217 protein-coding genes and 2 tRNA genes (2 of these 219 cut by a window edge) are annotated in these 227008 nt (G+C 64.3%); 103 read left to right on the top strand and 116 right to left on the bottom strand.

All coding sequences use genetic code 11. From position 1 onward, the window contains the following. Window positions 1-265 carry the 5' portion of a tRNA (N6-threonylcarbamoyladenosine(37)-N6)-methyltransferase TrmO gene (tsaA, locus tag DEA8626_RS13675; protein WP_108853793.1) on the bottom strand. Its footprint begins 212 nt before the window's first position, so only the first 265 of its 477 coding nucleotides appear in the window; it begins with the start codon at window positions 263-265; its stop codon lies beyond the left edge, outside the window. A 16-nt stretch (window positions 266-281) separates the two neighbouring features. Then, window positions 282-692, bottom strand: a complete 411-nt coding sequence (locus DEA8626_RS13670) for a hypothetical protein (RefSeq protein ID WP_108853792.1) — start codon at window positions 690-692, stop codon at window positions 282-284. A 196-nt stretch (window positions 693-888) separates the two neighbouring features. Between DEA8626_RS13670 and DEA8626_RS13665 the strand changes: the two genes are divergently transcribed. The 3 genes from DEA8626_RS13665 to DEA8626_RS13655 are packed head-to-tail and all read left to right on the top strand — an operon-like array spanning window position 889 to window position 3222. Then, window positions 889-1596 (top strand): ABC transporter permease, encoded by a 708-nt coding sequence (locus tag DEA8626_RS13665; RefSeq protein WP_108853791.1) that lies wholly within the window; start codon window positions 889-891, stop codon window positions 1594-1596. Next, window positions 1589-2380, top strand: coding sequence for an ATP-binding cassette domain-containing protein (locus DEA8626_RS13660; protein ID WP_108853790.1), 792 nt, complete (start codon window positions 1589-1591; stop codon window positions 2378-2380). Before DEA8626_RS13665 ends, DEA8626_RS13660 begins: the two co-directional genes overlap by 8 nt. Before the next feature lie 20 nt (window positions 2381-2400). Continuing rightward, window positions 2401-3222, top strand: coding sequence for an ABC transporter substrate-binding protein (locus tag DEA8626_RS13655; protein WP_108853789.1), 822 nt, complete (start codon window positions 2401-2403; stop codon window positions 3220-3222). Between the two features lie 19 nt (window positions 3223-3241). Here the strand turns inward: DEA8626_RS13655 and DEA8626_RS13650 are convergent, their stop codons facing one another. The 4 genes from DEA8626_RS13650 to glmU all read right to left on the bottom strand — a co-directional run bounded on the left by DEA8626_RS13650 (window position 3242) and on the right by glmU (window position 8071). Further along, the gene (locus tag DEA8626_RS13650) at window positions 3242-4138 is read right to left on the bottom strand and encodes a substrate-binding domain-containing protein (RefSeq protein ID WP_245890864.1); all 897 of its coding nucleotides are present in this window, start codon (window positions 4136-4138) and stop codon (window positions 3242-3244) included. Window positions 4139-4233: 95 nt separating this feature from the next. Further along, window positions 4234-4911 (bottom strand): DNA alkylation repair protein, encoded by a 678-nt coding sequence (locus DEA8626_RS13645; protein WP_108853787.1) that lies wholly within the window; start codon window positions 4909-4911, stop codon window positions 4234-4236. Further along, window positions 4908-6722 carry a glutamine--fructose-6-phosphate transaminase (isomerizing) gene (gene glmS, locus DEA8626_RS13640; protein WP_108853786.1) on the bottom strand — a complete coding sequence of 605 codons (1815 nt, stop codon included), beginning with the start codon at window positions 6720-6722 and terminating at the stop codon, window positions 4908-4910. The genes DEA8626_RS13645 and glmS overlap by 4 nt, the downstream gene beginning before the upstream one ends. Further along, window positions 6722-8071: a bifunctional UDP-N-acetylglucosamine diphosphorylase/glucosamine-1-phosphate N-acetyltransferase GlmU gene (glmU, locus tag DEA8626_RS13635; protein ID WP_108853785.1), complete on the bottom strand. Its 1350-nt coding sequence runs from the start codon at window positions 8069-8071 to the stop codon at window positions 6722-6724. The genes glmS and glmU overlap by 1 nt, the downstream gene beginning before the upstream one ends. Before the next feature lie 107 nt (window positions 8072-8178). Between glmU and DEA8626_RS13630 the strand changes: the two genes are divergently transcribed. After that, window positions 8179-8844, top strand: coding sequence for an HAD-IA family hydrolase (locus tag DEA8626_RS13630; protein WP_108853784.1), 666 nt, complete (start codon window positions 8179-8181; stop codon window positions 8842-8844). Window positions 8845-8851: 7 nt separating this feature from the next. Here DEA8626_RS13630 and DEA8626_RS13625 read toward each other — a convergent pair whose 3' ends face one another. Next, a complete protein-coding gene (locus DEA8626_RS13625; RefSeq protein WP_108853783.1) occupies window positions 8852-9205 on the bottom strand; it encodes a hypothetical protein in 354 nt (117 codons plus the stop codon). A gap of 100 nt (window positions 9206-9305) precedes the next feature. On the opposite strand from DEA8626_RS13625, the gene DEA8626_RS13620 reads away from it, so the two are divergent. After that, window positions 9306-10529 (top strand): DegT/DnrJ/EryC1/StrS family aminotransferase, encoded by a 1224-nt coding sequence (locus DEA8626_RS13620; RefSeq protein WP_108854056.1) that lies wholly within the window; start codon window positions 9306-9308, stop codon window positions 10527-10529. A 94-nt stretch (window positions 10530-10623) separates the two neighbouring features. Further along, on the top strand, window positions 10624-11820 hold the full coding sequence (gene rlmN / locus DEA8626_RS13615; protein ID WP_108853782.1) for a dual-specificity RNA methyltransferase RlmN: 1197 nt from the start codon (window positions 10624-10626) through the stop codon (window positions 11818-11820). Window positions 11821-11846: 26 nt separating this feature from the next. Here the strand turns inward: rlmN and DEA8626_RS13610 are convergent, their stop codons facing one another. The 6 genes from DEA8626_RS13610 to DEA8626_RS13585 form a co-directional block, all read right to left on the bottom strand. After that, a complete protein-coding gene (locus tag DEA8626_RS13610; RefSeq protein ID WP_108853781.1) occupies window positions 11847-13856 on the bottom strand; it encodes a hydantoinase/oxoprolinase N-terminal domain-containing protein in 2010 nt (669 codons plus the stop codon). Between the two features lie 24 nt (window positions 13857-13880). Continuing rightward, the gene (locus DEA8626_RS13605; RefSeq protein WP_108853780.1) at window positions 13881-15503 is read right to left on the bottom strand and encodes a GMC family oxidoreductase; all 1623 of its coding nucleotides are present in this window, start codon (window positions 15501-15503) and stop codon (window positions 13881-13883) included. Window positions 15504-15590: 87 nt separating this feature from the next. Beyond that, window positions 15591-16490, bottom strand: coding sequence for an NAD(P)-dependent oxidoreductase (locus tag DEA8626_RS13600; RefSeq protein WP_108853779.1), 900 nt, complete (start codon window positions 16488-16490; stop codon window positions 15591-15593). A gap of 28 nt (window positions 16491-16518) precedes the next feature. Beyond that, window positions 16519-18072, bottom strand: coding sequence for a trimethylamine methyltransferase family protein (locus DEA8626_RS13595; RefSeq protein ID WP_108853778.1), 1554 nt, complete (start codon window positions 18070-18072; stop codon window positions 16519-16521). A gap of 76 nt (window positions 18073-18148) precedes the next feature. Continuing rightward, a complete protein-coding gene (locus DEA8626_RS13590; protein WP_108853777.1) occupies window positions 18149-20593 on the bottom strand; it encodes a GcvT family protein in 2445 nt (814 codons plus the stop codon). Window positions 20594-20661: 68 nt separating this feature from the next. Then, window positions 20662-23109 carry a GcvT family protein gene (locus DEA8626_RS13585; protein WP_108853776.1) on the bottom strand — a complete coding sequence of 816 codons (2448 nt, stop codon included), beginning with the start codon at window positions 23107-23109 and terminating at the stop codon, window positions 20662-20664. 105 nt (window positions 23110-23214) lie between these two features. Here DEA8626_RS13585 and DEA8626_RS13580 point away from each other — a divergent pair, with 105 nt between their 5' ends. Beyond that, complete coding sequence (locus DEA8626_RS13580) at window positions 23215-23793, top strand: isochorismatase family protein (protein WP_108853775.1); 579 nt, start codon at window positions 23215-23217, stop codon at window positions 23791-23793. Then, window positions 23793-24674 (top strand): LysR family transcriptional regulator, encoded by an 882-nt coding sequence (locus tag DEA8626_RS13575; RefSeq protein WP_108853774.1) that lies wholly within the window; start codon window positions 23793-23795, stop codon window positions 24672-24674. The genes DEA8626_RS13580 and DEA8626_RS13575 overlap by 1 nt, the downstream gene beginning before the upstream one ends. Window positions 24675-24683: 9 nt before the next feature. Here the strand turns inward: DEA8626_RS13575 and DEA8626_RS13570 are convergent, their stop codons facing one another. From DEA8626_RS13570 to DEA8626_RS13540, 7 genes are all read right to left on the bottom strand, one after another. Next, window positions 24684-25358 (bottom strand): ATP-binding cassette domain-containing protein, encoded by a 675-nt coding sequence (locus DEA8626_RS13570; RefSeq protein ID WP_108853773.1) that lies wholly within the window; start codon window positions 25356-25358, stop codon window positions 24684-24686. Beyond that, window positions 25355-27085, bottom strand: a complete 1731-nt coding sequence (locus tag DEA8626_RS13565) for an ABC transporter permease (protein WP_219929200.1) — start codon at window positions 27083-27085, stop codon at window positions 25355-25357. Before DEA8626_RS13565 ends, DEA8626_RS13570 begins: the two co-directional genes overlap by 4 nt. Next, complete coding sequence (locus DEA8626_RS13560) at window positions 27061-28248, bottom strand: ABC transporter substrate-binding protein (protein ID WP_108853771.1); 1188 nt, start codon at window positions 28246-28248, stop codon at window positions 27061-27063. Before DEA8626_RS13560 ends, DEA8626_RS13565 begins: the two co-directional genes overlap by 25 nt. A 17-nt stretch (window positions 28249-28265) precedes the next feature. Beyond that, on the bottom strand, window positions 28266-28886 hold the full coding sequence (locus DEA8626_RS13555) for a CDP-alcohol phosphatidyltransferase family protein (RefSeq protein ID WP_108853770.1): 621 nt from the start codon (window positions 28884-28886) through the stop codon (window positions 28266-28268). Then, window positions 28887-31037 (bottom strand): dihydrolipoyl dehydrogenase family protein, encoded by a 2151-nt coding sequence (locus tag DEA8626_RS13550; protein WP_108853769.1) that lies wholly within the window; start codon window positions 31035-31037, stop codon window positions 28887-28889. Window positions 31038-31261: 224 nt separating this feature from the next. Then, on the bottom strand, window positions 31262-31489 hold the full coding sequence (locus DEA8626_RS13545) for a hypothetical protein (protein ID WP_146188870.1): 228 nt from the start codon (window positions 31487-31489) through the stop codon (window positions 31262-31264). Window positions 31490-31818: 329 nt separating this feature from the next. Next, on the bottom strand, window positions 31819-32478 hold the full coding sequence (locus DEA8626_RS13540) for a GntR family transcriptional regulator (RefSeq protein WP_108853767.1): 660 nt from the start codon (window positions 32476-32478) through the stop codon (window positions 31819-31821). Between the two features lie 97 nt (window positions 32479-32575). Between DEA8626_RS13540 and DEA8626_RS13535 the strand changes: the two genes are divergently transcribed. From DEA8626_RS13535 to DEA8626_RS13515, 5 genes are all read left to right on the top strand, one after another. Next, on the top strand, window positions 32576-33469 hold the full coding sequence (locus tag DEA8626_RS13535) for a dihydrodipicolinate synthase family protein (RefSeq protein ID WP_108853766.1): 894 nt from the start codon (window positions 32576-32578) through the stop codon (window positions 33467-33469). Between the two features lie 9 nt (window positions 33470-33478). Beyond that, window positions 33479-34735, top strand: a complete 1257-nt coding sequence (locus DEA8626_RS13530) for an NAD(P)/FAD-dependent oxidoreductase (protein WP_108853765.1) — start codon at window positions 33479-33481, stop codon at window positions 34733-34735. Beyond that, window positions 34732-35733: a 4-hydroxyproline epimerase gene (locus DEA8626_RS13525; protein WP_108853764.1), complete on the top strand. Its 1002-nt coding sequence runs from the start codon at window positions 34732-34734 to the stop codon at window positions 35731-35733. Before DEA8626_RS13530 ends, DEA8626_RS13525 begins: the two co-directional genes overlap by 4 nt. Before the next feature lie 10 nt (window positions 35734-35743). After that, window positions 35744-36775, top strand: a complete 1032-nt coding sequence (locus DEA8626_RS13520) for a trans-3-hydroxy-L-proline dehydratase (protein WP_108853763.1) — start codon at window positions 35744-35746, stop codon at window positions 36773-36775. A gap of 308 nt (window positions 36776-37083) precedes the next feature. Beyond that, window positions 37084-37545, top strand: coding sequence for a P-loop NTPase family protein (locus tag DEA8626_RS13515; RefSeq protein ID WP_219929148.1), 462 nt, complete (start codon window positions 37084-37086; stop codon window positions 37543-37545). 150 nt (window positions 37546-37695) lie between these two features. Here the strand turns inward: DEA8626_RS13515 and cysK are convergent, their stop codons facing one another. Continuing rightward, window positions 37696-38766 (bottom strand): cysteine synthase A, encoded by a 1071-nt coding sequence (gene cysK / locus DEA8626_RS13510; protein ID WP_108853762.1) that lies wholly within the window; start codon window positions 38764-38766, stop codon window positions 37696-37698. 278 nt (window positions 38767-39044) lie between these two features. On the opposite strand from cysK, the gene DEA8626_RS13505 reads away from it, so the two are divergent. Next, window positions 39045-39506, top strand: coding sequence for a hypothetical protein (locus DEA8626_RS13505; protein ID WP_108853761.1), 462 nt, complete (start codon window positions 39045-39047; stop codon window positions 39504-39506). Then, on the top strand, window positions 39506-40183 hold the full coding sequence (locus tag DEA8626_RS13500) for a hypothetical protein (RefSeq protein ID WP_108853760.1): 678 nt from the start codon (window positions 39506-39508) through the stop codon (window positions 40181-40183). The genes DEA8626_RS13505 and DEA8626_RS13500 overlap by 1 nt, the downstream gene beginning before the upstream one ends. A gap of 130 nt (window positions 40184-40313) precedes the next feature. Here DEA8626_RS13500 and DEA8626_RS13495 read toward each other — a convergent pair whose 3' ends face one another. The 6 genes from DEA8626_RS13495 to DEA8626_RS13470 all read right to left on the bottom strand — a co-directional run bounded on the left by DEA8626_RS13495 (window position 40314) and on the right by DEA8626_RS13470 (window position 48844). After that, entirely contained in the window at window positions 40314-41396 is a 1083-nt protein-coding gene (locus tag DEA8626_RS13495) for a saccharopine dehydrogenase family protein (RefSeq protein WP_108853759.1), read from the bottom strand. A gap of 192 nt (window positions 41397-41588) precedes the next feature. Further along, window positions 41589-43088, bottom strand: a complete 1500-nt coding sequence (gene amaB / locus DEA8626_RS13490) for an L-piperidine-6-carboxylate dehydrogenase (protein ID WP_108853758.1) — start codon at window positions 43086-43088, stop codon at window positions 41589-41591. 1 nt (window position 43089) lies between these two features. Further along, a complete protein-coding gene (locus DEA8626_RS13485) occupies window positions 43090-44127 on the bottom strand; it encodes an acyl carrier protein (protein ID WP_108853757.1) in 1038 nt (345 codons plus the stop codon). Next, window positions 44124-46313, bottom strand: coding sequence for a thiamine pyrophosphate-dependent enzyme (locus DEA8626_RS13480; protein WP_108853756.1), 2190 nt, complete (start codon window positions 46311-46313; stop codon window positions 44124-44126). Before DEA8626_RS13480 ends, DEA8626_RS13485 begins: the two co-directional genes overlap by 4 nt. A gap of 102 nt (window positions 46314-46415) precedes the next feature. Continuing rightward, complete coding sequence (locus DEA8626_RS13475; protein WP_219929199.1) at window positions 46416-47630, bottom strand: acyl-CoA dehydrogenase; 1215 nt, start codon at window positions 47628-47630, stop codon at window positions 46416-46418. 8 nt (window positions 47631-47638) lie between these two features. Next, the gene (locus DEA8626_RS13470) at window positions 47639-48844 is read right to left on the bottom strand and encodes a pyridoxal phosphate-dependent aminotransferase (protein WP_108853754.1); all 1206 of its coding nucleotides are present in this window, start codon (window positions 48842-48844) and stop codon (window positions 47639-47641) included. 97 nt (window positions 48845-48941) lie between these two features. Between DEA8626_RS13470 and DEA8626_RS13465 the strand changes: the two genes are divergently transcribed. The 6 genes from DEA8626_RS13465 (at window position 48942) to DEA8626_RS13440 (ending at window position 54716) form a co-directional block, all read left to right on the top strand. Continuing rightward, complete coding sequence (locus tag DEA8626_RS13465) at window positions 48942-49859, top strand: LysR family transcriptional regulator (RefSeq protein WP_108853753.1); 918 nt, start codon at window positions 48942-48944, stop codon at window positions 49857-49859. A 31-nt stretch (window positions 49860-49890) separates the two neighbouring features. Further along, window positions 49891-50451 (top strand): helix-turn-helix domain-containing protein, encoded by a 561-nt coding sequence (locus DEA8626_RS13460; RefSeq protein WP_108853752.1) that lies wholly within the window; start codon window positions 49891-49893, stop codon window positions 50449-50451. Window positions 50452-50594: 143 nt separating this feature from the next. Next, a complete protein-coding gene (locus DEA8626_RS13455) occupies window positions 50595-51785 on the top strand; it encodes a glycine C-acetyltransferase (protein ID WP_108853751.1) in 1191 nt (396 codons plus the stop codon). Window positions 51786-51796: 11 nt separating this feature from the next. Beyond that, on the top strand, window positions 51797-52822 hold the full coding sequence (gene tdh / locus DEA8626_RS13450; protein ID WP_181366461.1) for an L-threonine 3-dehydrogenase: 1026 nt from the start codon (window positions 51797-51799) through the stop codon (window positions 52820-52822). Window positions 52823-52930: 108 nt separating this feature from the next. Beyond that, the gene (locus DEA8626_RS13445) at window positions 52931-53695 is read left to right on the top strand and encodes a class II aldolase and adducin N-terminal domain-containing protein (RefSeq protein ID WP_108853749.1); all 765 of its coding nucleotides are present in this window, start codon (window positions 52931-52933) and stop codon (window positions 53693-53695) included. 28 nt (window positions 53696-53723) lie between these two features. Next, entirely contained in the window at window positions 53724-54716 is a 993-nt protein-coding gene (locus DEA8626_RS13440) for a sterol desaturase family protein (protein WP_108853748.1), read from the top strand. A gap of 21 nt (window positions 54717-54737) precedes the next feature. Here the strand turns inward: DEA8626_RS13440 and DEA8626_RS13435 are convergent, their stop codons facing one another. Then, window positions 54738-54878, bottom strand: coding sequence for an entericidin A/B family lipoprotein (locus DEA8626_RS13435; protein WP_108853747.1), 141 nt, complete (start codon window positions 54876-54878; stop codon window positions 54738-54740). 172 nt (window positions 54879-55050) lie between these two features. Here DEA8626_RS13435 and gyrB point away from each other — a divergent pair, with 172 nt between their 5' ends. Further along, window positions 55051-57489, top strand: coding sequence for a DNA topoisomerase (ATP-hydrolyzing) subunit B (gyrB, locus tag DEA8626_RS13430; protein WP_108853746.1), 2439 nt, complete (start codon window positions 55051-55053; stop codon window positions 57487-57489). Between the two features lie 167 nt (window positions 57490-57656). Here the strand turns inward: gyrB and DEA8626_RS13425 are convergent, their stop codons facing one another. The 4 genes from DEA8626_RS13425 to DEA8626_RS13410 form a co-directional block, all read right to left on the bottom strand. Continuing rightward, window positions 57657-57944: an HU family DNA-binding protein gene (locus tag DEA8626_RS13425; protein WP_108853745.1), complete on the bottom strand. Its 288-nt coding sequence runs from the start codon at window positions 57942-57944 to the stop codon at window positions 57657-57659. Between the two features lie 164 nt (window positions 57945-58108). Next, window positions 58109-59590 carry an AMP nucleosidase gene (locus tag DEA8626_RS13420; RefSeq protein WP_108853744.1) on the bottom strand — a complete coding sequence of 494 codons (1482 nt, stop codon included), beginning with the start codon at window positions 59588-59590 and terminating at the stop codon, window positions 58109-58111. A 202-nt stretch (window positions 59591-59792) separates the two neighbouring features. After that, complete coding sequence (locus tag DEA8626_RS13415; RefSeq protein WP_108853743.1) at window positions 59793-60632, bottom strand: SDH family Clp fold serine proteinase; 840 nt, start codon at window positions 60630-60632, stop codon at window positions 59793-59795. Between the two features lie 3 nt (window positions 60633-60635). Then, window positions 60636-60929, bottom strand: a complete 294-nt coding sequence (locus DEA8626_RS13410) for an Rdx family protein (RefSeq protein WP_108854055.1) — start codon at window positions 60927-60929, stop codon at window positions 60636-60638. 258 nt (window positions 60930-61187) lie between these two features. On the opposite strand from DEA8626_RS13410, the gene DEA8626_RS13405 reads away from it, so the two are divergent. Genes DEA8626_RS13405 through DEA8626_RS13395 form a run of 3 tightly spaced genes read left to right on the top strand, consistent with a single transcriptional unit; the run spans window position 61188 to window position 62847 of the window. Next, window positions 61188-61427, top strand: a complete 240-nt coding sequence (locus DEA8626_RS13405) for a hypothetical protein (RefSeq protein ID WP_108853742.1) — start codon at window positions 61188-61190, stop codon at window positions 61425-61427. Next, window positions 61428-61799, top strand: coding sequence for a hypothetical protein (locus tag DEA8626_RS13400; RefSeq protein ID WP_108853741.1), 372 nt, complete (start codon window positions 61428-61430; stop codon window positions 61797-61799). Beyond that, the gene (locus DEA8626_RS13395) at window positions 61792-62847 is read left to right on the top strand and encodes a sulfotransferase (RefSeq protein ID WP_108853740.1); all 1056 of its coding nucleotides are present in this window, start codon (window positions 61792-61794) and stop codon (window positions 62845-62847) included. Before DEA8626_RS13400 ends, DEA8626_RS13395 begins: the two co-directional genes overlap by 8 nt. 3 nt (window positions 62848-62850) lie before the next feature. On the opposite strand, the gene DEA8626_RS13390 is transcribed toward DEA8626_RS13395, so the two are convergent. The 6 genes from DEA8626_RS13390 to paaA all read right to left on the bottom strand — a co-directional run bounded on the left by DEA8626_RS13390 (window position 62851) and on the right by paaA (window position 67133). After that, window positions 62851-63480: a class I SAM-dependent DNA methyltransferase gene (locus tag DEA8626_RS13390; protein WP_108853739.1), complete on the bottom strand. Its 630-nt coding sequence runs from the start codon at window positions 63478-63480 to the stop codon at window positions 62851-62853. 31 nt (window positions 63481-63511) lie between these two features. Next, window positions 63512-64561, bottom strand: coding sequence for a 2Fe-2S iron-sulfur cluster-binding protein (locus DEA8626_RS13385; protein WP_108853738.1), 1050 nt, complete (start codon window positions 64559-64561; stop codon window positions 63512-63514). A 9-nt stretch (window positions 64562-64570) separates the two neighbouring features. After that, entirely contained in the window at window positions 64571-65050 is a 480-nt protein-coding gene (paaD, locus tag DEA8626_RS13380; protein ID WP_219929205.1) for a 1,2-phenylacetyl-CoA epoxidase subunit PaaD, read from the bottom strand. After that, complete coding sequence (paaC, locus tag DEA8626_RS13375; RefSeq protein WP_108853737.1) at window positions 65044-65787, bottom strand: 1,2-phenylacetyl-CoA epoxidase subunit PaaC; 744 nt, start codon at window positions 65785-65787, stop codon at window positions 65044-65046. Before paaC ends, paaD begins: the two co-directional genes overlap by 7 nt. Beyond that, window positions 65787-66068, bottom strand: a complete 282-nt coding sequence (gene paaB / locus DEA8626_RS13370; protein WP_108853736.1) for a 1,2-phenylacetyl-CoA epoxidase subunit PaaB — start codon at window positions 66066-66068, stop codon at window positions 65787-65789. Before paaB ends, paaC begins: the two co-directional genes overlap by 1 nt. Window positions 66069-66137: 69 nt before the next feature. Beyond that, a complete protein-coding gene (gene paaA, locus DEA8626_RS13365; RefSeq protein ID WP_108853735.1) occupies window positions 66138-67133 on the bottom strand; it encodes a 1,2-phenylacetyl-CoA epoxidase subunit PaaA in 996 nt (331 codons plus the stop codon). A 110-nt stretch (window positions 67134-67243) separates the two neighbouring features. Between paaA and DEA8626_RS13360 the strand changes: the two genes are divergently transcribed. Next, the gene (locus tag DEA8626_RS13360; protein ID WP_108853734.1) at window positions 67244-68101 is read left to right on the top strand and encodes an SDR family oxidoreductase; all 858 of its coding nucleotides are present in this window, start codon (window positions 67244-67246) and stop codon (window positions 68099-68101) included. Between the two features lie 12 nt (window positions 68102-68113). Here DEA8626_RS13360 and DEA8626_RS13355 read toward each other — a convergent pair whose 3' ends face one another. Further along, complete coding sequence (locus DEA8626_RS13355; RefSeq protein ID WP_108853733.1) at window positions 68114-68983, bottom strand: branched-chain amino acid aminotransferase; 870 nt, start codon at window positions 68981-68983, stop codon at window positions 68114-68116. 175 nt (window positions 68984-69158) lie between these two features. On the opposite strand from DEA8626_RS13355, the gene DEA8626_RS13350 reads away from it, so the two are divergent. The 6 genes from DEA8626_RS13350 to DEA8626_RS13325 all read left to right on the top strand — a co-directional run bounded on the left by DEA8626_RS13350 (window position 69159) and on the right by DEA8626_RS13325 (window position 72857). Continuing rightward, window positions 69159-69668, top strand: a complete 510-nt coding sequence (locus tag DEA8626_RS13350; RefSeq protein WP_108853732.1) for a MarR family winged helix-turn-helix transcriptional regulator — start codon at window positions 69159-69161, stop codon at window positions 69666-69668. Further along, window positions 69665-70381, top strand: coding sequence for a response regulator (locus DEA8626_RS13345; RefSeq protein WP_108853731.1), 717 nt, complete (start codon window positions 69665-69667; stop codon window positions 70379-70381). The genes DEA8626_RS13350 and DEA8626_RS13345 overlap by 4 nt, the downstream gene beginning before the upstream one ends. 56 nt (window positions 70382-70437) lie before the next feature. Further along, on the top strand, window positions 70438-71370 hold the full coding sequence (locus tag DEA8626_RS13340) for a histone deacetylase family protein (RefSeq protein WP_108853730.1): 933 nt from the start codon (window positions 70438-70440) through the stop codon (window positions 71368-71370). Beyond that, a complete protein-coding gene (locus tag DEA8626_RS13335) occupies window positions 71367-71603 on the top strand; it encodes an exodeoxyribonuclease VII small subunit (RefSeq protein ID WP_108853729.1) in 237 nt (78 codons plus the stop codon). The genes DEA8626_RS13340 and DEA8626_RS13335 overlap by 4 nt, the downstream gene beginning before the upstream one ends. Then, window positions 71603-72469: a polyprenyl synthetase family protein gene (locus DEA8626_RS13330; RefSeq protein WP_245890863.1), complete on the top strand. Its 867-nt coding sequence runs from the start codon at window positions 71603-71605 to the stop codon at window positions 72467-72469. The genes DEA8626_RS13335 and DEA8626_RS13330 overlap by 1 nt, the downstream gene beginning before the upstream one ends. 109 nt (window positions 72470-72578) lie before the next feature. Next, window positions 72579-72857 (top strand): hypothetical protein, encoded by a 279-nt coding sequence (locus DEA8626_RS13325; RefSeq protein ID WP_108853728.1) that lies wholly within the window; start codon window positions 72579-72581, stop codon window positions 72855-72857. Here the strand turns inward: DEA8626_RS13325 and DEA8626_RS13320 are convergent. Further along, on the bottom strand, window positions 72854-73216 hold the full coding sequence (locus DEA8626_RS13320; protein ID WP_108853727.1) for a hypothetical protein: 363 nt from the start codon (window positions 73214-73216) through the stop codon (window positions 72854-72856). The two genes, DEA8626_RS13325 and DEA8626_RS13320, sit on opposite strands and share 4 nt — an antisense overlap. A 58-nt stretch (window positions 73217-73274) precedes the next feature. Further along, a complete protein-coding gene (locus DEA8626_RS13315; RefSeq protein WP_108853726.1) occupies window positions 73275-74828 on the bottom strand; it encodes a S8 family serine peptidase in 1554 nt (517 codons plus the stop codon). A gap of 179 nt (window positions 74829-75007) precedes the next feature. On the opposite strand from DEA8626_RS13315, the gene dxs reads away from it, so the two are divergent. Next, window positions 75008-76924 (top strand): 1-deoxy-D-xylulose-5-phosphate synthase, encoded by a 1917-nt coding sequence (dxs, locus tag DEA8626_RS13310; RefSeq protein WP_108853725.1) that lies wholly within the window; start codon window positions 75008-75010, stop codon window positions 76922-76924. A 108-nt stretch (window positions 76925-77032) separates the two neighbouring features. After that, the gene (locus DEA8626_RS13305; protein WP_108853724.1) at window positions 77033-77701 is read left to right on the top strand and encodes an ankyrin repeat domain-containing protein; all 669 of its coding nucleotides are present in this window, start codon (window positions 77033-77035) and stop codon (window positions 77699-77701) included. Window positions 77702-77822: 121 nt separating this feature from the next. Here DEA8626_RS13305 and DEA8626_RS13300 read toward each other — a convergent pair whose 3' ends face one another. The 13 genes from DEA8626_RS13300 to DEA8626_RS13240 all read right to left on the bottom strand — a co-directional run bounded on the left by DEA8626_RS13300 (window position 77823) and on the right by DEA8626_RS13240 (window position 93410). Beyond that, window positions 77823-78017 carry a hypothetical protein gene (locus DEA8626_RS13300; RefSeq protein ID WP_108853723.1) on the bottom strand — a complete coding sequence of 65 codons (195 nt, stop codon included), beginning with the start codon at window positions 78015-78017 and terminating at the stop codon, window positions 77823-77825. Window positions 78018-78113: 96 nt separating this feature from the next. Further along, window positions 78114-79172, bottom strand: coding sequence for a tRNA epoxyqueuosine(34) reductase QueG (queG, locus tag DEA8626_RS13295; RefSeq protein WP_245890862.1), 1059 nt, complete (start codon window positions 79170-79172; stop codon window positions 78114-78116). A 75-nt stretch (window positions 79173-79247) separates the two neighbouring features. Further along, entirely contained in the window at window positions 79248-79913 is a 666-nt protein-coding gene (fzlA, locus tag DEA8626_RS13290) for an FtsZ-binding protein FzlA (protein WP_108853722.1), read from the bottom strand. Window positions 79914-79970: 57 nt separating this feature from the next. Continuing rightward, on the bottom strand, window positions 79971-80714 hold the full coding sequence (mtgA, locus tag DEA8626_RS13285) for a monofunctional biosynthetic peptidoglycan transglycosylase (protein ID WP_108853721.1): 744 nt from the start codon (window positions 80712-80714) through the stop codon (window positions 79971-79973). Window positions 80715-80783: 69 nt separating this feature from the next. After that, window positions 80784-81728 carry a Hint domain-containing protein gene (locus DEA8626_RS13280; protein ID WP_108853720.1) on the bottom strand — a complete coding sequence of 315 codons (945 nt, stop codon included), beginning with the start codon at window positions 81726-81728 and terminating at the stop codon, window positions 80784-80786. Between the two features lie 140 nt (window positions 81729-81868). Beyond that, window positions 81869-82810: a Hint domain-containing protein gene (locus tag DEA8626_RS13275; RefSeq protein WP_245890861.1), complete on the bottom strand. Its 942-nt coding sequence runs from the start codon at window positions 82808-82810 to the stop codon at window positions 81869-81871. A gap of 163 nt (window positions 82811-82973) precedes the next feature. Beyond that, window positions 82974-87512 carry a glutamate synthase large subunit gene (gene gltB, locus DEA8626_RS13270; protein WP_108853719.1) on the bottom strand — a complete coding sequence of 1513 codons (4539 nt, stop codon included), beginning with the start codon at window positions 87510-87512 and terminating at the stop codon, window positions 82974-82976. Next, a complete protein-coding gene (locus DEA8626_RS13265) occupies window positions 87509-87934 on the bottom strand; it encodes a GFA family protein (RefSeq protein ID WP_108853718.1) in 426 nt (141 codons plus the stop codon). Before DEA8626_RS13265 ends, gltB begins: the two co-directional genes overlap by 4 nt. Continuing rightward, window positions 87931-88626, bottom strand: coding sequence for a hypothetical protein (locus tag DEA8626_RS13260; RefSeq protein WP_108853717.1), 696 nt, complete (start codon window positions 88624-88626; stop codon window positions 87931-87933). The genes DEA8626_RS13265 and DEA8626_RS13260 overlap by 4 nt, the downstream gene beginning before the upstream one ends. A gap of 163 nt (window positions 88627-88789) precedes the next feature. Continuing rightward, window positions 88790-90226: an NAD(P)-dependent oxidoreductase gene (locus tag DEA8626_RS13255; protein WP_108853716.1), complete on the bottom strand. Its 1437-nt coding sequence runs from the start codon at window positions 90224-90226 to the stop codon at window positions 88790-88792. Between the two features lie 159 nt (window positions 90227-90385). Beyond that, window positions 90386-91189 carry an undecaprenyl-diphosphate phosphatase gene (locus DEA8626_RS13250; protein WP_108853715.1) on the bottom strand — a complete coding sequence of 268 codons (804 nt, stop codon included), beginning with the start codon at window positions 91187-91189 and terminating at the stop codon, window positions 90386-90388. Between the two features lie 99 nt (window positions 91190-91288). Then, window positions 91289-92272, bottom strand: a complete 984-nt coding sequence (locus tag DEA8626_RS13245) for a hypothetical protein (RefSeq protein WP_108853714.1) — start codon at window positions 92270-92272, stop codon at window positions 91289-91291. A 151-nt stretch (window positions 92273-92423) separates the two neighbouring features. After that, a complete protein-coding gene (locus DEA8626_RS13240; protein WP_108853713.1) occupies window positions 92424-93410 on the bottom strand; it encodes a complex I NDUFA9 subunit family protein in 987 nt (328 codons plus the stop codon). A gap of 147 nt (window positions 93411-93557) precedes the next feature. Here DEA8626_RS13240 and DEA8626_RS13235 point away from each other — a divergent pair. The 8 genes from DEA8626_RS13235 to DEA8626_RS13200 all read left to right on the top strand — a co-directional run bounded on the left by DEA8626_RS13235 (window position 93558) and on the right by DEA8626_RS13200 (window position 98634). After that, window positions 93558-93642: transfer RNA gene (locus tag DEA8626_RS13235), tRNA-Leu, on the top strand. Window positions 93643-93667: 25 nt separating this feature from the next. Beyond that, window positions 93668-94282 carry a ribonuclease D gene (locus DEA8626_RS13230; protein ID WP_108853712.1) on the top strand — a complete coding sequence of 205 codons (615 nt, stop codon included), beginning with the start codon at window positions 93668-93670 and terminating at the stop codon, window positions 94280-94282. Next, the gene (locus DEA8626_RS13225; protein WP_108853711.1) at window positions 94257-95255 is read left to right on the top strand and encodes a KpsF/GutQ family sugar-phosphate isomerase; all 999 of its coding nucleotides are present in this window, start codon (window positions 94257-94259) and stop codon (window positions 95253-95255) included. The genes DEA8626_RS13230 and DEA8626_RS13225 overlap by 26 nt, the downstream gene beginning before the upstream one ends. Window positions 95256-95259: 4 nt before the next feature. Beyond that, a complete protein-coding gene (gene lptC / locus DEA8626_RS13220; protein WP_108853710.1) occupies window positions 95260-95874 on the top strand; it encodes an LPS export ABC transporter periplasmic protein LptC in 615 nt (204 codons plus the stop codon). 10 nt (window positions 95875-95884) lie between these two features. Beyond that, window positions 95885-96388, top strand: a complete 504-nt coding sequence (lptA, locus tag DEA8626_RS13215; RefSeq protein WP_108853709.1) for a lipopolysaccharide transport periplasmic protein LptA — start codon at window positions 95885-95887, stop codon at window positions 96386-96388. Next, window positions 96388-97149: an LPS export ABC transporter ATP-binding protein gene (gene lptB, locus DEA8626_RS13210; RefSeq protein ID WP_108853708.1), complete on the top strand. Its 762-nt coding sequence runs from the start codon at window positions 96388-96390 to the stop codon at window positions 97147-97149. The genes lptA and lptB overlap by 1 nt, the downstream gene beginning before the upstream one ends. Window positions 97150-97557: 408 nt before the next feature. Further along, window positions 97558-98133 carry a ribosome hibernation-promoting factor, HPF/YfiA family gene (gene hpf, locus DEA8626_RS13205; protein WP_108853707.1) on the top strand — a complete coding sequence of 192 codons (576 nt, stop codon included), beginning with the start codon at window positions 97558-97560 and terminating at the stop codon, window positions 98131-98133. Between the two features lie 36 nt (window positions 98134-98169). After that, on the top strand, window positions 98170-98634 hold the full coding sequence (locus tag DEA8626_RS13200) for a PTS sugar transporter subunit IIA (protein ID WP_108853706.1): 465 nt from the start codon (window positions 98170-98172) through the stop codon (window positions 98632-98634). Window positions 98635-98644: 10 nt separating this feature from the next. On the opposite strand, the gene DEA8626_RS13195 is transcribed toward DEA8626_RS13200, so the two are convergent. From DEA8626_RS13195 to cysQ, 7 genes are all read right to left on the bottom strand, one after another. Beyond that, a complete protein-coding gene (locus DEA8626_RS13195; protein ID WP_108853705.1) occupies window positions 98645-100051 on the bottom strand; it encodes a nodulation protein NodH in 1407 nt (468 codons plus the stop codon). 9 nt (window positions 100052-100060) lie between these two features. Beyond that, complete coding sequence (locus DEA8626_RS13190) at window positions 100061-101758, bottom strand: DUF5927 domain-containing protein (RefSeq protein ID WP_108853704.1); 1698 nt, start codon at window positions 101756-101758, stop codon at window positions 100061-100063. Window positions 101759-101768: 10 nt separating this feature from the next. Further along, a complete protein-coding gene (locus DEA8626_RS13185) occupies window positions 101769-102779 on the bottom strand; it encodes a glycosyltransferase family 2 protein (protein WP_108853703.1) in 1011 nt (336 codons plus the stop codon). 198 nt (window positions 102780-102977) lie between these two features. After that, window positions 102978-103964, bottom strand: coding sequence for a UDP-glucose 4-epimerase GalE (gene galE, locus DEA8626_RS13180; protein ID WP_108853702.1), 987 nt, complete (start codon window positions 103962-103964; stop codon window positions 102978-102980). A gap of 6 nt (window positions 103965-103970) precedes the next feature. Continuing rightward, entirely contained in the window at window positions 103971-104864 is an 894-nt protein-coding gene (galU, locus tag DEA8626_RS13175; protein WP_108853701.1) for a UTP--glucose-1-phosphate uridylyltransferase GalU, read from the bottom strand. Between the two features lie 248 nt (window positions 104865-105112). Continuing rightward, window positions 105113-105913 (bottom strand): 3-deoxy-manno-octulosonate cytidylyltransferase, encoded by an 801-nt coding sequence (locus DEA8626_RS13170; RefSeq protein ID WP_108853700.1) that lies wholly within the window; start codon window positions 105911-105913, stop codon window positions 105113-105115. Then, the gene (gene cysQ / locus DEA8626_RS13165) at window positions 105910-106707 is read right to left on the bottom strand and encodes a 3'(2'),5'-bisphosphate nucleotidase CysQ (protein WP_108853699.1); all 798 of its coding nucleotides are present in this window, start codon (window positions 106705-106707) and stop codon (window positions 105910-105912) included. The genes DEA8626_RS13170 and cysQ overlap by 4 nt, the downstream gene beginning before the upstream one ends. 131 nt (window positions 106708-106838) lie before the next feature. Here cysQ and DEA8626_RS13160 point away from each other — a divergent pair, with 131 nt between their 5' ends. Then, on the top strand, window positions 106839-107660 hold the full coding sequence (locus DEA8626_RS13160; protein WP_108853698.1) for an ABC transporter permease: 822 nt from the start codon (window positions 106839-106841) through the stop codon (window positions 107658-107660). Here the strand turns inward: DEA8626_RS13160 and DEA8626_RS13155 are convergent. Further along, complete coding sequence (locus tag DEA8626_RS13155) at window positions 107657-108301, bottom strand: alpha-ketoglutarate-dependent dioxygenase AlkB family protein (protein ID WP_108853697.1); 645 nt, start codon at window positions 108299-108301, stop codon at window positions 107657-107659. The genes DEA8626_RS13160 and DEA8626_RS13155 overlap by 4 nt on opposite strands. A 166-nt stretch (window positions 108302-108467) precedes the next feature. Here DEA8626_RS13155 and dnaK point away from each other — a divergent pair, with 166 nt between their 5' ends. The 3 genes from dnaK to radC all read left to right on the top strand — a co-directional run bounded on the left by dnaK (window position 108468) and on the right by radC (window position 112561). After that, window positions 108468-110384, top strand: coding sequence for a molecular chaperone DnaK (gene dnaK / locus DEA8626_RS13150; protein WP_108853696.1), 1917 nt, complete (start codon window positions 108468-108470; stop codon window positions 110382-110384). A gap of 70 nt (window positions 110385-110454) precedes the next feature. Continuing rightward, the gene (dnaJ, locus tag DEA8626_RS13145; RefSeq protein ID WP_108853695.1) at window positions 110455-111612 is read left to right on the top strand and encodes a molecular chaperone DnaJ; all 1158 of its coding nucleotides are present in this window, start codon (window positions 110455-110457) and stop codon (window positions 111610-111612) included. A 190-nt stretch (window positions 111613-111802) separates the two neighbouring features. Continuing rightward, on the top strand, window positions 111803-112561 hold the full coding sequence (gene radC, locus DEA8626_RS13140; protein ID WP_108853694.1) for a RadC family protein: 759 nt from the start codon (window positions 111803-111805) through the stop codon (window positions 112559-112561). Between the two features lie 6 nt (window positions 112562-112567). Here the strand turns inward: radC and DEA8626_RS13135 are convergent, their stop codons facing one another. Continuing rightward, on the bottom strand, window positions 112568-113674 hold the full coding sequence (locus tag DEA8626_RS13135) for a hypothetical protein (protein ID WP_146188869.1): 1107 nt from the start codon (window positions 113672-113674) through the stop codon (window positions 112568-112570). Window positions 113675-113907: 233 nt separating this feature from the next. After that, window positions 113908-116595, bottom strand: a complete 2688-nt coding sequence (gene secA, locus DEA8626_RS13130) for a preprotein translocase subunit SecA (RefSeq protein ID WP_108853692.1) — start codon at window positions 116593-116595, stop codon at window positions 113908-113910. A 171-nt stretch (window positions 116596-116766) separates the two neighbouring features. Here secA and DEA8626_RS13125 point away from each other — a divergent pair, with 171 nt between their 5' ends. From DEA8626_RS13125 to mutT, 3 genes are read left to right on the top strand one after another with little or no spacing between them, the layout of a single operon-like run. Continuing rightward, window positions 116767-117630 (top strand): peptidylprolyl isomerase, encoded by an 864-nt coding sequence (locus tag DEA8626_RS13125; RefSeq protein ID WP_245890860.1) that lies wholly within the window; start codon window positions 116767-116769, stop codon window positions 117628-117630. 28 nt (window positions 117631-117658) lie between these two features. Then, window positions 117659-119080, top strand: coding sequence for a bifunctional glutamate N-acetyltransferase/amino-acid acetyltransferase ArgJ (gene argJ / locus DEA8626_RS13120; RefSeq protein ID WP_108853691.1), 1422 nt, complete (start codon window positions 117659-117661; stop codon window positions 119078-119080). Next, window positions 119077-119475: an 8-oxo-dGTP diphosphatase MutT gene (gene mutT, locus DEA8626_RS13115; protein WP_108853690.1), complete on the top strand. Its 399-nt coding sequence runs from the start codon at window positions 119077-119079 to the stop codon at window positions 119473-119475. Before argJ ends, mutT begins: the two co-directional genes overlap by 4 nt. A gap of 375 nt (window positions 119476-119850) precedes the next feature. Here mutT and infB read toward each other — a convergent pair whose 3' ends face one another. Genes infB through rimP form a run of 4 tightly spaced genes read right to left on the bottom strand, consistent with a single transcriptional unit; the run spans window position 119851 to window position 125209 of the window. After that, window positions 119851-122373 (bottom strand): translation initiation factor IF-2, encoded by a 2523-nt coding sequence (infB, locus tag DEA8626_RS13110; protein ID WP_108853689.1) that lies wholly within the window; start codon window positions 122371-122373, stop codon window positions 119851-119853. Beyond that, a complete protein-coding gene (locus tag DEA8626_RS13105; RefSeq protein ID WP_108853688.1) occupies window positions 122370-122999 on the bottom strand; it encodes an RNA-binding protein in 630 nt (209 codons plus the stop codon). Before DEA8626_RS13105 ends, infB begins: the two co-directional genes overlap by 4 nt. Before the next feature lie 23 nt (window positions 123000-123022). Next, window positions 123023-124639: a transcription termination factor NusA gene (gene nusA, locus DEA8626_RS13100; RefSeq protein WP_108853687.1), complete on the bottom strand. Its 1617-nt coding sequence runs from the start codon at window positions 124637-124639 to the stop codon at window positions 123023-123025. Beyond that, window positions 124640-125209, bottom strand: a complete 570-nt coding sequence (rimP, locus tag DEA8626_RS13095; protein WP_108853686.1) for a ribosome maturation factor RimP — start codon at window positions 125207-125209, stop codon at window positions 124640-124642. Between the two features lie 416 nt (window positions 125210-125625). On the opposite strand from rimP, the gene DEA8626_RS13090 reads away from it, so the two are divergent. Further along, complete coding sequence (locus tag DEA8626_RS13090; protein WP_108854049.1) at window positions 125626-125805, top strand: YegP family protein; 180 nt, start codon at window positions 125626-125628, stop codon at window positions 125803-125805. Between the two features lie 120 nt (window positions 125806-125925). Here the strand turns inward: DEA8626_RS13090 and DEA8626_RS13085 are convergent, their stop codons facing one another. After that, window positions 125926-127152, bottom strand: coding sequence for an argininosuccinate synthase (locus tag DEA8626_RS13085; protein WP_108853685.1), 1227 nt, complete (start codon window positions 127150-127152; stop codon window positions 125926-125928). 137 nt (window positions 127153-127289) lie between these two features. Here DEA8626_RS13085 and ilvA point away from each other — a divergent pair, with 137 nt between their 5' ends. Beyond that, window positions 127290-128537, top strand: coding sequence for a threonine ammonia-lyase IlvA (gene ilvA, locus DEA8626_RS13080; protein WP_108853684.1), 1248 nt, complete (start codon window positions 127290-127292; stop codon window positions 128535-128537). A 12-nt stretch (window positions 128538-128549) separates the two neighbouring features. On the opposite strand, the gene DEA8626_RS13075 is transcribed toward ilvA, so the two are convergent. Next, a complete protein-coding gene (locus tag DEA8626_RS13075) occupies window positions 128550-128897 on the bottom strand; it encodes an Hpt domain-containing protein (protein ID WP_108853683.1) in 348 nt (115 codons plus the stop codon). 166 nt (window positions 128898-129063) lie between these two features. Between DEA8626_RS13075 and DEA8626_RS13070 the strand changes: the two genes are divergently transcribed. Then, the gene (locus DEA8626_RS13070; protein ID WP_108853682.1) at window positions 129064-130374 is read left to right on the top strand and encodes a PP2C family protein-serine/threonine phosphatase; all 1311 of its coding nucleotides are present in this window, start codon (window positions 129064-129066) and stop codon (window positions 130372-130374) included. Here the strand turns inward: DEA8626_RS13070 and DEA8626_RS13065 are convergent. Further along, window positions 130346-130789 carry an NUDIX domain-containing protein gene (locus DEA8626_RS13065; protein WP_108853681.1) on the bottom strand — a complete coding sequence of 148 codons (444 nt, stop codon included), beginning with the start codon at window positions 130787-130789 and terminating at the stop codon, window positions 130346-130348. The genes DEA8626_RS13070 and DEA8626_RS13065 overlap by 29 nt on opposite strands. Window positions 130790-130865: 76 nt before the next feature. Between DEA8626_RS13065 and hslO the strand changes: the two genes are divergently transcribed. The 8 genes from hslO to DEA8626_RS13025 all read left to right on the top strand — a co-directional run bounded on the left by hslO (window position 130866) and on the right by DEA8626_RS13025 (window position 139786). Continuing rightward, the gene (gene hslO, locus DEA8626_RS13060; RefSeq protein ID WP_108853680.1) at window positions 130866-131867 is read left to right on the top strand and encodes an Hsp33 family molecular chaperone HslO; all 1002 of its coding nucleotides are present in this window, start codon (window positions 130866-130868) and stop codon (window positions 131865-131867) included. Then, a complete protein-coding gene (locus DEA8626_RS13055; RefSeq protein WP_108853679.1) occupies window positions 131860-132453 on the top strand; it encodes a CoA pyrophosphatase in 594 nt (197 codons plus the stop codon). Before hslO ends, DEA8626_RS13055 begins: the two co-directional genes overlap by 8 nt. Continuing rightward, a complete protein-coding gene (locus tag DEA8626_RS13050) occupies window positions 132453-133595 on the top strand; it encodes a CCA tRNA nucleotidyltransferase (RefSeq protein ID WP_108853678.1) in 1143 nt (380 codons plus the stop codon). Before DEA8626_RS13055 ends, DEA8626_RS13050 begins: the two co-directional genes overlap by 1 nt. 56 nt (window positions 133596-133651) lie before the next feature. Continuing rightward, the gene (locus tag DEA8626_RS13045) at window positions 133652-134248 is read left to right on the top strand and encodes a LysE family translocator (RefSeq protein WP_181366446.1); all 597 of its coding nucleotides are present in this window, start codon (window positions 133652-133654) and stop codon (window positions 134246-134248) included. A 56-nt stretch (window positions 134249-134304) separates the two neighbouring features. Continuing rightward, a complete protein-coding gene (locus tag DEA8626_RS13040) occupies window positions 134305-136155 on the top strand; it encodes an ABC transporter ATP-binding protein (RefSeq protein ID WP_108853676.1) in 1851 nt (616 codons plus the stop codon). After that, complete coding sequence (locus DEA8626_RS13035; protein ID WP_108853675.1) at window positions 136152-137984, top strand: ABC transporter ATP-binding protein; 1833 nt, start codon at window positions 136152-136154, stop codon at window positions 137982-137984. Before DEA8626_RS13040 ends, DEA8626_RS13035 begins: the two co-directional genes overlap by 4 nt. Further along, entirely contained in the window at window positions 137981-139216 is a 1236-nt protein-coding gene (locus DEA8626_RS13030; RefSeq protein WP_108853674.1) for a class I SAM-dependent RNA methyltransferase, read from the top strand. The genes DEA8626_RS13035 and DEA8626_RS13030 overlap by 4 nt, the downstream gene beginning before the upstream one ends. Before the next feature lie 99 nt (window positions 139217-139315). Beyond that, the gene (locus DEA8626_RS13025; RefSeq protein WP_245890859.1) at window positions 139316-139786 is read left to right on the top strand and encodes a L,D-transpeptidase family protein; all 471 of its coding nucleotides are present in this window, start codon (window positions 139316-139318) and stop codon (window positions 139784-139786) included. Between the two features lie 38 nt (window positions 139787-139824). On the opposite strand, the gene dalA is transcribed toward DEA8626_RS13025, so the two are convergent. Next, a complete protein-coding gene (gene dalA, locus DEA8626_RS13020; protein WP_108853672.1) occupies window positions 139825-140334 on the bottom strand; it encodes a divisome-associated lipoprotein DalA in 510 nt (169 codons plus the stop codon). Between the two features lie 189 nt (window positions 140335-140523). Between dalA and DEA8626_RS13015 the strand changes: the two genes are divergently transcribed. Then, window positions 140524-141129, top strand: a complete 606-nt coding sequence (locus tag DEA8626_RS13015) for a L,D-transpeptidase (protein ID WP_108853671.1) — start codon at window positions 140524-140526, stop codon at window positions 141127-141129. A gap of 34 nt (window positions 141130-141163) precedes the next feature. Here DEA8626_RS13015 and hemH read toward each other — a convergent pair whose 3' ends face one another. Both hemH and DEA8626_RS13005 read right to left on the bottom strand, forming a co-directional pair. Then, window positions 141164-142231: a ferrochelatase gene (gene hemH / locus DEA8626_RS13010; RefSeq protein WP_108853670.1), complete on the bottom strand. Its 1068-nt coding sequence runs from the start codon at window positions 142229-142231 to the stop codon at window positions 141164-141166. A gap of 48 nt (window positions 142232-142279) precedes the next feature. Then, window positions 142280-143125 (bottom strand): methyltransferase domain-containing protein, encoded by an 846-nt coding sequence (locus DEA8626_RS13005; RefSeq protein WP_108853669.1) that lies wholly within the window; start codon window positions 143123-143125, stop codon window positions 142280-142282. On the opposite strand from DEA8626_RS13005, the gene DEA8626_RS13000 reads away from it, so the two are divergent. From DEA8626_RS13000 to DEA8626_RS12985, 4 genes are read left to right on the top strand one after another with little or no spacing between them, the layout of a single operon-like run. Beyond that, window positions 143124-143873, top strand: coding sequence for a ComF family protein (locus DEA8626_RS13000; protein WP_245890858.1), 750 nt, complete (start codon window positions 143124-143126; stop codon window positions 143871-143873). The two genes, DEA8626_RS13005 and DEA8626_RS13000, sit on opposite strands and share 2 nt — an antisense overlap. Window positions 143874-143909: 36 nt before the next feature. After that, complete coding sequence (grxC, locus tag DEA8626_RS12995; protein ID WP_108853667.1) at window positions 143910-144167, top strand: glutaredoxin 3; 258 nt, start codon at window positions 143910-143912, stop codon at window positions 144165-144167. 3 nt (window positions 144168-144170) lie between these two features. Further along, complete coding sequence (locus DEA8626_RS12990; RefSeq protein WP_108853666.1) at window positions 144171-145001, top strand: carbon-nitrogen hydrolase family protein; 831 nt, start codon at window positions 144171-144173, stop codon at window positions 144999-145001. Between the two features lie 3 nt (window positions 145002-145004). After that, on the top strand, window positions 145005-145445 hold the full coding sequence (locus DEA8626_RS12985) for a MarR family winged helix-turn-helix transcriptional regulator (RefSeq protein WP_108853665.1): 441 nt from the start codon (window positions 145005-145007) through the stop codon (window positions 145443-145445). Here the strand turns inward: DEA8626_RS12985 and ubiG are convergent. Further along, window positions 145442-146185 (bottom strand): bifunctional 2-polyprenyl-6-hydroxyphenol methylase/3-demethylubiquinol 3-O-methyltransferase UbiG, encoded by a 744-nt coding sequence (gene ubiG, locus DEA8626_RS12980; protein WP_108853664.1) that lies wholly within the window; start codon window positions 146183-146185, stop codon window positions 145442-145444. The genes DEA8626_RS12985 and ubiG overlap by 4 nt on opposite strands. A gap of 66 nt (window positions 146186-146251) precedes the next feature. Between ubiG and pip the strand changes: the two genes are divergently transcribed. The 3 genes from pip (at window position 146252) to msrA (ending at window position 148583) form a co-directional block, all read left to right on the top strand. Then, the gene (pip, locus tag DEA8626_RS12975; protein WP_108853663.1) at window positions 146252-147220 is read left to right on the top strand and encodes a prolyl aminopeptidase; all 969 of its coding nucleotides are present in this window, start codon (window positions 146252-146254) and stop codon (window positions 147218-147220) included. Between the two features lie 18 nt (window positions 147221-147238). Then, window positions 147239-147865, top strand: a complete 627-nt coding sequence (locus tag DEA8626_RS12970; RefSeq protein ID WP_108853662.1) for a CDGSH iron-sulfur domain-containing protein — start codon at window positions 147239-147241, stop codon at window positions 147863-147865. A 97-nt stretch (window positions 147866-147962) separates the two neighbouring features. Then, window positions 147963-148583, top strand: coding sequence for a peptide-methionine (S)-S-oxide reductase MsrA (gene msrA, locus DEA8626_RS12965; RefSeq protein WP_108853661.1), 621 nt, complete (start codon window positions 147963-147965; stop codon window positions 148581-148583). 64 nt (window positions 148584-148647) lie between these two features. On the opposite strand, the gene DEA8626_RS12960 is transcribed toward msrA, so the two are convergent. Then, a complete protein-coding gene (locus DEA8626_RS12960; protein WP_108853660.1) occupies window positions 148648-149517 on the bottom strand; it encodes a ribokinase in 870 nt (289 codons plus the stop codon). Further along, on the bottom strand, window positions 149514-151778 hold the full coding sequence (locus DEA8626_RS12955; RefSeq protein ID WP_108853659.1) for an NADP-dependent malic enzyme: 2265 nt from the start codon (window positions 151776-151778) through the stop codon (window positions 149514-149516). Before DEA8626_RS12955 ends, DEA8626_RS12960 begins: the two co-directional genes overlap by 4 nt. A 158-nt stretch (window positions 151779-151936) precedes the next feature. On the opposite strand from DEA8626_RS12955, the gene mutS reads away from it, so the two are divergent. Further along, window positions 151937-154552, top strand: a complete 2616-nt coding sequence (mutS, locus tag DEA8626_RS12950) for a DNA mismatch repair protein MutS (protein ID WP_108854048.1) — start codon at window positions 151937-151939, stop codon at window positions 154550-154552. Window positions 154553-154639: 87 nt separating this feature from the next. Here the strand turns inward: mutS and DEA8626_RS12945 are convergent, their stop codons facing one another. Both DEA8626_RS12945 and hrcA read right to left on the bottom strand, forming a co-directional pair. Continuing rightward, window positions 154640-155188 (bottom strand): nucleotide exchange factor GrpE, encoded by a 549-nt coding sequence (locus DEA8626_RS12945; protein WP_108853658.1) that lies wholly within the window; start codon window positions 155186-155188, stop codon window positions 154640-154642. After that, window positions 155185-156261 carry a heat-inducible transcriptional repressor HrcA gene (hrcA, locus tag DEA8626_RS12940; RefSeq protein WP_108853657.1) on the bottom strand — a complete coding sequence of 359 codons (1077 nt, stop codon included), beginning with the start codon at window positions 156259-156261 and terminating at the stop codon, window positions 155185-155187. Before hrcA ends, DEA8626_RS12945 begins: the two co-directional genes overlap by 4 nt. A gap of 118 nt (window positions 156262-156379) precedes the next feature. Between hrcA and rph the strand changes: the two genes are divergently transcribed. Genes rph through DEA8626_RS12915 form a run of 5 tightly spaced genes read left to right on the top strand, consistent with a single transcriptional unit; the run spans window position 156380 to window position 159589 of the window. Further along, on the top strand, window positions 156380-157090 hold the full coding sequence (gene rph / locus DEA8626_RS12935) for a ribonuclease PH (protein WP_108853656.1): 711 nt from the start codon (window positions 156380-156382) through the stop codon (window positions 157088-157090). Then, complete coding sequence (gene rdgB, locus DEA8626_RS12930) at window positions 157090-157707, top strand: RdgB/HAM1 family non-canonical purine NTP pyrophosphatase (protein WP_108853655.1); 618 nt, start codon at window positions 157090-157092, stop codon at window positions 157705-157707. Before rph ends, rdgB begins: the two co-directional genes overlap by 1 nt. Then, window positions 157704-158078: a RidA family protein gene (locus tag DEA8626_RS12925; RefSeq protein WP_108853654.1), complete on the top strand. Its 375-nt coding sequence runs from the start codon at window positions 157704-157706 to the stop codon at window positions 158076-158078. The genes rdgB and DEA8626_RS12925 overlap by 4 nt, the downstream gene beginning before the upstream one ends. Window positions 158079-158081: 3 nt before the next feature. After that, window positions 158082-159236: a radical SAM family heme chaperone HemW gene (hemW, locus tag DEA8626_RS12920; RefSeq protein ID WP_108853653.1), complete on the top strand. Its 1155-nt coding sequence runs from the start codon at window positions 158082-158084 to the stop codon at window positions 159234-159236. Continuing rightward, window positions 159236-159589: a YbaN family protein gene (locus tag DEA8626_RS12915; protein ID WP_108854047.1), complete on the top strand. Its 354-nt coding sequence runs from the start codon at window positions 159236-159238 to the stop codon at window positions 159587-159589. The genes hemW and DEA8626_RS12915 overlap by 1 nt, the downstream gene beginning before the upstream one ends. Window positions 159590-159592: 3 nt before the next feature. Here DEA8626_RS12915 and DEA8626_RS12910 read toward each other — a convergent pair whose 3' ends face one another. From DEA8626_RS12910 to hemJ, 7 genes are all read right to left on the bottom strand, one after another. Next, complete coding sequence (locus DEA8626_RS12910; protein WP_108853652.1) at window positions 159593-160489, bottom strand: ParB/RepB/Spo0J family partition protein; 897 nt, start codon at window positions 160487-160489, stop codon at window positions 159593-159595. Window positions 160490-160499: 10 nt separating this feature from the next. Then, window positions 160500-161300, bottom strand: coding sequence for a ParA family protein (locus DEA8626_RS12905; RefSeq protein WP_108853651.1), 801 nt, complete (start codon window positions 161298-161300; stop codon window positions 160500-160502). Continuing rightward, on the bottom strand, window positions 161293-161916 hold the full coding sequence (gene rsmG, locus DEA8626_RS12900) for a 16S rRNA (guanine(527)-N(7))-methyltransferase RsmG (RefSeq protein ID WP_108853650.1): 624 nt from the start codon (window positions 161914-161916) through the stop codon (window positions 161293-161295). The genes DEA8626_RS12905 and rsmG overlap by 8 nt, the downstream gene beginning before the upstream one ends. Next, complete coding sequence (gene mnmG, locus DEA8626_RS12895; RefSeq protein WP_108853649.1) at window positions 161913-163787, bottom strand: tRNA uridine-5-carboxymethylaminomethyl(34) synthesis enzyme MnmG; 1875 nt, start codon at window positions 163785-163787, stop codon at window positions 161913-161915. Before mnmG ends, rsmG begins: the two co-directional genes overlap by 4 nt. A 3-nt stretch (window positions 163788-163790) precedes the next feature. Continuing rightward, window positions 163791-165080 carry a tRNA uridine-5-carboxymethylaminomethyl(34) synthesis GTPase MnmE gene (gene mnmE, locus DEA8626_RS12890; protein ID WP_108853648.1) on the bottom strand — a complete coding sequence of 430 codons (1290 nt, stop codon included), beginning with the start codon at window positions 165078-165080 and terminating at the stop codon, window positions 163791-163793. A 30-nt stretch (window positions 165081-165110) separates the two neighbouring features. Next, window positions 165111-166382 (bottom strand): transcription termination factor Rho, encoded by a 1272-nt coding sequence (rho, locus tag DEA8626_RS12885; protein WP_108853647.1) that lies wholly within the window; start codon window positions 166380-166382, stop codon window positions 165111-165113. A gap of 126 nt (window positions 166383-166508) precedes the next feature. Continuing rightward, window positions 166509-166958 carry a protoporphyrinogen oxidase HemJ gene (hemJ, locus tag DEA8626_RS12880; protein WP_108853646.1) on the bottom strand — a complete coding sequence of 150 codons (450 nt, stop codon included), beginning with the start codon at window positions 166956-166958 and terminating at the stop codon, window positions 166509-166511. A gap of 428 nt (window positions 166959-167386) precedes the next feature. On the opposite strand from hemJ, the gene DEA8626_RS12875 reads away from it, so the two are divergent. From DEA8626_RS12875 to dnaQ, 4 genes are read left to right on the top strand one after another with little or no spacing between them, the layout of a single operon-like run. Then, window positions 167387-167998, top strand: coding sequence for a Maf family protein (locus DEA8626_RS12875; protein WP_245890857.1), 612 nt, complete (start codon window positions 167387-167389; stop codon window positions 167996-167998). Next, entirely contained in the window at window positions 167995-168834 is an 840-nt protein-coding gene (locus DEA8626_RS12870) for a shikimate dehydrogenase (RefSeq protein ID WP_108853645.1), read from the top strand. Before DEA8626_RS12875 ends, DEA8626_RS12870 begins: the two co-directional genes overlap by 4 nt. Beyond that, a complete protein-coding gene (coaE, locus tag DEA8626_RS12865; RefSeq protein ID WP_108853644.1) occupies window positions 168831-169433 on the top strand; it encodes a dephospho-CoA kinase in 603 nt (200 codons plus the stop codon). Before DEA8626_RS12870 ends, coaE begins: the two co-directional genes overlap by 4 nt. Then, window positions 169426-170118 (top strand): DNA polymerase III subunit epsilon, encoded by a 693-nt coding sequence (gene dnaQ / locus DEA8626_RS12860; RefSeq protein ID WP_108853643.1) that lies wholly within the window; start codon window positions 169426-169428, stop codon window positions 170116-170118. Before coaE ends, dnaQ begins: the two co-directional genes overlap by 8 nt. 40 nt (window positions 170119-170158) lie before the next feature. Here dnaQ and DEA8626_RS12855 read toward each other — a convergent pair whose 3' ends face one another. Next, complete coding sequence (locus tag DEA8626_RS12855) at window positions 170159-170830, bottom strand: sugar transferase (protein WP_108853642.1); 672 nt, start codon at window positions 170828-170830, stop codon at window positions 170159-170161. A gap of 393 nt (window positions 170831-171223) precedes the next feature. Between DEA8626_RS12855 and DEA8626_RS12850 the strand changes: the two genes are divergently transcribed. Continuing rightward, window positions 171224-172060: a YihY/virulence factor BrkB family protein gene (locus tag DEA8626_RS12850; protein ID WP_181366445.1), complete on the top strand. Its 837-nt coding sequence runs from the start codon at window positions 171224-171226 to the stop codon at window positions 172058-172060. On the opposite strand, the gene DEA8626_RS12845 is transcribed toward DEA8626_RS12850, so the two are convergent. Together DEA8626_RS12845 and DEA8626_RS12840 are read right to left on the bottom strand one after the other, a co-directional pair. After that, the gene (locus DEA8626_RS12845; RefSeq protein WP_108853640.1) at window positions 172057-175596 is read right to left on the bottom strand and encodes a translocation/assembly module TamB domain-containing protein; all 3540 of its coding nucleotides are present in this window, start codon (window positions 175594-175596) and stop codon (window positions 172057-172059) included. The genes DEA8626_RS12850 and DEA8626_RS12845 overlap by 4 nt on opposite strands. Continuing rightward, window positions 175596-177413 carry an autotransporter assembly complex protein TamA gene (locus tag DEA8626_RS12840; protein WP_181366444.1) on the bottom strand — a complete coding sequence of 606 codons (1818 nt, stop codon included), beginning with the start codon at window positions 177411-177413 and terminating at the stop codon, window positions 175596-175598. Before DEA8626_RS12840 ends, DEA8626_RS12845 begins: the two co-directional genes overlap by 1 nt. A 341-nt stretch (window positions 177414-177754) precedes the next feature. Here DEA8626_RS12840 and DEA8626_RS12835 point away from each other — a divergent pair, with 341 nt between their 5' ends. From DEA8626_RS12835 to DEA8626_RS12815, 5 genes are read left to right on the top strand one after another with little or no spacing between them, the layout of a single operon-like run. Continuing rightward, window positions 177755-178723, top strand: a complete 969-nt coding sequence (locus DEA8626_RS12835) for a Bug family tripartite tricarboxylate transporter substrate binding protein (RefSeq protein ID WP_108853638.1) — start codon at window positions 177755-177757, stop codon at window positions 178721-178723. Then, entirely contained in the window at window positions 178720-179163 is a 444-nt protein-coding gene (locus DEA8626_RS12830) for a tripartite tricarboxylate transporter TctB family protein (RefSeq protein WP_108853637.1), read from the top strand. Before DEA8626_RS12835 ends, DEA8626_RS12830 begins: the two co-directional genes overlap by 4 nt. Before the next feature lie 12 nt (window positions 179164-179175). After that, complete coding sequence (locus DEA8626_RS12825) at window positions 179176-180696, top strand: tripartite tricarboxylate transporter permease (RefSeq protein WP_108853636.1); 1521 nt, start codon at window positions 179176-179178, stop codon at window positions 180694-180696. Next, window positions 180696-182060, top strand: coding sequence for an acyclic terpene utilization AtuA family protein (locus DEA8626_RS12820; protein ID WP_108853635.1), 1365 nt, complete (start codon window positions 180696-180698; stop codon window positions 182058-182060). The genes DEA8626_RS12825 and DEA8626_RS12820 overlap by 1 nt, the downstream gene beginning before the upstream one ends. Continuing rightward, window positions 182053-182355: a DUF4387 family protein gene (locus DEA8626_RS12815; RefSeq protein WP_108853634.1), complete on the top strand. Its 303-nt coding sequence runs from the start codon at window positions 182053-182055 to the stop codon at window positions 182353-182355. The genes DEA8626_RS12820 and DEA8626_RS12815 overlap by 8 nt, the downstream gene beginning before the upstream one ends. A 2-nt stretch (window positions 182356-182357) precedes the next feature. On the opposite strand, the gene idi is transcribed toward DEA8626_RS12815, so the two are convergent. The 3 genes from idi to DEA8626_RS12800 are packed head-to-tail and all read right to left on the bottom strand — an operon-like array spanning window position 182358 to window position 183928. After that, on the bottom strand, window positions 182358-182882 hold the full coding sequence (gene idi / locus DEA8626_RS12810; RefSeq protein WP_108853633.1) for an isopentenyl-diphosphate Delta-isomerase: 525 nt from the start codon (window positions 182880-182882) through the stop codon (window positions 182358-182360). A 2-nt stretch (window positions 182883-182884) separates the two neighbouring features. Next, on the bottom strand, window positions 182885-183388 hold the full coding sequence (secB, locus tag DEA8626_RS12805) for a protein-export chaperone SecB (protein WP_108853632.1): 504 nt from the start codon (window positions 183386-183388) through the stop codon (window positions 182885-182887). 57 nt (window positions 183389-183445) lie between these two features. Continuing rightward, the gene (locus tag DEA8626_RS12800; protein ID WP_108853631.1) at window positions 183446-183928 is read right to left on the bottom strand and encodes an FxsA family protein; all 483 of its coding nucleotides are present in this window, start codon (window positions 183926-183928) and stop codon (window positions 183446-183448) included. A gap of 117 nt (window positions 183929-184045) precedes the next feature. Between DEA8626_RS12800 and DEA8626_RS12795 the strand changes: the two genes are divergently transcribed. The 3 genes from DEA8626_RS12795 to DEA8626_RS12785 are packed head-to-tail and all read left to right on the top strand — an operon-like array spanning window position 184046 to window position 186191. After that, window positions 184046-184702, top strand: a complete 657-nt coding sequence (locus DEA8626_RS12795; protein ID WP_108853630.1) for a Tim44/TimA family putative adaptor protein — start codon at window positions 184046-184048, stop codon at window positions 184700-184702. 20 nt (window positions 184703-184722) lie between these two features. Then, on the top strand, window positions 184723-185613 hold the full coding sequence (mltA, locus tag DEA8626_RS12790; protein ID WP_181366443.1) for a murein transglycosylase A: 891 nt from the start codon (window positions 184723-184725) through the stop codon (window positions 185611-185613). After that, window positions 185610-186191: a Smr/MutS family protein gene (locus tag DEA8626_RS12785; RefSeq protein WP_108853628.1), complete on the top strand. Its 582-nt coding sequence runs from the start codon at window positions 185610-185612 to the stop codon at window positions 186189-186191. The genes mltA and DEA8626_RS12785 overlap by 4 nt, the downstream gene beginning before the upstream one ends. Before the next feature lie 13 nt (window positions 186192-186204). Here the strand turns inward: DEA8626_RS12785 and DEA8626_RS12780 are convergent, their stop codons facing one another. Further along, window positions 186205-187326, bottom strand: coding sequence for an alpha/beta hydrolase (locus DEA8626_RS12780; protein ID WP_108853627.1), 1122 nt, complete (start codon window positions 187324-187326; stop codon window positions 186205-186207). A 61-nt stretch (window positions 187327-187387) separates the two neighbouring features. Then, a complete protein-coding gene (gene hslU / locus DEA8626_RS12775) occupies window positions 187388-188692 on the bottom strand; it encodes an ATP-dependent protease ATPase subunit HslU (protein ID WP_108853626.1) in 1305 nt (434 codons plus the stop codon). Window positions 188693-188872: 180 nt separating this feature from the next. On the opposite strand from hslU, the gene DEA8626_RS12770 reads away from it, so the two are divergent. Continuing rightward, entirely contained in the window at window positions 188873-189265 is a 393-nt protein-coding gene (locus tag DEA8626_RS12770; protein WP_108853625.1) for a DM13 domain-containing protein, read from the top strand. Window positions 189266-189283: 18 nt separating this feature from the next. Here the strand turns inward: DEA8626_RS12770 and DEA8626_RS12765 are convergent, their stop codons facing one another. The 10 genes from DEA8626_RS12765 to regB form a co-directional block, all read right to left on the bottom strand. After that, window positions 189284-190384, bottom strand: a complete 1101-nt coding sequence (locus DEA8626_RS12765) for a hypothetical protein (protein WP_108853624.1) — start codon at window positions 190382-190384, stop codon at window positions 189284-189286. Further along, the gene (gene hslV, locus DEA8626_RS12760) at window positions 190377-190934 is read right to left on the bottom strand and encodes an ATP-dependent protease subunit HslV (protein WP_108853623.1); all 558 of its coding nucleotides are present in this window, start codon (window positions 190932-190934) and stop codon (window positions 190377-190379) included. Before hslV ends, DEA8626_RS12765 begins: the two co-directional genes overlap by 8 nt. A gap of 108 nt (window positions 190935-191042) precedes the next feature. Further along, window positions 191043-191363 (bottom strand): thioredoxin, encoded by a 321-nt coding sequence (gene trxA, locus DEA8626_RS12755; RefSeq protein ID WP_108853622.1) that lies wholly within the window; start codon window positions 191361-191363, stop codon window positions 191043-191045. A 57-nt stretch (window positions 191364-191420) separates the two neighbouring features. Next, on the bottom strand, window positions 191421-194840 hold the full coding sequence (gene addA / locus DEA8626_RS12750; RefSeq protein WP_108853621.1) for a double-strand break repair helicase AddA: 3420 nt from the start codon (window positions 194838-194840) through the stop codon (window positions 191421-191423). Continuing rightward, window positions 194798-197752 (bottom strand): double-strand break repair protein AddB, encoded by a 2955-nt coding sequence (gene addB / locus DEA8626_RS12745; protein ID WP_108853620.1) that lies wholly within the window; start codon window positions 197750-197752, stop codon window positions 194798-194800. Before addB ends, addA begins: the two co-directional genes overlap by 43 nt. Further along, on the bottom strand, window positions 197745-198443 hold the full coding sequence (locus DEA8626_RS12740) for a nucleotidyltransferase family protein (RefSeq protein WP_108853619.1): 699 nt from the start codon (window positions 198441-198443) through the stop codon (window positions 197745-197747). The genes addB and DEA8626_RS12740 overlap by 8 nt, the downstream gene beginning before the upstream one ends. Next, the gene (locus DEA8626_RS12735; protein WP_108853618.1) at window positions 198419-199438 is read right to left on the bottom strand and encodes an aminoglycoside phosphotransferase family protein; all 1020 of its coding nucleotides are present in this window, start codon (window positions 199436-199438) and stop codon (window positions 198419-198421) included. The genes DEA8626_RS12740 and DEA8626_RS12735 overlap by 25 nt, the downstream gene beginning before the upstream one ends. Beyond that, window positions 199431-199946, bottom strand: coding sequence for a tRNA (adenosine(37)-N6)-threonylcarbamoyltransferase complex ATPase subunit type 1 TsaE (gene tsaE, locus DEA8626_RS12730; RefSeq protein WP_108853617.1), 516 nt, complete (start codon window positions 199944-199946; stop codon window positions 199431-199433). The genes DEA8626_RS12735 and tsaE overlap by 8 nt, the downstream gene beginning before the upstream one ends. Before the next feature lie 55 nt (window positions 199947-200001). Then, window positions 200002-201459: a PAS-domain containing protein gene (locus DEA8626_RS12725; RefSeq protein WP_245890856.1), complete on the bottom strand. Its 1458-nt coding sequence runs from the start codon at window positions 201457-201459 to the stop codon at window positions 200002-200004. Between the two features lie 262 nt (window positions 201460-201721). Further along, entirely contained in the window at window positions 201722-203137 is a 1416-nt protein-coding gene (regB, locus tag DEA8626_RS12720; protein ID WP_108853615.1) for a sensor histidine kinase RegB, read from the bottom strand. Between the two features lie 90 nt (window positions 203138-203227). Between regB and DEA8626_RS12715 the strand changes: the two genes are divergently transcribed. From DEA8626_RS12715 to DEA8626_RS12705, 3 genes are all read left to right on the top strand, one after another. Further along, on the top strand, window positions 203228-203863 hold the full coding sequence (locus DEA8626_RS12715) for an SCO family protein (protein ID WP_108853614.1): 636 nt from the start codon (window positions 203228-203230) through the stop codon (window positions 203861-203863). A gap of 57 nt (window positions 203864-203920) precedes the next feature. Beyond that, window positions 203921-204475, top strand: coding sequence for an ActR/PrrA/RegA family redox response regulator transcription factor (locus tag DEA8626_RS12710; RefSeq protein ID WP_108853613.1), 555 nt, complete (start codon window positions 203921-203923; stop codon window positions 204473-204475). A gap of 99 nt (window positions 204476-204574) precedes the next feature. Next, window positions 204575-204889: an H-NS histone family protein gene (locus DEA8626_RS12705; RefSeq protein WP_108853612.1), complete on the top strand. Its 315-nt coding sequence runs from the start codon at window positions 204575-204577 to the stop codon at window positions 204887-204889. Here DEA8626_RS12705 and DEA8626_RS12700 read toward each other — a convergent pair. Both DEA8626_RS12700 and DEA8626_RS12695 read right to left on the bottom strand, forming a co-directional pair. Next, window positions 204886-205767, bottom strand: coding sequence for a LysR family transcriptional regulator (locus DEA8626_RS12700; protein WP_108853611.1), 882 nt, complete (start codon window positions 205765-205767; stop codon window positions 204886-204888). The two genes, DEA8626_RS12705 and DEA8626_RS12700, sit on opposite strands and share 4 nt — an antisense overlap. Before the next feature lie 235 nt (window positions 205768-206002). Next, window positions 206003-206572: an HD domain-containing protein gene (locus tag DEA8626_RS12695; protein ID WP_438502436.1), complete on the bottom strand. Its 570-nt coding sequence runs from the start codon at window positions 206570-206572 to the stop codon at window positions 206003-206005. Window positions 206573-206763: 191 nt separating this feature from the next. Here DEA8626_RS12695 and DEA8626_RS12690 point away from each other — a divergent pair, with 191 nt between their 5' ends. The 3 genes from DEA8626_RS12690 to DEA8626_RS12680 all read left to right on the top strand — a co-directional run bounded on the left by DEA8626_RS12690 (window position 206764) and on the right by DEA8626_RS12680 (window position 209251). Then, entirely contained in the window at window positions 206764-207075 is a 312-nt protein-coding gene (locus DEA8626_RS12690; RefSeq protein ID WP_108853609.1) for a hypothetical protein, read from the top strand. Window positions 207076-207306: 231 nt separating this feature from the next. Beyond that, window positions 207307-208701: an adenosylhomocysteinase gene (ahcY, locus tag DEA8626_RS12685; RefSeq protein WP_108853608.1), complete on the top strand. Its 1395-nt coding sequence runs from the start codon at window positions 207307-207309 to the stop codon at window positions 208699-208701. A 208-nt stretch (window positions 208702-208909) separates the two neighbouring features. Beyond that, window positions 208910-209251 (top strand): DUF2853 family protein, encoded by a 342-nt coding sequence (locus tag DEA8626_RS12680; RefSeq protein WP_108853607.1) that lies wholly within the window; start codon window positions 208910-208912, stop codon window positions 209249-209251. Between the two features lie 245 nt (window positions 209252-209496). On the opposite strand, the gene DEA8626_RS12675 is transcribed toward DEA8626_RS12680, so the two are convergent. The 5 genes from DEA8626_RS12675 to tsaD are packed head-to-tail and all read right to left on the bottom strand — an operon-like array spanning window position 209497 to window position 212687. Then, window positions 209497-209889 (bottom strand): DUF1761 domain-containing protein, encoded by a 393-nt coding sequence (locus tag DEA8626_RS12675; protein WP_108853606.1) that lies wholly within the window; start codon window positions 209887-209889, stop codon window positions 209497-209499. A gap of 59 nt (window positions 209890-209948) precedes the next feature. After that, window positions 209949-210362: an EVE domain-containing protein gene (locus DEA8626_RS12670; protein WP_108853605.1), complete on the bottom strand. Its 414-nt coding sequence runs from the start codon at window positions 210360-210362 to the stop codon at window positions 209949-209951. Beyond that, window positions 210362-210631, bottom strand: a complete 270-nt coding sequence (locus DEA8626_RS12665; protein WP_108853604.1) for a YciI family protein — start codon at window positions 210629-210631, stop codon at window positions 210362-210364. Before DEA8626_RS12665 ends, DEA8626_RS12670 begins: the two co-directional genes overlap by 1 nt. A 2-nt stretch (window positions 210632-210633) precedes the next feature. After that, on the bottom strand, window positions 210634-211596 hold the full coding sequence (locus DEA8626_RS12660) for an NAD(P)H-dependent glycerol-3-phosphate dehydrogenase (protein WP_108853603.1): 963 nt from the start codon (window positions 211594-211596) through the stop codon (window positions 210634-210636). Beyond that, window positions 211593-212687, bottom strand: coding sequence for a tRNA (adenosine(37)-N6)-threonylcarbamoyltransferase complex transferase subunit TsaD (tsaD, locus tag DEA8626_RS12655; RefSeq protein WP_108854045.1), 1095 nt, complete (start codon window positions 212685-212687; stop codon window positions 211593-211595). The genes DEA8626_RS12660 and tsaD overlap by 4 nt, the downstream gene beginning before the upstream one ends. 73 nt (window positions 212688-212760) lie before the next feature. Between tsaD and DEA8626_RS12650 the strand changes: the two genes are divergently transcribed. From DEA8626_RS12650 to DEA8626_RS12635, 4 genes are all read left to right on the top strand, one after another. Further along, the gene (locus DEA8626_RS12650) at window positions 212761-213483 is read left to right on the top strand and encodes a uroporphyrinogen-III synthase (protein ID WP_108853602.1); all 723 of its coding nucleotides are present in this window, start codon (window positions 212761-212763) and stop codon (window positions 213481-213483) included. Between the two features lie 133 nt (window positions 213484-213616). Next, on the top strand, window positions 213617-214954 hold the full coding sequence (locus DEA8626_RS12645; protein WP_108853601.1) for a COG4223 family protein: 1338 nt from the start codon (window positions 213617-213619) through the stop codon (window positions 214952-214954). Window positions 214955-214960: 6 nt separating this feature from the next. Continuing rightward, window positions 214961-216442 carry a heme biosynthesis protein HemY gene (locus DEA8626_RS12640; protein WP_108853600.1) on the top strand — a complete coding sequence of 494 codons (1482 nt, stop codon included), beginning with the start codon at window positions 214961-214963 and terminating at the stop codon, window positions 216440-216442. Window positions 216443-216548: 106 nt separating this feature from the next. Further along, a tRNA-Thr gene (locus tag DEA8626_RS12635) sits at window positions 216549-216624 on the top strand. A gap of 628 nt (window positions 216625-217252) precedes the next feature. Here DEA8626_RS12635 and DEA8626_RS12625 read toward each other — a convergent pair. Both DEA8626_RS12625 and DEA8626_RS12620 read right to left on the bottom strand, forming a co-directional pair. Then, window positions 217253-218341 (bottom strand): aminomethyl transferase family protein, encoded by a 1089-nt coding sequence (locus tag DEA8626_RS12625; protein WP_108853599.1) that lies wholly within the window; start codon window positions 218339-218341, stop codon window positions 217253-217255. Window positions 218342-218359: 18 nt separating this feature from the next. Next, complete coding sequence (locus DEA8626_RS12620; RefSeq protein WP_108853598.1) at window positions 218360-219919, bottom strand: trimethylamine methyltransferase family protein; 1560 nt, start codon at window positions 219917-219919, stop codon at window positions 218360-218362. A 127-nt stretch (window positions 219920-220046) separates the two neighbouring features. Between DEA8626_RS12620 and DEA8626_RS12615 the strand changes: the two genes are divergently transcribed. The 3 genes from DEA8626_RS12615 (at window position 220047) to DEA8626_RS12605 (ending at window position 222040) form a co-directional block, all read left to right on the top strand. Next, entirely contained in the window at window positions 220047-220925 is an 879-nt protein-coding gene (locus tag DEA8626_RS12615; protein WP_108853597.1) for a LysR substrate-binding domain-containing protein, read from the top strand. Window positions 220926-221250: 325 nt separating this feature from the next. Continuing rightward, entirely contained in the window at window positions 221251-221898 is a 648-nt protein-coding gene (locus tag DEA8626_RS12610) for a dienelactone hydrolase family protein (protein ID WP_108853596.1), read from the top strand. Window positions 221899-221908: 10 nt separating this feature from the next. Beyond that, the gene (locus DEA8626_RS12605) at window positions 221909-222040 is read left to right on the top strand and encodes an Hsp20 family protein (protein WP_108853595.1); all 132 of its coding nucleotides are present in this window, start codon (window positions 221909-221911) and stop codon (window positions 222038-222040) included. A gap of 96 nt (window positions 222041-222136) precedes the next feature. On the opposite strand, the gene DEA8626_RS12600 is transcribed toward DEA8626_RS12605, so the two are convergent. Then, window positions 222137-222484 carry a hypothetical protein gene (locus tag DEA8626_RS12600; protein WP_108853594.1) on the bottom strand — a complete coding sequence of 116 codons (348 nt, stop codon included), beginning with the start codon at window positions 222482-222484 and terminating at the stop codon, window positions 222137-222139. Window positions 222485-223160: 676 nt separating this feature from the next. Here DEA8626_RS12600 and DEA8626_RS12595 point away from each other — a divergent pair. Next, window positions 223161-224579 (top strand): pyridoxal phosphate-dependent decarboxylase family protein, encoded by a 1419-nt coding sequence (locus tag DEA8626_RS12595; RefSeq protein ID WP_108853593.1) that lies wholly within the window; start codon window positions 223161-223163, stop codon window positions 224577-224579. A 40-nt stretch (window positions 224580-224619) separates the two neighbouring features. On the opposite strand, the gene DEA8626_RS12590 is transcribed toward DEA8626_RS12595, so the two are convergent. After that, window positions 224620-225108: a hypothetical protein gene (locus DEA8626_RS12590; RefSeq protein WP_108853592.1), complete on the bottom strand. Its 489-nt coding sequence runs from the start codon at window positions 225106-225108 to the stop codon at window positions 224620-224622. 98 nt (window positions 225109-225206) lie between these two features. Further along, the gene (locus DEA8626_RS12585) at window positions 225207-226325 is read right to left on the bottom strand and encodes an AI-2E family transporter (RefSeq protein ID WP_181366442.1); all 1119 of its coding nucleotides are present in this window, start codon (window positions 226323-226325) and stop codon (window positions 225207-225209) included. Window positions 226326-226538: 213 nt separating this feature from the next. Here DEA8626_RS12585 and DEA8626_RS12580 point away from each other — a divergent pair, with 213 nt between their 5' ends. After that, on the top strand, window positions 226539-227008 hold the beginning of the coding sequence (locus DEA8626_RS12580; protein ID WP_181366441.1) for a DUF2254 domain-containing protein. It continues 784 nt past the right edge of the window; the window shows 470 of its 1254 coding nt (coding positions 1-470); its start codon is at window positions 226539-226541; its stop codon lies off the right edge, out of view.

The raw sequence follows: 227008 nt of genomic DNA, 5'->3' as shown, positions 1-227008 counted from the left end.
GAAGCACCAGGTCACGGCGGCCCCGGTCGAGCCAGTAAAGGAGTTCGATATGGTCGTAGACGTCGAGCCCCTGAAGCGCGGCGACCCAGGGCTCGAAGACCTCGACGCGGCAAATCGGTCCGTCCGGCTTGCCCTGGCGTGGGCAGGTTTCGCGCGTCGTCCAAGGCGTTCGGATGCGCCCGATGAACCGCAGCCGGGCGTCGTCGGGCGCGGGCAGGTCAACGGCGACTTCGTGTTCCCGGATGTCGGATGCGTCAGTGCTCATGCCGGTTTGCCCCCCATCACATCTTTGCGGCCGCGCCGGGTTGGCCCCTGCGGGCGAAACAGGCGCGCAGGTATTCTACCGCCAGGCTGGCGACGAGGCCCGCGAGCGCGCCGAAAAGGACGGTCGCGGCCATCTTGACCCCGATCACCGGGCGACAATCCGGCCGGGCGTCAAACATGCGCCGCATGAAGATAAGGTCTCCCGCCGCATAGCCGAGAAGCGCGCCCACGACCGGCAGCGAAATCACCGAGAGCAGACCGGCAATTTTGGGCTCCATGAGCGCCGCCCCGACGCATAGCGTCGTCATCATAAGCGGCGCGGCAATCCTGCCAGCGCCGTGGCGCATCGGCATGACACCAAAGGGCTCAAGCGCGGGGTTCAAGATGCCGCTCGCGGCAGCTCCGCGATGTCTGGGTTCGAGAATCATGCGCGCCGTCTCGCCGCCGCCCGTTGCTCGTCCCCAAGACTACCTGCTCTCCGGCTTGCCGGGAAGTCGACGGAACAGCGTGAGCGCCGGCTCGTTGGATGCGATGTGACCTGAGAGAGCGAAGGGCGCGATGGCCGGGGATGGATTCGACTGCGTTTTTATGTATTGTTTCCGCGTAGCGGGAGGAAACGCAGCAATGGACAGCTTCTGGGCCCTGCTCGGCGATGCGGTCGATCTGATTGCCGCCGGTGACCGCGACCTTCTCGAAATCATCGGGCTGTCGCTTCGAGTCACGCTGACGGCGGTCGCTGCAGCCTGCATGATCGGCCTGCCGCTCGGCGCGGCAGTTGGTGCGTTCCGCTTTCCCGGACGCACGGTCGTCAGCATCGTCCTGAACTCGCTCATGGGTCTGCCGCCGGTCGTGGTCGGCCTCGTCGTCTACCTTATGCTCTCAGCGGCCGGACCGCTCGGCCCGCTCGGACTGCTCTACACGCCGATCGCCATGATCATCGCCCAGACCATCCTCGTCACGCCGATCGTCGCGGCGCTCACCAAGCAGGTGGTCGAGGACCTCCATCACGAATATGCCGAACAGTTCGCCTCGCTCGGCGTCGGCCCCTTCGACCGGGTTGCCGCGCTTCTCTGGGACGCGCGCTATAGCCTTCTGACAGTCGCGCTCGCCGGCTTCGGGCGCGCCGTGGCCGAGGTCGGAGCGGTCTTCATCGTCGGCGGCAACATCAACCACGTAACCCGCGTGATGACGACGACGATCGCGCTCGAGACGTCGAAGGGAAACCTACAGCTCGCGCTCGCGCTCGGCGTCGTGCTTCTCTCCATCGCGGTCGTCGTGAACGCAAGCGTCATGGCGATCCGCGCCTCGGCGGTGAGGTCGGCCTATGCGTGACGTCATCTTCGATATCTCGACCGCCGTCGCGGCGCCGCAGACCCGGTGCGAAGCGGTTCTCGCGACGCGGGGCCTGTATTTCGACGCGGGCGGCAAGCGGCTGATCGACGGCGTGGACATCGGGATCCGGCAAGGACGGCGCACCATGATCATGGGCGCGAACGGCGCCGGCAAGAGCCTTCTCCTGCGGCTTTTGCACGGCCTTGTCGCCCCGACCCGGGGCGACGTCGTCTGGCACGGCCGTCCGCTTGACCGTGCGGCGCGGCAGGCGCAGGCGATGGTGTTCCAGCGGCCCGTCGTCCTTCGTCGTTCGGTTCTTGCCAATCTCCGTTTCGCACTTTCCGCGCGGGGCATCCGGGGGGCAGAGCGCGCCGCGCGCGAAGCCGAAGCGCTGTCGCGGGCGCGTCTCGATCACCTCGCGCGCAGTCCTGCCCGCGTCCTTTCGGGCGGCGAGCAGCAGCGCCTTACAATCGCCCGCGCGCTCGCCTGCAAGCCGGAGATGCTCCTGCTCGACGAACCGACCGCAAGTCTCGACCCCGCATCGACGCAGGCAATCGAGACCCTGCTCACCGAGGCGCACCGGGACGGCGTGACGATCGTGATGGTCACGCATGATGCCGGACAGGCGCGGCGGATCGGCGACGACGTGATCTTTCTGCACGATGGCCGCGTGGTGGAGACCGGTGCCGTCACGCGCGTGCTTGACGCTCCGCAGTCCGATGCCGCTTCCGCCTGGCTTGGCGACCGCCTCTACATTAGCAGGTCCGCACATTCAGAAATCTGACTGAATCAGGGATATCACACGTGATCAGACGACGCCTCTTCGGACTCGCCGCCGCGGCATTTGTGGCGCTCGGGCTGCCTACAGCGGCACAGGATACGTTCATCGTGGTGCAGTCGACGACCTCGACGCAGAATTCCGGCCTTTTCGACTACATTCTGCCCATCTTCACCGAAAAGACCGGCATTGAAGTGCGCGTCGTCTCTGTCGGCACCGGCCAAGCGATCAAGAACGCCGCCAACGGTGACGGCGACGTCCTGTTCGTCCATTCAAGGGCGGACGAGGACAAGTTCGTGGCAGATGGCGAAGGCATCGAGCGTTTCGATGTCATGTACAACGACTTCGTCATCGTAGGGCCGCCCGCCGATCCGGCTGGCATCGCGGGATCGACCGACGCAGTCGCCGCGCTGAGCAGGATCGCCGAGGCGCGGTCCACCTTCGCCTCGCGCGGCGACGACAGCGGCACACATAAAGCCGAACTCGCGCTCTGGGCGGAGGCTGGCATCGACGTTTCGGAGGCGTCCGGAAACTGGTACCGGGAAACCGGCGCGGGCATGGGCACGACGCTGAACACAGGCCGGGGCATGGGCGCCTACATCATGTCCGATCGCGCGACCTGGATTTCGTTCGGCAACAAGGGCGACTACAGCGTCATGGTCGAGGGCGATCCGAAGATGTTCAACCAGTACGGTGTCATCCTCGTGAACCCGGTGAAGCATCCGAACGTAAAGCGCGTTCTCGGCCAAATGTTCGTCGACTGGCTGATCTCGCCGGACGGCCAGTCGGCCATCGCGAGCTATCAGGTCGACGGGCAGCAGTTGTTCTTCCCGAACGCGGGAGGCTGACACCACGCGACACCCGTCCTCAGGGCGAAAGCCAGCGCACGGTCCCAAGTTCGGCGATGTTGTAGCCGCCCATCGACTCGGACTTTTCCCTGAACACCTCTTCGCGCGTGAAGGCAAGAAGCGTCTGAACCGGCTGCGTGAAATAAGCGCGGCGGTCGATGAGGAGGTCGAAGCGTTCTTCGACGAGGCGCAGAAAGCCGAGATGGAACTGGCGCGCCATTGCCTCGATCCCGATGGCCGCTTCCGCCTCGCCGGAGCCGACGGCGGCCGCTGCATCGCTTTCGGTCCGCGCGACCCCTTCGGAAGTGTCGAAATCCGACGGGGACAGGCGATCCGCCGTCAAGAGACGCTCGAATAGCGCAGCCGCGCCCGCCCCGGGCTGGCGCTGGACGAGGCGCCGTCCTTTCAGGTCGGCAAGGCACCTGACCTCGTCGCGTGCCACCTTGCCCAGAAGCAGGCCGCGCGCCCGGCGCGCCCAACCGATGAGAACGCAATTCGTAAGCCCACGCGCGGCCACCGTTTTCACGTTCCAGTCGTCGTCCTCGGGCACGTGCAGGCCCGCAAGCGCCGCCCGGCCGTCCGCAAAACAGCCGAGACCGTTTAAGCTCCCATCCAGAAGCGTGGCGAGCCCACAGCCCGACTCGCGGATCGCCCAGTCGAGAAGCGGGTCGTGCGACCCAGCCAGGACAGGCGGGCGCTCGGGCGGTGCCTCGCTCCCGGCCCGCTCGATCCATTGGACGATCTCGGCGCTCGGGAACAGGAGCTTCCCGGTGATGCGGCGATGCGGGATCTCGCCGGCCGCCGCTAGGTCGTAGACCTTGCGCTCCTTGACGCGGATGAGATCCGCAACCTCCTTGGTCGTCAGGTAGGTCGGCCAGTCAGCTTCCATCTGTCGCTGCAAATCCCATGGTCTCATCGGTCCCCTTTCAGAATGCGGCGCAACGGGCACGCCTGCAAGCCGCCAACGATTTCAGCAAATGCTTCATGCGCCGGGCGCGGCAGCCGGACCAGTCACGTCAGATACTTTCCCGCTTCCTTGCGGGCGAACTGCTTCAGCCGCGATCCATGCGCCGCCAGAAAGGCGCGGGCGCGGTCGGGATCGTGCTTGGACAGCTCGCGCAGCCACCAGGCGATGGCCTTCTGGATGAACCATTCGCGGTCGTCGGCCATGCTCGCCGCCCATCCGAGGACACGGTCGCGGATCTGCAGATCCTCGGGCTTGGGGTGGTTCTGCTTGGTCCAGGGCAAGGTGATGACCAGCGCCGCGCGGCGGGTCCAGAAGCTGTCGGCCTTCGTCCAGCCTTCGACTGCGTCGATGCGGGCGGGATCGGCGACCAGCCGCCGCGCGCCGGCATCGCAGGCATGATCGGCGATGGCCCAGGCGTCGAAATCCGGCACCCAGGAGGCAATCAGGCGCCAGACGGGCTCGTCTTCCCTGATCCGCGCCTGCGTCAGAAGCTTCGCCGCCGCAACACGCGCCTCGTGGATATCGGTCTTCCAGAGCTGGTCGGCGAGCGCCACCCGCCCCGCCACGTCCATATCCGCCCGCCAACTCCGCGCGAGATCGGTCAGCACCGGCACGCGGATGCCGAGATATTCGCGCTTCGCCTTGTGGTAGGCTGCCGCTCCTGCCGCGCGGTCCGGATCGGCGAGCGCGCGCAGTTCCGCCAATGCGGCCTCCGGCGTCATTCCACCGTGACCGATTTTGCGAGGTTCCGCGGCTGGTCCACATCGGTGCCCTTCGCGACGGCGGCGTGATAGGCCAGAAGCTGCGCCGGAAGTGCGTAGAGGATCGGCGCCAGAAGCGCAGGGACATCGGGCAGCGTCAAAGTTTTCCAGGTACCCAGGCCGGCTTCTTCGGCCCCCTTCGGATCGGTGATCAGAATCACCTTGCCATGCCGCGCCATCACTTCCTGCATGTTCGACACTGTCTTGTCGAACAACGCATCGCGCGGCGCGAGCACGACCACGGGCACGTTCTTGTCGATGAGCGCAATGGGCCCGTGCTTAAGTTCGCCAGAGGCATAGCCCTCGGCATGGATGTAGCTGATCTCCTTCAACTTCAGCGCCCCTTCGAGCGCGAGCGGGAACATGGATCCGCGCCCGAGAAACAACACGTCCTGCGCCTCGGCCACGGCAGCTGCCATCACGGCGATCGACGGCTCCCGCCCGAGCGCTTGGTTCATCAGGCCCGGAAGCGCGGCGAGCGATTTCAGATGCGCGGCGAGGCTGTCGTCGTCGATCCGCCTCCGGGCGTGCCCCGCCTTGAGCGCGAGCAAGAGAAGCACAGCGAGCTGACAGGTGAAAGCCTTTGTCGAGGCCACGCCGACCTCCACCCCGGCGAGGATCGGAAGCGCGATATCGCTTTCCCGTGCGATGGAGGAACTCGGCACGTTCACGATGGAGACAATCTTCGATACCTTCCCCCTCGCGTAGCGGAGTGCAGCAAGCGTGTCGGCGGTCTCGCCCGACTGGCTGACGAACATCGCGTAGGAATTTTCGGGCATCGGCGGTTCGCGGTAGCGGAACTCGCTTGCGATATCCACTTCGCAGGGCAGTCCGGCGAGGCTCTCGAACCAATATTTCGCGGTCATGCAGGCATAGGAGGCTGTCCCGCAGGCAACGAGCGTGAGCCGGTCGAGAGCGCCAAACTCCAGATCTTCGGGCAAGTTGATCCGACCGCCGCCGCAATAGTACTTGATCGCATCGGCCAAAACGATCGGCTGCTCGGCGATCTCCTTGGCCATGAAGTGCTTGTAGCCGGCCTTCTCGATCCGCGTCGCGTCAAGCTGGATCTTCGACAGCTCGCGGTTGGCCCGGCGGTCACGCTCATCGTAGATTTCTGCGCCGGTGCGGGTGACGAAGGCGTAGTCGCCCTCGTCCAGATAGGTGATCCTGTCGGTCATGGGCGCGAGCGCAATGGCGTCGGAGCCCACGAACATCTCGCCGTCACCATGCCCGATCGCCAGCGGCGAGCCCTTGCGCGCGGCAATCATCAGGTCCTCCTCGCCATCGAAGAGGAACAAAAGCGCAAATGCGCCTTCCAACCGCTTGAGCGTCGCGCGAGCAGCGTCGCGGGGCGACAGACTCTCATCCATGAAGTGCCGGACGAGAAGCGCCACCGTCTCGGTATCCGTCTCGGTTTCGGCCGCAAGACCCTTTTCGGCGAGTTCCGCGCGCAGCTCGCGGAAGTTCTCGATGATGCCATTATGGACAACCGCGACAGGGCCCGAGCGGTGCGGATGGGCGTTCACGATCGTGGCGGCCCCGTGGGTCGCCCAGCGCGTGTGACCGATCCCGGCCTTGCCCGCAAGCGGTTCGTGCACCAGAAGGTCGGACAGATTGTGCAGCTTTCCCACCGCGCGACGGCGGTCCAGCTTTCCCGCGTTCACCGTCGCGATACCGGCAGAATCGTAGCCTCGGTATTCGAGCCGTTTCAGCGCTTCGACCAGAATGGGCGCTACCTCGTGATGGCCGAGAACTCCAACGATGCCGCACATTACTTTGCCTCTTTCTGCCGCCGCGACTTTTCGGCCCTTAACCTCTCGAACAGGCGCTTCGCCAACCCCGGCTTGTTCACTTGCTTCACACGTCCGAGTGCCAGTGCCTCGTCCGGCACGTCCTCGGTGATGACCGAACCGGAGGCCGTCAGCGCCCCTGCGCCGACCCTTACGGGCGCCACAAGCATGGTGTCAGAGCCGATGAAGGCGCGCGCGCCGATCTCGGTCCGGTGCTTCATCACTCCGTCGTAATTGCAGGTCACGGTGCCGGCGCCGATATTCGTGTGCTCGCCCACATGAGCGTCGCCCAGATAGGTCAGATGGCCGACCTTCACACCCTCGCCGAGGACCGCGTTCTTGATCTCAACGAAATTGCCGACATGCACGTCCTCGGCCAGTTCCGCGCCAGGCCGGAGGCGGGCGAAAGGGCCGACGGTCGCGCCGCGCGAAATGTGGCAACCCTCGAGGTGGCAGAAAGCGTGGATCTCGGCACCGGATTCTACCGTGACTCGCGGGCCAAAGACGACGCTCGGGCCAACGATGCTGTCGCGGCCTATGAATGTATCGAAAGCGAAGAAGACGGTTTCGGGCGCGATCAGCGTTACGCCATTCTCCAACGCCTCCGCGCGGGCGCGCGACTGAAAAAAGGCTTCGGCTTGGGCGAGTTGTGCGCGCGTGTCCACGCCGAGCGTCTCAGACTCGTCACAGGTCACAACCGCGGCTGAGCGACCACCGGCACGGGCGCTCGCGACGATGTCGGTCAAATAGTATTCGCCCGCCGCGTTGTCGTTTGAGAGATCGGATACCAGTTCCGCCAGAAGCGCCGAGTCGACGGCCATCAGCCCACCATTGCAAAGCGTCACTGAGCGCTCTTGCTCAGTAGCGTCCTTGAATTCTACAATGCGCTGCAGTTCGCTGCCGTTGGTGATCAGCCTGCCGTAGCGCCGGGGGTTCTGCGCCTGAAATCCCAGAACCGTGATATCAGCCGTCGAATCTGCCAGCGCCCGAAGTGTCTCGGCCCGGATGAGGGGCGTGTCGCCAAAAAGTACGAGTACTTTGCCGGCGAACCCTTCAAGCGCAGGCAATGCTTGGGCCACCGCATGACCGGTGCCGAGCTGTTCGGCCTGCTCGACCACGACAGCCGCTTCGTCGACTTCGCGCGCTGCCCGTTCGACCGCCTCGCGTTCGTGCCCGGTCACGACGATCATTCGCTCGGGCCCGAGCGTCGCGCCCGAGCGCATTGCGTGGGCTAGGACCGGGGCACCGGCCACCTTGTGCAACACCTTTGGCAGATCCGAATTCATCCGCGTCCCCTGTCCCGCGGCGAGAACGATTAGTGCTGTGGCCATGAATGGTGCTTTCCTTCGTCTCCGGCTCGTTTTAACCAAGGCCCTGATCGCCGCAAGAGGGCAAGCATCAAAACACCCTTCAAGAGGTTACAGGGCCGGAAAGACGCATGCGCACAGTGATTTTCGATCTGGACGGAACGCTCGCCGATACATCGGCCGATCTTATCGGCGCGGCGAATGAGTGCTTCCGCGATCTTGGCGCAGGCGACTTGCTCGACCCTCTCGCGGATGCGTTGACGGCTTTCCATGGCGGCCGCGCGATGTTGCGGCTCGGCTTTTCCCGGCTGGGAACGGGCAGTGAGGCCGAGGTCGACGCACAGTACCCCCGCCTTCTCGCCGCCTACGAGGCAGGAATAGACCGCCAGACAAGGCTCTATCCCGGTGTGGTGGAGGCGATGGAGGTGCTGCTGGCAGAGGGCTACGCAACAGGAATATGCACGAACAAGCCCGAGCGCCTGGCCGAACTCTTGCTGGCGCGTCTCGGCGTGCGGGGGCTGTTCGGCGCGGTGATCGGGGCAGATACTCTTCCGGTTCGCAAGCCTGATCCGGCGCCCTACCGGCTGTCAGTGGAACGCTCGGGCGGCCGCACGGACCGCTCGATGCTGGTGGGCGACACGGAAACCGACAGGCGCACCGCGGCGGCGGCGGGCGTGCCGGTCGCGCTCGTCACCTTCGGACCAGAGGGCCGGGGCGTATCCCGCCTGTCGCCCGACGCCTTGCTCGATGGGTTTGACGCCCTGCCAACTGTCGCCGCCCGGTTCCTGCCGGCCTGACCACGCCTCAGCGGAAAAACCGGTCGCAGCGCGGCAGATCCCGTTCGAATAGCCGAGCGACGTCCCGTTCCGACGCGCCCTCGAACAGACGCTCCGCCATCCGGTCCATCGCCTGGTTCTTTTGCGCGGGTGTCCCTGGCAATTCCTCCAGCAGCGTGATGATCGCGCCGGTCGTCATCATGTATTCCCCCGCGCCCAGCTCGCCCTCGCGGAGCCCTATCTCACCGACAATGGAGAGCATGACCGCGCATTTCAGTTTTTCGGCATCCGCACCCTGGTAGACGACCTTCTGGGCGCTGGCCGGCGTCGCAACGGCCACGAACAGGGCGGCGGCGATGGCTGTTGAAACCCTGTGCCTCATCTACGTCTCCTGGCTAGTCCGGAACTCGGCGCATTTCCTGCGTGCTTTGTCAACCAGCGGATGATTGACGCCGCGGCGCGCCAAGGCCAGTGTCGCCAGCATGGAGACATTCACCGGAAGCTTCACTCAGCAGGAACCGATCCCCGAAGCGTCGGTCGAAGCGGCTCTGCGCATTCTGCGCCATGGCCGCCTGCACCGCTATAACACGGTTCCGGGCGAAATTGCCGAGACCGCGCTTCTGGAAGAGGAGTTCGCGGCTTTCACCGGTGCGAAGTACTGCCTCGCCGTCGCCTCGGGCGGCTACGCGCTCGGCTGCGCGCTCCGGGCCCTCGGGATAGAGCCCGGCGACCGGGTTCTGACCAACGCCTTCACACTCGCCCCCGTGCCTGGTGCCATCGCGGCTCTCGGCGGCGTGCCGGTCTTCGTTGAAACGACCGAAGCGCTGACGATCGACTTTGACGATCTAGTGCGGAAGGCGCCCGATGCGAAGGCGCTGCTTCTCAGCCACATGCGCGGCCATATCTGCGACATGGACCGGCTGATGCAGGTCTGCGCCGCCGCCGGCCTTCCGGTGATCGAGGATTGCGCCCACACGATGGGCGCCGCCTGGCGCGGCACGCCGTCCGGGCGGCATGGGGTGATCGGCTGCTACTCGACCCAGACCTACAAGCACATGAATTCCGGCGAGGGCGGGCTTCTGGTCTCCGACGACGAGGGCCTGATGGCGCGCGCGATCGTGCTGTCGGGCAGCTACATGCTCTACGACCGCCACCGCGCCGCGCCGCCGCCCGAGGCATTCGAGGACGTGAAATACGCCACACCCAACGTCTCGGGACGGATGGACAACCTGCGCGCCGCGATCCTCAGGCCGCAGCTCGCCGACCTTCCGCGCCAATGCGCGCGCTGGAACGAGCTTTACCGGGTAGTCGAGACCGGGCTCGACGGCACGCCCGGACTGAATCTCATCCCGCGCCCGAAAGCGGAAAGCTACGTCGCCTCTTCCTTCCAGTTTCTGCTGCCCGACTGGCCGGAGGCGAAGATCCGCGCGCTGCTGACCCGCGCCGCCCGGCGTGGCGTGGAACTTAAATGGTTCGGCGCGCCCGAACCCCGAGGCTTTACCTCGCGCCACGACAGCTGGCGCTACGCGCCGCGCCAGGACCTGCCCGAAACCGACCGAATCCTCACCGGGCTGATCGACATGCGGCTGCCCCTCACCTTCACGCCGGACGATGCCGCACTCATCGCGCGCATCATCCGGGCAGAGGTCTCTGCCGTCTTCCAAGGCGAAGGCAAAGGGACCGAGGCCCTCCCCGCGGCGGACTGAGCGGCGAGGGCTTCCCCCTGGCAGCCATCGAACCTGTTCCGTTTCCCGGCCGGATCGACTATATGCTGTCGTTCGACTTTCAGGACCGGACCCAATGGCAGACGCGCCCCCCAACGCACCTATCACGCAGGACGTGATGACGATCCCCCGCAAGCTGACGGACGGCGGACGGGTGAATCTCGTCGGCATGACACGCGAAGCGCTGCGCAACGCGCTGATCGCCGCCGGCACGCCGGAGAAACAGGCGAAGATGCGCGTCGGCCAGATCTGGCAGTGGATCTACCACTGGGGCGTGCGCGACTTCGCCGCGATGACGAACCTCGCCAAGGACTACCGCGAGATGCTGGCCGAGCGGTTCGAGATCGCGTTGCCGGAAGTCGTGACACGGCAGGTGTCGGCGGACGGGACGCGGAAATACCTTCTGAAGATCGCGGGCGGGCACGAAGTCGAGACCGTCTATATCCCCGAGGAGAACCGGGGCACGCTCTGCATCTCGTCCCAGGTCGGCTGCACGCTGACCTGTTCCTTCTGCCATACCGGCACGCAGAAGCTGGTGCGCAACCTGACGGCGGCAGAGATTGTCGGGCAGGTGATGGTCGCGCGCGACGACCTCGGCGAATGGCCCGAACAGGGCGCGCCTAAGAATGAGACGCGGCTGGTCTCCAACGTCGTCCTGATGGGGATGGGAGAGCCCCTGTACAACTTCGAGAACGTCCGCGACGCCATGAAGATCGTGATGGACGGCGAGGGGCTGACGCTGTCGCGCCGCCGGATCACGCTCTCGACCTCGGGCGTCGTGCCCGAAATCGCGAAAACGGCCGAAGAAATCGGCTGCCTTCTCGCGGTTAGCTTTCACGCGACGACGGATGAGGTCCGCGACAGGCTCGTCCCGATCAACAAGCGCTGGAACATCGAGACGCTTTTGAATGCGCTTCGCGACTACCCACGCCTCTCGAACTCGGAACGAATCACTTTCGAATACGTGATGCTGAAAGGCGTGAACGACAGCGACGAGGATGCGAAACGACTGGTGAAGCTCATCGCCGGCATCCCGGCAAAGATCAACCTCATCCCGTTCAACGAATGGCCTGGCAGCCCCTACGAGCGTTCGGACTGGGAGCGGATCGAGGCCTTCGCCGACATCATCTACAAGGCGGGCTACGCCTCGCCCATCCGAACCCCGCGCGGCGAGGACATCATGGCCGCTTGCGGTCAGCTCAAATCGGCGACCGAACGGGCCCGGAAAAGCCGGGCCGAAATCGCGGCCGAAGCCGGAATTTCCCGCGTTTGACGCTGAAATAGGGTCTGCACAAAGGTTCAGCCGACCGCGATACGCGGCCGGCCCTGCGCCGTCACCCGCAGCCGCGCCTCGATGAACATCGGCTGACCTTCGATCTCGATCTCGGTCAGCTCCCGCTCGGTCGAAATCCGCATCTTCTCGACCCCGGCGAGGCGGGCTCGCGTGCTCGCCTCTTCCGTCAGCGTCACCTCAAGCGCGGCAATTGCGGTATCGCGGTCGATGAAACGCTTCGGACCTTCAGGCAGATGCGCAGAGAACAGGCCAGGGCCAGGACTCGTCACGATGCCCTCCGCATGCATTGCGATCTGCCCGACCACCGCGCCGATGGCGTTGGCGACGCCCGCATGTTCGGGCAGCACCATTCGCGTGCCCAAACGTTCGCCGACAGCGCCGTAATAGGAGGGCGCCGAGGCGCCGAGGCCGATGACCGGCACGCCAAGCCGCGCCTCGATGCGGATGACGCCGGAATGGCGGTCGAGACCCGCGCGCGTCAGCGAGTGCCGCGCAAGCGTCTCGGGCGCTTCGCCCCAGTCTCGGCTGTCCTCGGAGAAGGCGGCTTCGAGCAGGCAATCGACGGTCTGCGCGGTCAGCTGGTCGATGATCGACTCGGCCAGCGCCTCGGGCCCCGCCGCGATCCGGTCGCCGCGCCCGTTCCGGCGGCGGGCGAAGAGCGTCACCGCCTTGCGTGCCGCCGTCGCGTCCCAGCTGTCGAGACGATTGAGCACATGCGAAGCATCCGATGGCGTGACGCCCGAAAGCATCACATGCCCGCGCGCCACGAGCCGGGTGAGCGCGGGCAGTTCGAGCCGGGTGCGAACGCAGTCCGCAAGCCGCGCCGGGCCGGCAATGAGGCGTTCGACGACCGCCCCTTCGCGGCCCGTCAGCCCCTCGGGCGGCAGGCCGCGCCACATCGGGAGCGCGAACCGCCCGTCATGCTCGCCGACCGCGTCCTGGGAGAGCCACGCGTCGAGCGCGCCGTGCACGAGGTCGGGATAGTCGCGCGCGGCGAGCGCGACGGGCACGAGCCGGCGCGGGCCGAGACGGAAACCGGTCGTCAGGCCCTCCAAAAGATGCACCTCGCTGTCGCCGCCGAGCCCGGTCGTGCGCATCGCGACCGCCTCGACCATCGTGCGGAACGCGCCCACCCGCGCGCCCAGCGGGTCGATCGCGGGCTTGCCGTCCTTCAGAAGGCAGATATCGGTCGTGGTGCCGCCGATATCGGAGACGAGCGCGTCGGTCTCGCCCGTCAGCCAACTCGCCCCGGCGATGGAAGCGGCGGGGCCGGAGAGGATCGTCTCGATCGGGCGGTCGCGCGCCAGTTCGGCCGAGACGAGCGCCCCGTCGCCCCGCACGACCATCAGGGGCGCGTCGATGCCCAAGGCCTCCATATGCGCCTCGCAGGCGGCGATGAGCCGGTCGATCATGCCGATGAGGCGCGCGTTCAGCACCGCGGTCAGCGCGCGGCGGGGGCCGTTCAGCCCGGCGGAAAGCTCGTTCGAGCACGTGACGGGCTTGCCCGTTCTCGCGCGGATCAGGTCGCGTGCGGCATGTTCGTGCGCGGCGTTCCGGGTGGCGAAGCTGGAGGCCACGGCAAAGCCGGTGATGTCGGGGCCGAGCGCGGTGATTTCAGTCTCTAACCTGGCCAGATCGAGCGGCGTGACCTCCGCCCCGCCGTGATTGTGCCCCCCGGCGAGACGGATCACCGGGTCGCCCTTCAGCGCCTCGGTCAGCCCGGCGCGGCCCAGTTCCGCCTCCTCGAAGCCGATGAAGATCAGCGCGACGCGGCCGCCCTGGCCCTCGACGAGCGCATTCGTCGCGAGCGTCGTAGAGAGCGAGACCATCGCGACCTCGCCCGCCGCGACCCCGGCCTTCGCGATCGCCGCGTCGATGGCGCGGCCGACGCCCGGCGCCAGGTCGGGCCGGGTGGTCAGCGACTTCGCCGAGGCGACGACGCGGTCCTCGCCCTCGTCGAGGATCACGGCGTCGGTATATGTGCCGCCCGTGTCGACACCGAGAAGATAGGCCATGTTTCCTGTCCCTGTTCGCGCGTCTCAGCGGGCGTCGTGCAAGATGCGTTCCGCGCCCAGCCAGCCGACGAGAATGCTGGGCGCATTGGTATTGCCGCCGATCAGCGTTGGAAAGACCGAAGCGTCGCAGACTCTGAGGCCTTCGACGCCGCGTACCTTCAGATTCGGGTCCACGGCCGATGCTGCGGGGTCGCTGCCCATCCTGACCGTGCAGGACGGGTGAAAGACCGTGCCCGACCGGGCGCGGATATCGGCGATCAGATCCTCGTCGCCCTGGACCTCTGGCCCGGGGCGCAGTTCCTCGGCGATGAGCGCGCGCATCGGCTCCTGCGCCGCAATCCGACGGAGATGTTTCACCGCCGTCAGCATCTCTTCGACGTCATGGTTGGTGGAAAACGCGTTGACCACGATCCTCGGCGCCGCGAAGGGATCGGCCGAATTCAGCGTAATCTCGCCCCGGCTGGTCGGGCGGCAGTTCGAAAGTCCGATGGAGAGGCCCGGGAACGGGTCAGGCGTCAACAGCGGCCGCTCGCCCTCGCGCGGGATGAGCGTCGAGAACGCCTGGAAATAAAGCTGCATGTTCGGGCGGGCGAGGTCCGGCGAGGTGCGGAAGAACCCGCCCGCATGGTTGATCGACTTCGCGAGCGGCCCCTTGCCGCCCATGAAGTAGCGCATGCCCGCGAAAAGCTTGCCCCACCACGGCCGCAGGACGTCGTTGTAGGTCGGCACATTCATGCGCCAGGTGTAGTTGATCCCCTGGTGGTCGGTCAGGTTCTGTCCGACGTAGGGGCTATCCGCGACGACGTCGATGCCGTTGTCCTTGAGATGCGCGGCAGCGCCAATGCCCGACAGCATCAGAAGCTGCGGCGAGTTGATCGCGCCGCCGGAGAGAATGATCTCGGACTCGGCTCTAACCTGCCGCAAAACGCCGTTCTGGCGGTATTCCACGCCGACCGCCCGGCGCCCCTCGAAAAGAATCCGCGTGACATGGGCGTGGGTCTCGACCCGGACATTGGCCCGCTTCATCGCCGGGCGCAGGAAGGCCCTAGCGGCGGAGTTGCGTCGCGCGCCTCGGATCGTCATCTGGTAGATGCCGACGCCGTCCTGCTCCGCGCCGTTGAAATCCGCATTGCGCTTCAGGCCCGTGGCCTCGGCGGAGCCGATGAAGCTTTCGCAAAGCGGGTGCAGGTCCCGGAGGTTGGCCGAGACGAAGAGAGGGCCGCCCGTGCCGCGCACTTCGTCGCCCCCTGCCTCGTTGTCCTCGATCGCTCGGTAGGCCGCCCGCGCCGCGTCCCAGCCCCAGCCGGACCCGGCCTCGGCCGCCCAGTCGTCGTAATCGCTCCGGTGGCCGCGGATCCAGACCATCGCGTTGATGGAACTCGATCCGCCGAGGATCTTGCCACGGGGCCAGAAATCGCGGTTCCCGGCCAGGCCGGGATCGGGCTCCGTCCGATAGTTCCAGTTCACCGCGGGATCGAAGAAGAGCTTGCCGTAGCCCAAAGGCAGATGGACGTAGAAGCGCCGGTCGGAGCCGCCGGCTTCGAGCACCAGAATCCGGTGGCGGCCGCTCGCCGACAGCCGCTCGGCCAGAACGCAGCCCGCCGAGCCTGCGCCCACGATGATGTAGTCGTAACCTGCCCCGTCCACGGCCTTCCCCTGCCTGCGCCCCGCCGTGATGCCAAGCGCGCACCGCCGCGTCAGCCCGTAACGCGACGGAACGGTGTCGTTTCGGGACTATTCGAGCCGGGCGGGGAAGCCCGGGGCGCGGAGGTCGGTGTCGAGCAGGTCCTCCAGAAGCTTCGCAATCATCGGCGACTGCGCCTCGCCGCCATAGGCCGCCTTCGCGGCGACATAGGTCTGGTTCGTCATCGAGGCGAGGTCCAAGGGCACGCCGAATTCCCTGCCGAAGCCCAGCGCGAAGCCGAGATCCTTCAGCGCGAGGTCGATGTTGAAGGCGACGTCGTAGGAGCCGTTCAGGATAAGCGCGCCTTCGGTTTCATGCACGAAGGAGTTGCCCGAAGAGGCCGCGATCGCGTGCCAGGCTTGCGCGAGGTCGAGCCCGCCGCGCTTGGCGAGCATCAGCGCCTCGCCGCAGGCCTTGAGATGGATGAAGGCGAGCATGTTGGTGATGACCTTGATGATCGCCGACGCGCCCAAGGGCCCCATGTGGAAGATCCGGTCGCCCATCGCCTCGAAAGCCTTCCAGTGTAGCTCGACGAGGTCCTTGTCGCCGCCGGGCAGCATCGTGATCCTGCCCTGCGCCGCCAGATGAACGCCGCCTGTGACCGGCAATTCCAGCATCCGGACGCCCTGCTCCCGGGCGACCGCCGCCAGCGCCAGGACGTCATCCCGGCCGAGCGTCGACATCTCGATCCATGTCGCGCCGGGCTTCATCGCCGGCAGGATCTGGCGCAGCACTCTTTCGGAGACGGCGGGCGACGGCAGGCAGGTGATCACGTGATCCACCTGCTCCGCCAGACCCTCGACGCTCTCCGCCCAGGTCGCGCCCGCGGCGACGAACCGGTCGGCGAGGCCCTTGTTGAGGTCGTGGACCGTGACGCCGAACCCCGCTTTCAGAAGGCAGGCCGCGCAGTTCGCGCCGAGATTGCCTAGCCCGATATATCCGTAATGCACGCTGCCCCTCCCGAAAACAGTCTCTCTTTCAGCGGAAATAGATGTTGTAGTCCTTCCGGATCGCCGCATCGAGCTGCGGGTCGACCTGCAGTCCCGCCTTCGCGAGGATCTCGTTCTTGCGCTTGATCGCCTTGTCGATCAGGATTGGCCGCTCTGCCTCCACCCATTCCTTCGGACTCATCCGGTTGCCGAGTGTCGGGTAAACATATTCGGTCTGCATCAGCGACAAGGTCTGATCCGACCCGAGGTAATGGCCGGGCCCGCCGAGGCAGACCTGCTTCATCGCCTCGATCGAGGTCGAATCCTCGGTCACGTCGATGCCCCGCACGCAACGCAGGACCTGCCCGAGGATGTCGTCGCCAAGGACCAGTGACTCCAGGCAGAAGCCCAGAAGCGAGGCATGCATTCCGACCGATTCGTAGACCATGTTGAGGCCCGAAAGCCCGGCCAGCACGTTCGTGATGCCCTGTTCCCAGCCCGCCTGCATGTCCGGCAGCTTGCTGTCGCTGATCCCCGCAGCCGCGCCGCCCGGCAGGTTGTAGAATCGGTGCATCTGCGCGCAGCCCGCCGTCAGCAGCGCCTGCTCGGCCGATCCGCCCGACATCGCCCCGGTCCTGAGATCCGAGACGAAGGGCCAGGTGCCGAAAACCGCCGGATGGCCGGGCTTCATCGCGTTCACGTAGACCACGCCGGCCAGGCACTCCGCCACCGCCTGCACGATGGCGAGCGCGATCGGCGCCGGAGCCGTCGCGCCCGCCTGTCCGGCCGAGAGCAGCAGCACGGGCATGCCCGCCCGGATGCAGTGCTCCATCGTGACGCAGCTTTCCTCGGCGAACTTCATCGGCGGCACGACGAAGCAGTTGGAATTCGAGATGAACGGCCGTGCCCGCCATGCTTCTTCCCCGCCCGCGAGGCGATGAATCAGGTCCATGCAGGGCTGGACGTGCGACGGGTCGGAGAACGACGTGCCGATATGCTTGGTCGTCGCGGAGACGCAGGCATAAATCGTGTTGAGGTCCATCTCGAGATTGTCGAGCACGTCGCGTGCGACCATCGCCCGCTGGAAGAAGTGCACGTTGTCGAGATGATGGGTGATCCGCGCCGCGTCATGGAGATCCTGCGCGGTGGAATCGCGATAGGTGTTGGTTTCCAGATCGACGACATGGACCGCGGCGCCCGCCGTGCCGAAATGCACATTCGTGCCGGTCAGATGCAGATCGTGCTTCGAATCGCGACCATGAAGCGTGAGGTCTCGCGCCGCCACCGCCAGCATGTCCTCGACCAAAGCACGTGGAAATCGCAGCCGCCCGTCATCGCCCAGCACCGCGCCCGCCCCGGTCATGATCTCGACACCCGACTCCGGCGCCTGGCTCAGCCCGATCACCTCCAGCGCCTCAAGCGCGGCGGCGTGGATCTTGGCCATTCCGGCCTCAGTCAGCGCTTTGTACTGGCCGCCCGGAAGACCGGCGCGGACCGGCCGAATATGCTCGGCCAGCGGTGCCGCCCGCATCGCCCTCCGCGCCTCTCGCCCTCCTGCCCGTGCCGCCCGTTTCGGCTCGCAACTCGTCGCTTCATCCGACATCGCCGTTTCTCCCTGAAAGCTTCCAGCCTTCTGACATTGGCAATTACTCTCCGGGGGCAGATAGCCCCCGGGTCCGTCACATCCGAACGCGTTCCGATTTCGGGTCATACATGGGCTGAAGCGAGGCTTCCGCCGCCACCCGCCGCCCCGCGACCTCGACCTCGTAGACCGAGCCAAGCACCTCCGCCGCGCTTTCGCCTCTGCATGGCACGTATCCCATACCGATCGCCGCGCCGAGGTGATGGCCATATGCGCCCGAAGACAGATAGCTCACGATCTTGCCGTCGCGGATCAGCGGCTCGTTGTGATAGACCATGACTTCGGGATCGGAGAGCCGGAATTGCAGCATCCGCTTCTCCAGCCCCGCCTCTTTCTTTCGCATTACCGCGTCGCGACCAATGAAATCGGCCTTCTGCAGCTTTACCGCGAAGCCGAGCCCTGCCTCCAGCACGTGATCTTCGCAGGTGATGTCATGGCCGAAATGGCGGAACGCCTTCTCGATCCGGCAGCTGTCCATCATGTGCATGCCGCAAAGGGTCAGACCCAACTCCTGCCCCGCCTCCCAGAGCGTCTCGAAGACGTGGCCGGCCATGTCGGATGACACGTAGACCTCCCACCCCAGCTCACCCACATAGGAGACGCGATGCACCCGGGCCAGCCCCATGCCGATCTCGATCTCCTGTGCGGTGCCGAAAGGGTTCACGTCGTTCGAGAATTCGTTGGGGCTGACCTTCTGCATCAGTGTCCGCGCGTTCGGCCCCATCACGGCCAGGACGCCCTCGCCCGCCGTCACGTCGGTGACGACCACGTTGAACTCGCCGGCATGCCGCTGCATCCAGACCTGATCCCTGGGCCGCGTCACGGCCGGGGTCACCACGAGATAGGCGGTCTCCGACAGCCGCGTCACGGTGACGTCGGCTTCGATCCCGCCGGTCGAGTTCAGGAACTGGGTATAAACGATCTTGCCTGCGGGCACCGACATGTCGGCGCCGCATACGTGGTTCAGGAAGGTCTCGGCATCCCGCCCCTCGACCCTGATCTTGCCGAAAGAAGACATGTCGTACATACCGACATTTTCGCGGACCGCCTTGTGCTCCGCCGCCTGGTTGGCGAACCAGTTCTGCGGCCCCCAGCTGTACTGGTATTCCCGCTCCTGGCCATCGCTCGCGAACCAGTTCGCCCGCTCCCAGCCGCCGATCTCGCCGAAGACCGCGCCCTGCGCTTCCAGCTGCGCATGGAACGGTGTCCGCCGCACGCCGCGCGCCGTGGCTTTCTGGCGGTATGGGAAATGGTCGGCATAGAGGAGCCCTAGCGTCTCCTTCGAGCGCTCGAAGAGGTAATGCCGGTTGCCCTGGAACGGCTGGTTCCGCCCGACATCCACATCGCCCAGATCGAACGGCTTCTCGCCCGTCTCCATCCACTCCGCCAGCGCCATGCCGGCGCCGCCTGCCGACTGGATGCCGATCGAGTTGAACCCCGCCGCGACCCAGAAATTGTCGACCTCGAGCGACTGACCGAGATTGTAGGCATCGTCCGGCGTGAAGCTCTCCGGCCCATTGAAGAAGGTGTGGATCCCCGCCTCGGCCAGCATCGGCAGCCGGTTCACCGCGCGTTCAAGGATCGGCTCGAAATGGTCGAAATCTTCCGGAAGCTGGTCGAACGAGAAATCCTCCGGGATGCCATTCATCCCCCAGGGCTTCGCGTTCGGCTCGAACGCGCCCAAGAGGTACTTGCCCGCATCCTCCTTGTAATAGGCGCATTCGTCGGGCACCCGCAGCACCGGCATCTGGGTCAGCCCCTTGATCGGCTCGGTCACGATGTAGAAATGCTCGCAGGCATGAAGCGGCACGTTGACGCCCGCCATGCGGCCGACCTCGCGGCCCCACATCCCGGCACAGTTGACGACATGCTCGGCCTGGATCTCGCCCCGCTCGCCGCCCTGCTCCCAGGACACGGACGTTGCCCGCCGCCCCTCGACGGCGACGCCTGTAACCTTCACGCCCTCCGCAATGACCGCGCCGCGCGCCCGCGCGCCCTTGGCCAAGGCCAGCGCGATGTTCGCCGGGTCGCCCTGCCCGTCGGTGGGCAGCCAGACCCCGGCCTTCACGCCCTCGATATTCAGATGCGGATACCGCTCCTTGACCTCGGCGGGCGAGATCTCCTCGACCGGCACGCCAAAGGCGCGCGCCATCGACGCGCCGCGATAGAGCTCCTCCTTCCGCGCCTCGGTCAGCGCGACCGAGATCGAGCCGACCTGGCGCATGCCGGTCGCGAGCCCCGTCTCCTCCTCAAGCCCGCGATAGAGGTCCGCGGAATATTTCGCGAGCCGCGTCATGTTAGCCGAGGCGCGCAACTGACCGATCAGCCCCGCCGCATGCCAGGTCGTGCCGCAGGTCAGCTGCTTGCGCTCCAAGAGCACGACGTCGGTCCAGCCGGTCTTGGTAAGATGATAGGCGACCGAGCAGCCCATCACGCCGCCGCCGATGATCACGCATCTCGCTTTTTTAGGCAGGTTCGTCACTTTTCTGACCCTTCATCTTGCCGCAAATTTACTGGGAGTCTGGGGGCAGCGCCCCCGGCCTTCCCATCTCAAGCGCGCAATCTCTCATTCTTGGGATCCCAGAGCGGCTGGTCCTCCTGCACCACCGCGCGGTGACGCTCGCCGTAGATTTCGACTTCGATCTGCTGCCCCGGCACCGCCAGATCGCTCCTCAGCATCCCGAGCGCGATCGACTTGCCGACGCGGTAGCCCCAGCCGCTCGATGTGGTTTCGCCAACGACCTCGCCATTCTGCCAGAGCGTCGACATGTAGGGCGCATCCGCCTCGCCCGCCTCGACGGTCAGCGTGACGAAGCGCTTCTTCACGCCCCGCTGCTTCTCGGCCAGAAGCGCCGCCTTGCCGGGGAAGTCCTTGGGCTTGTCGAACTTGATGAACCGGTCGAGCCCGCCTTCCAGGAGGCTGTAATCGGTCGACAGATCGCCCTTCCACGCGCGATACCCCTTCTCGAGTCTGAGCGAGTTCAGCGCCCACATCCCGAAGGGCTTCGCGCCCGCCCCGGTGACCGCGTCCCAGATCGCGGGCGCGCTTTCCGGCGCGCAATGGATTTCCCAGCCGAGTTCGCCCGCGAAGGACACCCGGACCAGTGCGCAGTCCTCGCCCGCGACCCGGCCCTCGAAGCTGACCGAGAGCCACGGTAGCGAGAGGTCGTGATCGGTGAGCGGGGCGAGGATCTCGCGCGATTTCGGACCCGTCACCAGAAGGCACTCCACCTTGTCGGAATGATCGGTGATCGTGATCCCCTCGGGCGCCTGCCGCGACAGGATCTCGGCGTCATGCCATTGCGCGACGGCGGCGGTGATCAGCCCGACCTCCTCGTCCGAATGCACCATCACCGACATCTCGGTCAGGATCCGGCCGCGCGCGTCGGGGAAATAGACGAGTCCGATCCGCCCCGGCCGGGGCAAGGCCGAGGCCGCCAGACCGTCCACGAAGTCCTTCGCGCCGGGCCCTTCGACCTTGATCCGCGTGAAGCCGGTGATCGGCAGGATGCCGCAGCCGTCGCGCACCGCGAGCGCCTCTTCGCGGATACGGGCCTCCCATGGCCCCGCGCGGTTCCACGTCTGAGTCGCTTCCTCGGACGTATCGTCGCCTGGCTTTGCGAACCAGTTCGCCCGTTCCCAGCCGTTATAGGCGCCGAAGACCGCGCCCGTCTCCTTCAGCCGGCCGTGCAGCGGCGACAGTTTCTTGTCCCGCCCTGCAGGCCAGGTGTGCCAGGGGAAATGCATCGCGTATTCGTGGCCGTAGGTCTCCATTCCCTTGGCGATGCAGTAGTCGCGGTCGGTGTAGTCGGTGTAGCGGCGCGGATCGACCGCCCACATGTCCCATTCGGTCGCGCCTTCGGTGATCCATTCCGCCATCACCTTGCCCGCGCCGCCGGACTGGGCGATGCCGAAGGTGAAGACGCAGGCCTCGAACGCGTTCGGCACGCCCGGCATCGGGCCGATCAGCGGCAGCCCGTCCGGCGCGTAGGGGATCGGACCGTTGATGACGCGGCTGATGCCCGACGCGCCCAGAAGCGGCACGCGCGCCATCGCGTCCTCGATGTACCATTCCAGCCGGTCGAGATCGTCCGGGTAGAGCTGGAAGCTGAAATCCTCCGGCATCGGGTCGTCGGGCGTCACCCAGTGGGCCTTGCAGTTCCGCTCGTAGGGGCCGAGGTTGAAGCCGGTCTTCTCCTGCCGGAGATAGTAGGATGAGTCCACGTCGCGCAGGAGCGGCAGCTTGCGGCCATGCTCCTTCGACCAGGCTTCGAGCTCGGCCACCGGCTCGGACAGCATGTACTGGTGGCTCATCACCATCATCGGCACGGTCCGCCCGCCAAAAGGCTTGAACCACTCGCCGACCTTCTGGACGTAGTAGCCGGCGGCATTGACTACGTATTCCGCCCGGATAGAGCCTTTTTCCGTGTGAATAATCCATTCGCCGTTTTCGCGGGAAACTCCGGTCGCGGGGGTGAAGCGGAGGATCGTCGCGCCCAGGTCGCGCGCGCCCTTGGCGAGCGCCTGGGTGAGCTGAGCGGGGTCGATGTCGCCGTCGGTCGGGTCGTAGAGCGCACCCTTGAGGTCGTGAAGTTCGATGAACGGATACTTGTCCTTGATCTCGTTCACGCCAAGCATCTCGATGTCGATGCCTTGATAGCGGCCCATGCCTCTGGCGCGCTCGAATTCCTGCATCCGCTCCTTGGAATGCGCGAGCCGGATCGAGCCGGTGACATGGTAGTTCATCGGATAGTCGACCGCCTCGCCGAGCCCCCGATACAGTTCGGTCGAATAGCGCTGCATGTTCATTATCGACCACGAGGTCGAGAAGGTCGGAACGTTGCCCGCTGCGTGCCAGGTAGATCCTGCGGTTAGTTCGTTCTTTTCGAGTAAAACGCATTCCGTCCATCCCGCTTTGGCAAGGTGATAGAGTACCGAGACGCCCACCGCGCCGCCCCCGATGATCACCACCCGCGCTGTCGTCGGAAAATCGGCCATGACATCCTCCCTCGAACTTGCGCGCGGAGTATTCCCCGGCATTGGCCGACTTTCAATTCGCCAGATCGCGTATTATTAATCGGAAAACCCGATTAGAGAGCCGACATGTCCGATCTGCTGTTCGACCGTAGGCAATCCGTTCTGGCGGTGATCGACGTACAGGCGCGCTTTCTCGACAAACTGCCCCCGCAACAGCGCGAGCCGCTGGTTGGACGCATCGCGTGGCTGATTGGGGTTGCCCGCCATCTCTCCGTTCCGGTCGTCGCGATGGCAGAGGACGTCGAGCAAAACGGACCGCCAGTCGGGGAAGTCACGGATGCACTTCCGCCCGAAACGCGGGTTTTCGACAAACGGGTGTTCGGACTTGCCGGTCAGGGCGACATTCTGGACGCAGTCCGCGCCAGCGGGCGAACCGAGGCCGTGTTGCTGGGGCTTGAGACCGATGTTTGCGTCTCTCAATCCGCCCTCGGTCTTCTGGCCGCTGGTTATCGGGTGGTCGCCGTATCCGACGCGACAGCGTCTCCGGGCGAACATCATGCGGCGGGACTCGCACGAATGAAGCAGGCAGGCGTCACGATCACAACCGTGAAAGGCATCTTTTACGAGTGGGCCCGAGATCTGGAAACGCTCGGACACACACGAAGCGCGATGGGTGCCATACTTCCAGCCGGGCTGACACTCTGATGCAGATCGAGCTCATCGAAACCTTCCTTGATCTCTGCGACTCGCGCAGTTTCAACCGGACCGCCGACCGGCTCGGCGTGACCCAGTCCACCGTCTCCGGCCGCGTCCGCGCGCTAGAACGCGCGCTCGGCCATCGGCTGTTCACCCGGTCGCGTTCGGGCACGGAGCTCACCACTGAGGGCCTGCGGTTCGCACCCCATGCGCGCGGTCTTCTCCATGGCTGGTCTGAGGCCCGCAACGCCGTGCGTGATCCCGGTTCGGGCGCGGCCACGATGCACATCGGCATCCAGCATGACCTGGTGAACATTCATTTCAGCGAGCTGATCCGCGATTTCCGCGCCGCGCTGCCGGACACTTCGTTCTTCTTTGAGGCTGACTACTCGGTGCAGATGTGCTTGGACCTGACGACCGGAAAGGAGGATTTCGCGATCCTCTTTGCTCCTCGATATCATCCTGACCTCCACTTCCAGACGCTGGGAGAGATTACCTATCTCATGGTATCGACCGAAACCGACCGCCTGTCCGACGTCCGACGCGAGAGCTACATTCTTCCGCATTTCTCCGACGCATTGATTCAGATCCACGCGGCGCTCCACCCAAGGCTGACCGGGGCGAGCCTTTCGATCGGCCAGAACGCGGCGATGGTAGAACTTGTCAGCACCCTCGGCGGGACGGCCTACGTTCTGCGCAACTCGGCCGAGGAACTCGTGCGCGCCGGGTCCTGCCGCTTGGTGGCCGACGCGCCGCCGATTCCGCAGCCGATCTACGCGGGCATTCACATCCGCCATCGGCACCGCTCCGCCCACAGACGGCTGCTCAGCATTCTCAGCGCGCGATTCGGTCCTGGGGAGCGCTCGCTGGCGCGACGGCGGGTGGGTTAAGACAAGGCTCTATTCTGCCCGAATATTCCCGTATCCGGGATGTTCCTCCAACTCAACAACCGGCCCATCCGCCTCGACGGCGTCGGCATCGTCATGCGTCACCAGAAGGGCGGGGATGTTTCGGTCCCGGATGTGACTGAAGACGAACTGCCGCAGATCCGAGCGCAGCGCGGGATCAAGCTTCGAGAAGGGCTCGTCGAGCAGAAGCGCGCAGGGCTCGGCGAGCAGCGTCCGCATCAACGCCGCGCGGGCGCGCTGACCGCCCGAGAGCGTGGCGGGATCGCGGTCCGCGAATCCGGCGAGGCCGGCCTGTTCCAGCGCGGCGGCCACGGCGGCCCGGCGCGCGGTGCGTCCCCGGACCTCGTGCGCGAGGCCGAAGGCGAGGTTGTCACCCACCGATAGGTGCGGGAATAATGCGGCGTCCTGGAACAGAACGCCGATCCGTCTGCGCTCGGCGGGAAGATGAGTGACGTCCCGATCGTCGAGAAGGACTTTACCGGTCGCCCCGAAACCGCGCGGAAGATGGCCGCCGACAACGTCCAACAATGTCGACTTGCCGATGCCGGACGGGCCGACAACTGTCGCGATCACCCCTCTCGGAACGCGCAGCGTGAGGGGCGGGAATAGCGGGGTTTCGTCGTTTTCCGCATGAATAGAGACGCTTTGAAGCTCCAATCCCCTCATGAAACCGCCCCCGAAAGTTGCCGACTATTGCGGTGGAGAAACGCCGGGACGGCGAGTGCCGCGAGGTAGGCCGCGAACGGCAAAGCCGCCTGCAACACCGCGTAGACGCCGGTCACGCGGCGATCTGATCCCGATGACAGCGTGACCGCTTCGGTCGTCAAGGTGGCGACCCGCCCGGCCCCGAGAAACAGTGTCGGCAGATACTGCGCGACCGAGACGGCGAAACCGATCGCCGCCGCAGTCATCACCGGTCGCAGCAACACCGGAATCTTTACCGCGAACAGTCGGCGGACCGGGCCGGCCCCGAGCGCTGCCGCCGCGCGCGGCAGTCGGGGATCGAGCGACCGCCACGGATCGGAGAGCGCGATCATCACGTAGGGAAAGACAAATAGCGCTTGCCCCCAAATCACCGCGCCAAGCCCGGCCGGCAAGCCCGCGCGCAAGAAAGTGACGTGAAGTCCGTAGAGGAAGGCGATTTGAGGCACGAGAAGCGGCAAATAGATCAGCGCCTCGGCCCAGCGCGCACGCGGCATCCGGGCGCGATCCTCGCCCTCGAGCCACGCGATAGCCAACGCGACCGACAGGAGGGTCGCCGATGCACCGATCACCACCGTCGTCCCGAACGCCATGCCCCAGCCCGCGCCGGGCCGCATCCAGGCCTTCATGCTCCAGCTCTCGGGAAGCGCGGCGGGGAACGACCAGCGCCAGGCCAGAGACCAGACGAGCAGCGACAGAAGCGCCGCCGCCCCGATCGCCAGAAGCCCCGCCGCGAGAGCGCCCGCGGCGACAAGTCCGGGTTCCGCAGGCACGCCGCGCCCGCCCCGGCGCAGCCATAAGAGTCCGATCCGCACGCCCAGACGCTCGGCGATCCACCACGCGGCGATCCCGGCCAGCACAATTGCGGTTTGCAGTAGCGCCGCCGCCGAGGCCGGAAGGATCAGGGTCGTGTCGGCGGCGAGAAACCACCGCGTGACCGCTACCGCGAGAACCGGGGGATTGGACGGGCCGAGGATTATCGCCATGTCAACGACCGATAGCGAGAACGCAAGCACGACGTAGACCGGCAGCCGGATGAGCGGATAGAGCTGCGGCATGATAACCTTGATCCAGATGATCCCGCGCCCGTAGCCCAGCGCCTGGCCCTGTGCGATGTGTCGCCTGACCGGAAGCTGCGTGAGCCCCGCAAGGATCACCAGAAGGAAGAACGGCACCTCCTTGATGGCGAGCCCAAGGATCAGCGCGAGCCCCATCGGGTCGTTCACGGTCGCAAGGTCGGGCGGCAGGTCCCAACCCGTTGCCCAGGGGCTCAGGATGCGCGCGATCCAGCCTGAGGGCGCCATGACGAACGCAAGCCCGATCGCCATCGCGGCATGTGGCGTGGCCAGGAACGGCGATAGAAGCCGCCCGCCGGTCACCGGCCCGAACCGGTCATGCAGCGTGGCGGCAAAACCGATGGCCAAAACCAGTGACAAAAGCGTCGCGGCAAAGCCGGTCCAGACCGTCAAAGAAAGGCTCGTCGCGAAACCCGGCAACGCGAATAGCCGCCTCCAGGGATCGAGCGACAGCGTCTCGGCTCCGATCGCGGGGAGAATTCCGAAGGCCGCCCGCGTGGTCTCGGCCAAACCCGCGAGGATCGGCAGGACGAGCCCGGTTACCACGAGGCACAGCACTGTCAGGCGAAGAAGGCGGCCCTCGGGCGACGTCATTCGGTATAACGCTTCGCCCATTCCTCGGCGATCCGGGTCATCCAGCCGGGATGCGGCTCGTTCAGCGTGCGGCCGAGCTCTTCGTTCGTAGGCAGTGCCGGAGAGGAGGGCAGGGCATCGAAGGCCGCCTTCTCTTGGGCCCCCAGTGCCGCAGGATCGAGCACGGAGTAGCTGCCTAGAATGGTAATGTCCTGCGCGCGCGCCTGTGTCGCGGGATCTAGAAGGAAGTTCGCGACGACCATCGCGCCCTCCTTGTGCGCGGCGTTGAAGGGGATTGCGACGAAGCTCACATTGCCGATCGATCCGCCTTCAGGCGCGTAGCTTCTGACCGAAAAGGGCAACAGACCACGTTCCACGGCCGCCGCGGCCGCGGCCGGGTCGAAGGCCATCGCGAAATCGACCTCGCCATCGTTCAGCATCTGCTGCAGCACGCTTTCGTTTTCGGGAAACGTCTTGCCCTGCCGCCAGAGATGCGGGCGGAGCGCGTCGTACCAAGTCCAAAGCGGCTCTGTCACGCCAGAAAACGTCTCATCCGTCGGCTCGGACTGAAGCAGGGCCGGGTCCGGCGCGAGCTCGATCAGCGCCTGCTTCAGGAAGGTCGCCCCCATGAAGTTCGACACGGCGGGATGCGTGAACCGGCCGGGATGTTCGCTTGCCCAATCGAGAAGCGCGGTCACCGAACGCGGCGGCTCCTGCACTCGGGCGCTGTCATGTGTCAGCACGAATCGCGCGAGCCGCCAGGGCGATTCGTAGCCTTCGGTGGGGATCGTGAAATCTACCGTCGCGGCGGAGCCTTCGGATAGGTCGAGGTATTTCGCGTTGGGCAGGTCCTGGACGAACGGGCCGTAAAGCAGCCCCTGTTCCTTCATCGACAGGAAATTGTCGCCGTTTATCCAGATCAGATCGACCGAGCCGCCCTCGGTCTTTCCGGCGGCTTTCTCGGCGATGACGCGGGTGACCGCCTCGGCGGTGTCGGAGAGCTTCACGTGGTGGATCGTCACGCCGTATCTGGCGTCTAGCTCGTCGCTTGCCCAGGCGATGAAATCGTTCGTGCGCTCGTCTCCGCCCCAGGCGTTCCAGAAGACGGTCTGGCCGCGCGCGGCGGAGAGCGTGTCGTCCCAGCTTTCCGCGAACGTCGGGACGGCGATGGCTGCAATGAGCGCGGAGATGATGGGGAGACGCATTCTCACTCCTCGTTTTTCTAACTGTTACTCGTTGATCCAAACGCGGCCCAGCCCTGATGCCAGCGCGACAACGTGGTGACCGCGCAGAGCGCCGCGAACGCCCAAGCGAGCGCCGGGAAAGCTGCCGGCCAAACGCACATCGCGACAAAGACGGCGATGGTTTCGGCGCCCTCGGCAAGCCCGCCGAGATAGTAGATGCCCTTTGTCGGATAGGCCTCGGCGGTCAGACCGCGCCGGGCAGCAATCGACGCGTAGGCCAGAAAGCTTGACCCGGTGCCCACGAAGCTCGCGATCAGCGCGGCGGCGGGCAGAGCGTTCGCCGCCGGGTCGGAGAGCGCAAAGCCCAGGGGAACGAGCGCGTAAAAAACGAAGTCGAGCGCGATGTCGAGGAATGCGCCCCGGTCGGTCGGTCGCGTGCGACGCGCGATGGCCCCGTCGAGGCCATCGGCGATCCTGTTGGCGAGGATGAGGAGGAGGGCCAGCCCGAACACCCCCACAGCCAGGGCGGCCACCGCGGCGAGCCCCAGCGTGAAGCCCAAGATCGTCATCTGATCCGCTGTCACGCCGCGCGCCGACAGCGCTCTGGCCGGAGGGTCCAGCACAGCGCGCAATACGGGCATCAGGCGGTGGTCGATCATTCAACCCCTCCGCCAGGTGTGGAACCGCTCGAGGAGGCGAAGCGCCGTGTCGTTCACATGCGCCTTCCGCCACTCCCCCGCGGCGTATTTGTTGGCCTCGGCGAGCGTCGGGTAGATGTGGATCGTCGACAGGATCTTACCCAGGCCCAGCCCTTGCTTCATCGCCAGCACGAATTCCGCCATTAGGTCGCCAGCATGTTCGCCGACGATCGTAACCCCGAGTATTTCGTCCTTGCCGGGCGGCGTCAGGACCTTGACGAAGCCATGCGCCGCGCCGTCCGCGATCGCCCGGTCGAGGTCGTCGATGCCATAGCGCGTGACCTCGTACTTGATCTTCTTCTCGCGCGCTTCCTGTTCGTTCAGACCGACGCGCGCCACTTCCGGGTCGGTAAAGGTCGCCCACGGGATCACTCGATAATCGGCGCGAAACCGTTTGAACTTCCCGAAGAGCGCATTGACCGAGGCGAACCACGCCTGATGCGCGGCTGTGTGGGTGAACTGAAACGGCCCCGCGACATCGCCAGCCGCGAGGATATTGGGATAGAGCGTCTCAAGGTACTCGTTCGTCTCGATCACCTTGCCGGTCGGAATGCCAAGTTCCTCGAGCCCGTAGCCCTCCAGCCGCGCGGCCCGCCCGACAGCGACGAGAAGATCGTCGAAGGGGATGCGCTGCGTCGCGCCCTCCGCTTCGACCTCGATCCACTTCTCCCCGTCGGTCACGCCGCAGCCGGTAGCCTTGTGCCCGGTCAGAACGACCACCCCATCGGCTTCAAGCGCCTTTTCGGACAATTCAGAGACTTCTTCGTCCTCACGGATCAGGATGCGCGGCAGCATCTCGACCTGCGTGACCTCGGACCCGAGCCGCGCGAAACTCTGCGCCAGTTCGCAGCCGATCGGACCACCGCCCAGAACGACAAGCCGCGTCGGCGCCGCGTCGCGCTTGGCCATCTCGTCCCACAGAGTGTCGGATGTCAGATAGCCCGTCGCGTCGAGACCTGGCAGCGGCGGGACGAAGGGCTCGGCTCCCGTGGCGAGGATGACCGAGCGTGTCGTCAGCCGTGCCGCCTCGCCGTCCTCGCCCGTGATTTCGACCGTCCACGGATCGATGAGTTTGGCATGGCCCAACCGCACCTCGACGCCGAGGCCTTCGTACCGTTCGACGCTGTCATGCGGCTCGATCTTCGCGATCACCTCGCGGATGCGCTCGAACACCTTGCGGAACGAAAACTCCGGCTGCGTCACCGACAGGCCGTAATGGTCGGCATGGCGCATCTGATGCGCAAGCTTCGCCGACCGGATCAGCGCCTTTGACGGCACGCAGCCGTAGTTCAGGCAATCGCCCCCCATCTTGTGGCCTTCGACCAGCGTCACCTTTGCCTTCACCGCCGCCGCGATGTAGGAGGATACCAGCCCCGCGGCCCCCGCGCCGATCACGACCATGTTGCGGTCGTATCTCGCGGGACGGTCCCAGCCGGAATAGGCCCGCCGCCGCTTCACAAGGCGCAGCGCGAATTTAGCCATCCACGGGAAAAGCCCCAGAAGCACGAACGACAGGATGAGAGGCGGCGACAGGATGCCTGAGAGACTTTCGAGCTGGGCCAGTTGCGTGCCCGCGTTCACGTAGACCGCAGTGCCGGCGAGCATGCCGATCTGGCTGACCACGTAGAACACCCAGGCCTTGATCGGTGTCAGCCCCATCAGAAGGTTGACCGCAAAGAAGGGCACAGCCGGGATGAGACGCAGCGTGAACAGATAGAACGCCCCGTCCCGTTCGATGCCTTCGTCGATCGCTGTCAGGCGCGAGCCGAATTTCTCATGCACCCAATCGCGCAATAGGTAACGCGCGGCAAGAAAGGCGAGCGTCGCGCCGATCGACGAGGCGAAGGACACGATCAGAAGCCCCCACCAGAAGCCGAAGAGCGCCCCGACGGCGAGCGTCATCCAGGCCGCGAGCGGGAGTGACAGCGCAGTGACCGCCACATAGGCAACGAATATGCCAAGCGCGACCGAGACGGGCCGCGCCGTGCGCCAATCTTGCACGCGCGTAAGTTCGTCGCGCAGCATCTCCAGATCGGGAGGATTGCGGCTGATCATCCAGATCAGCACCGTGACGACCAATACCAACGCGAGGAACAGGACGGGCTTCTTCATCTGTCGCTTTCCGCTGCGCGGCGTCTTTTCGCGGCCCGCGCAAGGCCTCGGCTGAGTGTCATTCCGATTGATCCATCCCCGGTTCCCGTCGCGACCGTTGTGCACCGAAGGAACGGTTCAGGCCAATACCGTTACACAAATGTCCGCATCTCGTGATCGCTGCGTGAGCAGACAGCAAGAGGTGCCCGCGCGATCGGCGGGCACCTCCTTCGGCGTGAGTGGCTTCAGTTGAGAACAGCGCGGATTTGGCCACCGCGATTGCTGTCGTCGCCGTACAGAATTGAGCGGATCGCGCCGACCTGGGCGCTCGTGAGGTTGTCGAAATCGCCGTTCGGCACCAGGCGCTCGGCCTCAGCGCGGGCCGGGCCGCTCAGCTCGCCCGGGTTGGTCATAGCGGCTGCCGCGCCGGCGGTGGAGAGGATGAGGGCGGTGGTAAGAAGAATGCGCTTCATGATCTGTCCTTTCGGGTTCGGTTCGTTTTGGCTCATGCCCGACGTCCGGGCCGGTAATGGGAAGATGAGGGTCCAGGCCGCCGCTGGGAAATCACAGTCCGCTCGCGGCAGATCACGCAGATTTTGTGCGCCGTTTGCACGAGCGTTACCGACTCTCACGCGCGCGCCAGCGGAGCGCGCAAAGAGTTCATGTCGAACGATTTTCTTGTTGATGAATTGTTTCGCCGACCGTCCGAAATCTCACAGGGGCGTGCTGGCTTCGCCCTCTCGCGCAGCGAAGTCAAGTGCGCAGACTATGTGTGCGATGATGCACATGCGCCTCGGGCCGCTCAGCCACCCGGCAGATGGTCCAGAAGATTGCTCCTGGCCCCAAGGATGTGCTGCCGGGTCAGCGCGCCCGCGCGTGCCGCGTCGCACTTCGCGCAGGCATCGAGAATCGCCTCGTGCTCCTCCGTCGCGCGCCGGACACCGTTCGAGAGCGACAATTGCGCCCGCAGGTGCCGGTCGACGCGGTCGAGCGTCTTCTCGATGACATCCAAATGATAGGACAGACCGCTCGCACGATAGAGATGGGTGTGGAACCTGCGGTTTAGATCGCCCCATTCCGACGGTTGCGTCGCCTTGTCGAACGCAATGAGATAACCGCGCGCCGTCTCGATCACCTCGGCGTCCATGTTCGGCACCGCCCGTTCGATCACGTGCCCTTCCAGCAGCGCGCGGAATTCCCAGATCTCGCTCGCCTCGGCGGGTGAAATTCCCGCGACGACCGCGCCCTTGAAGCGCTGCGTCTCGACCAGCCCCTGCTGTTCCAGCATCGTCAGCGCCTCGCGCACCGGGATGCGGCTGGTGTTGAACATGCGGGCGATCTCGTCCTGGCGCAAAGGCGCGCCGTCGGCAAGCTGGCCGTCCACGATCGCTTTCTTCAGCGCCTCGTAGATGATGACGGCCGCCGATGCTCTGCGCCCGATATCCACGCTGTCGATCCGCACCCTGTTCTCCGTTCGATGATCGCCCTTGATTATTGTATCCAATATCCAGTATCCGAGTCACGTGGAATCATTAGAGCGACTCGGAAGGGGACAGGCGATGTGGCGCGGCGTGATACCCGCGGTGACGACGAAGTTCACCGAGGACGGCAAGCTCGACAGGGCGGAGATGGAGCGCTGCTTTGCGCTTCTCATTGGGGCCGGCTGCCACGGGCTCATCGCCTGCGGGACGCTCGGCGAAGGCAATATGTTGTCGCCGGACGAGCGGCTCGAGGTTTTGCAGCTCTGCAAGGCCGCGTCAGGCTCCAAACCAGCGCTTCTGACGATTTCCGAACCCGGTACGCGCGAGGCCTGCGAGCTTGCGAAGCGCGCGGCCAAGGCCGGGGCGGACGGGCTAATGATCGTGCCCTCGCCGATCTACTTCACGAGCCGCGACGAGACGGTCGCCAACCTCCGCGCGATCGCCGCCGCCGGCGACCTGCCGGTGATGATCTACTCCAACCGCGTCGGCTACCGCGTCGACGTGACGCCGGACATGATGGCCGAGCTCGCCGACGACGCGCGCTTCGTGGCGATCAAGGAAAGCTCCGACGACATCCGCCGCACGACCGAGATCTTCAACGCCGTGGGCGACCGCTACGACGTCTTCACCGGCGTCGACAACCTCGCCTACGAGGCGCTCATCATGGGCGCGGTCGGCTGGGTCGCCGGGCTTGTCACCGCTTTCCCGCGCGAAACCGTCGCGATCTACGAACTGATCCGGCAGGGCCGCCTGGACGAGGCGCGGACGATCTACCGCTGGTTCCGGCCGCTCCTCGATCTCGACGTCTCGACCTTCCTCGTCCAGCAGATCAAGCTGGCCGAGGTCCACGCCATAGGCTCGAACGACCGCGTTCGCGCCCCGCGCCTGTCGCTTTCGGGCGAGCACCGGGAGCGCGTGGAGCGGATCGTGAAGGATGCCATCGCCGCAAGACCCGACCTGCCGGAGCTGTGAGGAAACGCCATGACCGCCCGCCCCGACGTTCTGATCATCGGCGCGGGCGTCATCGGCCTTTCCATCGCGCATGAGGCGCTAGCGCGCGGGCTGACCGTCACGGTCATCGACCGCGAGGGTCCTGCGGCGGGCGCGTCGGCCGGCAATGCCGCCGCCTTCGCCTTCACCGAGATCCAGCCGCTCGCTTCGCCCGCGACGCTCCTGAAGTCGCCCGCCTGGCTCCTCGATCCGCTCGGTCCGCTCTCGGTGCCGCCGCGCTACACGGCCCGAATCGCGCCCTGGATGCTGCGCTTCGCGGTGGCGAGCCTGCCGCACCGGGTCGCGCGCTCCACCGCCGCTCAGGCGGCGCTGATGACGCTGGCGCGCACGTCGGTCGAGCCGTTCATGGCCGCGACCGGGACGCTGCCGATGTTGCAGCGGAACGGGCAGATCCAGGTCTATGAGACTGCGCGGGCCTTCGACGCCGCGCGCCGCGCCTGTGACGCGGCCGCGCGCCACGGCTTCACCTTCCGGCACCTCGCCGGGGGGGACGAGATCGCCGCCATCCAGCCCGGCCTCGCGCCCCGCTTCGGCCACGCCATCTTCACGCCCGACTGGTGGTCGGTCGCCGACCCCAAGCTCTACGTCGAGGCGCTGGCCGAGACGTTTCGCGACCGGGGCGGAGCGCTGGAGCGGGCGGAGGCCCGCGCCATCAGCCTTGCCGGCCAGACGGCGGTCCTCACCACCGACGGCCGCAGGCTCGAAGCCGGGCGGATCGTCCTCGCCGCCGGGGCGCATTCCCACCGCATCGCCCGCACCATCGGCGACCGCATCCCGCTCGAGACCGAGCGCGGCTACAACACCACGCTGCCCCCGGGCGCATGCGACCTCCGCTGCCACATCACCTTCGCCGAACACGGCTTCGTCGCCTCCCCTCTCTCCACCGGCATCCGCATCGGCGGCGCGGTGGAACTCGGCGGGCTCGACCTGCCGCCGAACTTCACCCGGGCGCGGGCGATGCTGAGGAAGGCCGCGGATTTCCTGCCGGGGCTCGAGGCCGAGGGCGGACGCGAATGGATGGGCTTCCGCCCGTCGCTGCCCGACACGCTCCCGGCGATCGGAGAAAGCCCGCGCGCGCCAGAGGTCATCCATGCCTTTGGCCACGGCCATCTCGGGCTCACCCAGTCGACCGCGACCGCGCGGATCGTGGCCGATCTCCTGACCGGCACGCCGCCGCCCATCGACATCGCCGCCTTTTCGCCCGGCCGCTTCAGGGGCCTACCATGACCAGCCACACTTTCCTCTGCATCGACGGCCATACCTGCGGCAATCCCGTCCGCCTCGTCGCGGGCGGCGCGCCGCAGCTTCAGGGCAAGACCATGCTCGAAAGGCGCGCGCATTTCCTCGCCGAGTACGACTGGATCCGCACCGGGCTCATGTACGAGCCGCGCGGGCACGACGTGATGTCCGGCGCGATCCTCTACCCGCCGACGCGCGACGACTGCGACACCGGCGTGCTCTTCATCGAGACCTCCGGCTGCCTGCCGATGTGCGGCCACGGCACGATCGGCACCGTCACGACGGCCATCGAGAACGGTCTCGTCACGCCGAGGACGCCCGGCGTCCTCCGCCTCGACACGCCTGCCGGCCCCGTCACCGCCGAGTACCGGCAGGAGGGCCGGTTCGTCGAGGAGGTGCGGCTCACGAACGTTCCCGCCTACCTCCACGCCGAGGGACTGACGGCGGAGGTCGAAGGCCTCGGCGCGATCACCGTCGACGTCGCCTATGGCGGCAACTTCTACGCCATCGTCGAAAGCCAGGAGACCTTCCGCGACATCGGGGACCATTGTGCAATCGACCTTGTCGGGTGGAGTCCGAAGCTCCGCGCTGCGCTCAACAAGAAGTATACCTTCACCCACCCCGAAAAGCCCGAGATTGCCGGCCTCAGCCACATCCTCTGGACCGGCGCGCCCAGACACCCCGAAGCCACCGCCCGCAACGCCGTGTTCTACGGCGAGAAGGCCATCGACCGGTCGCCGTGCGGCACCGGCACCTCTGCGCGGATGGCACAGTGGGCGGCGAAGGGGCGGCTGGCCGAAGGGGAGGACTTCGTCCACGAAAGCATCATTGGCTCGCTCTTCAAGGGCCGCATCGAGGGGCATGCGAAGGTGGGCAATCACGGCGCGATCATCCCCTCGGTTGCGGGCTGGGCGCGGGTGACGGGTTACAACACCATCTTCATCGACGACCGCGACCCCTTCGCGCATGGTTTCGTCGTGATCTGAGAGACGGGACATGCGCACCACCAAAACAATCCACGTCATCTCCGCCCATGCCGAGGGCGAGGTCGGTGACGTCATCGTCGGCGGCGTCGCGCCGCCTCCCGGCGCAACTCTCTGGGAGCAGCGCCGCTTCATCGCCGAGGACGGAGCGCTCCGGGCCTTCATGCTGAACGAACCGAGGGGCGGTGTGTTCCGGCACGTGAACCTTCTGGTGCCGCCGAAGCATCCCGACGCACAGATGGGCTTCATCATCATGGAGCCTGAAGATACCCCGCCTATGTCCGGCTCGAACTCGATCTGCGTAGCGACCGTGCTTCTCGATTCCGGCATCCTGCCGATGACGGAACCCGTCACCGAGCTGACGCTGGAAGCGCCGGGCGGCCTTGTCCGGGTGCGCGCCGACTGCCGCGACGGCAAAGCCGAACGGATCACGGTGAGGAACCTGCCGTCCTTCGCCGACCGCCTCGGCGCGAAGCTCGACGTCGAGGGTCTCGGAACACTCACCGTCGACACCGCCTTTGGTGGCGACAGCTTCGTCATCATCGACGCCGCTGAACTCGGCATCGCGATCACACCGGACGAGGCACGCGACATCGCCCGGCTTGGGGTCCGGATCACCGACGCCGCGAATGCACAGCTCGGCTTCTCGCATCCCGAGCACACCGGTTGGGACCATATTTCCTTCTGTCTCTTCGCCGGTCCGCTGGAACCTTCTGAAACGGGCTTTAAGACCCGCTCAGCCGTCGCGATCCAGCCCGGCAAGGTGGATCGGTCGCCCACCGGGACGGGCGTGTCGGCGCGCATGGCAGTGCTTCATGCAATGGGGATCATGGCCCAGGGGCAGACCCTGGCAGCACGATCGATTATCGACAGCCAATTCAGTGGCCGGATCGCCGCCCTGACCGAGGTCGCGGACCGCCCCGCCATCGTGCCCGAGATTTCCGGCCGCGGCTGGATCACTGGCATTCACCAGCACATGCTCGATCCGTCCGATCCCTGGCCGGGCGGCTACCGCCTGTCCGACACCTGGGGCGCGCGGGGCTGATCCGACGGCCTCCGAACCGCGAGGCTTCTCGGCAAGACAATCTGTTGCGTGGCTGTGCGTCCGTCATGACGCACATATGTCTTGCGACGCTGTAGATCCTCGTTTGTCCGCTTCGAGCCCATTTTACAGGATGCTGCATCCTGTCCGAATGGCTCACTTGAACGAAGAAACCGCCTCTACCGCCGGATCGACGTGCTTGTTAGACAGGCTGTATGCCAAACTATGTTCCCCCCAACGAGGCACAAGACATTTTGCGCCAAGCACAGCGTGTCCTAGTGATTGGGTGTTCTGGTGGCGGGAAGACTACCTTGGCACTCAAACTGGCTCAGAGTTGTGCGCTTGAGTATCAATCAATCGACCGTGATGTGCGCTGGCTCCCCGGATGGCAGGTCCGAAATCGTGAGGAACAAAGACTGCTCCTCCAAGAATTCGTGGAGCGAGATAGATGGGTTATGGACGGCAGTGGAGCGTCAACTTTTGACATTCGTGTGCCAAGGGCGGAACTGATTATTTGGTTGCGTGTCCCTCGTTTTGTCGCAATTCTTGGCGTTGCAAAACGCGTTGTGAAGAACTACGGCACGGTACGGGTGGCGATAGCCGAAGGATGTCCAGAGCCGTTTCCTGATCGAGAATTTCTCTCTTACATCTGGAATTTTGAACGTAAATCTGCGCCCGAGTTCGTGAAGCAAATAGACCGATTTGGCCCGAACGTGCCGGTGACGGTTCTAAGATCGCGTAGGGAATTCGACTTACTCATTCCCGGAACCTGACATTGGCGCAGCCGCAGCGAAAGCTCACTTCGTCCCGCAAAGTGGACAAACACTGAGAAACGATCCGGGCGTGTGAAGGGGTCTCAAAAGGATTAGCAGAAAACCCTTTTCCTTCAGACGGTGGCCGATCTTTTCGCGCGTGAAATCCGCTCAGCCCATCTGATGGTTGGGCGTGGAAAGCGAGATCTCCAGCTCCTCGTCGTCCATGTCCTCGGGTATGCCCTCAAAAAGCGGGGTTGTCAGATAACGCTCGCCCGTATCGGGCAGCACGGCGAGAATCACCGAGCCCGGCGCGGCCTTCTCTGCGACCCGGATCGCGATCGCGAATGTGGACCCGCCGGAAATGCCGGTGAAGATGCCCTCCTTCTGCGCGAGCTTGCGCGCCCAATCGATCCCCTCGGCCCCGGACACCGGGATCAGCTCGTCGTAGAAGCCCTTGTCGAGGCCCTCCTGCAGGACAGCGGGGATGAAGTCGGGGGTCCAGCCTTGGATCGGGTGCGGCTCGAAGGCGGGGTGGCTGCTGGCCGGTGCGCCGTCCGGGCCCCGCTCCTGGGGGGTTCCGCTCGCGACCAGCGCCGCGTTGGCGGGTTCGGACAGGATGATCTTCGTTTCGGGCCGCTCCTTCCTCAGCACGCGCCCCACGCCCGTGAGTGTTCCGCCGGTGCCGTAACCGGTGACAAAATAATCGAGCCGCTGGCCCGCGAAATCGCCGAGGATCTCGCGCGCCGTCGTCGCCTCGTGGATGTCGGCATTGTCCTTCGTCTCGAATTGGCGGGCGAGGAACCAGCCGTGCTTCTTGGCGAGTTCGACGGCCTTGTTGTACATGCCCGTCCCTTTCTCGGCGCGCGGGGTCAGCACGACCTTGGCACCGAGAATGCGCATGAGTCTCCGCCGCTCGACCGAGAAACTGTCAGACATTGTCACGACCAGCGGATAGCCTTTCTGGGCGCAGACCATGGCGAGCCCGATGCCGGTATTGCCCGAAGTCGCCTCGATGACCGTCTGACCCGGCTTCAGCTGGCCCTCGCGCTCTGCCGCCTCGATTATGTTGACGGCGAGCCGGTCCTTCACCGAGGCGGCTGGATTGTAGGCCTCGGCCTTCACGTAGATCGTAACATTGTCGGGGCCGAGATTGTTCACGCGGATCACCGGTGTGTCGCCGATCGTGTCGAGGACGCTGGCGAAAAGCCGTCCACGTCCGTTCGTCGTTCTGATCGTCATGATGTCCCTCCCAAACCGGATACCCGTCGGGACGACGATATCAGGATGCGGGCACGGCTCACACCCTTCGGACATCGACTGACGGGCGGTTGAGAAAGAGCGCCGAATTCACGCGTGAAACGGGCGAAGCCGCCGTTTCGTCGCGCCATCCGGATAATGTTCGGGATAGCCCTCCATTCCCTTGGCCCGCGGCTGGATGCGCTTTCAGGTCGTGATTATGGATACTTCGCTTATTCTGGTATTCTTCCGGTATGCCCTTGAAACGAGGAATTACGCTTGTGGCGCTCGCTGTTGCCGCGACAGGGCTGGCGGCGGCATTCACCTCTGACCGTATCGGCGATAGGCTCGCCCGCATCGACAGATTTCAACCTGAGGGTCCTGGGCCGCTGGACGGAATGTCGTTCAATGGCGTGTTGGGCCCCGACGGGCAGCCAAAAGATGTCGAGGATACGTTCGTCTTCGCGAACGGAACGTTCGTTTCGAAGGAATGCGAGTTGCGTTGCGACTATCCCGCGCGGCCCTACAAGGCGCAGAAGACGGACGGAGGCTGGCGCTCTGAAAGCATAACGCGGTTTCCGGACAAGGACGCGACGATCACCTGGAGAGAAACAGTCGAATCCGACCGGATCGAAGGTACCGCCACTTGGAAGATGCGCCGCTGGTACTGGAGCATCGAGCGCGAATTCGCATTCGAGGCCCGGCTTAACAGCGCTCCGCGATTGATAGCCGAAGACAGGTAATGCCGGAAGAGGCGGGCAAAAGCGACAGGCGGCCGGTTCGTGCGATTGTCCGGATTGCAGGGCTGATCGTACTGATCGTTGCCGCAAATCACGCCTTCTATTTTGTTCGTGATTCTCTGAACGTCGACATCCGGCCGAGCAATGAGGATACGGTTCACCGCATGATCATGACGTTCGCGGCAGTCTACGCGATTGCGCTTGCTATCCCGTTCGTGCCGGGCGTGGAGATTGGCTTGGGGCTCATGGCGGCTATGGGGGTCGAGATAGTCCCGCTGGTCTATCTGTGTACCGTCGCGGGCCTGAACATAGCATTCCTGATCGGTCTGACGATTCCGATCACGACCCTGATACGCTTCAGTCGCGATTTGCATCTGACCCAGTGCGAAACCCTGCTGAGGCGCTTCGATGCCGTACCCGACGCCGAAAAGCTGCAAGTCCTGCTGTCCACTTCGCCCAATCGACTGCCGCGCACCCTGCTTCAAAACCGCTACATAGTCTTGGCCGTTCTGATCAACCTACCCGGAAACTTCGTGATTGGCGGTGGCGGGGGGATCGCCATTATTGCGGGGGCCAGCCGGTTGTTCTACCTGCCATGGTTTGTTCTGACTGTGGCGATCGCCGTCGCGCCTGTGCCGCTGGCGGTTCTTCTGTTCGGTCCGAGCTTGTTCGCCGGCTGACCCGCTTGTCATTCAACATGCGTCGCCCACGCTGTCGGGTTCGCAATGCACTCCTCGCGCCGTACCCACATGCCACCTTCACGCCGCTTCGGACCTGGTGAACGCGCCCGGTTCTGGTTGCACGTTCGCCTCAGCTGCCGCGGCCCCTGTGGCCTGTTTTGTAGTAGCGGCCGGTCCGCGTCTCGAGATAGGGCAGGAGCGGGATGTCCTCCTGCTTGAGGAACCCTTTTGCGGGCAATAGCCCGTCCCGCACCATCTCGATCACGGCGACGACGGAGGCCGAGGTCGTCCAGGCGATCGCGGTGCGCCGCTTGCCGGCGATCTCCAGCGGATAGTAGGCGCGGACGTACTCCTTGCGCCTCAGCTGCCCCTCGGTCCAGCCTTCGGCCGCGACATGGACATAGACCACATCCTCGTCCACCGGCGGTTTGGCATGGGTCAGGATCTGGCCCGCCATTTCGCGGTTTTCGCGCATAAGCAGTTCGTGGAAGAAGAAGTTCATGAGCTGTACGTGGCCCGGATAGCGCATGGTCTTGTAGTCGAGGTTCTCGATATGGTCGGCGTAAGTCTCGCACATCGTGCCAAGCCCGCCGGAGGTGGTGAAGGCCTCTAACTTCACGCCGTCGATATAGATGGTTTCGAGCCATTCCATCGCCGAGACGGTCTTGTGCACGCCCTCCTCGATCACCTCGCAGTCGTTGAGATACTCATTCACGACGCCCTCGGGCGACCAGTTGAAGGCGTAGCCGAGAAGCCCCGTCGGGTTCTGCGGCAGCGCACCGACGCGGAGGCGGATCGAGCGGACCTTCTCGAACATCTGGGCCAGATGCGCGCCGACGATGCCGACGAAGCCGGGGGCGAGGCCGCATTGCGGGGCCATTACGCCCTTGGCCGTCTCGGCGAGGTCGCGGATGTGCTTCGTCGTGGGCACGTCCTCGGTCAGGTCGAAGTAGTGGATGCCGAGGCCATGGGCAACGGTCGAGACGCCGGAATTCAGGTGGTAGGGCAGGCAGGAGAGTACCGCCTCCTGATCTTTCAGCACATCGTTCAGACCATCGGGATCGGCCAAATCCGTTGTCTTCACAGGGAAGGGGCAGCCCGAGACGGCACGGGCATCTACTCCCGTCACGGCGAATCCCGCCTCGGCCAGCAGCTCCGCCGCGAGATGGCCCACCTTGCCCAGTCCGAGCACCGCGATCTTGCTGAATGACATGAAACTTCCCTCTCTATCCGACCGCGTTGCCGGCCGGCGCTGCGCGTTCACTCTGTGTCAGAATCGCCCGTGGCGTTGGCGATTTCTCCGGTCATTCCGACGAATTTCGCAGCCGGGCTCATACATGTGACGGCCCGGCGCGTCATTTTGACGGGCCGGACCGCAGAGTAGTTGGGGTGATTCAGAGACGACTCAGAAGTCGAACTTCACTCCCTGCGCCAGCGGCAACTCAGCCGAGTAGTTAACCGTGTTCGTCTGGCGGCGCATGTAGGCCTTCCAGGCGTCCGAGCCGCTTTCGCGGCCACCGCCCGTCTCCTTCTCGCCGCCGAAGGCGCCGCCGATCTCGGCGCCGGACGGGCCGATATTGACGTTGGCGATGCCGCAGTCCGAGCCGGTGGCCGACAGGAAGGTCTCCGCCTCGCGCATGTTGAGCGTGAAGATGCAGGAGGAAAGCCCCTGCGGCACGTCGTTGTGGAGCCGGATCGCCTCGTCGATCGTGTCGTATCCGAGGACGTAGAGGATCGGCGCGAAGGTCTCGGTCTTCACCGTTTCGGTCTGTTCCGGCATCTCGGCGATGGCCGGGGCGACATAGGCGCCGCCCTGCGGCACGCCTTCGGCCACGACTTTGCCGCCATGGACGCTGCCGCCTTCGGACTTCGCCTTCTCGAGCGCCGACTGCATCCGGTCGCGCGAGGCATGGTCGATGAGCGGCCCGACGAGCACGCCCTCCTTGCGGGGATCGCCGATCGGCAGGCTGGCATAGGCCTTGGTCAGCTTGCCCACCAGGTCCTCCTTGATCGAATCGTGGACGATCAGCCGGCGCAGCGACGTGCAGCGCTGGCCCGCCGTCCCGACCGCCGAGAAGACGATGGCGCGCACCGCCATGTCGAGATCGGCCGAGGGCGCGACGATCATCGCGTTGTTGCCGCCGAGCTCGAGGATCGGGCGGCCGAACCGAGCCGCGACCTTCGGGCCGACGATCCCGCCCATGCGGGTCGAGCCGGTAGCCGAGACGATGGGCACGTCCTTCGATGTCACCAGCGCCTCGCCGACCTCGGGCCCGCCGATCACGAGTTGGACGAGCCCCTCGGGCGCGTCGCCGAACCGCTTCAGCGCGCGCTCCATGATCTTCATCGTCGCCAACGCCGTGAGCGGCGTCTTTTCCGACGGCTTCCAGATCACCGGATCGCCGCAGGCGAGCGCAAGGGCCGTGTTCCAGGACCAGACCGCGACCGGGAAGTTGAAGGCGGTGATGACGGCGCAGGGACCCATCGGGTGCCAGGTCTCCATCATGCGGTGGCCGGGGCGTTCGGACGCGATGGTCAAGCCGTAGATCTGGCGCGAGAGGCCGACGGCGAAGTCGCAGATGTCGATCATCTCCTGCACCTCGCCGAGGCCTTCCGAGGTGATCTTGCCGGCCTCGAGCGTCACGACGGCGCCAAGCGCCTCCTTCGAGACGCGCAGTTCCTCGCCCATAAGCCGGACGAGCTCGCCCCGGCGCGGCGCGGGCACCTGCCGCCACGCCCTGAACGCCTCCTGCGCCTTAGCGATCACCTTCGCCATGTCTACGGGGTCGGTTTCCTTCACCTTCGCCACTTCGGCCCCGTCGATCGGCGAATGGACCGCGAGCGTGCCGCCCGTCAGCTCCGCCTTCGCCAGGCCCGCGGCCTTCAGCACGTCTTCATGCGTCATGTCAGTCTCCCTTCGTGACGGCCGCGCGCTGGGATTCCATTCCCATGGAGATCAAGAGCGGCTCCGCCTGTTGCCGTGTCTGGAAATCAGTCTTCGAGCCCATGCCGCGCCAATCCGACAGGATCAGCGACTGGGCAACGGCGCCGCCGAGCGTCGTACCGGGGCCGGTGATGATGAAGAGATCGGGCGCGAATTCACGCGCCGCGATGCGGATCGCGTGGGTGAAGTCGTAGGGTTCAGTCACCTGAGCTCCGAGCGTGTAATCCCAAAGCGCATGCGTGTCGGTCGCGCCGGGCCACCAGACAGCACCCCGCCCGTCGATCATCGGCAGCTTCGGCTGGCCGAAGAGGTCGGGCGACAGCCTCGCCCGACCGCGCTCTGCGACCGGTGCCTGAAGGTCCGTATGGAACGCGGCATGGTTCGCAATCCGCATCGGAAATCGACCCTGTTCCAGCGGAACAGTGCGCTCAAACGCCTTGAGCCCCGACTCGCTTCCGGCCAGGACGAGCATGCCGCCGAGATCGATCGACAGCCTGAGAACATGCGCTGGCCGCCGGTCGATCTCAGCCGCGAGCGCCAGGAGCTCCGCCTTCCGTTCGGGATTCGGCTTCCAGTCCTCGCCCATGAAGGGATGGATCAACTGGCCGCCGATCAGCGCCTCCTGCATCAGCGTGCCCATTGTGTTCGCGACTTCGAAACCCGCTTCGGCACTAAGCGCGCCGGCGCAGGCGAGCGCGGAATACCAGCCCATGGAGTTGCCGGAAACTGCAACGACCTCGATGCCCCCGTCGTCGATCGCGCGAAAATCGCCCAAGGTCGCCGCGTAGATCAGCGCCGAGGCATTGTCGCCGCGCGTGTGCTTGGCGACGGAATAGGCGGCGGCCCCGTCGAGCGCCGAAAGCGTCTCCTGCCCCATTGCCGCGCGCGCCCGGTCGAAGGCGCCGAGAAGCGCCCGGTCGTTGAAATGGCGCTTCAGATAGCCGAGCTCGGTTTTCGTGTAGGTGCCCCGGCCGGGGCAGATGACGACGGCGCTCTTCATGTTTTGCCCCCGGTGAGCGCCATCGCCGTGTCAAAGATGGCATCTGCGGACGGCATAGTAGCCGCGTAGGCGGGTCCCGTGGCGATGAAGCTGTCCTCGGCCGTCAGCCGCGCATGGGGAATGTCAGTCCGCTCAGTGAAAAGCGCCATCAGCGCCTCGGCGATGCCGCCCGAGCGGCGTGTCTCGTCGACGATCAGGATCCGTTTCGCGCCCCTGACCGCCTCGATCAGCGTGTCGGCAGGCAGGGGCGACAGCCAGCGCAGGTCGATAATGCGGGTCTTCACGCCCTTTTCGGACAGCCGCATTTCCACCTGCCGGGAGAGGTAATAGCCGTTGCCGAATGTGACAATGGCGAGGTCCTCGCCGTCACCGTGCACACCGACCTCGCCCAGTGGAATTTTCTCGTTTCCGGCAGGATAGACACTCATCCAGGCGCCGTCCCTCTCGCCGTGGAGGTCCCGCATGGGGTAAAGCGCGATGGGTTCCAGGAACACGACGACCCGCTGCTCCTCCCGCGCAAGCCGCACGCTTTCGCGCAGCATCCGCGCCGCGTCGGCCCCGTTCGAGGGGCAGGCGAGGATCACGCCGGGAATGTCGCGGATCACGGCGACGGAATTGTCGTTGTGGAAATGACCGCCGAAGCCTTTCTGGTAGCCGAGCCCGGCGATCCGGATGACCATCGGGTTTGTGTACTGCCCGTTCGAGAAGAACGGCAGGGTCGCCGCCTCGCCTCTGAGCTGATCCTCGGCATTGTGCAGATAGGCGAGGAACTGAATCTCCGGCATCGGCACGAACCCGTTCTGCGCCATGCCGATCGCCAGACCGAGGATCGACTGCTCGTCGAGAAGCGTGTCGATCATCCGGTCCGGGCCAAAACGGCTCATGAGCTTCTGCGTCACGCCGTAGACCCCGCCCTTGCGGCCGACATCCTCGCCCATCATGACGATCTCGGGATGTTCCAGCATCAGGTCGGTGAGCGCCCAGTTGATCAGCCGCGACATGATCTGGGGTTCCTCCATCGCCTTCAGATCCGCCCCGAACGCCGCGGCGCGTGCTTCGGCCGAGGGACCGTTCGTCGGGCGGCACAGGCGCTTCGGCGGAATGAGGCTCGTCATCACGTCCTTCGCGGTCGTGAGCCGCGGCCGCGCCACCGCCCTCGCCGCGACGCGCGCCACGCGCGCGTTCGTCTCTTCATAGATCGCCAGCGCCTCGGCGGAACCGAGTGCCCCCGCCTCGGCCATCATGCGCACGGAATGAAGAAGCGGGTCGTTCGCCTCCTCGCTCTCGACCTCCTCGCGCGGAAGATAGGTCGTGGCCACGTCCGCACCTGCGTGTCCGTAAAGCCGGATCGTGCCGATATGGAGAAATGTCGGTTTCCTGCGGGTGCGGACGTAATGCGCGGCCTCCTGCGACACTCGGAACGTCTCGTAGATATCGAGACCGTTGCAGCGGAAGTACTTCAGCCCTGGCCGGTTCTGGAAGGTCGCGGCGATCCAGCCCCTCGGCGTCTTGGTCGAAATCCCGATCCCGTTGTCCTCGCAGACGAAGAGCAAAGGCAGCGGGATCGACTGGTAGGCGGTCCACTGCGCCGTATTGAACGCGCCCTGGGCCGTCGAATGATTGGCCGAGGCGTCGCCGAAGGAGCAATAGACGATGGCGTCTTCGGGCAGCGTCCGATGCTCCGGCTTGTGTCGCCGCGCCGCGCCGATGGCGTAGGCGGCACCGACCGCCTTCGGCAGATGCGATGCGATGGTCGAGGTCTGCGGCGGGATGTTGAGCGCCTTCGACCCCAGAACCTTGTGCCGCCCGCCCGAGATCGGGTCCTCGGACGAGCAGGCAAAGCTGAGAGCCATGTCCCAAGTGATCGACTGGCCCGGCACCTGTCCCGCGCGCGCGATCTGGAACGCAGCATCGCGGTAGTGGAGAAAGGCCATGTCTGTCGGCCGGAGCGCCGCCGAGACGGCGGCCAGCCCCTCATGACCGGACGATCCGATCGTATAGAAGCCCTGCCCGGCCTTCTGCATGTCCCGGCTCTGCCGGTCGAGTGCGCGGCTCAGGCAGCCGGCCCGGTAGATCGCGACCGCCTCCGCCGCCCCGAGGGGCCCGGACGGCACTGCGCCCGCCGGCAGATCGCCCGAGGCGACCCGACGGAGAAAATTCTCATGAACGATATCGGCGCGGTCCATGTTTCTCTCGCTCGGTTTTCTTCTGTTTCCAAGTACTCCCGCCGGAGGCATCGGAGGTATGGGCCGGGAGCCTCCGGCGGAGGTATTTTAGAACAGAAGAAATCAGAAGAAGGCCTGCAAGCCCGTGATCGCCCGCCCGAGGATGAGCGCGTGGACGTCGTGCGTGCCCTCATAGGTGTTGACGGTCTCGAGGTTCATCGCGTGCCGCATGACCTGAAACTCCTCCTGAATGCCGTTGCCGCCATGCATGTCGCGCGCCATCCGGGCGATGTCGAGCGCCTTGCCGCAATTGTTGCGCTTGACGAGGGAGATCATCTCGGGTGCGGCCTTGGCCTCGTCCATCAGGCGTCCGACGCGCAAGGACGCCTGAAGGCCGAGCGAGATTTCCGTCATCATGTCGGCGAGCTTCTTCTGGTAGAGCTGTGTCTGGGCGAGCGGCCGGTTGAACTGCTTGCGGTCGAGCCCGTATTGCCGCGCCGCGTGCCAGCAGAAATCGGCCGCGCCGAGGACACCCCAGCTGATCCCGTAGCGCGCCCGGTTGAGGCAGCCGAAGGGGCCTTTCAGTCCTTCGACATTGGGTAGAAGTGCCTCCTCGCCGACCTCGACATCCTTCATCACGATCTCGCCGGTGATCGAGGCGCGCAAGCTCAGCTTACCGCCGATCTTCGGCGCCGTGAGGCCTTTCATACCCTTATCAATGACGAAACCGCGGATCTTGCCGCCGTGGGCGTCGGACTTGGCCCAGACGACGAAGACATCGGCGATCGGCGAGTTGGAAATCCACATCTTGGACCCGTTCAAGACGTAGCCGTTCGCAGTCTTCGTCGCGCGGGTCTTCATGCCGGCGGGGTCGGAGCCGGCATCGGGTTCGGTGAGGCCGAAGCAGCCGATGAATTCGCCGGTTGCGAGCTTCGGCAGGTACTTCCTGCGCTGCTCCTCGGACCCGTAGGCATAGATCGGGTACATCACCAGCGAGGACTGCACGGACATCATCGAGCGGTAGCCCGAGTCGACCCGCTCCACCTCGCGTGCGACGAGGCCGTAGGAAACGTAGTTTGACCCTAGCCCGCCATATTCCTCGGGGATCGTGACGCCGAGAAGGCCCATCTCGCCCATCTCGCGGAAGATGTCGGGGTCCGTCTTCTCCTCGCGATAGGCCTCGATCACGCGGGGCTGGAGCTTTTCCTGCGCATAGGCCCGGGCGCCATCGCGCAGCATCCGCTCCTCTTCGGAAAGCTGGTCTTCGAGGCGGAAGGCGTCTTCCCAGTCGAAGCGGGCAAGGTCGGGGGCGTCTTTCGGCTTCAGGTTCACGTTCATCGGGGACCTCATGTCATGGACGCGCAGAAACGCGCGATGCGGGTGGCGGCCTCATGGAGCGAGGCGCGGGAATAGGCATAGGAGAGCCTGACATGGCCCGGCGTGCCGAAGGCGCGGCCGGGGACGAGCGCGACGCCCTGCTCCTCCAGGAGCACCTCGCAGAAGTCGGCGTCGTTGTCGATCTTGCGGCCTTGCGCCGTCGTCCTCCCGAACGCGGCGGCGCAGCCGGGAAAGAGGTAGAAGGCGCCATCGGCCGACGGGCAGTCGAGGACGCCGGTCGCATTCAGCGCGGCGGCGAGCATGTCGCGGCGCTCGCGGAAGTCGTCTGCGCGCTCGGCCAGCATTTGCTGGTCGCCGTTCAGCGCGGCGGCAGCCGCGGCCTGGCTGACGGAGGACGCGCCCGATGTGATCTGGCTCTGGACCGCGAGCATGGCGGAGGCCAGCCGCTTCGGGCCAATCCCCCAGCCGATGCGCCAACCGGTCATCGCGTAGCTCTTCGACACGCCGTTCACGATCAGGGTGTGGTCCGCGAGGTCTGGCGCGACCGCGCGGAACGAGCGGAACGGCACGTAGGAGATGTGCTGGTAGATCTCGTCGACCATGATGCCGACCTGCGGCGCGACCCGCAGGACGTCGGCGAGCGCGGCGAAGTCCGTCTCCGAGTACACAGAGCCCGAAGGGTTCGAGGGCGAGTTCAACAGCAGCCACCGTGTCTTCGGCCTGATCGCGGCGCGCAGCTGATCGGGCGTGATGCGGAAGCCGGTCTCGGCCGTGGTCGGCAGAACCACCGGTTTGCCGCCACAGACCGTGACGATGTCGGGATAGCTCGTCCAGTAGGGCGCGACGATCAGCACTTCATCGCCGGGATCGAGAGTCGCGGCAAAGGCGTTGTAGAGGACCTGTTTTGCGCCGGTAGAGACTATGATTTCGCCGATCTCGGGCCGATAGCCGTTCTCCCGCTGGCAGCCGTCCGCGATGGCCTCGCGGAGTTCGATCGTGCCGGCGGTGAGCGTGTAGACCGTTTCGCCGCGACGTGCGGCCTGATGTGCGGCCTCGATCACGTGCGGTGGCGTGGGGAAGTCCGGCTCGCCTGTGCCGAGCGTGATGATGTCGCGGCCCACGCGCTTCAGCGCCTCGGCCAGTTCCGAAATCTTCAGGATTTCCGAGAGTTCGACCGCGTCAATGCGGGTGGAGCGGCGGAACGGGTCGGGCATGGCGGGGACTCGCAGGGGTGTGTTTTATGCATTATGGGCGATTGTCTCGCCCGCGAATACCGCTATTCTGGCGTCGTTATATGCATGGAGCGCATAGGTGGCGACGCCGCGACGTCTTCTCCCCTCGATTTCCCTGCTCACGGCGTTCGAATCGGTCGTCCGCACCGGCTCGACCCTCGCCGCCGCGCGCGATCTGAACCTGACCCAAGGCGCGGTGAGTCGGCTGATCCAGAACCTTGAGGCGCAGCTTGGCGTGACGCTCTTTCTGCGGGAGCGGCGCAGGCTCGTGCCGACCGACCATGCGCTCGCCTATGCCCGGGATGTGGTCAAGGCGCTCGATCTCATTTCGCGGGGCTCTATGCGGGTGCGGTCGAGCACCGGCGGCGGCACCTTGTCGCTCGCCATCCTGCCTACCTTCGGCACCCGCTGGCTCGCGCCGCGCCTGCCAAGGTTCCTGGCGGAGCATCCGGGTATCACGATCAACCTCGGAACCCGGCTCAAGCCCTTCGACTTCGACGAGGAAGGCTTCGATGCCGCGATCCACTTCGGGGAGCGGAATTGGGCTGGAACAGGGTCTTTACAACTATTCGATGAACGACTCGTCGCGTGCTGCGCGCCGGCCTTTCTCTCGGCGCATCCGGTCTCGGCCGCGCGCGACCTGATCGGCCTGCCGCTGCTGCAGCTCGAGACCCGGCCGAACGCCTGGGCGGCCTGGTTTGCCCACCACGGCGTCACCGACCGAGCGCCGCAGGGGATGCTCTTCGACCAGTTCGCGCCGATGATCCAGGCGGTGATCCACGGGCTTGGCGTGGCGCTTCTGCCGGAGTTTCTCGCCAAGCCCGAACTGGCCGACGGGCGGCTCGTCCAGGCGTTCGGCGGGCCGGTCCTGGGCGAGGGCAGCTACTACCTCGTCTGGCCCTCGGTCGGCGCCTGGTATCCGCCGCTGCAGGCCTTCCGGGATTGGCTAATGTCGGAAGCCGCCGACCCCGACGGGACCGAGATGCTGCCCCGTTGACGTTCTCCGGACAGGAGACCAATTTCAAGACATGAACACGCGCCCCGAGATTCACGACCGACTTGCCGCTTCGCTGAGGTCGGCGCGGAAGTCGAAGGGTCTGAGCCTAGATGCGGTGGCGAAACTCTCGGGCGTGTCGCGCTCGATGGTCAGCCAGATCGAGCGCGGCGAATCGAGCCCGACCGTCTCGACGCTCTGGAACCTAACTCAGGCGCTCAAAGTCGATTTCGCCGGGCTTCTGGAGGGCCGCACTGCGCCGGGGATCGAGGTCATCCGCGCGGACGCCGCGCCGGTGATCAACGGGCGCGGGCAGGGCGTGCGCATCCGCATCCTGTCGCCAGCCGAGGCCGCGGGCGAGCACGAGGTCTACGATCTGGCCTTCGATGCGGGCGGCAAACTCGTCAGCGACCCGCACGCGCCAGGCTGCCGGGAACATTTGACGGTGCTGGAAGGTGCGGTCACGGTCGTGTCCGGCGAGGAGGTGCAACGACTCGGCGTCGGCGACACGGCGCGCTACTTCGCTGACAGGACGCATCGGATCGAGGCCGAGGGCAGTGCTGCGCGGGTGATCCTGATCGTGCAGAACAGTTGAAGGCGGGGAAGAGTCTGCCCCCCGTTTGCCCGAAGTAGGTATGCCAGTATGAGGGGGTTTCCGGGATGATGGAATGGAACCCACCATCTTGACATCATCATCAGGGCGGGGCAGAAATCTGCCATACCGGAGGAACATCTGTTATGTCGGAAGCACCTGACTTCCTCGGCCATCTGGAGGAGATCCTGAACGGGATCGAGGCCGACGGCCTATACAAGCGCGAACGTCTGATCACCTCGCCGCAGGGGGCGCATGTGACGGTTGCGGGACGCGACATGCTGAACCTTTGCGCGAACAACTATCTTGGTCTCGCCGATCATCCAGCACTGATCGAGGCAGCGAAACAGGCGATGGACGATCACGGCTTCGGCATGGCCTCGGTCCGCTTCATCTGCGGGACGCAGGATCTGCACCGGCAGCTTGAGGAACGGATCGCCCGGTTTCTCGGAAAAGACGATTCCATACTCTTCGCCGCCTGTTTCGATGCGAATGGCGGCCTGTTCGAGCCCTTGCTCGGACCGGAGGACGCGGTCATCTCGGACGCGCTTAACCATGCCTCGATCATCGACGGGATCAGGCTCTGCAAGGCCAGGCGCTACCGCTACGCGAATTCCGACATGGCCGATCTGAAGGCGCAGCTGAAGGCCGCGCGGGCCGATGGCGCGCGGTTCGTGATGATCGCGACGGACGGCGTCTTCTCGATGGACGGCTACCTCGCGAAGCTGCCGGAAATCGTGGCGCTTGCCGAGACATACGGCGCACTCGTGATGGTCGACGACTGCCACGCGACCGGCTTCATGGGGCCGAAGGGCGCGGGCACGCCCGCCCATGCCCGGGTCGAGGTCGACATCCTGACCGGCACGCTCGGCAAGGCGCTGGGCGGGGCGCTCGGCGGCTACATCGCCGGACCGCAGCCCGTCATCGACCTCCTGCGCCAGCGCGCGCGGCCCTACCTCTTCTCGAATGCGCTGCCGCCTGCCGTGGTGGCCGCCGGAATCGCTGCCATCGACCTTGTCGAGGCGGCGGACGATCTGAGGGCGCAGCTATTCGACAACGCTCGCTATTGGCGCGCTGGCCTTTCGGACGCGGGCTTCACTCTCCTGCCCGGCGAACATCCGATCATTCCGGTGATGCTGGGCGAAGCGAAACTCGCGCAGGCCATGGCGGCGGAGCTCTACGAGCGCGGCGTCTACGTCTCGGGCTTCTTCTTCCCGGTCGTGCCGAAGGGCCAGGCGCGCATCCGGACGCAGATGAACGCGAAGCTGACCCGGGACGACCTGGATCAGGCGCTCGAGGCCTTCAGGGCCGCGGGCAAGGCGGTGGGGGCGATCTGATGCGGAACGACATGAAGGCGCTGGTGAAGACGAAGCCGGAGCCGGGGCTCTGGATGGAGCACCGCGCGGTGCCGGAGATCGGACCGGACGACGTTCTGATCCGGATCCGCAAGACCGGGATCTGCGGCACCGACATCCACATCTGGAACTGGGACGACTGGGCGGCGCGGACTGTCCCCCTGGGCCTCGTCACGGGGCACGAATTCGCGGGCGAGATCGTCGAGATCGGCCGCAACGTCGACGGGTTGACCATCGGCCAGCGCTGTTCGGGCGAGGGGCACCTGATCGGCAAGCAGTCGCGCCAGAGCCGGGCCGGCAAGTTCCACCTCGACCCCGCGACGCGGGGGATCGGGGTGAACGAGCAGGGCGCATTCGCCGAATACCTGAAGCTTCCGGCCTTTAACGTCGTGCCGCTGCCTGACGAGATCGATGACGAGATCGGGGCGATCCTCGATCCCTTGGGCAACGCAGTCCACACCGCGTTGAGCTTCGATCTGGTGGGCGAGGACGTGCTGATCACCGGCGCGGGACCCATCGGCATCATGGCCGCCGCGGTGGCCCGCCATGTCGGCGCCCGGCACATCGTCATCACCGACGTCAACCAGGACCGGCTGGACCTCGCCGCGCAAGTGACTGACGTGGTCCCGGTTAACGTCGCCAAGCAGGACCTTCGCGATGTCGAGGGTGTCTTGAAGATGAAGGAAGGCTTCGACGTGGGCATGGAGATGTCGGGCAATCAGGCGGCGCTCGACCAGATGGTCGAGAACATGGTGATGGGCGGGCGGATCGCGATGCTGGGTATCCCGCCTGGCAAGTCGCCGGTCGACTGGAGCCGCATTGTCTTCAAGGCGATCACGATCAAGGGCGTCTACGGGCGCGAGATCTTCGAGACCTGGTACAAGATGATCGCGATGCTGGAAAACGGGCTCGATATCCGCAAGGTGATCACCCACCGGTTCCCCGTCGACGAGTTCCGCGAGGGCTTCGAGATCATGCGCTCGGGCAAAAGTGGCAAGGTCGTGCTCGACTGGACCTAGGCTCCGCCCTTGATGGCTCGGGAATTCTGATGGCATGGCCCCGAATCCATTGCTGGTAAAACGGCCGCTCTTGGCACAGAAATCTGAGGACAGCATCAGGAGAGCGCGATGAACCAGCAGGCGAAGATTCAGCCCCGCGCGAACATGGAACACTGGCAGGAGCGCGTCGACCTGGCAGCCGCGTTCCGCTGGACCGCGCGGCTGAACATGCACGAGGCGGTGGCCAACCACTTCAGCCTTGCCGTCGACGATGTCGGCACGAAGTTCCTGATGAACCCGAACCAGGTGCATTTCAGCCGCATCCGCGCCTCGGACCTGCTGCTCCTCGATGCGAACGACCCCAAGACGATGGAACGCCCCGGTGCGCCCGATCCGACGGCCTGGGGCCTTCACGGCTCGATCCACCGCCTTTGCCCGCATGCGCGCTGCGTCATGCATGTCCATTCCATCCACGCGACGGTTCTGGCCTGCCTTGCCGACAGCAGCCTGCCGCCAATCGACCAGAACACCGCGACCTTCTATGGCCGCTATGTGGTCGACGGGGAGTTTGGTGGTCTCGCCTTCGAGGACGAAGGCGCACGGTGCGCCGGCATGCTGGGCGATCCGAAGATCAAGGTGATGATCATGGGCAATCACGGCGTGCTCGTGATCGGTCGCGACGTGGCCGACACGTTCAACCGGCTCTACTACTTCGAGCGCGCGGCAGACACCTATATCCGCGCGCTTCAGACCGGCCGGCCGCTCCGCGTCATGAGCCCGGAGACCGCCGAGAAGACCGCGCGGGAGCTGGACGACTACCCCGACCAGGCCGAGCGGCACCTGGCCGAATTGAAGGCGATCCTCGACGACGAAGGTTCGACCTACGCAAGCTGACCTCCAACCGTTGTGATGGAGCATCGCTATGACCGACACCGCGCATGACCCCGAGGCCGAACGCTGGCACTACCGGCCCGCGGGGCCGGTCGCGCTCAACCCAATCTTCGCGTGGCCGCCGCAGCCGATGGCGGTCCTGCAGTGGTACCGCGGCGCCTGGCTTCAGGTCACGTCGCTTACCTTGACTTTCGTTCTTGCGCTCGCCGCCTGGCTGTGGGTCCTGCCGCCGCTCGAGCAGATGACAACCTTCCGGCCGGGCTGGATGGCGACCGTCTGGCTCATGAACCTCGTGCCTCAGGCCGCCATCGCCGGGGCGCTTCACTGGTGGCTCTACATCCGCAAAGGGCAGGGGATGCGGACGAAGTTCGATCGCCGCGACCTGACGCGCGACAACGGCTCGTTCACTTTCCGCAATCAGGTATGGGACAATATCTGGTGGACTTTGGGCAGCGCGATCACCGTGGCGACGGCCTACCAGTGGATCGTCTTCTGGGTCATGGCCAACGGCTGGGTCGCGACCGTGACGTGGGCGGGTGCTCCGGTCTGGTTCGTGGTCTGGATGTTCTTCATCCCGATGTGGTCGGGCCTTCACTTCTACTGGGTGCACCGGCTTGAGCACCACCCGCGCCTCTACAAGCGCGTGCATGCCGTGCATCACCGAAACGTCAGTACCGGGCCATGGTCGGGCATATCGAACCACTGGTTCGAAAACAGTCTCTATTTCACCACATATTTCATCCACCTGATCGTGGCGTCGCACCCGCTGCACCTGCTGTTCCACGCTTTTTTCCAGCAGGTCAGCCCCGTCTTGTCCCATTCGGGCTTTGAGAAGATCATCGCCAAGGACACCGAAGCGGCGCGGGCAGGGGACTTCTTCCACCAGCTCCACCACCGCTATTTCGAGTGCAATTACGGGACGTCCGAAATCCCCTTCGACAGGTGGTTCGGCACCTATCACGACGGATCGGCCGCCGCGACGGAGCGCACCCGGGCGTTCAAGAAGCAGATGTACACGCGGTAGCGGGGCGCCGATGCCGGTGTCTTAGTACTGCGCATCCTGCGCGGCACCCGTCACCGCTTCACCGGCTGACTCGATGTCACGCCCGGCACCTTCGACGGTCTCACAGGCGGACAGGACGAAGGCGGAAAGGACGACGAGGGCGGAAAAGGCATTCCTTATCATGGTGTCTCCAATGCTGTTGCCACGGGATTTGAACGCGGCAGGCAGGCATTTGTTCCGCGCAGAAAGCGCCTCTGCCAGAGCGGGCGCAGGCACACCAAATCTTGTGTCTGCTGCGTGACAATGCCCCCCGGAACACCTATAAGATGGACAGCAAAAACCGGGGCGAGCGGGTATGACCGAAGAGACGCAGAAGCCGAACGAATACGGCGCCGATTCCATCAAGGTTCTCAAGGGGTTGGAAGCTGTCCGCAAGCGGCCGGGCATGTATATCGGCGACACTGACGACGGCTCGGGTCTGCATCACATGGTCTACGAGGTCGTCGACAACGGCATCGACGAGGCGCTGGCCGGTCACGCGGACTTCGTGAAGGTTCGGATTCACGCCGACGATTCCGTCTCGGTCCGCGACAACGGGCGCGGAATTCCGACCGATATGCACCCCTCCGAAGGCGTCTCGGCCGCCGAGGTCATCATGACCCAGCTTCATGCCGGCGGGAAGTTCGACCAGAACAGCTACAAGGTCTCGGGCGGCCTGCACGGTGTCGGCGTGTCCGTCGTGAACGCGCTGTCCGACTGGCTGGAACTGCGCATCTGGCGCGGCGGCAAGGAATGGTTCGCGCGGTTCGAGCACGGCGAAACGGTCGAGCCGCTGAGGGCCGTCGGCGACGCCGCGCCCGGCGAGAAGGGGACCGAGGTGCGGTTCCTCGCCTCGTCCCGGACAAACGGCCCGCAGGGCACGTTCTCTGACCTCGACTACAGCTTCAAGACGCTCGAGACGCGGCTTCGCGAACTCGCCTTTCTGAATTCCGGCGTGAAGATCATCATCGAGGACAATCGCGGCGCAGAGCTGCAGAAGACGGAGCTCTTTTACGACGGCGGCGTGCGCGAATTCGTCAAGTATCTCGACCGGCACAAGACGCCGCTCATGCCCGAGCCGATCTTCATGACCGGCGAACGCAGCGGCATCGGCGTCGAGGTCGCGATGTGGTGGAACGACAGCTACCACGAGACCGTGCTGCCGTTCACGAACAATATTCCGCAGCGCGACGGCGGCACCCATTTGGCGGGCTTTCGCGGCGCGCTGACGCGTACGATCAACGGCTACGCGCAATCCTCCGGCATCGCCAAGCGCGAAAAGGTCGACTTCACCGGCGACGACGCGCGCGAGGGGCTGACTTGCGTCCTGTCGGTGAAGGTGCCGGACCCCAAATTCTCGTCGCAGACGAAGGACAAGCTCGTGAGCTCCGAGGTCCGCCCCGCGGTCGAGAACATCGTCAACGAGAAACTCAGCGAATGGTTCGAAGAGCATCCGAACGAAGCGAAGGGCATCGTCGGCAAGATCATCGAAGCCGCGCTGGCGCGCGAGGCGGCGCGCAAGGCGCGCGAACTGACGCGGCGGAAAACGGCGATGGATGTCGCCTCGCTGCCCGGCAAGCTCGCCGATTGCCAGGAGAAGGACCCCGCCCTGTCGGAGCTGTTCCTCGTCGAGGGCGACAGCGCGGGCGGATCGGCCAAGCAGGGGCGTGAGCGCAAGAACCAGGCCGTGCTGCCCCTGCGCGGCAAGATCCTCAACGTCGAACGCGCGCGCTTCGACCGGATGCTGTCGTCGGACCAGATCGGCACGCTGATCACCGCGCTCGGCAGCGGCATCGGGCGCGACGAATTCAACCTCGGCAAGCTGCGCTACCACAAGATCATCATCATGACCGACGCCGACGTCGACGGCGCCCATATCCGCACTCTGCTGCTGACCTTCTTCTTCCGTCAGATGCCGGAACTGATCGAGCACGGCCATCTCTTCATCGCCGAGCCGCCGCTCTACAAGGTCGCCCGCGGCAAGTCCGAGGTCTATCTCAAGGATCAGGCCGCGCTCGAGGAATACCTCATAGGGCAGGGCGTCGAGGGCGCGGTCCTCCGGCTTGGCTCCGGTGAGGAGATAGTCGGCCAGGATCTCGCCCGCGTCGTCGACGAGGCGCGCGTGGTTCGGCGCATCCTGCAGGCCTTCCCGACGCATTACCCGATGCACATCCTCGAACAGGCGACGATCGCCGGCGCGCTCGTGCCCGGCCGGGTCGATGCCGACGCGCAGGGCGTGGCCAATGAGGTCGCCCAGCGGCTCGACGAGGTGGCGGTCGAATACGAACGCGGATGGCAGGGCCGCCCGACGCAGGATCACGGTCTGCGCTTCACCCGTTCGGTCCGCGGCGTTGAAGAGGTCCGCACCCTCGACGGCCAGGTGCTGCGCTCGGGCGAGGCGCGGCGGCTCGCGACCCATACCGACGGGCTACGCGAAGTCTACGGTGCGCTGGCGCGGCTCGTCAGGAAAGACCGAGAACAGGCGATCCACGGCCCGATCGAGCTTCTGAAGGCGATCCTCGATGAAGGCGAAAAGGGCCTGACGCTCCAGCGCTACAAAGGCTTGGGCGAGATGAATCCCGACCAGCTCTGGGAAACCACGCTCGATCCTGCCGCGCGCGTCCTGAACCAGGTCCGGATCGAAGATCTGGCCGAGGCCGACGACCTCTTCACGAAGCTCATGGGCGATGTCGTGGAGCCGCGCCGCGAATTCATTCAGACGAATGCGCTGAGCGTGGAAAACCTGGATTTCTGAGGTACTGCACGAACCCGCGGTTCACGGTGCTACGGCCCTTGCTGGAGCCCAACCGGCTGGCCCAGTGCTGATGACGGCGGGCCGGACGTGACCAAAGGAAAGGGCCGCGCAAGGGCGGCCCTTCCTGAAATCCATTCATGCGCCGCGAGAGGCGCGGGCCCGCGGGCTCAGCTGTTGACGCTGTCCTTCAGCGCCTTGGCGATCGAGACCTTCACGACCCTGTCGGCCGCCTTCATCATCGTCTCGCCCGTGGCGGGGTTGCGCACCTGACGCTCGGGCCGGGCGCGGCACTGCACCTTGCCGATGCCGGGAAGTGTGACGGCGCCACCGGAGGCCACTTCGCGGGTCACCACGGCGGTGATGGCGTCGAGGGCCGCCGAAGCGGTTTTCTTGTCCGACCCCATTTCTTCGGCCAGGCTGGCAACGAGCTGGGTCTTGGTCATCGGTTTCGACATGTCTGTCTCCTCACTGTGCCCCGTTGCTTGGGGGGTCATCGGTAACATTTAGCCTTATATTGTGTTCCTACACAACGTTTTGTGGCTCATGGCAAGAGATTTCCGGCGATTTATAGCGATTTTTCGCCTTCTGAGGCGTGTTCGCCGGCACTTTTCGGGCATTTTCAAAGAAAGGCGGTCTCTTCGAAGCTGCGCAACTTTCGGCTGTGTATGCGTTCTAACGGCATTTCGCGCAAGCGTTCCATTGCGCGAACCCCGATCAGCAGGTGGCGCGACACCTGCGTGCGGTAGAACTCCGTCGCCATGCCGGGGAGCTTGAGTTCGCCGTGCAGGGGCTTGTCGGAGACGCAGAGAAGCGTGCCGTAGGGCACGCGGAACCGGAACCCGTTCGCGGCGATCGTGGCACTTTCCATGTCGAGCGCGATGGCACGGGACAGGCTTAGGCGATGCACCGGCCCGGTCTGGTCGCGCAATTCCCAGTTGCGGTTGTCCACGGTCGCGACCGTACCCGTGCGCATGATGCGCTTGAGGTCGAACCCATCCATATGCGCGACCTCGGCCACCGCCTCCTGCAGCGCGATCTGGATCTCGGCGAGCGCGGGGATCGGCACCCAGACCGGAAGGTCGTCATCCAGCACCTTGTCCTCGCGCAGATAGGCATGAGCGAGAACGAAATCGCCTAGGGATTGGCTGTTTCTCAGGCCCGCACAGTGGCCGACCATCAGCCAGGCGTGCGGCCGCAGCACCGCAATATGGTCCGTCGCGGTCTTCGCGTTCGACGGCCCCACGCCGATGTTGACGAGCGAGATGCCTTGACCGCCCCGGCGCTTGAGGTGGTAGGTCGGCATCTGCGGCAATTTCGTAAGGATCGGAATGTCGCCGTCAGCGGTCGTGATCTCGTGGTTCCCGGGCGTCACGAAGGACGTGTAGCCCGAAGCGGGCTCGGCGAGCATCTGGCGCGCGAACGCCTCGAACTCGTCGACATAGAACTGGTAGTTGGTGAACAGCACATGGTTCTGGAAATGCTCCGGAACCGTCGCGGTGTAGTGCGACAGCCGCGCCAGCGAATAGTCGACGCGCTGAGCGGTGAACGGCGCTAGATGCCAGGATCCGTCGGGATTGGGCTGCGCGGTCCCGTTGACGATGTCGTCGTTGGTCGTCGACAGGTCCGGCACGTCGAAGACGTCGCGGAGTGAGAAGTCCAGCACACCTTCCTGCGGGACAGCGAGGTCTGGGTTCGACGTGACGGCGAAATGGACGGGGATCGGCGTCGCGCTCGGCCCCACGATAACCGGAACGCCGTGGTTGCGGATCAGGATGCCGAGCTGCTGGATCAGGTAGTTGCGAAACAGGTCGGGCCGCGTGATCGTCGCGGCATAGGTGCCCGGAACCGCCACATGCCCAAAGCTCAGCCGGCTGTCGGCCTTGGCGTGGGTCGCCGTCGTGATCCGGACCTCGGGGTAGAAGGCCCGCACACTCGCATCGGGACGCACGCCCGCCAGCGCATCGGCAAAGCGGTCATTGAGGAACCGCGTCGCTTGGGAATAGAGCGCCTCGAGTCGGGAAACCGCCGCCTCGGCGTCGAAGAACGCCTCGGGCGCGGCGGCGTCGGGCATCAGAATCGGCAGCTTGTCGGGAGCGTTCATGGGGCTGGTATCCTCGTCATGCCGGCGCCGGGCGCAACCGCTCGCCGCCGGCTCTCCGCGCCGGTGTGCAGATCGGTGCAGGTCTCGGGATCGGGCAAGGACGTTCCATGCCGAAACGTGCCAGATCGCCCCGACCGCCGCAAGGCCGAGCCGGCGCATCGCCCGAACGAATGGCAGATCGAAATTGGCTCGCGGCGGCGGTTCAGGCCTTCCGCCTCTTGTCCGGCCGTTCGCGGGGTCCGGGAAGGTATTCGACGCCGCCCGAATGCCGGATCGGCTGCGGATAGAGCGTCATCAGCGTCAGAACCTCATCGGGCATCTCGGTCGAGACCGGCAGGCCCAGCGCCGCCGCCTCCTCCGCCGGGATCGGATAGTCGTGCGTCCATGTCCCCGAGGCGAGCTTGAGCGCCAGCGCCTCCGCCTCCCCTCTCGGCATCCGGACGGCAAGCAGCTTCGTTGCCGCCCGGATTACCTGGTCGAGCGCCTTGCGGCCGACATCGGCTAGGATCAGCGTCTCGTCGTCAAGCTCGGCCACCGGTTTCGCCTCCACCGCCTTGATGATCGAGGCCGCGGGGAGCTGGCCGATCTGCGGGTCGATCGGGCCGAGGACGGAATGCTCGCACATCACGATTTCATCCGCCGCCATCGCGATAAGGGTGCCGCCCGACATCGCGTGATGCGGCACGAAGACCGTGACCTTGCCGTTGTGCGCCTCGACTGCGCGGGCGATCTGAAGCGCCGCCAGAACCAGTCCGCCAGGCGTGTGAAGCACGATGTCGAGGGGCATGTCGTCATCCGTCATGCGGATCGCGCGCAGCACGTCCTCGCTGTCCTGAATGTCGATGTAGCGCACGATAGGAAAGCCCAGAAGGCGCATCGTCTCCTGCCGGTGCACCATCGCGATCACGCGGCTGCCGCGCTTTTTCTCGAACCGCGAGATCATCGACAAGCGCTGAATGTCGGTCAGCTTGCGCGCGATGAGCGGTTGGACGATCGAGAGAATCAGGACAAGCCAGAGCGCGTCCGAGATCGAGAAATCCATCGCTTAACCCTTTGTCTCGCGGGCGCGGTCCGCATGGCCAAGATCGCGGCCAGGATCGAGCACGTCGCGCACGCGCTGCTTCAGTTCTGCCGCGTCTGGAAATCCGCCGTCGGTCTTGCGCTCCCAGATGAGCCGGTCGCCGAGCCGGATCTCGAAAATTCCGCCAGTGCCCGGAATCAGCGTGACGCCGCCGAGGTCCTCCCCGAACGTCGACAACAGCTCCTGCGCCATCCAGCCGGCGCGTAAAAGCCAGTTGCACTGGCGGCAATACGTGATGGAGATCACGGGTTTGGTCATATCGCCTTCCCTCTCGGGCGGCCATTTGGCCACGGCGGTCGCCGCCTGCCAAGGGAGAAATCCGCTCGACCGATTCGCAACAAAGTTGCTCATTTTGGCGCTTTGGCAGGCGTTCGGCGGATATCATCGCGGATTTCTGGCGCACGCGGCGTTCGAATCCTTGGCGTGCCGGCCCGGTTTCTGGCATTGTGTCGCTGGACGTGCCGGGGGTCCGCCCCGGAGCGAAACGTTTGACTTGTGACCGGAAAGAAAAATCTCATGACCAAGACCATTTCCAGCATCATCATTTTCACACTGACAATTGCCACGCTGCCCAGCGCAGCCATGGCCTATATCGGACCCGGCGTTGGTGCCGGGGCGATCGCCGCCGTCATCGGCGTTCTCGGCTCCGTATTTCTCGCCATCGTCGCGGTACTCTACTATCCGATCAAGCGGATGATGAAGGGGCGCAAGGCGCGGGCGGAAAAGTCGTCCCAGCCGGGCAAGCCTGCCGAATAAATGATCTGGATCTATGTTCTCGTTGCTGCGGCGCTTGCGAGCGAGGCGTTTCTGCGCCTGCCGCTCATTCCCGTAATCCGCCGCGTCACCGAAACATCGCGCAAGTCCAGCCGCGTGCTGACGTCCAAGCGCATCTCGGATCACTGGAAGGAAAAGATTCTGCCCTCCTACGCCTGGGTGATCGGCAAGGGATCGGTCCAGTTCTTCGCGATGCTGTGCCTCGCGCTTCTGCCGGTCGCCGCGCTCGGTCTCATCTTTCCCGGCGGCATGTCGGCCTGGGTGGCGGCGCTGATGCGGCCGGCGGTCATCGCGGTCCTCTGCATTGGCTCGATCCTCTATATCTGGCTCAGGCTGAAGGTGGCGCGTGCCTGACTATTCCGCGCTCGACCGTATGCTGCACAGGCTCGCGCTCGCGTCCCCGATGCGGGCCGAGATGCTGCACGACATCGAGCGCGGGATGTATCTGAAAGTCGCGCCCGAGGACAACGGCCGGCACGTTTTCGTCACCGGGCTGGCACGTGCCGGCACGACGATTCTCATGCGCGAGATCCACCGGACGGGCGCCTTCGGCTCGCTCACCTATGCCGACATGCCCTTCGTGCTCGCCCCCAATCTCTGGGCGAAGATCAGCCGCAAGGGCCGGACGCCGGGCAAGAAGGCCGAGCGCGCGCATGGCGACGGGATCGAGGTCGACACCCAAAGCCCCGAAGCGCTCGACGAGGTCTACTGGCGGATGTTCGACGGCGCCGCCTATATCGGCGCCGATGGGCTGAAGCCGCACGAGCCAACCGAGGAGCTCATCGACGGCTACCGCGATCTTATCCGGCTGGTTTTGCTCAGGACCGACCGCTGGCGCTATGTCTCGAAGAACAACAACAACATCCTGCGCCTCGGCGCGCTCGCCCGCGCGATGCCCGAGGCGCAGTTCCTCGTGCCGCTCCGCCAGCCGCTCGCCCACGCCGCGAGCCTCTTGGGCCAGCACCGCCGCTTCCGCGACGCCGATCCCTTCACACGCGACTACATGACCTGGCTCGGCCACCACGAATTCGGCGCGACCCACCGGCCCTTTCTCTTCGGCGCGCGGCCCGAGGGCGATCCGGACGGCATGGACTACTGGCTTCGGCTGTGGGTCGCGGCCTATTCCGCGCTCGACCGCACCGAGGCGGAGGCGAACAACGTCTGCTTCGTGCCGTATGAGGCGCTCTCTGCCGATCCCGCGATCTGGCAGGCAATCGCGCGCCGCATCGGGGTGAAGGCCGGCCCGGCTGCAGAGCTTCGGCGGGTGAGCGACAAGGACCCCGAAACGCACGATGCCGACCTCGCCCGCGAGGCCGCCGAGCTGCATGACCGGCTCGAGGCGCGCGGATTCGCGGCGCTCACGCCGGATGCCCCCGCAGCGGCGGAAGCCGCGAGCTCCTGATCGCTACGACTTCCGGAAACTCACGACCCAGCCGCTGTCATCCCGGTGCTCGCCCTCCGCGCCCGGCCCGTAGATCCGGAACGGCTCGGTCCTGAACCCGGCGATCCGGTCGGCCAGCCCGGCGAAATGTGCGGCGAACCCGGCCGTCTCGTAGAACACGCCATGGACCGTGACCGCGAAGATCCCACCGGGCCGCGTCACCCTCAATAGCTCGTCGAACGCCTCAGGCCCGACATGGCCGGTCGTGAACGTTCCCGCGCTCACGCAGCCCGCATAGGCGGCGTCGCCGAGGGCCAGTTCCCGGGTCAGGTCGCCCACGATCGTCCGCCGGTAGACGCCCTTCTCCGCCGCCGTCTCCAGCATCTCGGCCGATATGTCGAGCCCGTCGACCGGACCGATCCCCGCCTCCGCCAGCGACTCGCCGACCAGCCCGGTCCCCGCGCCAACGTCGAGAACCGGCCCCTGACCGCCCAGCGCCACATAGGCGGCGGCGATTACCGCAGGGCTCTGGTAGCTCATCGCCTCGGCGAAATCGCTGTCGTAGCTAGCCGCCCAGTCGCGGTAGTAGCGCACCGAATCCGCAGGCGTCCTCAGCGCGTAGGCGCCGTCGAGATCGTGTTCGTCGTCTGTCATGACCTCATCCCGCCATCCCGGCCGCGCAGGGTCAAGCCGCGTCGAAGTCCAGGACCAGCTTCTCGGTCACCGGCCGCGACTGGCAGGCGAGCGTGTAGCCCGCCTCGATCTCCCACGGCTCGAGCGAATAGTTCACCGCCATCTCGGCCTGGCCCTCCACCACCTTGCAGCGGCAGGTGCAGCACATCCCGCCGTGGCACGACCACGGCAGGTCCACCCCCTGCCGCGCCGCCGCGTCGATGATGCCGGTATCCTTGTCCTCGTAGCGGAACGCGCGCCGCCGCCCATCGTGCACGACCTCCACCGCCGCGCCCTTCGCCGCCACCGCCTCCGCTGCCTTAGACGGCGTACGAGGCGCGTCGCCCGACGGGGTGAAATGTTCCTGATGGATGCGCTCCGGCGCGACGCCCATCGCCGCGAGCCCCGCCGACAGCGTCTCGATCATCCCGCCCGGCCCGCAGAGGAAGACGCCCTTAGCCCCCTTCGGGTCGATCACCCCCGCCGCCGCCAGCGCCGCGAGCTTCTCCGCGTCGATCCGGCCGTTCAGCAGTTCCACGTCCTGAAACTCCCGGCTCAGCACATGGATCACGGAGAACCGGCCCATGTATCGGTCCTTGAGCGCGTCGAGCGCGGCGCGGAACATGATCGTCTCGACGCTTCGGTTGCCGTAGACAAGCGTCACGAGGCCGCCCGCCTTCAGTGCCGCCGCCGCAATCGCCATCATCGGCGTGATCCCCGACCCCGCCGCGATGAGCAGGACGTCGCACTCGCCGCGCCAGAAGAACCGCCCCTCCGGCGCCATCACCTGAAGCCGGTCGCCGGGCCTCAGCCCCCGGGCGAATTCCGAAAACGCCCCGCCGCGAAGATGCTTCACCCCGACCGACAGGGCCTCGCCGGGGCCCGAGGCGATGGAGTAGGACCGGCGGACGTCCTGCCCGTCGACCGTGGCCCGCAGCGTCAGGTGTTGGCCCGGCTCGAAGGCGAAGGCGTCGCGGAGCGGCCCGGGCAGATCGAAGATGATCCGGACCGCCTCTGCCGTCTCCGGCCCGACCTCACGGATCGCCAGCTCATGAAACGCCATGCCCGCCCCTCAGATGCACTTGAAGTAGTCGAACGGCTCGGAGCACTCCGAGCAGCGGTAAAGCGCCTTGCAGGCGGTCGAGCCGAACTCGCTGACCCGTTCCGTCGCCTCCGATCCGCAGCGCGGGCAGGCGACGACCGGCGCGGTGAAGAGCGACGCCCTGCCGCCCGCGACCGGCGGCGCGATGCCATAGGCGCGAAGCTTCTCGCGCCCTTCCGCGCTGATCCAGTCGGTGGTCCAGGCAGGCGCCAGCACGCGCTCGATCCGCGCCTCGATGCCCGCCTCACGCAGCGCCGCCTCGACGGCGAGTTCGATCGCCACCACCGCAGGACAGCCGGAATAGGTCGGCGACAGGCGCACTACGATCTTGCCCTCCTCCTCCGCGACCCCGCGCAGGATGCCGAGATCGGCGACCGTCACCACGGGGATCTCCGGGTCAGGCACGGAACCGGCGATCTCGGCCACGTGAGTAAGGTCGCCGCTCACCAGACCGCCCCCCGATGGACGCGCGCGACCGATTGCATCTCGGCCAGTAGATGCCCCAGATCCTCGCCATGCAGTCCCGCGCGGCCGCCCGACTGCATGTGGACGCCGTCGGGCAGCGTAAGCCGCGCTTCGGCGAAGACGGTCCCGATCAACCGATCCCAATCCGCGTAGATCTCCGCCCGGACCGGTAAGACACCCGCCGCCTCGGCGGCCCGCGCCGCCAGTGAGCTCTCGAACAACTCCCCCGTGTAGCGGTGCAGCGCATCGACCGCGCGGGCCAGCCGCGCCGCGCTCTCCTCCGTCCCGTCGCCCAGCCGGATCACCCATTCCCCGGCATGGCGGACGTGATAGGCGACCTCCTTCACCGCCTTCCCGGCAATCCCGCGCAGCGCCTCGTCCGCGCTCGACATGGCCGCGCGCCAATACGGCTCCATGAACGCGGCGAAGTAGAGCTGACGCAGCATCGTCGCCGCGAAGTCGCCGTTCGGCCGCTCGACGAGCAGGCAGTTGCGATACTCCCGCTCACCGCGGAAATACGCGAAATCGTCCTCGCCTCGCCCTCTGCCCTCGATCTCTCCCGCCCGCGCATAAAGCCCGCGCGCCGCTCCGATCAAATCCAGCGCCATGTTTGGCAGCGCCAGATCCTCCTCCAGCATCGGCGCGTGGCCGCACCACTCCGACAGCCGGTGACCGAGCACCAGACAGTCGTCCGCGACTTCCAGAAGCGCCTCGTGGACCATCACATGTGCCCCACTTCGTCCGGGACCTCGTAGAAGGTCGGATGGCGGTAGATCTTGTCACCCGTCGGCGCGAACATCTCGTCGGCATGGTCAGGGTCAGAGGCCGTGATCGCCGCCGACGGTACGACCCAGATCGAATTGCCCTCGCCGCGCCGCGTGTAGACGTCCCGCGCCGCCTGCAATGCCATTACGGCATCGGCGGCGTGGAGCGATCCCACATGCTTGTGCGCCAGCCCGTTCCGGGGCCGGATAAACACTTCCCAAAGCGGTGTTTCTGCCATGTTCTCTTCTTCTGTTTGAAAATACCTCACGGGGGTCCGGGGGTGTGAAACCCCCGGGTCGCTCGCCGCCTATTCCGCCGCGACGTTCCGCGCGGCGCGCTTCGCCGCATGGGCCAGGGCCGCCTCGCGTACCCAGGCGCCGTCGTCCCAGGCCTTCTTCCGCGCCGCGATCCGGTCGCGCGCCATCGGGCCTTCGCCCTCCACCACGCGCCAGAACTCGTCCCAGTCGATCGACCCGTGACGATAGCCGCCGCGGCCCTCGTTCAGCGTTTCATCCCAGCGCAGCTCCGGATCGGGCACCGTCAGCCCAAGATACTCCGCCTGAGGCACCGTCGCGTCGATGAACTTCTGTCTCAACTCGTCATTCGTGAACCGCTTGATCTTCCAGGTCATCGACTGCTCGGTATGGGGGCTGTCGGCGTCATGCGGCCCGAACATCATCAGCGAGGGCCACCACCAGCGGTCGAGCGCATCCTGCGCCATCGCCCTCTGCGCCTCCGTGCCACGGCACAGCGTCAGCATGATCTCGAAGCCCTGCCTCTGGTGGAACGACTCCTCCTTGCAGATGCGGATCATCGCGCGGGCATAGGGCCCGAAGGAACAGCGGCACAAGGGAATCTGGTTCATGATCGCCGCGCCGTCCACGAGCCAGCCGATCGCGCCTATATCGGCCCAAGTCAGCGTCGGATAATTGAAGATCGAGGAATACTTGGCCTTCCCGGCCAGAAGCTCCTCGGTCATCTCGTCGCGTGTCACGCCGAGCGTCTCGGCCGCGCAATAGAGATAGAGCCCGTGTCCCGCCTCGTCCTGCACCTTGGCCAGCAGCACCGCCTTGCGCTTCAAGGACGGCGCGCGGGTGATCCAGTTGCCCTCGGGCAGCATGCCGACGATCTCGGAATGCGCGTGCTGGCCGATCTGGCGCACCAGCGTGCGGCGATAGCCCTCGGGCATCGCGTCCTTCGGCTCGATCTTTTCCTCGGCGTCGATACGCGCCTGGAAGGCCGCAAGGAACTCCTCCGTCTCTTCGGTCCGCCCGTCGGCGCCGATCAGACCCTGACTGTACATGCGCGTCCTCCTGAGGTGCCCATAATACGTTACTAATCGCCTCAGTCCAATCACATTTCGTAACGGAAAGGGCCCTTGCGCGCCCCGATCGCAGCCGGGATAGTCCGGCCATGACCGGATCGCTCCTGTCCCTTGGCCACGGCTATTCCGCCGCAGCACTTGCCCGCCGGCTCGAAGGCTGGCGGATCATAGGCACGACGCGGCGGACAGAGAAGGCCGACAGGCTCCGCCGGCAGGGGATAGAGGCGCTTCTCTGGCCGGGCGAGGATCTATCCCGGGCGATTGCCGGGGCCACCCACATCCTCGCCTCGATCGCGCCGGGAGATGCGGGCGACCCCGTCCTTGCCGACTACGCCGACACCATCGCCGCGGCCTCACCGCATCTGAAGTGGGTCGGCTATCTCTCCACGACCGGCGTCTACGGCGACCACCAGGGCGGATGGGTGGACGAGACGACGCCGCTCACGCCCACGACGAAGCGCGGCCGCATCCGCGTCATAGCCGAGCGCCAGTGGCAGGACCTCGCGGCGCGCGCCGGACTGCCCCTTCACATCTTTCGCCTCGCCGGGATCTACGGCCCCGGCCGCGGCCCGTTCGAAAAGGTGCGGAACGGCACTGCCCGCCGCATCATCCGGGAAAACCAGTATTTCAGTCGCATCCATGTCGAGGATATCGCGACCGTGCTCGCGGCCTCCATCGCCCGGCCCGATCCCGGCGCCATCTACAACGTCGCCGACGACGACCCCTCGCCGCCCGAGGAGGTTCTCGCCGAGGCCGCCCGTCTCCTCGGCCTGCCGCCGCCGCCTGAAGTGCCCTTCGAAGAAGCTGATCTGACGCCGCTTGCGCGGAGTTTCTACACGGAGTCGAAGCGCGTCCGGAACGAGAAGATCAAAAGCGCACTCGGGGTCAAGTTGGCTTACCCGGACTACCAGGCGGGACTGAAGGCGCTGTTGCGGGACACGGGATAGGTCGCGCGCCGGTCAGGCCCGCACCAGCCGCTCGTATTCCGTGGCCACCCGCTTCGTCAGCTCGCCGACCTCGAAGCTGTAGTCCCCGATCGATCCGACCGGCGTGACTTCGGCCGCCGTGCCGGTCAGCCAGCACTGCTCAAAGCCTTCCAGCTCCTCGGGCATGATGTGGCGCTCGTTCACCTTGATCTGCATGTCCTTCAGCATCTGGATGACCGTCTGCCGGGTCAGGCCGTTCAGGAAGCAGTCGGGCTTGGGCGTATGGACCTCGCCCTCCTTGACGAAGAAGATGTTGGCGCCCGTCGCCTCGGCGACATAGCCGCGATAGTCGTACATCATCGCGTCGGAACAGCCCTTGGCCTCGGCCGCGTGCTTCGACATCGTGCAGATCATGTAGAGCCCCGCCGCCTTCGCCTCGCACGGGATCGTCGCCGGGTCGGGCCGCCGCCACTTGGCGATGTCGAGCTTCGCACCCTTCATCTTGGCATCACCGTAATAGCTGCCCCATTCCCAGGCCGCGACCGCCATGCGGACCGGGTTGCGCTTGGCCGCGACGCCCATGTCCTCGCCCGCGCCGCGCCAGGCCAGCGCCCTAACATAGGCGTTGTCCCAGCCATTGGCCTTCAGCACCGCCTCTTTCGCGGCCTCGATCTGATCGACCGTGTAGGGGATCGGCATGTCGAGCAGCTCGCCCGACCGCAAAAGCCGCGCGGAATGTTCCCGGCTCTTGAAGATCTTGCCGTCGTAGCAGCGCTCGCCCTCGAATACCGAAGAGGCGTAGTGCATGGCGTGGGTCAGGATGTGCACTTTGGCGTCGCGCCATTCCACGAGCTCGCCGTCCATCCAGATCTTGCCGTCGCGATCGTCATAGGCCCCAACCATTCCGTCCTCCTCGGGTGCGCCCGTTTGCGAAAATTGCGCGAATTAGGTCCACATCGGACACATTGTTGCGCCAAATCCGGCATTCGCTAACAGTTGAGTCTTGGAAAGTCAACATCACTGACATAAAATCGCCTCGTGAAGGGTAACAGGCGAAGAAAGCCGGGGGATCAGTGCGATGGCGGTGGGCAGTCCGGGGACGCAGAGCGGCGAGAGCCTCCTGTTCCTGACCGACGAACAGTTGAGAAAGGGAATCGAGGCGATGTTCTTCGCCTATCGCGCCTTCACGGCCGATCCCGACCGGATTCTCGAAAACTACGAATATGGCCGCGCCCATCACCGGGCGATCCACTTCATTAACCGCCAGCCGGGGCTGACGGTGAACACGCTCCTGACGACACTCGGTGTGACCAAGCAGTCGCTGAACCGGGTGCTGAGGACGCTCGTCGAAGACGGGCTCGTCGAGGCCCGCGTGGGCCGCCGCGACAAGCGCGAACGCAACCTGTTCCTGACCCAGAAGGGGGCCGAGCTGGAACGCGAACTCTCAGACGCCCAGCGCGCCCGGATGCGAGCGGCCTACCGCGCGGCGGGTCCGACGGCGGTCGCGGGCTTCCGGCAGGTCCTCGAAGCGATGATGGACCCCGAGATCAGGCGGTACTATCAATCGATGAAGGATGGTGCGGCATGAGTGAACAGCCCGACGTGCATCTGCTGATCGTCGATGACGACGAGCGCATCAGGAGCCTCCTGCAGAAATTCCTCGTGCGGCATGGCTTCTGGGTATCTGCTGCGCGCGACGCCGCGCATGCCCGGCGGCTGCTCGGGGGGCTGGAATTCGACCTGATCGTGCTCGACGTGATGATGCCCGGCGAGGACGGGATCAGCTTCACCCGCGATCTGCGCGAGACGATGCAGACGCCGATCCTGCTGCTCACCGCGCGGGGCGAGACCTCGGACCGTATCACGGGGCTCGAGGCCGGGGCGGACGACTACCTCTCCAAGCCTTTCGAGCCCAAGGAACTGCTGCTCCGGATCAATGCCATCCTCCGCCGCGCGCCGCTTGAGGCGACGCCGAAGGTGCCGAAGGTGCTGCATCTCGGACAGGTGCGCTACGACGTCGACCGGGGCGAGATGTGGCACGGCGACATCCAGGTCCGGCTGACCGCGACGGAGGCCGCGCTGATGCGGATCTTCGCCGCTCGTCCGGGCGAACCGGTCAGCAGGGGCGAGCTTGTGGAAGACCTGAATCGCGGCACCGGGCGGGGTGAAAGCGGACAAAGCCAGGAACGCGCGGTCGACGTCCAGATCACCCGGCTGCGCCGCAAGTTCGAGGCGGACCCGAAGCAGCCGCGCTATCTTCAGACGGTGCGCGGTGCGGGCTACATGCTCGCGCCCGAATGAGGTGGGCGACAGCCGGCTGCACCGGCACCAGCGCCTGACAAGAGGGGGACAGGCACATGAGCACGATCCTATATACGCACGCATCGAGCCTCTCCCACGTGACGCCGCCCGGCCATCCCGAAAGGGTGGAGCGGATGCATGCGGTCGCCGCCGCGCTTTCGGATACGGAGTTCGCCGCGCTCGACCGGCGCGAGGCGCCCCAGGCCGCGGCCGACGAGGTGCTGCGCGGCCACTCCATCGCCTATGTCGACCGGATCCGCGCCGCGCAGCCCGACGACGGCTGGTCCCAGCTCGATCCCGATACGTTCATGGCGCCCGCGTCGTGGGAAGCCGCACTCCGCATCGTCGGCGCGGCCGAGGCGGCGGTCGACGCCGTGCTCGCGGGCGAGGCCGCGAACGCCTTCGTCGCCATGCGCCCGCCCGGACACCACGCCGAACGCGAGCGCGCAATGGGGTTCTGCCTCTTCGGCACGGTCGCGATCGCGGCGAAATATGCGCTCGACCATCACCGGCTGGGCCGTGTCGCGGTTCTCGATTTCGACGTCCACCACGGCAACGGAACGCAGGACATCCTCTGGGACGAGCCGCGCGCGATGTTCGTCTCGTCCCACCAGATGCCGCTCTATCCCGGCACCGGCGCGGCCTCGGAAACCGGCGCGCATGGCCAGATCGTCAACCTGCCTCTCGGTCCCGGCACGGGCGGGCACGAGATGCGCGCGGCGTGGGAAAGTGCGCTTCCCCAGGTCGCTGAATTCGAGCCCGAGCTGATCCTGGTCTCCGCAGGCTTCGACGCCCATCGCGACGACCCGCTGGCCAACCTCAACTGGACCGGCCCCGACTTCGCCTGGATCACCCACGCGATCATGGACGTTGCCGAGGATTGCTGCTCCGGCCGGGTGGTATCCTCCCTCGAGGGTGGCTATGATCTCGACGCGTTGGGCGCCTCGGTCGCCCTGCATGTGAAGGTGCTGATGGAGCGGGGCGCATGAGCGACATTTCCAAGATGAGCTTCGAAGAGGCCATGAAGGCGCTGGAAGCGGTCGTGCGCGACCTCGAATCCGGCAATGTCGAGCTGGAGAAGTCCATCGCGCTCTATGAGCAGGGCGCCAAGCTCAAGGCGCATTGCGAAAAGAAGCTGAAAGAGGCCGAGGAGAAGGTCGCCAAGATCACCCTCGGGACCGACGGCCAGCCCACCGGAACCGAACCGGTCGAAGGGCTCTAGTGTTCCCAGACCGTCTGAAAACGGCGCAGGACGGCGTTCAGGCCGCGCTCGACGCGGCGCTGGCGGCGCGCGCCGAGGTGGCGGTGATCCACGCGATGCGCTATGCGCTGAAGGGCGGCAAGCGGCTCCGCGCCTTTCTCGTTCTCGAAGGCGCGGCCCTGCACGGACTGGCCGCGAAGACGGCCATGCCCGCCGCCGCCGCCGTCGAGGCGCTGCATGCCTATTCGCTCATCCACGACGACCTGCCGTGCATGGACGACGACGATCTCAGGCGCGGCCGTCCGACCGTGCATGTGGAGTGGGACGAGGCGACGGCGGTCCTTGCCGGCGACGCGCTCCAGACCCTCGCCTTCGAGCTTTGCACCGACCCGGTGCTGGGCCCTGCCGACCGCCGGATCGAGCTTGTGCGGTCCCTCGCCCTCGCCTCGGGCGCCGAGGGCATGGTGCTCGGCCAGGCGCTCGACATCGCCGCCGAAAGCGCGCCGCGCGCGCTGACGCTGGACGAGATCACCGCGCTTCAGGCAGGCAAGACCGGCGCCCTCATCGCCTTCGCCGCCACGGCGGGCGCGGTGCTCTCGAATGCCGACCGCGCGCCGCTGGCCGCCTATGCCCGCGCGCTCGGCCTCGCCTTCCAGATCACCGACGACATCCTCGACGTCGAGGGCGACCCCGAGAAAGCCGGCAAGCGGTTGAAGAAGGACATCGCGGCGGGCAAGGCGACCTTCGTCTCGCTCCTCGGCATTGACGCCGCGAAGGCCCGCGCCAGGGAACTCGTCGCAGAGGCGGAAGAAGCCCTCGCGAGCTTTGGTTCCGCCGCGGAACCCTTGCGGCAGGTTGCGCGTTTTGTGATCGAACGTGAGGCCTGATGCCCTGAAATTGCCGTAACGGCACACTGGTATTTGCCCAATCCAGACTCCAGCATAGGGGCGAGGGGGTATCGGGCCGGCGCGCTGGCCCAACTTGGGGAAGAGATGGATGAGACATAACGAGTTCATGTTGGCCGCCATGGCCGAGATCGGGGCGATGCGCAAATTGCTCGTCCACGCACTCGCGCTAAGGCTGATCGAGGAACCCGCGCCGATGGAAGTTCTCGATTTCCTTGGCCTGCAACTCACCGCCACACCGACGGCGCCGTCCAATACCGGAGGAGCGCTGGATCCCGTGACATCGGACTATCTTGCCGCGCTGACCGACGAGCACACCGATTCGCTTGTCAACGATCTGCGCGAAAGGGTTCGTACCATCACCGGCTAGGGGAAGAATTCCGGCGGCGGCGCGACAAAGACGTCTGCCACGTAGGGTTCGAGATCGGGCCGGATGCGCGCAGCATGCGCTTCGGTGCCCTGCGCGACCGCCCTGGCCGCATCGAGCCCGAAGACATCGGTGAAATGTGACTGCGGCGCCGTAACCGACAGGGTATTGAGGTTGCCCGCCTCGATCGTGAACCCAAGTTCGCTCAGGCGTTTTCTGATCTCGGCGACCCGGTCCTCGGCCAAATCTCCCGCCGTCAGATTGTCCGATGCGGCCGTCACCGGCCCTTTCAGATCAAGGATCGATCGTCCATCCTCGCGCTTCATCACCAGCTGCGCCGTGATGGGGGTCTCTTCGTTCATGCCATCCTCCGGACGATGGGTGGCGCGCCGGTGCATCGGCGCGCCACCCCACGATGCCTCACCGAGATCGCAAGGTCTCGATCAGATCTTCAACGAACTCGGTCGAGATTTCGGGCATCTTGCCGGAAGAAACCATGGCAAGCTGCTCTTCCTTCGGCGCCGCGAAGAAGGCCGTTGCGACATCGCCCATCGTGTTGAGATAGGCCCATTTCGCATCGGCCAGACCCGCGCCAGTCGCAAGGTCAGGGCCGGCAACGGCGGTTTCACCATGCGCGGTCGTGCCCTTCTTCACGTCGCGGGCGGACTTCATGAGCTTGTCCTTGACCTGAACCGGCGTCAGAGCCGGGTTCTTTTCAAGCATCAGCGCGACGATCCCCGCGATCTGCGGGCACGCCGCCGACGTGCCGGAGAAAAGACCCCAGCCGTCATTGCCCGGCCCGGTTGGCGGGTCGATCGTGTCAAGCTGCGCGCCCTCCTGCACCGGCAAGAGGATCGAGGGCGCCTTGCCGCCTCCGATATTCACCCGTTTGCCGGTCAAGCCGCACAGATCCGGGGACGCCCGGCCGGGATACCAGGTGGACATGAAACTCGACACATAGCTCGATGCCTCGAAATCCGTGATATCCGGCAGGTTCACATGCACGCCGCCGACCGAGATCACATCGGGATGGCTTCCAGGAAAGCCGAAATGCCCGTTGCCCGCCGAGAAGCAGACGACGATCCCGCTGGCCACCGCGTTCGCAATCGCCAATTCAAGCGGCTTCAGCCAGATCGGGATCGAGGTACCTGGCCTGTCCGCGTCGTAGCCCCAGCTGTTGGTGATGACCTGCGGCGTCGGCGTCGCGTTCACGGCGGTGTTGATCGCGCCGGTCGTGTCATTGCCCATTTTCACCGGAATAAGCCGCGCGTCTGGCGCGCAGGCGAAGACGTTCGCCGCCTCGCCGGTGCCATGACCGACCATGTCGTCGTTGGGATCTGTCGCACCGGGCGCCAAAAGTGTCTTGTACACCCGATAGCCCCGTTCGGCGTAGAACGGGTGCTTGTACATGCCGGTATCGGGCATCGCCACGACGACGCCCTTGCCGGTCACACCCAACCGATGAACCCGCGCCGCCCTCAGCATGACCGCGATCCCGTCCGGGACGCGGAAATAGGGATAGGCGTTGGCATGAACCGTCGCGATGGGCGGAATTGGTGACGGCGCGAAATAGATCGGCGGACGCGCGACCACCGCGCCTTCGATCAGGTCGGCGAAATCGTCCGGTGCCTTCATCAGCGCCTCTGCCGGTTCTTCGCTCGTTGCCATGAACGTGGTTTCCACGCCCGGCCCGATCTCGGCCTTCTGCTTGGTGATCTTGGCACCGAAGAATTCCTTGAACAGCTTTGCGCTGCCGCCGATCTGCACCGTGCTGCCTTTGGGGTCGCTCGCCTCCTTGAACACGTGGAAGCCCGCGCGGGTGAGCGCCTTGATGCAGTCGCGCACATCGCTCGGGTCCGAGGCGAACTGTGCAGCATTCTCCTTGGTGATCGCGACGGATTCGTCGAAGACCGAATAGGGGCCTACGGACCGCGGCGACACGGTTGCAATGACGTCGTACTCTTGACCGTTCATGGAGACCTCCTGAAAATGGATTGAAAAAAGGAAGTCCCAAACTACCACTCAACCCTGAGTCGCGCCAAACGGAACCCACAACCCTCGATGGGCTCAGTTGTCGGGCAGATCTGCCAAGGCAATTGTCCCCGCGCCTGTTTCCGACTAAACCGGCTGAAACCCAGGACAGGCCCCCCCGCGTGAGTGACATACCGAAGACCCCGACGCTTGACCGTGTGACGGTTCCCGCCGACATGAAGGCGCTCTCGGACCGCGAGTTGCGCCGACTTGCCGACGAGCTTCGGTCCGAGACGATCAGCGCCGTCTCGGTCACCGGCGGCCATCTCGGCGCGGGGCTCGGCGTGGTCGAACTCACCGTCGCGCTGCATGCGGTCTTCGACGCACCGCGCGACAAGATCATCTGGGATGTCGGCCACCAGTGCTATCCGCACAAGATCCTGACCGGCCGCCGCGACCGGATCCGGACGCTCCGCCAGAAGGACGGGTTGTCGGGCTTCACCAAACGCTCCGAATCGCCCTACGACCCGTTCGGTGCCGCCCACAGCTCCACCTCGATCTCCGCCGCGCTCGGCTTCGCCGCCGCGCGCGATCTCGGCGGCGACGTCGGCGATGCGGTCGCGGTGATCGGCGACGGCGCGATGTCGGCCGGCATGGCCTACGAGGCGCTGAACAATGCGGGCCATCTGAAGAAGCGGCTTTTCGTCATCCTCAACGACAACGAGATGTCGATCGCGCCCCCGGTCGGGGCGATGTCGAACTATCTTTCCCGCCTCTATGCGGGCGCGCCCTTCCAGGAATTCAAGGCCGCCGCCAAGGGCGCGATCGGCCTCCTGCCAGAGCCGTTCCAGGAAGGCGCCCGCCGCGCGAAGGAGATGCTGAAGGGCATGACCATCGGCGGCACGCTCTTCGAGGAGCTGGGCTTTTCCTATGTCGGCCCGCTCGACGGGCACGATCTCGACCAGCTCCTGCCCGTCCTGCGCACCGCTCATGAGCGTGCGACGGGCCCGGTCCTCATCCATGTGGTGACGAAGAAGGGCAAGGGCTACGCCCCCGCCGAACGCGCCGCCGACAAGGGCCACGCAACCGCGAAGTTTGACATGGTGACGGGCGAGCAGAAGAAAGCCCCGTCGAACGCGCCCTCCTACACCAAGGTCTTCGCGCAGTCGCTGATCCGCGAGGCGGAAGCCGACGACAAGATCGTCGCGGTGACCGCGGCGATGCCTGACGGCACAGGCCTCAACCTCTTCGCCGAACGCTTCCCGAAACGGACCTTCGACGTCGGCATCGCCGAACAGCATGCCGTGACCTTCTCGGCGGGCCTCGCGGCGGCGGGCATGAAGCCCTTCTGCGCGATCTATTCGACCTTCCTGCAGCGCGGCTACGACCAGGTCGTGCACGACGTGGCGATTCAGCGCCTGCCCGTGCGCTTCGCCATCGACCGCGCCGGGCTCGTCGGCGCCGATGGCGCGACCCATGCCGGCGCCTTCGACATCGCCTATCTCTCCAACCTGCCCGATTTCGTGGTCATGGCCGCCGCCGACGAGGCCGAGCTTGTCCACATGGTCGCCACCGCCGCTGAGATCGACGACCGCCCGTCCGCCTTCCGCTACCCGCGCGGCGAAGGCGTCGGCGTCGACATGCCGGAACGCGGCGAGCCGCTGGAAATCGGCCGTGGCCGCGTCGTCGCCGAAGGTGGCCGTGTCGCGATCCTCTCCTTCGGGACGCGGCTGGCCGAGGTCCTGCAGGCGCGCGAAAACCTCGCCGGGCGCGGCCTCGCGCCAACCGTCGCCGATGCCCGCTTCGCCAAGCCGCTCGACCGCGACCTGATCCTGCGGCTCGCAGCAGGACACGAGGCGCTCATCACCGTCGAGGAAGGCGCGATCGGCGGCTTCGGCTCACAGGTCGCCCAGCTTCTCGCTGAGGAAGGCGTCTTCGACCGGGGGATGAAGTTCCGCTCGATGATGCTTCCCGACACCTTCATCGATCAGGCGAGCCCGGCGGACATGTACGCGACCGCCGGCCTCAATGCGCCCGAGATAGAGGCGAAGGTGCTGGAAGTGCTCGGCGTGGCCACGGTGTCCAGCAAGCGCGCCTGACAGACTCTCGTTTTCGGATATCGTTGAAGAACCTTCAAACCGCCGACGGCTTCCGGCGACGCGCACCGCGTCGTAGGCTTGCGAAACCGCTTTCTTAAGGAACGCGCCATGCTTCGCCTAGCCCTCGCCCTCTGGCTCTTTGCCGCGCCGGGGATCGCCCAGACCGCCCCATCCGCCGCCGATATCGCCGGCTATTCCGGCCTTCATCGCGCCGCGTATGAGGGCAACGTGGCCGAAATCGTCCGCCTTGTCGCCGCGGGCGCGGACGTCAATGCGCGCGACCGCCGCCGACGCACGCCGACCATTGTTGCCGCCTTCGCCTCCAATGACGACGCATTGCGGGCATTGGCCGAGGCCGGAGCCGACATGAACGCGCAGGACGAGGTCGGGTACGATGTCGTGACCATCGCCGCCGTCGCGAACGACGCGGACCTCATGTCGCTCGCGATAGGCTTCGGCAACCGGCCCGATCTAATCCACACCAACTGGGACGGCACCGCGCTGATCGCCGCCTCCGAACTTGGCAATCACGACGTGGTCCGCCGCCTGATCGAAGCGGGTTCGCCGCTCGATCACGTCAACAATCTCGGCTGGACCGCGTTGATCGAGGCTGTGGTCCTCGGCGATGGCGGCCCCGACCACCAGAAGACCGTGCGCTACCTGATCGCGGCCGGTGCCGATCCCGACATCGCCGACCGTGAAGGCGTCACACCTCTCGCGCACGCCGAGGCGCGAGGCTTCGCCGAGATCGCCCGGCTGATCCGCAACGCCAATTAGCTCGGGCCATGCATGCATTTCAGCCCGGCGCTCATCGGCCGATCGTTCATTGAATGACTTGCGCCGAATCGTACCCGCGCAGCCCCAAGGGCGCGCGCAGTGCACAGCCCTTGCGGACGGTTCAGGCCTTGTGGCCGCGCTCGATCCGGACGTATTCGCGAAGGCGCTTGGCCTCGGCGCGCTTCACGGGACGCTCGGAAAGCGCCTTGGACGCGGGATGCGTCCCCTCTTCGCCCGAGTTCTTTTCGACCTCGATGAAGTTCTTCAGGCGGCCACCTTCGGGTGATTTGCGGCGGTCGACAGCGTGCCGGCTCATACTCTCCTCCTTAGTCTGGCCTGCGCCTTGCGGCGGGAATAAATCAAAGATGGGGGCGAATCGCGGCGATTGCCACACTTATCGCGTGCGGCGCCTTCAACCTTGGCGCGAATCCGCCAGCCGCCCGAGGGCCCATCGCGCGGCATCCGCGACGGCGGCGTCGGGGTCTCCTGTCAGAGATCTCGCAGTTTCGGCCAAGGCCGGATCGCCCGAATTCCCGATCGCGTAAAGCACGTTCCGGACGAACCGGTCGCGCCCGATCCGCTTCACCGGACTGCCCGAGAACCGCGCGCGGAACCCTGCATCGTCCAGCCCTGCCAACTCCGCGAGCGGCGGCGCGCCCACCCGCGCGGCATAGCCCGTCTCGCGCGCCCGCGCCGCGAACTTGTTCCACGGACAGACCGCCAGGCAGTCGTCGCAGCCGAAGATCCGGTTGCCGAGCAGCGCCCGAAACTCCTCGTCCACGGGCCCCCGGTGCTCGATCGTCAGATACGAGATGCAGCGCCGCGCATCGAGCTCATAGGGCGCCGGAAAGGCCCGCGTCGGACAGATGTCCAGGCACGCCCGGCACGATCCGCAATGGTCGCTCTCGGCCATGTCCTTCGGCAGATCGAGCGTTGTGAAGATCGCGCCCAGAAAGAACCAGTTGCCAAGATCGCGGCTCAGAAGGTTGGTGTGCTTGCCCTGCCACCCGATCCCGGCCGCTTGGGCCAGAGGCTTCTCCATCACCGGTGCGGTATCGACGAAAACCTTGATTTCCGCCGGAACAGAGCCCTTACTCGCCTCATCGATCAGCCAGCGGCCGACCCGTTTCAGCCGCTTCTTGACCAGGTCGTGATAGTCCCGCCCCTGCGCGTAGCAGGACACCGCCGCCCGGCCGCGCGCCTCCAGCATCGCCAGCGGATCGCCCGCGGGCGTATAGACCTCCGCCAGCATGATGACGGTCTTCGCCTCGGGCCAGAGCGCGACCGGATTCCCCCGCCAGCCCATGCGTTCCGCCAGCCAGCCCATCTGCCCGTGCCGTCCCGCCGCGACGAAGGCTTCAAGCCGCCCCGCCGCCTCCGGGATCGCATCGGGCCCGCAGAAACCGACGGCCGAAAACCCCTCGGCCGTGGCGCGGTCCGCGATGCGTGCCTTCAGGGCAAGAAGATCCAAGTCCCCTCCCACTTTCTGTCCGAAAATACTCCACGGGGGTCCGGGGGTGTGAAAACCCCGGCCCGCCGGCAGGGTTCAGAAATCCAGGTCCGCGTAATGCGCCGGCGGCGGGAAACCCGGCACCTGGTCGGCCAGGATCGACCGGAACGAGGGCCGCGACTTGATCTTGGCGTACCAATCCTTGACGGTCTGGCTCCGGTTCCAGTCCACGTCCGAGATGTAGTCGAGGCTCGACAGATGCGCGGCGGCAGCGAAATCGGCCAAGGTCATCTCGTTGCCCGCCAGCCAGCGCCGCTGATCGAGAAGCCAGCTCAAGTAATCGAGGTGATATTTGATCCTGCTCGCGCCCAGCTTCACGTGCTTCGATTCCGGATAGCCCTGGCCCATGACCTTCTTGTTGACCCGCTCGTACAAGAGCTTCGAGGTCACCTCGTCATGGAACTTGTCGTCGAACCATGAACAGAGCCGCCGGACCTCGTATCGCCCCTCGGCATCGGACGGCATCAGCTTGGGATCGGGGATCGTCTCGTCGAGATATTCGCAGATCGCCTGGCTTTCCGACATCACCTTGCCGTTCATCCGCATCACGGGCACCTTGCCGGCAGGGTTGCGGCGCAGGAACTCGGCGCCCTGTTCCCAATAGCGCTCCTCCACAAGTTCCACTTCGACCTTCTTCTCCGCGAGCGTCAGCCGCACCTTGCGGCAGAAGGGCGAGAGGGGAACGTGATAGAGACGGGTCATGGGCACCGCAGCTTTGCCAGAGGTCGCATCCGGTCATAGCGGGGGCGGCACCCGCGTTCAATCCTCGAAACAGGCCGCCCGGCCATCGGCGCGGATCGTCGCCGCCCCATCGGCGATCGCCCGGGCGCGCGACCTCAGGAAGCCCGATGGCCGCGCCGGATTGCGGCCCTTCGGGTCGGGCAGCGCAGCGGCGATCAGCGCCGCCTGTCCCGCGCTGAGATCGGCGGCAGAGGTGCCGAAATAGGCGCGGGCCGCCGCCTCGGCCCCGAAGACGCCCTTTCCGGTCTCGGCCACGTTCAGATAGACCTCGACGATCCGCTTCTTCGTCCAGATCAGCTCGACGACCGGCGTCATCAGCGCCTCGAGCGCCTTGCGCGGCCAGCTTCGCCCCTGCCACAGAAAGACGTTCTTCACGACCTGTTGCGAAAGCGTCGAGGCCCCGCGCCCCGCGCCTTCGTCCAGCGCGGCGCGGATCGCGGCCATGTCGAAGCCCCAGTGGAGGCAGTAATTCGCGTCCTCCGCCGCGACCACCGACCGCGCGAGCGCCGGCGTCATCTCCTCGAGCCTGACCCAGTCGCGCTTGACCCCGCCCTGACGCCAGCTTTCGGCGATCATGTAGGGCGTCATGACGGGGTTCACGAAGGTGAATAGCAGGACGAGCACGAACCACAGCAGCGCCATGCCCGCCGCACCCCGCAAGACCCGCCGAAGCGCGCGCCGCCACAACGGCCGCGCCGGTCCGCGCGGGGCCTTTTTCTTCTTCGCCGTTGTCCGTTTTCCGGTGGTTCTGCTCTTTGCCATTTGCCGCGAGCATAGCCATGCCCGGCCCCACCCGGTCAAGGCGCGGCGCGCGGTTTTTCCGCCCCCGCGTCAGGCGGTCAGCAGGCGCGCCTCCCGCGAGGTGACGACCCGCCGCACCGGCGGAAGAAGCTCTGCCCGGGTTCGCGTGGATAGCTCGGGGAACACCGCGGCGATCTCTTGCCGCAGCGCGCTGTCGTCCTCCAGCATCCAGCTGCCGGGATGGAAGCTCTCGCTCGGCGCGCCCTCGGCATAGATGATCTCGTGCCGGTCGAGGAGGAGGTGCAGGTAGTCGACCTCGGCGACCGGGCAGCGCGCGACCCCCGGCCACCCCAGAAGATGCACCGCCGCGACCAGGACCTCGCTTACGCCGAAATGCAGTTCGGCCCGCCAGCCGCGCACCAGCATCCGGTGCTGCGGCGAGACGGTCAGCGCCAGCGTATTTCCGATCGCGCCGGGCGCGAAGCGGCCGGGGGCGAGGTCGCCGGTGCCGGCGACCCGGCGCGCGCCGATCCAGCGCAACCGCCGCGGCCCGTGATCCATCGTCTCGACCAGATCGCCGGGCCTCAGAGTCTCGACCGGCACCTCGCCGCCCGGCACCCGGATCAGCGTTCCCGGCGTGAAGCACGGAGGCACCGGAAACGGCGCGGGCGTGCTGGCGTCGAGGTCTGATACCCGCAGCTGGGTGTTTCCGTTCTGCAGGTCGGGCGTATCGTCGCCATCGGCGTTCATGTCGATGGCGACGGTCAGGAAGCTTCCGTTCCCAAGGTCGATCCTGACGAAGCCCGCATGCTGTAGCGGGTCGCCCCGCACGTCGCCGTAGCCCAGAAATTGATAGCTCAGGAATGTGACGCCGCCATCGAGCGACACGGCTTCGCCGGTCTGGGCCACACCAAGCAGGTTATCGACATCCTGGAAGATCAGGTTGGATGTCGAGTTGTTGGTGATGTTGATGTTGTTTCCGGTAACGAACGGATCACCGTTCACGTTCTGAGCGGTGAGCGTGAAATTCGCCATACGTCCTTCCTGTGGTCACTGGCATGCGCGCGCCAACGCGCCACGCCCCTTGTGGACGCGAATCAAGGCTGACTGTACCGTGAGTTCCGTGTTCGGTCAGGAAAACGTCGCGTAATCGCTCTACCTTGCGGCGCGCGGCGTCACGCGGCGAGCATCCGCGCCTCCCGCGCCGAAACCACCCGGCGCGCGGGGCGCAGCCGCTCCGAGGGGGGCCGCATCCAGAATCCGGGGAAGATCGCCCCGATTTCCGCCCGAAGAGCGCGATCCTCGTCGAGCATCCGGCTTCCGGGATGGAAGCTCTCACTCGGCGCGCCCTCGGCGAACACGATCTCGTGCCGGTCGAGGAGGAGGTGGACGTATGCGACTTCCGTCATCGGGCAGCGGTCGACCCCTGCAAGCCCCAGAAGGTGAATTGCTGCGGCCAGAACCTCGTCCTCGCCGAAGTGCAATTCCGCCAGCCAGCCGCGCACCAGCATCCGGTGCTGAGGCGAGACAAGCAAAGGCCGGTCGTTGCCGAGCGCGCCCGCCGCGAAGCGCACCGGGGCGAACACGCCACCGCCCGCGACGCGGCGGCCCCCGATCCAGCGCACCGGCTGCGGGCCGTTGTCCAATGTTTCGACCAGGTCGCCGGGCCTCAGACTCTCGACCGGCGCCTCGCCGCCCGGAACACGGATCAGGGTACCAGACGTAAAGCAGACCGGCACGGGAAACGGGGCGGACGAGCTGGCGTCAAGATCGGAGACCCGCAGTTGGGTGTTTCCGTTCTTCAGGTCGGGCGTGTTGTCCCCATCGGCGTTCATGTCAATGGCGACTGTCAGGAATTTTCCGTTGCCGAGCGCGATCCGGACGAATCCCGCCCGCTGGAGTGGATCGCCGCGCACGTTCCCGTAGCCAAGGAACTGGTAGTTCAGGAAAGTGTTGCCGCCATCGAGTGACACCTGCTCTCCAGACTGCGGCACTCCGAGCCTGTTGTCGATATCGCGAAAGACCAACGACGTAAGCGAGTTGCTGATATTGATCTTGCCGTTGGAAGGGAACGGGTCACCGTTCACGTTCTGAGCGGTGATCGCAAACGTCGCCATGTTGCCTTCGCACCGAATCCCGAGGGCGACGGGCGGACCCGTCATCAAGGCGGATCGTGCCGCGCAATTATGTCAAGATTTGGTTGCATTGGTGAAGCAATCCGCACCGGTCGGAGCGCCCCCCGGGCTTGCGCGGCGCTCCGACCCTTCGTGCGAATAGACCCTATTCTGCCGGAACGGCCTCCGTGTCGGCGCTGAGCGGATGTGAAAGATGCTGCAGCATCTCCTTCGGGCAGACCTGGATGAAGTTCGCCCGCTCGCCCGTCCAGTGCTGCAGGATCCCCTTCGCCTTTAGGCTGCCCGTCTCGGCCGCGTGGCGCTCGACCAGCCCCTTCAGCTCCGCCTCCCAGTGCGGGTGGCTGACCGCGCAGGTAACGAGCGAGTCGATGTTCATCAGCTCCTCCGCCTCGCCGTCGGGGTCATAGACATAGGCCATGCCGCCCGTCATGCCCGCGCCGAAGTTCGTGCCGATCCTGCCGAGGATCACCGCGATCCCGCCGGTCATGTATTCGCAGCCGTTGGATCCGCATCCCTCGATCACCACCGTCGCGCCGGAATTCCGGACCGCGAAGCGCTCGCCCGCCCGACCGGCGGCGAAGAGATAGCCGTCGGTCGCGCCGTAAAGCACGGTGTTGCCGATGATCGTGTTCTCCGACGCCTCCAACGGCGACACCATCGGCGGGCGCACGACGATCATCCCGCCCGAAAGGCCCTTGCCGACATAGTCGTTGGCATCGCCCGAAACCTCCAGCTTCAGCCCCGGCGCCGCGAACGCCCCCAAGGACTGGCCGCAGGACCCGGTCAGCTTCACCGTCAGATGATCGGGCTGAAGCGCGTTGTTCATCCCGAACTTCTTGACGATCAGCGACGAGGCGCGCGTCCCGATGGTGCGGTGCGTGTTCCGGACCGCGTAGCTGAGCTGCATCTTCTCGCCATCCTCGAAGAACCGCGCACCGTCGCGGATGATCTCGGAATCGAGCGTATCGGGCACCGCGTTCCGCGGCTTCGACCGGTCATAGACGATCCGGTCCGCGCCATCGACGGTGATCAGCAGGGGATTGAGGTCAAGGTCGTCGAGATGGGCCGAACCTCGGCTCACCTGGCTCAGGAGATCCGCGCGCCCGATGATCTCGTCGAGCGACCGCGCCCCGATCTGGCTCAGGATCTCGCGCACCTCCTGGGCATAGAACCCGATCAGGTTGACCACCTTGTCCGCCGAGCCGGTAAACTTCGCGCGAAGGCGCTCGTCCTGGGTGCAGACGCCGACCGGGCAGGTGTTCGACTGGCACTGGCGCACCATGATGCAGCCCATCGCTATGAGCGCGGCGGTGCCGATGCCGTATTCCTCGGCCCCCATCATCGCGGCGATGACGATGTCGCGCCCGGTGCGCAGGCCGCCATCGGTCCTGAGCGTGATCCGGTCGCGGAGCTTGTTCATCGCGAGCACCTGATGCGCCTCGGTCAGGCCCATTTCCCACGGCAGGCCGGCATATTTGATCGAGGTCGCGGGGCTCGCCCCGGTACCGCCGTTATGGCCCGAGATCAGGATCACGTCGGCCTTGGCCTTGGCTACCCCGGCGGTGATCGTGCCGACGCCCGACGAGGCCACCAGCTTGACCGTCACCTTGGCGCGCGGGTTGATCTGCTTCAGGTCGTAGATCAGCTGCGCTAGGTCCTCGATCGAGTAGATGTCGTGATGCGGCGGCGGCGAAATGAGCGTGACACCCGGCGTCGAATGCCTGAGCCGCGCGATCAGCTTCGTCACCTTCATCCCCGGAAGCTGGCCGCCCTCGCCGGGCTTTGCGCCCTGCGCCACCTTGATCTCCAGCTCCTCGCAGGCGTTGAGGTAGTCCGCCGTCACGCCGAAACGTCCCGACGCCACCTGCTTGATCTTGGCCGAGGGGTTGTCGCCGTTCGGCTCCGGTACGAAATGCGCCGGGTCCTCGCCGCCTTCGCCGGAATCCGACTTCGCGCCGATCCGGTTCATCGCGATGTTCAGCGTCTTGTGCGCCTCGGGGCTGAGCGCCCCCAGGGACATGCCCGGCGTCACGAACCGCTTGCGGATCGAGGTGATCGATTCCACTTCCTCGATCGGCACCGGCCTGCTCAGCGGCTTGATGTCCAAAAGATCGCGCAGGTGGATCGGCGGGTTGGACCGCATCGCTGCGGAGTACTTCTTCCACATGTCGTAGGACGCGCGGTCGCAGGCCGATTGCAGCAGGTGCATCGTCGTCGCTTCCCAGGCATGTTTCTCGCCCGACCGGCGCGCCTTGTAGAATCCGCCGACCGGCACGACATCCGTGCCGCCCTTCCAGCCCCGCGCATGGATTTCCTCAAGCTTGTGCTGGATGCCGCTGATTCCGATCCCCGAGATGCGGGAATGCATGCCGGGGAAATACTCGGCGCAGAGCGCCCGGCTCAGACCCACGGCCTCGAAGTTCAGCCCGCCGCGATAGGACGAGATGACCGAGATACCCATCTTCGACATGATCTTCAGAAGCCCTTGGTCGATCGCCTCGCGGTAGCGCCGCATCGCATCGATGAGCGTGCCTTCGATCAGCCCGCGACGCAGCCGGTCGGCGATCGAATCCTGTGCGAGATAGGCGTTGACCGTCGTCGCCCCACAGCCGATCAGCACCGCGAAATAGTGCGGATCGATGCATTCGGCCGCGCGCACGTTGACCGAGCAGAAGGTCCGAAGCCCCTTTCGCGTCAGCCAGCTATGCACCGCACTCGTCGCGAGGATCATCGGCATCGGCACCTTGGCCGGCCCCTGATGCTGATCCGTCAGTACGATATGGCCCGCCCCCGACCGCACGGCATCCTCGGCCTCCGCCCGGATGCGTTCCAGCCCCGTCTTCAACGAGTCGGGCTCGCCGCCCGCTGCGAAAGTGCAGTCGATATGGGCGACGTTGTCACCGAACTGGCGCACCATCTCGTCGAACTCGGCATTCGCGATGAACGGGCTTTCCAGAACGAGGATCTCGGTCTGGCTCGAATCCTCGTCCAGCACGTTCTTGAGATTGCCGAACCGGGTCTTCAGGCTCATCACCCGGCTTTCGCGAAGCGAGTCGATGGGCGGGTTCGTGACCTGGCTGAAGTTCTGCCGGAAGAAGTGGGAAAGCGGCCGGTACATCTTCGACAGCACCGCCGCCGGCGTGTCGTCGCCCATCGACGCCACCATTTCCTTGCCGTCTTCCGCCATCGGCGCGAGCACCTGCTCAAGCTCTTCCAGCGAATAACCCGCCGCGATCTGGCGCTTTCGTAGCTCCGCGCCCTCGAACAGCGCCGCTTCCGGCACGTCGTGCATCATCGCGTTAAGGTCGACGACCTTCGCCAGCCAGTCCGCATAGGGCTGCGCGCCGGCGAGTTTGTCCTTCATTTCGGCGTCGTGGTAGAGCCTGCCCTCGACCATGTCGACGGCAATCATCTGCCCGGGCCCGAGTGCGCCCTTCTCGCGCACCACCGCCTCGTCGACCGGCACCATGCCGACCTCCGACCCGGCGATCAGCAGCCCGTCGCCGGTGACGACGTAGCGCATGGGCCTGAGCCCGTTGCGGTCGAGCCCGCCGCAGACCCAGCGGCCATCGGTCATCGCCAAGGCCGCCGGCCCGTCCCAGGGCTCCATCACCGCGTTGCAATAGGCATACATGTCCTGCCAGGCTTTCGGCATCTCGACGGCCGACTTGGACCACGCCTCGGGCACCAGCATCGTCTTCGCCATCGGCGCGTTGCGGCCCGCACGAACCAGCACCTCGAAGACCGCGTCCAGGGCCGCCGAATCCGACGAGCCCTGCGCGACGATCGGCTTGATGTCCTCCGCCTGCTCGCCGAACGCGGTCGACGCCATGCGGATCTCGTGGCTCTTCAACCAGTTGAGATTGCCCTTCAGCGTGTTGATTTCGCCGTTATGGGCGAGCATGCGGAACGGCTGGGCCAGCCACCATTGCGGGAAGGTGTTGGTCGAATAGCGCTGGTGATAGATCGCAAATGCGCTCTCGAACCGCTCGTCCTTCAGGTCGGGATAGAACTCGGCCACCTGTTCGGCCAGCATCATTCCCTTGTAGATAATCGACCGGCACGACAGCGAGCAGAGATACATCCCGGCAATCCCCGCATTCGCCGCCGCCTTCTCGATCCGCCGGCGGATGATGTACAGGTCGCGCTCGAAGGTCTCCTCGTCGACGTCCTTGGAATTCTTGATCAGGATCTGCTCAATCTCGGGCCGCGTCGCATTGGCCTTCTCGCCGAGGACGTCGGTGTTCACCGGCACATGCCGCCAGCCGTAGATATAGTAGCCCATGCGGAGGACCTCGGTCTCCACGATGGTCCGGCAGGTCTCCTGCGCGCCAAAGTCGGTGCGCGGCAGGAAGACCTGGCCCACCGCGATCAGCGCCTTCAGGTCCGGCTCGTGCCCGGTGCGACGGATCTGGTCGTAGAAGAACGGCACCGGGATCTGGACATGGATGCCCGCCCCGTCGCCGGTCTTGCCGTCGGCATCGACCGCGCCGCGGTGCCACACCGCCTTCAGGGCGTCGATCCCGTTTTCCACGACCTTCCGGCTCGCCTTGCCGCTCAAGGACACGACGAGCCCGACGCCGCAGGACGAACGCTCATCCTCGCCGCGATAGAGACTATTTTCAGCCATCCACGCCCGCCTCGTTTCCTCGGCGGCGGCCCAGGTGTTGTCATACTCGGTCATGGCAGGTCTCCGGTAAGATGGGCGTTCTTCACTTCATATTCGGCGCGCGTCGCGCGAGCATGGTCGCCAGCGAGGCTCACACAGGCCAGCGCCCGGTCGGTGTAGATCTCGCTCCGCAGCGGAAAGCCGCGCGCGTCGTCGAAAAGGCCGGGCATCAGCTCGTAATCGGCATCCTCGCGGTCCGTGTCGCGCATCCACAGGTGCGAGCCGCAGGTGCCGCAGAAGGCGCGCTCGGCGAACTCCGACGACTGGTGCCGCACGACCGGACCCTCGGCGTGAAAGCCCTCGGGCTTGCCGCTGAGGCTCAGGAACAGCCCGCCCGACCAGCGCTGGCACATCCGGCAATGGCAAGCCTCCACGCGGGTCTCATGTTCGGCGACGCGCAGCCGGACGGCGCCGCAGAGGCAGCGGCCCTCGATCATGGCCGCACCTCGGTCATCATCATGTCGCAGCCGAATTGCGGCTTGGTCTCGAGGTACCCGGCCTGGCCGGGAAAGGCGAAGGTCACCGGCGTGTCGTCGACGTCCGTGCGCTCGCCCTCGGGGCTCTCGAACACTTCGCGGTCGGCGAAGAAGATACGCCAGTCGCGATGGATAAGCTGCTGGCCCGACCGCCGCCAGAGCGTCGCCCCGTCCATGTCGCGCGCCGTCAGGTCAAAGCGGGTGCGCTCCAGTTCCACCCCGTCGATCTCGACCTTGTCACCGGGCAGCTGGTCGTAGCCGGTATAGCGCACCACCTCGGCCATATCGCTTTCGGTCATGAAATCGTAGTCATCGCGCCCGGTGGCCAGAAGCGTCGTGAATGAGGCGGGATCGGATTCCGAGACAAGCTCGTCGCGCTCGCCCGAGATCAGTGAATAGCTTTCGACCCAGCGCGTCTCGCTGTCGATGCGGTTCATGTAGTAGGGCCCGTCGGAATCGAGATAGACCGCCCACTGGTCGCCCGGCGGATCGCCCGCGCAGCGGTAGTGTTGCGAGACCTGGCAGCTCTTCATCTGGACGGTGACATAGACGTTGCATCCTTCGGGCGGCGCGAACTTGCCCGCGGCATAGGCGGGAACAGCCGCGACAAGCGCTGCGACGCCCGCACTGATGATCTTGCCCAACCAGTTCACGTTCAGACTTCCTTCATGCTCCGAGTCAGCCTTGCTGACCTATTGACCTTTCGCCCCGCTTCGTGCGCCCGACACGTGTGGGGACGGATGCCATACGCCTGGGGTACGAAAACCAGACACTGACCACCCGCCGATTTCGGCCCGCCGCAAGCGTTAGCCTATTCTACTCCGCCGCCACCGCCTGCGTCTCCGACAAATAGTCGAGAACGCTTTCGGCCGCCTCGCGTCCGTCGCGGATCGCCCAGACGACGAGCGACGCGCCGCGCACGATGTCGCCGACCGCGAAGACCCCTGGCAGGCTCGTTGCGTGGCTGCGGAAATCGGCCTTCACCGTGCCCCAGCGCGTCACTTCAAGCCCCTCGGTGTTCCAGAGCTTCGGCAGGTCCTCCGCCTCGAATCCGAGCGCTTTGATCACCAGGTCGGCGTCTTCGACATAATCGGCGCCCTCGATTAGCTCGGGCGCCTGCCGCCCGCTCGCATCCGGCGCGCCGAGGCGCATCTTCTGCACCATGACACCCTCGACAGAGCCGTCCGCCGTGAACCCTTTCGGTGCGGTCAGCCAGACGAACTCAACCCCTTCCTCCTCGGCATTGGCGACCTCGCGCTGCGAACCCGGCATGTTGGCACGGTCGCGGCGGTAGAGACACTTCACCGATTGCGCCCCCTGCCGGATCGCCGTGCGCACGCAGTCCATCGCCGTGTCGCCGCCGCCGATCACCACGACGCGCTTGCCCTTGGCGTCGAGTTCGCCCGAGTCGAATTCCGGCACTTCGTCGCCGAACGACTTGCGGTTCGAGGCGGTCAGGTAGTCGATCGCCTTCACGATCCCCGAAGCACCCGATCCCGGGGCCTGCAGGTCGCGGCTCTTGTAGACGCCGGTCGCGATGATCACGGCGTCATGCTTGCCCCGAATCGCGTCAAAGCTGATGTCCTCTCCGACATTGCAGTTCAGCTCGAACTCGACGCCGCCATCCTGAAGCTGCTTGTTGCGCTGCATGACGATATCCTTTTCCAGCTTGAAGCCGGGGATGCCGTAAGTCATGAGCCCGCCCGAGCGGTCGTAGCGGTCGTAGACCGTGACCTGCACGCCCTGCCGACGAAGCACGTCGGCGGCGGCAAGGCCGCCCGGCCCAGCGCCGATGATGCCGACGCTTTCGGGCCGGTCCTCGCGCGGCTTGATCGGCTTGACCCAGCCGCTGTCCCAGGCAGTGTCGGTCAGGTATTTCTCGATCGCGCCGATCGTCACCGTGCCGTGGCCCGAGATCTCGATCACGCAGTTGCCTTCGCAAAGCCGGTCCTGCGGGCAGATGCGGCCGCAGATCTCCGGGAAGGTGTTGGTTGCCTGGCTCAGCTCATAGGCTTCCTGCAACCGGCCTTCCGCGGTCAGCCTGAGCCAGTCGGGAATGTTGTTGTGCAAGGGGCAATGCGTCTGGCAATAGGGCACGCCGCATTGGCTGCACCGACCGGCCTGCTCGGCCGCCTTGACCGCGGCGTACTCCCTGTAGATTTCGCTGAAATCCTGGGAGCGCACATTGGCGTCGCGCTTCTCCGGCATCTCGCGGGAGACCGTCACGAATTTCAGCATGCGATTGGTCGCCATGTGCATCACTTCCGACAGGGAAAACAGTCCGATCTTGCTACTCTCACGAGGCACAAAATAAAAGTCAGTATTAGTGACTTGTTTTGCGGTTTTTTCAGCTTTGACAGACGAAGGGCAAAGTTTCTGACCCATTTTAGGTCAAATCGGTTTACCTATCTCTTAGAAACCGGCGCCCAGAGCCACCAGGACACCGGTCCCGACGATGATTCGCCACCAGCCGAACAGCGCATAGCCGTGCCGGCTGACATAGCCGAGCAACCACCTGACGACGAGGATAGCAGCCACGAAGGCGGCGGCGAAGCCGATAGCGATCTCGCCCACGGCGCTCAGGTCCAGGACGTCGCGGTTCTTGTAGAGGTCATAGGCGAAGGCGCCGGCCATCGTCGGCATCGACAGGAAGAACGAGAACTCCGCGGCCGCCCGCTTGTCCGCGCCGAACGCCAGCGCGCCGACGATCGTCGCGCCGGACCGCGACACGCCGGGGATCATGGCGAGACACTGGATCACGCCGATCCCCAAGGCCATCGGCAGCGGAAACCGTTCGGCATCGTGGTGCCGCGGGGTCAGCGGAAGGCGGTCGACCACGAGAAGAACACAGCCACCGAGGATCAGCATCGAGGCTATGAGGCGCGGGCTTTCAAAGAGCACTTCCTTTATGAACCCATGCGCCAGGACGCCAACGACGACCGCCGGAAAGAACGCCAGCAGCACCGACCCGGCGAAGCGCCGCGCGTGCGGGTCATGTGGCAGGTCGACCAAAGTGCGCCCGATCTTGGCCGCATAGACCCCGATCACGGCCAGCACGGCACCCAGCTGGATCACAACCTCGAAGGTCTTGCCCGCGCTCTCGAATCCAAGGAAATGGCCCGCAAGCAGGATGTGCCCGGTCGAGGAGACGGGGATGAACTCCGTCAGGCCCTCGAGAAGCCCCAGCGCCAAGGCGGTCAGTGTCGTGTCGCTCATCCCGGGGGTCCTTTTCTGCGCCGCCTGCCTTCGCCGGCGACAGCATTAGGACCCCCAGCCACGCAAGACAAGGCACCCGGGCAAGCGCTGGTCCCGGCGTCAGCGCGCGGAGGCGAGCTGCGCGGCTTCCGGTGACTCGATTCTGGGCGGCACCCGATGCAGCGCTATCCCGTAGTCGGTCAGATCGAGATAATGCCCCGCGATCTCGGCCAGCTTGCGATTGCTCGCATCGAAGCGTCCCTCGAAGGTCTGCTCCACGTAGCGTGAAACCGGGTGCAGATCCTTCATCAGCCACGAAAAGGGCGGCCGCCGCAGGATGTATCCGACGATGCGATAAAAGCCCATGGGCGTTGTGCCAATGCGGATCGTCGGAGCGGGCGTGAGCACGCTTTTCTGGAACTTGTTGATCCGCCTGAGGATCGGAACCGCATATTCGGGATAGCTCGGCGCATAGACCGCGCGACGGGTGGGCAGCACGCCGTCGAACTCCCGGTTGCCGGCAAACCCTGCCAGCCGCCGTGTCGCGCCGTCCATGTCGGCGGCCAGGCTTTCTTGCGTGACAACGTGAACGTTTTCTTCCCCGAACAGCTCCTGATAGAGGCCGATCAGGCGGTGATACTCGAAATGCTCGGGCCGGAACCCATGAAAGCCGAGTTCCGGATCGCCCGCGAAGAACAGCTGCGGACTCATGGTGCCGCCGCGCAGCAGGTATTGCATGTAGACCGAAGTCAGAATGCGCGTCTGCGACCGGACAGAGATCAGGATTCGTGCGTCGGGGGCGATTGCCTTCAGACGGCGGGCGTAGTCGTCGCTCGCCATGCCGCCGAAGAACGGGTGGCCGGACAGGATCTCGGACGAGATCACGGGCACCTTGCCTTCGGGAACCTCCGCCATGCCGTCGCGGATAACTTCCTGCATTCCCGCGGGATCGAAGAGCAGACCGTGCGGCGCAACTACATGGCGCCAAACTTCGGCATGGCGCGCAATCTGAAAGTATCCATGCTCGGGCACGAACAGTCGCTGCTGCATCCAAGACGTCGCCGTCTTGTGATAGCCAATATGCAGCAAAAGCCGCTCAGCCATGCTGAAACCCTTCCCACAAATACCTTCTGCCAACTGGGCGACAGTGTCGTTCAAAGGTTAGATCAGGTCAAACCTTTCACGGCATCGGGCACAAGCGGAAACAATTGGTTAGCGACAGTGCATATTGCGCGCTCATCGCGAAGATCAGTGCTCAGCCGTTCTTGCGCAGCTTACGGGCCGAGGCGGTGATCGCGTCGTACTGGCCTGAGGGGCGGAACCGCCAGAGATAGTCCGGCAGGACCGCCTCCGCCGGCATCGGCGCGATGCCGAGATCGGCGAGGCCCTTGGCATCCGGTGCCGCGACGTTGTCGTTGGCAAGCGATCTCACCTGATCTCGCGTGAGGATGCGGTTCGAGACCAGCCCTCCGGTCAGCATAGAGCCAAAGTCCAGCAGCCCCGCCATGATCCGCGCCGCCCAGAAGGGCATGTTCACGATCATCCGGCGCCGGTTGATCACCCTCAGCATGTCCTGCATCAGCTCCCGGAAGGACGCCACTTCGGGGCCGCCGAGTTCGTAGAGCCCCGTCGCTTGGCCCAGCACGCCCGCCACTGCGGCACGCGCTACGTCGTCGACATAGACCGGCTGGAACCGCGTCTCGGCGCCGACCAGCGCGAGGACGGGCCCGAGTCGCGACATCGCGGCGAAGCGGTTGTAGAACCCGTCCTCGGGTCCGAACATGAGCGACGGCCTCAGGATCATCGCGCCGGGGAAAGCCGCGAGCACGGCGGCCTCGCCCTCCGCCTTGGTGCGGCCATAGTCGCTTTCGCTCTCCGGATCCGCTCCGATCGCCGAGACATGGACGAGCCTTTCGACACCAGTTTCTGCCGCGATCCGCGCGATGCGGCTCGCGCCCTCGACGTGCACGGCCCCGAAGTTGTTCTTGCCCCGTTTGTCGAACGTGCCGACACAGTTGACCACGGCATCGGCCCCGGCCATCGCGGCGCGCACCGAAGCATCGTCGCGGATGTTGCAAAATATCGGCTCCACCTGGCCGACAGCGCCGTAGGGCTTGACGAACAGCGCCTCGTTCGGGCGCCGGACGGCGACGCGCACGCGCCAGCCCTCTTTCGCCATGCGCCGCGCAACGTACCGCCCGAGAAATCCCGAACCGCCGTAAATAGTGACTAGCTTCGACATCGGTCCCGTCTCCGGCCTGCACTTCCGTCGCCCCCTGATTAGCGCCCCGGCGCCCGCCTCACAAGGCGCGATTGCGCGCATCCGGGATTCGCGCGCCCCCCGTTGACAGCACCCCGCCCCAGGGATACATCGCCCGTCATGACACCTGCCCAGGTGGCGGAATTGGTAGACGCGCACGGTTCAGGTCCGTGTGCCGCAAGGCGTGGAGGTTCGAGTCCTCTCCTGGGCACCAGACCCCTCCGCCGACGAGGGGTGGTATGACGATTCATCAGCACAAGCATGACCTGCCCGACGGGCTCGATCTCGGCCCCGTGGTGGCTGTCGACACCGAGACGATGGGCCTCGATCCGCGCCGCGACCGGCTTTGCCTCGTCCAGCTTTCGGCGGGCGACGGCGACGCCCATCTGGTGCAGATCGCCAGGGGCCAGACAGAGGCGCCCAACCTGGTACACCTGCTCGCCGATCCCGCAGTGCTGAAGCTCTTTCACTTCGGCCGGTTCGACGTCGCCGCGCTGAACGCCGCCTTCGGCGTCACGACCGCGCCAGTCTATTGCACCAAGGTCGCCTCGAAGCTCGTGCGCACGTTCACCGACCGGCACGGGCTGAAAAACCTGTTGCAGGAGTTACTAGGCGTCGACATTTCCAAGCAGCAACAGACCTCGGACTGGGGCGCTGAAACCCTGACAGACGCGCAGGCCGAATATGCCGCGACGGACGTGCTTTACCTTCACCGGCTGAAGGCCGAGCTTGACGGCCGTCTCGACCGCGAAGGGCGGATGGAGCTTGCCCGCGCCTGTTTCGCGTTCCTGCCCGTCCGCGCGACGCTCGACCTCATGGGATGGGACGATGACAGCGACATCTTCAAGCACTGAGCCCAATGTCGGGGGCGAGACTTTCCTCGCCACCGCCCGACGCGTGATCGGCATCGAGGCGGCGGGGCTTGCCGCACTTTCCGACGCGCTCGGCGACAGCTTCGCGGAAGCGATCGACCTCATCCTGAAGGCCAAGGGGCGCGTCATCGTCTCGGGCATGGGCAAGTCGGGTCATGTGGGGCGCAAGATTGCGGCGACGCTCGCCTCGACCGGCACGCCCGCGCAGTACGTCCACCCGGCCGAGGCGAGCCACGGCGATCTTGGCATGGTGACGGAAGGCGACGTGGCGCTCGTGCTGTCCAATTCCGGCGAGACGCCCGAGCTGAAGGACATCATCGCCCATACCCGCCGCTTCTCCATTCCGCTGATCGGCATCGCGAGCCGGCCCGGCTCCACGCTCCTGCGCCAGTCGGATGTCGCGATCGTCCTCCCCGACGCTGAAGAGGCCTGCGGAACCGGCGTCGTGCCCACCACTTCGACCACGATGACGCTCGCGCTGGGCGACGCGCTGGCGGTGGTGCTGATGGAACATCGCCGCTTCACGCCGGAACATTTCCGCACCTTCCATCCGGGCGGCAAGCTCGGCGCCATGCTGATGAAGGTCGAGGACCTGATGCATGGTGGCGATGCGGTGCCGCTCGTGCCCGCAGGCACCCAGATGAGCGACGCGCTTCTGACGATGAGCCAGAAGGGCTTCGGCGTGGTCGGCGTGACGGATGCCAAGGGCCGGCTCATGGGGATCGTGACCGACGGCGACCTCAGGCGGCACATGGCGGGGCTGCTGGACCATACTGCTGACGAGGTCATGACCGAGGGCCCGCTGACGATCGGTCCCGGCGAGGTCGCGCAGAAGGCCGTCGCGCTGATGCGCGACCGCAAGATCACCTGTCTTTTCGTGGTCGACCCGGAGGGCGACGGGCTCGCCTCCGGGCTCATCCATATCCACGATTGCCTGCGCGCGGGCGTGGTCTGAGCCGATGGCGGACGACCGTGACATAACGATCCATTCGCGCGTCGTCTTCTGGCTCAAGATCATCCTGCCGCTTTTCGCGCTCGCAATCCTGTCGACGCTCTTCCTGCTCTCGCGGCGGATCGACACCGATGCGGCGCTGCCTTACGCCCGCGTGGACGTCGAGGCACTTGCGCGCGACCCGCGCCTCACAGCACCTGAATACTTGGCGGTGACCGAGGACGGCGCCGCCGTCAGCTTCACCGCGCGGACTGCTCGGACCGGGCAGGGCGACAACGACGAGGCGCGGGCCGAAGACCTCGTGGCTGTCTACGAGACCCCGGGAGGCCTGCGCATCGACATCAGGGCCCGCGAAGGCGAAATCGACCGCCCCGCCGGTCGCATGCGCTTGTCCGGCGATGTCGAGATCGTGACCTCCACTGGCTACCGGATGTTGACCGCCGGCCTTGACAGCGCGCTCGACCGCACCAACCTTCGCTCGGATGGCGAGGTTCAGGCTGAAGCGCCCTATGGCCAAATCACCGCAGGACAGATGGAAATCCGCCACGAGGATGTCGAAAAGCCCGGCTATCTGTTGGATTTCAAGACGGATGTGAAGCTGATATACGAACCGCAGAAGTGAAGGATCCCGCATGCCTGTCCGCCTCATCGCCTTGATCGCCGCGACGGCGCTCGCGGTCCTGCCGGCCGCGATGGCTGCAGGGCAGGGCGCGTCCGTCGCATTCGGCGGCCTCCGCGCGGATACCGGCCTGCCGGTCGAGGTCACGGCCGATCAGCTGACCGTCGACCAAAACGACGGCACTGCGGTCTTCAGCGGCAACGTCCTTGTCGGCCAAGGTGAGATGCGTCTGTCGGCGGCCGAGGTGGTCGTCGAGTACGGCGGCGAGGACCAGAGTCGGATCGAGCGGCTTCACGCGACGGGCGGCGTAACGCTCGTCAGCGGCGCCGAGGCGGCCGAAGCTGAGGAGGCTGTCTACACGATCGACTCGGGCGAAGTGGTGATGACCGGCAACGTTCTATTGGTTCAGGGCGCCAATACGCTGTCGGGTCAGAAGCTGATCGTCGATCTCTCCACGGGCACAGGCCGCATGGAGGGCCGGGTCAAAACGGTGCTGCAACCGAGTGGTGGCAACTGATGGACGCCAGGCCCGATCTCACGATCACCGACGGCAGCGCCGGACTGAGCGTGCGCCACCTGCGGAAAAGCTACCGCCGGCGCCCGGTCATCCGCGACGTGTCGCTGGAACTGGCGCGCGGCGAGGTGGTGGCGCTTCTCGGGCCAAACGGCTCGGGCAAGACAACCTGCTTTTACAATATCGCGGGCCTGATCGCCGCCGATGCCGGACAGGTGGAAATCGACGGTCGCGATGTGACCGGCCTGCCGATGTATCGGCGCGCGCGGCTCGGCATCGGGTACCTGCCGCAGGAGGTTTCGATCTTCCGCGGCCTCTCGGTCGAGGACAATGTCAACGCAGTCCTTGAGATCGCCGAGCCGGACACCCACAAACGCCGCGAACGGCTCGAGGAGCTGTTGTCCGAGTTCTCGATCACGCATCTCAGGCGCGCGCCCGCGCTGGCGCTGTCGGGCGGCGAGCGGCGGCGGGTGGAGATCGCGCGCTGCCTGGCGGCCGACCCGAAATACCTGCTGCTCGACGAACCCTTCGCCGGAGTCGATCCGATTTCGGTCGGCGATATCCGCCAACTGGTCCATGAGCTAAAATCGCGTGGCATCGGCGTCCTGATCACCGATCACAACGTCCGCGAGACACTCGAGATCGTCGACCGCGCCTATATCCTGCACGACGGCGTCGTCCTCATGAGCGGCACAGCCGACGAAGTCGTGCGCGACGAGAACGTGCGCCGCGTCTATCTTGGCCAGAGCTTCCGCATTGGCTGAGGAGCGAAGCGAACCTCCGAGAATCCGCCTTTTGCGAATCGATTGCTTCGTCACGGTGCCCCGAAGCGCGCCCAGTCAGACGCCCGGCACGCGCAGACGCATGGGCCGGGCGTCGGCTTCGGACATGCGCAGTCAGCCCTCATCGCACTGAAATCAACGAGCGCCCATCTTGCTAACAAGATCACTTGTACACACGTACTCAACGAGGGCGTTGACATCGGGCCACGAACTGTCGCCAAATATTAGAAATGCATGCGCATACCCTCAGTGTTCGGGCGAAGGCATCGGAAGGTCTTTTTGAGAGAACCAGCCGAAGCGACAGCGCAAAGACAAAACCCCGCCACAGATGATGATGTTCCGGGCAGCCGGAGGTCTGCTGCACGCGGGATTTCAAACGTAGGAGGTGAAATGAGATACAGGATCAGCGGCAAACAGATCGATGTCGGCGACGCGCTGCAGACCCATGTGCAGGGCGAACTCGGCGAGACGGTCGAGAAATATTCCCAGCGCCCCACGGATGCGACCGTGATCTTTTCCCGGGACGCGCACGAATTCATCTGCGAGACCACGGTCCACCTGTCGACCGGCCTCACTGCGGCCGCGAAAGGCCAGGCTCACGAAATCTATGCCGCCTTCGAGGAATGCCGCGAAAAGATGGACAAACAACTGCGTCGATACAAGCGCAGGTTGAAAGATCATCACCGCGAACGGTCCGAACCTGTTGAATTCGCCGATGCGCCCATGTATGTGCTCGCCGCGAATGGCGGAATGGCGGATTCGGAGCCTGACAGTCTGCAGCCGATGATCATCGCCGAGATGGAGACGAAGATCCCCTCTCTTTCGGTCGGCGAGGCGGTTATGCAGATGGAACTGTCAGGGGCCCCGCTCCTGGTGTTTCGCAACGAGAAGAATGGCGGGGTCAATGTCGTCCACCGCCGGGAAGATGGTAACGTGGGCTGGATCGATCCGTCGGCCGGCACCTAGGGCATCCTGCACGGAAGTGCAGAACAGATAGGGTAAATGGAACTTTCTAACCTTTTGAAACCCGCAGCCGTTCGGGTGCTCGGCCACGCGACCAGCAAGAAACGCCTCTTTCAGGATCTGAGCGAGGTAGCGCATACCGTGTGCGGCCTGAACGTGGCCGACACCATCGACGCGCTTCAGGAACGTGAAAGCCTCGGCCCGACGGGCGTGGGTCACGGAGTCGCCTTGCCACATGCGCGCATGCACGGAATAGACGAAGTCGTAGGTGTGTTCCTGCGCCTCGAAAAACCGCTCGATTTTGACGCGGTCGATCGTCAGCCGGTCGATCTGGTCTTTGCGCTGTTCGCGCCCAAGGACGCGGGTGTCGAACATTTGAAGGCGCTCGCGCTTGTGTCACGAACGCTGCGGAATGAGGACACCTGCACCAAGCTCCGCGCCAACAGCGACCCGGCCGCGCTGCATGCCGTGCTGACCGAGGCCTGCACGATCCAGGCGGCCTGAGGCGCGCGCCTCAGCGTCGCCAGCGCTTGAACCCGTAGGTGATGTAGTCGCGCCGGTAGGCGTCGTGCGCGGCGGCTTCCAGTTCCTTGTCGTAGATCGTCGAAAGCGGGTGGGGCGCAGCTTCCTTGCGTACTGTCGGCGGCGGCGCCTCCACGCCGACAGCCCCGGCGAGATAGGCAAGATCATCGGCAAGCGTCTCTTCCCGGCAGAGAAGATCGGGCGCGGCGAACTGCGCGAGGCCGTTCAGAACCGACCACTGGCTGGCCCAGACGATGTCCTGGCGAAGCCCGGTCTGCCCGCTCAGATTCACCTTCACAAAACGCAGGAATGCAAGCAACGCTGCGCGGTAGTCATTCGCGCTCATCGCCTCGGCGCCACCTTCCATAGGGATCGGCACGTCGTAGTGAGCGCCAAGCGAGTATCGGATGTCGCCGAATCCCTCGCCTCCAAGCACGGCGCGAAACGCGTCGTCTGCCCTGCGAAGCGGATGGCGCAGGACCGTAAAGCAGCGGTGACCCGGCGACTTGCGCATCCAGACGCGCAGCGTCTTCTGTGTGAAATCCTCAATGAGTCTGCCGCTGCCGAACCCCGTAAGCCAGTCGCGCAATTCCGCGTCCGGTCCCGGCGGGATCGGCATGTAGAGAAGCGGCGCACCCGCCGCCGCGATGCTGCGTGGCACGCCGGGCCCGCGGCGCGGCTCAAGGCACGGCGTCCGGGCAAGCCCCGCCCAGTCGATGCGCTGGATCGCCTCTTCCATCTCGGCGAAGTTGCGGACCTTGTCTGACATCTCCTCGGGGTTCTGACGCACGAGATCGTCAGAGATCCGCTCGATCCGGTCCTCCAGCCCGAGCCAGCCGAGCATGCCGTTGATCACGTCCGCCCGCAGGGTGTCCTCGTAGTCCAGGTAGAAGGCGGTCTGTCCGCTCACCTGCAGCGCGTTCAGGATGCGGACCTGGAACGCCTGCCGTTCGGCCAGGAACGCCTCGAACTCCGCCGGTTTGAAGGGCGGCTTCCAGGCGATCTTGTCCTTCACATCCGTCAACTGCCAACGTTTGGTGTTGTAGGCGATCTTGAGGCTGATGTAGCAATCGACCGGATTTCGGGTCAGCACGATCTTGGCGCAGCGCGGATCGGCCAGCATCTCTTCAACCACGCGCGGGTCGTGGTCGAAGAAGAAACGGAAACCGTTCAGGCCGTCCGCGTCCCGAATGCGCGACAGAAGCGTCTGCGGATCGGCGATCCGGTCCGCCATCGTCATGTCGAACAGCACTTCGTTGCTCGGCGCACCGATATAGTCGGGGTTGAACGCCTCCCCATGCAAGCGGATTGCCTTGACCTGGTCGAGCGTCGCCTCGAGCAGGTTCGATCCGGTCCGCATCTCGGCCAGGATGACGAAGTAGTCGAAATTGCCCGCCACGAAGCGTCCCTATCGCACGAGATAAGGGCGGCCGCGGTCACGCGATGGCCGGTCGGGTTCGGCGCTGACGGCGAAGTCGCCCATGACAGTGGGCTGCATGCCCTGGTTCTTGAGGCTCTGGAGGAACTGCCCGAAGCCGGTCAGGTCCACCATCTTCGGCGCTTCGATTGGCTGGCGGGCGCCGCGCGGCCGGATCTCGTCGATGACAGTCTGCAAATGCTCCATCGGGTTTTCGATGAACTCGGCCATCGTCCAGATGCGGACCCGAGCCTTCACATACATCGTCCTGAGAATGTCCAGATGTTCCATCTCGAGCTTCTGAAGCCGCGCGGCCTCTTTCCGGATGTCGGAGAAGTTCATGTTGGCGCGCGACAGCGGCACGGCCCAGGTCCCGGAGAGCACCGAGATCTGGGCATTGGGGTCGGTCGCCATGAACCAGTTGCACTCCTGGTTGTCGCGCGGGCTGAATTGGAAGCACTGGCGTTCGCCGCGCGTGTTCCAGATGAGGTTGGTCAGGAACGATTTTGGATTGTAGTCGCGCAGCGTCGCGTTGTCCGAAAGCGCGCCGTTGAAGATCGTCTCGCCGCCCGCGAACTCCGCCCGCTCCGGCCCGAATACGTGGCCATGCACCCGGCCGCCGATCGTCTTCGACAACCAGATGTCGAAGCTCTCGAAAAGGTCGGAAAAACCATGAAACACCGAATACGGCGCGCATGTCTTGCCGTTCTCGTGGTCGCGTCGGGGATAGCGGCTTTGCATGTATAGTCCGGCACGACCGCGCGTCCGCCGCTCCACCGCCTTGGCGAAAAGCCGATCGATCTTGCCCGGATTGGGCTCCGCCCGCGCCGCCTGTTCCGATGCGGGCGCGAGGAAGGTGCGATAGAGCCGGTCCGCACGCGGCCAGATCTTCCGCGCCACGAAGCAGTCGGATCGGCGAAGAAGCTGCAGGTGGTCGTCATAGAAGATATGCGGTTTGCCCTGAAAGTCGAACTTCGACAGCGTAAGCGAGCGGCTCTCGATCTCGGTGGAATAGAGCCTTGCGAGCGTCTGGAAATAGCTTTCGTCCGGAATCCATACGCGCTGGAAATAGCGATCATGCGCCTTGCGCGCCGGATCTTCGAGAATAGCCGACAGCGTGCGCCGCGTCAGGCACCACCATTGCGAACCGAGATGCGGGACGATACCGGGCGGCACCCGGCGCTTGAACCCGAAACGCCGCTGGAGCCGAACATAGAAGTCGAACAGCTTTCGGCGCTTTCGCCACGAAAACGGGAACCGCAGCGTGAAGCGTTCGTAGTTCAGCCCGCCGATCGTCCAGCCGACATCGGCCGTCGTCACGCTCTCGATGAAGTCGGTGTTGGGTCGCGCGTCGAGATACCCGATGAGTTCTTCGGCCGGGCGTAGAGGCAGGCAGGCGCCCGACGCGAGAAACACATGGCGCAAGCGTTCGTGCCGCGCCAGTAGCTGCTCGGCCGCCGACTGCGTCGCGGCGACCAGGGACCACGTGCCCCAGTCGCAGGCATAGCGGCGCGAAAAGCTCACGATCTCAAGATCGGAGAGCGCCGCGACCAGACCGTCATACTCCTCGGCCGACGTGCGGCGATCGACATGGACAACGAGCGGACAGCCGGCGTCTGCCCAAAACCGCGCGACCTCTGCGGCACGGTCAAGCGCCGTGTGGCACATCATGATGAAGCCGACCGTCATGCGAGCGCGCTCATGCCCAGTTGCCCTTCGACATCAGTCCGAGGATCTCCAGCTGGCGCCAGTTGATGTATTTCTCCGACCACTTGCACCACAGGTTCGCGCCGTCCCGCAGCTGCTCGGCATAGGCGACGTATTCGCGGCTATTGGCGAAATGCTCGCGCCGCTCAAGCTCCTCCTCGACCTTCGCTTCGAGCGTGGAGAGAAACTTGGCATGCAGCAAGCAACCTGAAGGCTTTTCGCCGCCCCATTCATCGTAAGCAAGATTGAGGCCGCGCGGCAAAAGCATGTGCGTCGAACTCACGAAGCAGCAGCCCCAGCGCCATTTGACCAGCGGTATCTTGTTGAGCGAAGGGGCTTCGTGCGGCCGTTCGGCGAACATCGTCCGCGCACGCGGTCCGCCCTGGATCCAGAGATTGCCGTAGCGCTCGTTTTTCGAGATCGTGTAGTTCCCGCTGTCGAAGTGATTGGCGATCTCGAAAGGGTCAGCGCCCTCGCGGTAGGGCACGGAACCCACCGCGCCCTTGGGATACATATCGACAACCATCGCCGGAAAGCTTCGCACTCCGCAGGTGTCGAGCCAGTCAGTCAGCGCGCCGATCGGCCGGGTGTCACAGAACGGGTAGACGAAGAACTCGTCGACATCGACCGCAAGTATCCAGTGGCCGCGCCCGTAGCGCATAAGAAGCCAGTTGACCCAGTCGGCACCGTAGCGGGCCGATCGGTAGCTCGATGTCGCGGACCAGAGAGAGACGTCCTTCTGCGCCTCGAGCCACTCGCGCGACCCATCGTCCGAGGCGTTGTCGACGATCAGAAAGTGACTTGCGCCCAGATCGCGGTAGTAGCGAAGAAAATAGGGCAGCCGGACTCGTTCGTTGCGAAGAACCGCCACGACGAGGATATCGCCGCGGGCTATGTCGGCGGTTCGGTTCGTAACTGGCCGAAGTTCACGGCGCCTGCGAAACGCCCGGAACCTGAGCCGTTTGCGGCGCAGACGGAGCTGGTATCTTTGCCAGACGCCCAAAGCGATCCCTTCGAAACGTAGCCACGTATGATCATGGGGCAACTCGATTAAGACGCGATTACAGCCTGCGCCTTCAAGACGCCATCGCTGACTCAGCTCGCGACACTCATCCCCATATGTTCTGCCTTCGTGCGCAAGAGGATACAGCCCGCGCCCTCATGCGTAAACTCCGGAGTGGCTTGCGGAATCAGCAGTGACTCAACGGTTGTAGCTGCTGGTCTGGTGCCAGCGCCAGGCATCGGCGATCATGGTGCCGATCTTCGACCGGTCGGGCTGCCACCCAAGCTCGCGACGCGCCCGTTCGCTGCCGCAGACCAGGCTGGTCGCGTCACCGGGCCGGCGGTCGCCGAACACCACTGGCACCTCGCGGTTCGTGACCGCGCGCGAGGCGTCGATCACCTCGCGCACCGAAAACCCAGTTCCAGTGCCAAGACAAAAGAGCCGGCTGCCCTGACCCGCCTCGAGCCATCGCAAGCCCGCGACATGCGCCTCGGCAAGGTCCATGACGTGGACATAGTCCCGAATGCATGTGCCATCGCGCGTCGGGTAGTCGGTGCCGAATACCGTCAGCGCCGGCCGCTTTCCGTCAATTGCATCGAGCATGAGTGGGATCAGATGGGTTTCTGGCCGGTGGAATTCACCAATCTCGCCCGCAGGATCGGCGCCCGCGACATTGAAGTAGCGGAAGATCACCGAGTTCAGCGCATGGCTCGCCCCGAAATCGCCCAGCATCTGTTCGATCGCGAGCTTCGACTTGCCATAGGCGTTCAGCGGCTGCTGCGGTGTGTCCTCGTCGAGCATGACGCCGTCCAGATCGCCATAGGTCGCGCAGGTCGAGGAGAAGACGAAGTCCTTGCAACCCGCGGCGAGCGCCGCCTCGATCAGATTGAGCGCGCCAAGAACGTTGACCCGCCAATAGGTGCCCGGATCGCGCATCGCGTCGCCGACGAGGCTGATTGCGGCGAAATGCATGACGGCTGCGGGCTGCCAGCGCGCGAATACCTCTTCAAGCCGCGCGCGGTCTGACAGGTCACCTTTCTCGAACGGGCCGAACTGGACCGCATCGCGCCATCCGGTCGCGAGATTGTCGAAGGTCACGGGGACGTAGCCGGCAGTCTTCAACACTTTGCAGGCGTGCGAGCCGACATAACCGGCACCGCCCGTTACCAGGATATTCCGCGTCATACGGTGCTACTCGGCGGCCTTCTGGATCGCGGTCATGCTGATCAGGAAATTCTGGAACTCTTCGCGCAGCTCCTCGCGCGCCAGCCCGAAGGCGACCGTGGCCTGCAGAAACCCGGCCTTTGAGCCGCAGTCGAAGCGTTGACCGCGGAAGCGGTAGCCGAAGACGTTCCTCGACTTCCGGATCTCTTCGGCGATGGCGTCTGTCAACTGGATTTCGCCGCCCGCGCCGGACTTCATCCGGTTGAGATTCTGCAGGACCCTCGGCGTCAGGATGTAGCGCCCGATCACCGCGAGGTTCGACGGCGCGGCATCCGCCTTCGGCTTTTCGACCATGCCCTTGATCGAAACCATGGCGCCCATGTCTTCATTCACATCGAGAATCCCGTAGGAAGAGGCTTTCTCGGGCGCGACCTCCATTGCAGCGACCACGTTGCCGCCGGTCTCATAGTGCGCTTCGACCATCTGCTGAAGGCACGGCTTTTCGGCCGCGATCACGTCGTCGGGCAGTATTACCGCGAACGGCTCGTTGCCGATCAGACGGCGGGCGCACCAGACCGCGTGACCAAGTCCCAGCGCCTTGTGCTGGCGGATGTAGGCGATTGCGCCGGAATCCATGTTGGTCTCGCGCAGGATGTCGAGAAGCTTATTCTTGCCGGCCCGCTCGAGGTTCGATTCCAGCTCGTGCGCGTGGTCGAAATAGTCCTCAAGGGCGCCTTTGCCACGCGAGGTGACAAAGATGAACTCCTTGATGCCGGCCGCGCGCGCCTCGTCGATGGCGTACTGGATGAGCGGCCTGTCGACGAGAGTCATGATTTCCTTGGGGATGGACTTTGTCGCGGGAAGAAATCGGGTTCCGAGGCCTGCGACCGGAAAAATCGCCTTTGTCACTCTGCGCTTCATTCCACCACCGTTCCGTTCCGTGCCAGCCGAGCGGCCAGCCCCCTCGTCGCATCGCCATTAATAGCGCGCCTTGCCAATAGACCAATCATATGGCCATTTTGTGCAAAGTCAGCGGATAATCTGTAGAAAATCGAGCCCGTTTGGCAACGGTAGGTGGCAGGCCGCCTATATTGTAGTCATGATTTCCTGACGCATGAGCGAATCCCTGCGCCTTGTGTATCGGTTGACATTTCCCCGCGTCGTGCGTGCTAAGCGATCCCCATCTCGGCGAGCATCGATTCGATTCGGGGAACGTCCTCGGGGTTGTTCAGTTCCCAAAACTGGCGGCCGCGCGCATCGACCTCGACGCACAGCACCGCCCGCCCGGCTTCGAGGAATCGCAACTGCTCGAGCCCCTCGAGCTCTTCGAGCGGTCCGGCCGGCCACCCCGGATAGGCGGCGAGCGCGGCGGGGCGGTAGGCGTAAACGCCGACATGATGGAACACCGGCGTCGGTGCGTCGTTGGCATAGGTGATGGCTGTATATGGAATAACTTCCTTCGAGAAGTAGAGCGCCCGGCGGTCCGCGCCGAAGACGGCCGTCGTCCCGCCCACCCGCCCGGCCCGGCGGTCGGCGAGAAAACCGCTCAGCGCCCGCCCGTCGCAGCGTAGGACAGGCGTCGCGATATCGGCGCCGGGATCGGCGCGCATCCCCTCAACCAGCGCCTCGACGAACCAGTGCGGGGTCAAGGGCGCGTCACCCTGAAGGTTCACGACAAAGTCGTAGCCGCCACCGAGGGCAGCGTGGGCCTCCGCGCAGCGCTCGGTTCCGTTGCGGCATCGATCCGAGGTCATGACGACCTCGGCGCCGAAGCCCTCGGCCTCAACCCGGATGCGGTAGTCATCGGTCGCGACGACAATACGGTCCGCGCTATTTACTAGCATTGCAGCCTCCCAGCTGCGGCGAATGAGCGTGCGCGCCTCCCCATCTGCACCCTTCAGCGCGACGAGCGGCTTGCCCGGGTACCGGCTGGATGCATAGCGCGCGGGAATGACGATCAGTACGCTCATTCCTTCACCAGAAGAACGCCAGGCGAATAGGCGATGAAGAATGGATTCTCGAAGCCCGGCTTGCCGTAGATGAACGGCGTATGGTCGTCGAAGCGCACGACCTCGCCACCGGCACCGCGCAGGACCGCGTCGCCCGCGGCCGTGTCCCATTCCATCGTTCGTCCAAGCCGTGGGTAGAGATCGGCCTCGCCCGTCGCGACCAGGCAGAACTTCAGGCTCGACCCCGCGCTCGTCAGGTCGCGTACGGCGTAGCGACCGATATAGTCATCCGTCGCCTTGTCGCGATGCGACTTCGACGCCACGACCATCAGCCCGCGATTGTCCGGCATCGAAACCGAAAGCGGCACCGAACCACCGGGAGTCTCCTTGTCAAAGGGACCCGTCTCCTCGACTGACCGCCCGTCGGGTAGCGTGTAGAACAGCCTGGCCTTGGCCGGCGCATAGACAACGCCGCGAAGTGGCACGCCGTCTTCGACATAGGCGATGTTTACCGTGAAGTCGCCACGCCGCTGCACGAACTCCTTCGTTCCGTCAAGCGGATCGACGATAAGAAAAGTGGAAACCTCTTGGCCGTGGGTGTCCGACTGTTCCTCTGTCACGAGCGCGACGGAAGGGAAGGCTTTGGCCAATCCCTCGGAGATCAGCGCGTCGGCGGCTTCATCAGCCTCGGTCACGGGGCTCGCGTCCGACTTTGCGCGCACCTCGAAATCGGTGGCGTCGTAGACCGTCATGATCCTGTCGCCCGCTTCGAGCGCGAGACGGCGCATGACCCGGATCAAGTGTTCGAAGTCCAAGGCATTCCTCCTCGACGAGCCGAGTTGATCGGTGCGGCGGTTGACCTTATGATGGCCCGCTAAAGGAACGGCAAGATTTCCCTGCGAAAAAAGCGCAAGGGACGAGGCAGATCGGCGAGAACGGCGGATTCATGTTCACGGTCGAGAGAAAGAAGACGGGCCTGACCGCGTCGCTGACCGTGATGGAGCTTATCTATCACAACACGGTCCGGGCGATCCGCAGGGGGCACCGCCACGCGCTTCTGGGACTTGTCATCAACATCCTGCAGACGGTGATCCTCGTCATCGTCTTCTACGTAATGTTCGATGTCCTGGGATTGCGCGGCAACGCTATCAGGGGCGACTTCGTGCTGTTCCTGTTCTCCGGCATCTTCCTCTACATGACCAACATCAAGGCGATGAGCGCCGTGATCGGGGCCGAGGGGCCGACTTCGGCGATGATGCTGCACGCGCCCATGAACACCGCAATCGCCATTGGATCGGCCGCACTTGCCTCGCTCTACATCCAGATTCTGTCAGTCGCAGTCGTGCTCGGCGTCTACCACATGGCCTTCACGCCGGTGGAGATCTATGACCCGGCCGGCGCGCTCGGCATGTTGCTCCTTGCCTGGCTGAACGGAGTGAGCGTCGGGATGGTCGTGTTGGCCATCAAGCCCTGGTGGCCGTCCTTCGTGGGTATCGCGCAGTCGCTCTACACGCGCGTCAACATGTTCGCGTCAGGCAAGATGTTCGTGGCCAACTCGATGACCTACACAATGGTCGCGATGTTCGACTGGAACCCGCTCTTTCACATCATTGACCAGGCGCGGGGTTACGCGTTCATCAACTACAACCCGTTCAAGACGTCCCTCGACTATCCGGTCTATGTCACCATCGGGCTTTTGATGCTGGGGCTGATGGGCGAGTATTACACTCGGAAACGCGTCTCGGTCAGCTGGACCGCCGGGCGCTAGTCCACCACCCTCAGCGTCAGGTTGATCCGCCCTCCCTTGGGCAAAAGCGTCGATGTGCCGGGCGCGATCCGGTCCACGCCGTGATAGGCCAACCGCGCCGCACCGCCCAGGATCACGACATCGCCCGATCTGAGCCAGATGCTTTCCGTGCGGCCACCGCGTTCGGTCCCGCCGACCCGGAACCGTGCGTCGTCGCCAAGGCTGATCGACAGGACCGGCCATGAGAAATCAGCCTCGTCGCGATCCTGGTGCAGCCCCATGCGCGCCGCGCCCGCATAGAAATTCACGAGACAGCAATCCGGGTCGCGACCAGGCCCGACTAGCTGCCGCCAGACGGCGAGCACGCTGTCGGGAACGGGCGGCCAGACCATCCCCTCGGGGTGCCGCTCGTCATAGCGGTAACCCCTGCGGTCCGTCACCCAGCCGTAACGACCGGCCGACGTCATCCTGACCGACATCGGCTTTCCCCAGGGCGTGACCGGCTGGACCAAGGGCGCGGCCGCGATGACGGTCCGGATATCGTCGACGAGCGCCGCTTGCTCCGCCCCGCTCAGGTAGCCGGGATAGAGCGCCACGCCGCGAATTGTCCCGGCCGGCTGCGGCTCGGCGCCGCTTTCATCGCTTTGAGACGATTTTTCCACAGGATTTCCCAGTTTTTCCCGCGATCGCGTGGCTTGCAGCACTCATGACCCCTCCTTATATAGCCCTCGAAGCAGGTCGGGACCGCCCGGCCGAAATCTTGGGATCGGGGCCAGGGGCCGCAATCGGACCTGACCCCATATCATCGCCGAAGGAAAGGTAACACATATGGCCAAAGTCATCGGAATCGACCTCGGGACCACGAACTCCTGCGTCGCCATCATGGACGGGTCGCAGCCGCGCGTCATCGAGAACTCCGAAGGCGCGCGCACGACGCCCTCCGTCGTCGGCTTCACCGACAGCGAGCGCCTTGTCGGCCAGCCGGCCAAGCGCCAGGCGGTCACGAACCCCACCAACACAGTCTTCGCGGTCAAGCGCCTTATCGGCCGCCGCATCACTGATGCCGAAGTCGAGAAGGACAAGAAGCTTGTCCCTTATCACATCATCGACGGCGGCAACGGCGACGCCTGGGTTGAAGTGAAGGGCGACAAGTACAGCCCTGCACAGATCTCTGCCGTGATCCTTCAGAAGATGAAGGAGACTGCCGAAAGCTATCTCGGCGAGAAGGTCGAGCAGGCTGTCATCACGGTTCCCGCCTACTTCAACGACGCTCAGCGTCAGGCCACCAAGGACGCCGGCAAGATCGCCGGCCTGGAAGTGCTGCGGATCATCAACGAACCGACCGCTGCGGCGCTCGCCTACGGCCTCGACAAGAAGGAATCGAAGACCATCGCGGTCTATGACCTCGGCGGCGGTACGTTCGACATCACCATCCTCGAGATCGACGACGGCCTCTTCGAGGTGAAGTCGACGAACGGCGACACGTTCCTCGGCGGCGAGGACTTCGACATGCGCATCGTGAACTACCTCGCCGAGGAGTTCAAAAAAGAGCATGGCGTCGACCTGACCGGCGACAAGATGGCGCTCCAGCGTCTGAAGGAGGCGGCTGAAAAGGCGAAGATCGAGCTGTCGTCCAGCCAGCAGACCGAAATCAACCAGCCGTTCATCTCGATGGACAAGTCCACGGGCACGCCCCTGCACATGGTCATGAAGCTGACGCGCGCCAAGCTCGAAAGCCTGGTTGCCGACCTCATCAAGCGCACGATGAAGCCCTGCGAGGCCGCGCTGAAGGATGCGGGCCTGTCGAAGGGTGACATCGACGAAGTGGTCCTCGTCGGCGGTATGACCCGGATGCCGAAGGTCATCCAGGAGGTCTCGGGCTTCTTCGGCAAGGAGCCGCACAAGGGCGTGAACCCGGATGAGGTCGTGGCGCTTGGTGCCGCGATCCAGGCCGGCGTTCTGCAGGGCGACGTGAAGGACGTGGTCCTTCTTGACGTGACCCCGCTGTCCCTGGGCATCGAGACACTCGGCGGCGTCTTCACCCGCCTCATCGACCGCAACACCACGATACCGACGAAGAAGGGCCAGATCTTCTCCACGGCCGAGGACAACCAGAACGCCGTGACGATCCGGGTCTTCCAGGGCGAGCGCGAAATGGCGGCCGACAACAAGCTTCTCGGCCAATTCAATCTGGAAGAGATCCCGCCCGCGCCGCGCGGCATGCCGCAGATCGAAGTGACATTCGATATCGACGCCAACGGCATCGTGCATGTCGGCGCCAAGGACAAGGGCACCGGCAAGGAGCAGAAGATCACGATCCAGGCCTCGGGCGGCCTCTCGGACGACGAGATCGAAAAGATGGTCCGCGACGCCGAGGCGAATGCTGAAGGCGACAAGCAACGCCGTGAGCTGGTGGAAGCGAAGAACCAGGCCGAAAGCCTCATCCACTCCACCAAGAAGGCGCTTGAGGAGCATGGCGACAAGGTCGACGGCTCCACGGTCGAAGTGATCGAGCTTGCCATCGGCGCGCTCGAGGAAGCGGTCAAGTCCGAAGACGCCGGCAAGATCAAGGGTGCCGTTCAGAACCTCACCGACGCGTCGATGAAGCTTGGCGAAGCCATCTACAAAGCCGAACAGGCAAAGGCCGCCCCGGCCGAGGAAGAGGAAGAGGGCCCTCGCGGCGTCGATGACGACATCGTGGATGCTGATTTCGAAGACCTCGGCGACGAGAAGAAGCGTAACTGACGCATCCGGAACTGATGGGCCGGCCTGACTTCGGTCGGGCCGGCCCGCGCGTTCCCCGAAAGGGCGAAGAATGGCGAAGCGCGACTTTTACGAGGTTCTGGGTGTCGCACGCGGTGCGTCCGCCGAAGAGATCAAAAAGGCCTATCGCAAGAAGGCCAAGGAGCTTCATCCCGACAGCAACAAGGACAATCCCAACGCCGAGGCCGGGTTCAAGGAAGTGAACGAGGCCTATGATGTGCTGAAGGACGACACGCGCAAGGCCGCCTACGACCGTTTCGGCCACGCAGCCTTCGAAGGCGGGATGGGCGGTGGCGGCCCGCGCGGCGGGCGTGGTGGCTACGGCCAGCAGGGAGATTTCGCCTCTGCGTTCTCGGACGTGTTTGAGGATCTGTTTGGCGATTTCATGGGCGGTCGTGGCGGTGGTCCCGGTCGCCAGCGTGCGCAGCGCGGCTCGGACCTGCGCTACAACCTGCGCGTCTCGCTTGAAGAGGCATTCACAGGCGCTCATAAATCGATCACCGTGCCGACCTCGGTGTCGTGCGCGGACTGCAGCGGCACCGGCGCCGCGGGCGGGGCCGAGCCGCAAAGCTGCCCAACCTGTTCGGGCATGGGTAAGGTGCGCGCCCAGCAGGGCTTCTTCACGGTCGAGCGGACCTGTCCGACCTGCAGCGGGCTCGGCCAGACGATCAAGAATCCCTGCAAGTCCTGCCACGGTGCGGGTCGGGTCGAAAAGGACCGCGCGTTGTCGGTCAATATCCCCGCCGGCGTCGAAACCGGAACCCGAATACGGCTCGCCGGTGAGGGCGAAGCAGGCATGCGCGGCGGGCCACCGGGCGATCTCTACATCTTCATCGAGGTGCACGAGCATCCGCTCTTTCAGCGCGACGGCGTAAACCTCTTCTGCCGCGTCCCCGTTGCGATGACCACCGCCGCGCTCGGCGGCGAGGTCGAGGTGCCGACGATCGACGGCGGGCGGAGCCGCGTGAAGGTCCCTTCGGGCGCCCAGACCGGCAAGCATATGCGGCTTCGCGGCAAGGGCATGCCGGCGCTCCGCGGTGGCGGGGTTGGCGACATGTTGATCGAGATCGCGGTCGAGACGCCGGTGAATCTGACCTCGCGCCAGAAGGAGCTTCTGCGCGAATTCGAACAGCTGAGCAAGGACAACAACCCCGAGGGTTCGTCGTTCTTCTCCAAGGTCCGGAGCTTCTGGGACGGCATGAAAGGGTAAGCTGCGGTCCCGGGCTCAATAGCCCGGATCGCCCGCTCCAGTGAACGGACGAAGCAGCGAACGCACGCAGCACAATCGACAGTCCGGAAATGCTCGCCAAAGGCAACCAGCCCGCTGCTCAAGCAACTTCAGGTCCATTCCACCGGGCCGCGTTAACCAATCCTTCACCCAGTGGCGCGAGGCTTGCGGCATGAGCCCGACTCGCGCCTTTCACGAAGCCCCGATGCCGCTCTTTCAGGGCGACGAAGCGACCGGGTCGGCGCTCCCGGTGGGCAAGGTCCCGTCCTACATCAAGGATCACCGGCAGCGCCTCCGCGCCCGCTTCATGGAAGGCGGCGCGGCGGCCATGCCGGACTACGAACTGCTTGAAATGGTGCTTTTCGCGGTCCCGCGGCAGGACACCAAGCCCATCGCCCGCGCCCTCATCGACACATTCGGCGATTTCGGCCGGGTGATCTCCGCACGCCCGGAACGGCTTCGCGCGGTCAACGGCGTGGGCGAGGCGGTCATCGTCCAGTTGAAGCTCGTCGAGGCGGCGGCACACCGGCTCGCGCGTGCGAAGGTGATGAACCGCGCGGTGCTGTCTTCATGGGCGCAGCTTCTCGACTACTGCCACACCTCGATGTCGCACCGGGAGACCGAGCAGTTTCGCATCCTCTATCTCGACCGCAAGAACGTGCTGATCGCCGACGAGGAGCAGGCCCGCGGCACGGTGGACCACGTGCCGGTCTATCCGCGCGAAGTCGTCAAACGTGCGCTGGAATTGAACGCCAGCGCGCTCATCCTCGTGCACAATCATCCCTCGGGCGATCCGACGCCGTCCGAGCAGGACATCGCCGTCACTGCCCAGATCCGCGAGGCGGCGGATGTGATGGGGATCGTGCTGCACGACCACCTTATCATCGGCAAGTCGCGCGAATTGAGCTTCCGCTCGGAAGGTTATGTCTGATCCGGCTCAGCGCGCCGACAATGCCACCGTTATCTCAGGCGCCGCCGACTGCGTCAGGTCCATCGCGATGAACTCGCCCTCTGCGCTGCAATCGGGCATCGCGAAGCTGAGGGTCGAAATCTCGGGTTCGGCGTCGGTGCGCGCGGTCAGCGTCTGCCCCGTAAGCGTGCGACCGCAGTTCTCGGCGCTCACTTCGGCCTCGAGCACGAGCGCGTCGAGTTTCGTGCCCGCGGGCGCGGTGTAGACCTCGGCAAGCATCGGGTGATCGATCTCGGCGTCGCCCAATGCGGTCAGGAATCCACCTTCTGACGTCGTCCGGTGGCGCGGGCTCTCTGCCGAAACGTGGCCCGCGTCACCGAAGCCCGCACCGTTTTCGTAGGCGTTGAGATGCAGATCGGCTGGGCCGTTCCATTGGACCGCGACCCGCGTCAGCGCGCCCAATCCGGTCACGGCTTGCTCCGCGCCGATGCCCTCACCGGATGCGAACCGCACCTCGACCCGCGCCGTGCTAGCCATCGCCGGTAATGTCAGTTCAAGTTCGCCGCCAAGATCGGTGGCGACCGCGAAGGTCAGGCCGGCATGGGAGATCGTCACGCGTTCATTCGGATAGCAGGATGCCGTCAAGTCCAGCTTCAGCATCGCGCGCGCGCCGGGTTCGAGCGTCATGACTGCGGGCGTGCAGGCGATGCCGAACACGCTGTAATTCGCGTCGGCGTCAGTCGCGGGACGCTCGTAACCCGAATCCAGTCCGTCCATCCGCGCGGCAAGCAGATCGGCCGATGCGAAGGCCCGCGGCTCGGTAGTAGGCAGGTCGGGCAGCATTTTGGCAGCGTGCTCGGACTTCATGGCGGCGATCAGAATTGCCGAGTTGAGCGTGGTGCCGGCAGTCTTGACGGCACTGGCAGCCATCGTCGCGACGGCATCGGTTTCGGGAGCCTTCGAAAAATTCGCCACGGGCGCAGGTTCAGGCACGGGCGCGCTCCGCGCGGCCTTCACCTCGCGGATACCCTCGAGCCGATCGCTGATGGCGTCGCCACTCTGCATGATATGGCCGGTCGCGGCCGCCAGGAAAAAAGTGGTGCCAACCATTACCGCTCTACGCTTTAACTGCATCGCTCTCTCCGCAAACATCCCACGTTAATGGATAGCGAAGGATCGGGGCATCTGCATGACCGAAGCATGACGATGACCTAGGGGAAAGCGGTGCAGCGACCTTCCCTGATATTGGGCAAATCAGGCCCGAAGACCCCATATGCTGAACGATTTCCTGCTGGCGAGCGGCTCGACGCCACAATTTTGCCACGAATCCGTCGGGGCACGGTTGGCGCCAGTCGGCGCGGTCCGCCTCAGGCGAGCCGGCCGTGGCAGTGCTTGAACTTGTTGCCCGATCCGCAGGGGCATGGGTCATTGCGCCCGGGATTGCCCCAGGTCGAGGAATCGGCTTCGTCAAATCCGTCGATCAGAGGCTTCTTTGCGACTACGGACTCGACCGGAGCGTTCAACGCTGCCTGACGCTCGGCGATCTGGCGCATCATCGCGGCCTGCTCCTCCTCGGTCATCGGCCGCACCTGCGCGAGTTTCTGCGTGACGTCGGAGCGCAGGCTGTTCAAGAGCGCCTCGAACAGCGTGAACGCTTCGCTCTTGTACTCCGACAGCGGGTCGCGCTGGGCGTATCCACGGAAGCCGATAACTGACCGCAGATGTTCCAGCGTTACGAGATGTTCGCGCCACTTGGCGTCGATCGTCTGCAGCAGGAACTGCTTCTCGATCTGCCGCATCGTATCGGGCCCGAACTGCTCCGCCTTTTCCGCCATATGCTTGTCTGAGGCGGAATAGAGCCTTTCACGAACCTCGTCCTGGTCCACGCCATCCTCTTTCGCCCAGTCAATTATCGGCAGATCGAGACCCAGCTTCTCCAGCACGGCGGCGTAGAGCCCTTCGATGTTCCACTGCTCGGCATAGCTCTTTGGCGGCAGGAACTCGTCCACCAAGTCGTCGATCACCTGATGGCGCATGTCCTGGACGATCTCTTCCAGATCGTCGGCCTCCATAATCTCCAGCCGCTGGCTGAAGATCACCTTGCGCTGGTCGTTCATCACGTCGTCGAACTTCAGAAGCTGCTTGCGCATGTCGAAGTTGCGGCCTTCGACTTTGGCCTGCGCGCGTTCGAGCGACTTGTTGACCCAGGGGTGGATGATCGCCTCGCCCTCTTTCATGCCGAGTGACGAGAGCACCTTTTCCAGCTTGTCAGACCCGAAGATCCGCATCAGGTCGTCCTCAAGGCTCAGGTAGAACGACGACCGCCCCGGATCGCCCTGCCGGCCCGATCGGCCGCGCAGCTGGTTGTCAATCCGCCGGCTTTCGTGACGTTCGGTGGCCAGCACAAAAAGTCCGCCCGCTTCAAGAACCTTGGTCTTCTCGTCGGCGTGCTGCGCCTCGATCTGCGCGCGCAGTTTGTCCGGATGCGCGTCGGGATCGGCGGCCAGCGCCTCCATGACCGTCATCTCGACATTGCCGCCAAGCTGGATGTCGGTCCCCCGGCCGGCCATGTTGGTCGCGATCGTAACGGCGCCCGGCTTGCCTGCATCGGCGACGATTTTCGCCTCCTTCTCGTGCTGGCGCGCGTTCAGGACGTTGTGCTCGATCTTCTCCTTCTGAAGCATCTCGCTCAGCATCTCGGATTTCTCGATCGAGGTCGTGCCGACGAGGATCGGCTGGCCCTTGTCGTTCGCCATCTTGATGCGGCGGACGATGGCGTCGTATTTCTCGCGCGCCGTGCGGTAGACCTGATCGTGGTCGTCCTTGCGGGCGATTGGCTTGTTCGTCGGCACCTCGACGACGCCGAGCCGGTAGATGTCGAAGAACTCCTCAGACTCGGTCGCGGCGGTGCCGGTCATGCCTGCGAGCTTTTCGTAAAGCCGGAAGTAGTTTTGGAAGGTCACGGAGGCGAGCGTCACGTTTTCCGGCTGGATAGTCACGCCTTCCTTCGCCTCGATCGCTTGGTGAAGCCCGTCGGACAGCCGCCTGCCCGGCATCATGCGTCCCGTGAACTCGTCGATCAGGATGATCTCGCCGTTCCGAACTATGTAGTGCTGGTCCTTCTGGAACATCTTATGCGCCCGAAGCGCCTGGGTCACGTGATGGACCACAGTCGTCGATTCCGGATCGTAGAGGGTTTGGCCCTCGGGCAGGATACCCGCCGCCAGGAGCCGCTGCTCCAGAAACTCGTTACCGGCTTCGGTAAAGGTCGCGTTGCGCTGCTTCTCGTCGAGCTTGACATGCTCCTCCTCGAGCTCAGGGATGAACTTGTCGAGCGTGACGTAAAGCTCCGACCGGTCTTCGCTGGGGCCGGAGATGATCAGCGGCGTTCGCGCTTCGTCGATCAGGATCGAATCGACCTCGTCGACGATTGCGAAGTAATGCCCGCGCTGCATCATGTCGTCGATCGTGTTGCGCATGTTGTCGCGCAGGTAGTCGAAGCCCAGCTCATTGTTGGTGGCGTAGGTGACGTCGGCCCGATAGGCCGCGCGCTTTTCCTCGGCCTCCTGGAACGGGTAGACGACGCCGACATTCAGGCCCAGCGCGTTGTAGACCTTGCCCATCCATTCCGCGTCGCGCTTGGCGAGGTAGTCGTTGACAGTGACGATATGGACGCCCCGACCCGTCAGGGCGTTGAGGTACGCCGGGAAGGTCGCGACCAGCGTCTTGCCCTCGCCCGTCTTCATTTCCGAGATGTTGCCCTGGTGCAGGAATATCCCGCCCATGAGTTGAACGTCGAAGGCGCGGAGCCCCAGCGCCCGCTTGGCCGCCTCGCGGCAATTGGCGAAGGCTTCCACCAGCACCGACTCAAGACTCTCGCCCTTCTGAACCCGCGTCGCGAGCTCTTCGGTCTTTTCCTTGATGCCCTCGTCGCTGAGGGTCTGGAACTCCGGCTCGAGCGTGTTGATCTTCTCTACCAGCGGGCGAACCGACTTGACCTTTCGGTCGTTCGGCGTGCCGAAGACCTTCTTCGCGATTGTTCCGAGGCCCAGCATGCTATCTCCGCGCGGGTTCGACTGATTGCGTCCGGGTGAAACGCGGCCTTGCCGCCATCTCGCCATCGGCCTAGATACGGCGACGGTAGCTGACGCGGCCCGGCCCATCCGGGACCCATCGCGATGTAAGGGGCCGCTGTCGGATAGTCAACGCTGCGCCGGAACGCGGCAATGAAGGGAGTCGTCACGATGCTGAAACCGCTCACCTGCCTTGGTGCCGCCGCGCTGTCGCTTGCGCTCACGGGACCGACCGCAGCCGAGGAACCGTCGGCGGATACCGTCGTGGCGACCGTAAATGGTACAGAGATCACGCTCGGCCACATGATCGCGCTCCGCGAGACTCTTCCGGCGCAGTATCAACAGCTCGAGGATCAGGTGCTGTTTGACGGGATTCTCGACCAGATCATTCAGCAGGCGGCGCTCGCCGAGACGCTCGAAGGCAGTCTGACCCGCCGCAACGAGATCATGATCGAGAATCAGCGCCGCGCCTATCTGGCCGGCGCCGCGCTCGATGCCGCCGCCGAGGCCGCGGTGAACGACGAGGCGGTGCAGAAGCTGTATGACGAGCGCTTCGCCGAGGTCGAGCCGGGAATGGAATACAACGCTGCCCACATCCTCGTGGAGACCGAGGACGAGGCCAACGCCATCAAGGCGGAGCTTGACGACGGCGCCGATTTCGCCGCGCTCGCCAAGGAAAGATCGACTGGCCCGTCAGGCCCCAATGGCGGCGATCTCGGCTGGTTCGGCCCCGGCATGATGGTGCAGCCGTTCGAAGAGGTCGTTGTCGCGATGGAGCCGGGACAGATCTCCGATCCGGTTGAAACGCAATTCGGCTGGCACGTGATCAAGCTGATCGAAACCCGCAATGCGACAGCGCCGGCGCTCGACGAGGTGCGCGAGGACCTCGCGGGAGAGCTGCGCGGCGCGGCGGTCGAGGCGCGGGTGACCGAACTCACCGATTCCGCCGAGGTCGTAAAATCGGTCGAAGGGATCGACCCGGCCGTCCTCAAGAACGTCGAGCTGATCGACGAGTAAATGCCGCCGTATCAGGGAGGGACAGCCCATGGCGAAGAACAAGTCCGACTGGAAGGCCGAAGCCAGAAAGTTGAAGGGCAAGGTCGAAAAGCTGCGCAAGAAGCTTGAGACCGATATTCTGCCCGTCGTCGAAGAGCGGATGGGCGCCGTCGCAGAGGCGATGGGCGATGCCGCGGACAGGGTCGTGACCGGGGTGAAGAAGAAGTTCAATCCCGTCTCGCCGCTTGCTCCGAAGGACGGCTTTCCGGCCCTGCCACGGATCGCGGGGGTAGACTTCGCCGCTGCGGCGGCCGGCGTGCGCTATGCCGGCCGCACCGACGTGATGCTCGTTCGGCTCGCTCCCGGCACGACCATCGCCGGAGCTTTCACCCGTTCGGCGACGCGGGCGGCATCGGTGCTCGATTGCGAGGCGAAGCTGAAGGCGAAGGCGGGTGAGCGGGACGGAGCCGCGATCCTCGTCAATTCCGGCAACGCGAACGCGTTCACGGGCGCGATGGGCCAGACCTCGGTCGATGCCGTGGCTAGTGCCGTCGCAGAGACGCTCGGTGTTCCCGTAACCCGGGTGTTCACTTCGTCCACCGGCGTCATCGGCGAACCAATGCCCCATGATCGTATCGTGGCGAAGCTCGACGAACTGAAGGGCGCGCTCGATGCCGGCGGGATCGAACAGGCGGCACATGCGATCATGACGACCGACACCTTCCCCAAGGGCTCGACGGCAGAGATCGCGGGCGAAGGCGGCAGGATTCGCATTGCGGGCATCGCCAAGGGGTCGGGCATGATCGCGCCGGACATGGCGACAATGCTGGTCTATATTTTCACCGACGCAGCGATCACCCAGCCGCATCTGCAGAAAATGCTCTCACGGCACCTCGGCACGACCTTCAACGCGATCACCGTCGACAGCGACACCTCGACCTCAGACGCGCTAATCCTCGCCGCGACGGGCAAGGCCCGCGCCAAACCGATCACAGACTTGCGCTCCAAGGTCGCGAAGGATTTCGAGGCGGCGCTGCACGACGTGATGCTCGACCTCGCCCATCAGGTCGTGCGCGATGGCGAAGGTGCCACAAAATTCGTTGAGGTTCGCGTCAAGGGCGCCGCCGACGCCGCCGATGCCCGTCGCGCCGCGCTTGCCATTGCCAACTCGCCGCTCGTCAAGACTGCGATCGCGGGCGAGGACGCGAATTGGGGCCGCGTCGTCATGGCGGTCGGCAAATCCGGCGCGAAGGCCGACCGCGACCGCCTGTCGATCCGCTTCGGCGAGCATCTTCTGGCTGCAAAGGGCTGGCGCAGCCCCGATTACAGCGAGGAGGCCGCCTCGGCCTACATGAAGAACGACGAACTTGTGATCGAGGTCGATCTGGGCATGGGTCGGGCCGCGCAATCGGTCTGGACCTGCGACCTCACGCATCGCTACATCGACATCAACGCCGACTATCGTTCGTGAAGCACGTCCTCGTCTCCGCTGTCGCGCTCATCGACGGCGATGGGCGAGTGCTGCTCGCCCGACGGCCCGAGGGCAAGTCCATGGCGGGCCTGTGGGAGTTTCCCGGAGGCAAGGTCGAGGATGGCGAAACGCCCGAGGCCGCGCTCATCCGCGAACTGCATGAAGAGCTCGGGATCGATACATGGCAAAGTTGTCTCGCGCCCCTGACGTTTGCGAGCCACGCCTACGAGGATTTCCACCTACTGATGCCGCTTTTCGCCTGCCGCCGCTGGCAGGGCTCGCCGCATCCGCGCGAGGGTCAGGAGCTGGCCTGGGTTCGCCCGAACGACCTGCGCAACTACCCGATGCCGCCTGCCGATCTGCCGCTGATTCCCGTTCTGCGCGACTGGTTGTAGATCTCGCCTGCCAAAAAACAATCATTAGTTGCAGCAACTTACGGCCGAGTCGGCGCAAGAAGGTCAAATGTTGTTTCCAAGAGACGGCGATTGTGGCAGTTATATGACACGTTCGATTTGCCTTCGGTTAATGATCGACAGCTAATCTCATAGCAGCCCGCAATTGGGGGACAAATCGCGATGCTGCGCACCATCACTCTCGGAAGTTGTGTGTCCGTTCAGGGAACATTTGAACGGCACCTCGGCAACGGGATGATCCTCGTCCGGGTGGGAAAACTGCTCTTCGCAGGGATCCCCGTTGCAAAGAAAGCCGCATGAAGTTCAAGCGGTTGGACCTAGCAAAATGAGTAAGGGGGCCCTCGGGGCCCCCTTTTCCTAGCTCAGCTTGCGCTCGACTTCCTCGCGCTCGAATATCTCGATGACATCGCCTTGCCGGATGTCCTCGTAGTTTTCAAAGGCCATGCCGCATTCCTGGCCGGACTGAACTTCTTTGACCTCGTCCTTGAAGCGCTTCAGCGTCTTCAGAGTGCCTTCGTGGATCACGACGTTATCGCGCAACAGGCGAACACCCGCCGACCTGCGCGCGATGCCCTCGGTGACGAGGCAGCCGGCAACCTTGCCGACTCCGGAAACCTTGAAGACTTCCTTGATCTCGGCGTAGCCGATGAAGTTTTCGCGGATCTCGGCCGAGAGAAGACCCGAGGCCGCGGCTCTCACGTCGTCCACGAGGTCGTATATGACCGAGTAGTATCGGATCTCGACGCCCTTCTGGTTGGCCGCCGCTCGCGCCGGTGCGTTCGCGCGGACGTTGAATCCGATGACCGGGGCCCCGCTGGCTTCGGCGAGGCCGATATCCGATTCCGTGATCGCGCCGACCCCGTAGTGAAGGACCCGAACACGGACCTCTTCATTGCCGATCTTTTCCATCGCCTGGATGATCGCCTCGGCCGAGCCCTGAACGTCAGCCTTGACCAGGATCGGCAGTTCCGCAACGCTCTCGTCCTCTTTGGCCTTGGCCATGAGCTGTTCAAGCGTGGTCGCCGCACCGGCCGCCGCGCGCTTGTCCTTCGCCGCCTGCTCACGGTAGTCCGCGATCTCGCGCGCCTGCGCCTCGGTTTCGACGACGTTCAGGACGTCGCCCGCCTCGGGCGTGCCGTTCAGGCCCAGAACCTCGACCGGAACCGACGGCCCGGCTTCGTCCACCCGGTCGCCCTTGTCGTTGATCAGCGCGCGGACCTTGCCCCACTGTTCGCCGACGACGAAGATGTCGCCCTGCCTCAGTGTACCGTTCTGCACGAGAACCGTCGCCACGGGGCCGCGGCCTACGTCGAGCTTGGCTTCGATCACGGCGCCCATCGCAGCCCGTTCGGGATTGGACTTCAGCTCCAGGATCTCCGCCTGAAGCGCGATCGCCTCCAGAAGCTGGTCGAGCCCCTGGCCGGTCGTGGCCGAGACCTCGACGTCCTGCACGTCGCCCGACAGCGCCTCGACAACAACCTCGTGCTGCAGAAGGTCGGTCCTGACCTTCTGCGCATCGGCCGCGGGCTTGTCGATCTTGTTGATTGCGACGATCATCGGAACACCGGCAGCCTTGGCGTGGTTGATTGCCTCGATCGTCTGCGGCATGACCGCATCATCGGCGGCCACGACCAGAACGACGATATCGGTGACCTGCGCCCCACGGGCGCGCATCGAGGTGAAGGCCGCGTGGCCCGGCGTGTCGAGGAAGGTCAGGATCGCCCCGGATTCCGTCTTCACCTGGTAGGCGCCGATATGTTGGGTGATGCCGCCGGCTTCGCCCGAGACGACATTCGTCTTGCGGATCGCGTCCAGAAGCGACGTCTTGCCGTGGTCAACATGGCCCATGATCGTGATGATCGGCGGACGCGACTGCAAATCCTCGTCCTTGTCCTCGATCGAGTCGATGACCTGTTCCACGTCGGCATCGGAAACGCGCACGGCCTTGTGTCCGAATTCCTCGATGATCAGTTCGGCGGTATCGGCGTCGATGGGCTGGTTCATGTTGACCATCATGCCCATCTTCATCAGCGACTTGACGACGTCGGCGGCGCGCTCGGCCATGCGATTGGCAAGCTCCTGCACCACAATCGTCTCGGGCAGCTGGACGTCGCGCACCTGCTTCTCGGCGCGGACCGTCTGGCCCAGCGCCTTCTGACGTGCACGCTCTTGCTTGCGCTTCATCGCGGCGAGCGAACGCTGGCGCCCGCCTTCGCCCGATAGCGCCTCACTGAGCGTCAGTTTGCCTGACCTGCGGCCCTCGTCGCGACCGCCCTTGCCGCGGCTGTCGCGGTCGCCACCGCGGTTGTCGCGCTCACGGTCGGTCTTGCGCGGCCCGGTGGACGAGACGCCTTTGGTCTCGGCGCGGGCCGCGGCGGCCTCGGCCGCGGCGGGATCCATCGGAGCGGCCTTCTCGGCCGGCTTCTTGATTTCTTCCTTGCGCGCGGCGCGGGTTTCGGCCTCTTCGGCCTTGCGGGCGTCCTCCTCGGCCTTCGCCTTAAGCGCTTCCTCGCGCTCGCGATCCTCGCGCTCCTTCGCCTCGGCCTCGGCCCGGCGGCGTTCGCGCTCTTCTTCGCGCTTGCGCTCCTCGTCGGCGCGCATTTCGGCCTCTTCGGTCTCGCGCGCCTTGGCAGCCTGAAGCGCCTTCAGCCGGCGCTCCATCTCGGCGTCCGAGATGCCGGCCGGACGGCGCGACGGGTCGCCCGCGCCGCCGCCGGACCCGCCGGAGGTAGCCGGTGCGGAACCCGGCTTGGGCACGACGACGCGCTTGCGCTTCGTCTCGACCACGACGTTCTTGGTGCGGCCATGGCTGAAGCTCTGCTTCACCTGACCGGACCGCCCACCGAGTCCGAGGGTCTTTTTGCCGTCTGTTTCGCTCATGCCGGTCTCAAATCCTTCTCGGCGGACGATCCGCCGTCAACTTTCCGCAAGCCCGCAAGCTTTGCCGCTTCCTCTACAACACGTGTGGAGAGTCCGCCAGCCGCAAGCGCGCCGTGTACCACACTATCCCGACCAAAGGCCAGCCCAAGCTCCGAAGAGGTCAGACAGCCGAACCATCGCCCCCCTTCGGGCGTCCAGAGCTTGCCCTTGCCGCGCTCGGATCCGTCGGAAGCCTGCAGGAGGACCTTCGCCCTTCCTTCTGCCAGCCAGCCTTTCACCTTCTCGAAACCCGCGACGGCAAGTCCTGCCTTGCGTGCCAGAGAGATAAGGTCCACCACCCGCCGCGCCAACCCGACCTCGACGGTCTCCGCAAGGCCCTCGGGCACCGTGATCTGTGCCTTGGCCGCGCGGGCGAACAGGCCCTTTTTGCCGGCCTTCTCGATTACGTCCCGATCGGCCGTGACCCACATCCCGCGCCCGGGAAGCTTGTTGGCCAGGTCGGGCACCACCTGACCCCCGGGCGACACCACGAAGCGGATGAGACCGGCCTTGGGCTGCACGTCACCCGTGACGATGCAACGCCGCTCGGGCTCATCCCTTCCCTTATGGCGTCCCCCTCGAGTCATATGCGGCACCTCCGAGGCCCATATCAGGCCTCGGCCTCCTGCTCTTCGCCGGCCTCGGCCTCTTCGGCCTCCGCCTCAAGCTCGGCCGGATCGACCCAACCCAGCTGGATGCGCGCGGTCATGACGAGGTGCTGCGCCTCCTCGAGACTCATGTCGAACTTCTCGAGAATGCCGTCGTCTTTCACGCGTTCGCCGTTCACCGTGGTCCAGCCGCCCGCCAGTTCCCAGTCGGCGCAGGTCGCGAAATCCTCGATCGTCTTCACGTCGTCGTTGGCGAGCGCCTCGATCATCTGCGGCGTCAGGCCTTCGAAGTTGATCAGGCTGTCCTCCGCACCCAGCGCGCGGGCGTTCTCGATCGCCTTGCGGTTCTGCTCCTCGATCACGTCGCGGGCGCGGGCCTGAAGCTCGGCCGCCGTGCCCTCGTCCACGCCCTCGATCGTCAGCAGCTCGTCCATCTCGACATAGGCCACCTCCTCGAGGGTCGTGAACCCTTCCGACACCAGAAGCTGGGCAAAGAACTCGTCGAGGTCGAGGCTGTCCATGAACAGCTTCGTGCGCTCGGCGAACTCTGCCTGCCGGCGCTGGCTCTCCTCTTCCTCGGTCAGGATGTCGATGTCGAGCCCGGTGAGCTGCGAGGCAAGCCGCACGTTCTGGCCGCGCCGTCCGATGGCGAGCGAAAGCTGCTCGTCGGGCACCACGACTTCGATCTTGCCAGCCTCTTCGTCGATGACGACCTTCGCGACCTCCGCAGGCTGTAGCGCATTCACCAGGAACGTCGCCTGATCCTCGTTCCAGGGAATGATGTCGATCTTTTCGCCCTGAAGCTCGTTCACCACCGCCTGTACGCGCGACCCGCGCATACCGACGCAGGCACCCACCGGGTCGATCGAGCCGTCATAGGAAATCACGCCGATCTTGGCGCGCGAACCAGGATCGCGGGCCACGGCCTTGATCTCGATAATGCCGTCGTAGATCTCCGGCACCTCCATCTTGAAGAGCTCGGCCATGAACTGCGGATCGGTGCGGGACAGGAAGACCTGCGGCCCCCGCGCCTCGCGCCGGACATCCTTGATGAAACAGCGGATACGGTCGTTCGGGCGATAGCTCTCGCGGCCGATCTTCTCATTCCGGCGCAGGATGCCCTCGCCACGGCCGATATCGACGATGATGTTACCGTATTCCTCGCGCTTGACGATCCCGTTGATGATCGTGCCCGCGCGGTCCTTGAATTCCTCATACTGCCGGTCGCGTTCGGCCTCGCGCACCTTCTGCAGGATGACCTGCTTGGCCGACTGCGCTGCGATCCGGCCGAGATCGACGGGCGGCACCTCGTCCACGATCGTGTCGCCGATCTTCGGGTCGTCGAGATACTGCTTGGCCTGCGCGACCGTCAGCTCTGCCTGGTAGTTCTCCAACTCCTCGTCCTCGACGACGGTGCGCACGCGGGTGAAAGCCGCGCGGCCGGTTTTGCGGTCGATCGCGACGCGAATATCCATCTCGGCGCCGTAGCGCGACTTCGCCGCGCGGGCGAGGCTTTCTTCCATCGCTTCGATGACCAGCTCCGGGTCAATCATCTTCTCGCGCGCAACCGCCTCGGCGGTTTGCAAAAGCTCAAGCTGGTTGGCAGAGGTTATAGCCATTCATTCCTCCTCGGAACTTTCTTCTTCGATGTCATCAAATGCGGCTTCGTCAACCTTCTCGGTCGCTTTCTTCTGCCGCAGCATTTCCGTGATCAGCTCGTCGGTCAGAACAAGCTTGGCGTCGGCGAGCCAGTCGAACTTCAGCCCGATCGTGCCCTCATCGATCTCGACCAGCACCTCGTCGCCCTCGGTCCCGGCGACCAGGCCCTTGAACCGCTTGCGGCCCTCGATCAGCTCCGAGGTCTCGATCTTCGCCTCGTAGCCCTTCCAGGCGTCGAAATCCTTAAACCGCGTCAATGGCCGGTCGATGCCGGGCGAGGAGACCTCGAGGTTGTAAGCATCCTCGATCGGATCCTCGACGTCCAAAAGCGCCGAAACTGCGACCGAGATCTTTCCGCAATCGGCGACGTCGATCCCCCCATCGGGCTTGTCCGCCATGATCTGCAAGGTCTTGGTGTTGCCGCCCATCAGCCGGATACGCACAAGCTCGAACCCCAGGCCTTCGATGGTCGGGGTCACGATCTCGGCCAGGCGCCGGTCGATGGCGGTTTTCGCGATCAGGTCAGTCATTGGTTCAGACAACAAAAAAAGCGGGCCCTGCGGCCCGCCGATCTTCTCCGGTGGGCTGCGAGTTTGGACCCCGCAGCGCCGCTGTTGAGGCGGATATAGGCGAAGGCGGACGAGTCTGCAAGCGCCGAGTATGGGGCTAGAGCGACTTCGCCTCCGACATACCTCTGGTTGGGGGGGGGATTCAAGAAACCGCTAAATATATGAAAAATGACTCGACTCTGAAAATGGCGCGTGGAATCAATAAGGCGCCCGCAGCGTCATCTGCGAGCGCCTAACTGCCGCAAAGGGCAGCGTGCTTTAGACACACCGTGACTTTCACGGAAAGCAATGCTCCCGTCAAGTTGATTGCGGCTGAAAGTCGCCACCCTCCCTTGCGGAGGGTGGCAAACCGCAACGTGCAAGAAAAGGAGCACGCGATGTTCTACTACATTTACAAGGATGTTTCCGGTTATTGGCGCTGGACGCTCTATGCCGCCAACAATCGGAAGATCGCCAACTCAGGCGAAGGCTACCATAACAAAGCCGACGCGCTTTCCGCGATCAACCTCGTGAAGGGGTCGGGAAGCGCACCCATCCGGGAGGCCGCCGCCGCGTAGCAGCCAGCAGCGCCGCACAACATCGCGGCGCTGCTGTGAAATCCGGGTTAAGATTTCCCTAACAGAAATCTCGCACGCGCACGGAATCAATGTGTTAACCCGGATTTCACGCGTGAAAACTCAACCTTTCACCCGCGCATTCCGGGTCGCGATCAGCTTCAGCCGGAGCGCGTTCAGCCGGATGAAACCCTCGGCGTCCTTCTGGTCGTAGGCACCCGCATCCTCCTCGAAGGTGACGTGCTTCTCCGAGTAAAGCGAATGCTCCGACCACCGCGCGACGGTCCGCGCCGAGCCTTTGAAAAGCTTCACCCGAACGGTCCCGGAAACGTGTTCCTGAGATTTGTCGATCAGGGCCTGCAGCATCTCCCGCTCAGGCGAGAACCAGAACCCATTATAGATCAGCTCCGCATAGCGCGGCATGATCGAATCCTTCAAATGCCCCGCCCCGCTATCGAGCGTGATCTGCTCGATCCCGCGATGGGCCTCCAGAAGCACCGTCCCGCCCGGCGTCTCGTAGATGCCGCGGGATTTCATGCCGACGAACCGGTTTTCCACCAGATCGAGCCGCCCCACGCCATGCTTGCCGCCGAGTTCGTTGAGCAGCGTCAGGATCTCAGACGGGCCCATCGCCTCGCCATCGATCGCGACCGCGTCGCCTTTCTCGAAGGTGATCTCCACCATCTCAGGCTTATCCGGCGCTTCCTCCGGATGGACCGTGCGCTGATAGACGTAGTCGGGCGCCTCATCGGCGGGATTTTCCAGCACCTTGCCCTCGGACGAGGTGTGAAGAAGGTTCGCATCGACCGAGAACGGCGCCTCGCCGCGCTTGTCCTTGGCGATCGGGATCTGGTTCGCTTCTGCGAATTCCAGCAGCTTCGTCCGGCTCGTCAGCGTCCATTCCCGCCAGGGCGCAATCACCTTGATATTTGGATTGAGCGCGTAGGCCGACAGTTCGAACCGCACCTGGTCATTGCCCTTGCCGGTCGCCCCGTGGGCAACCGCATCGGCCCCAGTCTCCGCCGCGATCTCTACCAGCCGCTTCGAAATGAGCGGCCGCGCGATGGAGGTGCCCAGGAGGTAGAGCCCCTCGTAGAGCGCGTTCGCGCGGAACATCGGGAAGACGAAGTCGCGCACGAATTCCTCGCGCACGTCCTCAATGTAGATGTTCTCCGGCTTGATCCCTAGCAACTCAGCTTTTTTGCGCGCCGGATCCAACTCCTCGCCCTGTCCGAGATCGGCGGTAAAGGTCACGACCTCGCAACGATATTCCGTCTGAAGCCATTTTAGGATGATCGACGTGTCGAGGCCGCCGGAATAGGCGAGGACGACTTTCTTCGGCGCGGACATGGGCGGCTCCATCGGTCGGGGCAATCGCGCCGCGATTAGCGAAGTTTGCGCCGCAGGGCAAGCAACGCCGGGTGCGTCGCTTGACAGGGGGACGCGTTCGTGGCCGAAGGACGGCCAACACGGCCCGGAGGATACTTATGAGCAGTTTTGCGGATCATGCGCGGCGCGCGACCGAGGCCCTGCGCGACCTCTTCCCGCCGACACCTCTTCAGCGCAACGACCATCTGTCCGCTCGCTACGATGCCGAAATCTGGCTGAAGCGCGAGGATCTGACGCCGGTGCGCAGCTACAAGCTTCGCGGCGCCTTCACCGCGATGCGCAGGGTCCTGTCCGAAGACCCAGTGCATGGTCACTTTGTCTGCGCGAGCGCCGGGAACCACGCGCAGGGTATGGCCTTTGCCTGCCGCCATTTCGGCGTCCGGGGCACGGTCTTCATGCCCGTCACTACACCCCAGCAGAAGATCGAAAAGACCAGCGTCTTCGGCGGCGACAGAATCGAGATCCGGCTGACGGGCGACTATTTCGATCAGACTCTCGCGGCTGCTCAGGCCTTCTGCACCGAGGCGGACGCGCATTTCCTATCGCCCTTCGACGATCCCGACGTGATCCTGGGGCAGGCGAGTGTCGCGATCGAGTTTCTCGACCAACTTGGCCGGACCCCCGATCTCGTCGTTTTGCCGGTGGGGGGTGGCGGTCTCGCGGCTGGAGTCACCGGCGTCATGCAGGAGCTGTCGCCTGAAACCGACTTTCGCTACGTCGAGCCTTTAGGCGGGGCAAGCCTTGCCGCAGCGCTTGCGACCGGGACGCCGGTGACGCTTCGGCAGATCAATAGTTTCGTCGATGGCGCCGCAGTCGCGCGGATCGGGACCGAGCCGTTCGCGCGGCTCCGCCACGTCACAGCGGACAAGCTTCTGTCCGCGCCCGAAGACCGGATCTGCATCACCATGCTCGAGATGCTGAACGGCGAAGGGATCGTTCTTGAGCCTGCGGGCGCGCTCTCCGTCGATGCGCTGCCCTCGCTTGTCGATACAATTCGGGAAAGGACGGTGGTCTGCGTCACTTCCGGCGGCAATTTCGATTTCGAGCGGCTTCCGGAAGTCAAGGAGCGTGCCCAGCGTTTTGCCGGCCTAAAGAAGTACTTCATCCTGCGGATGCCGCAAAGGCCCGGTGCGCTGCGCGAATTCCTGACGATGCTCGGTCCCGAAGACGATATCGCACGCTTCGAGTACTTGAAGAAATCGGCGCGCAACTTCGGGTCGGTCCTGATCGGGATCGAAACCCGGGAAGCGGAGAACTTCACCGACCTGAAGCGCAAGCTCGACCAGGCGGCCTTCACCTACCGCGACATCACCGATGACGAGGCCCTGTCCGACTTTCTGATCTGACCAATCCCGCCGTCACGCGGCTGAATGGATCTGGATGCCTCGACCGGCGAGGCCCTCAAAGAACATCGTCTTGGAGGCGAAGTAGCAGCTCACGATCCCGGCGATATCGACCTTGTCGCCCTGACCCATCACGGTGCGCCTTTCGCCATCCTGGCACAACGCGCCAAACTCGGCGAATCCGAGGTTCCATGCTCCACCCTTGAGAAAATGAAGGTCGGATTCATACTGCGCAGGTCTTGGAGCGGTCTTGAGGCGCATCACCATTTCCTCGACCTCGTCGAGGAAAAGCTCAACAATTTCGGCGAAACCCTCGGGCCCGATCTCGGACTGCAGTTCCTCCACGCGCTTCCAGTCGATCATTGTGCCCTCCGCCCCCTACGCCTGACCATCATGCGAAACGGTAACTCTCGGGGCTTTCCACTCCGTTAACGGGTGTGGCGTGGCGGAACGGCCAAACGTTCAACGCTTCTTAACCGGGCGGCGGTTAGCACTGCTGCATATCCGGGAGTTCCCGCGGAAGGTTTAGATGTTGGCATCCGTACAGATCGTCGACGCTCAAGCAGCGTCGGGCGCCGCGCCGCGGGCTGTCCGGTGTGTCATGGTCGTCGACGACAGTCGCGTGCAACGCAAGATCCTGAGCTCTCAACTTGCCCGCTCCGGTCTCCAAGTTGTCGAAGCTGGGAGCGCGGAGGAAGCGCTGGACATCTGCCGGGATCGGATACCGGATCTTGTCATCTCGGACTGGATGATGCCTGGGATGACTGGGATCGAGTTTTGCCAAGCGCTTCGGGAGTTCAACAACCAGAACTACGTCTATTTTATCCTGCTGACATCGAAGTCGGAAGCTGCCGAGATCGCCCGCGGGCTCGATGGAGGGGCGGATGACTTTCTGACCAAGCCGGTCAACGGCGATGAGCTTCGTGCCAGAATCGCGGCCGGCGAACGCATCCTGCGGATGGAACGCGAGTTGACCGACAAGAACCGGCTGCTTTCCTCGACGCTGACAGAACTTCAGTCTCTTTACGATTCGCTCGACCGTGACCTGATGGAGGCGAAGAAGCTGCAGCAAAGCCTGGTGCGCGAACGGCACCACGATTTCGGCTGCGCTGAGGTTAGCCTGCTTCTCAGGCCGTCGGGCCATGTCGGTGGCGATCTCGTGGGTTTTTTTCCCATCGGCGCCGGGCGCGTCGGTTTGTTCTCGATCGACGTTTCGGGCCATGGCGTCGCCTCGGCGCTCATGACAGCGCGACTAGCGGGGTTCCTGTCAGGCAGCTCACCGGAACAGAACCTGGCCCTTATGCTCACGGCTGCCGGCGGCTACGATGGACGCGAACCCGCCGAGTTGGCGCTGCAACTCAATCGGCTCGTCCTGAAGGAGATGCAGACCGAAAGCTACTTCACTCTGGCATATGCCGACGTCGATCTGACCTCAGGCCGTGTCGCAATGGTGCAGGCCGGCCACCCGCATCCGGCAGTTCAGCGCGCAGGGGGCACGGTGGAGTTTCTTGGGCAGGGCGGAATGCCTATCGGACTTATCGATGCGGCGGTCTACGACAGCTTCGAGGTCCAGCTTCACCCGGGAGATCGGCTGTTTCTCATGTCGGACGGCGTCACCGAAGCGGAAGACGAAGGCGGTGCGCAACTCGGAGAAGACGGCCTTGCAGGCCTCATGGCGCGCGCATCTGCAATGCGCGGGTCAAGCTTTCTGGAGGCAATAGTCTGGCATCTCGGCGAGTTCGCCGGCGCGGAGTTCACCGACGACGTCTCGGGCGTATTTTTTGAGTATCACGGACCGGACAGACGCTCCTTCATAGACGCCGCGCCGCCCAGCGCATGAAATGCCGATCACCCGCGTTGCCCAGGATGCCGGGGGCATCGATGGCCGTGCACCAGATCGCGGTGTGACCCGCTTCCTTTGGCGGTCCGTGCGGACGGACGGGGCGCGCCAGGTAGATCGAGCAAAGCTTTTCGGCCCACTTGTCGTATTCGGGCATGTAGGCAAACCGCCTGAACGCGCCAATCCGGACCGGATCGGCGATCGACCAGCCGGTTTCCTCTCGCACCTCGCGATGCAGGGCGTGGATTGGTGATTCCCCGGGATCGATCCCGCCACCCGGAAGCTGGAATTCCGGCTCGGGCTCTGCCTGGTGGGTCAGGAGAACGTCGCGCCCCGTCACCAGGATCGCGTAGACCCCATGGCGTATACCATAACGCTGGCCGCGCACGAGCGGTTCACCGAATCGCCTGATCATCGCCTTCCCATTGGCCGCCCTGTTGTCGTCCCTATATTGAGGCGGTATGGCAGTGCGCGAGCCACAAGGAAACCCCATGACAAGCCTGACCAAGATTGCCTGGGACGATACCGTCTTGCCTTTTCAGCTTGACCGCTCCGACATTCGCGGTCGGGTCGCGCGGCTTGACGGGCTGTTGGACCGCATCCTGACGCAACACCGCTATCCATTCGTGGTCGAAGCGCTGGTCGCCGAAGCAGCGCTTCTGACAGCGCTAATCGGCCAGACCATCAAGCTTCGCTGGAAGCTGTCACTACAAATTCGCGGCGACGGGCCGGTGCGCATCATCGCGACCGATTACTACGCGCCGGACACGAGAGGCGACACAGCGCAGATTCGCGCCTGGGCGTCGTACGACACTGATCGTGTCGACCCGGGCGGACCAGGCTTCACGCAGATCGGCTCGGGCTACTTCGCGATTCTTGTCGATCAGGGCGCCGGGACCGTCCCCTATCAAGGGATCACACCCCTGTCTGGCGGTTCGCTGTCGGCTTGTGCAGAGACCTATTTCGCTCAATCCGAACAGCTCCCGACCCGGTTCGCGCTCTCGTTCGGACGGTCGCGTACACCCGGCGAGGACGAAAGCTGGCGCGCGGGCGGTGTGATGCTTCAGCATATGCCGAAGGCCTCCGGGCCGATCGCCAGGGACGGCGGCAGCGGAGAGGGCGGGCTGCTCGCGGCCGAGGATATTCTCGACGGCACCGAAGGCGAGAACTGGAGTAGAGCCAACCTCCTGCTCGATACGGTCGAGGAAATTGAGTTGATCGGACCGCAGATTGCGCCAACCGACCTTCTCGTCCGGCTCTTTCACGAGGAAACGCCGCGCGTTTTCGACGCTCAATCAGTGCAGTTCGGATGCTCATGCTCAGCCGACAAGGTTCGTCAGAGCCTGTCGATCTATTCGGCGAAAGATATCGGCCACATGACAACGAACGAGGGGATCGTCACCGCCGACTGCCAGTTCTGCGGCGCGCACTATGAGTTCGATCCGGACACGCTCGGATTCGAGGCCGAAAAGTCCGAAGACGACAATGGCTGACCCGATCGAGGATGTGGTCCGGGCCCTGGCGCGGCCGGGGCGGGAGACATCCGATTTCGATCTAAATCCGGGGATCGTTTTGCCAGCCGGCCGCGTACTGCGGCCGGCCGCCGTTCTCGTTCCACTCATCGGCGGGCCGCGCGGGTTGGAGGTGATCCTGACCAAGCGCTCCTCGCGGCTGAAGCATCACCCTGGCCAGATCGCCTTTCCCGGCGGCAAGGTCGACGAAACGGATGCCAACGGGATCGCGGCCGCGCTTCGCGAAACGCACGAAGAGATCGGCCTGCCCGAGGACAACGTCGAAATTCTCGGAACCATGGCGCCGCACGAGACGGTTACCGGTTTTACCATCTCGCCTGTTCTGGGCCGAGTTAGAGCCAAATTCGAGGCGCGCGCCGAAGCCGGCGAGGTTGATGAGGTCTTCGCCGTGCCACTGTCCCATGTCACCGATGCCACGAAGTTCGCCATCGAACGGCGGCGCTGGCGCGGCGAATGGCGACGCTACTATGTCGTGCCCTATGGCCCCTACTACATTTGGGGCGCGACCGCGCGTATCCTCAGGGCACTGGCGGACCGGATGGCGTAATGCGCATCGAAGGTGACTGGATCAGGGCAGCTGGGGTGCAAGAGATATTGCGCCTACTTACCGACGCAGGGCATCAGGCTTATCTGGTCGGCGGCTGCGTACGAAACGACCTGATCGGCCAACCCGTCGCCGACATCGACATAGCGACCGACGCGCGGCCGGAACGCGTTCTGCAGCTTGCGGAGCGGGCGGGGATTCGCGCCGTACCAACGGGCGTCGACCATGGCACGGTAACACTCGTTGCGGAGGGAGAGCCGCATGAAGTGACGACCTTCCGGCGCGACGTCGAAACCGATGGGCGCCGCGCCAAGGTCGTCTTTTCGACCGATATCGCCGAAGACGCGGCACGTCGGGATTTCACTATGAACGCGCTCTACGCGGATGCAGGCGGCGAGGTCGTCGATCCTTTGGGCGGCCTTGCCGATCTGACCGCCCGGCGCGTACGGTTTGTCGGCGATGCGGATGCGCGCATTCGCGAGGACTTTCTGCGCATCCTCCGCTTCTTCCGCTTTCACGCCTGGTACGGCGACCCCGAGGCGGGAATGGACGCCGACGCCTTGGCGGCCTGCGCTTCGAATGCTGATGGAATAGAGACGTTATCCCGCGAACGGATCGGACATGAAATGCGCCGCCTGCTCGGTGCGCCCGATCCGGCACCTGCCGTCGCCGCGATGCAGGCATTGGGCATCCTGGCCCGCCTGCTCCCCGGGGCCGAGGGGCGCGCTCTGGCACCGTTGATTGCGCTCGAGGCAGGGATGGCGCCGGATTGGGTCCGAAGGCTCGCGGTGCTTGGTGGCCAAGGGCGTTGTGATGCGCTCCGCTTGTCGCGGGACGAAGCGCGACGGCTTGACCTTCTTTCGGAAGCGATCGGATCGACGGCGGCACCTGCGGAGCTCGCCTACCACCATGGACCCGAGATTGCCCGCGATGCCTTGCTTTCGCGCGCGGCCGTTCTCGGCACCGCGCTACCCGAGGATTGGTCGCGCGAAGTCGGGCGTGGGGCATCCGCACGCTTTCCCGTGTCAGCAGCCGATTTGATGCCCGAATACAGCGGACCTGCGCTAGGCGCCCGGTTGAAGGAGCTTGAGGCGCGATGGGTCGCGTCGGGGTTCCGATTGTCACGGGAACAATTGCTCACTTGAATGCGACCGGCGGCAAGCACCACGATGGTCCCGCCTCACGACCCGAGAGATACGCAATGACCTACGAGATGTATCCAGCGCTGATCGCCCTTGCCATCGGCACCTTGTTCACCCCGGGGCCGAACAACGTGATGCTAGCGGCGTCGGGCGCGAATTTCGGCGTGAGGCGGACGGTGCCGCATCTTCTGGGCGTCGCGACGGGCTTTCCGCTGATGCTCCTCATCGTTGGGCTGATACTCGGCGAACTGTTTCAGGCAAGCGCGCTCTTGCGCGAGACATTGCGTTGGGGCGGCGCAGCGCTGTTGCTGTGGATTGCTTGGAGAATCGCCAGCGCAGGCGGGATAGGGTCGAAGAGTGGCCGGGTTCGCCCGATGAGCTTCATGCAGGCCGTGGGATTTCAGTGGATAAATCCCAAGGCCTGGTCGATGGCGATCGCCGCCACTTCTCAGTTCATCCTGCCTTCCGCGCCACTGGTCACGGCAGCCATCGTAGCTGCTACCTTCCTGACGCTTGGCCTTGGTTCCGCGACCACCTGGACCTGCGCGGGGCAAGCGATTGCGCGTTGGCTGACGACCGCACGGCGGCTTCGATTCTTCAACATCGCGATGGCGGCGCTGATCGTCCTGAGCGTACTCGAACTGCTCAGACACTGAGTTCACCTTTTCGCCCGGGCACGCTATATCCTGCGGGCAACCCGAAGGGCAGTTTGATGTTCCGGTTCTTCGAGAACCTCGTCGACCCTTACGTCAGCTACGAAGAGAAGGATGCGCCGCCGCGGCGTCTGCTTCCCTTCCTGCTGGACTATGCCCGGCCATTCCGAGCGGTCTTCGCGATCACGGCGGTGATGACGACCGTCGTGGCCGCGATCGAGGTGCTGCTGATTTGGTATGTCGGGCGTTTGGTCGATCTCTTGAGCCAGGGATCGCCCGCCGAGGTGATGCGCGATCACGGGCTCGAACTCGCGCTCGCCGCATTTGCCGTCGTGATTCTGCGTCCAATTCTTTCCGGGATCGACGTCGCGCTTCTGCACAACACGATCCTGCCTAATTTCGGCACGCTCATCCGTTGGCGGTCGCACCGGCACGTGCTGCGCCAGCCGGTCGGCTGGTTCGAGAACGACTTCGCAGGCCGAATCGCCAACCGCATCATGCAAACGCCGCCCGCCGCCGGCGACGCCGTCTTCCAAACTTTCGATGCGGTGGCATTCGCGGTCTCGACGCTTGTCGGCTCGGTGGCGCTTTTGTCCTTCGCCGATCCGCGTCTGGTTGCGCCGCTGCTCATCTGGATCATTGCCTATGCAGCACTTCTGCGGTGGACGGTGAAGCGCGTCGGCCCGGCCTCTGCCGCAGCCTCGGACGCCCGCTCCGCGGTCACGGGGCGCGTCGTCGACAGCTACACGAATATCCATTCGGTCAAGATGTTCGCACATCACGATCGCGAAGTCGCCTATGCGGCCGAGGCGATCGAGACCGCGCGGGAGAAATTCCAGGCCGAGATGCGGCTGATCACCCGCATGGATATCGCGCTGACGGTAGTGAACGGATTCCTTATCGTCGGCGTCACCGGGCTGGCGCTGAAGCTCTGGTATGACGGCGAGGCGACGATTGGACTCGTCGCCGCCGCAACGGCGCTGGTTCTGCGCCTCAACAACATGACCTACTGGATCATGTGGGCGACGTCGAACCTCGTGCAGGCGCTGGGCATCGTGACCGAGGGGATGGAGACGATCGCCCAGCCCATTGGGCTCGTCGACCAGACGAATGCCAAGCCGCTCACTTTCCGTTCGGGACGGATCGAGATCCAGGGACTCAGCCATCACTACGGACGCGGTTTCGGCGGGCTCGACCGGGTCGACCTGGCGATCGACCCGGGCGAGAAAATCGGCCTCGTCGGCCGGTCGGGTTCGGGCAAATCGACGCTGGTGAAGCTGCTTTTGAGATTCTACGACGCCGAGGCGGGGCAGATCCTGATCGATGGTCAGGACATCGCGCATGTCACGCAAGACAGCCTGCGGCGCCACATCGGGATGGTGCAGCAGGACAGCTCCCTCTTGCATCGCTCGGTGCGTGATAACATCCTCTACGGCCGCCCCGGCGCGAGCGAGGCCGAGATGATCGAGGCCGCGAAGCGGGCGGAGGCGCATGACTTCATCGTCGATCTCGCCGATCCGGAGGGTCGGCGGGGCTACGACGCGCAGGTGGGCGAGCGCGGCGTGAAGCTGTCAGGGGGGCAACGGCAGCGTGTGGCGTTGGCGCGCGTGATCCTGAAGGACGCGCCCATCCTCGTGCTGGACGAGGCCACATCGGCGCTCGACAGCGAGGTCGAGGCGACAATTCAGGCAACACTTTACGGCGTGATGGAGGGCAAGACCGTCATCGCCATTGCCCACCGGCTTTCGACCATCGCGAGAATGGACCGGATAGTCGTCCTTGACGACGGCCGGATCGCCGAGGAGGGAAGCCATGTCGAGCTGCTGGCGAGGAATGGGCTTTACGCGCGCTTCTGGAACCGGCAATCAGGTGGCTTCATCGGCACCGAGGATGCGGAGGCAGCGGAATGAAGCCCGGCGATCTGATCGACGCTTTCCGGCCCGCTGAAGGCCCGCCACCGCGCACGCTCGGCGCGTTCATGCTGTGGTGTCTGTCTGGCGCCTGGGGGCCATTGGGTCTTGCCGCCGCGCTCTCCGCCACCGCAGGCACGATGGAGGTCGTCACAGCCTGGATTCTCGGACGCATCGTGGACATCGCCACCGTGGCCGATCCTCTGACGGTCTTTGCGACCGAATGGCCGATCTTGCTATTTTTCGCCTTCTTCCTCGTTGTGCTGCGCCCGCTTGCGTTCGGCCTAAGCGCCGCCTCAAACTCCGTCGTCGTGCAGCCGAACGTGCTGCCGCTCGTCCTGTCGCGGCTGCACCGCTGGACAATGGGTCAGGCGGTGACATTCTTCGACAACGATTTCGCCGGCCGGATCGCGCAGAAGCAGATGCAGGCCGCCCGCGCAGTCACGGATGTCGCGAGCGAGACGATCAACACGATCTGCTTCGCGCTGGCCTCGCTGGTCGGCTCGGTGTTGTTCCTCCTGACAATCGACCTCTGGATGGGCGTCGCGCTCGGCGTTTGGATAATAGTCTATCTCGCCTTGATTCGTGCGTTTCTTCCGCGGGTTCGCGGAAAGTCAGCCGCGCGGGCCGGCGCGCGCGCGATGGTCACCGGCCAGGTCGTCGACACGATCACCAACATCAAGACTGTCAAACTCTTCGCCCATGCCGAACATGAGGATCGGGCGGCGCTGCGCGCGATGGCGGGCTTTCGCGAACGTGCGCTCGATTTCGGGGTCCTGTCCGCCTGGTTCCGGCTCGCGCTGATGACGGTTGCGGGACTTCTGCCGGTGATCCTCGTTGGCGGAGCATTATGGCTCTGGACTCGCGGCATCGCCTCTGCGGGCGACATTGCCGCGGCGGGCACGGTCTCGATCCGAATCGCGCAGATGACCGGCTGGGTCAGCTTCACTCTGATGTCGATTTACGCATCGATCGGCGAGGTCGAGGATGGCATCCGCACACTCACGCCGCCCCACACCCTGACCGACGCCCCCGGCGCGACCCGATTGGCAAGAATATCAGGCGAGATCCGGTTCGAAAATGTCAGCTTCGCCTACGGCCGCGAACAGGGTGGGCTCGATGGCGTCACGCTGACCGTCCACCCGGGCGAGAAGCTGGGGATTGTCGGCGCCTCGGGCGCAGGCAAATCGACCTTCGTGGCGCTCCTTCTACGGCTCTACGACGCCGAGGAAGGCCGAATTCTCGTGGACGGGCGTGATGTGTCCACCGTGACACAGGAGAGCCTGCGCCGCCAGATCGCGATGGTCACGCAGGAAACGGCGATGTTCAATCGCTCTGCGCGCGACAACATCCTCTACGGGCGCCCCGACGCCACGGAAGAAGAGATGATCGCTGCCGCCCGCGCCGCCGAGGCCGACGAATTCATTCACGAACTGGAAGATCACAAGGGTCGTAAGGGATACGACGCCCATCTTGGCGAACGGGGCGTGAAGCTTTCCGGTGGCCAACGACAGCGCATTGCTCTCGCGCGGGCCTTCATCAAGGACGCGCCGATCCTCGTCCTTGATGAGGCGACCTCCGCGCTCGACAGCGAAGTCGAGGCGCAGGTGCAGGCTGCGCTGCACCGCGTGATGCAGGGCAAGACAGTGCTGGCCATCGCGCACCGGCTGTCGACGATCGCCGAGATGGACCGGATCGTGGTGCTGGATCAGGGCCGGATCGTCGAAGAAGGCTCGCATGCCGAGCTTCTCGCGCGCGGTGGCCTGTACGCGCGGTACTGGGACCGGCAGTCTGGCGGCTTCATTTGCGTCGAGGAGGCGGCTGAGTGAGGCTGACGGTCGAGCGGCTCGGCCATCTTGGCGACGGGATCGCGCCTGGTCCGGTCTATGTGCCGATGTCCCTGCCGGGCGAAGAGGTCGAGGGCGAGATCGTCGGAGGACGGATGGTCGCGCCGCGCATCGTCACCCCCTCGCGCGACCGCGTCGCGCCTGCCTGCCCGCACTACAAGGTCTGCGGCGGGTGCAGCCTGATGCACGCGTCAGATGCCTTTGTGGCGGAATGGAAGGCGGACGTCGTGCGCAACGCGCTTCAGGCCCATGGGCTGAGCGCGCCGCTTCGGCCTGTGGTCACTTCGCGCCCGGGATCGAGGCGACGGGCAACTCTGACGGGCCGGCGCACGAAGAAGGGTGCGCTGGTCGGGTTTCACGGAAAGGCCTCCGAGACGATCGTCGAGATCCCGAATTGTCGCCTGTTGCATCCCCGACTGATGGCGACCCTGTCGCACCTGGCCGAGCTGGTACGCCTTGGCGCCTCGCGAAAGGGCGTGCTGTCGATGACGCTGACGCTGACCGACGACGGGGTCGATCTGGCGGTGACGGGCGGAAGAACGACTGATCGGGACTTACTCACGAAACTCGTCGCCTTCGCCGGGCGCGCCGGGGTCGCGCGCCTGAGCTGGGACGGCGACGTGGTTGTTACGGCGGCTCCCATGCGCGTGCAATTTGGCGTTGCTGCTGTGAGGATTCCGCCCGGGGCGTTTCTTCAGGCGACCGCCGACGGAGAGGTGGCGCTGGTGCGCGGCGTCTCCGAGGCGGTATCGGGCGCGCGGCAGATCGCGGACCTATTCGCAGGTGCCGGCACATTCACCCTGCCGCTCGCGCGGCACGCCGTGCTTCACGCGGTCGAAGGCGACAGCGCCATGCTTGATGCGCTCGGAGCCGCCTGGCGGATGGCCGAGGATCTGCACGGCGTCACGACCGAGGCGCGGGATCTCTTCCGTCGACCGCTGATGCCGGACGAGCTGCGGCGATTCGACGCCGTTGTCTTCGACCCGCCACGTGCGGGCGCAGAGGCGCAATCGCGAGAGCTTGCGACAAGCGCGGTTCCGGTTGTCGCCGCTGTGTCCTGCAATCCCGTCTCCTTCGCGCGCGACGCCCGAATTTTGGCCAACGGCGGATACGCCATCGACTGGATTCAGGTCGTCGACCAGTTCCGCTGGTCGCCCCACGTCGAACTCGTCGCCCGCCTCAGCCGGCCAGCACGCCGACGAACGATTTCGTGAGCGGATTCTTGCCAGCTTCCTGAAGATAGTGCATCCATGTAGAAACAAGAAGAACGAGGGCAGTCGAGCAGCAAGACAATGTGGAAACGCAGAGCATTCATGGCAGCCGCGCTCGCAGCGCTTGGCGGCTGCGGATCGAAGTTTCGAAAGTATAGTGGGCCAGAGGTGACGCGGATCGTCGTCTTCAAGGGCGAACGAAAAATGCACCTGGTGAATGGGATCAAGGCGCTCAAGACGTACAAGATCGGTCTGGGCGGCAACCCGATCGGTCACAAGCAGTACGAGGGTGACCAGAAGACTCCCGAAGGGATCTATCTGGTCGACCGGCGCAACCCAGACAGCACGTATCACCTGTCGCTCGGCATCTCTTATCCCAACGAACGGGACATCGCCGAGGCGGAGGCGCTGGGCAAGGAACCGGGCGGCGACATTTTCATCCACGGCCGCGCGCGCAAGAATCGCGGACGCGGCAACGACTGGACCGCGGGATGCATCGCGGTGAAGGACCGCGAGATGGAAGAGATCTATTCCATGGTTCGGCTCGGGACCGAGATCGTCATCGTGCCCTGACTGTTGGGTTGGGCTGATTTTCTGTCTAAATCAGATAGTTAACCGCCAGTCACCAGCGCCCACCAGAGCTTTCCGTTCGGTTCCTGATACCAGGCAAAACCGACGTCGCGCGCTGCCGGATCCATGATCACGGCGCGGGTGTCGGGCAGTTCCATCCAAGCCGAAAGCGTCTCCAGTTCGGTCTCGAACGTCTCCGAGATGTTTTCGCCCAGCATCCGGCCCGGATAGCCGGTGCGCTGGACGCGCTCAAGCGGCGAAGAGCCGTCGGAGCCGAAGTGCCATGGCCGGTTCTGCACCGCCATGTCGCGCGCGTGCGTCTTGGCGGCCGCGGTCAGAAGCGGATTCGGCGTGACCGGCTGCGCACCGGCGGCTTGGCGCAGTGTGTTGATCGAATCGACCATCGAATAGATGACGCGCCCTTCATCGGCCGGCTTGATCATGTAGGCCCTCGGAAGCGGCTTCCCGTCAGGTCCAAGCTGCGGCGCCGTCGTCTCGCACGCTGCGAGTGTGAGAACGGCAAACAGGCAAAGGCCGAGCAGTCGTATCATGCGATGGTTTCCTTGGTTGTACAGTGCCGTCCTTTAGCGGTTCCGACGGCGCTGTTCAAACGGCAACTTGTGGCCAAACGTTGCCGACTATGACAACAGCGTGAGTTGAGAATGGCCACAACGCGGAATATTGTCCGCGCGAAACCCGGCGCGCGATTCCGCGTCAAGCAAACACGAGGCGATCCGAGGATGAGCACTGACTTTGCCCCCAAGTTCAACCGTCGCGGCATGCTGCGGGCCACGGCCGCATTCGGGGCCACGCTGGCGGCACCTGCCCTGGCCCAGACGGGCTCTGATACGGTCGAATTCGAGCAGGACCTGAACTCCAACATCCGCCGCAATATCTCCAGCTTCCGGTCGCTGGACTGGCAGCCCTATTTCACCTCGACCAAGAACGGCGCGATCCTCGTCGACATCACCTCGCGGGCGCTGCACTATTGGTCGGAGGATCAGACCATCTACCGCCTGTTCCCGACGAGCGTCCCCTTGACAGAAGACCTGACGCGGCGCGGCCGGACCGAGGTCGTTCGCAAGGTCGTGGGCCCCGATTGGCGTCCGACACCTGCGATGCAGGAACGCAACCCCGAATGGCCGGACTATGTTCCGCCCGGACCGAACAATCCGCTCGGCACCCATGCGCTCTACCTGTCGTGGCAGTACTACCGCATTCACGGAACGCACGACACGCGCAAGATCGGCCGGCGGTCATCCAACGGATGCATCGGGCTTTATAACGAGCACATTGCCGAACTCTTCAGCTATGCCAACACGGGCACGCAGGTTCTTCTGATCTGAGCAGATCGGGCCGGCCATCCGCGGTTGCGGGCGGCTATCCGACCCAGCCCGCGAGATTGGTTTCGATCACAGCCATCAGCGCCGCGATATGCGCGTCGTCGTCATTGAGGCACGGGACATAGGTGAAGCGTTCGCCGCCCGCGTGTTCGAAGGCTTCACGAATCTCACCTTTAATCTCTTCCAGCGTCTCGATGCAGTCGGCGGCGAAGGCCGGTGAGATCACGGCAACCCGCTTCTTGCCCGCCTTCGCAAGCTCGGCCACATGTTCGACCGTGTAGGGCCTGAGCCACTCCTCCCGTCCGAAGACCGACTGGAACGTCGTTTCAATGCTGCCCTGTTCCCAGCCGAGCCGCTCGCGCAAGAGCCTGGACGTCTTCTGGCACTGACAATGATAGGGGTCGCCTTCCATCAGGTACCGCTTCGGCATTCCGTGATAGGAAGCGACGAGAACGTCGGGGCGGTGATCCAGCTTGGAATAGACACGTTCCACCGATTGGGCGAGCGCATTGATATAGAGCGGGTGGTCGAAGTATTCAGGCGCCACACGTGCGGCAGGTTGACGCTTTTCCTTCATCAGAGCACGAAAGAACTGATCGTTCGCTGTGGCAGAGGTCGCGCCCGCATATTGGGGGTAAAGCGGCAGGAACAGGATGCGCTCGCACCCCTCCGCGACCATGCGCCTGACGACGCTTTCGGTCGAAGGATTTCCGTAGCGCATACAGAACTCGACCATGACATCCGTACCGTACCGGTCCCGCGCCGCGCCGCGCAGCTTATCGGTTTGCGCCTTGGTGATGGTCATGAGGGGGCTTTCGCTCTTCTCGTGGTTCCAGATCGACTTGTAGTTCGCGCCCGACGTGAACGGACGCTTCGACAGGATGATGAGCTGGAGAAGCGGCTGCCACTTCCACGCGGGATAGTCGATGACGCGCCTGTCCGACAGGAATTCGTTCAGATAGCGCCGCATCTGCCAATAGCCGTAGCCGTCCGGCGTTCCGAGATTGGCGACCAGAATGCCGATTCGGGGCCGGGCGACGGGCGGATGGTCTGCCGGCGCATGGGCAAGGCGACCCAGGCCCGGCGTGTCGGTCGATACGTGCATGCGATTCCTTCCTGTCAGACACCCGAGGTAACTCGAAATCGGCGCGCGTCAATCCTTGGCGGATGTGTCGGTGTTTCGCAGCGGTTGCTCGCGAGTGTCGAGCGCATCGGCAAGCCGCGTCGCGGCCGAACCGGGACGAAGCGGTTTCTGCTGGCTCGGGTCCGGCGCCCAGCCCGTGAGGAAAATAGTCTCAAACGTTGCGGCGACGCGGTCGTCGGGCGCAGGGTAACTCGCGGCATAGATCCGCGCCGCTTCGGGAAACAGATCGCGTGGCGTGGCGCGGCGGCTTCGCTGGAACAGCGCATTGCCCTCGCCCATCGCCCGCAGATCGGCGATCAGGTGGAACGCCGTGAGGTAAGTCACGGTCCGGCGCACGGAGTCTGCGACCGGAAGCGCGAAACCTGCGCGCTGAAGTAGCGCGCCAAGATCGCGGATCTCAGCCATCGGCAGGACGCGCGGCGACAGGCCCCCGGTAAGCCGGCTCTCTGCTTCAGCCACGGCGGCGCGAAGCTCCATCAGCGTCTGACCACCGAAAAGCGCGGCTATGAATAGCCCGTCGGGCCTCAGCGCCCGGCGGCATTGGACGAGCTGTCCCACCGGATCGTTCGCCCAGTGGAGCGACAGTGCGTGAATGACGAGGTCATGCGCTTCAGGCTCCAGGGCCAGCGTCTCGGCGTCCTCAACAATCCTCGCGCCGGGCTGGAGGGATGCCCAGGGACGCGGAAAACCGGTGACGATCGCCGGCACGGTAAACGTTTTGTTAACCTCGCTCAGTCTCTCCTTGATCTCGGCCGCGACGATGTCGTGCAGAAAGGTCTCCGCCCCTTGTTTCAATGCGCGGGACCGGTTGCGCGACAGGGCGGCCCGGTCGGTGAGAAGCGGCGGTGCGTTCATGAGCGGCGAAACTAGAAGCGTTCGGACAGGAATGCAAAGCGCGCTCAGCCTGCTCTTTCCGCCGCAATGCATCCAGTGCGGAGAGCCGGTGCTCAGCGATTTCGGCCTCTGCGGTGCCTGCTGGCGCGAAACTCCGTTCATCTCCGGCCTTGTCTGCGACAAATGCGGCGTGCCGCTACCGGGCGAGGACGATGGGCGGCGCGAGCACTGCGACGACTGCCTGACAATCGCGCGGCCTTGGGACCGCGGCCGCGCGGCGATGGTCTACAGGGACAACGCGTGTAAGCTTGTTCTCGCGCTGAAGCATGGCGACCGGCTCGACCTGTCGCGGCCCGCGGCAGATTGGCTGACCCGGGCCGGGCGGTCGATCATTTCACCCGACATGCTGGTCGCGCCAGTGCCGCTGCACTGGGCGCGACTGTTCCGGCGCCGGTTCAACCAGGCCGCACTTCTGTCGCGAGCTCTCGCACGGCTGGCTGGGCTGGATCACTGTCCGGACCTCCTCGTACGCAGCCGGAACACGCACAGCCAGGACGATCGCACCCGCGACGCGCGCTTCGCCAACCTGTCGGGCGCGATTCGGGCGCATCCGCGACGCGCGGCGAAGATCCGCGGCCGCGACGTGCTGGTCATCGATGACGTGATGACCTCCGGCGCGACGCTAGCTGCGGCGGCCGATAGCTGTCGGGCGGCCGGGGCTGCGTCCGTTTCGGTCCTCGTGCTGGCGCGCGTTGCTAAGGATGCCTAAATCCCTATAGTCGCCCCGACTTCCGGATCTGGACCCATGCCGCGCATCGAGATCTTCACCACGCCCTGGTGCCCATATTGCGTTGCCGCAAAACGGCTTTTGGAGCGCAAGGGCGCGTCCTACGAAGAAACCGACGTCTCGGGTGATATTCGGCTGCGTCAAGAAATGACGCAGCGCGCGATGGGGCGGCGGACCGTGCCGCAAATCTTCATCGACAACCGCCATATCGGCGGTGCGGACGAACTGCACACGCTCGACCGCATGGGCAAACTCGATCCTCTGATCGCGAGGTGAGAGATGAAATGCGGCCTCCTCCAGCTTTCGGTGACTGACGATCCTGAGACGAACCTGCCGGTGACGCGATCGCTGCTCCGCGAGGCTGCCGCGACGGGCGCTGGTCTTGTCCTGACACCGGAGGTGACGAACTGCCTGTCGTCCGACCGTGCGCACCAGAATGCCGTGTTGAGGCACGAGGAAGACGACCCGACGCTCGCTGCGTTGCGCGCCGACGCCGATGCCTTGGGAATCTGGCTTCTGATCGGGTCGCTCGCGCTCAAGACCGACGATCCCGACGGGCGCTTCGCGAACCGTTCCTTCTTGCTCGGGCCGGATGGTGCGATCGTTGCGCGCTACGATAAGATCCACATGTTCGACGTGGAGGTGTCCGAGACCGAACGGTACCGGGAATCCGCAGGCTACCGGCCGGGGACGCAGGCGGTCGTGGCCGACACGCCCTTCGCGCGTATCGGTCTCACGGTCTGCTACGATCTCCGCTTTCCCTATCTCTACCGTCAGCTTGCAAAGGCAGGCGCGGAGGTGCTGACGGTACCATCGGCGTTTAACGACACAACCGGCGCGGCCCATTGGGAGATCCTGCTGCGCGCCCGTGCGATCGAGAACGGCGCCTATGTGCTTGCCCCCGCCCAGACGGGTACGCATGCGGCGCATGCCGGACGCCCTCGCCGGAGCTACGGCCATTCCATGATAGTCTCGCCCTGGGGCGAGGTACTGGCCGATGGCGGAATCGAGCCGGGGCTGGTACTGGCGGACCTATCGCTGGATGAGGTCAGCCACGCCCGCGCGCGAATTCCTTCGCTTAGCCACGACCGTTCGATTGGGGGGCCCTAGGCTATGGCTGACCGTAACGATCCTCTCGCTATCTCGCTGTTCTCCGAGGTCTTCATGGCCGATCAGCTGGCCCGCAACCTCGTGTCACGCGCGCTGCCGAAGGGGATGGAGCTCAGCCACTTCTCAGTTCTGAACCACCTCGCCAATGCCAACGAGGAACGTACGCCCGCCCAACTTGCGGACGCCTTCCACGTGACGCGCGGGGCAATGACGAACACGCTGTCAAAGCTCGAATGGGCAGGCCACGTCCATATCCGGCCCGACTGGGACGACGCGCGGCGCAAATTCGTCTCGATCAGCCCGGCCGGGCGCGCGGCCCGCGACGCGGCGCTTTCATCCATCGCACCTCTTATCGGCGATGTCGTCAAATCGATCGGCCCCGACCGGGTCCGTGCAGCGCTGCCAATCCTGCGTGAGCTGCGCGCGCGGCTGGGGCGCGGCTAGCGGGCGGTGGCCGCAATCACATAGTTCACGCTCAGATCTCGGTCAGAGATGGACCACTGCCAGCTTACCGGATTGAAGACGAATCCCTTGCGGTCGACGGGCTCCAACCCGCTGTCGCCTGCCATGCGGCACAACTCGTCCGGCGCGATGAATTTCGACCAGTCGTGCGTTCCCCTGGGAAGCCAGCGCATGATCCATTCCGCACCGACAATCGCCGTCATGAAGCTCTTCGCATTGCGGTTGATGGTCGAGCAGATTATCAGCCCACCCGACTTGAGAAGCGCGCGGCAGGTAGAAAGAAACGCGGCCGGATCGGCGACATGTTCTACGATTTCCATCGCCAGCACGACGTCATACCGTTCGCCGGCAACTTCCAATGCCTCTGCGGTCGCGTGCCGGTAGTCGATTGACAGGCCCTGCTCTTCGGCGTGCAGGCGCGCGACGGGGATGTTGCGCTCGGCCGCGTCCGCGCCCGTGACCTCTGCCCCGAGACGCGCCATCGGCTCCGACAGAAGCCCGCCGCCGCAGCCGATATCGAGGATGCGGAGCCCGGCAAACGGCTTCTCCGACGCGAGATCGCGGCCGAACTCGGCGGCGATCTGGCGCGTGATGTAGTCGAGCCGCACGGGGTTCATCATGTGCAGCGGCTTGAACTTGCCGTGCGGATCCCACCACTCTGCCGCCATCGCCTCGAACTTGGCGACCTCGGCCGGATCGACGCTGTGGGTTTCGGCGTTCATCGGCATGCTCCATTCTGGTCGCCGTGCGCTGTGGCGGCCCGCCTTATTGCGCTATATAGGTAAATCATGGATCGCGTCGCAGGGCAAAAACGCGCAGCCGCATTTCTCTACCCGCAGATCGAGCCATTCGATCAGCGCATGATGGATGTTGGCGACGGACACCGGATTTACATCGAGCAATGCGGCCATCCAACCGGCCTCCCCGTGATCGTCCTGCATGGCGGGCCGGGCGGCGCCTGTTCGCCCGCGATGCGGCGTTACTTCGACCCTTCCGTCTATCGGATCATCCTCTTCGATCAGCGCGGCTGCGGCCGGTCACGGCCCCATGCCAGTGTGGAGGACAATACAACCTGGCACCTCGTCGCTGATATCGAGCGCATCCGAAGATCGCTCGACATCACCAACTGGATCATCTTTGGCGGGAGCTGGGGCGCAACGCTTGCTCTGCTCTACGCGCAGACATATCCGGACCGGGTGCGCCATCTGGTGCTTCGAGGCGTATTCCTCATGACCGAGGGTGAGCTTTGCTGGTTCTACGGTGGCGGGGCCGGCGCGTTCTGGCCGGATCGCTGGACGGAGTTCGTTCGCCCTATCCCGCCCGCAGAGCATGACGACCTTATCAAGGCCTACCACGAGAGGCTGTTCTGCGGCGACCGAGTCGCAGAGACACGCTACGCCCGCAGCTGGGCGGCGTGGGAGAATGCGCTTGCCAGCATCGACGCGGATGGAAGCGCGGGGGACGCACCTGGCGACTACGCCCGCGCCTTCGCGCGGCTGGAGAATCATTACTTTCTGAACCAGGGCTTTCTGGAGGAGGATGGGCAGATCCTGCGCGACCTGCCCAAGCTGCGCGACATTCCGGCCTCGATAGTGCAGGGCCGCTATGACATGATCTGCCCGCCAATCTCGGCCTGGACGCTCGCCCGGAACTGGAAGCTGGCCGAGTTGAAGCTCGTGCCCGCAGCGGGGCATGCCCTGTCGGAGCCGGGCATCAGTTCGGAGCTCGTGACCATCATGGACCGGCTGCGGGGCTAGCGAAAGCAGGAGGCGAGTATGGACGGCGAGGCCAAATTCACCATCGAAGCGCGCACCAACGGGCCCCTGGTCGTGAAGGGTGCGCGGAGCATCAAAGGCGAGGACGGGGTGGAGCTCGAGGCCAAGCGGGTCATGGTGCTCTGCCGGTGCGGTCAAAGTCGGAACAAGCCATTTTGCGACAACAGTCACGAGGAGGTGGGCTTTCGCTCGGAAGACGATGCGACGGCCGCCGGGCGTGACCGGGTGATCGCCTATGAGGGCGCCGAGATGACGGTGACGTACAACCCACGGATTTGCTCTCACGCGGCGGAATGCAGCCGGCTCGCGGGCCATGTGTTCAATTCGAACGAGAAGCCGTGGGTGCAGCCGGACAAGGGCACCCGCGCCGAGCTCGAAACGGTCATCGCAGCCTGTCCCTCTGGCGCCCTCGCCTTCGAGGGGCGAGAGCACCGTCTCCCAGAGGGTCGCGCGGATATCGAGGTCGAACGCAACGGCCCCTACTGGGTTCTCGGCGGGACGATCGACGCAGTGTCGCCGGGTGAAGGGTCGTGTCTCGAGAAGTTCGTGCTGTGCCGTTGCGGTTTGTCGGGCAACAAGCCTTACTGCGACGGAACGCATCGCGACAAGGGCTGGAAGAGCGGCTGAGACACCTTAGCTTCGCAGGCGCTCACGACAGATCACGGGAAGATGTCTTGCGCCAGCGCGCCTGACCCTGTTTCTTCGGACAAAACGGAGCTACGCGATGCTGAGACTTGTGATTGCCTTTCTGTTCCTCACCGGGCCCGCGCTGGCCGCGACCGAGACCGCCGTGGTAGCGGGCGGATGTTTCTGGTGCGTGGAGGCGGATTTCGAAAGCGTGACGGGCGTAAAGGAAGTGGTCTCGGGCTACACGGGTGGGAAGACGAAGAACCCGACCTACAAGCAAGTGACACGTGGCGGGACGGGGCATTACGAGGCGGTCGAGATCCGGTTCGACCCGGCCAAGATCGGCTATGCGAAGATCATGGAGCTGTTCTTCCGGTCGATCGATCCGACGGATGCGGGCGGACAGTTCTGCGACCGGGGCGACAGTTACCGAACCGCGATCTTCGTTCAGAACGCCGCTCAGCGTAAGGCCGCCGAGGCTGCCAAAGCCGAGGCGGAAAAGTCGCTCGGCCGAAACGTGGTCACACCGATCCTTAATGCCGGTCCGTTCTACAAAGCCGAGGCATATCATCAGAACTACTACAGGGGATCCAAGATCATACTGACCCGGCGCGGGCCGAAGTCTCAGTCGGAGGCTTACAAGTTCTACCGCAGTTCCTGCGGTCGCGATCAGAGGGTGCGTCAGCTTTGGGGGAACGCCGCGCCGTTCACGCATTAGGCACCCGGACCGACATCCAACCTATGCAGACACTCGAAGCGGTTCTCGCGCGACGCCTCAGGCATCACGCTCGGAAGCTCCGAACCTCTTCCAGCGTCGGGATTGCGTCTGCCGTGCCGTGGCGCGTGACTTTCAGGCTGGCCGCCGCCCCAGCCAGATCGAGCGCTTCACCCGGTGTCTGCCCCGCGTCGCGTACGGCAGCGAAGTAGCCCGCGAACGTGTCTCCTGCCCCGGTGGTGTCGACCGCCTGCACCTGGATCGGCGGCGCGAATGCGCATGCTCCCTCGCGCGACCGCCACTCTGCGCCTTCGGCGCCGCGCGTGACGACGATTTCCGGCAGATCGAGCATCTCGATGCCAATCCCCATCGCTGCGGAAAGCTGTTCGGCCTCCACGGCGTTCAGGGCAAGAACAGTCACGTTTTCCATAACCGCCCGCACGGCCCCGACATTGAACGGCGCGGCGGAATAGATCACCCGCATCCCCTTTTCGCGCGCCCATGCTGCGGCTTCGGACTGGTACGCGGTTTCATTCTGCAGGAGCAGTGTGTCGGCCGGCCCCGCTTCCGCCAGCGCCATCTCGACGAGCGACAGAGGTAGTTTCCAGTTCGCGCCCGGATAGAGGACGATCGCATTCTCCCCTGCCGGATCGATGTTGATGATCGCATGCCCCGTCGGCGTGTCGAGCCGAGCGACGTGGCGCACGTCCACACCCCAGCCGGCGAGACGGTCCACGGCCCAGCCGCCTTCGGGCCCGACCGCGCCGATGTGGATCACCTTCGCGCCCGCCTTTGCCGCCGCTGCCGACTGGTTCGCGCCCTTGCCGCCGAGCCCGACGCGGTAGTCATGCGCCGCCAGCGTCTCTCCCGGCGCAGGCAGGTGCGGTACGCGGTAGAAATGGTCGATATTGATCGAGCCGAGGTTGAAGATCGTCATCCCTGACCCAGCCGACATGCGGCGATCACCGCCATGTTGACGATGTCGTTCACGTTCGCGCCCATCCCGCAAACCTGGATCGGCTTGTCCACGCCGGTCAGGATCGGCCCGATCACCGTCGCGCCCGCCATTTCCTGAAGAAGTTTTACCGAGATGGACGCAGAATGGCGCGCGGGGACGACAAGCACGTTCGCGGGACCGGTCAGCCGGCAGAACGGATAATGTGCCATCTGCGTCGGGTTCAGCGCTACATCGACCGTCATCTCGCCTTCGTATTCGAAGTTCACGCCGCGCTCGTCGAGCACCCTCGGGGCCTGGTGCATCTTGGTGGCGCGCTCCGAGACCGGGTAGCCGAATGTCGAGAACGACAGGAATGCGACGCGCGGCTCGATACCGAGGCCACGCGCGACGACGACGCCGCGTTCGGCGATATCGGCCAGATCCTCCTCGTCGGGCCATTCATGCACCAGCGTGTCGCCGATGAAGATGATCCGGCCGCGATGGAGGATCGCCGTGATGCCGACCGCGCCGTCCTCGGCCCGCGCGTCGAAGACGTGGTTGATGAGGCCGAGGACATGGGCCGATTTCCGCGTCGCCCCCGTCACCAGCCCGTCGCCGTGGCCATGCGCGAGCATCAGCGCGGAGAAGACATGCCGGTCGCGGGCTGCGAGCCGGTGGACGTCGTGCTGGTCGAAGCCTTCCCGCTGGAGGCGGGCGTAGAGGAAGTCCTTGTAGGTCTGAAGGTGCTTTGTATTGGCCGCGTTCACGACCTCGACTTCGCCGACTGCATCGGCGAGGCCCTCGGCAGTGAGCTTTTCCTTCACGTCCGCCTCACGCCCGACGACCAGCGCCTTGCCGAGACCCGCGCGCTGATAGGCGACGGCGGCGCGCAGGACTCGCGGGTCGTCGCCTTCGGCGAAGATCATCCGGGCCTGCGCGGCGCGGGCGCGAGCATGGATGCCCTGAAGGATCGACGCCGTCGGGTCCATGCGGGATTTCAGGTGAAGCTCGTAGGCCTCCATGTCGATGATCGGCCGGCGGGCGACGCCGGTATCCATCCCGGCCTTGGCGACGGCGGGCGGCACGACATGGATCAGGCGTGGATCGAAGGGCGTCGGGATGATGTAGTCGCGGCCGAAGGCGAGCTTGCGGCCATAGGCCATCGCGACCTCGTCCGGCACGTCCCGGCGCGCCAGCTGGGCGAGCGCCTCGGCGCAGGCGATCTTCATCTCGTCGTTGATCGCGCGGGCATGGATGTCGAGCGCGCCGCGAAAGAGGTAGGGGAAGCCGAGGACGTTGTTGACCTGGTTCGGATAATCCGACCGGCCGGTGGCGACGATCGCGTCCTCGCGCACCTCATGGGCCTCTTCCGGCGTGATCTCCGGGTCGGGGTTGGCCATGGCGAAGATGACGGGGTCCGGCGCCATCGAGGCGACCATGTCCCGCGTCACCGCACCCTTGACCGAGACTCCGAGGAAAATGTCGGCGCCTTTCATCGCTTCTTCCAGCGTCCGCTTGTCGGTCTTGACCGCATGGGCGGACTTCCATTGGTTCATGCCTTCCTTGCGGCCTTCGTAGATCACGCCCTTGGTGTCGCACATGATGCAGTTGTCGTGCCGGGCGCCCATCGCCTTGATGAGTTCGAGGCAGGCAATGCCGGCCGCGCCCGCGCCGTTCAGCACGACCTTGCAGTCCTGTAGTTTCTTGCCGCTCAGTTCCAGCGCGTTGATCAGACCGGCCGCGCAGATCACCGCCGTGCCGTGCTGGTCGTCATGGAAGACCGGGATGTCCATGATTTCCTTGAGCCGGCTCTCGATGATGAAGCATTCCGGCGCCTTGATGTCCTCGAGATTCACGCCGCCGAAGGTCTTTCCCATGAGCCTCACGGCCTGAATGATCTCATCCGGATCTTCGCTGTCGAGCTCGATGTCGACGGCGTTGACGTCGGCGAAGCGCTTGAAGAGCACCGCCTTACCCTCCATCACCGGCTTGGCGGCAAGCGCGCCGAGATTGCCGAGGCCGAGGATCGCCGTGCCGTTTGTGACCACGGCGACCATGTTGCCCTTCGTGGTGTAGTCGTAGGCGGTCTCCGGCGCTTCCGCGATCGCCTGCACGGGGACCGCCACGCCCGGCGAATAGGCGAGTGACAGGTCGCGCTGCGTCGCCATGGGCTTGGTGGCTTGGATTTCGTACTTACCCGGCACCGGACTCAGGTGGTAGGCGAGCGCTTCTTCCGGGGTAACGCGGTTTTTCGAAGGCATTGATGGTTATCCAAATGGGGTTCAGCCGTAATACCGCGCCAAGGCAAGGGCGACAATGCATGGGAATTGCCGCTTTTCCGCGACGGGCCGGTTCGCTAGGGTCGCCACCGTGTCACCGGGAGGCAGGAGTGAACGCGAGCGAGGGCGCAGTGACGCCGATGATGGCGCAGTATCTGGAGATCAAGGGGCGCTATCCGGACGCGCTTCTGTTCTACCGGATGGGCGACTTCTACGAGATGTTCTTCGACGATGCCGAGGCCGCAGCGGCGGCCCTCGACATCGCGCTGACGAAACGCGGCCAGCATCTCGGCCGGGACATCCCGATGTGCGGCGTTCCGGTCCACGCGGCGGAGGGCTACCTCCTGACGCTGATACGCAAGGGCTTTCGCGTAGCGATTGCCGAGCAGATGGAAGACCCCGCCGAAGCGAAGAAGCGCGGGTCGAAATCGGTGGTCGCGCGCGACGTCGTGCGGCTTGTCACGCCCGGAACGCTGACCGAAGATTCACTTCTCGATGCGCGGCGGCACAATTTCCTCGCCGCTTGGGCCGAGGTGCGTGACGACGCGGCGCTCGCCTGGGTCGACATTTCGACGGGCGAGTTCCGCGTCATTGCCTGCCCGACTGCACGGCTCGCGCCAGAGCTTGCGCGGCTTGCCCCAAGCGAACTTGTCGTCAGCGAAGCGAAAGATATAGATTTGGGCGGATTAGTGTCTGAATTCGGCGTGGCGTTGGCACCTCTGTCCCGCGGTTCTTTCGACAGCGCGGGCGCAGAGTCCCGGCTTTGCGGAGTTTTCGGTGTGGCAGCGCTCGACGCGTTCGGGCTGTTCGATCGAGCCGAATTGTCGGCGATGGGGGCGATCGTCGAATATCTCAACCTGACCCAACGCGGGAAGCTGCCGCTATTGCGGCCGCCCGTGAAGGAAGCGCCGGGCGGGACGGTCCAGATCGACGCGGCCACCCGCCGAAATCTCGAGATCACGCAGGCGATGTCCGGCGGACGCGATGGCTCGCTTATCGCCGCAATAGATCGCACCGTGACCGCGGGCGGCGCGCGCCTTCTCGAGCGGCGACTCTCAGCGCCCTCGCGCGAGTTGCCAGAGATCCGGTCGCGGATCGACGCGGTCGGCTTCCTGGTTGGCGAGGTGCGGCTTGCCGATTCCCTGCGCGGTGACCTAAAGCAGGTGCCTGACATGGACCGCGCGCTATCGCGGCTTGCGCTCGATCGCGGCGGGCCGCGCGACATCGCGGCGATCCGCTCGGGTCTCGCAGTAGCGGGCAGGATCGCCGACCGGCTTCCCGGCGATGCACCCGACCGGCTGCGCGAAGCGACAACGGGGCTGCGCGGGCATGAAGACCTCGTGGCTTATCTCGACGCCGCCCTTGTCGCCGATCCTCCGCTTCTTGCTCGCGATGGCGGCTTCATTGCGGCAGGTCACAATGCCGAACTCGACGAAGCGCGTCAGCTTCGTGACGAAGGGCGCGGCGTGATTGCGCGCATGCAGTCGGAGTATGCCGAACAGTCCGGAATCCAGAGCCTCAAGATCAAGCACAACAACGTCCTTGGCTATTTCATCGAAACGACTGCGACGCACGCCGACAAGATGTTGTCGGCGCCGCTTAACGAGACCTTCATTCACCGCCAGACCACCGCCAACCAGGTGCGCTTTTCAACCGTGGCGCTCTCCGAAATGGAAACGAAAATTCTCAACTCGGGAAACCTGGCGCTGGAGATTGAAAAGAGGCTCTATGATGGCCTAAAAACGATGATAATGGATGCGTCCGCGCTCATTACGCAAGCTGCGCACGCACTGTCCGAGATCGATCTGACGGCCGCATTCGCCGATCTCGCGCGAAACGACGACTGGTCCGAACCTCAGGTCGACGACAGCCGCGCCTTCGCTGTCGAGGGCGGCCGCCATCCGGTGGTGGAACGGGCGCTTCGGCGCACAGGCGAGCAGTTCATCGCCAACGACTGCCTTCTGACCGAGGCCGACACCCCGGCGATATGGCTTCTGACCGGGCCCAACATGGCTGGCAAGTCGACCTTCCTCCGCCAGAACGCACTGATTGCGCTTCTCGCGCAGGCCGGGAGCTTCGTGCCGGCCCGCCGCGCGCGGATCGGGCTCGTGAGCCAGATCTTCAGCCGGGTCGGCGCGGCCGATGACCTCGCCCGCGGGCGCTCGACCTTCATGGTCGAGATGGTGGAGACGGCCGCGATTCTCAATCAGGCGGATGACCACGCGCTCGTCATTCTCGACGAGATTGGGCGCGGCACAGCGACGTATGACGGGTTGTCGATAGCTTGGGCGGTTCTCGAACACCTTCACGACGTGAACCGTGCGCGCGCACTGTTCGCCACGCATTACCACGAGATGACGGCGCTTGCCGCGAAGCTTGACAGCGTCGAGAACGCAACCGTCGCGGTCAAGGAATGGGAAGGCGAGGTCATTTTCCTGCACGAAGTCCGCAAAGGTGCGGCCGATCGGTCTTATGGCGTGCAGGTTGCGCGCCTCGCCGGGCTTCCGGCCAAGGTCGTCGAGCGTGCGAAGGTCGTTCTGGAGGCGCTGGAAAAGGGAGAACGCGAGGGCGGTACGCGCAAGCATGCGCTGATCGACGATTTGCCGCTGTTCAACGCGGTACCTGCCGCCGCGCCAGCGCCGCCCAAGGGCCCGTCGAAGCTGGAACAGCGACTCTCAACCCTCCACCCGGACGAAATGACTCCGATGCAGGCGCTGGCCGCGCTCTACGACCTGAAGTCGGAGCTGAAGGAGTGAGCCGCAGGCAACACACCTGCGCCCCTGAATTGTCCGGCTATCTCACTGGGGTGTGGAAGTGCGAAGCCCCCCCCATTCGGACGAATTTCAGGACTTCGGCATCGAAGACACGCCGACCTGAGCGGGGCGAAGCAAGCGTTCGTGCAAGATGAATCCTTCCGTTATCACCTCGATGATATCGCCAGCATTCGAACCAGGCACCGGTGCTTCGAACATCGCCTGATGAAGCTGAGGATCGAACGCATCGCCTACTTGCGGGGCGACCGGCTGAACGCCATGCTTGCCAAGAACCGCAATGAGTTCCTTCATCGTGAGTTCGACACCCTCGACCAACCCCTTTGCGGCTTCGCGCGTTTCCTCCCCTGCGGCATCGAGCGCGCGCTTGAGGTTATCGTATACGGGCAAGAGATCGCGGGCGAGCCTTGAGCCACCGTATTGTTCAGCCTCGCGCCGGTCGCGTTCGCCGCGTTTGCGCGCGTTTTCAGCGTCAGCCAGCGCGCGCATGAACCGGTCGCGCATTTCGTCCCTTTCGGCGCGCAGCGCCTCGAGTTCGTCGGCGAAGGCGTCGGAGTCGAGCAAATCCTCACCGATCGATGCCTGGTCTTCGGCAATCTCGTCTTTCTTCATGTCACTCATAGGTCTTGTCCCTTACGCTCCCCGGACAACAAGCGTCCAACAAGCTGCGCCGTGTAATCCACGATCGGCACGATGCGACCGTAGTTGAGCCGCGTCGGACCGATCACGCCCACGGCGCCGATGATCTTACGGTCAGCGTTCATATAGGGAGAGACCACCAGAGAGGAACCCGAAAGTGAGAATAACTTGTTCTCCGAACCGATAAAAATGCGTACACCGTCACCTTCCTCGGCGAGTTCGAGGAATTCGGCGATATCGCGCTTGCGCTCCAGGTCGTCGAATAGCGATCTGATCCGTTCCAGATCGGCCTCGTCAGCCTGATCGAGAAGATTTGCGCGCCCACGCACGATCAGCCTTTCGTGCGACTCGCCAGAATCGTGCCAGATCGCCAATCCGCTTTCGACAAGTTCGCGGGCGGCGGTATCAAGTTCACGCCGTCGCTGGTCGATCTCACGCTGGATCTGCGCCCGCAGGTCCGACAGGGTCCGCCCCTCTGCGAGCGCGTTCAGGAAATTACCGGCTTCGCGCATCGCACTCGGCGTATGGCCGAGCGGTGGCGAAAACACGCGGTTCTCGACTGTACCATCTGCGAAGACCAGGACGACGAGAGCGCGATCGGGTCCGAGGCTGATGAACTCGATATGTCGGATCGGTGCCTCATGCTTGGGCGTGAGCACGAGGCTCGCGCCGTGCGTGATGCCTGAGAGCGCTTGGCCGACACGGTCGAGCATCGAGGCGACGCCGGGCTCATTGCCCGAAGTCGTCGCGTCGATCGCCTCGCGATCCTCGCTTGCCAGTTGCGAAACCTCCATCAATCCATCAACGAACATCCGAAGCCCGAGTTGGGTCGGAATCCGGCCGGCCGACGTGTGCGGACTGTCGAGGAGACCGAGATGTTCGAGATCCTGCATCACGTTGCGGATCGTCGCGGCCGAGACCTGTTCGCTCATGCTGCGGGTGAGCGTTCGCGATCCGACGGGGTCGCCGGAATCGAGATAGCCCTCGACCACACGCCGGAAGACTTCCCGCGAGCGGTTGTTCATCTCGGTCAAAATCTTCGTGTTTGCACTCATCGCACCGGCAATATGGGACCGTGACAGTTAAAGGGCCAGAGCTTGCAGCGGTCAATCGGGGTTGCGCAGAGCGCTTTGCCGCCTGTATCTGAGCGCGTCAGCGATGAAAGGACGACAAATGCGGCCCTCAGGTCGGAAGCTCGACGAAATGCGCGGCATTTCCATCGAAACGGGCGTGACGAAACATGCCGAGGGGTCCTGCCTGATCCGGTGCGGCGACACGCATGTGCTCTGCACCGCGACCATAGAGGAAAAGGCGCCGCCCTTCCTGAAGGGCAGCGGGCTCGGCTGGGTGACGGCGGAGTACGGGATGCTGCCGCGCGCCACGAACACACGTAACCGGCGCGAGGCTTCGGCGGGCAAGCAGTCGGGAAGAACACAGGAAATTCAAAGACTTATTGGCCGCTCGCTGCGGGCGGGCGTGGACCGTGTCGCGCTGGGCGAACGCCAGATCGTCGTCGACTGCGACGTGCTCCAGGCCGATGGAGGCACGCGTTGCGCCGCCATTACCGGCGGCTGGGTTGCTCTTCGCCTTGCCGTGAACAAGCTGATCAAGGCGGGCGCGGTGACGAGCGACCCGATCACCGACCATGTCGCGGCCGTGTCGTGTGGGATCTATGCCGGTCAGACTGTGCTCGATCTCGACTACGCCGAAGACAGCGAGGCGGGGACGGATGGCAATTTCATACTGACGGGTCGCGGTCGCCTCATCGAGGTGCAGATGTCCGCCGAGGGTTCCACCTTTTCGCGCGACGAAATGGGCCGACTGCTCGATCTTGCCGAGGCGGGCTGCGCCCGGTTGTTCGAGGCTCAGAGGGCAGCAAACTGATGCGGACCTTTGCCGGCAGGGAACTTCTGGTCGCGACCCACAATGCGGGCAAGATGGCCGAGATCTCGGACCTGCTCGCGCCGTTCGGGATTACCTGCATCGGCGCGAAGGACAAGGGGCTCGGCGAGCCTGAGGAGACGGAAACCACCTTCGTCGGAAATGCGCGGATCAAGGCACATGCCGCCGCGAGGGTGACCGACCTACCCGCCCTGGCCGATGACAGCGGGATCGAGGTTGACGGGCTCGGCGGCGCGCCGGGTGTCTACACGGCCGACTGGGCCGAGACGCCAAGCGGCCGCGATTTCGTGCAGGCGATGACGCGGACTTGGGAGGAGCTTGAAAGGGCGGGCGCCCCCTATCCGCGCACCGCGCGATTTCGTGCGACGATGGTCTTGGCTTGGCCGGACGGGCATGATCAGGTATTCGAAGGCAAGATCGACGGTCGGGTGGTCTGGCCGATAAGGGGCAAGCTGGGGCACGGCTATGACCCGATGTTCCAGCCGGACGGTTATGACCAGACCTTTGCCGAGATGGAACCGGAACTGAAGAATCGCATCAGCCACCGGGCCGACGCCTTCCGCAAGCTCGTGGCCTGTTTCGAGAGCGGCCGTGGATGAAGCGGATTTCTACAGGCTCCCCTTTCGAGAAGTCCTTGGGCTACAGCCGCGCGATCGCGAAAGGCGGGTGGTGCTTCGTTTCGGGCGTCACGGGCTATGATTACAACACGATGGAGATGCCCGAAGGGATCGCGGACCAGGCGCGGAATTGTTTCGCCACCATCCGCGCCGTGCTGAGCGAGGCGGGCTTCGCATTGGAGGATGTCGTACGTGTTCAGTACACTGTCGTTGACGGTGTCCTTGTTCAGGAACTCGCGCCCGCGCTCGGCGAGGCCTTCGGCGACATCCGGCCGGCTGCGACGATGGTGATCGCCGGGCTTATCCGGCCGGAGATGCTGGTCGAAATCGAAGTCACGGCATTCAAGGGATAGAGCGTGGAGGATTGGCGGCACGGCGGGTTCGGGCTTTACATGCACTGGCCGTTCTGCGCGTCGAAATGCCCGTATTGCGATTTCAACAGCCACGTCGCGGCTACAATCGACGAGGATCGTTGGCGGCGCGCCTATCTGAGCGAGATCGCGCGGATCGGGGCGGAAACACCGGGCCGCGTCCTGAATACGGTATTCCTTGGCGGCGGAACGCCATCCCTGATGTCGCCGGATCTGGTGGCGACGGTTCTGGAGGCAGTTCGTGCGACCTGGCCGGTCGCGAACGACCTCGAGGTGACGCTCGAAGCCAATCCGGGATCGGTTGAGGCAGGCCGGTTCCAAGGTTATGCCGATGCCGGCGTGAACCGGATCTCGATGGGGCTTCAGGCGCTGAACGATGCCGATCTGCGGCGGCTTGGGCGCTTGCACAGCGTCGCGGAAGCCAAGGCGGCCTTCGACATGGCGCGGCGGGCGTTCGACCGTGTGAGCTTCGATCTGATCTATGCGCGGCAGGACCAGACGCTTGGTGCCTGGGACGCCGAGTTGCGCGAGGCCGCTGCGATGGCGGTCGATCATCTCTCGCTTTACCAGCTTACGATCGAGGACGGGACGGCCTTTGGCGCGCGGCATGCGGCCGGGCGCCTGAATGGATTGCCAGGCGATGACCTGTCGGCAGATATGTATCTGAAAACACAAGATATATTGAACAGGATCGGGCTTCCGGCATACGAGGTTTCCAACCATGCGCAGCCAGGTTGCGAGAGCCGGCACAACCTAATCTACTGGAGATGCGGCGACTATGCCGGGGTTGGACCAGGGGCGCATGGGCGGCTTACTCTTGGCGGCCGGCGGATGGCGACGGCCACGCCGCTGCTACCGTCGGCGTGGTTGAGCCAGGTCGAAACGCAAGGCAGCGGCGAAGGCCCTAGGGAGGCGGTTCCACCGGCCGAGCAGGGCAGCGAGTACCTCATGATGGCGTTGCGTCTGGTCGAAGGGCTTGATCCCGAGCGCTATGCGCAGATGTCCGGTGCCCCCCTGTGCGATGCCAGGCTGGCAGAGATCGAGGACATGGGGTTGATCTGCCGACGTGACGGGCGGCTCAGTGCGACGGCAACGGGGCGCGTCGTACTGAACGCCATCATCAGAGAACTTGCGCCATGATGCGGCCGCTCTGGCTGATGGGTGGTGCCGTGTCACTTGCGCTGGGGACGACCGGGATCTTCTTGCCGCTCCTGCCGACCGTGCCATTCCTGCTGCTCGCCGCCTTCTGTTTCGCACGATCGTCGGAGCGGCTTCACGCATGGCTTCTGTCGCACCGCGTCTTCGGCCCGCCCATCGAGAACTGGCGCGACCGGGGCGCCATCGGACGGCGCGCGAAATGGCTCGCAAGCCTGTCCATTCTTGCGGCGTTCGCGCTGTCGGTCTTACTGAGCGTACCACCTGTCATCCTTGCAATTCAGGCGGTGGTGCTTGCATTGGTCGCGCTTTTCATCTGGACGCGCCCGGATGCGTGAAACTTAGCGCGTCTGGTTGAGGAGTTGACAGAGCTCGTCGAGTTGTTCGAGCGTCCGGTAGGTGATCTGCACCTGCCCGCCGTCGTGCCCCTTGTGGTCGATCACGACCGGCATGCGGAGCTGCGCCGAGAGATCCTGTTCGAGAACGCGGGTGTCGGCGTCCTTTTCTGGCCGCTCCTTTCGTGTGGTCGGCGCCGATTTCCTCGAGGGCTGCTTGGCGAGACGTTCCGTTTCGCGAACCGACAGCCCGCGGGTGATGACCTGACGGGCGAGCGCCACCGGGTCTTCGGTCGTCACGAGCGCGCGCGCATGGCCGGCGCTCAGTTGGCCCTCACGCAGCCAGGTCTGGACTTCGTCGGGCAGTGTGAGGAGGCGCAGGAGGTTGGCGATGTGGCTGCGGCTCTTCGACAGGCCCTCGGCGAGCTTTTCCTGCGTGTGGCCGAATCGATCCATGAGCTGCCGGTATCCCAGCGCCTCTTCCACCGGGTTGAGATCGGCGCGCTGGATGTTCTCGATGATCGCGACTTCGAGCATCTCGGCATCGCTGAAATCGCGTACGAGAACGGGTACGTTGTGGAGCTTCGCCATCTGGGCCGCTCGCCACCGCCGTTCGCCGGCGACTATCTCGTAACTCCCTGTTTTTCTTGGATTATTTCTAACGATTAAAGGTTGGATGATGCCGTGGCTCCGGATCGAGTCGGCCAATTCCTCCAACTGTTCGCGCGAGAAGTCTCGCCGCGGCTGATCCGGATTGGCCTCGAGCTTTTCGACCGGCACGTGCAGGTCCGGGCGGCGCGGCGCATCGACGTCGTCTTCGCGTTGATTGTGGAGATTCACATCCGCCATGAGCGCCGAGAGTCCCCGGCCCAAGCCGCGCCGCTCGTTCTTCTTGTCTACCATGGTCTGCCCCTCAGTCGTTTCGTTGTGCGAGCATTTCCTGCGCAAGCGCCCGGTACGCGAGGCTGCCCTTCGACATCGTATCATAGCTCAGGACCGGCACCGCATAGGACGGCGCCTCGGACAACCTGACATTTCTTGGAATGACGGTTTGGTAAACGATGCCGCCGAGATTGGTCCGCGCATCCGCCTCGACCTGGTGGGACAGGTTGTTGCGCGAGTCATACATCGTCAGCAAAACGCCCTCGATTCGCAGGTCGCGATTGGCTGCCTGGCGGACTTCGCGGATCGTCAGCATCAATTGCGACAGCCCTTCAAGCGCGTAAAACTCAGCCTGAAGCGGAACGAGCACCGAGTGCGCGGCGACCATCGCGTTGACCGTCAGCAGGCTGAGCGAGGGAGGGCAGTCGATCAGCACGTAGTCGAAGTCGAAGCTGTCGATGGCGGGCTGGCGCAGCGCATCGTAGAGAAGGAAGCTGCGCTTTTCGTTCGCGACAAGTTCGATATCCGCCGAGGACAGGTCGGTCGTGGCTGGGCAGATCCATAGGCCCTCGACCTGCGTCGGCCGAATGACGTCCATGAGATCGGCGTCCTCGATGAGTAGGTCGTAGGTTGTTTTCTCACGCTGCGCCGGTTCGAAGCCGAGGCCGGTGGATGCGTTGCCCTGCGGATCAATATCGACGAGAAGCACGCTCATCCCTTCCTCGGCGAGCGCAGCCGCAAGATTGATTGCGGTCGTCGTCTTGCCGACGCCGCCCTTCTGGTTGGCGATCGCGATTATTCTGGGGCCCGGCGGTCGGGTCGGGTCAGACACGTCGAATACCTCCGATGGACAGGATCACCGCGTCGGGATCGGTTTTGCTGGGCGTCTTGTGATGGGTAAACGACCATTTATCAAGCGCCCGCGCGAGCTCCGCGGAGTGGCCCGCACCCTTCGGGAACAGGGCGGTTCCGCCAGGCGCCAGATGCCGCTCGGCAAGCTCAAGCAGAACGGTCAGCGGCGCGAGCGCCCGCGCCGAGACGATATCGGCTCCGAGAGGCTCGACGGCCTCTGCGCGCTCGGCCAGCACGATCGCATTCAACTCCAGATTCCGGACCGCGGTGGCGAGAAACGCGGCTTTGCGCTGATCACTTTCTATGAGCACCGTACGCAGACCCTGCCGCTCATTGGCGGCCAGAATCGCAACGACAAGGCCCGGGAAGCCTCCGCCAGTGCCGAAGTCCGCCCAGAGGCGCGCGGAACCCGGCGCCGCGTCGAAAATCTGGATCGAATCGTGGAAGTGCCGTTGCCAGACATCATCGATCGTGGATCGAGCGACCAGGTTTATGGCGGGGTTCCACTTTCTCAGAAGAGCTTCGAAGGCTGAAAGGCGCTCGATTGTTTCACGTGAAACATCGCGCGCTGCAAAAGCGGGGCTGGTGGGCGTCATATGGCCGCGCGCACCCTTTCGGCACGCTTGAGCGCCGCGAGGATCAAGGTCAGCGCTGCCGGCGTCATTCCCTCGAGTCGCCCCGCCTGGGCAAGCGTCTGCGGGCGGACTTGGCGGAGCTTGCCCTTGAGTTCCGCCGATAGCCCGTTCAATGCCGCGAAATCGAAATCCGGAGGAATTTCTTGACGCTCGTCCCGTTGAATTGCCTGCACATCCGCCTTCTGGCGTTCAATATATGTCGCATAGAGCGCGTCGCGGGAAAGCTGTTCCTTGATCTCGGATTCGAGATTGGCCAGCTTCGGATCGGCGCGCTCGAGTTCAGCGAAGGTCACATCTGGGAACGACAAAAGTGCGAATCCTGAGCGTCGCTGCCCGTCTTGGCTGACGTTTAGGCCATGAATGGCTGCCTCGCGCGGCGTCAGTGTGAGTTCGTCCAGCGCCCTCCGGCCCGCGGCAAGCGCCTCAGCTTTGAGACGGAATGCGGCCGCGCGCGCCTCGCCAACACATCCGATGTCGAGACCCAGAGGTGTAAGACGCTGATCCGCATTGTCCGCACGGAGTGACAGCCGGAACTCTGCGCGCGATGTGAACATGCGATAGGGCTCGCTGACGCCTCGCGTGACGAGGTCGTCGATCATGACGCCGATGTAGCTGTTGGCGCGGCTGAAGATGGCTGGCTCGCCCGACCGCACGGCACGCGCCGCGTTCAGCCCCGCGACGAGGCCTTGTGCAGCAGCTTCCTCATATCCTGTGGTACCGTTGATCTGCCCCGCAAGATATAGGCCACAAACACCCTTGACGGCCAGTGTCGGAAGGAGCGCACGCGGATCGACGTAGTCATATTCGATCGCGTAGCCTGGCTGGAGGATGCTTACCTTCTCGAGGCCTGCGATAGAGCGGACGTAGTCCTCCTGCACTTCCATCGGCAGGGATGTCGAGATCCCGTTCGGGTACACGGTATCGTCATCGAGCCCCTCAGGTTCGAGGAATACTTGGTGCGCATCCTTGTCGGCAAACCGTACGACCTTGTCCTCGATCGACGGGCAATAGCGCGGCCCGACGCCATCGATGTGCCCACCATACATCGCGGAACGGGCCAGATTGGCGCGAACCACCTCGTGCGTGCGTTCATTCGTGTAGGTGATGCCGCAGCTGATCTGGCGCGCGAAGGGCCGGTCGTTCAGAAACGAAAACATTGCCGGGCAATCATCGCCTGTCTGTTTCGCGAGACCGTCCCAGTCGATCGTGCGCCCGTCCAGCCTTGGCGGTGTGCCCGTCTTCAGGCGCCCCAACGGCAGGCCGAGCGCCTCGACGCGCTGCGCGAGCGCGATCGATGGCTTGTCTCCCATGCGCCCGCCCGACCAACGCTGGTCGCCTATGTGAATCACGCCGCGCAGGAACGTTCCGGACGTCAGGACAACGGCACCGGCGAAAATCTCGGCGCCGCCATTCAACACGACACCAGTAACTCGATCTGCCTCCATGCGCAGATCGGTCACTTCGCCTTCCACAATCGAAAGGCCCGGCATACGCTCGGTTTCCGCAAGCATGGCCGTGCGATATAGCTTTCGGTCGGCCTGCGCTCGGGGGCCCTGCACTGCGGGCCCTTTCCGGCGATTGAGCAGCCGGAACTGGATGCCAGCGCGGTCGGCGACGCGGCCCATGACGCCATCCAAGGCATCGATCTCTCGCACCAGATGACCCTTACCCAGACCGCCGATCGCAGGGTTGCAGGACATCACTCCGATTGCATCGCGCCTGAGCGTCACAAGAGCAACGGACACGCCTATGCGGGCGGCCGCATGGGCCGCCTCGGTTCCGGCATGTCCGCCTCCGATTACCACGACATCGAAATGTTTCACGTGAAACACTCCTCACTTACCGATGCAGAAACTCGAGAAGATCTCATCCAACAAATGCTCCACATCGACACGGCCGACAAGCGAATCAAGGGCGCGCGTCGCCGCCCTGACGTTCTCAGCGGCAAATTCAATCCGGTCGGGTCCTTTGCTTATCTCAAGTCGCGCTGATTCCATAGCCTTCAGCGCATTTTCAATCGCGGATTTGTGGCGTACGCGTGTGATTACGCCAGCCGAAGCCACACGTGCGGACAGACGCTCGCCGATCAACGCGATCAATTCGCCGAGACCCGCGCCGGTCTTGCCGGACACCCCGAGCATATCCACGCTCTCCGCCAAGAGATCCGCCTTGGCGCGAACGATGATGTCGCTCGCACCAGGCTCCAGCATGCCGGTCCCGGAGGCTTCGACCAGGAACACGCGTAAATCGGCTTGCCGGGCACGCTCGAGCGCCCGCCGTACGCCAATCCCCTCGACCAGGTCTTCCGTCTGGCGCAGACCCGCAGTGTCGAGGAACGTCACGGCCAGGCCGGACAAATCCATCCGCACTTCGATGACATCGCGAGTTGTTCCCGCGACCTCGGAGGTGATCGCTGCTTCGCGACCGGCGAGCGCATTTAGCAACGTTGACTTCCCTGCGTTAGGCTGCCCGACAATCGCGACTTCGAACCCTTCCCGGATGCGTTCCGCCGCACCGAAGCCGGCGATCTCGCGCCGCAACTTGGCCTCGACACCTGTCAGCAAGGCCACCACTTCTGGCCCGACATCTTCCGGCACGTCCTCGTCTGCGAAGTCGATCGTCGCCTCAAGCAGTGCGGCTGCGCGGATCAAGTCACGGCGCCAGCCCTCCGCCCGTTCGCCAACCTGACCCGACAGGACGCGCATGGCCTGCCTGCGCTGAGCTTCGGTCTCCGATTCGATAAGGTCTGCTAGTCCCTCGACCTGCGCGAGGTCCAGCCTGCCGTTCTCTAGCGCGCGCCGGGTGAATTCCCCGGGCTCCGCCAGTCGTAGCCCCGCCATGCCAGCCAGCGCGCCCAGTACGGCGCTGACCGTCGCGGTCGCCCCGTGAAGCTGAAGCTCTGCGCTTTCTTCGCCGGTGAAGCTCGCACCCTTTGCGAAGGTCACGACGATCGCATCATCGAGCACGTCGGCGCCCAACCGCAGCCGGCGCAAGGCTGCGAACCGCGGCTTCGGTACATCGCCAGCCAGCAATGCAACGGCGCCCCATGCGCCAGGACCCGAGATCCGGATCACCGCGACGCCGGATTTCCCCCGCGCGGACGCTAGGGCATAGATCGTGTCCATCCTGTTAACCTATTGTTTTTAAACAACAAGTCAGGCGTTCATGGAATCGAAGAACTCGCCGTTTGTCTTGGTCTGCTTGAGCTTTGAGATCAGGAACTCGATCGCATCCGTCGTGCCCATCGGGTTGAGGATTCGACGCAGAACGTAGGTCTTCTGCAGGTCATTCTTGTCAACAAGCAGGTCCTCCTTGCGGGTACCCGACTTGAGAATGTCCATCGCCGGGAAAACGCGCTTGTCCGCCACCTTCCGGTCGAGCACGATTTCCGAGTTGCCGGTGCCTTTGAACTCTTCGAAAATCACTTCGTCCATCCGGCTGCCGGTGTCGATGAGCGCCGTCGCGATGATGGTGAGCGATCCGCCCTCCTCGATATTGCGCGCCGCGCCGAAGAACCGCTTGGGCCGTTGGAGCGCATTCGCATCGACACCGCCGGTCAGTACCTTGCCCGACGACGGCACGACGGTGTTGAACGCCCGTCCGAGCCGCGTGATCGAATCCAAGAGGATCACGACGTCCCGCTTGTGCTCCACCAGCCGCTTGGCCTTCTCTATCACCATTTCCGACACCGCCACGTGCCGTGAGGCCGGCTCGTCGAAGGTCGAGGAAATCACTTCGCCCTTCACCGAGCGCTGCATGTCGGTCACTTCCTCCGGCCGCTCGTCGATCAGCAGGACGATCAGGTAGCATTCCGGATGGTTCGACGCGATTGAATGGGCGATGTTCTGCAGAAGCACCGTCTTGCCGGTTCTCGGGGGCGCCACGATCAGGCCGCGCTGACCCTTCCCGATCGGCGCCACCAGATCGATGATCCGCGCGGAACGGTCCTTGATCGTCGGATCTTCGATTTCCATCTTCAGCCGCTCGTCGGGATAGAGCGGGGTCAGGTTGTCGAAGGCAACCTTGTGCCGCGCCTTCTCGGGTTCCTCGAAATTGATCGAGGTTACCTTGATAAGCGCGAAGTAGCGCTCGTTGTCGCCGGGCGCGCGGATCACGCCCTCGACGGTGTCCCCGGTCCTGAGCGAATATTGCCGGATCATGTCCGGGCTTACATAAATGTCGTCCGGCCCGGGCAGGTAGTTGGCCTCGGGCGAGCGCAGGAAACCGAACCCATCCTGCAAAACTTCGAGCACACCGTCGCCGCCAATCTCCCAGCCTTCCTCCGCATGCTCCTTCAGGATCGAGAACATCATCTCGCCCTTGCGCATCGTGGAGGCGTTTTCGATCTCGAGTTCTTCGGCCATCGACAGCAGATCGGCCGGGCTCTTCGCCTTAAGATCCGAAAGGTTCAAGCGCTCTTGCGTCATGGAATGTCCGTTCGTGGCAGGCACGTCCGCTGAACGCGGCGGCGATTACTATCTGGGAGATACCCCATCCGGACGGCGGGGATTGGCGGACCCATAGCCGTAAGGAGCCCGGGAGTCAATCATCGCTCAGAAACGCAGGATCACCGAAGAAACGATCACGACCAGAAGAACCGTTGGAACCTCATTCATGATCCTGTAGGTCCGTCCGCTCGTCGCGTTCCGCCCGGCCGCGAAGTCTTTGCGCCTGTAGCCGAGCCAGTGGTGGAACCACGTCATTCCGATCACTGCTGCCGCCTTGGTCCACGGCCAAAGCTCACCCCAATCAACAATACCAGGCGTAAAGACAAGACAGAGTCCGAATATCCAAGCGGCTATCATGGCAGGGTTCATGATGACCCTAAGAAGCTTGCGCTCCATCTCCTGAAAAAGCCGGTCCGCTTCGCTGTCCGTCTCGACGCGCTCGACGTGATAGACGAACAGTCGCGGGAGGTAGAAGAGCCCCGCCATCCACGCAACGATCGAGATCACGTGAAGCGTCTTGGTCCAGGGATAGATCGTCGCTAGGAAATCCGTCACGTTCTGTCATCCACTCTGCGCAGGGGTCAGGCCCTACCTAAAACAAGAAAGAAAAAAGAAAAGAGTTGATGATGTTGTTTGGCCTGTGGATAGCGGGGATATCTGCGTTTCACGCTGAAGTACCGACATCTTGGCTACTCTGTGGATCATTCTCGGATTACCTGCAAGAATGAGAGTGACTAAGCATATAATTATTTATTTTCAATATCCTATATGGAAACTGAATAAATGTTGCCTGTGGACGCATCACACGAGTCTCGCCGCCCTGGCGCGATCATCCACAGCGTGAGCGATTGACTCCGCACAGGTGGAATATCGGTCGCGCCGCTTGACAGACTGCGCCGGTTTCGCACAGCTGTCGCGCGTCGAGCCTACTTGCCCCATATGGTCCGGTACTTCCCGGGACCTTGTCCACAAGATTGACCACAATGACCGAAAACATCGCTCCAAGGATCGTGCTCGCCTCTGGCTCGGAAGTCCGCGCCGCGATGCTTCGCAACGCCGGTCTCGAACCTGATCTGAGACCTGCCCGGATCGATGAGGAGACGATACGCCACGCGTTGGTCTCGGAGGGTGCCGGCGCGCACGACATTGCCGATGCGCTCGCCGAAGCCAAGGCGATCAAGGTTTCGCAGAAAGAGCCATCGACCCTCGTGATCGGCGCCGATCAGATTCTGGACTGCGACGGCGCGATTTTCACCAAGCCCGCAGATCCCGAAGATGCACGCACCCAGCTCGCCGCCCTGCGCGGCCGGACCCACCGCTTGCTCTCTGCAGCCGTTGTCGCGATAGATGGACGACCGCTCTGGCGCCACGTCGGACAGGCCCAGCTGACCATGCGCGCTCTGTCCGATGAATACATTTCCGACTACGTCGCGCGGAACTGGAAAAGCATCCGCCACACCGTTGGCTGTTATCAGCTGGAAGCGGAAGGGGTGCGACTTTTTTCCCGCATCGATGGCGACTATTTCACAGTGCTAGGTTTGCCCCTCATCGAACTCTTGACCTGGCTCGCCATCCGAGGCGACATCGCGACATGATCGAACACCCGCGCATTCCCCTGGCTGGCGTCATCGGATCGCCGATCGCGCATTCGCGCTCCCCGCGCTTACACATGCATTGGTTGCGCCGGTACGGAATTCCCGGCCACTATGTTCCGATGGATGTCGCGCAGAACCACCTGCGAGAAGTGCTCTCGGCGCTTCCGAAGGCCGGCTTTGTCGGCGTCAACGTCACGATTCCGCACAAAGAAACGGTGCTTTCGCTGGCCGATGTCGTCACCGACCGAGCGGCACTGATCGGAGCAGCGAATACGCTGATCTTCCGGAAGGACGGGCGCATCCATGCCGACAACACGGATGGCTACGGCTTCATCGCAAGTCTTCGGCAGAACGCGGCCGATTGGAACCCGACGCGAGGTCCCGCCGCGGTGATCGGCGCAGGCGGTGCGGCGCGTGCTGTTATTGCCTCGCTAATAGAAGTCGGGACGCCCGAGATCCGGCTCGTCAACCGGACACGCGCACGGGCCGAAGCGCTTCGGCAGGAGTTCGGGGCGAAGGTTATCGTGCATGATTGGGTGCAGGCCGGCAACATGCTTGAAGGGGCGACCACCGTGGTCAACGCCTCCTCGCTCGGCATGGAAGGCAAGCCGGAATTCAGGATTCCACTCGACGCACTATCGAAGACCGCAGTTGTGACCGATCTCGTCTATACCCCGCTTCGAACGCGGCTTCTCGAGGAAGCGTCGGAAATCGGCTGCATGACGGTTGACGGTCTTGGAATGCTGATCCACCAGGCAGCGCCGGCGTTTGAGCGTTGGTTCGGGTCGCGCCCGGAAGTGGACCAGGCGACACGCGACGTCGTCATGGGGCCATGAGGCGGCCATTTCTGCTGGGTCTGACTGGGTCCATCGGCATGGGAAAATCGACGACGGCGTCCATGTTCGCCGCCGAAGGAGTGCCGGTCTGGGACGCAGATGCAGCGGTGCATCGCCTGTATTCGGAGGGCGGCGCTGCCGTCGGCCCGATTGCGGCGCTTTGCCCGCGCGCGGTCGTGGAGGGCGCAGTCGACCGTGCGCGGCTGAAAGAGTGGATCGCTGCCGATCCGAACGCACTCGTACGGATCGAAGCTGCTGTGCACCCCCTTGTCGCCGCTGACCGCGCGCAGTTCATAGATGCCGCCGCGAAACGCGGCGCGCCTCTCGTCGTACTCGATATCCCGCTCCTGTTCGAGACGGGCGCCGATCGCCACATGGATGCGACGCTCGTTGTGACCGCGCCGGCGGATGTGCAGCGCGAGCGAGTCCTCGCTCGGCCGGGCATGACGAAAGCGCAATTCCAAGCAATCCTGTCCCGGCAGATGCCGGATTCGGAAAAGAGGGCTCGCGCGGATCATGTCATCGAAACGCTTGCATTTGAGCCGGCGCGGAGTGCCGTGCGAAAATTGATTTCAAAGATCGGAGCGGCCCATGCGTGAAATCGTGCTCGACACCGAAACCACTGGCTTTGAGCCCGCCGAAGGCCACCGGATCGTGGAGATCGGTGCCATAGAACTTGTCAATCACCTGCCGACCGGGCGGGTCTATCATCAGTACATTAACCCTGAACGCGCAATGCCGGCAGAGGCGTTCGACGTGCACGGTCTGGGTGACGATTTCTTGCGAGACAAGCCACGCTTCGGCGAGATTGCCGTGGCGTTCCTTGAATTCCTGGGCGACGATTTCCGGCTGGTGATCCACAACGCCGCGTTCGACATGAAGTTTCTCAACGCCGAACTTGGATGGGCTGGCAGGTCACTACTTCCGATGGACCGGGCGGTTGACACCGTCGCCATCGCGCGCCGTCGTTTCCCCGGGTCGCCCGCCTCGCTCGATGCGCTGTGCCGGCGCTTTGCCATCGACAATTCGGCACGCGAGAAGCACGGCGCTCTTCTCGACAGTGAGCTTTTGGCAGAGGTTTATCTGGAACTCATCGGCGGCCGGCAACCGGACTTCGCGCTGTCACACGCGCCGGAAGGACAAAGCGGCGACGGCATTTCGTCGTGGCGTCCCGAACCGCGTCCCCAACCATTGCCTCGGCGAATTACTTCCGGAGAGGCGGCGGCGCATCGCGCCTTTTTGGAGGGCTTGGGGGACTCCGCGATCTGGCGGCGCTTCGACTGAGATCTCAACCGCATCCGAACACTGCGAGTCCATGCGTCTGTCAGACGCCCGTCGCGCGCAGGACGACTCCGACTGTGCGACCAAGAATGCGCAGATCCTCCCGGGCACTGACGCGCTCCGCATAGGCATCGTCGTATTCAACCCGCTCGGCAAATGAACAGCGATTTCTTCTGCTTACCTGCCACAGGCCGGTGATGCCCGGACGCAGCTGGTAGTACCGCGCGCTGCGGTGCCCCATGCGGTACAGGCCCTGCTGTTCAGGCATGAACGGACGCGGACCCACGATGCTCATATGACCGCGCAGAACGTTCCAAAGCTGCGGAAGCTCATCGAGGCTCGTCCGCCGGAGGATCGCCCCGATGCGGGTGACGCGCGGGTCACGCGCGAGTTTCTGCGTCTGAAGCCATTCCTCCGCAAGCTTCGGGTCCGAGCGCAGGATCTGCGGCAAAGTCGCGTCGGCGTCGCACACCATCGTCCGGATCTTCCAGCACTGGAAGATACGGCCGTCGCGACCGATCCGCTTCTGGGCGTAGAGCGGCTGACCACCGGTCAGCCAGACCGCCGCGATCATCACGGCGAGCAATCCGATCGCTGCGGGAGCGACAAAGATGAGCACCAAGATATCGAAGGCTCGTTTCCCGTGTGTCTCGTAGAAGCTGCGTGGTTCTTCGACGGCCACGAAGTCACGAAACTCAAACATGGGGGCGGCCATTCTTCGTACTCCCGATACTTTCTTCACGACCCCGCCCCGATACCTGCACAGCGCTAAACTTCAGGTTGAAGCGTTACGGATTCGTTAAGGCTAACGATGTGTAAAGTTGGTCTACATACGAATTGCGGCGGGAAGCGGCCGGAATTGCGCAGCCTCTGCGCGTGTTTTTGCTTTCGACAACCGCTTATAGGCGCGAATGTGGCGAAGGGCGTGGGATCGGCAAAACTCTGCCAAATTTGCCGGGGCTGCGCCGTATGGCCGCGTGATGATGAACGAATCAGTTCCGCATTGCGGCTCCGGCAACGCCGCGGTCGACGATGGACAAGCCAGGTTGTTGCGTGACATCCATTTGCGCTATCGAATGCGACAACCGCAGAGGGAAGGCAGATTGGAGTGACCGACGCGACCACACCCTATTTCGTCGATCTCGGCCGATCGGTCTGGCATGCAATCCATGACCGGAACCTCGGGCTGATCGCGGCCGGCGTGGCGTTCTATATGATGTTCGCGATCTTTCCCGGGATGGCTGCGACTATCGCGATCTGGGGGGTCTTCGCCGACCCGGGCGCGATGCGCGACTATCTCGAACAAATCCGTGGCCTGATCCCGGACGCGGCGTTTGACGTGATCGAAACCCAACTGAATGCGCTTCTTCTCGCCAACACTCAAACGCTTGGCTGGACAACGGCCGTGTCGCTCGCGATCGCGCTTTATTCGGTGCATTCAGGCGTTTCGGCGCTAATCACCGGGTTGAACGCGATCCATGTGCGGGGTCATCGCCCCGGTCTTCTACGGATCGCTATTTCCGTCGTCATCACGGTCGCACTGATTGCGGTCTTTCTGTGCGCGCTCGCAACCGTTGTCCTGGTGCCCATTGCGCTTAACTTTGTCGGTCTCGGCCTCGTTGAAGCGCTCGTTTTGCGGTTCCTGCCGTGGTTCGTTCTGTTCGTCGTGGTGTTTCTGGTGCTAGGCCTCTTCTATCGCTGGGGCCCTAACATGGAGGGGCAGAGGCATTCGTGGGTGACGCCCGGTGCTGTTCTTGCGGCGCTTCTGTGGGCGGGCGCATCGATGGCCTTTTCGGCGTATCTGGCGAACTTCGGGAGCTACAACAAAATCTACGGATCGATCGGTGCGGTCATTGCCCTGATGATGTGGCTCTACATCTCGGCCTACATCGTTTTGCTCGGCGCGGCGCTGAATGCCGAGCGCGCACGGATCAGACGACGCTAGTAATCGCGTTCATAATAAATGCCGATCCCTGTCGCCCCGTCCGAACCAAGCGCTCCCTTGAGTGTCACGCCGGGGCGCACATCGAGGTTGAGGTTGATTTCGCTCTTGCCGTCGCTTCCGATCACGACGTCTGTGTAGACCTTCTCGGTCAGATACTTACCTGCCCGGACGGCCGCCGACCCGTCCTCACCCGTCGTAACGTCGAAATCATCGAGGCCGAAAGAGTTTCTGAGCTTCGACACGATCCCCTCGCCCCCCTTGCCCGCCAACGTCGCCACCGCGGAGGCAAGCTGCGCGGCCTGGAATGCCGAGAGGCTGCTTAGATCGCGGCCAAAGAGCAGGTGAGCGATGACTTCTTCTTCCGGCAGTTCGGGGGAGGAAAGGAAGCGAATCTCGGGTTCCGACGCCTCGCCCTCAATCACGATCTGCGCCGTGATGCCCGCGTTTTCCGTCGTCGCGACGAACCGGACATAGGGCGTGAGCGCGCCCTGAAGTTCGGCCCTGCCCTCGTCGATTGTGAACCGCTTGCCGAGGATGTCGAGTCGGCCGCGGACGAGGTTGAACTGGCCCGCGGGCACGATCGCCGCAGTCGTTCCCGTCAGGCGCAGCGCGCCGTCCATCTCTGCGTCGAGGCCTCGCCCGCGTACGAATATCCGCCCCGGAGCAGTCACGGATAGATCTATGTCGAATGGTACGCCACGGTCCCGCTTCTCCTGCGATGCGGCGTCAAAACCCGCCCGGCGAAGCGTGGTGCGTACATCGGCGGGCTCATTGACGTGGCGCAGCCCGTCGAGAACTGGGCGGCCACCGAAGCCTGAGGACGGTATGCGAATCTCCGTCCGGCCAAGCGTGACGGCACCGGAAATCAGCGCGCCGCCGCGAAGCGGGCCCCGCACTGAAACGGCGCCGTCAACGCTCGTCTCGTAGAGCTCGGGATCGCGCAACGTAACATCTGCAAGCTGCATGGACAGGTCGCCCACGAATGGCGCTGTCAGCGCGACGGGTCCCGACAAATCAATCCGCCCGCCTCCTCGCACGCTGGCGCCGCCCGACAGCATCGCGCGGCTTTCACCGAGATCGGCGGCGATATTCACGGCTTCAAGTTCGATCCCGAAGGTCGGCGCGACGACACGGGCGTCTGCAAGACGGATCTGACCGCTGAGCGCCGGAAGACCGATAGGCCCCTGCAGAGCGAGATCGAAGGAGACCGGGCCCGAGACGTTCCGAGGCCGGATGAAGGGATTGATTATGGCCGACTGCGCCCCCCCGGTGATCGACAGGTCGGCACTGCTGAAGTCGGGGCTCAGGCCTCCGACGATCGTCGCCGAAGTGGCGCCGGGGCCGGACGCGGCGATGTCCAGTTGATACCCCTCACCGGTTTCGGTGACACGCCCCTCGGCGCTGAGCGGCCCCGGGAAACCGGGCGCAAGAAGCGCCATGTCGTTCAGCCGCGCCGCGAGGTCGATGTATCTTGTGCTGTCCTCTATCTGCCCGGTCGCCGAGAGCGAAAGCTGCGGGTTCGTTAGGTCCAGCTTGCGCAACCGGACCTCTCCACCGCGATCCTCGACCTCGACTTCGAGTTTCGCAGGCCCCGAAAGCAGACGGTCGACCGTGGCGTCGCCGATACCGAGCCCTTGGGCCCCTGCGTCGAGTGTGACGACACGGAGTTCACCAGTCTCCGCCAGCCGTGCCTCAGCATTCATGGCGCCCTGATAATTCGGCCCGAGGACGGAGAGATCGGAGAACTCAAGGCGTGCTTCGATGTCGCTCGCACCGGTAGCCAATTTGCCACTGCCGGTGGCACGAAGCGTACGGGCGGCAATTGCGAAGTTCCGAATCGTGAGCCCCTCGGTGTCGCGGTTGACCGAGGCGTTGACGGAAGCGACGCCTTGCAGAAGGCGATCAAGTTCAGCCTGTCCAGCGGACAAATCGCGGCCCTCGATCCGCGCTTCGAGATCGAAAATCCCCGAAAGCAGTCCCGCCGCGCCCGAGAGCCGCATTTCGGCTGCGCCGCCCAACGGCCGCCCGGCGAGCGCCGAGAAACGGCCCAAGTCGGCAACCTCGGCTGCCACGCGTCCGCTGACGTTGACACCGTCTTCGGCGACAGCGATCCGGAAACCACCCTCGGCGCCGTAGCCTTGACCGGAAACCTCGAAAACCGATATGGAGAGCGGCTGCCCGTCCAGCCAGTGAAACACGGCGCGGCCGTTGAGGTCCGGTCCAACCGCGGTGGCGACCGCGTCGTCGGCAAGCTCCACGCCGGCTGCGGCAAAGCGCACGTGGCCGCCGACCCGCGCGGCATCGACCCCGGTCTGCCCCGGGCGCGATATCCGGCCCGAGCCCGCGAGCGAGATAGAGCCGAGGGACAGGCCCGTCTGTCGCAGGCCGTAAAGATCGCCTGCCAAGGTCCAGGCATCGCCGCGCGCCGCATTGTAGCGCAGGCTGAGGTCGGCGGCGCGAACATAGGTCTTATCTCCTGCAAGCGGCAGAAGAACATCATTCCCATCGCCAGAGCCAAGTCGCGCTGTCAAGGCCGCGGCGAGCGGTATGCCGTCGGGCGCGATGCTCAGTCGGCCAGATACATCCAAGCCCTCTGATTCAACCACAAGCCGAGTGAGGTCCGTTTGACCGGAGGCAAGGCGCAGCCCGTCGGCTTCGAGCCGCACGTCCGAGCCAAAGAACTCGCGATACTCGGGAAGTAGAAGCGGGGCGATATCGCCGCCGAGCTGGGCCTCGAAGCTACGCTCTTGGCCACCGCCCTCTGCGTCGGTCGTCAGCAATGTTACTTTGCCCGTCAGGCGTGGAGTACCGTCCGTGCTGAGCGAGATGTCGGTTGCGAAATTGTCGATCACCCCTGTGCCGTGGATGGCAAGCTCGATCGACGGCGCACCCGGCAGGCCGAGCATCGAAACGGCGATGCCGTTTTCGCCCTCCGCCACCAGCAAATCGAGCGTCGCTTCGCGCGTCGCATTGGCGTAGCTCCCCGCCAGCGAGATCGTTCCCTCCGGCCCGTCGATCCGCTGCACGTCAAGTTTCGCGGAACCCTCTCCCTCAGCAAGCTCCGCCTGGCCGATCAGCGAAATCTCGGCGGCGGTTCCGAATAGTGCTTCGCCCAACCGAACCCGATCTGCCCGAAGCTCGCCGATCGAGATGGACACCGGCAGGTCGGGCAGAGCAAATCCGGACGCTTCGGCGGAGGGACCCTCGGCGACCGGGCGACGCGGCAGGTCGATCTCCGCGGCCGACATTTCGCTGATCTCCACCCGGCCCGACAGCAACGCGCCACGATTCCAACTGATGGCGCCGTCGCGGATCCTCAGCCAGACGCCCTCGTCGTCGGCGATCGACATCTCGTCGAACGTTGCGCGTGACGACAGTGCGCCGGCAAACCCGTCGATGCGGATGGTACGACCCGCACCGGACAGATTGTCCTCGAGAAATGCGGTCAGAAAATCGCGGTCGCGTTCCGAGGTGTCTTGAGCAGCGCCAGCCATCGGCAAGAGGCAAAGGCATAGGGCGAAAAGGTAGCGAGACATCAGAAGGCCTGTCCGATCCCGACGTAGATCTGTACGCCGTCGTCGGTCGTGCCTGATACCGGCAGGCCTACATCCAGCCGGATCGGGCCGAATCCGGTATCATAGCGCAGCCCGAGGCCTGCGCCGGCATGCCAGTCGCTATTGCCGCCAAAGATCGCGTCATCGCTCACGAAGCCTGCATCGTAGAACGCGACCGCGCCGATCTTTTCGGTGATGCCGGCGCGCAATTCGCCCGACATCCCGGCAAAGCTGAGGCCGCCGGTCTGGACCGTCACACCGCTTGGGCGGACGAGCGGCACAGTCAGAGACTGGTACGGCTGGCCCCTCACCGTCCCGCCGCCGCCCGAGAAGAAAAGGAAGTCGGGCGAGGTCGCGGCAAGTGACGTCCCCACGACCGTACCCAGCTGGACGCGCCCGGCCAGCGTAAGGCGGTCTTCGGCCCCGAAGCTTCGATAGGCGCGTGCGTCGGCTTTGAACTGAGCGCCGGAGTCGGTCATGTTGAACCCGTAGAAGGGAGTTACGTCGGCCTGCAGATAGAAGCCTTTCCGGGCGTCGATAGGATTATCCCGCCGCTCCCAGGTCAGAGATACGGGAAGCGCGACCATGTCGAACTCGAAGCTCCCGGTCACGTCCTCGGCTCGGGTGTGAATGTAGGAAATGCCGGCCTCGGCCGACAGAGTGTCGCTGAGAACGCGGGTCAAGCCGAAACTCAGTTCGATCTTGTCGAGCGTAATATCCGCAAGCTCCTCTCTGCCGACCCTGGCCTCGACGAAGGCAGAGGCGTCCGTGACTGGTGTCGCGGGCCGTTCGATCCGCGCACCAAGTTCATAGCCGAGCGTGTCGCCCTGCCCGCCGATCCGGTCGATCGCACCGTCGACGCGCAGGCGCTCCGCGCCGCCGAAGAGGTTTCGGTGCAACCAGTAGCCGGACAGGTTAAGTCCCTCTGTCGACGACAGCTCGGCTCCGACGCCGAAGCGGCGCAGGGCCTCCTCCGCGACAACCAGATCAACGTCGAGTGTATCCCCGAAGCCGAGGGTTTCGGCCTCCTGCAAGGCGACGGACCGGAAAGCGCCGGTGCGCCGGAGCCGGTTGGCGACGGTATCGAGCTCTTCCGGGTCGAAGGTTTCACCAGTGGGAAAACCGGCAATCCTGGCGATGCGTTCAGGCCGCATCCGCTCGGCACCCGAGATAGTCATCTGGCCGAACCGGACGCGCGGGCCGGGTTCCAGCAGGATCAGGGAGTCGATGGTATCCGCGCTATGGTCGGCCGTGATCGATTGGTCGGCCACGCGCGCCTTGGCGTGGCCGACATTGCGCCAACCGTCGACGCCGGCCTCGGCGGCATCCACGATGGCAGTCGAAAAAGCCGGCTTTGTGTCGCCATAGGCCGGCGGCAGTTGCGTCCCCGGCGCATAGGGCCTCATCCGGGCTGTCGCGAAGGTGAAACGCGGACCCGGTTCGATGGTTACGCGGATCTCGCGCATTGCGGCCGGCGCGTCGAGCGGCTCGATGGTCGCCGCTTCTCGGCCGTCGATCTCGATCCGGACGACGACTGAGTAGAAACCTTCCGCATAGGCCGCGCCGACAAGCCGCCCGTAATCGGCGCGCGCTGCGGCAAACAGCGTCTGCGGATCGGTCAGCCCGTCGTTCCAAGACTGAACGAGGAGTGAGGCCGCGCGGAACGACTCTGTCAGCTCGTCCTCTCCGCCGCGAACCACGAAGCTCATGTTGTCGAGGGCGCGGGCCGGCAGGACGAACAGCGAGGCGACAAGAAAAGCGGCCGCAGTGCAGTGACGCCACCAGATTGACTTGCCCAACCTCCGCAATCTTTCCCCCAGAACAGTCCGGAACGCTTTTGCCATTCCTTGCAGCAATCCCGGGCGATTGCCAGTGTCACATGCGATTGCGCGCACCTTTCAGCCGAAGCGACACTACGACGTGATGTGCGCGCAATTCGGCGGTCGCTAGGCGAGCGCCGCGTGTAGATAACTTCGATCCCGGCCGAAAAGTTCCGGACCCCGTGTACGCGGTGATGGCGGGACCGTACGACGAGGAGTTCTTGCCAGCCTCGGCAGGATTCGTATGCTGCGCGAACGGATCGGCACGGCGACCGTCGGCGTGCCCGCCGCTAAAGAAAGAAAAGTATCGGGAGGACACCATGAAAATCACGCTTCTCAAAGCGCTGGGCGTTGGCGTGGCGATCGGCATGTCGGCGGCATCGTCGGTTTCAGCAGCCGAATGCATCGCACCCGCCAATCCCGGCGGAGGCTGGGACTTCACCTGTCGCCAGATCGGCAAAATTCTCTATGACATTGGCCAGGTCGATCAGCCCGTCCAGGTCACGAATATGGCGGGCGCAGGCGGCGGCCTGGCCTTCTCGACAGTTGTTGCCGAACGCAGCAAGGATCCCGAGCTGATCGTCGCGGCCTCATCGGCGACCACGACCCGTCTGGCGCAGAAGGCTTATGGCGACGCGACGGCTGATCAGGTCCGCTTCGTTGGCGCGATCGGTGCCGATCCGGGCGTCATCGTGGTTGCGGCCGACAGCCCCTTCCAGACGCTCGCCGACCTTGTGGAAGCGATCAAGGCCGATCCGTCCTCCGTTGCCTTCGCGGGTGGTTCAGCGGCAGGCGGTTTCGACCACATGAAACCGCTGCAAGTGCTCAAGGCCGGGGGCTTCGACGACATTACAGCGGTGAAATATATCGGCGTCGATGGCGGCGCGGATGCGATCACCCAGACAGTCGGCGGCTTCACCCAGGCGATGACCGGCGACATGTCGGAGATCGTCGGCTTCCTGCAATCGGGCGAGGTTCGCGCACTGGCGGTTTTGACCGAAGAGCGCGTACCGGGCTTTGACGACATCCCGACGGCCAAGGAACAGGGCTATGATGTGGTTGCCGTGAACTGGCGGGGTCTTTACGTGCCCGGAGGCATCTCCGACGAAGACTTCCAGAAGTGGGCGGACCGACTTCAGGCCGTGGCGGACAGCGACGAGTGGCAGCAGGCTATGGCCGACAACGGCCTCGCGCCCTTCACCAAGGTCGGCGCCGATTTCCAGAACTGGATCAATGATGTGGTTGCCCAGACCGAGGAACTCAGCCGCGAAATTGGTGTGATCCAGTGATCCGTACAGACCGCGTCTTCGGTGTGGTCGTGATCCTTGCGGCGCTCGCGTATATCGCGAGCGCCTACAACCTTCCCGCGGGCAGCATGTTCGACAGGCTCGGGCCTAAAGCATTTCCGATTATCGTCGGCGTTGGAGCGCTGATCTGCGCGGGCTTCATGGTGCTGCGCCCGGATGAGGAGCCGGACTGGCCCCCGATGTCCACGATCTTGGCCCTAGCTTTTGCGACCATCATTCTCGTTGGCTACGCCTATGCGCTGAAACCGATGGGCTTTATCGTGCCCACGGCTATCGCCGCCGGAGTACTGAGCTATCAGATCACGCCCAGGCCGGTCGCCGCAGCGCTCGTGGGCGTCGGGCTATCGGTCGGGCTGTTCGTAGTCTTCAAATATGCGCTGGGGCTAAGTCTGTTTGCCTTTCCGCGCGAACTCATGGGCTGAGGGGCTCTCGGCATGGACATTCTCGGGAATCTCGCGCTCGGCTTCTCGATCGCGCTCTCGCCCTACACTCTGATGCTTGCTGTGATCGGCTGCTTCCTCGGCACAATCATCGGCGCGCTGCCGGGCCTCGGGCCGTCGAACGGGGTCGCGATTCTCATCCCGATCACATTCACGATGGGCCTCGATGCCACTGCGGCGCTCGTCCTTCTGACCTCGGTCTATTACGGCGCGATGTATGGCGGGCGGATCAGCTCGATCCTGCTCAACATCCCCGGCGACGAACCGGCGATGATGACGACACTCGACGGATATCCGATGGCCAAGCAGGGCCGCGCGGGTGAGGCACTTGTGATTTCCGGCGTCGCCTCCTTCGTCGGCGCCCTGCTCGCCACCATTGCGCTGGCGCTGGTCGCACCCTACCTCGCCCGGATCGCCTATAAGTTTGGGCCAGCTGAGTACTTCGCGCTCTACACATTGGCCTTCGCCACGCTCGGCGGCATGGCGTCGAGGAACCAGGCCAAGGCGGCGCTCGCCTCGTTCATCGGCTTGGCCATCGCGCTGGTCGGCCTCGACAACAATTCGGGCTTCACCCGCTTCACCGGCGGAAATCTTCATCTGAGCGACGGGATCGACTTCCTAGTCGCCATCGTTGGGCTGTTCGCGGTGTCCGAGGTTTTCTTCTTCATCGAGTCGCACGGCAAGGACAGCGCCGTGGGCGTGAGGCTGGGCAAGGTCGTCGTGCCCTGGGCCGAGATGTGGTCTACCCGCTGGACGATGCTTAGGTCGTCGGCCGTCGGATTTATCGCAGGCGTCCTGCCCGGCGCTGGCGCCTCGCTTGGGTCCTTCCTTACCTACATGATGGAAAAGGGGATCGCGGGCGACAAGGGCGGATTCGGCACAGGGGTTGCCAAGGGGGTCGCCGCGCCGGAGGCGGGCAACAACGCAGCGGCAGGTGGTGCGCTCGTGCCGATGCTGACGCTCGGCGTGCCCGGTTCCGGCACGACGGCGGTGCTGCTTGCCGTTCTCATGACGCTTAACATCACGCCGGGGCCGACGCTTTTCGCCGACCGGCCCGAGGTAGTCTGGGGCCTGATCGCGGCGCTTCTCATCGCGAACTTCGTTCTTCTCCTTATGAACGTGCCGCTCGTCAGGGTCTTCGTGAAGGTCCTGATGGTGCCGCCGGCGGTTCTACTGCCCGGGGTCACCATGATCTCGTTCGTCGGGATTTACTCGCTTTCGGGGAGCTATTTCGATCTCGTCCTGATGATTCTATTCGGCGTCATGGGCTATGCCTTCCGCAAGATGGACATCCCGACCGTTCCGGTAATCCTGGGGATTCTTCTCGGCTATCAGATGGAGAACAACCTGCGTCATGCCATGACTCTGTCGGGCGGCGACTGGACCTATCTTTTCGCTTCGCCCATCTCGATCGGGCTCTGGATCTTTGCCGCCGCCGGCTTTGTCGCGCCGATGTTCCTGCGCGGTCTTCTGAGGAGGCCGACTGTCCGCGATGCAGACAAAGTGACCGACTGATGGCGCACGCGCGGGTTCTGATTCCCACCGGGGCGCTGGGCCTCGGGTACGACCGCGATGCGCTAGCGCGTGGCGTTGCGGCGCGGCCTGACATCATCGCGGTTGATGGAGGATCGACCGATAGCGGTCCGGCCTATCTCGGGCGTGGCCTGTCGAAGTATTCGCGGACGACAACCAAGGCTGAATGGCGAGAGTTGATGGAGGCGCGGGCGGCAGCAGGAGTTCCTCTGGTGATCGGAACCGCAGGCACTTGCGGCGCCGACGCGACCGTCGACTGGCTCTATGACATCACATGCGAAGTCGCGGCGGAACTCGGCCAGAAGCTGATAGCTGCAAGGCTCTACTCAAGTCAGAATCCCGAGGATATTGCGACTTCGTTCGAGGCAGGTCGAATATCCCCACTCCCCGCCGCGCCGCAAATCGGGACAGATACGATCCGCGCGTGTACCAATATCGTGGCGCTAGCCGGCGCCGAACAGATAACCGCCGCTCTCGCAACGGGGGCGGACATAGTAATCGCCGGGCGCACGACAGACACGGCAATCATCGCCGCGCTGCCAATTTCCCGGGGGTGCAATCTCGGAGCGGCCTGGCATGGCGCGAAGGTCGGGGAATGCGGCGCGATCGCAACGACCAACCCGGCGTCGGGCACGATCCTGGTCGATTTCGACGAAGCAGGATTTACACTTACTCCGATGGGTGAGGCCGCTCGAGGCACGCCCTATACCGTGTCCGCGCACATGCTTTACGAGAATACCGATCCGTTCATGCTTTGTGAACCGGGCGGCGTGCTTGATGTCACTGCGGCAAGCTACATTGCTCTCGACGATCGGCGCGTGCGCGTCGAGGGGTCGATCTGGCGGCCGGGGCCTTACACGGTGAAGCTGGAAGGCGCGCGGATAGCTGGATACCAGTGCATATCGCTGACTCTGCTGCGCGATCGCCGCTACGTCGCTAACGCGCGCGGCTGGGCGGCGGAGGTCGAGGCGCGGTCGCGCTCGGACGTGATCTCGCGGATGGGCCTCGCCGAGAGCGACTTCGATATCGAGTTGCGGCTGATCGGTGTGGACGCCACGCTCGGCCCGCTGGAGACGCCCGGCGCAGATCCTCGCGAAGTCGGCGTTTTGGCCATTGCGACCGCACCGACCGAAGTGCAGGCGAGCGAGATCGGCAAGATCCTCAACCCCTACCTTCTGCACTACGCGCTGACCGATGACGAACCGATGCCGACCTTCGCCTTTCCGTTTTCACCCGCGGAGATGAACCGTGGCGCAATCTACGAATTCTGCCTGAATCACGTGCTCGCGTTAGATGACCCCATGGCTGCATTTCGTCTTGTCACCGATAAAGTCGGCCATGGCTGAGCTAGGCCAGATCGCCGCGAAGATACGGTCAAAGAACGCCGGTCCGTTCTGGCTGACGATCGACATTTTCTGCGGGAGCAAGGCGGCGTTCGAGCGGATAACGGCAGGCTTGGGTACGGCGCGCGTAGCCTCAGTCTTTCGGGCCGATGAAGCACAGTTGAAACGTTTCGACATTGCCGCGCTCAACGTCGTCAAGTTCTCATTCCCGCGACCAGCGGTGCAGGGGATGCGTTCGGATCGCGACATGCACGGTGCTGCTTGGGCAGTTCTTCTCGAAGAGCTGGAGATAAATTGAGGTCAGGCGGCCGCGCCGAAGATGCGGTCACGATGCCGGTCAAGATAGATGCGCAGCCAGGGCGTGAAGCGATTTGCGTGTTCCTTCACCTCGTCAAGAAGCTCGGCCAGACCGATCCATCGCACGTCCATCACTTCCGCGGGGTTCGGTGACCAGGCGAGATCACGAGACGCCTTTGCGACGAAGACATCGACGACCTCGTGTTCAATCATCCCGCCGCCGACATCGGCGCGGTACTCGATCTGATCCGCAAAAATCGGGTTGAGGCTTTCGATGCCGAGCTCCTCGCGCAGCCGCCGCACCGCGCATGCATCGGGCGCCTCGTCCCAATGCGGGTGCGTGCAGCAGGTATTCGCCCAAAGTCCCGGCGTGTGATACTTGCCGAGCGATCGGCGCTGGATCAGGACATGATCGCCACTGAGGACGAAAACCGAAACGGCCTTGTGCCGCAAGCCTTCGACATGCACGGCAATCTTGTCGTACGGCCTGAGCCGTCCATCGACCCAAGCCGGGATGAGGGCATCCATCGTCACGAAGGCTGTTCGGCCGGCTTTTCCTGAGCGGCCGTACGACGCGCCATTTCCTGACGGTAGAGCTGCACGAAATCGACCGTATCGATGTTCAGCGCCGGGAACCCTCCGTCGCGGGTCACGTCGGAAATGATTCGACGGACGAACGGGAAGACCATGCGCGGGCATTCGATAAGCAGGAAGGGATGAAGCTGATCCTCCGGTACGCCCTCGACATGGAAGATCGAACCGTAGTCAAGCTCGAGCAGAAACAGAGGTGTCTTGTCGGCTTTGTTGTTCGAGGTGACCTTGAACTTGCTCACCACCTCGTACTGATGGTCGACCGAGCGCTTTCGCGCATCAAGGCTGACCTGAACCTGGATATCAGGCTGCACGTCGGCGTTGGAAACGCCCTTTTGAGCTACGACATTTTCGAAGGACAGATCACGGATGAACTGCCCCAGAACCTGCATCTTGATTTGCGGCGCCTGGCCCTGCGCTGCACCGTTGCCTTCCTCGGCCATCTCGGTCTCTCCCAAGGTATTCGTTGCCCGGCGGTGTATCACCTTGGTCCGCCCGCCTCAATGGCGTGTCCAGCCGGACGGATTTCTAGGAAGGCTTTCTGCTTCCGGCTCGATTTCCTGAAATTCGCCGTCGATAATGTCAGGGCGATGGGGCTCGCGCCGGGGCGGCGCGCCTCCGACTGTGAACCGCTGAACTTCGATCCGCGCGGCAAGCCATCGCAATACCGCCGCGCGCACTCCAGGCACGAGGAGCAGAAGCCCAACCGTGTCTGTGAAGAACCCCGGGGTCAGCAGCAACGCGCCGGCAAAAAGGATCATCGCTCCATGGGCGATCGGCTCTGTCGGATCGCGAAGCTCGTTTAACGAACTTCGAAGACGCGAAAGCGCCGCAGAGCCCTGCATCCGGACCAGCCAACTGCCCGCAATCGCCGTGGCGAGTACGATGGCGAGTGTGGGCCACAGCCCAATCAGGCCGCCCACTTTTATGAAAAGGCCGATTTCGATCATCGGTACGGCGATGAACGCAATCAGTAGCCACATGCCATTTCCTTTCAGGTCGTGCGGTGGACTTGACCCCACCCGTGACTTACATAAGTGGATGACGCCAAAGTTTCCAACCCTGCCGCCGGAGATCGCGGCGCAAGAGGCCGCGCGCATATGAACAGTTCCGTCATCCAGCTATTGGTTCTCGCCGGGATCGCGATTTTCCTGATCCTGCGGTTGCGCAGCGTTCTTGGGACGCGCGAGGGTTTCGAAAAACCGCCGCTGCCCGCGCCCGGGTCGCAGGGGCGCCGGGACCGGTTCGAAGTGATCGAGGGTGGGCCCGACCGGGACATCACCGACCACGTGCCCGAAGGCTCTGACGCTGCGCAGGCACTCGCGGCGATGAAGCAGGCGGAGCCGAGCTTTTCCGTTTCGGAGTTCCTCGGCGGTGCGCGGGGTGCTTACGAGATGATCCTGATGGCCTTCGAAAAGGGCGACCTTGAGAGGGTGAAGCCGTTCATGTCCGAGGACGTGTACGACACTCTGGCCGACGTAGTGGCTGCGCGTGCTTCTCGCGGCCTCACGGTCAAGGCCGAGTTTCTCGGTATTCGCGAGGTGACTCTGCACGATGCCGAGTTCGACCCCGAAACGAGCGAAGGCGAGGTCGCCGTGCGCTTCGCGAGCGAACTGATTTCGTCGGCGCGCAACGCGGCAGGCGAGATTGTCGAAGGCGACGCAAAGGAGGTGCGCCGGCAGCGCGACACCTGGACCTTCGCGCGCAAGATGGGGTCCGACGATCCCAATTGGCAGCTCGTCGCCACCGGCGAGTGATGTCGGGACCTTGGCCGGAGATGCTCCGGCTCAGCGGATGGTCCGACGACGATCACGAAGCGGCGCTTTCCGCTTATGCCTCCACTGCCGACTTGCTTCCAGACGGCTGGCCAAGGCCCGATGGCGACTCCGCACGGCGCTTCTTCGAACGGAACTTTCATTTGGCCAGCCCGGTGCCGGCGCTGGTCACCGGCTACTTCGAGCCCGAACTTGATGCCAGGTCGCGCCCGGAGGGACCGTTTCGCTACCCGCTTTACGCCGCGCCGGCGGATCTGCCGGATGGCAAACCCTGGTATAGCCGCGCCGAGATCGAGGAGGGCGGCCTGCTAGCTGGCCGCGAACTCGTCTGGCTCGCGAGCGCGCTTGATGCCTTCTTCGCACAGGTCCAGGGCTCCGTTCGCGTCCGCCTTCCCGGCGTGCGCGGATGCCGGTTCGGCTATGCCGGAGCGAACGGTCATGCCTACCGTTCCATCGGGGAGGAGCTTGTCCGGCGCGAAGCCATCGCCGAGACCGATATTTCGATCGGTGCGATCCGCGACTGGTGCGAACGCCATCCCGACCAAGTGCCCGCACTTCTGCGTCACAATCCGTCGTTTGTTTTTTTCCGCAAACGCGACCTGCCGGCGAATTCGGGACCAATCGGTACGCTGGGGCGGTCCGTCTCAGCGGGGCGGAGCATTGCCGTGGATCCCGCCTATGTCCCGCTCGGCGCGCCGGTTTGGCTTGAAACCGAGGCGGGTGGTCGGCTCACGGTCGCCCAGGATACTGGCAGCGCGATCAAGGGAAGCGGGCGTGCCGACCTCTTCTGCGGCACAGGCAGCGATGCGAGCGATCTGGCTGGATCGATGCGCGACTCAGGCAGAATGTTCACATTCCTGCCGCGCCAAGATGCCGAAAGGACCCTCAGATGACGCGCCGGCCGCGTGGTCTAAGCCCCGAAGAGCAGGAGCTCTGGGGCCGGGTGGCGGCTACGGCCCGCCCGATCCGCCCGGTCGCTCCGACCGCGTCTTCCGATGGTGCACCGGCGAAGCAGATACGATCTGGCCTGCCGCACCCAGATTTCCGGGCCAGCACGACGGTGCGGCCACTGACAGCGATCAGAGATGCGTTGCCGCAGTTGAACCAATCTGCGGCCATGCCCCTCCGCATGGATCGACGCCTCCACACCGCGCTGATCCGGGGCAAGTTGCGCCCGGAAGCACGGCTCGATCTGCACGGTATGACGCTGGCCGAAGCGCATCCGGAACTCATCCGGTTTGTCCTGTCCGCGCAGGCCCACGGTAAGCGGTTGGTTCTGGTCATCACCGGCAAGGGCCGGCGCGGCGCCGACCCCGGCCCGATCCCGGAACGCATCGGTATTCTGCGCCATCAGGTGCCGCATTGGCTGGCACAGCCGCCACTCGGTGGTGTCGCGTTACAGGTCCTTCCCGCTCATCAGAAACACGGCGGTGCGGGCGCATTCTACGTCTATCTCCGACGCGCGCGCTGATCCGCGCCTGGAGTTAGTTCATCGCGCCCGACAGCGTCGCGACTGGCGACAACACGACCCCGGTTGCGCTTTGAACCGTCAGCACCGCGCCCGGAAGCAAACCCGTCCGCCCAGTCTGATCGCCCGCAAGGGCCGCGTCCACGTCACGCATGCTGCCCAGGATCGATATGAGCGCGCGAGAGTTGCCTGCGTCGAAATGGCCCGCACCGGTCGAAAAGGCCGTCGTGTCGAGAAGCGTAACATTCAGATCCGCGACCTCGGTCACATCGGCGACATTTCCCAGCCGATTGCGCTGGCCCGTCAGGCGCGCCGAAAGCGCTAGCGCACGGTCCTTTCGCGATGTGAAAATGAGAAATGGCTGCGGCAACTCTCCGATCCGAAGCGCCTGGGCCCGGAACACGTCGACGTCGAGATCGGGCGACATCAGCACAACGGCCGCGATCCGATCCAATCGCTTGTGATCGTCTTCAATCGCGATCTGACGCAGCGCCTCCATCGTCAGCGCCGAACCCATCGAGTGGGCAACCAGGATTACGCGATCAGCGCCGGCCGCTATGACCTCGTGAATCAGATGCTCGAGCCCGTCGCGGGCAAAAAGTGCACTGTCGCGATCGTAGGCATAGCCGAGCGGGTGGGCGATCGAGGGCCAGGAATAGTGAATCAGCGCACCATCGATACCGATGTCATGTCCAAGCTGGGCGAGCCTATAGGCGCCTTCCGCGAAAGTGTTGTTGAAGCCATGAACGAAGACAATCGCCTCGCGTCGGCCGCGCCGCTGCCGCCCAAGCGCATCTGCGAGATCGGCGCGAAATGCGGGCGCGTTCCGATAAAGAACCTCGCGCGAGGTGAGGAATTCGGTCCCGGGATCGGGCGGGCGGTTCTTTCGCGGCCATTTGATCTCACCGGGCTCGCGCTCTGGCGGAATCGTCACGTCGAGGCGCGCGAAGCGGGTTGATTGGTTGCGCTTGCCGCTGAACAGCTCTCCGGTCTCGGGGTCGGCTGCACGGGTCGTGCCGATGTAAACTGGCTCTGTTACGCCGATTTTAGCCGAGTCTGGCATGATGACGATTGCGCCCCGCGGCGTGCAGGCCGCGAGCGTGACACAAAGAAACAGGATTGCGACAGTCCGCTGCACCGCCTCGCCCGTGACTATTTCCCGTCCGTGATAGCCCGGCTTTGGTCGCCTCGCCAGAGGGTCAGAGAACGTAGCGGCTGAGATCGGTCGACCGCGCCAGGTCTCCGATGTTTTTCTCGACGAAAGCGGCGTCGATCATCACTTCGTCGCCGGATCGGTCCGGAGCCGCAAAGGACAATTCTTCAAATACGCGCTCCATCACCGTGTAAAGTCGTCGCGCCCCGATATTCTCGACGCTGCGGTTCACCTCGGCCGCGAAGTTCGCAAGCGCGGCGATCCCGTCGTCCGAGAAATTGACGGTGACCTTCTCAGTTGCCATGAGCGCGGAATACTGCCGCGTCAGCGCATTGTCGGTCTCGGTCAGGATGCGGACGAAATCCTCCTCGGTCAGCGCCCTCAGCTCGACGCGAATCGGAAGGCGGCCCTGAAGCTCGGGCAAAAGGTCCGACGGTTTGGCAATGTGAAATGCACCCGACGCGATGAACAGGATATGGTCGGTCTTCACCGGCCCATATTTCGTGCTGACCGTCGTGCCCTCGATCAAGGGGAGAAGGTCGCGTTGCACGCCCTCGCGGCTGACATCGGCGCCGCGGGCATCAGCGCGGGCGCAGACCTTGTCGATCTCGTCGATGAAGACGATGCCGTTTTCCTGCACCGCATCCAAAGCCGCGGCCTTGACGGCCTCATCGTCCAGAAGCTTGTCGGCCTCTTCGGAGACCAGCACCTCATAGCTTTCGGCCACCGTCATTTTCTTGCGCGCGCGCCGCCCGCCGAACGCCTTGCCGAAGATGTCGCCCAAATTCATCATTCCCGCCCCGCCCTGTTGTCCGGGAAGCTCGAACATCGGCAATTGCGGCATGGCCTCGGCCACCTCGAGTTCGATCACGGTGCTATCGAGATCGCCCTTCTTAAGCCGTGTGCGGAACATCTCGCGCGTTTGCTCGCGGGCATCCGCCCCCGCGATCGCCTCGATAACCCGGTCCTCGGCGGCCTGCTCGGCCCGCGCCTTAACCTCTTCGCGCATCCGCTCGCGCGTTTCAATCATCGCGGCGTCGGCCAGGTCGCGGACGATCTGCTCAACATCGCGCCCGACATAACCGACCTCGGTGAACTTCGTCGCCTCGACCTTGATGAACGGCGCCTTTGCAAGCTTGGCGAGCCGCCTGGAAATCTCCGTCTTGCCGACGCCCGTGGGCCCGATCATCAGGATGTTCTTCGGATAGACCTCCTCTCGCAGATCGTCCGCCAACTGCTTGCGGCGCCAGCGGTTGCGCAGCGCAACGGCGACGGCTCGCTTGGCGTCCTTCTGAGCGATGATGAAGCGGTCGAGTTCCGAGACGATCTCGCGTGGAGTCAGATTGGTCATGTGAGCCTGTTACTTGATCGGTGTCCCCGGGAACCTAGTCATGGGCGGGCGAAAGGCAATGTATCGCCCCACGTTTTTTCACGCCCCGTCACCTGTGCGAGATATGGCGGTAATCCACTATGCAACCGCTATTCCCGGAGTCATAGGACTCGAACCCACTGGGCCGAAAAGGAGAGACCGATGATTTCCAAGCGTACGATGTTGGTGTCCATCGCGGCATTGAGTCTTGTTGCAAGTCTCGGAATTGCTGCCGCACAAGGCGTGACCATCAGCTCCGGCATGTTCGAAGGGGCGAGCAATCACGTCACCTCGGGCGCCGCGACGATTGTCGAAGACGGCGGCACGTACTTCGTCGAACTGGGCGAGGACTTCTCGCTAAACAACGGGCCCGATCCGAGAGTTGCGCTGGGCAAGGATGGCTATGATCCCGAAACTCAGCTCGGACCTCTGGCCTCGCTGACAGGGGCGCAGCGCTACGAGATTCCGGCGAGTATCGACGTGTCGAACTACAACGAGGTCTATATCTGGTGCGCAGCTGCCGACGTGCCGCTCGGTATCGCCAAGCTGCAGTGACCCCTTCGGCCCGGCCGATCAATCGGTCGGGCCCACCCCGTACCACGGCGGAAGTCGGCTCTTGCCAGGAAAGTCCGGAAGGGCGCGCATGAGAGCGGCGCGAAGCTGGACCCACCAGGTGCCCAGCAACGTGAAAAAGGCGCCGAGGATGATGAGGATCACGGCCCAGTCCTTCAGGCTGGCCGTTCCGTCGCCGGCGACTGCCCAGTAGATGAGCGCAGCGATGTAGACAATTCCCGCGGTCAGCATCGATCGCCGGTCGATGATTAAGGCGACAAGCGCGAAACCAAGAAGCGCGAGCGCGGTCGGCAGGATATTCGCGCCTCCGCCGCCGCCGTAGAGATTACCGGCGACCGTGTTCACAAGCGCGGCGCCAGCGAGGATGTGCAGCCAGAATGCAGTCGCCGCGTGGCGGCCGATGCGATAGCGGTCGCGAAGATCGAACCACATCGCACCGACGAAGGCCCCTATCCCGAAGACAAGCGAGGCCAGCGACAGGTCCGCCTGAGGCAGGAACGTGAGCGCCCAGTTGTCAACGTTCGTCAAGTCGCTGCCGGGGCGGTAGTGCGTGAAGAGCGCATAGATCGCCATCAGCGCGAAAAGCCCGAGGACGAACATCGAGAACGGCAGCTTGAAGCGCCGGAACCAGAGCGCAGTTGCGCCGACCGAAATGATGGATGCGGCGAAGGCGATACCCTTCAGCCCGAGCGACGACTGGGACAAGAAGGTCAGGGCAGAAACGTAGATTCCGCTGGAATAGGCACTCACCAGTACCATGGACGGCAGGTTCATCCGCCGGTTCAGAGTGAAGTACCTTGCCATCCACCATGCCATGGCCGCTATCATCGCCGGAATCGCGATAAGGATCGTGATGCCTCCGATGATGCTGAGCAGCAGCGCGACACCCCCGAGAAGGATCGCGAGTCCGATGGCGATGAAGATCTCGGCAAAGCCGCGGAAGAATTCGAACGGCTCGTCCTCGGCAGGAAGGCTCGCGCGCCTGCCGGCGCGGTCGTGGGCAAGGGCCGTGATGCCTGCTGCCTGCGCTTCGGTCACGATACCGGCGGCGACAGCGGCGCGCAGATCGTCTGCTCCGAAAGCGGTCTGGTCGTCAGGCACGGATGGTTTCCAACGTCAGGTTGCCGTTCGTGTAAACGCAGATTTCGGCGGCGATGGCCATTGCCTTCTTGGCGACGTCTTCGGCGGACAGATCGGTTTCCATCAGCCCGCGCGCCGCGGCCAGCGCGAAATTGCCGCCCGAGCCGATGGCGGCGACGTCATGTTCGGGTTCAAGCACATCGCCCGCGCCGGTCACGACGAGAAGCGTCTTGCCGTCGGTGACAATCAGCATGGCTTCGAGCTTCTGCAGATACTTGTCGGTTCGCCAGTCCTTGGCAAGCTCCACGCAGGCGCGAGTGAGCTGACCGGGCGCAGCCTCGAGTTTCTTCTCGAGGCGATCAAGCAGAGTGAAAGCATCCGCCGTCGAGCCCGCAAACCCGACGACAACGTCCTGTCCGCCGGGCGCGAGACGCCGGACCTTCTTCGCAGTGCCCTTGATGACAGTCTGACCCAGGCTCACCTGACCGTCGCCCGCCACCACCACCTCGCCGCCGCGCCGGACGCCGATGATCGTCGTGCCATGCCAGCCGGGAAATGTCTCGTCTGCCATCAAACCCTCCGTTCGTCCGGCCCTATATGGCCTTGCCGCCCACCGGCCGCAACCGGCGCAGCAAAAGGGCGCCCGAAGGCGCCCCGTGCTCGATGTGGAAGAACTGCCTCAGATCGCCGACTCGATCCAACTCTGAAGCGCCGCTTTCGGCGCTGCGCCGACCTTGTTCGAAACGATCTGCCCGTCCTTGAACATGAACAGTGCCGGAATGCCGCGCACGCCCATCTGCGCCGGCGAATCGGGGTTCTCGTCCACGTTAACCTTCACGATCTTCACCTTGCCTTCGAACTGAGCGGAAAGCTCTTCAAGCGCGGGGCCGATCTGCTTGCAGGGGCCGCACCATTCGGCCCAGAAGTCCACGACGACCGGGATCGGCGATTGGCGGACTTCGTTGTCAAAAGTGGCGTCGGTAACGGGAACGGTGGCCATGGGCAGTCTCCAGTGCGTGAAGCGTTGCGCGAAAGGTATGGTCGAGCCCGAACGGCGTCAAGGGATGGTAGTGGATCGAAGTGCCGCCCTCACGATATCGGGAGGCAGCGGCATGAGGCGTCCGGTCCGCGTCCAGAGGATCGCGGTCTCGATCGGGCGGTCGGGATAGATCTGGCCGAGCATCGCAGCGTAGGCCCCCATCTGCCTCAGAATGCCGTCCGGCACGTCTTCGGGCCGCGCCGGGACAATGGCGTTTGACTTGTAATCGACCGCGACGACCCGGTCTGCAGTCACGAGAAGCCGGTCGATCGTTCCATGCAGAACGCGACCGGACAACTCGGCGACGGGCGCCGCAATCTCCACCTCGGCTAGCGCCCCGGGGACGAGGAACGGATTCATGTCCTCGGACAGGAGCACGCCGCGCGCTTCCGCGAGCAGTTCGGCGGCATCATCCGGTCCGGCCGGGTCCTCTCCTGTGGCCAAAAGCGCCTCGGCCGTCGCAGGCCAGTCCGCTTCGCGCCAAAGCGGCAGATGCTCCAGCAGCGCATGAAGTCGCGTACCGCGCCGCTTCGCACTGTCTTCGTCGAGCCCCTCCTCGCCCGGCAACGCCTTTGCGCCGCCAAGGGCAGAGGGCGAAAGCGCCGTATCGGGCGCCGGCGGGGTTGGCGCGGGCGTCGCAATCCAGCCAGGAAGATCCTGCGCAGCCCTGGGCGCCACGCTCTCGACTTTCATCGGTGCAGGCCAGTTGCCGTGTTCGAGCCGAAGGCCCGGTCCGAACTCGAACTCGGACCCGTCCGGACTCCGCCGCGCTGCGCCTGCCTTCTCAAGCCCCGCCTCGACGAGACGGTACCAGCTCTCGGTTCCCTCCCCCATCTCGCCCGCGCCGCAGGTGATCAGCCAGACCTCTGCCCGTGTCATCGCCACATAAAGAAGGCGCATCCGCTCCTCCTCCTGCTGCATCTTCAAGGCTGCGCGTTCTTCGGCGATGATTTCGGGACTTTCATCGGTGCGGGTTCGCCAGACGGCCTGGTCGTTGATTCTGTAGATTTCCTCGCGAATGTCGTTGCGTGGCTTGGCCGTGTCAGGAAGGAAGACAACGGGCGCCTCGAGACCCTTCGCACCGTGCACGGTCATGACGCGGACCGCCTTCGAGGCGGAATCGAGCCTCCTTTTCACTTCGACGTCATCGGTTTCCATCCAAACGATGAAACCCGTCAGGCTTGGCACTTCGGATTGCTCGAATGCCAGGGCCTGGGCGAGAAGAGCATCGATCCCGTCCTCGGCTTCCTGTCCAAGCCGACCGATGAGCCGACGCCGCCCGTCGTGCCGTGTGAGCAGCCGCTCGATCAGGTCGTAAGGCCTGAGGAAATCCGCCTGGCCCCGGAGATCGTCGAGAATGCGAAGGGTTTCCGCATGTTCCTGCGATTTCTCTCGCAGTGCAGACCAGAGATACACCCCTTCGCCCCTACCCTGCGCCAAGCTGTAAAGCTGCCCCTCGCTCCAGCCGAAAAGCGGCGATCTCAGCGCGGCGGCGAGCGACAGATCGTCCTCGGGCGTTGCGAGGAAGTTCATGAGCGCCGCGATGTCGCGCACAGCGAGTTCTCCGCCCAGTCGCAAGCGGTCCGCGCCGGCGATCTCAAGTCCCGCCGCCTTACAAGCGCGGATGATTTCGTGAAACAGCTCCGACCGGCGCTGGACGAGGATCACGATGTCGCCTTCGTCAAGTGTCTTCTCGCCGTCGCGGGTCGAAATACGGGTGCCGGCATCGATCATCCGGCGTATTTCGACCGCGATCCGGTTTGCGAGGATCACGGTGTGATGATCGTCGGGCAAAAGGTCGACCGGATCGAACCACTCCCTCTCTTCAGGCTTCTCCGCCCTTGGCACGGCTTCCCAAAGGTCGACGCGGCCGGGCAGGTCCGTGCGGAAGGCCACATGTTTCAGCGGCCCCCCAAGTCCACGATTGACACGTTCGTCGAAGGTCAGATCGACGGCTTTCAGAATTGCCTCGGACGAGCGGAAGGAATGCGTGAGTAGACGCTCCTGAAAAGGCGTCGCAATACCCTCATACTTAGCCCGAAAATGGTCGCGCATGGCCTCGAAAGCGCGCAGGTCGGCACCCTGGAAAGAGTAGATTGACTGCTTCATGTCGCCGACGACGAAAACCGTCCGTTCTTTTCCCCCCGCGCCCTCGCCTGCCGTAAACTCCTCCGCCAGTCGCTCGATGACCTTCCATTGCTGCGGACTCGTATCCTGCGCCTCGTCGACGAGAATGTGGTCGATCCCGCCGTCGAGCTTGTAGAGAACCCAGGAGGTCGCCAGCCGGTCGGACAATAGCGCCGCAGACCGTGTGATGAGGTCGTCGAAGTCGAGCCTGCCGGACCGCGCTTTGCGCTCCTCGTAAAGCGGCAGGAAGACGCGGGCGAAGCGATGAAGAGCATAGGTCCGCTCGGCGGCAGTGAGCGAGTAGAGCTTATCTTGAGCTTCCGCCACGCGCGCCATCAGCGCGTGGAACTCGCCGAGCAGTGGCCCAAGCGCCTCCTGCGCCTTCTTCGTGGGGACGCTGGCGGTCTTGGCCTCCGCCCGGAAGCGTCCGTCCTTGCGGTAAAGGAAGACCTCGCGAAGCGCGTAGAATGCTTCTTCAGGCCGCAAGCATGGCTCGATGTTCCGCAACGTCGCAGCAAGCTCGACCATCGTCTTGCTTTGCAACTCAAGGATCGGCGCCACCTCGTCGATCAGCGCGGATTCGCCGCCCTCGAAAGCGGACTTGTAGGCCGCTTTGTCATCAAAACCCTCACTTAAACTGAACATGGCGAGAGCTTCACTGCGTGAAAGTTCCTCGGAAAAATAGTCTCTGTTTCGGCAGATTTCGCCCAGAAATGGCATCAGGTCCTCGGATAGGCCATGCGTGGCCAGAGCATCAAACACCGTGGCGTCCGGTCCCGCCGCGATTTCCTCGACGATGTCCTGGCGCATCAGCCGCGCGGCGCGATCGTCGAGTTCGGAAAAGTTCGGAGAAACCCGCGCTTCGAGCGGGAAGCGGCGCAGGATAGCGGCGCAGAACGAATGGATCGTTTGGATCTTCAGCCCTCCCGGCGTCTCGATCGCGCGCGCAAAGAGCCTGCGGGCCCCCGCCAGTGTCTCCGCATTGATACGATCTTCGACTCCGAGGTCACGCAGTGCTTCGTTCAACTCTGACTCCGGCAGCATTGCCCAGTTGCCCAGCCGGTCGAACAGGCGGTTCTGCATCTCGCTGGCCGCTGCCTTGGTGTAGGTGAGGCACAGAATGCGCTGAGGTTCTGTCCCGCCGAGCAGAAGCCGTGCCACCCGGTCGATCAGCACGCGTGTCTTGCCGGACCCGGCATTGGCCGACAGCCAGATTGACTGCGCCGGATCGGCGGCGCGGATCTGGTTTTGGCTCGCGTCGTTGCGGTTCAACCGACGTCCTCCGGTTCGGATTTGTCGCCTGCCATCCATTCGCCGAAACGTGCGAGGTGGTCGTAGTCGCCGCGATGGCGGATTTCGAACACCGCGCGGCGGGAGATGTAACCGGTCTGCGGCTGGCCGTACCTGCCGATCAGCCGGTGCAGTTCCACCCATGTCTGCTCTACCAGCCCGTCGCCCTCGATGCCCGGCCGCTCGCCGCCGTCACCACCGAGATGGATGTAGGTGGTGCCTGCCACCTCCCTTGGACCAAGCTCAGCGAAGGCGCCACGTTCCGCCATCGCCGCTTCTAGCAGGAGTTGCTTGTCGAAGACCCGCTGTTTTTTGTCTGAGGGTGGCGCACCGGTCTTATAGTCGAAGATATGCACACGGCCGTCATTGAGAAGATCGATCCGGTCCGGCTTGGCAATCAACGTGAAAACCAAATTCTCAAGTGAAATAGAGCCTTTTTCTTCAAGAAGAAACGGCACGCCAAGCTCCTGGCGCGCGAGCTCGGACGTCAGAAATGTGTCGGCAATCCGCGAAAGGCGGCTCAGCCACAATCGCTGGGCGCTGGGCCAGGGAATGTCCTCGGCGAGCTTCGCCTGTGCCAGCGCCAACAGCCGCGCGCGCGCTTCGGCGAGGCCTTCACTCGCGGGGCGATCGCGGATGAAAGACTCGACGATTTCGTGCAACACCTTTCCGCGCAGCCGCGCGTCAGGCGCTGCACGTAGCGGGTCGAGCGGACGGAGGCGCAGGATGCGCTCAGCATAGACCGCGTAGGGGTCGCGAATCAGTTGCTGAATCGCGGTTACCGGAAGCGCTGTCGGACGTGCTTCGATTGGCGGGCGCGGGGCGGGGCGGGGCGCCTTCTTCGCCCGGTGTTCCCGACACGGCAGATCGACGGCTCGCCCGATTTCGAGCCACGCTTTGCCGCGCGCGCGCATCAAAGCCAGCGCTTCCGTGCCCCCTGAGACAGGCAGGCCGTTCAGGAGATTGGTAAGCCGGACAAGCCAGCGCGACGGGACGGTCTGCGCTTCGGCGTCGCGGATGGCGCGGGACAGGATCACCCGGCGCGCGCCGGCGGCCTGCTGAAAGTCGTGTGCGGATAGACCGACACGCCGTTCGGGCAACAGAAGACCCGCCTTCAGCCTCATCTGCCGCGAGAGCCAGGGATCCGGAGCAGGGTTTTCCGGCCAGACCCCATCGTTGAGGCCCGCGAGAATCACGAGGTCCGCGCCTTGGACGCGCGCCTCGAGCCTTCCCCAGATCATGATGTTCGGATGCGTGCGCTCGGTGCGCCGGACAGATCCGTCGCGAAGCAGAGCACCGACCAGATCGGCATATTCGTGCGGCCGAAACGTGCCGCCGTGGCTAGCCTCCCGCCGGATTTCCTCCATCTTGGCGCGCGCGGCGCGTCCTGCCTCCTTGCGCCAAAGCTTGCTTGCCGAACGCTGGCCCCCAGGTCCCGCCGCAAGGTCTTCGCAAAGCGTCAAATGCGTTTCTGCTATTTCGGGCAGTGGCCGTTCACCGACACCCTCGACAGCCCAGAACACCTGGCCGAGCCACTCTGCCCAAGTGATGCGCTCCCCCTCGCCATGCGCCTTCGCCCAGACCATCAGATCTCCAGGCGTCGGGAAAGCGGGTCCATAGCGTCGCAGTCGCAATTCCAGATCTCGGGTGAAACGCAAATGGTCGCCGCGCGTATCCGCGCCGGTTGACGTAAGCGGATGCTTCAGAAGCACGAGCAGCGCCTCGGTTGAAAGACGAGCGCCGAGAAGCTCTGCCGTATGGCGCAGAAATCGCCCCGGCGCCGATTGCGATAGCGGCTCGCCCGCGCTGTCGTCGGGAACGATGCCCCAGCGGTCGAGCGCCGCGGCGACCCGCCGCGTCAGCATCCGATCCGGCGTGATCAGAGCGGCCGTGCAGCCTGTTTCTGCCGCATCGCGCAGGCAGACGGCGATGGCCTGCGCCTCCTCTCGCGGAGATCCGGCCTCAATCAGCGTCAGTCCCTGGACCATCGGAGTGAGCGCGCCGAGAGCGGCGCCATCCTCAATCCATTGGTCAGTCACAGGCGCAGGCCTTAGCGCGAGCGAGATGAGCCGGTTCCGCGCCGGATCGGGCGCAGTGTCGTCCGACCATATGCGAATAGAATCGGGCGTCGTTCCCATCCGCCTAGTCAGGTGCAGGAAGCGGTATTGCGGATGATCCTCGCCCGGTATCGGCCCCGACGATAGGCTGTCCCAGGCTCTCTGCGGCATCTCGAAATCGACGCCCGGCAGAACGACCGCGCCTTGAGGCAAGTTCGCGACCGCTCGCATGAACGCCGCCGTCGCCCCGCGCGATCCGGTGGAGCCGGCCACGATAACAGGATCGGTCACGGGTTCATCAGTCCAGCGTCGCGCCAAGGATTCGATCACCTGGCGTTGGCGTGCTTCTACATCGGGTGGGGCGTCCAGTCCGAAGTAGGGCGCGACGATCCGAAGAAATGCCAGGCTGCGTTCCCAGTGAGCGGCGTGGTTCTCTGCAACCTCGGAGGCCTCGAACGCGTCGGGACTGACGCCTTCGCCGTGCATCTCGTCGATCAGCCGTGCAAGACTGTCGGCTAAGTCATAGATGGTGGTGTCAGCGGCGATATCTGGCTCATGCACCACCAGGCGCTTGATGAGCCTTGAAAGTTGTAGCCGCCGCCGCAGCGGCGGTACGGCAGCCGGAAGACCGGCCATCGGGTCCCGGCCCAGGTCTGTCACGAGCCGCAGCCGCGGCAAGAAGCGCGCGCCGTGAGCGTCGAAGGCGGTGCGGACACTTCGAAGCATGCGCGCAGAATTGACGTAGAGCGTGACGCGGGCCGTCGCCTCGGCTGCCGCCCCATCCATGCGTTCGACAATTCCGCGGACGACCGCGCGCGGAAAGTCGGTCCCCGGCGGCATGCCGAAAAGCCGCGGGCTGTCCTGCGGCTCAAACATTGCCGCCCTCCCGAATAAGCGTTTCGGCAAGAGCAATCGACTCGGGCCGTCCGACGTCGCACCAGTGCCCCTGATGTACGATGCCGAAGAGCCGCCCTTCGGCCAGCATCCGATCCCAAAGTACGTTGAGCGAAAAGGCGGTCTCTTCGATTGCAGCGAGCCCCGCGGGATTGAGGATCTGCGCCCCGGTGTACACGAACGCCCGGCCACGTGTCAGTCGGCCATGGCGGCTTAGATCGAAGTCACCTGCTCCAACGTGACCGATCGCGCTGTCCTTCGGCACGAGCAATAGCAGCGCATCCATCGATGCCGGATCCCAGGCAGCACGAAGTTCGCCTAGCGGATTGGCGCCGGTCCAGACCGCGTCGGTATTGAGTGTGAATACAGGCCCCGGCCCGAGGACCGGCAACGCATTTTTCAGCCCGCCACCGGTTTCTAGAACCGTCTCTGTTTCGTCCGAAAACAAGAGATCGCTGCGATCTGCAAGATGCGCGCGAATCTGCTCTGGCAGATAGTGGAGATTGATTACGATCCGGCCAATCCCCGCCGCATCCGCCTGCATCAGCGCATGGTCGAGCAATGGCCGCCCCGCAACCTCTACCAACGGCTTCGGCCGCGAGGCCGAAAGCGCGCCCATCCGGGTGCCAAGCCCGGCGGCAAACAGCATCAGGGCGTCGGGTGCTTGCCGCATTGATCCTCGATCCTGCGAATGCGCTCGGGCGTGGGTTCAGGAAGCCCCTCGCTCACCGCTGCGGCCAACCGCTCCAGCGACTTATGGGCGAGATTGCGCATGAGGTAACGCCAGACACGCGGAATGTGGGCGAGATAGCGCGGCTTTCCGCGATGCAAGGAGAGGCGCGCGAATATCCCGATGATGCGAAGCGCGCGCTGCGCGCCTAGCAGGGAATAGATTGCGCCGAAGCGTTCGGGATCCTCCCCGTTGGCTTCGACATAGCGGCCGACCATATTCAGTTCGATCTCTTCCGGCACATCGCGGCGGGCGTCCTGAAGAAGCGAGACGAGATCATAGGCGGGATGCGCCGCCACTGCGTCCTGGAAGTCCAGAAGCCCAAGCCGAGCCAAGCCGGTTCGGTCCGGTAGCCAGATCAGGTTCTCCGAGTGGAAATCGCGAAGCGACGTGATCAGCGGACCGGTTGAGATCCGCTCGTACTCCGCCTCGACCACTTCCGGCAACGCGTTTGCAGCGCTGTTCTGCGCCTCTCCAACTCCGGGCAGGTACCATCGCGGTACCAGTGCGACGAGCGCCCCGAGCGCCGCGCCGTCAAGTGGTTTGACGAATTCGGGGGTGGAGTGGCGGCGCAGATCGCTCAAGAAGTCGGTTGCGGCGGAGTAGAATTGCGGCTGACGTCTGGGATCGTCCTCGATTAAGCGCGCGATCAGCGCATCGCCCAAGTCCTCGAGAAGTAGCAACCCGTAGACGTGATCTTCCGCCAATAGGGCAGGAGGCGAGTAGCAGCGCTCGCGCAGCCACGTCGCCATCCGTGCAAAGTCGCGGGTGCTCGCGCCGCTATCCGGAGGAGCGATCATGAGTACCGCGCTTTCGCCGTTCTGCACCAGGCGCTCGTACCGGCGCGTAGATGCGTCTCCGGCGAGCGCCTGCCGCTCCGCGCAGCCCCAGCCCGCATGCGACAGGAAGGCCGCGCAGCGCTCCGTCACCTCAGTCATCCAGTTCTCCGGCCATGTTCGAAAGTCCGGCAATAACGGGGTGCCAGCGGGGCGCCGTCGATGAAAGCTGCGCTTCGCGCGCTTCTCCGGCGGAATCTGGGACGAGCGACAAGGTGAGCGCATCGGAAGGTGCGCGATCGCCTAACCTGTCGGGCCATTCGACAAGGCAGATCGCGGTCTCGAACGCCTCATCAAGACCAAGCTCGGCGAGATCGTCGGACAAGCCGAGCCGATAGAGATCGCAGTGCCATATCTCGATACCGTCCAAATCGTAGGTCTGGACGAGAGTGAACGTTGGCGAGGGGATGTCTTCCGCACGACCGAGCGCTGCCAGGCGCGCGGTGATGAGGCTGCGACAGAAGTGAGACTTTCCCGCCCCGATCGGCCCTTGAACAAGTATGACGTCTCCTGATCGGAGTTCCGGCGACAGACGTTCTGCAAGAGCAGCAGTGGCTGCCGCGTTCGGCAGCGTCAGTGACAGCGCGGAATCTCTGGCGGTGGCTTGCATAGCGCGACATTTACCGCTCCGGGTCGGAACCGCAAGGCGCATCACGGCTGGTTGGTCAGACCTGCTCGCGCTCCGCCGTCGCCGGCACTGCCAGCCGCCGCCTTCTTGGCGCGCGTCGAAGTTGCGGGCGCCCTGCATCGCGCCGTTCGAACCCGACCAGGCTCGCGCCGCCCGGGAGCGGGGCGCAGCGGCACGTGAGGACATCACCGCACAACAGCCTCACGTCCGAAGACCACTCCGCCCGCTCTGTGAGGTCGGAGACGAAGTCGCGAACCTCACCGAAGACCGGGTTCGGCAAGGCTGTCCCCTGCCAGATCCGCATGGAATCCACGATGGAGATTGTGCCGAGCGTGGCGTCCGGATCGATCTCCCAGAGGGCATCATAGGAGGTGTTCGACATGATGAGTTCGCCGGCAGGTGAAAACACGGCCATGGCTTCGTCCAGCGTGTCGACGACTGACTGACCGAGCTCGATCTCCGAACGGAAATGGCGCGTCAGCGTGATTTCGGCGGTGATGTCCTCGATCAGAAATGCCACGGCGCCGTCGGGATGCGGACGTCCGATAACCCTGTAGGTCTGGCCCGAGGGGAGTGTCCAGGTCTCTTCGTAAAGGCCGCTTTCGGCAGCCTTCTCAAGCTCCAGCATCTGCTGTCGCCACCCCTGGTAGTCCTTCGGCTCGGGGATCACACGAGCCTCGCGAAGCCGGTCGAGGAACGCGAAGAGCGTAGGCCGCGCCGACAGGAATTCCGCGCCGATCGAGGTCAGATCCACGAGTGCGGGATTGAAAAGAGCGAGTTTGCGCTGTCGGTCGAAGATCGCAAGACCGATGGGCAGATGAGCGAAGGTTTTTGTGAGCGTCTGAATGAATTCGCGAAGTGCGGTTTCAGCCCTGACTTCCCCATCGGCGGGAAGCGCGAAATTCAGACGGTCGCTGCCGGCTGGCAAACTGTGCAGCTCATACCAGCGCGCACAGGTCTCGGGTTGGCCTTCGAGTTTTGCGCGCCTCGGCTTGTCCGGCTCCCTTGCCGCTTTCGAAAAGAGTTTCGGCACAGGCCAGGTGAGTTCGTCTTCCATCAGGCCGCGGGTATCGACTACGCAGTCGAGGTAAGCGGTGTTGGCCCAACACACCGCGCCATCCGCATCCGTGCGCCAGACCAGGAGCGGCGCCGACCCGAGCGTTTCGCGTAGCGCGCTCAGTTCTTCCTTCTGGGCGCGGAGGCAGAGGCTGTCGACGAGGACGCTCTGACCCTCAGCAGATAGATCCGTCAGCGTCAGTCGCGCGACCCGGCCGAGCCATTCCGCACGAAGCGTCAGGCCCGTTCCGGCCTTGCCCTCGAGCTCGATTTCGCCCTTGTCGGCGAGCGTCGCGATTTCTGCTTCGAAATTCGGAATACGCTGCGAAAGGTAGGCTGCAAGCTTGCTCCATTCCGATCCCGGCGCGTGGATCGTATCGAGAAGTGTGCGCGCGGCGCCGGTGGCGTCCAGAAGTTCACGCTCCTCGAAAAGAAACATGGCCTGTTCCTGAGGTGCGGCGAGAGAGGCCAATGTCGGTTTCGCGCGCCTCCGCGCGGGCATGACTGAGAGGAGTAGCAAGGCCGCAAGCGCGGCAGTGAGAGAAGTTGCAACGAGAACTGCCGCAAGCACGAGCGGAGAAACCATGTCAAATCCATTACCTTACGGGGTCTGCGCACCTTGATGGCAAACTTCATCTATAGAGTTAACGTGTCGTTAACTTCGCAACCTTTTGGCGAAATTTAGACGAATGGTTAACAGCCTATCCAAGAACAGGCTGATTGTCTCCAAGTCCGCCCGTTTTCGCCACCATTTCGATTTGGTCGCGGGGCCAGACGACCTCGATATTGGCGCCTGAACGATCGGGCCGCTCTTCCTCTGAAAGAAAGGGATCGGCGCCGTTCCGGAAACTGAGTATGGCGCCGGTACGCTCAAGGAGCGTTTTCGCAATGAAGAGACCCAACCCCATGCCTTCATATTCCGGGCGCCTCACTTGACCGTCTTCGCGCTTGCGCCGAAACAGCGGATCACCAATTCGGCCTATCATTTGCGGCGGAAAGCCGTCGCCGTCATCCGCGATCGTCACAGCAAGCGACCGATCGGTCCAACTCGCGTCGATCCAGACGTTTCCGTGGGCGAAATCGACCGCATTCTGAATAAGGTTGCGAAGTCCGTGCACGATTTCGGGCTTACGGGCGATGGTGGGTTGACTGCCGTCACGCGCCGGTTCGTCGTGAAGCCGAAAGTGCAGCGCCTTGCCTCGGTTCAGATGCGGTTCCGCAGCCTCGCGGATCACGGCGGCAAATGGTGCGGAGCGGAGATGTAGGTCGTCCTTTCCGGCCCGGCCCATCGAGCGCAGAATATCGCGGCAGCGGTCGGCTTGCTGACGTATAAGCTCCGCATCGGCCTGTAAGTCGGAATCTTCGGCGAGCTCAGCGGCGAGCTCGGTGCTCACGAGTTTGATCGTGGCGAGCGGCGTACCGAGCTCATGCGCGGCAGCGGCAATTACGCCGCCCAGATCCGTCAATTTCTGCTCGCGCGCAAGCGCCGCCTGCGTCGCGAAAAGGGCTGCACCCATAGAGTGGATCTCGGACGCGACACGCCGGGCGTAGAGCCCCAGGAAAACCACACCGATCACGATGGCGAGCCAAAAGCCGAAGCCGAAGATGGGCGGCACGCTGATCTCCGCACCGTCTTTCAGTCGAAGCGGCAGGTGGATAAACGCGAGGATCGTCACGAGAGTGATCGTTGCGGCCCCGAGGAAGACGGTCGCGCGGGTCTGAAGCGCCGTCGCGGCGATGGTCGCAGGTGCGAGAATTAGAAGCGCGAAGGGATTGTTAAGCCCCCCCGTGAGGAACAGAAGCAGCGCGAGTTGTGATGTATCGAACAACAGCGTGAGCATCGCCTCGGTTTCGGTCAGCCGCTTGCTTCCGGGATACACGAGAGCGGAGAAAAAGTTCACCGCCACCGCAGCGCCGACAACAAGCAGGCAGAGAACCAGATCGAGATCGACATCGTAGTAGGTTGAGGCGACCAAGATCGCGACGACCTGACCGGAGATTGCCATCCATCTGAGAAGGACAAGCGTCCGCAGCCTGACCCATTCGCTATGCGCTATATGGGCGCCGATCTCCGCGCCCTCACTTTGGATGTCAGTCCCGGGGGCCGGCGTTGTCATGGCGGGTCCTGTTGTCGCATTCGGGCGGTTCCGATTGATAGTCGGCCCCGAATGCGCGATCAATGCCGCCGACCGGGAAGGAGGAAATTCATGGCCGTTTCGGTAAGAAGCTACTCGATCGCGGCGACCTCGGTGGTGGCGATTGCCCTGATCGCCATTTACTCGATTTCGCGCAACGGCGTAGTCGATCAGTTTTCGGATTGCCGGACCACACGGATGGCAGCCGGCGGCACGGTCATTGGTGGCACTTTCACACTGACAGATGAAAACGGGCAAAGCGTCACGGACAAGGATATCATTACCAAGCCGACCCTTCTCTATTTCGGCTACACGTTCTGCCCGGACGTTTGCCCCATGGACACGGCGCGGAACGCCGAAGCGGTGGATGCATTGGAAGAGCAGGGCTACGACGTAACTCCGGTCATTATCTCCGTAGACCCGACACGCGACACGCCCGAAGTCCTCAAAGAATGGACGGATTACATTCACCCGCGGATGATCGGTCTGACCGGCACGCCCGATCAGATAGCGGACGTGGCGAAAACCTACCGAACATACTACAAGGTGCCCGAGAGCCCCGAGGACGAATACTATCTCGTTGATCACGCGACACATACATATCTCATGCTTCCCGATCACGGCTTCGTCGAGTTCTTCTCTCGCGACACGACACCGGAAGTAATCGCCGAACGTGCAGCCTGCTTCATAGACGCCGCCGCGAGCTAGTTTGACCCCCGCGCTCATTGGTCATAAATCTGAGTAAGTCTGAAGCAGGAAACTCGCATGTCTGACGGCGATAGCGACGAAATCGGCCCGGATCGAAGCCTTCTGCTGGTCGATGACGACGCACCATTCGTAAATCGACTTGCCCGGGCGATGGAAAAACGCGGTTTCGAACCCGTGACTGCCGAGACAGTCGCGGAAGGGCGCCGCATCGCCCAGACGCGCCCGCCTGCTTATGCGGTCGTCGACCTGAGGCTCGGTGACGGCAATGGCCTTGACGTCGTAGAGGTGCTGCATGAGCGTCGGCCAGATTGCCGTGTCGTCGTTCTGACCGGCTACGGCGCGATTGCAACGGCGGTCGCGGCTGTCAAGATCGGAGCGGTCGACTATCTGTCCAAGCCTGCCGACGCGAACGATGTGACAAATGCGCTCCTCGCTCGGGGAGACGCACTACCGCCACCACCCGATAATCCGATGTCTGCAGACCGTGTGCGCTGGGAACACATTCAGCGGGTCTATGAATTGTGCGACCGCAATATTTCGGAAACCGCAAGGCGACTGAGCATGCATCGGCGCACGCTGCAGCGGATTTTAGCCAAGAGAAGCCCAAAATAAATAGACTATCCTGTATTTTAGGACAGGGGTCGATCTTGCAAACCCGTGCGCGACGTTATTACTTGCGCTTCATGGGGTAGGATTGAAAGGAAAGTAACCGTGAAGATTGATCTCGATACACTGTCCCTCAAGGACCTGAAGGATCTTCAGAAGCGCGTAACCCGTAAAATCAGCGACTTTGAAGAGCGAAAGAAACGTGAAGCCTTGGCGGCAGTCGAAGAGAAAGCCAAGGCGATGGGATACTCACTGAACGAACTGGTCGGCGCCTCAGCTGTCAAAAAGCGCAGGCCGGCAAAGCCCAAATATGCCAATCCTGCCAACAAGTCTGAAACCTGGACCGGCCGGGGCCGCAGGCCGCGCTGGGTCGAAGCTGCTCTGAAATCGGGCAAGACCCTCGAAGATGTCGCGATCTAGACAGCTTTCAGAAGCCACCGGATGACGGTTCGGGCAGCCGCCCGGACCGACCCTTTCGGTGTCACGATGAAGTAGCCGGGCCCCTCCTCATCGGCCTCGAATGCGAGGCGCAGGTTGCCCGCGGCAAGGTCGTGCTCCACCAAGGCGGTCGCGCTCAGATGAAGCCCATAGCCTTGGCGCGCTGCGGCAAGCGCCAGTTCTTCGTTCCCAAACTCAGTGATGGAGAGCATGTCGGGGTCAAGGCCCGTGCAACAGATAATCCAGCTCCGCTGTTCGGGCCAATGTTCCTCCAGGATCCAGGGAAGCCCCGCCATTTCGGCGGGCGAGAGATTTTCGCGCCCCTCGAACAGGGCCGGCGCACCCACGACGACATAGCGAGCTGACGTCAGATATCGCGCCTCGACGCCGGGCCACTCTCCCATCCCGAACCGTATCCCGAAATCGATGCGTTCGCGCCTGAGGTCTAGCACATTGGGATCGGGCCTGAGCGACACTGCAATGTCGGGGTGATCAGCCCATAGCCTGCCAAGCCGCGGCATTAGCCAGTTGTTGGCGAAAGCCGGTGTGAGCGTGATCGTTACCGGCAGGCTCTCGGCGCCAATCCTGAGGTCGTCCACGGCCGACTGAATGGCGCCAAAACTTTCGGTGAGAGCCGCGGCAAGCGCTGCTCCTTCCGACGACAGTGCCAGGTTTCGGCCGCTTCTCGTAACCAGCGGTACTCCGAGCGCCGCCTCGAGCGCACGAACCTGCTGCGCGACGGCGGCATGCGTAACGTTGAGCGACCGCGCCGCAGCGCTGAAGCCGCCCAAACGCGACGTCGCCTCGAACGCCCGCAACGCTGGCAGCGGTGGCAGATGAAGCCAGTCGATGTCAGGCATATGATAGTTTAGCTAACAAGTCTGAAACCCTTCTGACTCAGAAAAATAACAAACATCTTCTATCTTCGATACATCGCTCTTAGCAGGAGGACTATCATATGTTAAGCATTCTTGCAGATACCTACCGCATCGCGACGCTCATGCCGACCACGCGTCACGACACCGGACGTCGGCCCGATCCTTGCCATGATCGCCGCCGCCGTCGCAGCTGGCTATCTCTGGCTGGGCTGCACCTCTAGGCAATGGCGGCCTGCATGAGCCGGGAATGCGTTGCCAGAAACTCCGCGCGCGCCTCGACGGGTGCGCGCGGGCGTATCCTGGCCCCTCGCACCAGCGCTTCGTCCGGCGCACCAAAGAAGCGGTCCGCCTCTGCTCGGCTAAAGCCCGCGATCTGGATTGCTTCCAGCCAAGCCGAAATGCGGTCAGCCCGCTTGATTCCTTTCTTGATCGCGGCGGGAAGCTGCGCGGGCAGTCCGAAGCGCAGATGAATTGCCGCCGCGAGCCGATCATCGAGCGCGCCGTAACCCGGCCCAACCGCCGCCTTCACCGGACTGATCATGTCGCCGATCACATATTCCGGCGCGTCGTGGAGAAGGGCGGCAAGCTGCCAGCGCGCCGCGATCCCCGGATTTGCGCGGGAAAAAAGCTGTTCGACCAGCAGCGAATGCTCCGCCACTGAGTAGGGCCAATCGCCGACGGTCTGACCGTTCCAGCGGGCGACGAAGGCCAGGCCATGGGCGATATCCTCGATCTCGATATCCATCGGCGTCGGATCGAGAAGATCGAGCCTGCGGCCCGAAAGCATGCGTTGCCAAGCGCGTGGCTGCTTTGGTGGCATTCCAGGTTCCCTTCCTTGTTCCTCGCCTCGCAATCGCTGACGCGAACGTGTCAGAGAGTTAATGGCAAAAGCCGGATCGCGCCACCAAGTCTGAAGGTACCTACAACCTGCGGGCAGCCGATCCGACAGGCGGCGCCCCTACACGAAAGGACGACGCCGTGTTCAAACGAACCTTCACCTTAGCTCTCGTTCTCGGCGCGGCCGCTCTCGCCCCGCCGTCCCATGCGCAACAAATCCTTCCCTGCTTCGAACGCGGTCACCTAATCGAAAAGCTCGCGGGTGGATACGGCGAGCGCCAGACCGGCGCCGGCCTGAGCGGGCCGCAGCAACTTGTCGAGCTTTGGAGTTCTTCCGAAACCGGCAGCTTCACAATCGTGCTGACGCAGCCCGATGGGAGAAGCTGCGTTCTGGCCACTGGCACGAGCTGGCAAATGAAGCGCAACAGCGAGGCTGAGCGGGTCTCCGGCTGATACCCGTGACGAGGTCGCCACCCGGTGGCAAACCTGCCCAAACTATCGTGTATTGAGGCACAACTCGCCTTAGTTTCGAGGTGCGCCTGTTCCCCCACTTGCTCTGCATGATGCACCGCGAAGGCGGCGGCCATACTGAGATTCCCGGAGTCTTGGCGGAACCTGACAGATTGCCGCCCGACCCGCGCAATGCTATCTGGGCGGCAACGGAATTCATCGGGAGCACGGCTCATGCCGAAAGACTATGTCGTCAGGGATATCGCTCTGGCCGCCTATGGCCGCAAGGAGCTCGACATCGCCGAAACCGAGATGCCGGGGCTCATGGCCCTGCGCGAGGAATTCGGTGCCACCAAGCCGCTGACAGGTGCCCGGATCGCCGGCAGTCTGCACATGACAGTCCAGACCGCGGTCCTCATCGAGACTCTGAAGGTGCTTGGCGCGGACATTCGGTGGGCGTCATGCAACATATTCTCCACCCAGGATCACGCCGCCGCCGCGATCGCCGAGAGCGGCGTCCCGGTCTTCGCCATAAAGGGCGAGACGCTTGAAGACTACTGGGCCTATACCGACAAAATCTTCCAGTTCGAGGAAGGCACGGCGAACATGATCCTCGACGATGGCGGGGACGCGACGCTTTACATCCTCATGGGCGCGCGGGTTGAGAATGGCGAAACGGACCTGATCGAGACACCAACCTCGGAGGAAGAGGTCTGCCTTTTCAACCAGATCAAGAAACGACTGAAGGAAAGCCCCGGCTGGTTCACAAGACAACGGGATGCGATCAAGGGTGTGAGCGAGGAAACCACAACCGGCGTGCACAGGCTATACGACCTGCACAAAAAGGGCCTGCTGCCCTTTCCGGCGATCAATGTGAACGACTCCGTCACCAAGTCAAAATTCGACAACAAGTACGGCTGCAAGGAAAGTCTTGTCGACGGAATTCGCCGCGCGACTGACACGATGATGGCCGGCAAGGTCGCCGTCGTCTGCGGCTACGGTGACGTGGGCAAAGGCTCTGCCGCCTCGCTTCGCGGCGCGGGCGCTCGCGTGAAGATCACCGAGATCGACCCGATCTGCGCGCTGCAGGCGGCTATGGACGGCTACGAAGTCGTCGTGCTGGAAGATGTCGTCCGGGACGCGGACATCTTCATTACCACGACCGGCAACAAGGACGTCATCCGGATCGAGCACATGCGCGAGATGAAGGACATGGCGATCGTCGGAAACATCGGCCATTTCGACAACGAGATTCAGGTCACCTCGCTCAAGAACCACAAATGGACCAACGTCAAGGACCAGGTGGACATGATCGAGATGCCGTCCGGGAACCGGATCATTCTTCTTTCTGAAGGGCGGCTGCTGAATCTCGGGAACGCCACCGGCCACCCCTCGTTCGTGATGTCCGCGTCTTTCACCAATCAAGTGCTGGCGCAGATCGAGCTTTGGACCAAGGGCAAGGACTACAAGCCGGGGGTCTATATCCTGCCCAAGCATCTCGATGAGAAGGTCGCACGACTGCATCTTAAGAAGATCGGGGTCAAGCTGACCGAGCTGCGGCTGGATCAAGCGGATTACATCGGGGTGACAGTCGATGGACCGTACAAGTCCGATCACTACCGCTACTGAATAGTGGCCTTCGGCCGGGCGAATTGAAACCGCGTCCGGCCGGCCCCTGCCGTTGGACATGGGCAAAAGCGGCGGATTTTCCCCTGCAATTCTGCACGCGGGTGAGTTTTTCTTTGCCCGGTTGCGGAAATCAACTTAGTTTCCGCGCGGGGGGATGCGGGCGTCGTATGCCTCATGCAGTCTTAACAGGGATAGTGGAGTAATACCCATGGGCAAGAGAGACGAGTTGATCGCGAGATATGCCGACGATCTGAGGACAAAGTGCGGCATGACGCCGAACATGGACCTTCTGACCAAAGTGACGATCGGCTGCGGTCCGTCGATCTACGACGCCGATGCCTCGACCGTCGCTGGCAGCCAGGAATCCGAGCTCGAGACGGTCAAGAAGAACTTCCTGATCAAGAAGCTGGGCCTCAGCGATGGCCCTCAACTCATGGCCGCGATCAATTCCGCCATCGAGACCTACGGCCGGGCCGAGCGCAACAAGTACCGCGCCGTCATTTACTACATGCTGGTCAAGCACTTCGGCAAGGAGTCCGTCTATCGCTGACGGCCGTGATTGCGGGGCGCCCGGGCCACGCTGGGCGTCCGATTGACCGAGTTAACGAACAGTTTCGACAAGCGTTTGATTTTGAACGACATTTTCACTAGAGATCGCTTGCCAGAATCGAGGTCAGCGCCTAGCGTGATCTCAACAGGCCAGGACGGCCGAGACCTTTTCAGTTTCACACGGTGCAGGGGTGCACACGGGGTGGCGAAGGGTCCCGGCCGGGCGGTCGGGGCCCTTTGTATCGTCTAGAACAGCCCCAGGACCGCTCCGATGATCGAGCTCCCGAGAACGGCATAGCCGCCATCGATATAGGTCAACATCTTTGGCCGGTCCGAATAGGCGTAGTTGGTTACGATCCAAGGCAGCGCAATGAACGCGCCCAGTCCGAATCCCCCGACGAGCCCGGCGCCGAAGCTATCGATTCCCGACATTCCGAACACGTGGCGCATCATGCCGGCCACGACCAGCATCGCCACACCGGCCTTTACGAAAGGCGCCATGCTCTTGTTTGCGGGCTTGCCCTCTGCGTCGACCGCGATGCCCGAGGCGTCGACCCACTGCTTGGACAAGCTCATGTACCAGAAGGCGCCAAAGCCATATCCCGCCGCCGCCGCCACAATCACGCTGATGAGTTCCATATCGTATCCCCGCGCACATTATTATCGGGCGGCATGATGCCGCACCTCTGCCGTGTGGTCTACAGGCCGCCGAGCTCGCAGACGATCTTCCATTCACTCTCGGTCACTGGCTGCACTGACAGACGTGTATTCTTCACCAGTACCATTTCTGTCAGGCGCGGATCGGACTTGATCTCATCAAGCGTGACCGGGCGCGGAAACGGCTTCACCGCGCGGATGTCGACGCAGTCCCAGCGCGGATCGTCAGTCGTGCTGTCCGGGTGACTTTCGGCGCATACCTCGACGATGCCGACAATCTCCTTCCCCACATTGGAGTGATAGAAGAAGCCGCGATCGCCGATCTTCATCGCACGCATGTTGTTGCGCGCCTGGTAGTTGCGGACACCGTTCCATTCCTCACCCGCGTCGCCCTTGGCAACCTGCTGGTCCCAGCCCCAAGCGTCGGGTTCCGATTTGAAAAGCCAGTATGACATCAGCCGATCACCTTCTTCAAATCCATGACAGTCACGCTATCGAACAGCCCTGGCGCCGTGTAGGGGGCGCCCGCCACCCAGCCCTCCGCGTCGGCGGTGCTGTCCGCGTCGAGGGCCATCACCGACCCCCGCATTCCTCCGTCCGCGATCGGCGGGCTCGTCATGCGCACGATGCCGGTCTGTTCGATGCGGTTCAAATGGGCGGTGCGTGTGCCAAGCGGCGTCTGCGATTGTTCTGGCTTAGCGTGGCGCATCAAGGTGAAGAGCATGGCTATTCCTTCCTGAGTGGGCGCGACAGAAGTTGCGACATGGCGTCGCTTATCGAAATCTTCCGGTCGACAAGCGCCGCGACCATGGCCGCTATCGGCATCTCAAGATCGAGCGTTTTGGCTAAGATAGAGACCGCTTTAGCAGTTGCAGCGCCCTCCACGGTCGTTTGGGGATCGAACTTCTCGGCCGCGCCCAACGCGCGGCCGTAGCGGAAGTTGCGCGAGCCATCAGACGTGCAGGTCAGCACCAAGTCGCCAAATCCCGACAGCCCAGCCAGCGTCTCGCTCTGGGCGCCAAGCCGTATCGCAAGGCGGTTCATCTCGGCGAAGCCCCGGGTCATCAACGCCGCGCGCGCGCTGTCGCCGAGGCCCGCCCCGACCACCACGCCTGCGGCGATCGCGATCACATTCTTCAGCGCGCCGCCCAGCTCCGCGCCCCGCACATCGCTACTGAGGTAGAGGCGGAGGACCGGTGTGGAGAGAGCCTCTTGCAGCGCGGCACCCGTGCGATCGTCGCGGCAGGCAAGCGTCAGCGCCGTTGGAAGCCCCCGCGCAATGTCGGCGGCAAAGCTCGGCCCGGTCAACACCGCAATCTGTGCCTCTGGGCAGGCCGCGCTGATGATATCCGTCGCGCCGCGTTGGGTCGCGAGATCGATCCCCTTGGCGCAACTCACGAGGATGCGACCGTTCAGCGTTGCCGAATGAAAGGTCAGGAATCCCGCCAGCTGCTGCATCGGAACCGTCAGGAGAACGATCTCGGAAGCCACCGTCCCGATCTCGGATGTGATCGCCAATCGAGCGGGGAAGCGAACGCCTGGAAGCCTTCGCTCATTCTGCCGATCGCGGCTCATCAGGCGGACGACATCGGTGTCGCGCGCCCAAAGCGTGACATCGGCGTCGTGACGCGCCAGCGCAATGGCGAGCGCCGTGCCGAAAGCGCCCGCGCCGAGGACGGCAACACTCATGCCTTTGCCCCCTTTTTCCCACCGCCGATCAGCGAACGCTTCGAGGGATCGAGCGGCCAGCGCGGCCGCGCCACGAGTTCGGCCTCGTCGACCAAGCCTAGGCGAAAGTGCTCGATTCCCGCCCAGGCGATCATGGCGGCATTGTCGGTACAAAGTGCAAGAGGCGGAGCAACGAAGTGAACGGCAGCATTCGTGCAAACAGTCTCTAGTATGCCACGAATTGTCTGATTTGCTGCGACACCTCCTGCCACCGCAAGGACAGGTTGTGCGGGTGCAAGCGCGATGTATTCGCTGATCGCACGCCGCGATTTCTCTGCGAGCACATCTGCGACGGCGGCTTGAAATCCTGCTGCAAGATCGGCGCGATCCTGCTCCGTCAGGCCGCCTTTTTCGGCGACCACCGCGTTGCGCGCTCTGAGAAGTGCGGTTTTCAGCCCCGAGAACGACATATCGCAGCCCGGCCGATCTAGAAGCGGACGCGGAAAGTCGAAGCGTGCTGGATCTCCTCCGAGCGCCGCCGATTCGACCGACGGCCCGCCCGGCTGCGGCAGGCCAAGCAGTTTGGCGGTCTTGTCGAAGGCCTCGCCCGGCGCGTCATCAATCGTCCCGCCAAGCCGCGAGAAGCTGTTCGGCCCCTCGACGATTACGAACTGGCAGTGCCCGCCCGAGACAAGCAGCATGAGATAGGGAAAGTCGAGCGCATCGGTCAGTCGCGGCGTAAGCGCATGGCCCGCGAGGTGGTTAATCCCGAGCAGCGGCAGGCCGCTCCCCGCCGCGAGGCCCTTGGCGCACATCACCCCCGCGATCACCCCGCCGATCAGTCCCGGTCCAGCCGTGACAGCGATGGCGTCGAGGCTGTCGAGCGACAATCCGGCGGTCTTCAGTGCTTCTTCGACGCAGAGATCGATCTTCTCGGCATGAGCGCGCGCCGCGATTTCCGGCACGACGCCACCAAAGGGCGCGTGCAGGCCGGTCTGGCCGTATACAACGGAGGACAGGATCTCCGCCCGCCCACCGCTATCGCGCACGACGGCCGCTGCGGTGTCGTCGCAGCTTGATTCCACGCCGAGGATTGTGATCGTGTTGCCCATGCCGCGGTCGGTTGTGACTGCCATATCCGGCAGGTAGCACCGGCGGACAAGCCGTACAATCCCGAGGACACCATTGAAGCCGACCCGTGCCACCCTGCTCCTGACCCGGCCTGAAGCGCAGTCGCAGCGTTTCGCCGAGGCGTTTCGCGAGCGGTTCGGAGCGGACTGGCCGATTGTCATCTCACCTCTCATGCGAATTGCCTATCTCGACCCCGGCGATTTGCCCGAGCATGAGTTCGACCTGATATTCACTTCGGAGAACGCAGTTGCAGGTTATGCGCGTCTGATCAATCGGCGGGCAGGGACCGCCTGGTGCGTCGGACGGCGCACGGAAGATGCCGCATTGCGTTGCGGCTTCCGGACCCGCGTTGGACCAGGCAATGCCGCCGGCCTCGTCGAGGCGATCCGGCGCGATTATGCGGGGCGTCCATTTCTATGGCCGCGCGCAGTCCACGCAGCGAGAAATATCGCGACGGAGCTCAGTTCCGCTGGAATAGAGACAATTCCAGTCGTCGTTTATGATCAGCAATCGTGTGAACCGACGCCAGAGGCCCTGCGCCTCACCCAGCGCGATGCGCCGATCCTTCTGCCGCTTTTTTCGCCGCGCGCAGCAATAATTGCTGCGGCAGCCTTTCCAGACCCCGCCGCCGCACTCTTCATAGCGGCGATGAGTCCTGCGGTCGCCCGCGCCGCCGACAAAATACCGGCCAGACGCCTCGTTGTCGCCGAACAGCCGGATGACCCGTCCATGCTCGCGGCCCTCGGCGCGCTTGCCCGCCCGGATAAGACGGCTTGAGGCGCCGCGCCTAGGCAACTAGATTGAACTGACCGGGGCTGCCCGGTCGCATGAGTTTGATGCTGTGGAGGCGAAGTTTTCAGTGGCCAGATCCCGCAAGACCGACTCCGATAAGCGAACAGAATCGGCCCAATTGCCGGAAAGCGAACAATCCGAAGAGTTCAAGAGCGAGATGGAGGATGTCGGTGCCGCTTTGAGCGTAGCCGATGACTTCAAAGCCGAAACGAACGCCGAAACGGGGTTCGACTCCAAACCGGCGGAGGGTGCCGCTACCGACGGCTCTGAAGCCGAAGCGATTGCCGAATCTGATCCGTCCATCGATCCGGTGGAAGGCGGCGCGTCGGAACCGGAAACCGTCACTGAGCAAGAGACGCCGGACGAACCTCGCGCCACGGCGCCCGCCGAACGCCCCCGGCGGGGCGGGTTCGTTCCCGTGGTTCTTGGCGGTGTCATTGCGGCCGGATTGGGCTTCGGTGCCGCGACATACGTAATGCCTGATCTTCTCAGACCAGAGGCTCCGAGCGACGAGCTGAACGCCTTGAATGAACGACTCTCGGTGCAGGACGGCCGCATATCGGAACTGCTTCAGGACGTCGCCGCATTGAAGTCCGAACTGGCAGACAAGGTGACCGAAGGCGTAGTTACCGAACGAACCGATGCGCTTGACGCACGGATCGCCGACTTACAAGGCGCGCTTGGCTCGATCGAGGCGCGCCTGGGCGATCAGTCCGGAGCGCTGGACGATGTGGGGGCACGGCTTGTCGAGCTGGAGAAACGTCCCGCTGCCAGCGGCGCGGCCTCGGCCAGCGCGCTCGAGGCATTCGGGCGCGAGATGGAGGCGATGCGCGAAGAGATCGCCGACCAGCGCGCGACGGCTGACGAGGCACAGAAAGCTATCGAGAATGCCGCGCAAGCCGCATCCGAGCAGATGGCCGCGATCGCGGATGAGGCCGAGCGGTTGCGCCAGGAAGCGGCCGAAACAGCAACGTCGGCCGCCGCCCGTGCCGCGCTGAGCCGGCTGCGCTCGGCCCTCGACAGCGGTGCGGCACTCGACCCCGCGCTGGCCGATCTGAAAGCGACCGGAGTAGAGATACAGCCGGCATTGGCAGAGCAATCCCAGGGTGTGCCTACGGAGGCGGCGCTTCGCGAGGCGTTTGCCCCGGCCGCGCGCGATGCGCTCAGTGTATCGCTGAAAGAAACCGTCGAGGGGGGTGCGTGGGACCGGCTCGGCGCCTTTGTGCGCAGTCAGACCGGCGCGCGGTCGCTTAGCCCAAGGGCGGGCGATGACCCCGATGCGGTCCTGTCACGGGCCGAGGCGGCGCTGAAGGCGGGAGACCTGGCCTTGGCCGTAGCTGAAATTGAGGCCTTGCCACCGGATGGCCAGGCCCGGATGGCCGAGTGGGTAGCGCTCGCCCAACGCCGCATGGATGCGGTGGAAGCTGTGAATGAAATCAGCCGCGCGATGGAGTAACGGTTCATGATCTGGTCGTTCATCAAGATCGTCTTGTTTGTCGCGGTGGTGGCCGCGCTGACGCTCGGCGCGGCATATCTCGCCGAAACAGGCGGCGGTATCCGAATCTCGCTCGCGAACATGGAATTCTCGCTCGGTCCGATTCAGGCTCTGATCGGTATTCTTCTTCTTCTGCTCATCTTCTGGCTGGCACTGAAGCTTGCGGGTCTCGGCGTTGCGGTATTGCGATTCCTGAACGGCGACGAAACCGCGATCAGTCGCTATTTCGACCGCAACCGCGAGCGGAAAGGTTTTCAGGCACTGGCCGACGGGCTGATGGCGCTTGCATCAGGCGAGGGACGAGTGGCCATGTCCCAGGCTGCGAAGGCGGAGAGGTATCTGCACCGGCCAGAGCTCACCAATCTTCTCACTGCGCAGGCTGCAGAGTTGTCGGGCGATACGAAGCGCGCGACGGAAGTCTACAAGCGGCTCCTCGCAGATGACCGAACGCGGTTCGTCGGCGTGCGCGGGCTGATGAAGCAGAAGCTGGCCGAGGGCGACACCGGAACCGCCCTGAAGCTCGCCGAAAAGGCGTTCTCGATGAAGCCGAAGCACGAGGATGTGCAGGACACGCTGCTGCAGCTCCAAACCGGAAGCGGCGACTGGAAGGGTGCGCGCCAGGTCATCGGAACGAAACTGAAACAGGGCTTGCTGCCGCGCGACGTGCACCGGCGTCGCGATGCCGTCCTGGCACTGCAGGAGGCGCGGGACGTGTTTTCCGAGGAAGCGAGCATCGAAGCGCGCGAAGCGGCGATCGAAGCCAACCGCTTGTCGCCCGACCTGATACCGGCGGCCGTTCTGGCCGCCGACAGCTACGTGCAGGGCGGCAAGCCCAAATATGCCGCGCGCGTGCTGAAAAAGGCCTGGGCCGCGCAGCCGCATCCCGATCTCGCCGCAGCATTCGCACGCATCGCCCCGGATGAAACACCCGCTGAGCGCCTCAAGCGGTTCGAGACGCTGCTAGCTGCGCAGTCCGACCATGAGGAAACGAAGCTTCTTAGGGCCGAGTTGAACATTGCGGCCGAGGACTTCCCCGCCGCCCGCCGCGCGCTGGGCGATCTACCCGAGACTCATCCGACCGCGCGCAGCTTGACGGTCATGGCCGCAATCGCACGCGCTCAGGGAGAGGACGACGCGGTGGTTCGCGGTTGGCTCACGCGGGCGCTTACGGCCAGCCGTGGGCCGCAGTGGGTCTGCGAAAAGTGCCAGAGCATTCATGGCGACTGGGCGCCGACCTGTGACAATTGCGGTGGGTTCGACACGCTTTCATGGCGCGAACCACCGCTCGCCACCGTGCAGATGCCGAACGGGTCGGACATGCTGCCGCTCATTGTCGGGCACGCCGCGACGGACGCGGCCGACGATGTCCTGCCCGCTTCGGAGGTGCTGTCCGACGACGACGACGGGCAATCGCTGATCCTTGACGAAGAAGTCGGCCAGAAAGCCTGAAATTGGGGCTACACAGCCGCCCACGATGATGCTATCAGCCCGCCACCGAGCCCCGTCGACACCACGCCGGGGCAGCGATCAGGACAAGGTGTTCCTGACGAGAAGTGCCGGTGTAGCTCAGCTGGTAGAGCACGTCATTCGTAATGATGGGGTCGGGGGTTCGAGTCCCTTCACCGGCACCACTTCTCTGTCAAATACTGGTCGATGACACTCATCAAAGCCCCGCACACAAGATCTTTGCGATGTCCTGTTTGTTCAGTGTTGCCTGACAGCGTGCAGTAGAATGCCCCCAAGATTGGGGGCAATTCCGGGGGTATCGCAAAGTTAGCGGAACCGGGATGCCACCGGATACTTCTGACAGATGCGAATGTTCGAACGGTCAAGCTGAAGGAGAAACCGTACAAGGTCAGTGACTTCGACGAGATCTACATCGCGATCCCGCCCATCGGTTCGCGCCCTGCGGCGGCGGCGATGTGTCCACTCGCAATCTCGCCAATAGCAGGAAAGACGCTGGACCGACGAATCCGAACCGTCGTCGCGAGTGTCGCGACGAAACCGGCGGCAAAACCGACACGCGGGATTGCTGTTTCTTGCTGCGATGCGCCGAGAGCAACTGCTCGCAATGCAACGGCGAATGACAAGTTTGTCTGCGCGAAGTCGAAGTTCCGGCGGTCGAGATGCTGCGCGTTGGATCAACGACCGGTCCGGAGAGGCCGCAGGGCGGCGACGCAATGATCGATCACCGTCACGAATTGGTCGATAGGGTCGGTGCTGCACCGATCGGATCTAGCGTTCTACGGGCCTGCAAGCCTATTTCGCGTGGGTTCTCGACTTTCCCGGGTCGTAGAACGGCAGCGATGCGACGTGGGCGGTCGTTTCGATCGCGTCACCTCGGACCTCGAGCGCCGTGCCATCCGCGATCCCGGATTGGATGTGTGCGAGCGCGAGCGATTTCCCTAGCCGGTGCGACCAGCAGGGACTATTGATCGCGCCTACCTCATGACCGTTTAAGTACAGCAGGCCCGAGGCGGCATCGCTGTGATCGACGACAAGACCGGCGTTGCGAATCCGTTCCCCGCCCCTCGCTGCCATAAGTGCAGCCTTGCCACGAAATTCGCCCTTCGTCTGGCTGACGGTAAAGCCCAACCCGACCTCCCAAGGGGTATGTGCGTCCGTCATGTCGTAACCGTAGAAGAGAAGCCCCGCCTCGATCCGCAGCTTATCCAGCGCAGTGAACGAGCAGGGCATGACACCGGCCCCGACGAGCTGATCCCAGATATCTTCGACGGCTGATGCGTTCGCGAATATCTCGTAGCCCCGCTCGCCGGAGTAGCCGGTGCGCGAGATGCGGCAGGGATGGCCGAAAAGCTGCGCAGGCATATGGTGGAAGTAGGGAAGGCCAGCGAGGTCCACCGACGTTGCGGAATCGAGAATGGCCAAAGCCTTCGGCCCCTGGACCGAGATATCGTGCAGATCGTCGTCGAGCGCCACTTCGACGTTCTGTCCCGCGGCCGAAGATCGAAGATGCGCCATCGTGTCGCCGGAGCCGTGGACGATCATCCACTCGTCGCCGCCGTTGTTGGATACGATCGCGTCGTCGGCCATCGTGCCCGCCTCGGTCAGGACAGAGAGATAGGCGGCTTGGCCCGGCGCGATGCGGCCGATATCGCGCGTCGTCAGATGGTCAAGCACCGCAGCCGCGTCGGGGCCGCGCACGAAAACCTTCTTCAGGGGCGACATGTCGAACATGCCAGCCGCCTCGCGTACTGCGTCGTGCTCGTCGCAGGTATCGGTGGCATAGCTCCATGCCGTGCCCATGCCGTTCCAGTCCTCAAGGCCCGAGCCGAGAGCGGCGTGGCGTGAGGCGAGCGCAGAGGCGCGGCTGAGGGGTTCGGTCATCCTTATTGTCCTTTCGCGTCAATACCAGTCGTCGCCCATCGCCGCCTTCCGTCGGGCGACGAACTCAGTGAGCGCCTCGTCAACGCCAGGGTCGATCGGTGGAGGCTCGTAGGCGGAGAGCATCGCCTTCCATCGGTCGTTGGCGCGCTCCTCGACGGTGCGGCAGCCGTCCTCCGCCCAGCGCTCAAAAGCACCGCCCTCGGAGATATCGGGAATGAAGTTCGCGGTGGCGAAATGCTGCAAGGTATGCCGGGTCGAAAGAAAGTTCTCGCCCGGACCGGCCTCACGATAGGATTCGGGGGTAAGGGTGCCCGCATTGACCTCCATGCCCTCGATCATTCTCAGCATCGCGCCGCACTGATCGAGGTCCATCACGAACTTCTCGTAGCCCATGGTCAGCCCGCCTTCGAGCCAGCCGGCCGCGTGCCAGACCTGGTTGGCGCCGGACAGCAGCGTCGCCCACATCGCCGAGGTGCTATCTGCCATCGCCTGGCCATCGGCGGAATTGGCCGACGTGATCTGGCCGCCGCCCGATCTGACCGGAACATCGAGCCTGCGGGCGAGCTGGCCGAGCACCAGAGTAACGAGGTTCGCCTCTGGACTACCGAAGGTCAGCGATCCGGTCTTGAGGCTCATTGTGTTGTGGAAACTGCCATAGACAATCGGACAGCCAGGTCGGGCGAGTTGGGCCAGCGCGATCCCCGCCATCGCCTCTGCATGGGTCTGAGCCGCGACCGCGGCGGGCGTGACAGGGCCCATCGCGCCGCCGAATATCGCCGGCGAGACGCAGACACACTGGCCGGCTTCGGCATAAGTGCGGAGCGCACCGGACATGGTCTCATCGAAGACCAGCGGCGAGTTTACGTTGATGTTGCCCTGCATCACCGCGTTTTCCGCCACGAAGTCTGCGCCGAATGCAATACGCGACATCTCGATCGAATCCGCGGCACGCTCGGGTGCGGTGACGCTGCCCATGAAGGGCTTGGCCGAGAGCGTCAGATGTGCGTGCACCATGTCGAGATGGCGCTTGTTGACCGGGATGTCGGTCGGCTCGCAGACCGTGCCGCCCGAGTGGTGTAGCCATGGCGACATCCAGGCAAGTTTCACGAAGTTCCGGAAATCCTCGATCGTCGCGTAGCGCCGGCCACGGTCGAGGTCCGTCACGAAGGGTGAACCGTAGCCAGGCATCAGCACGAGGTGATCGCCGCCGAGCGCGACCGAGTAATGCGGGTCGCGGGCGTGAAGCGTGAACTCCGCCGGGGCGGTGGCACAGAGCGCGGTTGCCTGGCCAGGCTGAAAGCGCACGCGGTCGCCCTCGACGCTGCAGCCAGCCGCCGCGAAGAGCCTTCGCGCCTCGGCGTCGCCGCGAAATTCAATGCCGATCTCGGACAATATCCAGTCGGCCTGTTCTTCGAGCGCAAGGAGTGCCTCCTCGCCCAACAACTCGTAGGTTGGTATCCGGCGCAGGACCAGGCCCGCTTTCGTTGCACCGGCCCCGCCGGCCGCGCGCCGCGCCCGTCCACCACGCCGACGCTCGGGAAGCGACGGCTGCGGTGGGAGCGCACGTTCGGATAGCATGCTTTGACCCTCTGTGACGTGGTTATTGGCGGCAGATCGCCGCGTGAACCTATATTGGTGCTGATATTTTGACAGAGGACAAGAGAAACGAATTGTCCCAATGGTATAGGATAATTATACGGTAACCATGCGGTTTCATCACTATGACAGCTTGCGCATCTTTAGCATTGTCGCGCGCCACAAAAGCTTCGCGGCCGCGGCCGAAGAACTCAACCTGACCAAGGGCGCGGTCAGCCACCAGATTCGCGGACTGGAACAGGCCCTCGGCTTTCCACTCTTCAATCGGCTGCCACGCGGCATCTCCCTCACGCCGAAGGGACAGGACCTTTGGATGACGCTGGGTGCGGCCTTTGACACAGTTGAGGCCCGGATCGCCGATCTGCGCATGGCCTCCGAACGGCCGATCACCATCGGAGTCACCACCTATTTCGCCTCGCGCTGGCTGTCGCCACGGCTGATGCTGTTCATGAAGACCCATCCCCGCGTGCGACTTCGCATCCAGCCGATGATCGACCTGTCCGAACTTGGGGCCGAGGGTATCGACCTCGCGATCCGCTGGGGCCGCGGTGACTGGACCGACGTGACGATCCGGCCTTTGTTCCTCTGTCCGGCCTTCGCCACCGGACCGCCGGAAGCGCACGCGCTCATACGTGAAGTTGGGCTGGAAGCGGCGATCGGGAAACTGACGCTTCTGGCAGACCGCAGCGGTTCGCGCGCCTGGGAGGACTGGAACCGCCTAGCGGGCCTGCGTTTTACCAACCGCACAGACGTGCTGACCATCGCCGACCCGAACGTGCGCGTGCAGGCTGTGATCGACGGACAAGGCATCGCGTTGAACGACGCGCTTGTCGAACGTGAAATCGAGGCCGGCCTCCTGGTACGGCTGACGGATCATCAGCTGGACGACTACGGGTACTTCCTTGCCCATGAGCCGGGAGCAACGCGCGATCCGCACGTCGGCGCCTTTGCGGACTGGCTGTTACAAATGGCCACCGCTTCCAAATAGGCCGGGCGGCGTGCGGCTGACGCCGACGGCCTGACCTTCGGAACGCCTTCTGCTTCATTCAGGAAGGTCTGCTTTGCACGCTGCGAGCGTTCGATGCCGCGCTCCGCGCGCGCTTCGCGCCGCTTGGCATTCCTCTGCACGACCTCAGTGCAGAGCTCGACGATCCGGCCTATCATTTCGATACGGATCACCTCAATGGCGAGGGCGTCGACCGGCTTTACGACGATCTGCTCGGGCCGATCCTTGCCGCCGGTGGCTGATGGCGCCGCTCTGCGTTTGACGGCGGTCAACGCGATATCCCAAGGGCTCAGCTACTGAATATGACATGGACCGCAACGTGAACCAGACTGGTGTCATCCCCGTTTTGGGCGAAAGCTTCGGACTGGACTTTATGCTCGGCCGGCCGGACGGCGCCACGGCGCTGGTTGTCTTCGCGCATGGCAGTGGCAGCAGCCGGTTCAGCCCACGCAACAGCTACGTGGCGAAGCAGCTGCAGAAACAGGGTTTCGCGACGTTGCTGTTCGACCTTCTGACCGAGGAGGAGGCCCAACGCCGTAATATAGTGTTCGATATCGCGCTGCTTGCCGACCGCGTCGGTGATGCACTTCGCTGGGTGAGGTCCGAACCCACGACTTCGGGCCTCGACCTCGGCATGTTCGGCGCCTCGACGGGGGCGGCGGCGGCATTGGTCGCGGCCGCGCGCTGGCCGGACGACGTGGATGCGATAGTGTCGCGCGGCGGGCGGCCCGACCTCGCGGGCGAAGCGCTCGTCGCGGTTCGGGCGCCGACGCTTCTCATCGTCGGCGGCGCGGATATTGCGGTGATCGGCCTGAACGAAGACGCCTTCGCACGGCTCAGCTGCGAGAAGGAGCTGAAGATCGTCCCCGGTGCCTCGCACCTCTTCGAAGAACCCGGCACGCTCACCGCCGTCGTGAAACTCTCCGCGTCCTGGTTTTCGGCCCACATCCGCTGAACTCGGCTCGATGTCTCTGGGCTTCACGCCGGATGAGGACAAGGTCGAGGCGTCGTTCAAGGACGGCGTGCTCAAGCTGCGCATCGAGAAGCCCAAGGACGCGGTCACAAAGATCCGGAAGGTCAAGATTGGCAAGGGCTGAGCCCGGACCGGGCGCCGCATGGGCCGTTCGGCAAAGACGAGGACGCAGCAAGGGCTTTGCCGCTGCGTCTTTTCTTCAGCACCGCGCCTCCAGCCGTCAGGGCCGCGTGCATCCATGCGCGTCCAGTTCGACAGCCGCACTCAGACTTTTGAGGCTGTCGATCAGTATCTGTTGTGTGTAGGCCGGGTTATGCGCGTAGATGCCGGGATCCATCGCGACGAACTGATAGTTGTAGGCGGCTTTCAGTAGCCTCGACGTCCAGCTTTGATAGCGGTTGGAATAGGCCAGTTCGTCAGTGTCCGGCAGGCCATTCGCGTTCAGATCCGCCAAGAAATAAGGATAGTTGCCGGGCGCGTAGATAACGGGCGCGCCTGCGACGTCAGCGGCACACGCGCCAATCGCCTGGCCATGCGCATCGCGCAAGGTCGCGATATCGCCGGCCACCCCTTGGCCGTGTCACCGTCCGCATCAGCATCGCCCTCGCGCGTTCGGATGGCTTGCATGTCATCGGTCTTGTGGCAACTCGCGCAGCCTGCAGCCTTGACGTCGAAAGTATGCGGATCGTGGCATTCCGTACACGTATCGAAGCTTGGGACGTGGGCGAACCGGGCCGCATTGGCCATGCCCGAATATTCGTAGACACCATGCGCAGCGGCGCCCATGAAGCTCGCGGCTGCCGCGCGGCAGTGGACATTTATAAAGCTAAGGTCGGGCGATGCCGTGTCGGGCTCAAGCCCATCGACCGCCGTCTCGACGCGGGAGGAGTACTGCCGACGCTGATGGCAAACCATGCAAGCGGCAGGGGTTCCGACACTCTCTGCGATGACCCCGCTCGGGAATGTCACTTGATTAAGCGATATCGCTGTTGTTCGGCCTTACCTCGTCCACGTTGCTGACGGTGCTCGTGATCCCGGCCCTTTACCGCGTGCTAAGGACGTGAGGCCGCATTTCGCCATTCGCCATTCGCAATCGCATCGGGCTGGGCGATGCGACTAAGGAAGCGCTTGATCCGTTCGGGGCGCCTGGCGACTTTTGGCCGAAAGCACATCTTTCGGGTCGGCGCGCAGGTGCCCTTTGCATAGTCTGAGCAGCGGCCCATCAAGGGGATAGGAGCGCGCGGATGAACCTTGAGGACACGGGAACGGGGCTGTTTCCGACGGCGTCGGATCGCGAACGGATCGACGCCGAACTGACCCGGATGCTCGCGGCCTCACGCACGGGGCGCCGCGCGTCAGCGGTGACGCCGGGCGCCGACCTCGCGGCGTATCGCGAGGCCTTGGCGGCGGTCGATTTCGCTGCGGCGCGCGACCTCACGGATCTCCTCGGCTGGACCGTGGCGGCGCTCGAAACGGGAATCGTGCATATGACGCATCCGTCGTATTTCGGCCTTTTCAACCCCGCGCCGACCTTTCCCTCCGAATGCGCCGACCGGATCGCGGCGGCGTTCAACCCGCAACTCGCGGTCTGGTCCCATGCGCCCGTCTGCGTCGAGATCGAGGCGCACATGATCCGCGCCGTCGCCGCGCGCGCGGGCCTTCCCGACCGATCGGGCGGCCATTTTACCAGCGGCGGAGCGGAGGCGAACGCCACCGCGCTCACCTGCGCCCTGACGCAGGCAAACGACGGGTTCGGATCTGAGGGGGTCTTCGCCTTCAGCGGTAGGCCGGTCTTCTACGCCTCGGCCGAAAGCCATCTCGCCTGGCTGAAGATCGCGCATCAGGCCGGAATCGGGCGTGAAGCGGCGCGCCTTGTCGCGACCGACGGTTCGGGTCGCATGGATGCCGGCGCACTCGTCGCAGCGATCGAACGCGACATCGCGGCGGGCTGTGTGCCGGTCATGATCGCGGCGACTGCCGGGACGACCAATGCCGGGATGATCGACCCCTTGCGCGATTGCGCGCGGATCGCGGCCAAGCATGACCTTTGGCTGCACGTCGACGCAGCCTGGGCGGGCGCGATGATCGCCTCGCCGATACTGGCACCGCTTCTCGACGGGATCGTGGCGGCGGATTCCGTCACCATCGATGCGCACAAATGGTTCGCGACGACGATGGGCTGCGGCATGTTCCTGACGGCCCGGCCCGAAGTCCTTTCGCAAGCGTTCCAGGTCTCGGCGAGCTACATGCCCTCCAACCTGCCAAGCACGGACCCTTACGTGAATTCGATACAGTGGTCGCGACGGTTCCTCGGCCTGCGGCTTTTCCTGTCGCTCGCGTCCGTCGGATGGGCGGGCTATGCCGCCCATGTCGAGCACGCCGTGACGCTGGTGCAACAGCTCGCAGATCGGGTCTGTGCGTCTCGCTGGACTGTCGCGAACGACCCGTCTGCCGGCGTGCTCTGCCTTCATGCTCCCGACGGCGCGCCGCCACCGGTCGACATCGTCCGGGACGTTCTAGGCACCGGCGAGGCGTGGCTCTCTGTTGCCAAGCTCGAAGGCACCGACGTGGTTCGCGTCTGCGCGACGAACGGCATGACCTCTGCGGCCGATATCGACGCGCTAGCGGTGTTGCTCGATCAGGCGGCGAAGGCTCAGGCGTGAGGCAGCGGGCGGCGATACACCGCCGCCCGCCTCGTTCGCTCTAGTCGAGCTTGTTCACGACGTGATCGGCAAAGGTCGCGATCATGGCGTCGTAGTATTCCTGACTATCTGTGGTTATCGCCGCCAGGTCCGTGCCCGGAAGGAAGAACGGCCCGGCCTGCTCGAACGTCACCGTCAGTTCGTAATTGTCGAACTTGGTGTTGTCACTGTCATGCGTGATGCCGACGTCCCCCGAAAGCCGGGAATCGGCCACGCCAACCGCCGACTGGAAGGTACTGGCCAGCTCGACTTCGTCGATATCGACAGAGATTTTCGCGCCCTGTTCGCCGGTCCGGCCGACCAAGGCCGCGACGATCGCGTTCTCAAGATCGTCAGCGAGTCCCGACCAATGCGCCGCCGCATTGGCGTTCTGCAGCGCATCCATATCGACGCTTACATCCACCTCACGGACGATTGTATCGGCCACGGCCGGCAAGGCCACCAGGGCCCCAAGGCCGGTGAACGTCACAAAGGCTAGTTTGCGAATCATGTTGATGCTCCTTCATGGTTTCACGCCGCCGCTGAGATGCGGCCTATCCCACAAGAACGCCGAAGCCTCTTGGCTGGTTCCCGGACGGGCCCTGGCCGTTATGCGTCCGCCTCGTTCCTGAGTGGGTCGTATCGACCGCGGATGTCCGATGATCCGAGGAAGTTGCCGATCACCGACAAACCCGGCACGTTGTCGCAAAGGACCTTGAGGCAGACGAGGAACGGCACCGCGAGCAAGGCCCCCGCGAAGCCCCAAAGCCACGCCCAGAACACGACCGTTGCGAAAATCATCACCGCATTCAGTTCGAGCCGCCGGCCGACAAGGACAGGCGTGACGACATGGCCCTCGATCGACGTAGCGATGAAATAGAAGACCGGCACGAGCATCGCGTAGCCGAAGGAATCGAAGCTGACGATGGCGACGATCGTGGCTAGCCCGATCCCCGCGACCGCGCCGACATAGGGAAGAAAGTTGAACAGAAATGCCACTGCGCCCCAGACGATGGGTTGCGGCATGCCGATGAGCGCGAGGCCCACTCCGACGACCAGACCGAGGCCGGCGTTGATCAACGTTATCGACAGAAGATAGCGCGAAATGCTCTCTTCCACGCCATAGGCGATTTTGAGCGCGCGCTTCTTGTCGCTGAGGCGCGAAAAGCTTTCAACCAGCTTGACGTAGAGCATGTCTCCCGAGGCGAGCAGAAAGAGCGCAAGGATCAGGGCGACGAGCGCCGTCGTCGCGAACGACGCGACGTTGAGCATGGCTGAGGCGACGATCCCGGGCTGCTCTATCGCGACCTTCACGACACCCGGATCGGTTGCTGTCTCGGCGAGCTCCTCAACGTGGTCGGACGCCTTCTTCACGGTCTCGATCGATTGCGTGACGCCGCGCAGGCGCTGCTCAAGCTCGCGCTGGATGTTCGGCGCGTCGTCAATCCAGTCCGAAACCGGCCCGCTCAGCAAGTAGCCACCGGCAGCGACCGTCGTCGCAACGCCGGCGATCAGGATCACCGCGGTGAAGAAAGGCGGAACGCCAAGGCGCGCCAAGGAGCGGGTCACGGGGCTGAGCGTCAGCGCCAGAAGAATGGCGAGCACGAAGGGCAGAACGACCTGCTTGGCGAAGAACAGGGCAATGCATGCGCAGAAGAACGCGATGAAGCCGAGGTAGCGGCGGATGGCAACAGTATGGGTCGCCAGCGCCGCCTCGGGATCGCTCACTTGTGTTCCTTTGGCGGAATGATCCATGAATATCCCCGTCGCGCCGATGCATCGCCCGACCCACAACGCGCGAGCGGCCACTTCTGTTCCCGCGCGACCAAGGGATGGCCGGCCCGCGCCCCGGGGGTCGTCACCGGTCGCGTTTCCTGCGACAACTCCTTGAAGAGGGCCGGACGGCACGAAGCCGGGCCCGCTACCTCGCGAGGTGCGACGATGCATTGGCGAACACCATTCAACGCGCTCCTGACGGTGCCCGCATCGCTCGCGCTCGCCATCGGGCTGCTTGGCTGGGTCGCCACTCAGGCCGAGCGCACCTTTGGAACGCCCAAATGGCTCCTGACGGTCGAAGCCGCCTCGGCGCACAGCATCCTGTCCATCGTGGCAACCGGCGCGATGACGGCGCTGACGCTGGCCTATTCCCTGACGCTCGTCGTCTTCACGCTCGCGGCGTCCAGCATCGGGCCGCGGCTGCTCAAGCGCTTCACGACCGAGCGGACAAATCAGATCACCGCCGGACTACTAGGCGGTACGTTTCTCTACTCTATCGTCGCGCTCGGCACCTCCGCGGGGCAGGTTCCGCGGATCGCGGCACTGGGTTCGGGGTTTCTAGCGTTCATGGCGGTTGTGCAACTCATTTGGTTCGTGCGCACCGTGGCGCAGTCCGTCTCCATCGACGATGAGCT

Origin of the sequence: Defluviimonas aquaemixtae (assembly GCF_900302475.1) — a bacterium.
In the GTDB taxonomy this organism is placed as follows: domain Bacteria; phylum Pseudomonadota; class Alphaproteobacteria; order Rhodobacterales; family Rhodobacteraceae; genus Albidovulum; species Albidovulum aquaemixtae.
Note: the sequence above shows the minus strand (reverse complement) of the source record. Positions and strands in the feature narration are given on the sequence as shown.

Coding starts and splice junctions, on each gene's coding strand:
- DEA8626_RS13670 (WP_108853792.1), bottom strand. CDS start 692: ATGATTCTCGAACCCAGACATCGCGGAGCTGCCGCGAGCGGCATCTTG.
- DEA8626_RS13665 (WP_108853791.1), top strand. CDS start 889: ATGGACAGCTTCTGGGCCCTGCTCGGCGATGCGGTCGATCTGATTGCC.
- DEA8626_RS13660 (WP_108853790.1), top strand. CDS start 1,589: ATGCGTGACGTCATCTTCGATATCTCGACCGCCGTCGCGGCGCCGCAG.
- DEA8626_RS13650 (WP_245890864.1), bottom strand. CDS start 4,138: ATGAGACCATGGGATTTGCAGCGACAGATGGAAGCTGACTGGCCGACC.
- DEA8626_RS13645 (WP_108853787.1), bottom strand. CDS start 4,911: ATGACGCCGGAGGCCGCATTGGCGGAACTGCGCGCGCTCGCCGATCCG.
- glmS (WP_108853786.1), bottom strand. CDS start 6,722: ATGTGCGGCATCGTTGGAGTTCTCGGCCATCACGAGGTAGCGCCCATT.
- glmU (WP_108853785.1), bottom strand. CDS start 8,071: ATGGCCACAGCACTAATCGTTCTCGCCGCGGGACAGGGGACGCGGATG.
- DEA8626_RS13630 (WP_108853784.1), top strand. CDS start 8,179: ATGCGCACAGTGATTTTCGATCTGGACGGAACGCTCGCCGATACATCG.
- DEA8626_RS13625 (WP_108853783.1), bottom strand. CDS start 9,205: ATGAGGCACAGGGTTTCAACAGCCATCGCCGCCGCCCTGTTCGTGGCC.
- DEA8626_RS13620 (WP_108854056.1), top strand. CDS start 9,306: ATGGAGACATTCACCGGAAGCTTCACTCAGCAGGAACCGATCCCCGAA.
- rlmN (WP_108853782.1), top strand. CDS start 10,624: ATGGCAGACGCGCCCCCCAACGCACCTATCACGCAGGACGTGATGACG.
- DEA8626_RS13610 (WP_108853781.1), bottom strand. CDS start 13,856: ATGGCCTATCTTCTCGGTGTCGACACGGGCGGCACATATACCGACGCC.
- DEA8626_RS13595 (WP_108853778.1), bottom strand. CDS start 18,072: ATGTCGGATGAAGCGACGAGTTGCGAGCCGAAACGGGCGGCACGGGCA.
- DEA8626_RS13585 (WP_108853776.1), bottom strand. CDS start 23,109: ATGGCCGATTTTCCGACGACAGCGCGGGTGGTGATCATCGGGGGCGGC.
- DEA8626_RS13580 (WP_108853775.1), top strand. CDS start 23,215: ATGTCCGATCTGCTGTTCGACCGTAGGCAATCCGTTCTGGCGGTGATC.
- DEA8626_RS13575 (WP_108853774.1), top strand. CDS start 23,793: ATGCAGATCGAGCTCATCGAAACCTTCCTTGATCTCTGCGACTCGCGC.
- DEA8626_RS13570 (WP_108853773.1), bottom strand. CDS start 25,358: ATGAGGGGATTGGAGCTTCAAAGCGTCTCTATTCATGCGGAAAACGAC.
- DEA8626_RS13565 (WP_219929200.1), bottom strand. CDS start 27,085: ATGGGCGAAGCGTTATACCGAATGACGTCGCCCGAGGGCCGCCTTCTT.
- DEA8626_RS13560 (WP_108853771.1), bottom strand. CDS start 28,248: ATGCGTCTCCCCATCATCTCCGCGCTCATTGCAGCCATCGCCGTCCCG.
- DEA8626_RS13555 (WP_108853770.1), bottom strand. CDS start 28,886: ATGATCGACCACCGCCTGATGCCCGTATTGCGCGCTGTGCTGGACCCT.
- DEA8626_RS13550 (WP_108853769.1), bottom strand. CDS start 31,037: ATGAAGAAGCCCGTCCTGTTCCTCGCGTTGGTATTGGTCGTCACGGTG.
- DEA8626_RS13545 (WP_146188870.1), bottom strand. CDS start 31,489: ATGAAGCGCATTCTTCTTACCACCGCCCTCATCCTCTCCACCGCCGGC.
- DEA8626_RS13535 (WP_108853766.1), top strand. CDS start 32,576: ATGTGGCGCGGCGTGATACCCGCGGTGACGACGAAGTTCACCGAGGAC.
- DEA8626_RS13530 (WP_108853765.1), top strand. CDS start 33,479: ATGACCGCCCGCCCCGACGTTCTGATCATCGGCGCGGGCGTCATCGGC.
- DEA8626_RS13525 (WP_108853764.1), top strand. CDS start 34,732: ATGACCAGCCACACTTTCCTCTGCATCGACGGCCATACCTGCGGCAAT.
- DEA8626_RS13520 (WP_108853763.1), top strand. CDS start 35,744: ATGCGCACCACCAAAACAATCCACGTCATCTCCGCCCATGCCGAGGGC.
- cysK (WP_108853762.1), bottom strand. CDS start 38,766: ATGACGATCAGAACGACGAACGGACGTGGACGGCTTTTCGCCAGCGTC.
- DEA8626_RS13500 (WP_108853760.1), top strand. CDS start 39,506: ATGCCGGAAGAGGCGGGCAAAAGCGACAGGCGGCCGGTTCGTGCGATT.
- DEA8626_RS13495 (WP_108853759.1), bottom strand. CDS start 41,396: ATGTCATTCAGCAAGATCGCGGTGCTCGGACTGGGCAAGGTGGGCCAT.
- amaB (WP_108853758.1), bottom strand. CDS start 43,088: ATGACGCATGAAGACGTGCTGAAGGCCGCGGGCCTGGCGAAGGCGGAG.
- DEA8626_RS13485 (WP_108853757.1), bottom strand. CDS start 44,127: ATGAAGAGCGCCGTCGTCATCTGCCCCGGCCGGGGCACCTACACGAAA.
- DEA8626_RS13480 (WP_108853756.1), bottom strand. CDS start 46,313: ATGGACCGCGCCGATATCGTTCATGAGAATTTTCTCCGTCGGGTCGCC.
- DEA8626_RS13475 (WP_219929199.1), bottom strand. CDS start 47,630: ATGAACGTGAACCTGAAGCCGAAAGACGCCCCCGACCTTGCCCGCTTC.
- DEA8626_RS13470 (WP_108853754.1), bottom strand. CDS start 48,844: ATGCCCGACCCGTTCCGCCGCTCCACCCGCATTGACGCGGTCGAACTC.
- DEA8626_RS13460 (WP_108853752.1), top strand. CDS start 49,891: ATGAACACGCGCCCCGAGATTCACGACCGACTTGCCGCTTCGCTGAGG.
- DEA8626_RS13455 (WP_108853751.1), top strand. CDS start 50,595: ATGTCGGAAGCACCTGACTTCCTCGGCCATCTGGAGGAGATCCTGAAC.
- tdh (WP_181366461.1), top strand. CDS start 51,797: ATGAAGGCGCTGGTGAAGACGAAGCCGGAGCCGGGGCTCTGGATGGAG.
- DEA8626_RS13445 (WP_108853749.1), top strand. CDS start 52,931: ATGAACCAGCAGGCGAAGATTCAGCCCCGCGCGAACATGGAACACTGG.
- DEA8626_RS13440 (WP_108853748.1), top strand. CDS start 53,724: ATGACCGACACCGCGCATGACCCCGAGGCCGAACGCTGGCACTACCGG.
- DEA8626_RS13435 (WP_108853747.1), bottom strand. CDS start 54,878: ATGATAAGGAATGCCTTTTCCGCCCTCGTCGTCCTTTCCGCCTTCGTC.
- gyrB (WP_108853746.1), top strand. CDS start 55,051: ATGACCGAAGAGACGCAGAAGCCGAACGAATACGGCGCCGATTCCATC.
- DEA8626_RS13425 (WP_108853745.1), bottom strand. CDS start 57,944: ATGTCGAAACCGATGACCAAGACCCAGCTCGTTGCCAGCCTGGCCGAA.
- DEA8626_RS13420 (WP_108853744.1), bottom strand. CDS start 59,590: ATGAACGCTCCCGACAAGCTGCCGATTCTGATGCCCGACGCCGCCGCG.
- DEA8626_RS13415 (WP_108853743.1), bottom strand. CDS start 60,632: ATGGATTTCTCGATCTCGGACGCGCTCTGGCTTGTCCTGATTCTCTCG.
- DEA8626_RS13410 (WP_108854055.1), bottom strand. CDS start 60,929: ATGACCAAACCCGTGATCTCCATCACGTATTGCCGCCAGTGCAACTGG.
- DEA8626_RS13405 (WP_108853742.1), top strand. CDS start 61,188: ATGACCAAGACCATTTCCAGCATCATCATTTTCACACTGACAATTGCC.
- DEA8626_RS13400 (WP_108853741.1), top strand. CDS start 61,428: ATGATCTGGATCTATGTTCTCGTTGCTGCGGCGCTTGCGAGCGAGGCG.
- DEA8626_RS13390 (WP_108853739.1), bottom strand. CDS start 63,480: ATGACAGACGACGAACACGATCTCGACGGCGCCTACGCGCTGAGGACG.
- DEA8626_RS13385 (WP_108853738.1), bottom strand. CDS start 64,561: ATGGCGTTTCATGAGCTGGCGATCCGTGAGGTCGGGCCGGAGACGGCA.
- paaC (WP_108853737.1), bottom strand. CDS start 65,787: ATGGTCCACGAGGCGCTTCTGGAAGTCGCGGACGACTGTCTGGTGCTC.
- paaB (WP_108853736.1), bottom strand. CDS start 66,068: ATGGCAGAAACACCGCTTTGGGAAGTGTTTATCCGGCCCCGGAACGGG.
- paaA (WP_108853735.1), bottom strand. CDS start 67,133: ATGTACAGTCAGGGTCTGATCGGCGCCGACGGGCGGACCGAAGAGACG.
- DEA8626_RS13360 (WP_108853734.1), top strand. CDS start 67,244: ATGACCGGATCGCTCCTGTCCCTTGGCCACGGCTATTCCGCCGCAGCA.
- DEA8626_RS13355 (WP_108853733.1), bottom strand. CDS start 68,983: ATGGTTGGGGCCTATGACGATCGCGACGGCAAGATCTGGATGGACGGC.
- DEA8626_RS13350 (WP_108853732.1), top strand. CDS start 69,159: ATGGCGGTGGGCAGTCCGGGGACGCAGAGCGGCGAGAGCCTCCTGTTC.
- DEA8626_RS13345 (WP_108853731.1), top strand. CDS start 69,665: ATGAGTGAACAGCCCGACGTGCATCTGCTGATCGTCGATGACGACGAG.
- DEA8626_RS13340 (WP_108853730.1), top strand. CDS start 70,438: ATGAGCACGATCCTATATACGCACGCATCGAGCCTCTCCCACGTGACG.
- DEA8626_RS13335 (WP_108853729.1), top strand. CDS start 71,367: ATGAGCGACATTTCCAAGATGAGCTTCGAAGAGGCCATGAAGGCGCTG.
- DEA8626_RS13325 (WP_108853728.1), top strand. CDS start 72,579: ATGAGACATAACGAGTTCATGTTGGCCGCCATGGCCGAGATCGGGGCG.
- DEA8626_RS13320 (WP_108853727.1), bottom strand. CDS start 73,216: ATGAACGAAGAGACCCCCATCACGGCGCAGCTGGTGATGAAGCGCGAG.
- DEA8626_RS13315 (WP_108853726.1), bottom strand. CDS start 74,828: ATGAACGGTCAAGAGTACGACGTCATTGCAACCGTGTCGCCGCGGTCC.
- DEA8626_RS13305 (WP_108853724.1), top strand. CDS start 77,033: ATGCTTCGCCTAGCCCTCGCCCTCTGGCTCTTTGCCGCGCCGGGGATC.
- DEA8626_RS13300 (WP_108853723.1), bottom strand. CDS start 78,017: ATGAGCCGGCACGCTGTCGACCGCCGCAAATCACCCGAAGGTGGCCGC.
- fzlA (WP_108853722.1), bottom strand. CDS start 79,913: ATGACCCGTCTCTATCACGTTCCCCTCTCGCCCTTCTGCCGCAAGGTG.
- mtgA (WP_108853721.1), bottom strand. CDS start 80,714: ATGGCAAAGAGCAGAACCACCGGAAAACGGACAACGGCGAAGAAGAAA.
- DEA8626_RS13280 (WP_108853720.1), bottom strand. CDS start 81,728: ATGGCGAATTTCACGCTCACCGCTCAGAACGTGAACGGTGATCCGTTC.
- DEA8626_RS13275 (WP_245890861.1), bottom strand. CDS start 82,810: ATGGCGACGTTTGCGATCACCGCTCAGAACGTGAACGGTGACCCGTTC.
- gltB (WP_108853719.1), bottom strand. CDS start 87,512: ATGACCGAGTATGACAACACCTGGGCCGCCGCCGAGGAAACGAGGCGG.
- DEA8626_RS13265 (WP_108853718.1), bottom strand. CDS start 87,934: ATGATCGAGGGCCGCTGCCTCTGCGGCGCCGTCCGGCTGCGCGTCGCC.
- DEA8626_RS13255 (WP_108853716.1), bottom strand. CDS start 90,226: ATGGCGACCAATCGCATGCTGAAATTCGTGACGGTCTCCCGCGAGATG.
- DEA8626_RS13250 (WP_108853715.1), bottom strand. CDS start 91,189: ATGAGCGACACGACACTGACCGCCTTGGCGCTGGGGCTTCTCGAGGGC.
- DEA8626_RS13245 (WP_108853714.1), bottom strand. CDS start 92,272: ATGGCTGAGCGGCTTTTGCTGCATATTGGCTATCACAAGACGGCGACG.
- DEA8626_RS13240 (WP_108853713.1), bottom strand. CDS start 93,410: ATGTCGAAGCTAGTCACTATTTACGGCGGTTCGGGATTTCTCGGGCGG.
- DEA8626_RS13230 (WP_108853712.1), top strand. CDS start 93,668: ATGACGATTCATCAGCACAAGCATGACCTGCCCGACGGGCTCGATCTC.
- DEA8626_RS13225 (WP_108853711.1), top strand. CDS start 94,257: ATGACAGCGACATCTTCAAGCACTGAGCCCAATGTCGGGGGCGAGACT.
- lptC (WP_108853710.1), top strand. CDS start 95,260: ATGGCGGACGACCGTGACATAACGATCCATTCGCGCGTCGTCTTCTGG.
- lptA (WP_108853709.1), top strand. CDS start 95,885: ATGCCTGTCCGCCTCATCGCCTTGATCGCCGCGACGGCGCTCGCGGTC.
- lptB (WP_108853708.1), top strand. CDS start 96,388: ATGGACGCCAGGCCCGATCTCACGATCACCGACGGCAGCGCCGGACTG.
- hpf (WP_108853707.1), top strand. CDS start 97,558: ATGAGATACAGGATCAGCGGCAAACAGATCGATGTCGGCGACGCGCTG.
- DEA8626_RS13200 (WP_108853706.1), top strand. CDS start 98,170: ATGGAACTTTCTAACCTTTTGAAACCCGCAGCCGTTCGGGTGCTCGGC.
- DEA8626_RS13190 (WP_108853704.1), bottom strand. CDS start 101,758: ATGACGGTCGGCTTCATCATGATGTGCCACACGGCGCTTGACCGTGCC.
- galE (WP_108853702.1), bottom strand. CDS start 103,964: ATGACGCGGAATATCCTGGTAACGGGCGGTGCCGGTTATGTCGGCTCG.
- galU (WP_108853701.1), bottom strand. CDS start 104,864: ATGAAGCGCAGAGTGACAAAGGCGATTTTTCCGGTCGCAGGCCTCGGA.
- DEA8626_RS13170 (WP_108853700.1), bottom strand. CDS start 105,913: ATGAGCGTACTGATCGTCATTCCCGCGCGCTATGCATCCAGCCGGTAC.
- DEA8626_RS13160 (WP_108853698.1), top strand. CDS start 106,839: ATGTTCACGGTCGAGAGAAAGAAGACGGGCCTGACCGCGTCGCTGACC.
- dnaK (WP_108853696.1), top strand. CDS start 108,468: ATGGCCAAAGTCATCGGAATCGACCTCGGGACCACGAACTCCTGCGTC.
- dnaJ (WP_108853695.1), top strand. CDS start 110,455: ATGGCGAAGCGCGACTTTTACGAGGTTCTGGGTGTCGCACGCGGTGCG.
- radC (WP_108853694.1), top strand. CDS start 111,803: ATGAGCCCGACTCGCGCCTTTCACGAAGCCCCGATGCCGCTCTTTCAG.
- DEA8626_RS13135 (WP_146188869.1), bottom strand. CDS start 113,674: ATGCAGTTAAAGCGTAGAGCGGTAATGGTTGGCACCACTTTTTTCCTG.
- secA (WP_108853692.1), bottom strand. CDS start 116,595: ATGCTGGGCCTCGGAACAATCGCGAAGAAGGTCTTCGGCACGCCGAAC.
- DEA8626_RS13125 (WP_245890860.1), top strand. CDS start 116,767: ATGAAGGGAGTCGTCACGATGCTGAAACCGCTCACCTGCCTTGGTGCC.
- argJ (WP_108853691.1), top strand. CDS start 117,659: ATGGCGAAGAACAAGTCCGACTGGAAGGCCGAAGCCAGAAAGTTGAAG.
- infB (WP_108853689.1), bottom strand. CDS start 122,373: ATGAGCGAAACAGACGGCAAAAAGACCCTCGGACTCGGTGGGCGGTCC.
- DEA8626_RS13105 (WP_108853688.1), bottom strand. CDS start 122,999: ATGACTCGAGGGGGACGCCATAAGGGAAGGGATGAGCCCGAGCGGCGT.
- nusA (WP_108853687.1), bottom strand. CDS start 124,639: ATGGCTATAACCTCTGCCAACCAGCTTGAGCTTTTGCAAACCGCCGAG.
- rimP (WP_108853686.1), bottom strand. CDS start 125,209: ATGACTGACCTGATCGCGAAAACCGCCATCGACCGGCGCCTGGCCGAG.
- DEA8626_RS13090 (WP_108854049.1), top strand. CDS start 125,626: ATGTTCTACTACATTTACAAGGATGTTTCCGGTTATTGGCGCTGGACG.
- DEA8626_RS13085 (WP_108853685.1), bottom strand. CDS start 127,152: ATGTCCGCGCCGAAGAAAGTCGTCCTCGCCTATTCCGGCGGCCTCGAC.
- ilvA (WP_108853684.1), top strand. CDS start 127,290: ATGAGCAGTTTTGCGGATCATGCGCGGCGCGCGACCGAGGCCCTGCGC.
- DEA8626_RS13075 (WP_108853683.1), bottom strand. CDS start 128,897: ATGATCGACTGGAAGCGCGTGGAGGAACTGCAGTCCGAGATCGGGCCC.
- DEA8626_RS13070 (WP_108853682.1), top strand. CDS start 129,064: ATGTTGGCATCCGTACAGATCGTCGACGCTCAAGCAGCGTCGGGCGCC.
- DEA8626_RS13065 (WP_108853681.1), bottom strand. CDS start 130,789: ATGATCAGGCGATTCGGTGAACCGCTCGTGCGCGGCCAGCGTTATGGT.
- hslO (WP_108853680.1), top strand. CDS start 130,866: ATGACAAGCCTGACCAAGATTGCCTGGGACGATACCGTCTTGCCTTTT.
- DEA8626_RS13055 (WP_108853679.1), top strand. CDS start 131,860: ATGGCTGACCCGATCGAGGATGTGGTCCGGGCCCTGGCGCGGCCGGGG.
- DEA8626_RS13050 (WP_108853678.1), top strand. CDS start 132,453: ATGCGCATCGAAGGTGACTGGATCAGGGCAGCTGGGGTGCAAGAGATA.
- DEA8626_RS13045 (WP_181366446.1), top strand. CDS start 133,652: ATGACCTACGAGATGTATCCAGCGCTGATCGCCCTTGCCATCGGCACC.
- DEA8626_RS13040 (WP_108853676.1), top strand. CDS start 134,305: ATGTTCCGGTTCTTCGAGAACCTCGTCGACCCTTACGTCAGCTACGAA.
- DEA8626_RS13035 (WP_108853675.1), top strand. CDS start 136,152: ATGAAGCCCGGCGATCTGATCGACGCTTTCCGGCCCGCTGAAGGCCCG.
- DEA8626_RS13025 (WP_245890859.1), top strand. CDS start 139,316: ATGGCAGCCGCGCTCGCAGCGCTTGGCGGCTGCGGATCGAAGTTTCGA.
- dalA (WP_108853672.1), bottom strand. CDS start 140,334: ATGATACGACTGCTCGGCCTTTGCCTGTTTGCCGTTCTCACACTCGCA.
- DEA8626_RS13015 (WP_108853671.1), top strand. CDS start 140,524: ATGAGCACTGACTTTGCCCCCAAGTTCAACCGTCGCGGCATGCTGCGG.
- hemH (WP_108853670.1), bottom strand. CDS start 142,231: ATGCACGTATCGACCGACACGCCGGGCCTGGGTCGCCTTGCCCATGCG.
- DEA8626_RS13000 (WP_245890858.1), top strand. CDS start 143,124: ATGAGCGGCGAAACTAGAAGCGTTCGGACAGGAATGCAAAGCGCGCTC.
- DEA8626_RS13005 (WP_108853669.1), bottom strand. CDS start 143,125: ATGAACGCACCGCCGCTTCTCACCGACCGGGCCGCCCTGTCGCGCAAC.
- grxC (WP_108853667.1), top strand. CDS start 143,910: ATGCCGCGCATCGAGATCTTCACCACGCCCTGGTGCCCATATTGCGTT.
- DEA8626_RS12990 (WP_108853666.1), top strand. CDS start 144,171: ATGAAATGCGGCCTCCTCCAGCTTTCGGTGACTGACGATCCTGAGACG.
- DEA8626_RS12985 (WP_108853665.1), top strand. CDS start 145,005: ATGGCTGACCGTAACGATCCTCTCGCTATCTCGCTGTTCTCCGAGGTC.
- ubiG (WP_108853664.1), bottom strand. CDS start 146,185: ATGAACGCCGAAACCCACAGCGTCGATCCGGCCGAGGTCGCCAAGTTC.
- pip (WP_108853663.1), top strand. CDS start 146,252: ATGGATCGCGTCGCAGGGCAAAAACGCGCAGCCGCATTTCTCTACCCG.
- DEA8626_RS12970 (WP_108853662.1), top strand. CDS start 147,239: ATGGACGGCGAGGCCAAATTCACCATCGAAGCGCGCACCAACGGGCCC.
- msrA (WP_108853661.1), top strand. CDS start 147,963: ATGCTGAGACTTGTGATTGCCTTTCTGTTCCTCACCGGGCCCGCGCTG.
- DEA8626_RS12960 (WP_108853660.1), bottom strand. CDS start 149,517: ATGACGATCTTCAACCTCGGCTCGATCAATATCGACCATTTCTACCGC.
- DEA8626_RS12955 (WP_108853659.1), bottom strand. CDS start 151,778: ATGCCTTCGAAAAACCGCGTTACCCCGGAAGAAGCGCTCGCCTACCAC.
- mutS (WP_108854048.1), top strand. CDS start 151,937: ATGATGGCGCAGTATCTGGAGATCAAGGGGCGCTATCCGGACGCGCTT.
- DEA8626_RS12945 (WP_108853658.1), bottom strand. CDS start 155,188: ATGAGTGACATGAAGAAAGACGAGATTGCCGAAGACCAGGCATCGATC.
- hrcA (WP_108853657.1), bottom strand. CDS start 156,261: ATGAGTGCAAACACGAAGATTTTGACCGAGATGAACAACCGCTCGCGG.
- rph (WP_108853656.1), top strand. CDS start 156,380: ATGCGGCCCTCAGGTCGGAAGCTCGACGAAATGCGCGGCATTTCCATC.
- rdgB (WP_108853655.1), top strand. CDS start 157,090: ATGCGGACCTTTGCCGGCAGGGAACTTCTGGTCGCGACCCACAATGCG.
- DEA8626_RS12925 (WP_108853654.1), top strand. CDS start 157,704: ATGAAGCGGATTTCTACAGGCTCCCCTTTCGAGAAGTCCTTGGGCTAC.
- DEA8626_RS12915 (WP_108854047.1), top strand. CDS start 159,236: ATGCGGCCGCTCTGGCTGATGGGTGGTGCCGTGTCACTTGCGCTGGGG.
- DEA8626_RS12910 (WP_108853652.1), bottom strand. CDS start 160,489: ATGGTAGACAAGAAGAACGAGCGGCGCGGCTTGGGCCGGGGACTCTCG.
- rsmG (WP_108853650.1), bottom strand. CDS start 161,916: ATGACGCCCACCAGCCCCGCTTTTGCAGCGCGCGATGTTTCACGTGAA.
- mnmE (WP_108853648.1), bottom strand. CDS start 165,080: ATGGACACGATCTATGCCCTAGCGTCCGCGCGGGGGAAATCCGGCGTC.
- rho (WP_108853647.1), bottom strand. CDS start 166,382: ATGACGCAAGAGCGCTTGAACCTTTCGGATCTTAAGGCGAAGAGCCCG.
- DEA8626_RS12875 (WP_245890857.1), top strand. CDS start 167,387: ATGACCGAAAACATCGCTCCAAGGATCGTGCTCGCCTCTGGCTCGGAA.
- DEA8626_RS12870 (WP_108853645.1), top strand. CDS start 167,995: ATGATCGAACACCCGCGCATTCCCCTGGCTGGCGTCATCGGATCGCCG.
- coaE (WP_108853644.1), top strand. CDS start 168,831: ATGAGGCGGCCATTTCTGCTGGGTCTGACTGGGTCCATCGGCATGGGA.
- dnaQ (WP_108853643.1), top strand. CDS start 169,426: ATGCGTGAAATCGTGCTCGACACCGAAACCACTGGCTTTGAGCCCGCC.
- DEA8626_RS12855 (WP_108853642.1), bottom strand. CDS start 170,830: ATGGCCGCCCCCATGTTTGAGTTTCGTGACTTCGTGGCCGTCGAAGAA.
- DEA8626_RS12845 (WP_108853640.1), bottom strand. CDS start 175,596: ATGTCTCGCTACCTTTTCGCCCTATGCCTTTGCCTCTTGCCGATGGCT.
- DEA8626_RS12835 (WP_108853638.1), top strand. CDS start 177,755: ATGAAAATCACGCTTCTCAAAGCGCTGGGCGTTGGCGTGGCGATCGGC.
- DEA8626_RS12825 (WP_108853636.1), top strand. CDS start 179,176: ATGGACATTCTCGGGAATCTCGCGCTCGGCTTCTCGATCGCGCTCTCG.
- DEA8626_RS12820 (WP_108853635.1), top strand. CDS start 180,696: ATGGCGCACGCGCGGGTTCTGATTCCCACCGGGGCGCTGGGCCTCGGG.
- DEA8626_RS12815 (WP_108853634.1), top strand. CDS start 182,053: ATGGCTGAGCTAGGCCAGATCGCCGCGAAGATACGGTCAAAGAACGCC.
- idi (WP_108853633.1), bottom strand. CDS start 182,882: ATGGATGCCCTCATCCCGGCTTGGGTCGATGGACGGCTCAGGCCGTAC.
- secB (WP_108853632.1), bottom strand. CDS start 183,388: ATGGCCGAGGAAGGCAACGGTGCAGCGCAGGGCCAGGCGCCGCAAATC.
- DEA8626_RS12800 (WP_108853631.1), bottom strand. CDS start 183,928: ATGTGGCTACTGATTGCGTTCATCGCCGTACCGATGATCGAAATCGGC.
- DEA8626_RS12795 (WP_108853630.1), top strand. CDS start 184,046: ATGAACAGTTCCGTCATCCAGCTATTGGTTCTCGCCGGGATCGCGATT.
- mltA (WP_181366443.1), top strand. CDS start 184,723: ATGCTCCGGCTCAGCGGATGGTCCGACGACGATCACGAAGCGGCGCTT.
- DEA8626_RS12785 (WP_108853628.1), top strand. CDS start 185,610: ATGACGCGCCGGCCGCGTGGTCTAAGCCCCGAAGAGCAGGAGCTCTGG.
- hslU (WP_108853626.1), bottom strand. CDS start 188,692: ATGACCAATCTGACTCCACGCGAGATCGTCTCGGAACTCGACCGCTTC.
- DEA8626_RS12770 (WP_108853625.1), top strand. CDS start 188,873: ATGATTTCCAAGCGTACGATGTTGGTGTCCATCGCGGCATTGAGTCTT.
- hslV (WP_108853623.1), bottom strand. CDS start 190,934: ATGGCAGACGAGACATTTCCCGGCTGGCATGGCACGACGATCATCGGC.
- trxA (WP_108853622.1), bottom strand. CDS start 191,363: ATGGCCACCGTTCCCGTTACCGACGCCACTTTTGACAACGAAGTCCGC.
- addA (WP_108853621.1), bottom strand. CDS start 194,840: ATGGATGGCAGGCGACAAATCCGAACCGGAGGACGTCGGTTGAACCGC.
- addB (WP_108853620.1), bottom strand. CDS start 197,752: ATGTTTGAGCCGCAGGACAGCCCGCGGCTTTTCGGCATGCCGCCGGGG.
- DEA8626_RS12740 (WP_108853619.1), bottom strand. CDS start 198,443: ATGCGGCAAGCACCCGACGCCCTGATGCTGTTTGCCGCCGGGCTTGGC.
- DEA8626_RS12735 (WP_108853618.1), bottom strand. CDS start 199,438: ATGACTGAGGTGACGGAGCGCTGCGCGGCCTTCCTGTCGCATGCGGGC.
- tsaE (WP_108853617.1), bottom strand. CDS start 199,946: ATGCAAGCCACCGCCAGAGATTCCGCGCTGTCACTGACGCTGCCGAAC.
- DEA8626_RS12725 (WP_245890856.1), bottom strand. CDS start 201,459: ATGTTTCTTTTCGAGGAGCGTGAACTTCTGGACGCCACCGGCGCCGCG.
- regB (WP_108853615.1), bottom strand. CDS start 203,137: ATGACAACGCCGGCCCCCGGGACTGACATCCAAAGTGAGGGCGCGGAG.
- DEA8626_RS12715 (WP_108853614.1), top strand. CDS start 203,228: ATGGCCGTTTCGGTAAGAAGCTACTCGATCGCGGCGACCTCGGTGGTG.
- DEA8626_RS12710 (WP_108853613.1), top strand. CDS start 203,921: ATGTCTGACGGCGATAGCGACGAAATCGGCCCGGATCGAAGCCTTCTG.
- DEA8626_RS12700 (WP_108853611.1), bottom strand. CDS start 205,767: ATGCCTGACATCGACTGGCTTCATCTGCCACCGCTGCCAGCGTTGCGG.
- DEA8626_RS12695 (WP_438502436.1), bottom strand. CDS start 206,572: ATGCTTTCGGGCCGCAGGCTCGATCTTCTCGATCCGACGCCGATGGAT.
- ahcY (WP_108853608.1), top strand. CDS start 207,307: ATGCCGAAAGACTATGTCGTCAGGGATATCGCTCTGGCCGCCTATGGC.
- DEA8626_RS12680 (WP_108853607.1), top strand. CDS start 208,910: ATGGGCAAGAGAGACGAGTTGATCGCGAGATATGCCGACGATCTGAGG.
- DEA8626_RS12675 (WP_108853606.1), bottom strand. CDS start 209,889: ATGGAACTCATCAGCGTGATTGTGGCGGCGGCGGCGGGATATGGCTTT.
- DEA8626_RS12670 (WP_108853605.1), bottom strand. CDS start 210,362: ATGTCATACTGGCTTTTCAAATCGGAACCCGACGCTTGGGGCTGGGAC.
- DEA8626_RS12665 (WP_108853604.1), bottom strand. CDS start 210,631: ATGCTCTTCACCTTGATGCGCCACGCTAAGCCAGAACAATCGCAGACG.
- DEA8626_RS12660 (WP_108853603.1), bottom strand. CDS start 211,596: ATGAGTGTTGCCGTCCTCGGCGCGGGCGCTTTCGGCACGGCGCTCGCC.
- tsaD (WP_108854045.1), bottom strand. CDS start 212,687: ATGGGCAACACGATCACAATCCTCGGCGTGGAATCAAGCTGCGACGAC.
- DEA8626_RS12640 (WP_108853600.1), top strand. CDS start 214,961: ATGATCTGGTCGTTCATCAAGATCGTCTTGTTTGTCGCGGTGGTGGCC.
- DEA8626_RS12625 (WP_108853599.1), bottom strand. CDS start 218,341: ATGACCGAACCCCTCAGCCGCGCCTCTGCGCTCGCCTCACGCCACGCC.
- DEA8626_RS12620 (WP_108853598.1), bottom strand. CDS start 219,919: ATGCTATCCGAACGTGCGCTCCCACCGCAGCCGTCGCTTCCCGAGCGT.
- DEA8626_RS12615 (WP_108853597.1), top strand. CDS start 220,047: ATGCGGTTTCATCACTATGACAGCTTGCGCATCTTTAGCATTGTCGCG.
- DEA8626_RS12610 (WP_108853596.1), top strand. CDS start 221,251: ATGGACCGCAACGTGAACCAGACTGGTGTCATCCCCGTTTTGGGCGAA.
- DEA8626_RS12605 (WP_108853595.1), top strand. CDS start 221,909: ATGTCTCTGGGCTTCACGCCGGATGAGGACAAGGTCGAGGCGTCGTTC.
- DEA8626_RS12595 (WP_108853593.1), top strand. CDS start 223,161: ATGAACCTTGAGGACACGGGAACGGGGCTGTTTCCGACGGCGTCGGAT.
- DEA8626_RS12590 (WP_108853592.1), bottom strand. CDS start 225,108: ATGATTCGCAAACTAGCCTTTGTGACGTTCACCGGCCTTGGGGCCCTG.